Raw genomic sequence first — 230,686 nt, forward strand, 5'->3', positions numbered from 1 at the left:
ATGCGACTTTCTTGTTTAAAACAAAATTATCATTTTTTTTGAAACGAAATAGCTTTATCTTTGCCACAACTAAAAATAAATTTATGAGTTTACGTAAGTATTTAACGAGCCGTGTGTTTTTTGTACAAATACTAATCGCGGTTGCTATCATTGCGGTTTTAGGTTATTTGTTTATGCATTGGCTAACTTTTACAACTGATCATGGACACGAAATTGCGGTTCCTAATTTGACAAAATTGACTGAAGAGCAGGTTGAATCAAAATTAGATGAACTGGACTTGGATTATGTGCTTTTGGATAGTGTTGATTACCGAAGTGAGTTTCCTAAATACAGTGTTGTTGAGCAAGATCCGTTGCCGGGAACCATGGTAAAAGTGGGAAGAAAAATATATATTAAAATTAATGCATCAGGATTTTCATCTGTTAAAATTCCTGATTTAATTGAGAAAACATATCGCGAAGCGGTTCCAACTTTGAAGGCTTTAGGGCTTGAGCAGGGAACGATTACTTATATCCCGAATCTTGGAAAAGATATGGTTCTGGAGATGCGATATAAAGGTAGAAACTTAAAAGTAGGAGACCGTGTGCTTAAAGCGTCTAAAATCGACTTGGTTTTAGGAGACGGAAAAGCAAGTTATGTAGATGAAAGTCAGGCGACAGACAGTTTAGCTGCGCCAACTACTGAAACCCCAAAAGATGAACAATAATAATGAAAATTTAGATCTGGAAGACGAATTATTCGAGCATTTTAGATTTGAAGTCCCTAAAGGTCAAGCGTTTTTGCGTATTGACAAGTATTTAATGAATTTGATTCAGAATGCGACGCGTAACAAGATTCAGAACGCAGCAACTGAAGGAAATATTTTTGTAAATGATATTCCGGTTAAGTCAAATTATAAAGTAAAACCGCTTGATGTTGTGACGGTTATGTTAACGCATCCGCCATTTGAAAACCATATTCTTCCGGAAGATCTTCCGTTGAATATTGTTTATGAAGATGATGCTTTATTGCTGATTAACAAAGAGCCGGGAATGGTGGTACATCCGGGTCACGGAAATTACACCGGAACTCTGGTAAATGCTTTGGCACATCATTTTGATAATTTGCCAATGAACAGCAGCGAACGTCCGGGATTGGTTCATAGAATTGATAAGGATACGTCAGGACTTTTGGTTGTGGCTAAGACCGAAGCTGCAATGACGCATTTGGCGAAACAATTTGAAGCTAAAACTTCTGAGCGTGAGTATATTGCCCTTGTTTGGGGAAATGTTGCCGAAGAAGAAGGAACTATCGAAGGAAATCTTGCGAGACATTTAAAAGATAGAATGCAAATGGCGGTTTTTGCAGATCCTGAAATTGGGAAACCTGCCATTACACATTATAAAGTATTGGAACGTTTTGGTTATGTAACCCTGATTTCTTGTAGATTAGAAACGGGAAGAACGCACCAGATTCGTGCGCATATGAAACATATTGGACATCCGCTTTTTAATGACGAACGTTATGGTGGTCATTTGATTTTAAAGGGAACTACTTTTACAAAATACAAGCAGTTTATTGATAATTGTTTTAAAGCGTTGCCACGTCAGGCTTTGCATGCTAAGACACTTGGTTTTGTGCATCCAACAACAGGCGAAATGATGCGCTTTGATACGGAATTACCTCAGGATTTTCAGGATTGTATCGAGAAATGGCGCAATTATGGAAAGACGCATAATATGGAAGATGAAGAGAACTAATTAGATAATTTGTCAATTAGAAAATTAGATAATTTCTTAATAATAAAAAAAGCTCCTTTTTTGAGCTTTTTTTATTATATATCTAATCAATTATGACTTTTCTATTTAGAAATAGTGAAATTTTATGCGCAATCTCGATGGCTTCTTTCTCGCCTAATCTTTTTTTGATTATATAATCGTGAGAAGAACCAGGAAAAATTTTTAAATAAATAATCCATCCGCTCTCAAATTTATTGATGCTATTATAAATGTTTACAGATTGTAATTTGTTTAGATTGCAATGAAACTTATCATTAATAAACAAATTTTCTTCTTGAATGTTGAATTTGTGATATTTGTTTTTTGTCCACTCGTAGTATTTATTAAATGTTAGATATAATAGAAGAAGGATTAAAATTATTAATGAACCCCAAATATTTTGTATTACACCAGATCTTATTTTTAAAGCTATTAATGTTAAAATAGATAGTGAAAATACTATTGATAGAATTGTGGAGGTCTTATTAAAATTAAAAGAAATAATGATTTCGTTATTTACCATTTTCTTAATAATATATTTTTCCATCGTCAAATATATGTACTAATTTAATAGATTGTATATAGATCAAAAGAGTGTTTTTCTACTAAATACTTTTTATTATTAAATCTATGATTTTTACTTCGCCGTTTGTTAGAAAACCTAATTTACCTTTTTCATTTAATTTACTTTTTTCAATAGAACATTCTAAGAAGTTTTCGTTGTCAACAGAGAAGAATAATTGATTATTTGAAACCCTGATTTTTACGGCATACCATTTATTGTTTTCGAGTTTCATTGGTTTTTTAAACAAAGTTGGACCGCCTCGTTTGCCATATTCGTCGCTGTTTTTATTATAAACTCCTCTGCCTATCACAATATTCTGGTCGATTTGGTACAGATAAGTTCTGATGTAATTCTCTTTGTCGATATTTAACATTACTTCAAAAAGAGATTCTTTGGTCATGTTTACTTTAAAATCGATCTCATAATTTTCAGGCAGTTGTTTTTTAGATTCTATAACGCCCCAATGCATTGGACCTCCAATTCCTTTTAAGGTATCTTTTTCCAGAAACCATTCTTTGGGATTTGATTTCCATTCTGATTTTAAAGAACCGCTTTCACTTATTTTGTATTGATGTTTTGCTGTCGAAATTGTTCCGCAACATGAAGTGATTACTATTGAAAAGGCTGATAATACGATATGTTTAATTCTCATTTGTTTTTTTAGTTTAACTCTGAGTGGTATTTAATTTTACCAATAGATCCTGCAGGATTTGGTAAAAGTTCAAAAACCGAAGTAGGAGCGAGGCCAGTTTCTATACGATGCGAAACATATAAAATACTAACATTTGTTTCTTGTTTAATGGTATTGATAAGCTGAATGACCAAATCGACATTTTCGTCGTCTAATCCTTCTACTGGTTCGTCTAAAATTAATAATGGCGGATGTTTTAAAACGGCACGAACAATTAAGGCAACTCTTTGCTGACCGATAGAAAGATCGATAAAACGTTTTTTTCGTAAGTCACTCATTTCAATTACTTCGAGCCATTGTGTAACAATTTGTTTTTGATGCGTTGTTGGCTCAATATAAAGTCCGATTGAGTCGAAAAAACCGGAAAGGATCATTTCTTCTAAAGTATGTCCTTTCTGAAATAAATCAGTCATCGAAGTAGTAAAGATTCCGATTTGTTTTTTGATGTCCCAAACACTTTCTCCAGTTCCTTTTTTTCTTCCGAATAAATGTAAATTTTGTCCGAAACCTTTTGGATTATCTCCTGTTATCAAAGATAAAATGGTGCTTTTTCCGGAGCCGTTTGGACCAATTAACTGCCAGAATTCACCTTGCTTTATTGTCCAGGAAATATTGTCTACAATTTTGCGATCATCATAACTCACAGATACATTTTCCATTTTTATTAATACACTTTCGTGAAAGGAATGTGGCTCAATAGCTTTTGGAATTGCTGCTGTATTTAACGTTTTAAAATGATTGATGTTTTTAGGAATTGGATGCAGTTCAAACGTATTGTCTTTAATCTGTGCTTTGTTTGGAACAAAAGCTAAAACATCGACTATGCGATTTACGATTTGAATAATAGCGATTTCATCCGTTAAATCTTTTAATGATTCGGCTAAAATTACGCGTGAAGCCTGATCTAAGTGATCAAACGGATTATCGAAAATGATAAAATCCGGTCTTTGATTGATACAGTATTTCAGAAACTCTTTCTTGCGTTCTCCTGATGAAAAAGTTCTGAGTTGTCTGTGTGATTCCGGAGATGCTTCTACAGTATCGTATTGATATTCTTTTTCGATAAATTTTTCAATCGCAATGTCTGAAAACAAAATGCCTTTTTGATTGTTAAAAACGGCTAATTCTCCTTTGGCCTGGCTGGAAAGTAAAGTATCTATAAAAGCTTTTTTATTTACGTGATTTGATAATAGGATATCCCAATGTTGCATTTTTAAAATATTATTTATGTAGACAAAGATTAATAATTTTTTTGCCACAGATTAAAAAGATTAGAATGATTAATCCTTTTAATCTTTTTAATCTGTGGCAAATAGAAAGTTTTTTAATTTATTTGTTTTCTTTTGTTGCCAATTCGCGATCATTTCTAGACCATTCGCTCCAGGAACCTACATAAAGTTTAGGAATTGGTAGCCCGGCATAATCCATTGCTAATAAAGTATGACACGCCGTAACGCCTGAACCACAATGCACGATTATATTTTCAGGACTTTTATTTCCTGTAATTTCAACATATTTCTCTGCTAAAACTTCGGCTGGTTTATAGAATCCATCGTCGTCTAAATTTTCGCTAAACGGAACATTTATAGCACCGGGAATATGCCCTGCAATTAAATCCATCGGTTCTGTAAGACCATCAAACCTATTTTTATCTCTTACATCAATTACAACATTTTGAGTATTATTTCGGGCTTTTTCGACCTCATCAATATCGGCTGTAGCCAATTTCCATTTTGAAACCGGGTATTTTTCAGTTGCTGTAAAATGTTCGATCTTTGTGCTTACAGGATAACCAGTTTTTATGGCTGCTTGTAAACCTCCGTTTAATACCTGAACTTTTTCATGACCAATTGCACGCAACATCCACCAAAATCTCGCTGCAGCATTCGATCCGTTTTTATCATCGTAAATTACAACTTGACTCGATGGTGAAATTCCAATTTTAGCGAGCAATTCAGCAAATTTTTCTAAAGAAGGCAAAGGATGTCTTCCTCCGTTTGCGGGATTTTCAACTGTTGCCAAATCGCGATTCAAATCGACGTAACGCGCACCTTTTAGATGTTCGTTTTTGTAATTTTCTTCAGCATTAATTCCTGCTCTGGCATCGACGATTATAATAGTACGAGAATCTTTTAAGTTTAAAAGTTCTTCAGCATTTATAATGGGAGATAATTTGTTTGACATCTTAATTCTTTTTTATTGACAAATAATAATGATGTATTAATCGGGAATTTTTTCGATTAATATTTCATTATCAGCTTTGTCGTAATACGTACAAGTCATTTCGATGATATCAACACGCCATTTTGCAATTCCGGATTGTGCGGCATGATTGCAAAAGGTTAGATAATCTGTTTGACCGTCCTGATGCATTACTAAAAATTCAATGAAACGTTCTTTATTAGCTGAATCAGCAACTTTAATTTCGTTATATTTTTCGTCTGCCGAAACTTTGTAATTGTTTACGCCATAATATTCTACGTTACCGTTATTAACATAAGTGTCATAACCTTTTACGCCCAAAATAATCAGGTCTTGTATATAATTTGGAAAATCTGCACCGCTTTGTACTTTGGCATGTGCTTCTTTTATTTGTTCGATTGTAAACATGTGTTTTAGTTTTTAAGTTAAAGTTTGTTTCTAATTTCAAGAATTAGCATGAATTTATATTCGGAATGATTTCAAGTATTTATTCGCGCAAATTCTTGCAATTCGTGGGTTTAAAATTTATTGTTTCAAAAATACGATTAATGGTTTTATAAATTGATCAAAAGATTCGATGTGCGGTAAATGTCCGGTGTTTGGAACTTCGATTAGTTTTGCATTCGGAATTGATTTTTGTGTTTTCTTACCCAATTCCAGATAATTTCCCATTGTTTTTTTTACCTCTTCAGATACCAAAGGTTTTCCTATGGCGGTTTTATCCCTTGTTCCTATGATTAAAAGTGTGGGACTTTTGATATTTTTAAATTCGTATAAAACAGGTTGTGTAAAAATCATGTCATACATAAGTGCAGAATTCCAGGCAACTCTTGCATAATCCGGAGCGGTTGTCCAGCCTGCAGAAAGTTCAGCCCATTTTTGGAAATCGACATTCCATTTACCATCATAATAGTTTGCCATTTGATAGCTTTTTATGTTTTGATAATTTTGTTTTAGTTCAGATTCATACCACCAATCTACAGGTTTGTAGGGCACAACCAGTTTCCAGTCTTCCAGTCCAATTGGGTTTTCTAATACTAATTTTTGTGTAGTTTCCGGATACATTAAAGCAAATCTTGTGGCTAACATTCCGCCCATGGAATGTCCTAAAATAGTTGCTTTTTCGATCCCTAAATGATCTAATAATTTTTTGGTGTTCTCAGCCAATTGCTGAAAGGTATATTGAAAATTGTCCGGCTTGGATGATTTTCCAAATCCTATCTGATCAGGAACAATAACTCTGAAACCTTCTTTTGTCAAAGCTTTTATAGTAGTTTCCCAATAAGCGCCATTGAAGTTTTTACCATGCAGCAAAACAATATTTTTATTGTTATAATTATCAGGTTTTATATCCATGTAAGCCATTTTAAGATATTGACGCTGATTGCTCAATTCTAAAAATTGTACAGGAAAAGGATATTCATAATTAGTTAAGTTTATGTCGAGTGCTTTTATATTTTCCTGCTGCGAAAAACAGAAGAAAGGTAAAAGTAAGAGAATGAGTTTTATAGTTTTCATTTTTTGAATGTATTTCGTTTTGGAGTATTTATAAAATTAAAGTTAACGATTTTAAATTCAAAAAATAAAATCTTAAAGTTATCAGAAAATATCTGTATTAAGATTATGCCATTACTGCTACAGTATTTAAAGCGATTTCGGCTAGTTTTTTATCTCCGGTAATTTCTACTTTTTCTTTTGCCTGCTCAGGAGTCATTCCTTTAGAAAATAATAACCATGCATCATTAGGATTAATTTTTATAATTGCACTTGGTTCCGCATTTAACGATTCTGTAAATATCCATTCATTTTCTTGCTTAATAATATTCCATTGACCACCAATTTCTGTATTTACAATCAGCGTTACAATTGTACCCATTTCGGCAGCGACATTTTTATAGGTATGAGGTAATGCATACATAAATGTACTAATGAAAGGATGGAATAAAGGCTTTGTTAAAAGTGCCTGTTTTCTAACGGCGTCTCTAATTTGTTGCTGATGTAAAAATTTTTCAGTGTATTCACGAGCAATATGAAACCAGTTCAACGAGGTTTCTTCTCCTGCCCATGCAACCGAAAAAACAGCATTTTCGAATGGATTTAATGTCAATAAATGTTCTGAATATTGTTTGCCGGTTGTTTCTAATAATTGGGTTAATACAACCGGACTTAATCGTTTTGTTGCATTTGTCCAGTTCATATTAAGCTGATTTAAAAATGCAACCAGATCATTATAGGAATTAATATTTTCTGGTTTTTCTCCAAAATAACCATCTCTTAATATCGATAAACCTCTTAGATTTCCGTCCAGCAAATGAGATGCAATATCTTTTACGGTCCATTTTTTGGCAACGGTTTGTGCATTCCATTCTTCATCGGTTAACGAATTTAGAAGTTCTATCAATAAGTCGTCTAAAATAGAAAAAAGGTGTACTGTTTTTATAGGAACAATTTCTGGAGATGCCATAATCAGAGTTATTTTTCAGTAGTTTTTGTATCGTTATTTTTGAAAGTCACGACTCTTTGCGGATAAGGAATATCAATATTATCCTCATCAAAACGTTTTTTTATACTTTGCAGTAAATCGCAATACATCACAAAGCCATCTGTAGAATTTTTTGCCCACGCCCAGGCTTTTAGTGTTACGCTTGAATCTGCGAGAGCAACAACACGAGCAATTACCAAAGGTGTTTTTTGCTTTTTATTTTCAGCTGTTCTAGTATCTATAAAAAGAGGATGTTTTGCAATCTCATCCTGCATGATTGTTAATGCATTCTCGATATTGGATTCATAACCAATTCCTATTTCGATTATTTTACAGCATTTGGTATCATGCATATTTGTGTTTACAATTATCTGATTGCTTATAACAGAATTTGGGATTATGATTCGGTTGTTTTCAGCATCTTTCAGGACAACTTGTCGCAAATTGATATCTTCGACTGTGCCAACAAAATTGTTGATCGTGATCTTATCATTGATTCTGAAAGGTTTAAAAATCACCAGAAAAATTCCGCTTACAATATTGCTCAAGGCTTGTTGAGACGCCAAACCTGCTACTAACGAAATAACTCCTGCGCCTGCTAAAAAGGAATGACCAATAATTTTGAATTCGGGGATTTGAATAAGAGCGAAAGCAAAGCCTAAAATATAAATTACGGTTATGATTAAATGTTTTAAAAATTTAAAACCCGTAGCATCATATTCTTTATCGGTTAATTTTCGATATAAAAAATAGCGTAAAACTTTTTCGGTCAAAGCGCCTAATACAATTGTTGTAAAGGCGATTATGGCAATTATTATAGCTATTCTAAAGTCTTTTGAAAAGTCGATCATAAAGATTTAAGTTTTATAAAAAATCCAAAAACTATATTTGGGATTTAAGAAATAGGTGAATTTCAGTTTCAAGCTAATTTACGAAGTTTTACAACTTTGAATGTATGTTATTTCAATAGTTTGCAGGAAGTATTAATTTTTTAATCCTGTTGCATTTAATTTTTACTTTAAATTGAAAAACAGGTACAATGAATTTGGGTTATTCACTTTGTAATAATATTAATTTGGTTACATTTTTTGAAGTAAATCAGGCAAAATGAATGTTTTTTTAATTTTAAATTATTTTCATTTCATCTGGTTTCTGTATTCTTATGAATTGTGTAATGTGTTGATAATTAATAATGTAAATCAGGATAGGGCAGGACGGTCTCTTTTGGTGATATTACTAATTTGGTTTATAACTATTTAACCACATTAACCAATTTATCATGAAAAAAAGTACTTTAACCATTACGCATGTTCTTAAGATTTTTATGATTTGTGCACTTTTTGTAAGCTTTTACAATTTAAATGCTCAGACCCTGGCATTTCCTGAAGCGACAGGTTTTGGCAGGTTTACTACCGGAGCAAGAGGCGCTTCGAATCCTCAGATTTATTTAGTAACCAATTTAAATGACAACGGGCCCGGATCATTTCGAGATGCCGTTAGTCAGCCAGGCCGATTTGTAATTTTTAGGGTTGGAGGTATTGTAAATTTGCAAACTCAGGTTGTTGTAGCAAGTAATACAACTATTGCAGGTCAAACCGCAACCGGAGAAGGAATTGTGTTTTTAGGACCGCGTGTTACCTTTTCAGGAGCCAGTAATACAATTGCCAGATATCTTCGTATTCGTTACGGCGGAACTGCTCAAAATCAGGATGCATCAGGATTATCAAATGGAGCGAATCTCATTTTTGATCATATGACTTTTACTTGGGGAACTGATGAAGTTTTCTCTATTAACTGGGATAATAAAGGAATAAGCCCTGATAATATCACGATTCAAAATTCGATTATTGGGCAGGGATTGCATCGACACAATCATTCTGCCGGAGGTTTGATGCAGCCTTCTGGCGGAAAAATAAGTTTAATTGGTAATTTATATATCTGTAATAAAACGCGCAACAATAAAATAAAAGGGATTAATGAGTTTGTAAACAACGTTGTTTATAATTGGGGCAATTACGGAAACACTTACGGATACACAGAATCTGGTGATGCTTATATTATGGGTGGAGATTCTGCGGGAAGTTCTGATGTTAATATTATCAATAATTATTTTATTGGCGGTCCAAATACCAGCAATACGATTTCGACTCCTTTTAACAGAGGGAATGACAATTTTTCTTTATACGGTTCCGGAAATTATTTTGATAATAATAAGGATGGAGTTTTAAACGGCACTTTAGTTCCTGCAGATTTAACAGGATATCCTACCGGTGATGCCGCTACAATATTGTCAAGTCCTTATGATTATCCCATGAAAAATACAACTCTCACGGCTCAGGATGCTTATGATAAAATAGTACAAAATGTGGGAGCTTCATATCCAAGACGTGATCAGGTCGAAAATTTAATGATTACTGATTTGATGTCTAAAGGAACTACGGCAACATATGTATATGTCCAGACAGATTTAACGCAGAAATTTGGTTTCATAAACGGTGGCGCCGGACATGTTTATGGCGCTCCGGCTCCAATTGATACTGATAATGACGGAATGCCTGATGCTTGGGAAGATGCAAATGATCTTAATAAAAATGTTGCCGACGCGTTATTGGTAAGTTCAAGTCATGCCCCTTATTTGAATATTGAGGTTTACATAAACGGATTGACGAATGAGATTCCTCCGGATTTTATCATTCCACCGTCTGATATCACTTTTACGAATGTGGTTTCTACCGAAGTTCCGGCATCGAGTTCTGTTACTGTAAATTGGGGAGATAATGCATCTAACGAAGATAATTATGTATTAGAACGTTCTGTTAATGGAACTGATTTTACGGTAATTGCTACATTAGGATCTAATATTACGACTTATAATGATTCAGGTTTGATTCCTAATACGCAATATTATTATCGTGTTAAGGCGACAAATAGTACAGAATCTTCGGTATATAATTCAATCGCACCAATAATAACACCCCCAATTCCATCTGCTCCAACTAAGACATTTTCTCCAACACCTGCTTCCGGGATTAATACTGTAGAATTGGCAAGTGGTAATTTGACTCTAAAATGGGCAGGAAGTTCTAACACGCTTAATTACGCTGTTTATTTTGGTACAAATGCTTCGAACTTAACAAAACTGACTGATGTCGTATATTCAGCAAATCCATCTTATCAGATTACAGGATTAAGTTCTGTAACAAATTATTACTGGAGGATTGATGCAATAAATACAAAAGGAACTGCAACGGGAGATGTATGGAGTTTTAGTACAATAAATCCCGGTATTGTTGGGCATTGGCCGTTTAAAGAGGCAGCATTAGCAGGAGAACAAATCACAGATATTACGACTTATGCTAATCATGGCATATTAGATTCTGCTTTTGACAATACAGCTGTCAGGGTTCCGGGAAAGGCAAACAACGCGATCGATTTTTCGACTTCTCTGAATATTAAATCTTTGGTAAATATCCCGAATCAGGATTATTTATTATTTGATAAAAATTCGTTTACTGTTTCGTTTTGGATGAAAGCTGCTCCGGCTTTATTGCCAAGTTCCTCAGCAACGAGTATTTATGTATTGTGCAAAGGTTCGTTTACAAAAAATGCAGTGACTGGAGCAACCGGTAAAAGATATAATATTGAAATCAAAGGCGGACTTTTGCGTTTTGCAATAGATGATGATAGTACAAAAAGAGAAGTTACTACAGCTGCGGCAAAATATTTTACTGGAAATTGGGTAAATGTCATTATTATGAGAGATGTTATTGCCCACAAAATGAGAATTTATACGGATGGTATTTTATCTGCAGAACTTGATGAATCTGCCGTTACGGGTATTGCAGAACCTACTGATTTAATAATAGGAAACATTGGTGAACTTGAACTGTCATCGGGTACTGCTCCGGCGCCTTACAAAGGTTTGTTTGATGAACTCCAGTTATTTAATTATCCGCTAAATGCAACTCAGGTAATGGAATTGTATGCGCAAGTATTTTTGAGTACAGATAAATTCAGTCAAAGAAAAAGCAATATTATTGTATATCCTAATCCTGTAAAAGATAAAATTTTTATTAATATTCCAGACTATAATGTATCTTATGCAACGGCTGTTTTAACTGATATGACTGGGAAAATTATTATAAAAGAAAAGATTTATTCTGATGGAAATGGTGTTTTTACCCTGAACGTTGCCCACAAAAAAGTATCAGGAATCTATATGCTGAATATTTCAGGAGAGAATTTGAATAATAATTTTAAAGTTATTATAGAATAAGAAATGTTTTTTTTAGAAACTAAAAGACCGTTACATAATTTGTAACGGTCTTTTTATGAAATTAAATTAGTCTGTTTTATAGTCCAACAAAGTCATCACTTTTAGGGAAAATACTTAGGGCTTCGATAGCAATTTCTGGAGTTGGAGAAGCTAATTTTCTAAGTTTTGTGTCCATCCAGGCACCATCTACAGTAATAACAGCACAAAGTGTGTCGTCTTCTCTTCTAAATTCATGAATAATTGACCAACGCGAAGCATCGGCTTTCATTTTTGAAGTTTTGGTGTGAATGAATATTTTATCAGAAAGTTTTAATTCTTTTCTAAAAACACATTCTTCTCTAAACAAAACCGGACCAAAACTTTGTGTTTGCATCACTCGCAATGTTAAACCTAATTCTTCGAGGATTTCGATACGATGCTGTGCGCCAAAATCGTAATATGCGCTATGTCGAACGTGAAAATTTGGATCAAGATCAGACCAGCGAAAAGATATTTCTTTAATAAATGAAGCCATTTTATATTTTGTATTTTAATGAAAATCGAAATTACAAATAAAATAGGAAACTGTTTCTTAGAAAATCTTAAAGTCTTGGTTTATGAAGTTAATTAATATCCTCTGTCAGCATATATGTTGAATTGCTGAAATGAAATTTCTCCAAAATCTTTGACTGTTTTTAGTTTATCAACATTTGCTATCAGAGCTTCTGCGTTTGGATCTGTGCTTGGATTAAGAATATAATTTATAAAATGATCTTTATATAGATACCAGTTATTTTTTGTTTTATTAAATTTAAAAGTGGTGATATGTTCCCAATGATGTCCGCCAGAAATTCTGTGTTCGATAGAAAAATAACCATTTTTGATAACAATTGCATTAAACGGATCTCCAAATAATCCTCCACAATCGATGCAATAAGCGGCATTTTCATTTTTAAAGGCTAGTTTATAATTTCCGTCTTTTTGCCCCAGTAAAAGTAATACGACTCTTTTATCTGGTTTGCCTTCTTCCATATTTGAAGTGGTTTCTTCTGTCGCTTTGCGTATAACTAAAATGCAATCCTCAATTTTATCCAGATTCAAATCGCCTGTTTCTTTTATAATTGCCTGATAACCTTTTGGTATAAATACCTTTAGTTTTGGGTTGGTAATTATGACAGTCTCATTAAAAGTATCGTGTTTTTGAACGGGTTTGCTTTTTGTGGTTTTGCCGGTTGTTTTTTGTTGTGAAAAAGCAAAACCCAGATTAAAAATAAGAATTAGCAATAAAATTGATTTTTTCATTTTCCGACTTTTTTCTTGAATATTATTGTGTTTTACAGACTTTCTAAATTATCCCATTCATATTCTATCTTGTCCAGTTTCCTGTAATATGGGATAAGTAATATAATCTCTAATCTTAATGCGAAATGACCATCGCTGGTTACAAAAGGTAGCACAAACATGGAAACAATGCAAATCACGACTCCCAGAACGGCATCAATTTTCCCTATTGAGATTGCATTGGCTTTTTCAAACCAAAGAGAATACGCGGCAAAACCCTTAAATGCCATAATGGCAACAATAAACATTCCGATTGGTGAAAGAGCTGTATTACTCGAAAAACCATAAAGAGAAATATTTACGTTTGATATGAAAAAGCTCATTATAATGGAGCTTAAAGCACAAATTGCTAAAATCATAAAAATCCAGCAAAATGTTTTAATCCACCATGGCAAAAGTTTTCTTCTGATTACCGGTGCTTTGTCAAATTCGTCAAAATGACTTTCTAATTCCTGATTCATAATATTTTTTAGGTTTTATTATTAGGGTCCAATTATATAACCTGAGTAAGAATCAAGATTAAAATAGTAAACTGTATGCCTAAAATAATCCAGAAAAAGTTTCTGCTTGGCTGCGAAACATTTTTTAAGCCCGTAATTATTTTGTCTTTAATAATATCAGAAAAACTAACATTCTCATCCTTAAAATCAACTTCCTCCAACTTTATTTTTTTAAAACCATAAATAATGATTTTTTTCAACCATTTATTGTCATTAGAATCTCTGATTTCCTGAATTAACTTAAGCTGTAATTTTGTTTTATCGGCTCCTTGTCTCAGTAAATCAGGTTGGTTAGATTTTACTTTGTTTAATACTTTGTCAATAATAGGAAATAGTAAAGTTTCTCCTTTGTCTGAAAGTAATTTATGGATCGTTTTTGATATTATATATTTATTGCCAAAGGAAAACAATAAAAACGGACCTACAAATGTCGAGATTACTGTTAAACCAAAACCTATTGGGCGTAAAGCAAATAATAAAAGTATAACTGCTGAGCCGGATACATGTCCCAGTCCTGTACCTGATTGGTAAATTATGGTGAATAAAGTAAATACGCCTATAATGGCGTATAATATTTGTCCCAGGATGTTTATTTTGAAGAAACTAAAGGTTGCGCTACTAAATAATTTAGTAACATATTTTAAATTATCATTCATTAATGTGGTATTTGGTTTTAGTTAAATTAGGTATTTTTAGCCGAGTAAAAATATAGAAAAATCATTACAAATATTTAAATGATTTTTATTTGTTTAAATGTTTTCTAGTAATGATTGATTAAAAAGATTTAATGTTAAAGCAAAAAATTACAAATGTGATTCTTTATCTTCTTTAGCGCTCAATTTTTTGACAATCCAGGGCAAAGTAAGACCTTGACCAATAAGAGTCATTAAAACTACGGCTACAGATATAAAAATAATTACGGTTCGCTCCGGAAAAGGAGTTCCGTCCGGAAGTTCTTTAGGAATACCAATTGCGATTGCCAGAGAAACAATTCCGCGCATTCCGGACCAACTCAGGATAATGCTGTTATTGAAATCTAAAAGAGCATCTTCACTGACTTTTCTTTTTCGTTTGGTGTTTAAAAAAGCTTTTTGAAGATTAATTTTTTGAAGAAAAACCCTGACCATCCTAATTAATAAAGCAACAATCGTAATGATAAAAGCATAGCCAATATAAGGCAGGATCATATCGTTGTCGATTCCTTTTAAGATGTAGCGAAAATTAAGTCCGATTAGAATGAAGATTAATCCGTTTAATAAAAAAATAATAATGTCCCAAAGGCTTCTGGATTGGTTTTTTAAACTTTCAGGGAATATCTTTTTGCTAAAACGAGCAATAATAGTAAGTCCTAAAATAACGACCGCAATTACTCCTGAAACATGCAGATGTTCAGCAACTAAATAAGTTACAAAAGGCATTAGCAACATGAAGCTTATGGTAACATTTATATTTTTATGTACCCGGCTTAATATAAAAGCCAGAATTTTTGCCATTATAAAGCCTACTACGAAACCTCCGCCTAATAATAATACGAATTGCAAGGATGCTTTCCAGATGACAAATGCTGAACCCATTGCAGTTGCAATGGCAAAACGATAAGCAACCAACGCAGAAGCATCATTAATAAGACTTTCTCCTTCTAGAATTGTAATTGTTTTACGCGATATGTTAAGCCCTTTTGTTATGCTTATTGCTGCAACTGCATCAGTAGCAGAAAGTATAGCGCCAAGTACGAAGGATAAAGGCCAGGTCATATTAGGTATGGTAAAATGTGCCACAACGGCTATCCAAAAAGTAGTAAGGAAAACCAAAGGAATTGCCAATGTACTTATGGTATGAATGTTGGTTTTGAAATCTTTAGGGGAGATATTAAAAGAAGCATCGTATAATAATGGAGGAAGAAAGATCAGAAATATAATTTCAGGATTAATTTCAATTTCAGTCATTGTAGGTATAAAACCAATTGCAACTCCTACGATAACAAGTAAAATAGGCTGAGGTAATTTTATAATATCGGCAAATGCAGATAGTCCTATTACGATGGCGAGAATAAAAATGATAATGCTGTAATTTTCCATATTGGCGAATATTGAATTTAGGAAGATGCTAATGTATATATTTCAGGCTTTAATTAAAAATATCGAAAGACATTATACTATTAGATTAAGATAAACTTGTGATGAGACGGAATGCCTAGCCCTGATAGAAGCGGCATCCTTTTATGTCTCCCGAGGCTTCGGGAGACATAAAAGATATAGCGAATAGCAGGAAATAGCTCCTGATAATGACACGTAAAGTGCTGATATGCCACGAATGTCAGGTTTTTAAAATGTCATGTTGTCAGATTGTATTTATTGTGCCGACAGTAAAACTGACAATTTACTTTGGTTTTTTATATTGGCACAAAGATTGACTTATGCCACCTGAGTTATAAAATTAGTATATCAAAATTAAATATATAAAAAATGGGTAAAATAATCGGAATTGACTTAGGTACGACGAACTCTTGTGTTTCTGTAATGGAAGGTAACGAAGCAGTTGTTATTCCTAACGCAGAAGGAAAAAGAACAACGCCATCTATCATCGCTTTTGTTGAAGGTGGAGAAATTAAAGTGGGTGATCCTGCAAAAAGACAAGCGGTAACGAATCCTACAAAAACGATTGCTTCTATTAAACGTTTTATGGGACACACTTTTGCTGAAACTCAGGAAGAAGCAAAAAGAGTTCCTTACAGTGTTGTAAAAGGTGACAACAATACGCCACGTGTGGATATTGACGGTCGTTTATACACTGCTCAGGAATTGTCAGCAATGACACTTCAAAAAATGAAAAAAACTGCTGAAGACTATTTAGGTCAAACTGTAACTGAAGCGGTTATTACTGTTCCTGCTTACTTTAACGATGCACAACGTCAAGCTACTAAAGAAGCTGGAGAAATTGCTGGTCTTAAAGTTATGCGTATTATCAATGAGCCAACTGCTGCTGCACTTGCTTACGGATTAGATAAAAAAGGAACTGATCAAAAAATTGCTGTTTACGATTTAGGTGGAGGTACTTTTGATATCTCTGTTCTTGAATTAGGAGACGGTGTATTCGAAGTATTGTCTACAAATGGTGATACTCACTTAGGTGGTGATGATTTTGACCAGGTTATTATTGACTGGTTAGCTGACGATTTTAAATCTGAAGAAGGTATTGATTTACGTTTAGATCCAATGTCATTGCAACGTTTGAAAGAAGCTGCAGAGAAAGCTAAGATTGAATTATCATCTTCTGCTGAAACTGAAATCAACTTACCTTACGTAACTGCTACTGCTTCAGGACCAAAACACTTAGTAAAAAAATTATCAAGAGCTAAATTTGAGCAATTATCTGATACTTTAGTAAAACGTTCTATGGAGCCAGTTGCTAAAGCATTAAAAGATGCAGGTTTATCTACATCTGATATTGACGAAGTTATTCTTGTTGGAGGTTCTACTCGTATGCCAAGAATCGCTGACGAAGTTGAAAAATTCTTTGGTAAAAAAGCATCTAAAGGTGTTAACCCTGATGAGGTTGTTGCAATTGGAGCAGCTATTCAAGGTGGAGTTTTATCTGGAGATGTAAAAGATGTATTGTTACTTGACGTAACACCTCTTTCTTTAGGTATCGAAACTATGGGTGGTGTTATGACTACATTAATTGAGTCTAATACAACTATCCCAACTAAAAAATCTCAAGTATTCTCTACTGCTTCTGATTCTCAACCATCTGTTGAGCTTCACGTATTGCAAGGAGCTAGAGCAATGGCTGCTGATAACAAAACTATTGGTCGTTTCCACTTAGATGGTATTCCACCAGCACCAAGAGGAGTTCCTCAAATCGAGGTTACTTTTGATATTGATGCTAATGGTATCATCAAAGTTACTGCTACTGATAAAGGAACAGGAAAATCTCACGATATCCGTATCGAAGCTTCTTCTGGTTTAACAGCTGAAGAAATCGAAAAAATGAAACAAGATGCTGAAGCTAATGCTGATGCTGACAAAATAGCTAAAGAAAGAGCTGAGAAATTGAACGAAGCTGATAGTACTATTTTCCAAACTGAAAGTCAATTGAAAGAATTGGGAAGTAAATTAACAGACGATCAAAAAACAGCTATCGAATTTGCTTTAACTGAATTAAGATTTGCTCACCAATCTCAAGATCTTGAAGCAATCCAAAAAGGATTAGACAATGTAAATGCAGCTTGGAAAGTAGCTACAGAAGCAATGTACGCTCAAGGTGGTGAAGGTCAACAAGCAGCTCCACAACAAGAGCAGTCGCAAGGTGACAATGTTGAAGACGTTGAATTCGAAGAAGTCAAATAAGTACTGATTAATATCAGTTAATAATAAGTGCTAAAGCGCTGTAAACGTAATGTTTACAGCGCTTTTTCTTTTTTATTCTTTTTTGTTTCTGCTGTTTTTTAATCATTTTTTATCATATATTTGTATCATATTTGTACCGGCACTTAAAAGGAGACAAAGTGGGACTTATGTACCCTTATGGTACCTTAATGGGAGACAAAGACTATGAAAAGATCTGATAAACAATGTCTTAATTGTGGGAAAGAATTCCTGCCTAAAACCGTGACTTCTGTTTACTGCTCGCATGTATGCAGTAAAAAAGCATACAAACAGAAGATGATACGGCTTAAAAAGGAAGTGGGGATCAAAGCGCTGGTAGATAAAATACCCCAGAACAGGGCATTTATTTCTGTTGCGGAAGCTGGCATGCTTTTTGGCATTCCCAATAAGTCCCTTTACCGGCTTGTCGGTCAGGGAAAAATTCCTTCAGTTAATCTGGGGACTCGCCTTATAAGAATAGACCGCAGAGTTATGGAAGAGATGTTCGGCCCTGCAAGCATCCTGCAGCAGGCTGAAAGCCCACCGAAGAAAAAATTATACAGTCTTGAAAAAGAGGACTGCTATTGCATCGGTGAAATAGCCCAGAGATTTCAGATATCTGAAGGTTCTGTCTACAGCCACATCAGGAAATATTCAATCCCGACCAGACAGATTGGAAAGCATGTATATGCCCCAAAAAGCGAAATTGACAACTTGTATAACGGAAATGATTTTATATGAAGCAATTAGCAAAAACCAAGGTGACTGTGCGTCTTCGAAAGGCAGAAGACCGAAAGGAATGGTATGTTTACATAGAAAGCTATCCTGTAGAGGTTTCCGGAAAGAAAACGCCCCAGAGAATCCGTGAATATTTAAACAGATCCGTAACCACAGTGGAGTGGGACAAGAAAAGAACTGCCCGCACAGATTCAGAGGGTATAAAATCCTACAAACCCAGACGCAGCGATAACGGAATAATAATCTGCAGTAGCGAAAGCGACCGTGAGATAATGCTCTATGCGGATGCAGTGCGTAATATCCGGCAGAAAGAATACGATAAAACAGATCTGTACAGTGATGCTGAGAACCTATTGGCTGAACAGAAAGAAAAAGCAAAAGAGGATTTTATTAAATACATCGCTGCGGTGGCGGCTAAAAGGCACGCCCGAAGTTCAAAATCCATTCAGATCACTTGGCAGCGGAGCAGAGAATTTTTAAAAAGTTATTCCAAGGGCAGCCTTATGTTTTCACAGATTGACAGCAGAATGGCGGAAGATTTTAAACTGTTTTTATTATCAGCTCCGCGCGGAGGAGGTAAGAAGGGAATTATTTCCTGCAACACTGCGGCAACCTATTTCTCCATATTTAAAGCAGCTTTGAAACAGGCCTTTATCGACGGATATTTAAGCGTTGATTTATCTTCAAAAATTAAGGGCATCCCGGAGCAGGAATCAAGACGCGAATATTTGACTATTGAAGAATTAAATGCATTGGCCGAAACGCCCTGCGAAAAAGACGTCCTTAAAAGAGCCGCGCTTTTCTCAGCCCTTACAGGTCTGAGGCATTCCGACATTCAGAATCTCCGATGGAAAGAGATTAGTCTGGAAGACGGCAGGGCCAAACTGCATTTTACGCAGAAAAAGACAAAGGGTGTCGAATACATGCCTATTTCTGAGCAGGCTTTAGATCTCAGCGGAGAACCTAGGCTTCCAGGACAGCTTGTTTTCGAGGATCTGCCGGACCCGTCGTGGATTTCACGACCTCTGAAAAAATGGGTTGAATCGGCAGGGATTAAAAAAAATATTACCTTCCACTGCTTCCGCCATACATTTGCAACACTGCAGCTGTCGAGCGGGACAGACATTTATACGGTCAGCAAAATGCTGGGGCATACCAATGTAAAAACTACTGAAATCTACGCCAAAGTAATAGATGAGAAGAAAAACAGAGCTTCGCAGGCAATACAATTGGAATCTTTAAAGAAATAAGCGCAATGAAAATTAAATACTTTGAATATATCACAGTTTACCTGTCTGTTTTTTTAGTCTGCGTCTTTGTCGGTGTAATCGGAAGACTGGTGCTGCTGGAAAAAGGTGCGGATGAATATACGGCCGGTGTTTTTTTCTGGATCAGCACTGGATTTGGAGTTTTAATGTTTGCAATTCTAAGTTTATTTCTAAACGATTTGGCTGAGAGATTGGTGAATCGTTTTTTGAAGGCAAAAAAAAATGAATCGCCTGAAAGCCGCATTCCAGTTGAAAACCTTGAAAAAATAGAAGAGGAGCCACAGGATGCTTTAATTAAGCCCGAAATGCCTGAAAATAAAAATGCTGTCATTGATATTCAGCAGTTAAGGGAGCAGCAGCAAAATGCAATTAAAAATCAAAAACAGGCCAGGATTGATACTGCCCTCCGTTATGCGCAGCAGGAGTTTGCGCTGTACGTGTCGGATGATGATCTGGAACAATTGGGCAGCAATATAATCATATATGCTGAAGTCCTAAATTTTGAAAAGATTAAACCGATCAAAGTAAAAGATCTGTCCAATCTGGATCTGTATCATTTTGGCTGGAATATCTGGAATTGCTTTAAAGCCAGCAGACAGGACAGAGCCGCACAATTTTTAAAGCTGACTTTTGCTGATGCTTTAAAAGATGTTGAAGAGAAAAGCATTAAAACGCATCTCAAAGATGATGAACATAAAGGTCTTATAAAGATAATAGATGATTTTACAGATTTTTAAATGCCAATAGGTATAAAGCACTGTGTTTTTCAAGTATTTTTGCTGTGAAGAAGGACACAGCAGAAACACTTTTTTCATTTGCATCATAACTGTTAAAAACGATAGCTATGGATACAAATGAAATCTCTTTTGAAAACCTGCCCAAAGCAGTAGCACACTTAGTGAAAGAAATTGCCGAGATTAAACTTCTGATTCAGAATGTACAGGTGTATGAATCGAAAGAAAAAAGTATTCCTATTGGTATTGAACAAGCAAGCCGGCTAATAGGCAAAGCAAAGCCTACAATTTACGCTCTTGTAAGGCAGAGAAAAATTCCGTGCTATAAATATGGTAAAAAGCTGTATTTTTTTGAAGAAGAACTTTTAGAATGGATTTCTAAAGGGAAAAAGAAAACAATACAGGAAATTGAATCAGAAGTATTGAAGTATAATGATAATCAAAAAAAATAGGGGGAATAACAGACCGCAAAAATACTTATGTCACTCTGGTAGATCATCAAAAAGCATTTAATACAAAGCGATATGTTATCTGTAAATGAATTTGAACAAAAAAATCCTGAAAAATCTAAATTTTTCAGGATTTTACTTTTTATAGTGATCTCTACTGTACAAATTTCTATAAATTTTTACGGAAGATTTGAAAAGATTGGCTATTACTAATTTGGTTTGGATGTCCTGTTGGGATTGAACTTTTATACATCAATAGTTATTTACAGCAAGTTTCAGGATCAAATTTGCTAACTTATTTGGGTATTTCTAATACAGATCGAAAATTGTTTGCAAAACCTAATAACGTCTATGAAAGATTGATCTTATATGTTTTTTCAATTTGAGAAGAAGCGTGTTTTGGCGCGAGCTGTCCAATTTGAAATACTTTTTCAATAAAGTCAATACTTTCATCCACGCAAGTATTTTCATTTTTCAAGTGGCTTGCAAAGTGGTTTGTTATTTTTTGAATGATCCTGGCGCTGATTAAATCAACCTGAGCGACATCAAAATTGCTTGTTTTCTTTCTCTGAATAGCCAATTCGCTTGCCGCAATATCATTTAGTTTAGCTTTTAACGCATGGATAGTTGGCGCATATTTTCGAGTATTCATCCATGTATTGAATTCTAATTTCATATCCTCAATAATAGCTTCTGCAGCAGGAATATGTTGTTTTCTTCTCTCAAGCGTATCATCTGTAACCTGAGACAAATAATCGAGATGTATTAAAGTTATTCCTGGAATTTGCGCTACATCTGGATTTACATTTCGTGGAATGGATAAGTCCAAAATCAGTAATGGTTTCTTTCTGTTAAGTAGTGCTTTGTCTATAGTTGGATTTTGTGCACCTGTTGCAACTATGAGCACATCTGTCTGTTTTATTTCTTCTTGTAAGTTTAGAAAATCCTTTACAATAACGTTTAGTTTACCAGCTAATTCGATGGCCTTGTTCTTTGTTCTGTTTATAAGGGTGATATGGGTATTCTTTGTATGTTTTACTAAATTTTCACACGTATTTCTGCCAATTTTCCCTGTTCCGAATAGTAAGATATTTTTATTTCTAATATCTTCTACATTTCTGATAATATATTGAACAGCTGCAAATGAAGCAGATGTGGCACCGGATGAAATTTCAGTATCTGTTTTGACTTTTTTGCTAGCCTGTATAACCCCGTTTATTAAACGATCCAGGAATGTATTGATTAAGTCCTCGCGTTTGCTATTATTAAAAGCGATTTTAATTTGACTAATGATTTCAAAATCACCTAAAATCTGGCTATCCAACCCTGTTCCAACTCGAAACATATGGTTCACAGCTTCCTGATTCTTGTATATATAAGCAACTTGCTGAAATTCTTCTACGGAGCCCTTGCTGTTCTCACAAAGTAATTTGATTAATTCATATGGATGATTGGCAAAACCATATATTTCGGTTCTATTACAAGTAGAAGTGACAATTAATGATTCGATCCCTTCTGCCTTTGCCTGCAGCAAAAGATCAGATTGTGCTTTAGTATCCAAACTAAACTTCCCTCTAATTGCTGCATCTGCTTTTTTATAACTTAAGCCTAAAGCATAAAAGGTGGTATTTTTGGACATGTTATATTTTTCCATATTATGCTCTTTTTAAAGTTCAAAAAAATATTAGTAGGTTATTGTAAAACACGATGAAACTTCCTTTAATGCTAAAGAATAATGGATTCACACATAATTGCATTATAAGTTGCCGGCAGGATTTAAATATAAAACGCTACCTGAAAAACAGGTAGCGTTTAAGAGAAATTATTTTTGAACTATTGGAGTTCTAAGTGATTCTAAGACCGCAACAATATCTGTATAAAGCTCTGTATTTGAAGCCACACCATTTGCATTTGCAGCTGCTCCTACATATCCTTCAAATTTTGTATAATCTGCAGTACTTGATTTTGTCCCCATACGAGGATTTTTCGCAGGATCGTGCGCAGCTACCATATTCAAACCAGAATAGGTATTTACGGCATTTGTACCACCAGTGTTAAACGAAAAGAAATCAGTCAGATTGTCTGATAGTTTAGCAATATTTGTAGACTGGGTAGTTCCTGTTTCGGCTAATACCGGGGCAAAATGCGCTTGTAGATTCCCCGCTGCATTCGACTGAACATCGGCAACAATTAATCCTATAGTTGAATTTACCACCTTGCGGAAACTCAAACGCCCCTGCTCGATCATTTGGCCAGCGTTATCTGGATCTGAAACCATTTTAGTTCCGCCTAATCTTTCGTAAATAGATGCCTTTACAGGAGGAGTTACCTGGGCGTCATCATCATTACTACTGCACGAAGCCAGGGTTGCAGAAGCTGCGAGTAATACACTAAGTGTAATTTTGGAATAAATTTTCATAATAAAAATATTAAAGGTTAATTAAAAAAACGGTTTAGTTTTTGAGACAATCTGTAGCTCAAACTATTTTGATTCACTGGACAAACTTCTTTGCCAGCCAAATTTTCCGGTAAAATATAACGCTGAGCATCATAATGTCCTATGGCTATCAACTGATCAAATACTTTTTTAGAATTCGTGATCTTGTTGTTATGGAAGTAAACAACCACATTTCTTTTTACGATTATAGAATCAGAGGTTAATCCTTTGATAGATCTCAAATCTGAACATATTTGTTTGGCTTGTACCGAATCTATGTTTGTTTTAAAATCAATTCGGCTTACCTGCAGATTTGGGCTTTCATAAACAGCAGGCTTAGCGGTAATAATGTGGAATAGAAAAATGGCAAAAAATAGTACCAAAATGATCAATCCCGTCCAAAGGCCTTTTTTAATAAATTTGTTAATTTTCATAAAGCTGATTTTTAAAATGATTTTAGGTTTTCTAGATCATATACGAACCCTTTTTTGGCTTGGTTTTATTTAAATTGATAAAATAGTAGTTTAGATTTATTGTAAATAACAACACACTGAATTACAGGGTTTTTTAGAAAACTCTTGCCAAATTAAACCCAAAGAAAATATCTCCCTTAGTCCAGTCTCCCGTAGTTCTTCCAAGATATCCGGCTTCATCAATGGCTTGAGAACTGGTAAAATGCATTTGAAAAACGTGTCCGCCGGTTTCCAGGTCAAAACCAATGGATAATGGATTTTTATAAATAGAATTTGACGCCCTGTTTAAGTGTGCCGCATAATCCATATTCAATGACCAGCGTTTTGCAAACTTATATCTACCGCCAAAGCCAATGGCATATTGTGAATTGCTCTGTTCGGGGTCGAGCACAAAATTTTCATGGAAAAATGATGGAACTATTTCTAAAGATAATTTTTCAGAGAATTTTCTGGAAATTAAAAGCTGGGCTACATAGGTGAGCCTATTTTTAAATTCAAGTTTAGGATATAGACTTTCCTTTAGCGTGTTGTTGATAGACAAACTATTAAACCCTGCAATAGTCACCGGAAATCCGTCTTTTATTTGCGGCAATAACATATATTTTGTTGCAAAGTCATAAGCAAATTCACTTCTGGCGGCACTTATATTAATCCCCGGGGTCAATCCGTATATAAATTTTATTTGTGTGTTGGCGTTATCCAGTCCATAGAATCCCTCAAAGCCGTCTTTTATAGAACCAAACCGGTGTGCTACAACAAAATACAAATCTCCTTTTGCCGCCAGTTTGGTCGATTCGAGATTGACAATCTTCAGGGCTTTAAATGCAGATGCCACCTTTTCTTTTGTGATTGGCGCTTCAACTCCGGATAATAGGTCATCTTGCGAATAGGTTAGTAATGGAAATAAAAACAATAATAGAATGAGCTTTTTCATGTGGTTAATTTTAATTGTTATTTGTTTTGGTGTACAAGGGAGGATTGATCTATTTTAAATTCTTGTAAGAGCTCATCATATCCTAAAAACCGTCCTTTAATTTTTAGCATTCTGCCAATTGCAATGTCTTTGGGCAAACTGTCTTTGAAGGTTGCAAATATCTTTTCGTCAATAACGATTCCCTTACTCGCGGGTTCAACAGCTGTTACAATTGCAGTTACTTCAATTGTTTTGTCCTGGTATTTGACAGTAGCAAGGCTGTCATTGAAAGTAAATTCTTTTTCGAGTCCTTTAACCGTTACAGTATAATCTGCAGTTTCTGATTCGATATTCCTATGACCTTTGTAACTGTAGAGGTAAATTGAGATCCCGGTTATCAGGAAGAGGGGAATAATAATAAGTATTTTTTTTCTCATGGCTGGTTTTTAGTATTTGGATTATCTACGTTAAAAAATACCTATTGGATTTAAATGATCAAATATGACTGCTGCTAAATCTGTATCATCCATTTCACCGTATATGATTTGAAAATGCTTTAAATATTAAAATCATTTAGCCTTTCTAAAACTAAAAACCAATCCCATGAATTTAAAAACTCGTTTGCTTATTCCATCATTTGCTTTACTACTGGTAAGTTGTACAGATGATAATCCCAGTACTTTAATTGACACTCCACCAATTACCGGCGTTGCCACATACAATCAGAATGTGAAATCCATCATTGATAATAATTGTGTTGTCTGCCATGCAGCTGTTCCCAAAAATGGGGCACCTATGTCCCTGGTTACTTATGATCAGGTTAAAAATGCGGTCTTAAATCGCGGGCTGCTCAACCGGATTTCTTTAGAAAATGGAAATAGTTCATTAATGCCACAGGGAGGGCCAAGATTGCCTCAAACCACAATTGATGTTATTAAAAAATGGGAACAAGATGGATTATTAGAGCAATAATCCATAGTAAAAAACATGAAAAAAATCATAATAATGCCAATGATATTGGCCTCGTTCCTTGTTTTTTCGCAGGAAAAAATCTTAACTAAATCATCAACAATCACTTTTGAAGCTTCGGTCCCGTCTTTTCAGCCGGTTTTAGGAACCAATACCAATGTAACTTTTGTTTTAAATCCGGCAACAGGTGAAATTGCATCCTTAGCCCTGATAAAAGGATTTCAGTTTGAAATGCCTTTGATGGAAGAACATTTCAATGAAAATTACATGGAGACCGATAAATATCCAAAAGCTATTTTTAGGGGAAAAATAGAAAAGTTTGATTCGAATAATTTAACTGAAGATTATAAAGATTACCTAATAAAAGGAAACTTAGAACTTCATGGGAAATCAAGAGATATAAATGCGAGCGCAAAGATCACCAGGACAGGTTCCAGAATTACCATCATTTCAGATTTTGCTGTTAATGCCAGTGATTTTGGCATTCCAATTCCATCGCTTATCAAGTATAAACTTGATGATAGAGTAAAGGTTCAAATTATTGCTGTTTTAAAATAAGCAAAAAATTGATTTTTAAACTAACATAATAATATAAAGAAAACCATGAAAAAAATTATACTCGTTTCCATGCTTTATGCTTGCGCTATTGGTCTGGCGCAAGAAAAAATGATCAGTAAAACAGGTAAAATAACTTTTGAAGCATCTGTTGCTTCTTTTGAAGAGGTTAAAGCTACAAATAACAATGTAACCTTTGTATTGAATACTACAACAGGAGAAATTGCAAGTTTAGCATTGATGAAAGGATTTCAATTTAAAGTTGCGTTAATGGAAGAGCATTTCAATGAAAATTATATGGAGAGCGATCAATACCCTAAAGCTATATTTAAAGGGAAAATAGAAGATTTTGATTTAAACAGTCTTACCAATTCCGCTAAAGATTTTACTATAAAAGGGAAGTTAGAGCTTCATGGAAAATCAAAGGATATAATAACCAAAGCAAGGATAATGATGTCCGGATCTGGAATTAGTATTGTATCTAATTTTGCCGTAAATGCCAGTGATTTTAACATCGTCATACCAACTCTCGTGAAAAGCAAAGTTTCTAATAAAATAAATATTCTAGTTGTTGCGGTTTTGAAATGACAGATCAAAAAAGTAAGATTTATAACTTTAAGAGAAGTATACTAAACCATTAAAAAGATTTAATTTTGAAAAACCAATTATTCGCTATTTCAAAAATGGAGGAAGAAATAAAAGTTGAAAACGACTTTGCACTTATCCGTTTTCAGAATGACGGTCCAGAACCTTTTTTTACACACCGTCAACTAACCACTGATTTCATACAGTTTCATTTCGTACTTAAAGGTAACGCCAAATTTTCATTTAATAATGGTAATTATGATTTAGCACTACAAGAAGAAAAATCCTTTCTTTTATACAATCCACAAAAGGAGCTACCATTTCATTTAGAGCTTTCACCAAATTCGTGGATGATTTCTGTTATTATTTCAATTAGGAAATTTCATGCATTGTTTTCTGTTGAAGCAGATTATATTACTTTTTTAAGTCCTGATAACAAGTATAAAAATTATTATAATGAAGGTTGTATAAGTCCTTCAATGGCAGTTGTTTTAAGCCAGTTGTTCCATTATAACCTTCATCCATCCATAAAAAATCTTTATTGTAAAGGTAAAGGATACGAATTACTTAGTTTATCTTTTAACAGGAGCGAAGATCCAAATGCGCATCATTGTCCGTTTTTAATTGATGAAGGTAATGTATTGAAAATAAAAAAAGCCAAAGAAATTATCATCGCCAATATGGCTGAACCGCCTGGTTTACAAGAATTAGCCGATGAAATTGGTCTGAATCTGAAGAAACTGAAAATGGGTTTCAAACAAATTTATGGGGATACGGTTTACGGTTTTCTTTTTGACTATAAAATGGATTTCGCCAGAAAATTGCTTGACAGCGGTTCTTACAATGTAAACGAAGTGGGGTTGAAAATAGGTTACAGTACAGGAAGCCATTTCATTGCAGGATTCAAGAAAAAGTTTGCAACAACTCCAAAAAAATATCTGATGTCGATTAATACGAATGTTTAAGTTTTGTTGGCTATGAGCCTGGTGATAATGAACGGGCGAAGCAATCCACGAATTTTAATCTACTCAATCTGCAAAATCTGCGCGACAATTTTAACATCTATTCTATAGAACAAAGCAAAAAGTAAATGAAAGGCGTATTATTAGTAAACTTAGGATCTCCGGAAAGTCCAACTACAAAAGATGTAAAACCATATTTAGACGAGTTTTTAATGGACAAACACGTGATCGATGTTCCGTATTTGTTGCGAGCTTTTTTAGTTCGTGGCATTATCCTGAGAAAAAGACCGGAAGAATCTGCACATGCTTATACTAAAATTTGGTGGGAAGAAGGTTCTCCGTTAGTGGTGCTATCTGAAAGAATGCAGAAAAAAGTACAGTCTTTAGTAAATGTTCCGGTTTCGTTAGCAATGCGCTATGGAAGCATGACAATTGAAAAAGGGCTACAGGAATTACATGATAAAGGAGTCACAGAAGTATTACTTTTTCCTTTATATCCGCAATATGCAATGGCTTCAACATTGACAATTTTGGTTAAAGCGGAAGAAATTCGTAAAAAGAAATTTCCACAAATGACTTTTACCGATGTTCCTGCGTTTTATAACAAACCGGATTACATCAAGAATCTGGCTGATTCTATCCAGAAACATCTAGTTGGATTCCACTACGATCATCTGTTATTCTCGTATCACGGAATTCCGGAGCGTCACATTCGCAAAACCGATGTAACCAAATCACATTGTAAAATTGACGGCTCTTGCTGTAACACACCTTCGCCGGCACACGATTTCTGCTATCGTCATCAATGTTATGAAACAACAAGACAAGTCGTAAAATTATTAGGGCTTCCAGCTGATAAATACAGTTTAACTTTTCAATCGCGTTTAGCGGGCGATAAATGGTTAGAACCTTATACCGATGTTGAAGTTGATAAAATGCCAGCAAAAGGGATCAAGAAATTGGCAGTTGTAACTCCGGCTTTCGTTTCAGATTGTTTAGAAACGCTGGAAGAAATCGCAATGCGAGCCAAAGAAGATTTTGAAGTAAAAGGAGGAGAGAATTTCTTAGCGATTCCGTGTTTGAATGATGATGATGAATGGTGTAAGACCGTGAGTAATTGGATTAATGACTGGGCTAGATAAATCTAAATTAAGAGCATAGAATATTACATTTACTATTAATAGTTAGATTATTTAATCTTTTGGTTAATCCCAAACTTTCGCACCTGATCCGATAGTCGTTGCAGGTTATGTTTCTGTATCAAAAAAGACATCAGCTCCATATATTTAAAGTATTGAGCTGGCAATAAAATGTTAAGCAGTATCTCATATATAATCTGCTATTACTATTGTTCAGGATAGTAATTACAGAAAAAGCCCTGAAATTTCAGGGCTTTTCTGTAATTGTATTTTATTCACGGAAAATTACATTTTCGGAAGCAGTACTGTATCCACTACATGTATAACACCATTGGATTGATTTACATCTGAAATAGTAACTTTAGCCTTATTGCCGCTCTCGTCGCTGATGTACAAATCTTTTCCATCCATCCAGGCAGTTAAAGTTCCGCCGCTCACTGTTTTTAAAGTGGCTTTTCCTTTACCGGCTTTTATTGCTTTTGCAATATCAGAACTATTCATTTTACCGGATACTACATGATAGGTCAATATAGTTTGCAATGTTTTAATATTCTCAGGTTTCAATAATGTTTCAACAGTTCCGGCCGGTAATTTACTAAAAGCTTCATTTGTCGGTGCAAAAACAGTAAATGGACCTTTACCTTGCAGGGTTTCAACTAATCCTGCTGCTTTTACTGCTGCTACCAATGTGGTATGATCCTTTGAGTTTACCGCATTTTCTATAATATTTTTATTAGGATACATAGCCGCTCCACCAACCATTACTGTTTTTTGTGCAAATGATGTAAATCCAAATCCTAATGCCAGGATTGCTGCTGCTAAAAATTTTCCAGTTTTCATAATTACTTTTTTTAAGTTATAAAGTCATTTACGCTTTAATATTCTTTTTGGTTTTAAAATAAGCCAAGAAATAAACTAAAATAAAACCGGACTAACTAAAAGGTATTATGGATGAGTATTTTAAGGGAATATTTTTTGATAACTTACTATGGTCAAAATAATTTCGCTGTTATCTTCACAATCAAAGCAGCCTGAAAAGATGAAAAGGAGAGGCGAAAATTTCTTTTTCTTTAGTTGTGATATGTTTAGATCAGAAAAGCAGTTTAGATACTATACTTTTAATGTAACTTTATTAATCGTAAATTATGCATCAGGCTACTATATGCTTATAGGGCTTGAATATGCGATTTAAACATGGAAGCGAATTATTTTTCAAATTGTTTACATTTACCAAATAATGTATCTCTTATGTACGAAGAATTAAAATATTGGTATTTGCGTGATCATAAATTGTTTAGGACTTTGAGTTTTTCTCAAATCAAGCAACTTTGCATAATCACAGGTTTTAAAAAAGCCTCAAAAGGGGAAATTATTTATTTTTCATCTTCAGATGTGCCCCGGATTTTTTTACTTAAAAAGGGGAATATCAAGATTGTTGCCCTGGATAATAATGGCAACGAAACTATAAAGGACATTATCCAGAAAGGAGATTTGTTTGGTGAACTGACTTTGGAAACAGATAATAAAAACGAAGAATATGCAAAAGTCCTTTCAGACGATGTTGCCATCTGCAGTTTTTTAATGTCTGATTTTGAAGATTTATTGCTTCGTAATCCGACTTTAGCACTTTCATACACCAAGTTTGTAGGACTGAAAATGAAACGTATTAAAAACAATTATGCCAATCTAATTTCTAAGGATGCCAAAACCAGATTGTATCAATTCCTGAAAGACTGGGCAGAACAGGAAGGCGTTAGAGAAGGAAATTCAGTAGCCATTGAAAATTATCTAACCCAAAATGATATTGCCCAGATTATCTGTACCTCCAGACAAACCGCTACACAATTGCTCAATGAGATGGAAACCAATCAGCTTTTAAACTACAACAGAAAAGAAATTATCATTCGAGATATTACCAAATTATAATTATTTTGGGCTAAGTGTAAATTAGCCGACATTTTGCTTTTTTATAGTATGATAATTTTACATTATTAAAAATATGTAAAAACATACACTATGAAAAAATTAATTTTTATTTTTTTAGCGACCCTTACTTGGGCTGCTAACGCGCAGAACATGATTGCTAAATCTGCCACTGATATCGCTCCTTTGCTACTAGGAGAGAAGATTCCAAACCTTACTTTAAAATCATCGGATAATACAGATGTACAAATTTCAGACCTGCTAAAAAAGAAAAAGACAGTTCTTGTTTTTTATCGTGGAGGCTGGTGCCCGTATTGCAATATGCATCTGCAGGCATTGGCTGAAGCCGAAAAGCAAGTTCTGGATTTGGGATATCAAATTATTGCGGTAAGTCCTGATTCTGCTGAAAATTTAAAAATGACAGCAGAAAAAGATAAAGTAAAATATACCTTACTTTCTGACTCAAAAGGAGAATTAATAAAAGCCATGGGAATTGCTTTTGAGGCTCCTGAAAACTATAAAAGTGTAATTAACGTAAATTCTAAAGGAATGAATACTAGTTTTTTACCTGTTCCGTCCGTTTTTGTTGTGAATCCCCAGAGTGATATCCTTTTTGAATATGTCTCTCCTGATTTTAAGCATCGTATCACGACCGAATTACTTGTTTCAGTATTAAAAAATTTAAAATAAAAAAAATGAAAAAGTTAGTATTACTTGTATTGATTTTGGTTTTTGGAGTTTCTTCTGCTCAAAATGATGCCAAAAGAGCTAGCCAGTATAATTTAGGAAACAAAACTGCCATTCAGGGTTATGATCCGGTAGGATATTTTAGTCAGGGAAAAGCAGTTAAAGGGAAAAAAGGGATCTCAGCTTCTTACCAGGGCGTGATTTATAATTTTTCGTCAGGTGAAAATAAAAATGCTTTTCTGAAAAATCCATCAAAATACGAACCTCAATACGGTGGCTGGTGTGCTTATGCGATGGGAAGCGCTGGCGAAAAAGTCGAAATAAACCCCGAAACGTTTAAAATTACTGATGGCAAACTTTTTCTGTTTTACAATGCCTTTTTCAACAACACCTTAAAAAGCTGGAATAAAGACGAGGTAAATTTAAAAACACAGGCAGATGACAACTGGAAAAAAATCTATAAATAACACGGTCATGAAAAGGGAAATTTTAATATGGATTCTCAGAATTGCCGCCTCGGTAATTTTATTGCAGACCTTATATTTCAAGTTCAGCGGAGCAGAAGAAAGCATCTATATTTTCACTGCCCTAGGAGTAGAACCTTACGGAAGAATTGGTTCAGCAATAGCCGAATTGATAGTGGTAATTTTAATCCTCATTCCAAAAACCACCTGGATTGGTGCTTTGAGTGGAATTGGGGTAATGACCGGAGCTATTTTATCACATGTATTTGTTTTGGGACTCGTGGTAAAAGATGACGGCGGATTACTTTTTAGTCTGGCTATTATTACCTTATTATGCTGCCTGGGTTTGCTTTATTTCAACAAAAACAAATTGTCTAATCTTCTAAATTAAAAGATCATGTTACTAGAATCAATACGCCAGAGTTTAGATGAGTTAATTTATCTATTAGATCAATTGTCAGATCAGGATTATTCAAAATCTTGCCAGGCTTTAAGTAATGCCACAATTGGCGAACATACAAGACATATTCTGGAGATGTTTCAATGTCTGGAACAAAGTTATGATTCGGGAATTTTAAATTATGACAACCGCCAGAGAAATAAGCAAATTCAAACCGAAACAGAATTTGCTAAAAAATGCATTATTCAAATTAAAAAAGAATTGAAAAGCGAGAACAAAATAATCTATCTCGAACAGTTTATTGATGGTCTTAGCATGAGGATTCAAAGCAATTATTATAGAGAATTGCTCTATAATTTAGAGCATTGTGTGCATCATCAGGCGCTCATAAAAGTGGCCGTTTTGCAATTCGAAAATATTATCATTGATGAAAATTTTGGTGTAGCGCGCTCGACCATAGCATACAGAAAACAATGTGTACAGTAAGTTTTGTAAATAATAACGGAGTTGTAATGATCACTTCAAACAGGGATGAAAAAGTAATTCGTCCCAGTGCTATTGTGCCCAGGAATTATAAGCATAAGGGAAAAAATATGATGTACCCAAAAGATTCAAAAGCGGGGGGAACCTGGTTTGTCATGGATGAAAACGGAACAGTTCTGGTTTTGCTAAATGGCGGAATCGCAAAACACAATGTGATACTGCCTTATCGAAAAAGCCGCGGACTAATTGTTTTGGACATTATTTCGGATGATTCTCCAAAGGACTTTTGGAAACAAATTGATCTGGATAATATTGAGCCTTTTACGGTGGTTTTGTATCAGGAAAAAGAATTGTACGAATTGATTTGGGATGGCATTGAAAAAAAGAGCACAATATTAGATGAATCCCGAAACTATATTTGGTCATCAGTTACTTTATATGCAGATCCGGTAAGAAAGAAAAGATCAGACTGGTTTTTTGATTTTTTGAAAGATAAAAATGAAATATCACCATTGGAAATGCTGGATTTTCATCGAAACACAAGCAGCGAAGACACTCAAAATGGTTTAATTATCAATAGAGATAATAGGATGAAAACCCTGAGCGTAACCCAAAGCGTAATAGAGCAAAATAAGGGGGTAATGAAATATTATGATTTAGTCAAAGCAGAAGATTTTTCAACCTCATTTATTCGAATTTAAAAACATTCAGATGAAACTATTTTTTCATAAAATAACCAATTGGGAATATTGGCCATTTCAGGTTCTATATGTTCCTATCTATTTTCTTTGGGCCTATTATGCCATTAGAGCTAGATCTTTTTTTTTCTTTAATGCCTCTAATCCGAAAATTAAAAACGGCGGGTTTATGATGGAAAGCAAAAAACAGATTTATGATCTGCTTCCTGAAAAATGCTACCCGAAAACCATTTTAATTAAAGAGAATACGGATTTTAAAACCATAGCAGATAAGGTATTAGAAAGGAAAATCTATTTCCCGTTAATTGCAAAGCCGGATATTGGCCTGCGTGGTTCGGGCGTGAAAAAAATTAAAACAATATCGGAGCTGAAAGACTATGCCCAAAAAGCAAATTTTGATTTTCTATTACAGGATTTAATTCCATTAAAGAATGAAGTGGGTGTTTTTTATGTTCGTCATCCGCTGGAAAAATACGGAAAAATTACCGGAATTGTCTCTAAAGAGTTTTTGATTGTAAGAGGTGATGGCAAATCAACAATTGAAAATCTGATCAAACAAACGCCAAGATTTCAGTTGCAGTTTAATGTTTTAAAAGAAGAATACGGAGATCAATTGGACCTGATATTACCCAGAGGCGAAACCATAAATTTAGTTCCATTTGGCAATCACGCCCGGGGCGCAAAATTTTTGGATGGCAGCCATTGGGTTACGCCAAAATTAACCAAGATGATCAATGAGCTCGCTGCTCAAATCCCTGAATTTTATTTCGGGCGTTTCGATATCATGTACAACACTTTTGAAGAATTAGAACAAGGAGAAAACTTCCAGATTGTAGAATTAAACGGCGCGGCAAGCGAACCTACACATATCTATGACCCCAAACATTCGGTTTGGTTTGCCTGGAAAGAACTGGCACGACATATTACTTATATGTATGAAATAAGTGTTGAAAACCATAAAAAAGGCATTCCCTATTTAGAGCACAAAGCAGGTATGCGTGAGTACAGATTGCATCTGGCACAAAACAATAAAATAATGAATTTCTAGAAATGAAAAAGTTAAAAAATATTTCAGTTGGATTTCTGGTAAGTTTTCTCGGATCAGTTCCGCTGGGATACTTAAACTTAGTTGGACTGGAAATCTATGCAAAATCAGGATTTCATAATTTGGTTTACTTTTTGTTTGGAGTCATATTTATTGAAACCTTTGTGATTTATTTTACGCTGCTTTTCGCCAGAGAGCTTATCAAAAACAGAAAACTCATGAAGATCATAGATCTGTTTTCAGTTGGGTTCATGCTTACTCTGGCGTTTGTTTTTTATTTGAATTTCAATCACCCGGCAGAGTCTAACTATTATTTAGGGAGATATTTGATTTATTCTCCATTTATAATTGGGGTAATTTTAAATGGATTTAATTTTTTACAATTGCCTTTTTGGACCAGCTGGAATTTATATCTGCTCAATGAAAAATATATTACCATTCAAAGGAAGCTAAAATATTATTATATCGCAGGAACCTTAATGGGTATTTTTACAGGAATGCTTAGCGTAATAATAATATTGCAGTCTGTTTTACAAGACACAAATCAATTCGCAAAGGGCATACTGCCTGTTTTTATTCCGCTTTTTTTTATTGCTTTAGCAGGTATTCAATTGTTTAAAGTATATAAGAAATATTTCAGTGTGTATTAGAATTTTAAAAGGGTAAAATTTATTATGATTTGCAGGTGATTTTTAGTGGAGACTATTAATTAATAATTTTTCAGGAGCTTTTCCCGCTATCGGTTCCACCCGAGTGCCAGCGTACTGGCGAAGCAATCTTTTGTGCCAGGCCCCGGCACAAAAGGATTTCACTGCCATCGAGGGTAGGGCTGCCACAGAGCCCTGTTTTGTCGTGGAGGACTGCACATTCAAACGCAATTCTTTGCAGCAAACCTGAATTTTACCTGCTGAAATGATAAATTACAGTCTGAATATTATTCTTTAAATCACACGAAAAATATTTCCATGCAGCCCTGTTTAAAATACAGTCTATTGGTTTTTGGTATATTTAATTGGAGGTACAGTTATAATGAGTTAAATTTGTATTTATGGCAAAACTCATAAATCTTAAGGTCTTTTCTCATTTTTTCCGATCCTCCTCTGCAGGTGGAATTATATTATTAATCTGTGTACTTATATCACTTTTGATTGCCAACTCGGGATGGTCGGGTGGTTTTAAGGAACTGCTTAATTTTGAACTGGGATTCAATACTTCTTTGCTGCATTTAAAATATCCGGTTTTACTCTGGATCAATGACGGGCTTATGGCTGTTTTTTTTCTTCTTGTAGGACTGGAAATAAAAAGGGAGATAGTGGAAGGGGAGCTTTCTTCATTTGCCCAGGCTTCCCTTCCGGTGCTTGCCGCAGTGGGCGGTGTAGCGGTTCCGGCCTTAATTTATTTCTTTTTTAATAATGGCGATCCGCATACGGCCAAAGGCTGGGGGATTCCAATGGCTACCGATATTGCTTTTGCACTGGGGATTTTATCCCTTTTAGGCAGTAAGGTGCCTTCGGGCCTTAAAATATTTCTGGCCGCGCTGGCTATTGTGGATGACCTTATTGCAATTTTAGTAATAGCCATATTTTACTCCTCGGAATTGAATTTTCTCTATTTAGGATATGCAGGGGCATTGTTTGTTTTATTGATAATCTTTAATCGAATGGGTGTCAAAAATATACTTTTTTACCTGATCCCCGGAGCAGTTATCTGGTATTTTATTCATCACTCGGGTATTCATGCCACTATTGCCGGTGTTCTGGTAGCCGTAACGCTGCCCACTACTGAGGATGATACGGAGTCTGCTCTTGAAAAACTGGAACATGCCCTCACCCGTCCAGTGAATTTTATAATTATGCCCATTTTTGCCCTTGCCAATACCAATATCACTTTTGAAACTGAAATGATATCAGGGCTTTTCAGTAATCTGGGACTGGGTATTATCCTTGGATTATTTTTAGGTAAACCCATTGGAATTTTTATAATGTCATGGCTGTCGGTCAAGCTGAAAATTGCCGAACTTCCCCAGTCTGTTACCTGGATGCATGTGCTGGGGCTTGGTCTGCTGGGCGGGATCGGATTTACAATGTCGATTTTTATAGCACTTCTTTCCTTTGGAGATGCACTGCATCAAAATGAGGCAAAATTCGCGATACTCATTGCCTCTACAATTGCCGGTATTTCAGGGTTTTGCATTTTGAGCCTGTACAATAAAAAGCAGAAAAAAGCTCTTGGGGAAAATTAATGTTTCTTGAAAAGTTCCACATCTTTTACCAGCAGGCGCTCATTGAGCCACAGCTTGAGTTTGTCGCTCTCGGCCGGACTTAGAGTTTTAGCGCCGTCATAGATAACGGCCGTTATCGTTGTAATGCTGTCTTTTTGATTAACAAGGCTGCTTTTATTGATAGAGAGTGAACTTACAGCTGGAAATAAAACCCGGGTTTCTTTTAAAATCTGAAGGTTGTCAAATTTGTTCCTGGTCAGCTGCTTTTCCAGCTGCATGATCTTAACGTCTTTTACATTCATCTCATTCTCACTGCTTTTAATCTGGCTCAGGATATCGCCCTTTAGAGCATTGAAGCGGTCAGTGCTGTCCTGACGGATCTGCAATTGTGTGCCGGCCAGGTATTTATTTTGGTTCAGTTTATCTTTAAGCTCTTTTATTTCTAATGCGGAAAACCGTCTGGAGAGGAAAGCCAGCTCGAGTTTTTTAGCTTTAGGCGTAAAATCAGTTTTTTTATACACTATGGTATATCCTTTATTGGTGAATTCACTCTCAATGAAAAGATCTGCATTTTTTTTAAACTGCTGCTCCCTGTACAGAGAGTAGGCCAGATAACTGCTGGGCACCAGCATAACTGTTATTAAAAAAGCAATGGTATACTTTACCCGTTTTTGGTGTTTTTCATCTACCTGTTTAACGGCCGGGTAGTTAAGGTATTTAATGATTAAAAAGGTAGCGATCCCTATAAAGACGCAGTTGATGCAGTAGAGATAAAATGCCCCTAAAAAAAAGGTCCACTGCGCGGTGGCAATCCCGTAACCGGCCGTACACAGCGGCGGCATAAGGGCCGTTGCAATGGCAACCCCTGGAATTGGATTGCCTTTTTCCGATCTGGTAACGGCAATCACTCCCACAACACCTCCAAAAAAGGCGATAAGGATATCATAGATATTTGGGGAAGTCCTGGCCAGCAGTTCGGACTGTACATCCTTGAAGGGACTAAGGTAAAAATACAAGGTCGAAACCACCAGGCTTACTACTGTTGCAGTCAGTAAATTTTTGAGTGACCTTTTAAGCAATGAAAAATCATAAATACCCAATGCGAATCCGGCCCCCACAATCGGCCCCATGAGAGGGGATATGAGCATTGCCCCGATAATCACAGCTGTTGAGTTTACATTTAACCCAACCGAGGCGACAATAATAGCGCAGGCTAAAATCCAAAGGTTTGCTCCTTTGAACGTTATATTGTTCTTTACCGCCTCCAGGGTTTTTACCCTGTCATCTTCTCCATCGCGAAGGTTGAGCAGGTCTGTAATTTTTCTCATAATCTATATAATTAGCAAGCGATTTAATACGCTATTTTGGCATGTAGGACTAAGATAAGACTAATTTTAATAATTATTTACTGAAATCGGGCAAATGAGAACTCAAAGCTGATTGAATTCATTTTTATATAAGGGAAGGTTTTATTCAAAAATCATCGATTTTAGCCTGTTTCGATACGATTCCAGCACATCTGATTTGGTTATAAAACCATAGTACTTCCCGTTTTTAAGCACCGGCAGGAAGGCCTTATTGCTTTTTTCAAATTTATTCATAACGGTCTGCATGCTGTCAAAGAGATCCGCAGTCTGGACTGGCTGTACCATTATGTCTTTTACAAGGATATTTTCCGCTTTGATATTATCAAAAATTACTTCGCGGATATCATTAAAATACACCAGTCCCTGAAGGTCATTTTCACCGTTTACAACCCCAAAAATAACCTGATCGGAATGTGCCAGAAGATCGGCAACATTTTCAAGGTTTTGACTGGTTGCTATAGTGAGGTAATCTTTTTTGACAAGATCTTCAATTTCCAGTGTGCACAGAATATTAGTATCCTTGTTGCCGGTGAAAACATTTCCTTTTTTAGCGAGGTTCTTTACATCCAGGGAGTGCTTTTCAAAACGCTTGGAAACAGCAAAACTCACAGAGGCTACAATCATAAGGGGAATCATCAGATCATATCCTCCTGTTATCTCTGCAATAAGAAAAATAGCCGTTAGCGGCGCATGAAACAGGCCGCTGAGGATCCCTGCCATGCCCACGAGCGTGAAATTGCTGACGGGAAGATCAGTAAGTCCCGTGAGATTTAAAAATTTGGAAAAGAAATATCCGGCATAAGAGCCCAAAAAAAGCGAAGGGGCAAAATTACCGCCGTTACCGCCGCTTCCCAAGGTAATTCCCGAAGCAAATGCCTTGAGCATCATAGAAAACCCTACAAAGGCCAGCAGTACCCAGCTGTTGTCGGCATAATCCCCAAATAGCGTATTTTCAAGCAATTTTCCGGGCTCTTTGTCGGCAAGGGTTTTAATGCTTTCGTATCCTTCGCCAAAAAGCGTAGGGAAAATAAAGATCATCAGTCCTAAAATGCAGGCCCCGATTAGCGCTTTTTTATAGATGCCAAATTTTAAATGGGCAAAATAGTGCTCGGTTTTTAAAAATTTCCGGGCATAAAAAACGGCAATAAAACCCGTGAAAAGTCCCATTAAAACGTAAAAGGGAATATTATGGTAATCGAAAGTCTGTTTTTCCCTGAAGGTCAGCAGTATATTCTCATTAAGCACTATGGTGGAAACTAGTGTTCCGGTGGCCGCTGCAATCATAATAGGGGTAAAGGCCGAAATGGTGACATCCACCAGCAGCACCTCGATGGCAAAGAGCACCCCGGCAATCGGCGCATTAAAGGCGGCCGCTATACCGGCTGCAACCCCGCAGCCAATGAGCAGTGTGCGTTCCTGATAGCTTAACTTGAACTGCTGGGCAAAATTGGAGCCAAAAGCGGCGCCTGTGATCACAATGGGGCTTTCCAGTCCTGCAGATCCTCCAAGCCCTACGGTGAGCGAGCTGGTGATAATCTGGGCATACATCTGCTTTTTGGGAATAATACTGGCTTTTCTGGCCACAATATATAAAATCTGCGAAGTCCCTTTCTCCAAGGTGCCTCCCAGTACTCTTTTTACCACAAAAACAGTTAAAAGGATACCTATAACTGGCAGGATACTATTAATAAAACTCAGCTTTAAGGTGCCGTTGATATAGGTTGCAAAAGAATAGACCCAGTGCGCAAAGGCTTTTAAGAAAATCACGGCAAAGGCGGAAATAATTCCGATAAGGACACTGGAGAGAAAAATAAATTGTTTTTTGGTTAATTTTTCCTGTCCCCAGATCAGCAGGTTCTTTGCCTTTACGAATTGTTTTTTGAACATTTTACTAAATTGTATTGTAGAATCACAAAGTTACCTCTTCAAAGGGGTTAATGGGAAAAACCAAACGTTAATGTAATGCTAATTTTAAAGGCAGGGTTTACGGCGCGAGATAATTTGACTGCCATTACCGCTTGTTTAAAATTTTTCCCGATACGGTAAGCTCTATGTAAAGAAGCAGGCAGATGATTGCTGTTTCAGCTAAAAAGTACATCAGATCAAGAATTGTAAGCTTGTTGTAATGAATAAATAAAAAGGCAATGGTCAGCGCGCAGTACAGTAAATTGGCAAAACTTATTAGTCTGATGTAAAGCGCCCATTTTGCTTTTAAAAATAAAAAGCAGGCAGCCGAGTAAAAGCAGAAACAAGCTGCGATTGAGAAGAGTAAATTGAGTGTTGTCTTGGGCATGCCAATATAGGGGCTTAGATTTGAAAGCACTCCACAAAGCAGTACAGCGGTTAGCAGAGCCCCCACAGAGTCAATTAAGAAAAGTCTTCTTGGATTCTTTGCCAGATGACGGGTTAATTTTTCAAAAATTCTATTCATTTTCTATTGCTGTTCGCTGATTTAAAGGTAACGGTTTTTTATCAGAGATTCTTATCTGTTCTTTTTGTACCAGGACAATTTCATTTTGCTGCTGTGATGTTATTCAAACACAAAGCCCAATTGGATTGGGCTTTGTGTTTTTAAATAATTAATTCTATTTGTATTTGATGTTAATACTGATAATGTCCGAAGTCATATTGGTAGTTCTTGTATAATGACCATAACGAATCTCTAAAGTATTCCAGTGTTTGAGGCCGAAGATTCCGTTTAATGGAGTGAATTTCATTCCCATCCCAAAGAAACTGCTGTCAAACTTAGACAAATCATAGTTGCTGGTGTAATATTCATCAGCTGCTGTATGTTCGCCATACGGTTTAAAATACTTCGTGCCAGTTTGGGTATAATATCTGTAAAACGGGCTCATTGAAAATGCCTGGGTTAATTTCACCGGAATTTCAAGATCGGCAGTATGTGCTCTGAGACTCCAGTCATCGGTATAATATCTGTAATAGGCGCGAATAATTACATTGTCTCCTAAGAAATAACTGGCCCTGATCCCCAGTGGAATTTTAAGTCTGGTATCGGGCATTTTTTCCTGATGAACAGAACCGTCTGCAAAATAAACCCTGTGAAACGGAAGGCTTAAATATCCGTTTTGGCTGATAACGTCACCTACAAGCATGACCTGCAGATTTTTGTTTACTACCTGAGAATAACTCAAAGTTCCTGCAAAAGTATTTCGGTTCGCGCTTCCGTAGCCTTCGCCTCCCGAAGTGCGAAGCTCAACAGGTTCAATCAGTTTTAACTGATCGAGAAAGGTTTGAAATTTGGCCGTGAATTCACCATTTCTGTCTTTTGTTTTTTGGGAGAAGCTGATATTGCCTCCAAACGACTGATAATCAAATTCGGTCGATGATGAAACGCCAATACCCAATGTTCTTCCTTTCTCTTCATTTTCTCTTAGATAAGTTAGAGAAGGGTAGAAGCGGTTGTCTGAAGAAGATGCAGATGAATTGGCACTTAAATCAATCATATCTGATGAGGCAGAGGTATAGTGGTCAATACCGGCTTCAATATCAAAAGTATGCTTGATTCCGGTTTCTCCGTATTTTACCAGTTTAACATCGATCGTGTTGGCAATGTCGGTTAAATGTTCAGAACCAATTCCCCCGGTAACGGCTGAATTGTTTCCGTCCTGCTTGTAATAGCTGGAAACCAGATTTACCTCCTCTAGTTTTAATTTTTTGCTTTTGTAAGCTGTGGAATCTGTAGGAACATTTTGTGCTCTTGTCTGAAATAATGCCAGTAAGGCAAATCCTGTAATGAATATTCTTTTCATCTTTTATAGTATGAAAATTAGTTACAACCGCAGCCGCCGCCGCTTTTTCCTGAATTTGCCCCGGAAGCTCCTTCACGGTAGGATTGGAAACTGAGTTCTGTCTTTTCTATTTTCCTGTTGGAAAGGACCATTTCAGAATCGTTGATTTTTCCTTTCTGGTATTCTTTTACCGATGTGCAGGAGGTGAACAGAATGCCCGTAAAAGCAATGCTGCATAACAGTACGAGCGCTTTTTGTTTTGGCTTTTTCATTTCAGGTTAATGTTTTTAGAAGTGTAAATTTTATTGTTGTCGTCGATGATAATACAATATAGATCTGCTATCTGATCTATTAAAAACAAGCCTGCTTTAATACCCATAACCGCTATTGGAGTGGCCATTGCATCTGCAAATTCTGCGTTTCCGCTAATAATGGTCACGCTTTTTATTCCGGTTATCGGAAGTCCTGTTTTTGGGTCAATGGTATGCGAATATTTTTTGCCGTTAATGGTTACAAACTTTTCATAATTTCCAGAGGTCGCCACTGCTTTATTGGAAATTTCCATATAAGAGAATGCTGCATTTGGCAAATTAGGATCGGCTACGCCAATTGTCCATTTTCTACCGTCTGGCTGTAATCCCCAGGCCGAAAGATCGCCGCTGGCATTAATAATGCCGCTCTGCACATTATGATTTAAAAGTATCTGTTTTGCCATTTCAGCGGCATATCCTTTTCCAATGCCGCCAAAACCAATCCGCATTCCTTTTTCTTTTAAAAATACGGTTGTGTGTTCCGGGTCTAAAATGATATTTCTGTAATCAATAAGGTGTACCATCTTTAAAGCCGTTTCGGCATCTGGTAATTGGGTCATTGCCTTATCAAAATTCCATAGACTTTTGTCGATACTTCCATAAGAAATATCAAAAGCACCTTGTGTAATTCTGGAAATACCAATACATCTTTCGATAAGATTAAAAACTTCCAGATCTACTTTTACCGCCTTAATTCCTGCATTTTCATTAATGAGATTGGTCTGGCTGTCCTCTTTATAAGTAGTCAAAAGTCTTTCAATCCGCCTGATTTCTTCAATGGCAAGATTAATATTCTTATTTCCAATATACTCATTTTCGGCCACAACAGTGATAGTAAAGTTGTTTCCCATGAGTTTTAGGGACTCGGAATACTTCTGTTTTTTCAGTATGTTACTTTTTGCTATCACAGATTGCTTTTATTTCGGCAGTCCACTGCTCAGGTGTAGTTTCTGGTTTTCCGTGCCAGGTTTTAAGAACTTTTCCATCAGCATCAAGAAGAAGGGTTAAAGGGAAACTTCCTTCTTTATTGTAAATTTCGGCTAAATCTTCATTTCGCTTTACCTGCTGGGGAGTTCCAATGTTTTTCTTCTTTCTTGGAAAATCAGCATTAACCAGTACCAGATTCTCGTTGGCCATATCTGTGAAAGCCTGATTTTCCAGATAGTCTCTGCGCGTCACGATACAAGGCCCACACCAGTCTGAACCGGAGAAGTTGAGTAGAATTAATTCGTGCTTTTCCTTTGCCACTTTTTTGGCATTAGTAAAGTCAGGTTCCCAGTTGATGGGAAGCACTGTCATTAAAAGGAACATTGTAATTAGTTTCATTAAGCGGTTTGTTTTTAGGTATATACGAAATAACGAATTGTCGGGGATCTTATTTTTTTTGCTTGCTTAAGATTCGATTAAATTTTAAATCAAAAAAACTATTTTCTAAGCAGTCTGGACACCAAAAATATAGCCCACCAATGCCGAGGCTGCCATGGCAAAGGTGCCCCAGATACAGATACGCAATACTGCTTTAAAAGTATGTGAACCTCCTGCTTTAGCGGCAAGTATTCCCGATAATGCCAAAAAGAGTATAGAGAAGCCATATTGATAAAATACCATTTCTTTGATAGGGGCAAAAATTGCGACCAAAAGAGGCAATAAACCTCCAATGATAAATGATACTGCCGATGCAAAAGCTGCAGTTAAAGGATTTGCTTGTGTGATTTCATTAATTCCGAGTTCATCGCGCGCATGGGCTTCAAGGGCATCATGAGCCGTTAATTCGATGGCAACCTGTCTGGCCAGTTCTTTATTTAAACCTCTTTGAATGTAAATATCGGTGAGTTCTTCCAGTTCTTCTTCGGGCAAGGTATCGAGTGCATTTTTTTCTCTTTTTAAATCAGCTGTTTCAATGTCAGATTGAGAACTTACCGATACATATTCGCCTGCCGCCATGGAAAGAGCACCGGCCACTAAACCGGCTACTGCCGCAAGCAAAATAGGTTCTCTGGTTACACTCGCCGCCGCAACACCAATCGCTAAACTGGTGGTCGATAAAATACCGTCGTTTGCACCTAGGACAGCTGCCCTGAGCCATCCGCTTCTGTTAATATAATGAACTTCAGTCTCCATAATTCTAATTTATTTTAGTTTAACCCAGTCCGGACTTTTAGAGATTTTTTCAGCACCTCCAAAATTAGTTTTTAGAAACTGTCTTATTTGTAATGCTGTTTTTTTTTGTGTAGCACTTTTCCAGTCATTCATATCATAAATATGAATCTGCTTTGCATTTGCGTTTGTAACAAATGAAATTCGGGATATTGAATCCTTATATTTTTTTATTTCATTTAACATCTCGCGATTTGGCAGCACAACAAGAATATTTTCCCAATCAAGAAAATCCTTAGGGATATCCTCACGGTCTTTTAATCCTAAAAATTCGAAAAAGGCTATTATTTTTTTGTCATTAAGCTTCTCTATATTTGAATCAACTGATTTTAAGAAGGTATGAAGTTTTGCCTCATCCTGAATTGTATTCATATTAAATTTTTTTGTTTTATATCATAAAAATTACATCAACACATTGTAAAATAATGGATTAAGACTTGTAGAATGATTCTGAATTTTATAATACTATTTTAGGTTCGTAAATATTTTATGAAATAATCAGTTAGCAGTTATCTAATTTCAGAATGTCTGATTTCTCCGCCTGTAGTGCCTGTTTGCTGACCAAAGTATAAAACTGTCAGGGAGAACACCAGTATAGCCAATGCAATATAATTAGCATACAATTTCTTTTTCCAATTGCTCCATAAAGCGACTATTGAACCTATGCCCAATGCATAGGATAGTAAAGCAAATATCTCTGCTTTTTCTTCATGTTCATGGATTAAACTTTTAGAGATTCCCTCAATTTGTTTTACCACATGCTCGGCGCCTTCGCCTGTTGCTATTGCTGCAAATGCCGTAATTGCTCCCAGTATAAAAATACAGTAAGCTGTTCTTTTTACAATTTCAGATTTTACTGCAAATCCGCCTATGAGTATCAATAAACCTACAATGGGTATAATAATAGGCAAGTGGTTCAATACTAAGTGATAATGCGCTCCGTTCATAATGTTTTGTTTTAAAGTATTAATTTTCTATTCTTCTTTGTTCTCCATTTTCATCCAGGCAATGCATTGGCTAAGCCAGATTTTGTTCCTCTCGGCATTGCTTTTCATCGACCAATCGGGGCAATTGTAAAAAGCCCTGCGATGAGTTTATTGTTTACGGAAAACTCAATTATTTTAGAAAGCATAAGTTTGTTTTGTTAATCGTCGTTGTAAAAAATAAGCAATAGCAAAACACGCGTCAGTAGACGTGAAATTTTTAAGCCGATAAAAAACGATTAACAGTCTCTGGGCGGCTGCCAGATAGAGGAAAGGGAAATGGAAGAATAGGCAAAACAATACGTATATAAATTTTGTTTTTTATACGTAAAATTTACTTTTTGTATGGTTTCGTATTCTTGTATTAAAGGATAAAATACAACAGAGCTGATATTGGTGTGTGATTTAAAAGGCAGTTTCATATCCTTAGCATAATCGGCATCAAATACATCTGGTCCCTGATAATGAATGCACAAAAATTGAAGAACAGTTAAATTAGGATTTTGCTCTTTATGTTCCACATAATGTTCTACCATTACAGGCAGCTTTATAAGCTCTACCAACTGCGTTAAAGACAAAAGGTAGACCGATAAAAATAATATGGAAAGGTGTTTTTTCACAATTCAAATATAGCTAATAATCCTGTAATATTTTTAGGTAACTACTTGTTTAGAAATGTTGTAAATAGTTAAGTCTTGCCAAAATACTTTTAAGTTTTACCTCCAAAAAGATAAAAGTCTGTTTAAAAACAAAGGGCGATAAAGCTATTACTGGAAGTTTATTCTTACTCACTAGAATGGTTCTAAATGTTAAATTTGATTGTTTTTTTTCTTGAATTCACACTAAATTAGCCATTGCATAAAAGCCACTGTTAAAAAAACGCCTTATTTTTTATTTATCAGCTGTTACAAGATTACATAGCATTACCAATAAACTTATCCTGTAGTAATTTAATTAGAAATATTATCCATGTATACTATAAATACGCAGCTGGCCTACTTTAAATACAACTTAGATTCTAAAAAGTTAATTGTAAATATTAAATGGTTTAAACTTGATAAGTTTAGCAATTTAAATTTGCAAGCGCTTTCTTTTAACAAATCAGATCTTGAACTATTTAAGAGTTTTATAGCTAAAAATAAACCTAACTTTCCCGGTTCTTGTTTTGTTGAGCAAACCAGAAAAGAAGGATTTGATATGTTGATCAATAATGAATTATCCCAAAGTGCATTGCCCTATTATCTCATTTTATCCAAAAATCCAAAGTTAAATTTGGGCAATTCGATTTATCAGGCTGAAATGATAATCTTGATGAATGAAAATTATCAATTCACTATTAATTATACTTTGGATTTTGACGTAATAGGTAAAATTGAAGTTTACAAACAGGTGAAAGAATAGAAAATAAATTAAATCAAAAAAAATCAATTTACGGTTTAAATTATCGAATATTTTTATGTTACATCATACAAAGCATCAAAATCTCCCGGTCTATTATCGATAAACGAAAACGGTGTCTCGAAATTCTTCAGAAACTGAAAGGAGAGCAAAGTTAACCAGATTCTAATTTTCAGTGGTCTTATTCCGAAAATTGGTGTGGCCATTTAGTTGACAACTGTTTGTTAATTGTCCTAATTTTTCCACATTTAGAATAAAATTATGTATTTGGGTGAATGCAATTTTTCCAGTACTCAAGTACTGTATTGATAATTGCTTTTGTTTTATGGAAGTCATTTTCTTTTTTAAAAAAGCCTTGAATACTAAGTGTAGTGTAAGCTTCTTCAATGGCATTTTCCGTTGCTGCGGTTGAGTAAAAAACAAAAGGTATGCTTTTTTTTCTAAGGACCGGGTCAGCATCTATAAGTCTCTTTAGCTCCAGTCCATTCATAATTGGCATGTTCACATCGCAAAAAATAATCAGCATTTTTTCATTACTGTTACATAGATATTCAAGTGCTTCTGCGCCATTAATTTTCCAGACGATTTTGTTAGTGGTACCCAGAGATACAATTACATCTTCTAAAATCTCCTTGTTGCAAATTCCGGTTATATTGATCACCCCATTCCGTTTTAAAGTGAGCACCTGATTCCAGTTCAAAATGACCACCTAATTCCGGTGCAAAGTGAGCACCTCCGTTTTNTGCAAATTCCGGTTATATTGATCACCCCATTCCGTTTTAAAGTGAGCACCTGATTCCAGTTCAAAATGACCACCTAATTCCGGTGCAAAGTGAGCACCTCCGTTTTGATTAAAAACTATATTTTTTCATCTGTTAATTAGTATTCAAATATAATAAAATATCACTCTTTGTTTATTCCTCTTTTCTTTCTCATCGATTCTCCATGTAATTCAAGCCTGTGAGATTGGTGTATAAGTCTGTCTAATATTGCATCGGCTATCGTTTTTTCTCCAATTATATCATACCAGCCCTGAACTGGGATTTGTGATGTCACGATTATAGAGCCGTTATTATGCCTGTCCTCTATGATCTCCAAAAGAGTAATCCGGTTATGGCTGTCAAGTGCCTGAAGCCCAAAATCATCAAGTATTATAACATCCTGTCTTTGTATTTTGGTAAGTTCCCGCAGATAAGTACCATCTGCTTTAGCCATTTTTAGTCTAGCAAACAATTTTGAGGTATTAAAATAACTTACCTTAAAACCCTGTATACAGGCTTGATAACCTAATGCAGTACCTAAATAACTTTTACCAACCCCGGTACTTCCAGTAATTAAGATGTTTTCATTTTTCTCTATAAATTCGCATTCTGCCAGACGCAGTACCATGTTTCGGTCCAGATTTCGTGATACATCAAAATTGATACTTTCAATATTTGATTTGTAATGGAATTTGGCATTAGTGATACTTCGTTCAATACGGCGATTGTACCTTTCATCCCATTCTGCATCAATAATCATCGATACAAACTGGTCAAGGGTATAATGATCTGTTTTTCCGCTTTCAATGGCTGTTTTAAAAGCATTAAACATGCCATAAAGCTTCATCTGTTTCATTTTGGTTACTGTGGATTCATTCATTTTTTCAAGATTTAATTTAGTTATAATAGTGTTTTCCTCTTATGTTACTGTGATCGGGAAGTTCTTGCTCAGGTTCTTGCTCAAAATCAATATGATCCAAGTTGTTTTCTAAAATATTTTGTATGGTCTTAAAATTGTAAATTTTAAAATCAAGTGCGCGCCTGCAAGCATTTATTAATCGCTGTCTGCCTACCTTTTTTTCAAAATTCAGTATTCCTAAACAACTCTTATAAGCCTGTTCCGGATGATTTCTGCTTTCGATTATCTGCATTATATATTCTCCTACTGACTCATCAATATTATTAGCCCATTCAATGAAGCGGGCAGCACTCCATTGGGCTACAAATTGATGTGTACTTGCTAAATGCTCAGGGGTTGTTGTATAGACATAAGGTTTGTAGTTTCGGGGATGTACAGCTATTCGATTGTATTTATAATAAATCTCTACCGTTGATTTGGTATATAACAGCTTTGCTTTCTTTTTTACATATTGATACGGAACGCTGTAATAGTTTTTGTCCTGGCTTAATTGAACATGACCGTTTTGCATTACCGTTGCAAAAGATTGGTATTTAATTTCAAAACGATCTTGTGGCAGTGGACGCAGTTTTTCTTTTTCGTCTTCTAAAAATAATTCAAAGCGGGAATAAGGGCGTCCTGTAAGTTTTCTGTTATTGTGAGAGTCAAGTAAATCCCAGATCTGCTGATTTAATTCTTCCAGAGAAAAGAACTTAGTTTCTTTTATGGTTACATAAATCCTTCGATATAATATCTTAACAGCTCCTTCAACTAATGATTTGTCTCTGGGTCTGTAAGCTCTGGCAGGTAAAATTGTAGTTTCGTAGTGTTCTGCTAAATCAGCCAAGGTTTCATTGATTGTCGGTTCAAAACGACTGCTTTTTATTACTGCAGATTTTAAATTATCCGGAACAATGGCGGCAGGAGTGCCTTCAAAAAAGCGCATGGCATTCTCTACTGAGTCAACAAAGTTTTCCTTTTGCTGGCTCATGGAAGCTTCAGCATACGTGTATTGGCTGGCTCCTAATATTGCTACAAAAAATTGTACTTCTTTGACTTCTCCGGTATCTATATCAATAATTGAGAGTGTCTTTCCAGCATAATCAACATACATTTTATCACCAGCCTTATGGTTCATATGCATGACCGGATTGACTCGTTTGCCCCATATATTGTAATGATAATGAAATTGTGAAGTTCGATAACCATCCGGATTTACAGCAATATATTGTTCCCACATATGCTGTACGGTAACGCCAACTTTTTTTAGTTCACGTTCCATTTTAGGAAAAAAATCATAAAGTGTCTGGAATCTCGGGCTAATGGCCTCTACACTAGTCTGGGAGAACAAAAGTTCCAGCTCTGCATCGGTTTTTTGGTCGATTAATTCAAAGCTTAATCCGAGAACTTCAAATAAAGAAATATATTTCTTTACCGTATTTCTTGAAAGGGATAAGTAGCTACTTATAAATAACTTACTCTTTCCATTACAATAGAATTTAATTACTTTTCTAATTTTACTCATGTCTGTTATTTTGTTTGCCATAATCCGTATATTTTTAACGAATGTATGGTTCTAACAACATGAAAAAATTAATAGTTTTTAATCGTTAATTAACCACAAAACTTGGTGGTCAATTTGCTCCGGAATTAGGTGGTCAGTTTGCTCCGGAACGGGTGGTCAATTTAGTCCGGAATTAGGTGGTCAAATTGACCGGTTTTTCCANCTTGGTGGTCAATTTGCTCCGGAATTAGGTGGTCAGTTTGCTCCGGAACGGGTGGTCAATTTAGTCCGGAATTAGGTGGTCAAATTGACCGGTTTTTCCATTACAGGAGATACTTCCAAACAATTATCAGAGCGATTCGGAAAAATTATGCAGGACAGGGAAAGCCTGTCGATCAACAGCGCCGACACTTCAATCAACCGTTCAAAACAATTGGAATCTGCAGTCCCGCCCTCGAAAATCTCAGGACTAAGTTCTGGCGAATTTGTGGGCATGGTGGCTGATGATCCGGATTGTAAAATTGAACTCAAAACCTTTCATAACGAAATTATAAATGACCATGAAGCGCTGAGAAAAGAGATGGAAAATTATAAGGAAATACCTCCAGTTCGAAAACTTGACAATGCTATGATCCAGCGCAATTACCTTCAGATAAAACAGGATGTTCAGGATATAATTCATTCCGAAATGGAACGCCTGCTTAATGATCCCGCGCTGGTGTATTTGGTGTTAAAGAAATAGCAAAAACGATAAAAAAATAAAATATAGAAGCAATTTTACAGGAAAATTTTCAGAAATAATCCAGTTGATAAACAATCCAGCTCCAAAACTATAACAGCAGTCAATACCTAGATGATAAATCTTTATTGGAATATTGGACAGGATCGGACGATGGATTTTCGTAAAAGGATTTGTTAATTTTTAATTGTCTAATTGATATCCATCTTATTAATGAGATTTTTTTGTTTATTAACCTCTACTTTCAGTTTGTTTACTTCATTCTGTAAATTTTCTAAATCAGAATTATTTTTTATTTTAACAAATATGTTTGTTAAAAAAGTTACAACTGCAATTATCAAAAGTATTGTTATTGACCAGTTTCTTACCTTATTAAAATAATTTTCTCTTGATTCTTTTTTTCCTTCGTTTAGATATTTATAATTATAAAATGAGTCAATTCCAATATTGGAAATCCAATAGTAATACTCAAAATTATCATCTTCCTTTTCCTTTACTTCGTTTTGATTTTTAAGATAGTATATTTGCTCTAAAATTTCGTTTTCTGAAAGATTTTCGACTTTAATTAATTGTGTCCACGTAAGAGCTATATCAGAAATATGACTAGCGTTCGGGCTATTACCTAATTGATTTTTTTCAAAAAGCTTTTTTAAAATTTCATGTCTTATTTTAAATCTCTTTTGCATTTTAAGTTTTTTTAAGTAATGCTTTTTACAATTATAAAATCTCACTAATTGCTACAAATTTACCTTATTAGTTGTTTATTTAATTCCATAAATTTCTTCTCGTTGTTTAAAGGCTCTTTTGCCTCCTTCTAATATTTCACAACAAATTGCTCTTGTCTCTGTTCTATCAATTGATCCTGCATCAATTACATGAGTAACTATATTTGTGCTTTTTAAAGGAATAATAAGTTCCGCATCTCCTAATACTGCAATATTCGGATTATGAGTTACAATAATAACTTGTCTTTGCTCTTTAATTTTCCTTAAATTTTTAACAATGGTTTTAACAATAAATTCGCTATCTAAATTGTCCTCTGGCTGATCAATTATTAAAGGTTTATTACTGTCTGATAACATAAGAATACCAAGCAAAACGGATTGTTGTTGACCAAGAGAAAGCTTTGAAAGTGGCTTTGATAAATATTTTGTAGTCCCATCACTTTCTACATAAGTCCTAGTAATAGTAACTTCGGGTAAATCATCAAATCTTATTGCTTCAAAATCTTCAAAATTAAAATCATCATTAATCTTATTTATAATACTTTGACATTCTAAACTTGTAAACACCAAACTACCATCGTCATCTGCTAAACTAATTAATTTATCAAGCTCATTTTTTTGACAAATTTGAAGAAATTGGAAAACTGAAAAATTTGAAGAAATTATTTTGGGTTTTTTATTTTGCCTCCAATCCATTTTAGATTTTAATAGTTCTTCAAAGTCTGTTGAAAATATTCCTGATTTGTATTTTATGGTTATAAAAAAACCATCAATTGTATTTTTTAAACTAAGATTGGCTTTTTTTGAAAAAACCTTTCTTATATTAAAAATTTCTTTCTTGTTAATTAATCGTTTTTCAATTAATGCTATACGCTCATCATTCAATTTTTGCAATAATATTTTATCCTGATTAAGCTTTTCTATTTTCTTTTTATAATCAATTATATCTATTGATATCTGATTTATTTTACCTAAATCAAAAGGTATTCCTTGAGCTTCTAATTGTACTTTCTTAGCGTTTATTTTTACCTGAATTTCTGTTTCCTTTTGAGCCCAATTTTTCAATTCGATATTTAATTCTTCAATTTTTGTAGTAAGTTCAGAATTCAATTCAGTTGATTTAGATTTTACAACATTTGAAAAATCTGAAACAATAGTTTTTACATTTTGAAAAAAATCTTTTCCGACAATAATTTCGTCGTCAGATATAGCTAAAAAATTAACAAACAAAGTATCATCAGAAAAAATCTCTTTATACTTGGCTACTAACTCTTTAAGCTTAGTGATCAATTCTGCCCTAATTTGTCTTTCTTTTATTAAAGAATTTTGATAGATTACTAAATCTCCGGCTTTTTCTTTTTTTAAGTTTTCTAATTTTTTTTCTTCGTTTTTTAAGACTTTTTCTGTTTCTGTATAACTTAATAATTCAAGTCTTATTTTTTTTGATGAGCTTTGGTTTTCTAATAATTCTTTAATTAGTAACTCATCATCAAGATTTTTCGATTCAAGATTTAAAAAACTATCTAAAAAATTAATTAATACTTTTGGGTTTTCATCACTATGTTGCAATGTTTCGGCAGTTTCGCCTTGCCCATAAGTCTCGATATCTATCTTAATTATCCCATTTATAGGATCAGTTACATTTCTTATTAAATTATTTTTTTCTCTAACAAAATCAATCTTTTGATTAGTCTCATCATAATATGTTAATTCTATCTGTTGTGGCCAAACTTCAGAATCCACAACTCCATATTTTGATTTATTACCAGTTGCTTCACGTATGGATTCAAGTAAAGTTGATTTCCCCGCTCCTCTACTACCAATAATACATGTTAGATTACTACTGAGATTTATAGTTGTAGATTTAAATAACCCTCCTTCTAATTTTATTGTTTTAATATGTGGTCTCTGCTCTGGAATTTCATTTTCTAATCTTATTCGAGATTCATAATACTGTAAAGCAATTCTAATTGAATGAAAATTTAATTCATCAACTTTATATCTTGTTAACTTATTTTCACCTTCAGCATTTGTTCCCAACTTATTTAAAGTATGAGAATCGGAAGACATAATTTTTGGAAGATTATAATCTGAATCATATTCAAGATGAGTCCTTCTTATACTTAACAAGTTCTTACGTTCATTTTTTAAATCTGAATCATCGAATTCACTGTATAAATTAATTGAGCTTTTAGAATTAATTTCGAATCCTAGTAAATTTTTAATTTTAAAAATCTCTTCCATTTGAGGACCAAACCTTCCGATTGTTTTTTCAAATCCTGATGTTAATTCAATATGAGCAAGAATTCCGAATCCTCCAAATTGATTGGCAAAATCTAAACAATCAATAATACCCTGAGTACAAAGTGTTTTATCTCCGGAAATTGTTAGTTTTCCATGAAAACTTCTTAGTTCTGCAAAAGTTTCAAAGTAAACAAGTAAGTGTCCTTGTGTCGTAGAAATCTCTATCCCGGGTATTACTAAAATATCTTTATCTTTTGCATATTCAATTGCAAAATGAGAATTATTTATTTCATTGTGATCTGTTATGCTTATTATTTTGAGATTTTTTTCAATAGCGGTATCAACAATTGCTTGTGGTGTCATTGTGGTATCAGTCACATCAAATGAACCAAATTCCCCAAAAGAATGGATATGAAGATCTCCTCTATAAAATTGTGCCTGATTATTTACCATTTGTTTGTTTTTAATTCTAAAATTATTAATAAGAATCAACTAATAAGTGCTATTTAAAATTCTTTTAAATCATCCAATGTTGAATCGATCAATGTTGGGATTTTACCATTCAGAACTTCAGTATAGTTTACTTCTTTTCCATTATAAAGGTCGACAGCAATGCAATAATCTGGATTAACGAAAAAATCATTTGAATAATGCTTATGTAAATAACGATAAAGCACGTCAACAAACATCCCTAATTCATTTTTCGTGAAGCCTGCTAATTGAGACACAAACCAAATTCCTCCAATTTCCTCGCTATTATTATTTGAAAATGAAAAAATATGACATGGTTTTGCTTCAATTGGAAATCCTTTAATATTAAGTATGGCATGATCCTTTCTTTGCGTAAGAAAAGTCAAATCAACATTTGGTTTTAAATGTTGAAAATCATAATCCTTAAAATTACTTACAATATCAAGGTTTCTTTGAAATTGATCTTTTATTCTTCTATCTTCTTCAACTCTAATCTTATCTTGCAGTAGACTAATTTTTTCTTCTAATAATTCTACATTGTCATACTTAAAAGCATTTCTAATTGCACTCAAACAACTAATCCAATAATCTCCTCCAGAATCATCAGCAGACTTTATTTTCTCCTTTTTAAGATTATTAACAAAAGTTATCTTTGTCTGATCATTCTTTCCTCTAAATTTTATCAGATTTTTTACTGTTATTTTTTCCATGGTTATACAAAGGTTAAGATTAGAACTAAGTGTTGGATAATGAAACAAATATCAGCAATCCAGAATAATCTTTTTACGGAAAACCATATTTTGCTAAAATTCATAACAAACAATAATAACAATAAATAAAAGAAAAAGAGCAGGTAATTATACCTGTTTAATAAAATACAAGGCGCATTCGCCTCTGGTGTAGTTTATCGAAAAATTCATGGACGTTCTTAGTCAGGATATGGTCAGCAGAAGTATACTGGACCTGGCATTGCCTGGTCTCGTTATTAAAATTGGAATAAAGGATTTTGACCGTTAACGTTGAGATCAGCCATTCTTCGGGGCGCAGTTGAAAAGCTAGCTTCTCGACCATTCCCAGAATTACCCGTTTTAGCTTGGAAAAATCTGTTGTGTCCTGACTGAAGGTATGCTCAGTTGATATTGATTTTCTCTCGGTATAGAGTTCCGTGTTTCACAGGAGATGAAAAACGTATACATGTACATTTGTACAATTGACCTTTCCATAATCTTTTCATTTTATACAGGACAAAATTATTACAGATTGTAACTTTATTTAAAGGTTTATTTGGTATAATTTATAACTAAAATATTTAGTCATTATTTTCTGATACGGTTAACACCTGCAAATATTGAAAATTCAGCGAAAAGAAGTGTCACATCAATAAAACAAAATTACTTTTTTTAATGTGTTTTTTTTAAATAAAGAACTATAAGGATAAAACCCTCGGATAGCCCATTATTTTATTGGATTATAGCGCGTGTATTCTCAAGTGGCAAGTAAAGAATTAATGGTCGATCTAATTTCTCTTATCTCCTATTTCTTACATTGGTTCCCATTATATTACATGTGCGCCTTTTATTCATCCGTGAAAATGCACATTTTCTTTCTATACTGTTTTTTTAAATAAATTTTCCGGTGATTTCTAACTGATGGAAACATTATTATTTCCTATTTAATAACATAGCCTCTACAATTTAATTGCACTTTATAATTGGTAAGGAAAGTAGATAATAGGTTTTCATTCGAAACGGACTAAAAGGGCAGCCAAGATAGCGTGCGCCGGATCCTGCAGGCGCATAACGGCCTTGCCGCCCTTCGGGACTTATAGCCCTCCGTATCCTTAAGCGCCCACTTGATTCTTGCTTTCTTTTTTTCCGTTTTTTCTTTTGAAAACATTTTTTGCGGAGCAGGCGGGAAGAAGCAGTAATAATCTAAAACTTTTAAATCATGGAAATTACAGGACGCTTAACCAGAGATGCTGTTGTTGTTAAAACAGCAAAAGACAGACAGGTTGTTAACTTCTCCATTGCAGTTAATGACACTTACAAAACCAAAGACAGTACTGAAGTAAAAAAGATAGTCACTTTTATTGACTGCTCTTACTGGCTCAGTGCAGGTATAGCCCAGTGGCTTAAAAAAGGTACAATGGTGGAACTATTCGGAAGAATCGGCGTGAACGCTTATCTCAGCAGTGAGGGTAAAGCCGTAGGTAGTCTCACTTTTCACACTAGTAATATTAAAATATTGATTTTCACATCGGATACTCAGCCTGTTCAGTGGGGGAATTTTTTACCCATGAAGAATAAAGACGAAGAAACCGTTGACCTGCCTTTTTAATTCGGACGATAAATGTATAAGCATAAAGAAATGAGTTATGAAAGCCTTAGAAAAATCAATATACGCCGATTATGATGTGCGCCTTGCCTTCAATAAAATTATTCTTTCCGATTTGGAATCCTATGACGGAACTAAAAAAGTAAAGCTTAAATCTTTCCTTGAAGACCTGCAGAGAATGGGGTGCATCAGCGGTATGATTTCCGAATTTATTTATCATGCCGATTGTAAAAAATTCTATATCAAGCATCTTGAGGATTTAGAAGACATCAGGGAACAAATCGAAGATTCGCTTGGCGAAGCTGTAAAAAACAGACACCGCCTGCCTCACTACACTTTTATGTGTTGGCTTTGTTTCGAAGAATACTGTTTTGACATCTACAGAAGCAGTTTTGAATAACAGTTACTGTTCAATCTTAAATCAACTTTTATGAAAGCTTCAGAAAAATTTAAAACCGTTATAGAAAATTATCTCAATGAAACTGCGCAGAGCGACACCGTCTTTGCGCAGAACTTCAGTAAAGCATCCAAAAACTTGGAGGGCTGTTTCAATTACATTTTTGGAGAGGTGAAAAAAACGGGACTGTGCGCCTTTGACGATTCTGAAATATTTGACATGGCTGTTAAATATTATGCAGATGATAGGATTGGTCAGCCTCAGCCTGTGCAATGCAGGGTTGTGGTAAATCAGCCTGAAAAGGCTGATTTGTTTACCTCCGCATCCGAAGTTCCTCAAAACAGCATCGTTCCTAAAACTGAATTTCCTGCTTTAAAACCTGCATCAAAAACCTTAACACTCTTTGACCTATGATACCTAAAACGATCATCGAAAAGCAGATTACAGCGCTGAGTGTTTCCCTTAAACCTGTAACGGAAAAAATGCAAGGCAGGGCAGAAAGATATATTTTCCTAAAATGGGCTGTGCTCTCAAGGGGAAAATTCCACTGTTTGGAATGCGCCCACACTTGGAAGTCTGATGCGCAGAAAGCATCCTGTAAAAATTATATAAACTGCACAGCATGCAGGGGGAAACTCAAAATACAGCAGTACAATCAGGTGCATTTCAAAGAAATAGAGTATTGGGCTGTTTTGAATGTATGCGCAGGATTTCAGGTAGTGCGTATTATCTGCTCGCACAAAAACATGAAAAAGAATTTCATGCCGTCCTACTTTCATAAGGAAGTGATGCAGCACTGGATAAATTCAAAAGGGGAGGTGCGTACACTCTCGCTCGGCACCAACGTTTTTTCAAATACCTATGATGCCTGGAAATATTACTCGCCCCTTGAAATCCGCCCTAAAAATTTTGAGGATTCTCCCAAATACCGCATTAATCCTTATAAGGTTTATGCAGGAGCGCAGATACTTGATGTCCTGAAAAGAAATGGTTTTAAAGGCAGTTTTTACACCATTGCACCGCAGGTACTTTTCACGGCTCTTTTGAAAGATTCGCATGCCGAGACGCTCCTTAAAACAAGGCAGACAGATTTTTTGAAGCATTATCTGCTGTCGCACTCGCAGTATATCAGGGAGAACTGGGAGGCGGTTAAAACATGTTTTAAAAACAGTTATAAGGTGTCAGATTTTACGCTTTGGGAAGATTATATCTCACTGCTGAGGTGGTTCAAAAAGGATTTGAATAATGCCGATAATGTATGTCCTGAAAATTTAGCTGAACAGCATGACAGGCTAGTGGAGCGAAAACGCAGGATTCAGAGATGTCTTAAAATAAAGGAACTCCGCTCGGAAATACAGCGAGCGCAGATTATTTATGAAGAGCAGAAAAAACAGTTTTTCGGACTGGAGTTCACTAGGGAAAATCTCAGCATAAGTATCATGGAGAGCGTGCAGGATTTTCTTGAAGAGGGCGATATACTCCGACACTGCGTATTTACCAACGAATATTATAAAAAGAAAAACTCCCTTATCCTTTCGGCTAAATTTGAAAACAAGCCTGTAGAGACCATAGAGGTGTCGCTTCCATCACTTGAAATTGTGCAGTGCGGGGGACATAAAAATAAGGATTCCCCGCATCACAAACAGATTCTAAAACTTTTGAATCAGAACCTGTATCAGATTAAAAAGCGGATAAAAAACAAAAAAGCAGTCCGAGCCGAAAATTAATTTTCGGCTTTTTTTATCTGAAATTTCGGCGAGCAGACACTTAAAGGCGGGGATATTGTCTCAGGGGTTCAGGCTTAATTCTAAAACAAAGTTCGGGAAGGAAAGGCGGTTCGCCGAAAAAAATTCCCCCATAAATGCAGGTGAAAAACCTGCTTTATTGCGTTGCTTTTTTCGCTCGCTTTCTCATTCCCGGCTGAGGTTCCATAATTAATCTTAAAACTTTAGAAATCATGGAAACTTTAAAAACACTTCAGAACTGGAATCAGGTAGCAGAAATTGAACTGGTCTACAAAACAAAAGTAAAAGCATCCGAAAGACCTTTTATAAATTCTTCCAAAACAGCTTACCAGCTGGCACTCCAGTCCTGGAATCCTGATACAATAGAATTTTTCGAGCAGTTTAAAATCATGCTTCTCAACCAGTCCAATAAAGTGCTAGGTATTTACGAAGTATCCTCAGGAGGTATTTCCGGCACTGTGGTAGATCTCAGACTAATTTTTGCAGCAGCACTTAAAGCAAATGCCGTATTGCTGATTATGATTCATAATCATCCTTCAGGACAGATCAGACCTTCCGAAGCTGATAAACAGATAACCAAAAAAGTTAAGGAAGCAGGCAGAATACTTGATGTTGTGCTGCTGGATCACCTTATCATTACCCCTGAAACCTACTATTCCTTTACAGATGACGGAGCTTTATAGCTCCTTTATTATTCAGATAGGAAAGAAGGTATACTATTAGTGATCTTTATAGTTATTTTCTGCATTAAAACAAAAGAACTTCTATATCTTAATAACTTCTCTCCGTTCCATTTTGATTGAAGGATATGAAGAAAATAAAAAGGAAGGAGAGTATGTAATAGGTGTTTCAGAATATTATGATCTGCGGGATGATAAAAAATATTATTATCAGCTGAAGCATACATGCACAAATCAAACTTTTTATAACTCGGTCATTAGCCCTCTTCAAAATAAATATATCCTACAATACCGCTAAGGATTACATTTAAAATTATTCCCAAATAATAAGTAAACGAAAGGTAATCTGGCCTTCTGTCCTTTGGAGTATTGAAGCCTTATGCGTTCACAAAAAGCCTTGTAATCTTTGGATTATGTGGTTCTTCTGTTTTTGGTTGCCACTTTATTTGCTTTTTGTTTCTGTTTACAACTATTTTATTAATTCTTGGATAATTACGAAAATCTTTACTTAAATACGGTTTTACGTACTTATTCAATTTTCATTTTTAATATATTTGCTAGAATAGTAACTTATAAAATTATATTTTGTGAGAGAGTTTTAATATATTCTTAAGCAATATGTATTCAACATTTGTATGGCGTATATTTATAAATCATTTAAAAAATTCAAAGATGATGTCTTATCTAAAGGTATTTACGACATCTTGAAAGCGCTAATTGTTTCCTTAATTTTACTACTACCGTCGAGAAGGATTCCATATGTGAAGGAGATAATACAAACTAGATATAGTATTTCAATTTATTGGATTTTAATTTCATCAGTTTTGTTGATAAGCATAACCACTCTTGTAATCAGTTATTTATTTAAAAAGAAAATTCGGAATGTAGTTAATGATAATTATACAGATGAATTGACTGGATTAAAAAATCATAAAGCACTAAATGAATATTTAAATAATAAAATTATTGATTCGAAGTCTAAAAATGAGTCTTTATCAATAATTTTAATAGATATAGATGATTTTAAAAAAATTAACACGGAGGTAGGTTTTAATGTGGCGGATCAATTACTTAAGAAAGTTGGAGAATTATTAGGTAACGACAAAAGAGCAACTGATGAAACATTTCGTTTTTTTAATAGAGGGGATGAATTTCTTGTAGTTGCAGCAGAAACTAGCTTAAGTCAGGCTTATCAAGCTGCTGAAAGAAAAAGAAAGATGATACAGAAAAATCTATTTTTAATAGAGAGAAATATTTATAACTTAACTGTTTGCTGTGGAATAACTGAATTAAAAAAAGATGATGATTTTATTACGATAACTAATCGAGTGACTGAAGCTTTAAATGAAGCTAAAAAAACTTCTGGAAAAAATGATACAAAGTCTATTGCTTAAGAATAACTTGTAACCTTATGGATAAAAAAAATGAACAAATAGAATCAAACGAAAATATCTTTAAAATCCTTGCAATAGATGGTGGAGGTATAAAAGGACTTTACAGTGCATCAGTACTTGCAAGATTAGAAGAAAAAACTGGAAAAAAAATTGGAGATCATTTTGATATGATTTGTGGTACTTCCACGGGCGGGTTAATTGCTTTAGCGCTTACTAAGGGAATATCGGCACAGGAAATTGCAGATATGTATTTCAATAAGGGGAGCCAAATATTTCCTATTTCCGAATATCAGCCGATAAGATATTTTCAAAGAAAATGGCAATTTTTTAAACAGCTGTTATGGAGAGGAAAGTTTTCTGCTGAACCTTTAAAAAAAATATTGCAAGATATGCTTGGTGAAACAACCATGGGAGAGGCCAATAATTTGTTATGTATTCCTAGTTATAATCTAATTACTGGCATGCCTAGAGTGTTCAAATTTCCTCATAAAGAAGGTAATTTTTTCATGGAAAGAGAAGTGAAGATGGTGGATGTAGCTTTAGCTACTTCAGCTGCACCAACTTATCTGCCCATACATGAACATAGAAATATTTTATATGCTGATGGGGGACTATGGGCAAATAATCCATCACTTTGTGGGCTGTTAGAAGGTTTGAAGTTTTTCGTTGGTCCTCAAAAGCAATTCTCAACTTTCAAGATTTTGTCTGTTTCGAGTGTTACGCAGCCAAGCGGATGGCCTTCTAGTTCCAAGCGAAATCGTTCATTCAGGCATTGGGGGAATAAACTTTTTCAAGCCTCGATGGATGGGCAAGCCTATTTTAATGATTTCTTCTTAACTAATATTATTGAGAACATACAACCGTCTGGGACTTATTATAGAATTCCTTCACCGCAGCTTTCAAAAGAGCATATAGGGATGATTGACATGGATATAGCACATCGTAGTGCATTAAAAACTCTTAAAGGTATGGGAGATCAAGCTGGGTATCATTATGCTATTCAACCAGAGGTACTTTCGTTTTTTGATCAAGTAAAAATTTATAAAACAAATACTTAGAAATGAATTTTGATGAACAACAATTAATAACTTGGTCAAAACCGATAAGTACTACAGAAGATCAAAAATGCCAAAATGTGATTAGTCAGGTTACAGCGGCATTAAAAGCTAAATTTGGGAATAAGATTTCCATTTTTCTTCAGGGCTCATATAGAAATAATACCAATGTTAAACAAAATAGTGATGTAGATATTGTTATGCGATATGATGATGCCTATTATTCAGATTTACATCGTTTATCTGAAAGTGATAAGGCATTATATAATGCTCAAAAAACATCCGCTGGATATAGTTTTGATCAGTTAAAAGCTGATACAGAGCTAGCTTTAAGGAATGTTTTTAGTAGTGATGTAAAAAGAAAAAATAAATGTATTCAGATTAATGGCAACACTAATCGTATTACAGCTGATGTAATTCCATGTTTTGTTTTAAAAAGATTCCGTAACCTCACTACCATTGAAGCGGAAGGTATTAAATTTTATTCAGATGAAAACGATGCAATTATTAGTTTTCCCGACCAGCACTATACAAACGGAACAAGAAAAACTAATGAGACATATCGTTTGTATAAGCGTATGGTTCGGATTTTAAAAGTGGTAAATTATCGATTAATTGATGATCGCAAAATCTCTGATACGCTAGTCTCTTCATTCTTTATTGAATGTTTAGTATATAATGTACCCAATGAATATTTCATGTCAGGAAATTATACTCAAACATTAAAAAATGTCATTGAAAAGATATATACAGATATGAAAAACAACGCTGAATACAAGGAAGTTAGTGAGCTGTTATGGCTTTTTAGCATTAGGACCCCTAGAACCCATAAAGATGCTATGAATTTCATGCAATATTGTTGGGATTATCTCGGATACGAAGATTAACAGTATATTACGATTATAAGTGTTAAATATTCTTTTGTCTTTATCGTTTGAAAAAACTTTCAGCAAAAGCATACTTTTTGGGTAAAATTTGACTTGTATCTGTGAGAAAAGTACATACGTAGCACTGTTGACCTTTTTGACGTCAGAATATTTACAAACTGACTGGAAGCATTAGATTTAAAATTAAAGAAAATTTAAATGATGAAAAAAATCAATGCGACTCCCCTCGATTTATCAACTTTTGTTTTTAATAAACTTAAAAGTTTAAAAAATCAATCGCTTCGACCTAGTGAACAAGTTCTTTTTAATTTATTTGAAAGTTTGTTTTATACAAGTCTAAAAACAGAGGAAAGTGATTTTATTAAAGTAACTATTACTTTAATAAACTCTGAAAATCCAGATCCGAAGCCACCAGGAAGAATTGTTAAGGATAGATGGAGCATAATTAGATTTGAAGAACAAATTGAATTTAATGTAAAAAATATAGTTAAACTTTCCAAGGCAGCTGATCCATGGAGTTCTTCCTTAGCTGTTAATTTTGATAAAAATGGGAAATTGTTTATTTGGGGCTTAATTGATCAGTCAATACATTACCAAAATTATTTGCATTATGAATCTGAAGAAGGTCCTGAACAACCAGGCTTATTTCAAACTTCTATTACAAACATAGGAACACTGCTAGTTATTATTGACTATGAACTAATAGCAACACTAAAACAAAATATTTTAATAAGTAAATATATTGACGTTTTTAAATTTGGTAAAGTTTCGGAAATAATTGAATTACATTCAAAAAAACTTATAAATGATATTAGTAGTGATATAAGAGATTTATCCCTTAATGATAAAAAAATATGGAATAGTATTGTTGACAATCTTTGGAGGGAAACAATCTCAAGGTTGTTAATAAGAATTCAAAATTACCGTCATGGAGGTTCATTTATTATTAGTAAATCAAACTATCTTGACTTGGATATTAAACATAAAATCCAATATGATAGAATTTACAGCGCATTAAAAAATAAAATTTCTTTTTCAATTGAGAACAGTAAATACTCTGATTTGATTTATGAAGATTATTTAGATAGTGTTAATGGAGGAGATATTCCAAGGAGATTATATTTAAAAGAAGTAATCTCTAATAGCAATAAAAAAGAAAGTACAGATGAATTAAAAGGTGCAATTAGATTTATCGCTTCTCTAAGTTGTATTGATGGATTAGTTGTTTTAGATGATAAGCTAAAAGTTAATGGATTTGGAGCTGTAGTACGAAGATTTAATTTACCAGAGGAAGTATATATATCAAAAACGGCAAGATTTATTATTAAAAATTTAGAAGCTATAAAACCAGATCATTTTGGAACAAGACATCGTGCAATATTTTCCCATTGTTGGGAAAATATTGGAAGTTTAGGATTTGTTATTTCACAGGACGGCGATATAAGAGTAATAACAAGAATTGAAAATAAATTAATTGTCTGGGAAAATATAAGAGTTCACCATTTAAACAAGAGTTCAAAATTAAAAAGAGTTTTATTTAATCGTAGAAATACGAATACTTAATTTTTGTTATTTATCTTTCCAGTTTTACTTATCAATCATATTTTGAAAAATAAAAATGGTAACTATCCGATTTCTTTAGAGTACTTAACAAAATAAAAAGCAGAGTCGAACCAAATGGCCGTGATGCAGAAATTTTTTATATCAATTACCTTCTTGATTTGTCTAAAAATGCTCATTACAACTTTAAATCTAAACCAATGGAATTCTCTAAAGCAATCCAGAAGGTTGAAGAGATTATCGATTAATGGATGATTATCTATAGAAAATTATTGAAATTGTATCTACTTTTTGATTAATTATAAGGATGAATTAAATTCATGTAAGTCAAAAAAACACTTCATACAAAGCTGTTACGGAAGTGCTAGTAAAATCTCTAAGAATATGATGCAAATGTTATTGTTATTTAGTTGAAATTACAAAATAGGTATTTACACGGGGTCTATATATTTATAAAAAAACTATTTGCCATTTTTACCGTGATTTATGGAAAACCATAAAAAGTAATGAAAGTGGTTGTGTATGTTTGGTGTTAAATTTTATAAATGTAATAAAGCTATCTCAAAATGTATGGTAGTAAGCCAATTTGTGGCTGGAATAAGCGAATTGGTAGATATTTAATAGCTGGGGAAACGAAAACTTTATCATAATTTAAAAATGAAAAAAATCTTATTATTTATAATCGTAATCCCAAATTTTATTTTAGCACAAGTAAATTTTGATATTAGAAATGTAAATTGGGGAATGTCGATTAAAGAAGTTAAAAATTCCGAAAAATATTTAACTCCTAGTAGTGGACAAAATAATGAATTAGTTTATAGTAAAATTGAACTAAATGAAGAGGTAACTTGCAAATTAATTTATTATTTCTCAAATGGTAGATTGAGGCAACTTACTTATGTTGTGTATGGTCCAAAAGATAATAATTCAAGAGTAACTCCGGAACATAGCGTTCCTATATCATATAAAATTAATAAAGTTAAATTTATATTTGAAGCATTAATCAAAAAACAGATGACTCCCTTTGTTTTAGGCTGGAGAATTACAGGTACTAGCGGAGATACAGATAAAAAACTAAAAGAAGGAAAGATTGACGACGAAACCATAAATTTAATCCAAACGGAATTAAATAGAGTTAATGGAGACGGAGTAAAAATATCTTATAAAAACGAAAGAAGTTGGGCAAGCTTTGAAATAAGACATTTTAAAAAAGAGGAATTTAATACGTGGTTAAAACTTGACGATGATTATTATAATACGTATTTATGGTTGAAAATAAGTCCTAGTATTGAAGTTGAGAAAGAACTAAAAAAGAGTGAATTCTAATAAAAAACACCTACCAACACTTACGGCAAGTGATTTGGGCATTTGGCTTGATTTAAAAATGGTCTTGTATTTGGGATCATTAAGCAAATCCGAAAACAAGACTTAGTTAATCCCAAACCTCTTGTAGCAACGGAACGTTACCTGAGCTTTTAAAAAAAAACTTAACCTCAAAATTTTAGAGTAAATGAACAAACCAAGTCCTGAAGCACTTAAAGAACTAAAGAAGCGTTGGGAGGAAATGCAGGCTATTCGTAAATCACGAAGAACACAAGAAGAAATAATTAATGAGCTTTCATTATTAATTAGCGATTTTCAAAAAGATTCATTTTTGCCTTATCTAACTCAAATGACAAGCCATATTGACCAAAGGGAAACTTCAGAAGTTTTTAAAAACTTGATGTCTCCGATGAAGCAATTTGTGTATTTAACAGATTTATACTTTTCAGTCGAGATAGGAGGAGGTAAAGTAGGTATTTCAAAAGAAGAATGGGATAAAATAACTTATTTGTTGAATGAAATTGAAATGACTTATTTCGGAGATATTGGCTTTTATGATGAAAACATAAATGATAGTCCAAATATTGATAAAGTTTCGGTTTCATTACAAACTTTTCTAAATTATTTTGGGAATGCACAATTATCTTATGATGAGCAAACATTAGAAAGATTACAAAGAAACTGTGGCGAGTTTAATGAAGAAGTGAAAGAAATTCTCGGTTTTTCAGTAACAGAGTCAATTGCTTTTTGCAATCATATTAAAGATCTCATAAATAAAAAATATACAGATTGTAATTACTATTTTTTGAATCAGGAAGAATGGCCAAAACTAACGGCTAAATTCGTTGAAAGAGGACTAATTGACCCACAGAAATGGATAGATGAGCCAGAATTAAAACTTATGAAAGATTTTATGCGTAAGCCAGGTTTTATATTTATTCATAATGTGAGTGATATTTATGAGGTAAATCTACCAACTAATATTACTAAAATATTAATTGAGTTTTTAACTTATGATGAAAATCAAAAAAAAGGAGAAATATTATATTATGCAGACAAAAATCCTTTTTTTGATACACCATTAATAAAACTTAATGAAGCTGAGTTTTTATGTCCTCAATACAAATTTTTAATTGAGAGCTTTTATAATAGAATCAATTCTAAATTATCTGAAATAAAAAAAGAGAAATATACCCAATTTAGAAACCTAAAACTTGAGAAAAAAGTAGAAGAAGTTTTTAGAAAGTTATTTGGAAAAGAAGCTCTAATATTTGATTCTTACTATGTCGATAAAAAAAGGTCAGAACAAGACTTACTTATTATGTTTAAAGGTTTTTTCTTCATAGTAGAAATTAAAGACACTCTTTTCAGAGCACCAATGCGTGATCCAATAAAAGCATTTGATAAGATAAAATCTGATTTCAAAAAATCAATTCAATATGGATATGACCAATGTGTCAGAATCGAAAATAAATTCGCGGAAGGAAAACCTTTTGAGATTTTTGACAACAAAACTCACAAAAGCATATTCCAAATAAAACCAAACAAAATCAAAGATTATTTTTCTATAGTTGTTACTCAATTCAAATATGGGAATATTCAAACAAATCTTGAAAACCTATTAACAAAAGATGAAGAAGCATTATATCCTTGGTCTGTCTGTATAGATGATTTCGAAGCTTTCGTTCTTGCTTTAAAAAAACTAAAAAAAGGTATGGCGAGAACACAGTTTATAAACTATTTAAGACACAGAGAAGCCTACAACGAACACTTAATGTGTGGAGATGAATTGGAATTATGTGGATACTTTATAAATTCACCAAAAGACTTTGAGAAATTTTCAACTATCGAGGAAATTTTTAATGCTGACCCAAGAATGTCTGAATTATTTGATGCAGAATATTATAATGGATTAGGATTTGAGAATGAAATTGACATAGAATTTAAGAGACATAGAAAAGTTCGACCTTATCAAAAGAAGTGGGAATTTGATATAGTTAGTGGAAATGACTTTATAAACAAATAAAAGGCTGCGGGTAAAATTAGCTACAAGAGATTTGGGTAATTGGCTTAAATTATTAAGACTAAAGCAAAACTTGACTCATAAATTAAATGGTGAACCGCTAAACAGTGGTTTAAAGAAATGGTAAAAAATGTGTTAAATTCACGTTTTTCTTTCTCAAGAAAAATTTTTACTCAATATCTTATCGAGGTAAATTAAATTTATTTTGTACCTTATTTGTACCATTGATTTGTAATTAGTTGATATACAATGGTTGTTTCTTTTGAAGAAGTAAAATAAGCAGAGAACTTCCGATTTATCGGAATGTGAATCGCTTATCCCGATTTCTGTCGGGATCTTTTGAAGATCATAAATAAGGAAAAACCGAGTCAGAAATGGCTCGGTTTTTTTATGGATTTTAGTTTCGTATTATTGTTAAACCCGACAGGTTTTTAAAACCTGTCGGGTTTGGATTGCGATCATATTGCGGGTAAAGTTTTTATAAATTCAGAGAGTTTTCTATTGAATCGAAATTTTCTCCTTGGTTATGAAAAGCTTTTAACGTTTCAATATTTTTAAATAATGAAATGACTTTTTCACGTTTTAATTTAGTTGGTTTTTCAGAAACACAAGTTATATATGAACTCCAGGGATATTCTATTGGATGTTCGCAAAAACCATGATTTACAGGATTATAATGAATGTATTTTATCACAGAGCGTAAATAAGATTCGTTATCAATTAATTTTCTTTTAAATGGTCTTTCAAATAAAGCACCATGTCTGTTATAACCTTTATTGATTGCCTTTGTGTAAGCATTAAATAAATTACCAAAAGACTGATGTGGCGGAATGTTTTTTTTGATTTTATCTTCGTTTTTTGTGCACAGAATTTCTTCTAAAGTCTTAATTCGTACTAATAAATGAAAATGATTTTTTAATAGACACCAAGCGAATGTTTCGGCAATTGGGTCAATATGTTTGTTGTAAAGAATTAGAAAATATTCGTGATTTCTATTTTCTTTAAAGATGTTTTCGCTGTTGATCCCGCGATTATAAATGTGATAGTATTTTCCAGATTCTAGAGGTTCGGTTATTTGCATATTTTATATATTCATTGTCAAACCCGACAGGTTTTTAAAACCTGTCGGGTTTAATTTATAAAAGTAATAAAAAGATTACAAAAAATGCAATTCTCTCGAAAATCTTTTCCTATCAAAATGATAAATGTCATTTCCCATTCAGATTCTTTTTCGTAATATTACTATTGTAAATATTTTTGAATGAGAAAGATAAAATACAAGAAAGGACGCAAGCTGCAGCATATTACATTAGAGTATACAGGAACGCATAAAGAGCATGAAACAGAGATGCAGCTTTTTGTATATGACGATGCAGATGTTGTTGAATATGAAAAGTTTACCGTTGCGGCATTAAATTCTTGTTTTGATTATACAAAGAATAACTGGCTAAATGTTCATGGTTTAAATGATATAAGTTTGCTCAAAACTATTGGAGCTCATTTTAAGCTGGATGATTTTTTACTGGCAGATATTTTAAATACTACTAAGCGAACTAAACTCGAAGAGCAACAAAATGTTTTATTTTTTAATATAAAATCACTGTTGCCTTCTGAATATTCTGATAATATTAGTGTAGAGCAAATTAGTTTTATATTGAAAGATGGAATTCTTATTTCTTTTCAGGAAAAACGAAGCGATTTTTTCACCCATATACGCGAACGTCTCCGCACACATGCGGGAATTGTAAGGACTAAAAAAGTCGATTATTTATTGTATCTTTTATTAGATGCCGTAATAGAAAACTTTTACATTACAATAGAAGATGAAGAAGAGAAAATTGAAGAATTAATCAATTTGACTAAAAAAGGTGCAGATCCTGTTATTTTGGAAAAAATTGAAAATCACCGTGATAACTTCAATTTTCTAAAACGCTCTATTGTTCCGCTTCGGGATTCGCTGTATTATCTTAAAACAATTAAAGATGATGATACAAACAGTTTAATTCAAAAAGATACCTTTAATTTTTTCGTCAGGTTACATCAAAAAAGTTTAGAACTTTTAGAGCAAATAGAATCAGATATGAGCTCATTGGAAAGTGCTTCTAATTTTTATTTTTCTGAGCAAAGCAGGAAGATGAATGAAATCATGAAAACCTTAACCATTATATCGGCTATTTTTATTCCGCTTACCTTTATTGTTGGAGTATACGGAATGAATTTTGAAAATATGCCGGAACTTCGATATAAATACGGATATCACAGCGTGATGATTGCAATGTTTTTTCTAGTGATCGCCCTGATTATTTATTTCAAAAAAAGACGTTGGTTTTAACGTTTGTTTCAATAGTAAAAAAACGATTTAAAGTACATTTGTTTAGATATAACACATAAATTATGAGTAAAGCGATATATATAGCCACTAGTGATCAAAATAGCGGGAAATCGATTATTACGCTCGGTTTAATGAGTATTTTAATCGGTAAAACGGCAAAAGTGGGCTATTTTAGGCCAATTATAGAAGATTTTGTAGATGGCGAATTAGACAATCATATAGAAACAGTTTTATCGCATTTTGACCTTGATATAAAATTTGAAGATGCTTATGCGATTACGAAAAGCAAATTAATCAAGAAAAAAAATAAAGGTAAAATAGGGGAGGTTCTAGACCTGATTATCGAAAAATATAAAAAGCTCGAAGAACGTTTTGATTTTGTTTTGGTTGAAGGAACAAGCTTTACTGGCGAAGGAACTTCGATTGAATTGGATTTGAATGTTTTAATCGCAAAAAATCTCGGAATTCCAACTATAATTATAGGTTCAGGAGTTGGTAAAACATTAGAAGAATTAGTTGACAGCCTTTATTTGGTGTATGATTCTTTTAAAGTAAAAGAGGTTGAGGTTTTATCTGTTATAGCAAATAAGGTTCAGTTTGAGAATATAGAATTAGTTACGAAAGGATTACAGAAAAGCTTACCGGCTAATGTCCTGATCAATACAATTCCATTGATTTCAAGTTTGAACAATCCAACAATGCAGGAAATTGTCAATCAGCTTGATGCAAAAGTGTTGTTTGGACATGCTTATTTAAACAATGAAATTGGGCATTTTAGCGTTGGAGCAATGCAGTTGCATAATTACTTAGTTCACTTGCATGACAATGCTTTGGTAATTACTCCGGGAGATCGTTCTGATATTATTTTAGGAGCTTTACAAGCAAATGAATCAGCAAATTATCCAACGATTTCAGGAATTATCCTTACCGGAAATATTGTTCCGGAAGAAAGTATTTTAAAACTTATCGAAGGGCTTTCTGCCATAGTTCCTATTATTGCTGTTGATGGAGGAACATATCATATCACCAATAAAATTGGCGCAATTAGATCCGAGATTTATGCCAATAATACACATAAAATAGAAACCTCGATCACTACTTTTGAAAAGTATGTTGAAGTTGAAACGCTGTCTGAAAGATTAATCACTTTTGTACCGGAAGGAATGACGCCAAAAATGTTCCAGTACAATATGGTAAAAAGAGCAAAACAACATCGCAAACATATTGTTTTGCCGGAAGGAAATGATGACAGGATTATCATTGCTGCTTCAAGATTATTAGATATGGATGTGGTGGATATTTCGATTATTGGAGATAAAAAACAAATTGAAAATAAGGTTACTGAGCTTGGAATTACATTTGATTTTTCGAAAGTAAATATTATCAATCCTATAGAATCTGAACTTTACGAAGATTATGCAAATACTTATTACGAGCTTCGAAAAGCAAAGAATGTAAGTATTACAATGGCAAGGGATTTAATGGAGGATGTATCTTATTTTGGTACAATGATGGTGTATAAAGGTCACGCTGACGGAATGGTTTCCGGAGCAGCACATACCACGCAGCATACTATTTTACCGGCTTTGCAATTCATTAAAACAAAACCAAATTCGTCTGTCGTTTCTTCAGTATTTTTTATGTGTTTAGAAGACAGAGTTTCTGTTTTTGGAGATTGTGCTATTAATCCAAATCCAACTGCAGAACAATTGGCAGAAATTGCAATTTCATCAGCAGAATCAAGTTCAGCTTTCGGAATTGAACCAAAAATTGCCATGCTTTCTTATTCTTCCGGAGCATCTGGAAAAGGAGATGAAGTTGATAAAGTCAGAACTGCTACCGAAATTGTAAAACAAAAACGACCAGATCTTAAAATCGAAGGACCAATTCAATATGATGCTGCCGTAGATAAAGTGGTTGGAAAAAGCAAAATGCCGGATTCTGAAGTAGCCGGACAAGCGAGCGTACTTATTTTTCCGGATTTAAATACAGGAAATAATACTTATAAAGCAGTACAAAGAGAAACCGGAGCATTAGCCATTGGACCGATGTTACAAGGCTTGAACAAACCTGTAAACGATTTAAGCCGCGGTTGTACGGTAGACGATATTATAAATACAGTAGTAATTACAGCGATTCAGGCGCAGGGACTTTAATTAATTATAAATTGTGAATTATTAATTATGAATTTTGCCTCTTTAGTGAATTAATTAAACTTAGAACCTTAGTGCCTTAGCATCTTAGCAGCTAAAAATAAATAAAAAATGAAAATACTAATTATCAATTCAGGAAGTTCATCGATTAAATATCAATTAATGGTTATGCCATCAAACGAAGTAATTTGTTCTGGTATGATTGATAGAATTGGACTCGAAACTTCGAATATTAGCTATAAAACTTCCTCTGATTCTATTGAGGAAATATTGCCAATTGCATCACATAAAATAGGACTGCAAAAAGTAGCCGAAATGCTTTTAGATCCGGAAAAAGGAGTAATAAAATCTACTTCAGAAATTCAGGCTGTTGGACATCGCGTGGTACACGGAGGAAGTTATTTTTCTGATACCACTATTATTACAGAAGAAGTAAAAGAAAAAATAAAAGAACTTTCAGAATTGGCTCCATTGCATAATCCGGCGCATTTGGTAGGAATAAATGTAGCCGAGGAAATTTTTTCATCAGCAAAACAAGTGGCGGTTTTTGATACTGCTTTTCATCAGACTATTCCGGTTGAAGCTTATAAATATGCGATTCCTAATTATCTTTTAACAGAGAATAAAGTTAGGGTTTATGGTTTTCACGGAACCAGTCATAAATATGTATCTGAAAAAGCAATTGATTACTTAGAAAACAATTCTAAGATCATTACAATCCATTTAGGAAATGGCTGTAGTATGACCGCTATCAAAGATGGCAAAAGTATCGATCATACTATGGGTTTTTCTCCCGCAAATGGACTAATAATGGGAACTCGTGCAGGAGATATCGATCAGTCAGTAATCTTTTATTTAATAAAAAATTTAGGCTATACGCCAGACGAAGTAAACGCAATTTTGCTAAAACAAAGCGGTATGCTTGGGCTAACAGGTTACAGTGATTTGCGTGATATTGAGTCAGAAGCTGAAAAAGGAAATAAAGATTGTCTCTTGGCTTTATTAATGAATGCGTATAGAATCAAAAAAACAATTGGTTCTTATACGGCTGCTTTAAATGGTTTGGACGCTATAATTTTTACAGCAGGAATTGGCGAAAATTCATCATACATGCGTAAATTGGTTTGTACGGATATGGATTATTTTGGAATTGAACTTGATCAGGAAAAAAATCAAATTCGTTCCAAGGCAATTAGGGAAATCAGCACACCAAATTCAAAAACAAAAGTATTAGTTGTCCCAACAGATGAAGAATACGAAATTGCAAATCAGGTTTATCATTTACTTCACAACTAAAAATGACGTTCTCTATATAAAAAAGCTCCTCAACTGAGGGGCTTTTTTATGCTTTAGGATTAAATATTTGTCAGTACCTTTGAAGACAAATCCGAATATTTTGAAATCGACACTTTTAAAACTATTTTTCTTCTTTTTCATTGCTTCACAAATACAAGCACAAGAATTACTTCCTTTCGTAGAAAATTATAATAAATCAGATTATCAGGGTGACAATCAAATTTGGAATGTCGTTCAGGGTAAGGATAATGCAATGTATTTTGCTAATAATCACTATTTATTGCGATATGATGGCGTAGTTTGGGAAAAATATACATTACCTAATAAAACTATTATTCGCTCGATTATGATCGAGGGCGATAAAATCTATTCCGGATCTTATAAAGAGTTTGGATATTGGTATAGAAAAGATGGAAAAATGCATTATGTTTCTATTACCAAAAATCTAAGATTATTTGATGAAAAAGATAATGAAGAAATCTGGAAAATTTTCAGATTTAACGGTTCTATTTATTTTCAATCGTTTAATGATATTTTTATTTATAATGGCAAACATATTCAAAAAATCAAATTTCCTTTTTTAATATCCTATTGTTTTGTAGTCGATAAGAATGTATATGTAGCATCAGTAGAAAAAGGATTATTTAGATTAAATGGTTCCAGAATTACAAATCCAAAAGGTTGGAATGTCTTAAAGAAAACGGTAGTTCATGCTATAGAAAAATATCAAAACAAGCCTTATATTTTTACTCAGAAAAAAGGAATATTTATAGTAGAAAAAGAAGGTTTAAGACCCTGGAATAATCCATTAAATGAAACGCTGAAGGGAGCGACAATTAATGTTGCCAAATTCATCAAAGGAAACAAATTAGTTATAGGAACAGGAAACAGAGGTCTCTATATTTATGACTTTACTACAAATACCTATAAAAATATCGACAGGAATAATGTCCTGATGAATAACTCAATTCTGAGTATTGGTTTTGACAAAGAAAATGATTTATGGCTGGGTTTGGATAACGGAATTGCGCATGTTGAAGTAAATTCTCCAATCTCATTTTTTTATGATAATTCAGGGCTTCTTGGTTCCGTTTACTCAGTTGCAACCACTAACAGGGGATATTTGATAGCTTCGAATCATGGTGTTTTTGAATTTGATTCAGGTAAATTTCATATGATGCCTAATACACAAGGTCAAGCCTGGAATATTACGAAAATTGATGATAAATATATTATTGGTCATAATGATGGGACATTTTGTTATGAAAATGGTTCTTTGATAAAGACAAATAATATTAGCGGAGGTTGGAATTTGTCTAAAAGCAGTATTAATAACACCTATTTTCAGTCTACTTATAGTGGAGTTTTGGTTTATGACGATATTTCAAAACTTACCGAAAATAAAGTAATAAAAGATCTTTCGAAACCTATAAAATATGTAGCTCAAAATAAAAAAAATGAAATTTGGGCAGCAGATAACTATCGTGGATTATATCGTGTTTTATATAGTGACGATTATAAGACAAGAAAAGTTGAGAACATTACTCAGCAAAGCAAGATAAAAAATGATTTTGGGGTTAAAATTTTCGAATTTAGAAATGAGATTCTTTTTCTAATCAACAATTCCTGGTATACCTATAATTCTATTACAAACAAACTTGAAGGGAACGAACTCTTTAATGTTAATTTTAAAAATATAACCGATGTAGTTGCCATTGATGAAGATCATTTTATGGTACTTCAGGACGGAATTTTATATCATATTCAGGCTGCAGGAAATAAATTTGTCTGGAACATTATTCAGGAGAAATATTATAAAGGAAAACTGATTAATGATAATTTGAGAATTTTTAAAACTCAAAATCATTATTTATTAAATCTGGACGACGGATTTATTTCTCTTCAGTTAAAGTACGAAAACAAACAAAATTCTGATGTTAAAATAGAAGCTTATAATGATGGATTATTAGTTTCTAATGATTCTAAAATTAAATATAATACAGAACTCAAAGTAAATGTAATATCCGGTATTTATGGAGCAAGTAAACCTAATTTGTTTTATAAGATCAATAAAAGTAATGACTTCGTTCAGATTTCTGGCGGAATGATTGTATTGAATAATCTAAGCAGCGGCAATCATTCTATTGTTGTATACAAACATGACGGAGCTACTTATGAAAAAGTTTCTGGTTTTGAATTTCGTGTTGCAGAACCCTGGTACTTTTCGTTCTGGATGGTTTTATTGTATATGCTAATAATAGGTACAGTATTATTTTTCTATTATAAATGGAATAAACTCCGCTACATGCAAAAATTAAAATTGCAGGCAGAAGAACTAAAACATCAACGAGAAATTCTGGAAATGGAATTGAAAGCGGAGAATGAACTAAATATTCAGGAATATCAAAAACATATTTTAGAACTCGAATTACAAACGAAATCATCAGAAGTTGCAGGGAAATCTTTGTCTATTGCAAAGCAAAGTGAAATGATCGAAAATATTCAGAGCATTCTGGATTCAGAAAAAGATTTTAATAAGCTTAAAAGTGAAATCAAGAAAGCCATTAAAATAAATGAAGTAAATAAACACGAGTGGGAAATTTTTGAAACCAATCTAAATCAAATTCATAATGAGTTTATAATAAGTTTGTCCAAGAAGTTTCCAAATCTTACTCCAAAAGATATAAAACTGTGTGTTTATCTTAAAATGAACCTCTCTTCAAAGGAAATTGCACCTATGATGAATATCTCTTTTCGAGGCGTAGAATTGCACAGATATCGACTAAGAAAGAAATTAAACCTTACTCAGGATGAAAACCTCTCAAAATTTTTATTAAGTCTGTAAGATTTGCATTTAATTTTTAAGGATCTTATATTTTTACACATCATTTTTTATATAATTCCAATACATCATTACTACATCATAACGTAATGTTAACAAAATTAATTTAACATTTAATGTATTGATAATCATTATTATATGTTTATTATTTATCATAATGATGTAGTTATGTAGTAGTGGTGTTTGATGTACTACAACGTTGTAATTGTTTAATTTGGCTCTACTAACTTAAACGATTACAAACTGTATGAAAAATTTTATTTTTAGCTTTTTAGCACTTTTGCTACTGCCAGCTTACATGTCTGGTCAAGCAATTAAAGGAAAAGTAGTAGACAGTAGTGGAATGGGAATTCCGGGAGCAGTTATTGCTGCTTCAAATTCCAGAACTTCGACTGATGCAGACTTTGACGGAAATTTTACAATAAATGCCAAAGAGGGCGAGATTTTAAAAATCTCAATGTTAGGTTTTGAGGCTGTTTCTATAGCAGCAACTACATCTCCAATGAAAATTACTTTAAAAGAAGCAGGAGATACTGCCTTAAAAGAAGTTGTAGTAATAGGATATGGTACCAGAAAAAAAATCGATAACACTTCAGCAATTACTTCTTTAAAAGCTGAGGATGTTACAAGAACAAAGGTATTAAATGCTTCTCAGGCAATTCAGGGTAAAGCTGCTGGGGTTCAGGTTACTTCTTCAGATGCTCCGGGTAGTACACCTTCTGTTGTTATTAGAGGTTTAGGTACAGCTTTAGGAGGAAGAAATCCATTATATATTGTTGATGGTATGCCAACGGATAACATCAATAATATCAATACTAATGATATTACATCTTACGAAATTCTAAAAGATGCGTCATCTCTTGCCATTTATGGTACAAGAGCTGCAAACGGGGTTATCATTATTACTACTAAAAAGGGTAAAGGAGACAAAATTTCTGTAGAAGTGGAAAGCTTTGGTGGCGTTAGAACGCCGCTTAAAAAAGTAAAAATGGCAGATGCAAATCAATATGCAAGCTATTCTAATGCTTCTTTAGGGACAAACAGATTTTCAACAGATCAACCTGTTAATACAAATTGGTTTGATGAAATTACAAGAACTGGTACTTACACACAAAATAATATTTCTATTTCTGGTGCTACAGAAAATGTTAAATACTTTTTTAGTGCAGGGAACTATCAGGAAAAAGCGGTACTTAACGGATTAGATTACAGCCGTACAAGTTTTAGAAATAACAATGAATTTAAACTTTCTAAAAAAGTAACTTTAAATCAAAACTTTAGCTTTACTTCGGCTAATTCTACACCAAAACCATTAAGCGCATTTACAAATGCATACAAACAGTCATCAATTGTTCCTGTTCGTTTTGCAAATGGTCAATATGGAGCACCTTTTGCAGATGCAAGTGGAGTAGCAAGCCCAACAGGTACTTCATTTAACAATGTTGGTAATCCTGTATCACAATTAGATTTTTACAATGAACAACAAAGAAGTGTTACGCTTCAGGGAGGTTTAAAATTGGATTATGAAATCTTAAAAGGTTTAAAGTTTACTTCACAATTTAATGGAGAATACTATACTTGGAAAAATTATAACTTCGAGGATACTAAAAATATTTGGTTAGCTGCTAATCCAACTCGTAAAGATGCAGATTATTCAAGTACTGATCCTGTCAATTTATTGACTAAAGGTAGAGAACAGTATTTTAACTGGAACTTATCTAACTATTTTACTTATAATAAAGTATTTGCTCAAATTCATGATGTTGAATTAACTGCTGGTATCGAAACGTCTGTAAAAGGTTCAAGAGAAAAATTAGTGATTACAAGAAAAAATGTAAGTCCTGATTCTAACTATTGGTCTTTATACAATGCGACAGATGCAAAAGGTGTTGATTACTCAGGTACTGTTACGAATTTACAAGATATTGTATTCAATGAAAGTAAGTTAGCTTCTTATTTTGGACGTTTCCAATACAAATTGATGGACAAATACTTAGTAACTGGAACTATTAGACGTGACGGATCTTCAAACTTTGATAAAGATTATCGTTGGGGAACTTTCCCATCTGTAGGTTTAGGATGGATCATGACTAAAGAAAGTTTCTTGTCAGATATTAAAGGAGTTAATTTAATTAAATTAAGAGGAAGCTGGGGTAAATTGGGTAACCAAAATGTACCATTAAACAGTCAAAGTTATAATTCTGGATTAAATAGTTATCTGGGAGGTTCAATTTTATATGAAGGATCAAGTATCACTTCTCAAATAGATCCTACTTTAACATGGGAAATTACTGAAGAGACTTCTGCAGGTATTGATTTCGAATTTTTAGACAGCAGATTGAAAGGATCATTTGATGTTTATGACAAAAATACTGATAACGTAATTTTATATGTAAAACCTTATCCAACTTCTGGAATCACAACTGCTTCTCCTTCTCATGTTGGTGAAGTTTCAAACAAAGGTTATGAAATTGCCTTACGTTGGGATGATAAAATTACTGATGATTTAAGCTACTGGGTTGGAGGTAACTTCTCTCACAACAAAAATGAGCTTACAAGCTTAAAAGATATTTCATTATCTCAGGTTATTGGAGGTAATTTAGGAAATGGTCAGGATACTAAATTGTTATACAACAACTCAGTTGGTCAGCCATTAGGTAGTTTTTATCTTTATGAATATGCAGGTGTAGATCCGGCAAATGGAAATATGCTTTATTATAATGCTTCTGGTGATAAAGTGACTCAGGATGCTTTATCTGCAACAGCTGATAAAAAATATGTAGGTTCAATTTTACCAAAAGCTAACTACGGAGTTTCTTTAGGAGTTGTTTACAAAAACATTGATTTCTCAGTTGACGGATATGGAACTGGTGGGGCAAAAGTATATAATGGTAAAAAAGCACAGCGTTTTGGAGGTGAAAATATTGAAGCTTCTATGACAAATGATTATTGGACTCCAACAAATACAACATCTCAGAATCCAAGACCATTTAATACCGTTCCTGTTGCTTCTACTTATTATATGGAATCTGCAGATTTCTTTAGAATTAACAACATTACTTTAGGATACAAACTTCCTCTTAAAGACGACCAATTTATTAGTTCTTGCAGAATTTATCTTAATGCAATCAACCCGTTTATAACACAAAAATATTCAGGTTTCTCTCCTGAGTTAAATGGAGATGGTAATCCTTATGGAACACAAGGGGTAGAATTGGATGCTTACCCAACATTAAGATCATTTGTAATTGGTGCTAATTTAAAATTTTAATATTATGAAAAAGATATATATATCAATCTTCGTGTTATCAGCATTTACATTTACCGGATGTGCAGATGATTACTTAGATGTTAAACAAACAGAGACCATTTCTACAGATGATATCGAGCTGTTTAATAATGACAATGGAGCAAAAACGTTTGTCACTTCAATCTACAGTAAATTTTTAGACTGGGATATGAGTTCATTCGGATGGATAGGTTTAGCAAGTATTACATCTGATGATGCTGATAAAGGTTCAACTCCAAGTGATACCGGTACCGATAAAGATGTTTTGGATGCCTTAACTTATAATGCATCAAATCCATCTGCTGAAAGTACTTTTAATGCAAACTATGATGGAATCAATAGATGTAATCAAGCATTAGCTGTTCTTCCAAAATTAGACAAAGCTGATCCGGCATTAAGAGAAAGATTAATGGCAGAAGCAAAATTTTTGAGAGCTTTCATGTACTTTACTTTAGTAAAATGTTATGGAGGTGTTCCAATTGTAGATCGCGTATCAAGTATTCCATTATCTGCAGAAAGTAAAGCTATGCAGCTAACTCGTAAAACAGCTGCTGAAGTTTATGCTTTTATTGAAAAAGATTTAACTGAGGCTGCAGCGGTTTTACCAAATAAATCTCAATATGCCGATGCAGAAAAGGCCAGAGCTTCAAAAGGAGCAGCTTATGCTTTATTGGCTAAAGTAAGTTTGTATCAAAAAAAATGGCAAAGTGTTGTAGATAATTGTAATCTGGTTACAGGATATATTATTTCTCCGGATTATGCTAAAATGTTCAGATTAGAAGGAGAAAATGATGGAGAATCTATTTTTGAAATAAACGGGAATGGTGCAGTACCAGCTCGTGGAATTCAAGGATATTCTAACGTTCAGGGTGTTCGTGATGCATGGGGATGGGGATTCAATCAGCCTTCTCAAAGTTTAGTTAATGCTTATGAGACTGGAGATGTTAGAAAAAATGCAACCATTATTTTTAGAGGTACAACTTTATATGATGGAAGAGTAATTCCTGTAATAAGTGCAGACGATCCTAATCCGAGATATAACTTAAAAGCTTATTCTTCTGCATATACAAGTGCATGGGAAACAGATGCTAACATTAAATACTTAAGATACGGTGAAGTATTATTAATGAAAGCCGAAGCTTTGAATGAATTAGGACAAACTTCAGAGGCAATTCCATTATTAAATATAATCAGACACAGAGCTGGTTTAGGTGATACTCCGGCAACTTCTCAGGCAGCAGTTAGAACTGCAATCTGGAAAGAAAGAAGAGTTGAATTAGCTTTTGAATTTGACAGATTCTTTGACTTAGTTAGAACAGGTCAGGCAAAAGATGCTTTTGCGGTAGATGGAAAAGTATTTACAGTAGGTAAAAACGAATTATTCCCAATTCCGGCATCCTTCCTTTTAATAGCAGAGGGAATGTCTTCTCAAAATCCTGGTTACAATTAATATTAATATATCACTTCCTTCAAGATTTTGAAGGAAGTGATTATTTATAAAATCTTAAACTTTTTTATAATGGTTAGAATTTCAGTTTTATTATTAGTTTTTACATTTTTTGGTTGTGGCTCAAATGCTGATAAATCAAAAGAAAATGAAGGAGAAAAGGAAGTTGCTGTAAAATTAACAGATGAAGAACTTTTAACAACTGTTCAAAAACAAACCTTTAAATATTTTTGGGATTATGCTGAACCAAATTCTGGATTAGCAAGAGAGCGTTATCATCCGGATGGAGTTTATCCTGAAAATGATGCAAATATAGTAACAACCGGAGGTTCAGGTTTTGGATTAATGGCCATTGTTTCAGGAATGTCTCAGGGATATGTTACTAAAGAAAAAGGAGTAGAGAGATTAAATAAAATTGCTGATTTTTTAGGCAAAGCAGATCGTTTTCACGGAGCGTGGTCACACTGGATAGACGGAAATACCGGAAAAGTAAAACCTTTTGGAACCAAGGATAATGGTGGAGACTTAGTCGAAACATCATTTTTGGTTGCAGGGATGATTACTGTTCGCGAATATCTAAAAGACGGTTCAGAAAAAGAGAAAGCTGTAGCTCAAAAATATGACGCACTCTGGAAAGGGGTTGACTGGCAATGGTATACCAATAATAAAAATGTATTGTATTGGCATTGGTCACCAACATATGACTGGCAAATGAATTTTCCTTTAGAAGGATATAATGAATGTTTAATTACTTATGTACTTGCAGCATCTTCGCCAACACATTCAATTGATGCAAAAGCATACCATGAAGGATGGGCGAGAAGTGGTGGAATTGTTTCTGCCAAAACAAAATATAATATTCCATTAGTTTTAAAACATAATGGAGCCGAAGAATTTGGAGGTCCTTTATTTTGGGCACATTATTCTTATGTAGGTTTAGATCCAAATCAATTAACAGATAAATATGCTAATTACTGGGATCTGAATGTTAATCAGACAAAAATCAATTATGAATATTGTGTAGAAAATCCCGGTAAAGTAAAAGGTTACGGACCTGATTACTGGGGATTAACAGCATCTTATTCCAGAAATCCTGACGGATCAATAGGATATAATGCTCATATGCCAAGTAATGATCAGGCAGTTATTTCGCCAACAGCGGCAATAAGTTCAATTGTATATACTCCAAAAGAATCGATGGCTGTGATACGTAATCTTTATGACAATCATAAAGAAATAACTTGGGGAGAAGCTGGTTTTTATGATGCTTTGAGTCTTGGAAATAATAATTGGGTAGCAAAACGCTATTTGGCAATCGATCAGGGACCAGAAGTAGTTATGATCGAAAACTACAGAACCGGTTTATTATGGAAATTATTCATGAATGCTCCAGAAGTAAAACAAGGTTTAGTAAAACTGGGCTTTAAATCTGAAAAATACGGAATTAAATAGTATTTAAAATGAACTTCAAGTTACCAATTATCGCACTCTTGTTTTCTATTGCTGGTTTTGCACAAAGTGAGACAACAGGAAAAATAAAGACAGTTGTAGTAACCAATTACGAATTGGGTTACGCTTTACACAAACCTGCCAATACAAAAGAGAAAAAGCCATTGGTAGTTTTTATTTCCGGTGATGGAGAAAAAGGAACAGACATTGAAAAAGTAAAAATTAATGGCCCTTTAAAATACTTGAAAACGAATCAATTAGATGCTTATGTTCTTGCGCCACAATGCAAAGAAGATGAGAATTGGAATATTGAATCTATTCATGAATTGATTTTAAAAATTCAAAAAGAAAACAAAATAGATCCTCAAAGAATATATGTTACAGGATTAAGTTCCGGAGGCTGGGCAGCTTGGAATTTAGCCCTTTCATATCCGGATATGTTTGCGGTAATAGTGCCTATTTCTGGTTTTGTTGATTTGATTGAGCTTGAAAGTGCCTGCAAAATAGCCAATATCCCTACCAGAATCTTTCACGGATTATTAGACGATGTGGTAAAAGTAGATTACGCAATAAGTATTTATAAAGAGTTAAAAAAATGCAATGCAAAAGATGTTCAACTGACCATTTTTGATGACGCGGGACACGATAGCTGGACACGAGTTTATGACAATCCTGAAATATATAACTGGATGTTTAAACAAATAAAAAAGAATACAAACAAATAAATATAATAGAATGAAAAACAAATTAGTCTTACTATTTTTAGGATGCGCTGTTTTGGGGTATGCCCAGAAAAAGAATACTAAAAGTACAGTAAAAATTAAACCAAAATCAGAGTTTGTAGCTGAGTTATTGTCGAAAATGACATTGGATGAAAAATTAGGTCAGCTTAATTTACCAACTTCCGGAGATATTACTACAGGACAAGCAAATAGCTCTGATGTGGCTAAAAAGATTGCTGAAGGTAAAGTTGGAGGTTTATTCAATATTAAATCTGTTCAAAAAATTAGAGAAGTACAAAGAATTGCTGTTGAACAAAGCCGCTTGAAAATTCCATTGATTTTTGGAATGGATGTTATTCACGGTTACGAAACAACTTTTCCAATTCCGTTAGGATTATCTTGTACGTGGGATATGGGCTTAATCGAAAGAAGTGCTCAAATTGCTGCTCAGGAAGCAAGTGCTGACGGTATCAACTGGACATTCTCTCCAATGGTTGATGTTTCTCGTGATCCGCGTTGGGGAAGAGTTTCTGAAGGTTCAGGTGAAGATCCTTACCTGGGAAGCCAAATTGCAAAAGCAATGGTTAATGGTTACCAACAACACGATCTTTCAAAAAATAATTCGATTATGGCGTGTGTAAAACACTTCGCTTTATATGGTGCGCCAGAAGCAGGTCGTGATTATAATACAGTCGATATGAGTCATATCAGAATGTTTAATGATTATTTTCCTCCTTACAAAGCAGCCGTTGATGCTGGTGTAGGATCAGTTATGGCTTCTTTTAATGAAGTTGACGGAATCCCTGCAACAGGAAACAAATGGTTAATGACAGATATATTAAGAAAACAATGGGGTTTTAAAGGTTTTGTAGTAACAGACTTTACCGGAATTCCTGAAATGATCGAACACGGAATGGGTGATTTACAAGCAGTTTCAGCTTTATCACTTAATGCTGGTGTTGAAATGGATATGGTTGGAGAAGGTTTTTTAGGAACTTTAAAAAAATCTTTAGACGAGAAAAAAGTAACAATCGAAACCATCGACAATGCAGTTAAACTTATTCTGGAAGCTAAATATGATTTAGGATTGTTTCAGGATCCTTATAAATATTGCGATGCCAACAGAGCAAAAACAGAAATTTTTACAGCGAGCAGCAGAAAAGAAGCAAGATCAATTTCAGCTCAGTCATTGGTTTTATTAAAAAATCAAGGTCAGGTATTGCCGCTTAAAAAATCGGGTACAATAGCTTTAATCGGACCATTGGCAGATGCTAAAGAAAACATGCCGGGAACCTGGAGTGTGGCTACAAAAATGGAAAATGCAATATCTTTATTAGCAGGAATTAAAGAAGTAGCAGGAACTTCTACTAAAGTATTATATGCAAAAGGAAGCAACTTAGATTACGACGAAACTTTTGAAACTAACGCGACAATGTTTGGTAAAACCTTACACCGTGACAGCCGTTCGAAAGAAGAGTTATTAGCTGAAGCTTTAAAAATAGCAAATCAGTCAGATGTAATTGTTGCTGCACTTGGAGAATCTGCAGAAATGAGTGGAGAATCAAGCAGCCGTACCAATTTAGAAATTCCACAAGCTCAAAAAGATTTATTAAACGCATTATTAAAAACAGGAAAGCCAGTTGTATTGGTTTTATTTGATGGTCGTCCTTTAGTGATAAAAGACGAAAACGAAACCGTGCCTGCAATTTTAAATGTTTGGTTTGCCGGAAGCGAAGCAGGTTATGCTATTGCTGATGTTTTATTTGGAGATGTAAACCCTTCAGGAAAATTGACATCAACTTTTCCTAGAAGCGTTGGTCAATTGCCAATTTATTACGCACACAAAAATACAGGAAGACCACTTTCTAATACAGAAGGAAAATTCGAAAAATTCAGATCTAACTATATCGACGAAAGAAATGAGCCATTATTTCCATTTGGTTTTGGTTTAAGTTATACTTCATTTGAGTATTCAAACCTGAAAATTTCATCTGATAAAATGAATGCTGCCGGAAAATTAAAAGTAACAGTTGATGTAGCAAATACAGGAAACTATGACGGAAAAGAAACGGTACAATTATACATTAAAGATCTGGTTGGTTCAGTAACACGACCAGTTAGAGAATTGAAGAATTTCCAAAAGATAACTCTTAAAAAAGGAGAAAAACAGACTGTGACATTTGATATCACAGCTGAAGATTTAAAATTTTATAATTCTGATTTACAATTTGTAGCAGAACCTGGACAGTTTGATATTTTCGTTGGAGGAAATTCAAATGCCGATAAGAAAGTTAGTTTTGAATTAACTAAATAATTGGTTTGTTAATTAGTTAAATTGCCCTTCGTCTTTGGTTAGCGAAGGGCTTTTTTTAGCTTTTTAGTCTTAAAAAATACAGTAAATTTTTACAATTTTAAATTTTTATAAAATGAATAGAAATAAACAATATCAATTATTTTTTCTGATGTTGATACTGGTTGCTTTTTCTTCTTGTAAAGTCAAAAATGCTGTTGTCGCACATCGCGGTGCCTGGAAAAAAAATAATCTGCCTGAAAATTCAATAGCTTCTCTCAGACATGCTATAGATTTAAAACTTGCTGGCTCAGAGTTCGACGTTTGGAGAACAGCTGATGATTCCTTAATAATCAATCACGATGCACATTATAACAAGTTGCTTATCGAAGAAACAAATTATGCTGACCTGATAAAGGTTAAGCTTTCAAACGGAGAAAAACTTCCAACTTTACACGAATATATTACTGAAGGTAAAAAAAATAATAAAAACACTTTGTTAGTGTGCGAAATAAAACCTTCGGAAATCAGTAAAGAAAGAGGAAAAGAAACTGCCATAAAAACTGTTGAAACAATTAAAAAGCTTAAAGCTGAAAAAATGACCTGTTACATCAGTTTTGATTATGAAATTCTAAAGCAAATCAGGCAAATAGATCCGGTAACATCTTTACAATATCTGGAAGGAAATAAATCTCCTGCAGCAGTAAAATTAGATCAGATTACAGGAATTGATTTTCATTATTCTGTTTTTCAAAAACATCCTGAATGGATTAAAGAAGCGAAAGACAATAACATTATTTTAAATGTCTGGACAGTTAATGATCCTGAAGTTATGGATTGGATTATTGAAAACAAATTTGATTATATAACAACAAACGAACCTGAACTACTCAATCAAAGAATAAAAAATAAAAAATAGAAAAATGTATAAAGTACTTTCAATACCGCTTTTGTTGCTTTTGTTTGTATGCAATAATAATTGGGCACAAAAAACAAATATTCCGGGCAAAACAGAATGGTTTGACCCTAATAAAAAAGCATCAACTTATTGTAATCCGGTTAATATAGGTTACAATTATACTACTGAAAATCATAACGGAATTCCGGAATCTCGTCGTTCGAGTGCAGATCCCGTAATTATTACTTTTAAAGGAGAATATTATTTATTTGCTACAAACCAGGCAGGATTTTTCTGGAGTAAAGACATGTCTGACTGGAAATTTGTTTACGGAAGCTTTCAAAGAAAACCTGCAGATGATGATCAGTGCGCACCGGCTGCATGGGTTGTAAATGACACTTTATTTTATGTGGGTTCAACCTGGAAAAGAGATCATCCAATCTGGAAAACCGCAGATCCAAAATCAGGTCAATGGTTAAGACATGTTGACAAGGCGATGCTGCCAACTTGGGATCCGGCAATTTTTCAGGATGATGATAAAAAAGTATACATGTATTATGGCTCAAGCGGAAAATTACCTCTTGTTGGCGTTGAAGTAGATTATAAAACCTGGTTGCCAAAAGGAAATCAGGCAGATTATGAAAAATTATATAAAGCAACAGAAGTTGAGGATATTCAGCGTCCGTATGGTCAAATAAAAGAAGTTGTAGGTCTTGATCCCGCTTCTCACGGTTGGGAACGTTTTGGACCTAATAATGATATGGAACCTGCGCCTTGGGGTAACTTTATTGAAGGTGCCTGGATGACCAAACACAATGGTAAATATTATATGCAATACGGAGCACCGGCAACGGAATATAAAGGATATGCAAATGGTGTGCATGTGGGGAATAGCCCGTTAGGACCTTTTGAATATCAAAAACACAATCCAATGTCTTATAAACCAGGCGGATTTGTAATTGGAGCCGGACACGGAAATACTTTTGCAGATAATTATGGCAATTATTGGAATACCGGAACCTGCAAAATATCTATAAAAGATCGTTTTGAGCGTCGTATCGATATGTTTCCAGCTGGATTTGATAAAGATGATGTCATGTATTCGATTACTTCTTATGGAGATTTTCCTATAGTTTTGCCAACTAAAAAGCGTAATCAGGAAAAAGGAGCATCTTCAGGATGGATGTTGCTTTCGTATAAAAAGCCAGTGACAGTTTCTTCTTCAGAAGAATGTATGGAAGTCGAAACGCACAGAGTAGATAATGGAGGTAAAAAAGTATACGAGAAATTTTGTTATGGAGCAGGGAATCTAACCGATGAAAATATTCAGACGTATTGGTCTGCAAAAACAAATAATCCCGGTGAATGGCTGCAGCTTGATTTAGGAAAACCAATGCAAATAAACGCTTTACAGATTAATTATGCTGATCATAAAGCAACGCAATACAATAAGGCAATGGATATTTATTATCAATATAAAATCTATATGTCTGATGATGCTGTCAACTGGAAATTAGTAGTAGATAAATCTAAAAATGCAAAAGATGTTCCGCACGATTATGTAGAATTAACAAAATCGATCAAGGCACGTTACATCAAAATGGAAAATATTCATAACGCATCAGGGTTATTTGCAATTTCTGATTTTAGGGTATTTGGAAACGGACTGGCGGAAAAACCAAAAACTGTTACTGATTTTAAAGTAGACAGAAATACATCTGATTCACGCAATGCAATGATCTCATGGAAAAAACAAACAGATGCAATTGGGTATAATATTTATTATGGCATTACACCTGATAAATTATACAACAGTATAATGGTCTATGATGAAACTTCTTATGATTTTAGAGGTTTAGACAAAGGAACGAAGTATTATTTTACGATTGAAGCTTTCAATGAAAACGGAATTAGCGCTAAAAATGAATTATTAGAAGTGAAATAATTTTAATTATATTTTTATAAAACGTTAAATAAAACTTGTCGCAGTTCTAAAGAATTTTGTTCCTTTGCGTAACAACCCAAAATGCTATAAACCATATGAAAAAAACGATTCTTTTAACTGCTTTAGTTTTGAGCGGATTGACATCTTTTGCACAATCTAATGATGAAAAGAACATTAAATTATTCTACAAAAAAGCACTGACAGAAGCGAAGTGTTATACTTGGTTAGAATATTTATCTAACGATATCGGGAGCCGTTTATCAGGCTCAAAAACTGCCGAAGAAGCAGTGCAATACACTAAAAGACAACTCGAAGCATTAGGACTTGATAAAGTATATTTACAAGAAGTTATGGTTCCGCATTGGGTTCGTGGCGAAAAAGAAACCGCTTTTATTTTAGACGGAAAAGTAAAAACCAATGTGCCAATTTGTGCTCTGGGAGGATCAATTGCAACAGCAAAAACCGGACTTACTGCAGAAATTGTTGAAGTGCAGGGTATTGATGAATTAAAAGCTTTAGGCGACAAAGTAAAAGGTAAAATTGTGTTTTTTAACAGACCAATGAATCCTGAAAATATTGAAACTTTTGTTTCATACGGAGCTTGCGTAGATCAAAGATTTGCTGGTGCAAAAGAAGCAGCTAAATTTGGAGCTGTTGGTTCAATTGTTCGTTCTATGAATTTACGTTTAGACGATTTTCCACATGCTGGAGCTCAGAGTTACGGAGATTTACCAAAAGAACAATATATTCCAACTGCCGCAATAAGCACAAACGGAGCTGAATTGTTGAGTAAATCTTTAAAAGTAAATCCTGCCTTGAAGTTTTATTTTAAACAATCATGCGAGACCTTGCCGGATGTATTGTCTTATAATGTAATAGGAGAATTAACAGGAACCGTTACACCGCAAAATGTTATGGTTGTTGGAGGACATTTAGATTCATGGGATCTGGCAGATGGTTCTCACGATGATGGAGCAGGAGTAGTACAAAGTATGGAAGTTATTCGTATTCTGAAAAACTTAAACTACAAACCTAAAAATACGATTCGTGTTGTATTGTTTATGAATGAAGAAAATGGCGGAAAAGGTGGCGCTAAATATGAAGAAGTTTCAAAACAAAACAATGAAAATCATATTTTTGCTTTAGAAAGTGATTCAGGAGGATTTACTCCAAGAGGATTTTCTATAGAAGCAGATGACGCGAATTATAAAAAAATAAAAGATTTCGCACCTCTTTTCGAGCCTTATTTAGTGCATAGTTTTACAATTGGACATGCAGGTTCAGATATTAGTCATTTAACTTCTAAAGCGATAGTAAAAGCAGGTTTAAAACCAGATTCGCAACGTTATTTTGATTATCATCATGCAGCAAATGATAAATTTGATGCAATCAATAAAAGAGAATTAGAACTTGGTGCTGCAACAATGACATCTTTGATGTATTTAATTGATCAAACCGGAATTGTTTTGCCAACGGCAAACTAAGATTGACAACTACTATATTTAAAAGCTATGGGTTTACTCATAGCTTTTTTTATTACTAAAAATTTAAAAGCTAATCCTTGAAAACAATAGTAAATTTTGCTCCTTTATTTACTTTGCTTTCCAGACAAATATGTCCGCCAAGATTCGTGACATGATTGTAGACCAGATATAATCCAATGCCATTGCTGTCTTCCATAGAATTGAATTTTTGATGTAATCCAAAAATTTTATCTTTTACTTTTTCCATATCAAAACCAATTCCGTTATCAGTAATTGTAAGTTGCGTAGATCCGTTAAAACGGTGCGAACTAAAATTAATAATAGGCACAGATCCGTGTTTTGAGTATTTTATTGAGTTGGTAACTAAATTCAGGAAAATACTTTTTAAAGAAGTTTTATTAAAAAAGATAGTTTCTGCTTCAGTAAAATCAATTGTAATCTTTGCTTTTGAATTCTGAATTAAAGAGTTTATAGAAGATAAAACCTCTCTTAAAATGATGTTCAGATTTAGTATTTCTAATTGCTCGTCTTCTTCATTTTTTTTATCCAAAATAGCCACATGATCAATTAAAGTTTTTTTTAGACTCTGCGTAGTAATTTCGATTATCGAGATTAATTCGAGTGTTTCCGGATCAGTTATGGTCGAAGTATCAAGAAGATCAAAAACTGCCAGCAAATTGTTTACCGGTGACCTTAAATCATGTGCAGTAGTGTAAGTAAGTTGTTTAAGTTCGTTGTTTATTTTAGTGAGTTTTGTCAAATGACTGTTTCTTTCCTGCTCAAGTTCTTTCTTGTAAGTTATATTCTTGGCAATTGCAAAAACTAACCTATCTTTTAGTACAGGAAACGAAGTCCATAATAACCAAATAACACGACCGCTTTTGGTAACATAACGGTTTTCAAAATTACATAAACCTATTTTTTTACTAAGCCTTTTTCTTGCGTTTGAAGTAGACAGTCTGTCATCTTCAAAGATAAAATCATTAATGGGTCTTGATAATAACTCCTCTTCATTATATTCTAATAATTTTGATACAGATGGATTTATCCGTTTAAAATATCCGTCAAATCCGGCGACACATAAAAGATCTGGCGAAGAATCAAAAAATTCCTCAAACTGATTGAAAAAATCAACAGTGTTTTTAGTAAAGTTAGGTGCTATAGTATTCATAGATAAAACCTAATTTTGAAATTACATTACTAAAATAATATTAAAATTTTACACTTATATTAAATTTTTAACATTCAAAGCTAGTTTTTCGTTTAAAAACACTTTAATTCGTTGAACGACAATATTCATGAAATTAAAGCAGAAGTAAAATCTTATAAATGATTTTTTAATTTAAATTTTTTAAAAGAAAGTACTAATATGTATCTATTATAGTTTTCAATAAATCAGAATCTACTACATCAGATGGAGCTACAACTTTTTCGTCAAGCGGAATATCATTTCCATATCGTTCCTTTACTATTTTTTGAACTCTTGGATCAGTTAAATTAAAATCTTTCAATTTTTTCAGCTTTGATAATTCAATATTGGCTCCGTTTTTATAAATTTTCCAGATCAATTCAGAACAATAAATTCTGGTGTCAGACCATTCAAAATAAGCATCGTAGTCCTTGCCCATAAAATTCTGACTGTAATCCTTCATTTTTTCTAAAATAGCAGGCGTTAGAATTGTATCTGCATTTTTTAATCTTTTGATTACATATTTATGGTCTTTTCCGTGTTGAATCCATTCTTCAAGTTTAGTCAGTTTTACTGGTTGAACAGCCTCAAAAACAAACCAGTTTCCGTTTATATTATAGATAATTCCGCAATGCGAAAACTTTGAGTTTGTTGCAATTCGAACCGCTTCACATTGACTGGATTCCGAAGTTTGAAAAATTAAATCACCATCATGGATTTTATCCGGCAAAGTATTTTCCTGCTTCGTTTTTGTCTGCGAAAACGGATTGTTCGGGAACACTTTCATAGCAACAAACAAAGCACAGCCAAAACTCAGTAAAAATGTAATTATTGGAAATAGATATTTTGATTTTTTCATGTTTAAATTTAATGTTTTATAGCCCACAGATTTGGCAGATTAAACAGTTTTGCACAGATTTTTTAAATACATTTTTCGAAAAACGCAATTTGAGAAAATTCGTGTGATTTGTGGCGAAAAAATCTTTAACCCGTGGCTTATATTATTAATCTCAACAAATAAAAGGCAAAAAAAAATAGCTACCAAAATGATAGCTATTTTTAAATATATTTTAAGAAATATTAGATTCTGAAAATTCCGCCCACAGCAATAATTCTTTGAAAAAAGAAAAAGTCTTGTGAAGCTTTATCATCATTACTTTGTGTAGTTCTAATATCCTGCATGTTGATGTAACCACCTTTTAGCTCACCTTGCAAATAGAAATACTTGAAGAAAGTAAAGTTAATTCCCGCTTTTGCAGATAAACCATAACCCGAAACATGAAAATCATCATGACGTTCTTTTCCTAAAAGAGTTGCATTTGTTTTAGGATATAAAAGTCCTGCACCTAAACCCTCAGTCAAATTAATCTGAACCTTATCAGTATTAGTTATACCAAACAATTTAGAAATATCATCATGTCTGGAAACCTCAGTATTAATATAGTTTAAACCATCTGTATGTTCGTACATTAAAAACGCAGTACCTTCCGGAGCAGCACCTTTGCCAAAACCACCTTCCTGAGCACCACCCTGAGACATATCTACAGGTGTATTATTATAAACTCCGTTGTAAATAGATCCGGGCTGATCAGCAGGTAAATTAATATCACCGGTAACATTAGCGATTTGATTCTGTGTCATCACATATTTCATGTGATCCCAGCCAATCGAAACGCTGTAATGATCGCTAAAGAAGTATCCCATTCTAAAGTTCGTTTGCGGAATTGTCATGTTTGCCGGATTCACATAATCAATATGCCATCCTTTTGGTTTATCATGCGCCTTCATATCAGCAACCGTAAAATTATAATCTTTGCCTCTAAAGTTTACGTCAGATTTTGTGTAACTATCTCTGTTGCCTCCCCATGAAACAAAGAATTTTCCTTTATTGTGAGCAGTGTATCTTTGTACTGTAATTTCCTCCTGAGCAAAAGTGTTTAGTGAAAAACACACCAAGAAGAAAAATAAAATATTTGTTTTCAATGAAATTGTGTTATAAAATTTAAAATGAGTTAACTGTTTTTCTAATAGCAACCAACTTAGTCATTAAACCTTCAAAATAGTCTAAATGCAGCATATTAGCGCCATCACTTTTTGCATTAGCAGGGTCAAAATGAGTTTCGATAAAAATACCGTCAACACCCACAGCAATTCCCGCTTTGGCAACAGTTTCAATCATATCAGGTCTTCCGCCTGTAACACCGGCAGTTTGGTTAGGTTGTTGCAACGAGTGCGTAACATCAAGAACCGTACTCGCATATTGTTGCATAGTAGGGATTCCTCTAAAATCGACAATCATGTCCTGATATCCAAACATAGTACCACGATCTGTAACCATCACATTTTCGTTTTGGCAATCAAGTACCTTTTGTACAGCATGTTTCATGCTTTCCGGACTCATAAATTGTCCTTTTTTAAGGTTCACTACTTTTCCTGTATTAGCTGCAGCTACAACAAGATCAGTTTGACGAACTAAGAATGCTGGAATCTGCAAAACGTCAACGTATTGCGCCGCCATATCAGCATCTTCATTTGTGTGAATATCTGTTACAGTTGGAACATGAAAAGTTTCTGAAACTTTTCTTAAGATTTTTAATGCTTTTTCGTCACCAATTCCGGAAAAACTATCAATTCTGGAACGATTGGCTTTTTTAAACGATCCCTTGAATACATAAGGAATCTGAAGTTTGTCGGTAATACCAACTAATTTTTCAGCAATTCTTAAAGCCATTTCTTCTCCTTCAATGGCGCAAGGCCCTGCTAATAAAAAGAAATTTCCGCTTTCAGTATGCTTAATTTGTGGAATATGTTGTATGTTCATAATATGATTTTTTGACAGTGCAAAGGTAGTTATGATTTATGAATACGAGATGAGGATTTAAGATTATTTTAAGAAGCTCCTTTTACTACTCACTATAATATTTTCTCTAAATCCTTTGTTATTGGTTCTTACAAGAGTTTCTTCCATTTACTCTCAAAAGCCAGATTTTTAAAAAAAATAATTTATCCCGAAATTTCTGAACTATGGGTTAAGGAGCATTAGTAGAATTATTAGATCCTAAGGACAATTTATACATGATCATAATTTAGTTTATAAAAAACAATATTAAGACATTGCAAGAAGTTGCTAAATGATAATTGTCATGTTATGGTTTTGCTTGATTTATTTAAAAATGAAGGTATGGCAATTTCGTTATTTTCTTTCGGTTACAATTGCAGTTTTTTGAAGTTTGGTATAAGAAAGTCCAAATAAAATCTGTCCGGTAAAAAGCAAAATATTGACCAATACATTAATCAAAACAACCATTTGAATTTGCGATAATATGCTTTCAGAATTATAAAAATAGACGGTGACAAATTGATATACATTCATTTTTGCAATCAAAATTGCAGGGAGGGTTAATGTTAAATGAAGTATGAATTTCTTAAAACCTATTTCTTCTGTAATTTTAGATAATTTACAATAATAAAAGGAAACAACAACCAGAATAAAAAACTTAATTAAGGTCGGAATTAATTTTGCAGGAATTATAGAAGATAGAAAACTAGAATTTATACAAAGGATTATGATATAATATGGGAATATAAATATCGTTAAAAACAAGAAAATTGTAAAAGCCGTTTTAGTTTTCATCATAACAATAATTCTGGTTTAATTACTATTTATCATTTAATAAAGTAATACATAGATAATAAAATTAAGAGTAAAAATTACTCTTTTTTCAAACTCAATCCCATCGGAACCATCAAGATACCTTTTTCATAAACATTTAAATACAGTTTTAAAGGTTTCTTTTGTCCTTCCCACTTTAATTCATAAACATTCAAAAATCCCGCTCCCATATCGCTTCTTTTGGTTGGGAAAGGGCAACAGGTTTCTAAACGCGTATAAGTGATTTTTTCTCCGTTTGGTCCGGCTAAAGCATTCAAAAAACGAGTTTCATTTAAAGCTTCGTCTTTTGTATTTCTATAAAAAATATTTACCGGATAATCAGGATCATAACCGTATTTTTTATCGCTGCTAAAAAGTGTAATTACAAAAGTGTTGTCTTTCTTTAAAACTAAATCGGGAGCATTATCATCGACATTTTTCAAGGTCGATCTTGTGCTTACGCAAGAAGTTGCAGTAATTAACAAAACGATAAAAAGAGCTATTTTTTTCATGGTTAATATAGTATTGGTAATGCAAATGTAAAATGTTTCTGTTACAGATTAAAGGATTAAAAAGATTTTACAAAAAATCTGCTTTTCTCTGCACACTATTCCGTCTCTTTTGCATTTAGTTTTAAAATACCAACTACAATCAGATATTGTGCCACAAGATAAGTTAGCATAATAAAAAAGGAACTCCTTTCTATAGGTGCATGAAATTTATTGATTGCCAGAATACTATCAGAAATTACAAAAGCTATGGCGCCTAAAAAAATATGTAATCTTCCGGGTTTTTTCCAGATCAAATAGCCATTAAAAGCAAATAAAAGCATTATCGAAATTACAGCAGCATAAACAATTACAGGAATTTTTAAATCGCCTAAATTGGGCATCAAAAACAAAACCATTGCAATGAGATAAAAAGCAATCAGAAGACTTCCAATTCCAAATAAGAATTTATTAATCTGAATTTCGCCTACAATTTGTTTGTTAAAAAGCGAACAATAAGTAAGATGAGCAATTAGAAAAGAAACCAAACCTAAAATAAAATAGATTTCGGCTATATCAGTAAAAAGCAAAATAACGTCTCCAATCCAGGAGAATAATAATGCAGTTAAAAGGGTTTTCCTGGAGCTGAATTTTTGATGAAAGTAAACTCCAAAACCCAATAATGGGATCAGGGCAGGTTTTAAAAATAAATCTAAATTATCATTTCCTAAAAATAGAATGATGAGATATAGAATACTAAAAATAATGTATATTTTAAAAAAAGTAACGTTTCTCATAAGCGGTTATGATTTTATATTGGTTTTATTGGGGTTCTGAAATTAGTAGTTACAAAGTAAATTGTAATTAAAAATGATAAACTTAAATAAATAATGATAACGTAATTACTCATAGATAAAGTATGATTTAAACCAAACCAATCTCCATAATAGAGTATAATAGCAACGGCAATAGCAAAGCGAAAACCTTCCCAAAAAATGGCATATTTACTTTTATCCATTAACTCTGTGTAGCTATAGATTGTTATCAAAATAAATAAACCATAGATGAAAATATTGGGTAAACCAATTTTTGCAATATTGTCGAATAAATAGGTTACAAACAAAAGTGTGATCAAAACTTGTGCTACAGACCAGTAAATTAATTGCTGCGAGTTTTGTGTGCCGTATTTATCAAATTCAAAAACGTTATCAATTTTGTTTACGGGATATTTAGTTTCAAAATTTTCAGGTCGCCATCCAGTTGGTTTAAACCAGATTGTAAATTTGTCTTTCCAGTTTTCAGCTCTCCAGGCATCTTTAATCAATAAAGTCAAATGCTGAAAATTAATTCGGATAGGGTTCCAGGTATTTGCAGGCCTTGTAATACCAAAAACTGGCGGGACATTCTCTAACTCAGCTTGAAAAGTACCAAAAAGTTTATCCCAAAAAATAAAAATCTGTGAATGGTTTTTGTCTAAATATTCCGGATTTATTGCATGATGCACCCGATGATGTGATGGCGTAACGAGAATATATTCCAGAAATCCCATTTTTTTAATATGCTTGGTGTGATACCAAAATTGCAAAAATAAATGGAGCGGAAGTGTAATTGCAATTACAGTAGCAGGAACACCTAATAGCGCAGCCGGAATTAGTAAAAAAGTAAAAAGATTAGCTAAACTGGCAATAGGCTGGCGAAGCGCGCAGGCAAGATTAAACTCTTCGCTGCTGTGATGAATTGCATGTTTATTCCAGAAAATATTAATTTGATGTGCCCATCGATGACTCCAATACCCATAAAAATCGATGACAAAAAAGGCAATGCAATAGGCTAAAATGCTAGCTTCGAGATGAAAAACGGCAATTTTAGAAACCATCCATTCATAAGAAATAAAAGTAAGGCTTAAACCAAGAACATCTTTTACAGAATTGGTAATTCCGGAACTTATACTCGATACGCTATCAATCAAAGGAGCGGTGTCGTCCTTTTTATAAATGCCGTATATTTTTTCGATTATAATTAATACTAAAAAAATAGGCGTTGCGATAATCAATATCTTTCCGTATTCTTCCATAAAAAAACATTCTATTTTATTCAAATATAGAATAAAATAGAATGTTTTTTAAATTATTTTCAATTAAACGGTTTAGAAATAAATCATATTCAATTATGATTTTTCTAAGGCGATTAGAATCTTCTTGTTTAATACTGGGAAGAGTTGTATACGGCGTAGTATTTTTTAGTTTTTTGATTTTTAATTTCAAACCTGATAATTCAATTGACTAATCCATATTTGTTTTTGTCTTTTGCAATGAAATTTGAATTATCTCAGATTGTTTAAAATGAAAACGCATTCTATTTTGTTTAAGTAAACATAATAGAATGCGTTTTTTTAATTATTTTCAATTATACAATTTCGGCGCTTAGTCCAGCTTCCAGAAGTTGTGTACATTGAGGTTTTAACTTGTCCATTGACCCCGTTTTTACGGTACATTTTCCGTTGTAATGTACAATTAAGGAACATTGTTCTGCTTGTTCAGGCGTGTGACTGCAAACACGCATTAAAGTGTCAATTACGTGATCAAAAGTGTTTACATCGTCGTTATAAACTATGATTTCGTTATTGAAACCTGTCGCTTCCTTTTCGCGAACCCTTTCTCTTACTTTCTCTTTAGTACTCATTTTTTTAGGTTTTTGTACTTTTGTAATTACTAATATATTTTTTTTTTCCTCAGATTAAAAAGATTAGCAAGATTTTTATTCTCTAAATTTCAATCAGATTTAAAAATATTTAGGCAGATTCCAGCAAATTAATTTTAATAAAATTTAACCAAATCTGCTTTAATCTGTTGAATCTGCAGGAAACAAAATCATTTTAATTCCTTAATCTTTCAGCTAATAAACAAATAATCAACTATCTAATTTACGTATTTTAATGAAACCCAGTTATTTCTTTCAAACTTTTTAACATATGTTAATCCTTTTTCCGTGCATGAAGCATCAATAAACGGAATATCTTCTACATAAAAACCGCTAAACAATATTATGCCGCCTTTATTTAGACAATCAACATAGCTTTGCATATCGTTCAACAAAATATTTCTGTTGATGTTTGCAATGATTAGATCGTAACTTTTTCCTGCTAATAATGCTGCATCGCCTTCGTAAACGGTAATATGCTTGCAATTATTGCGTTCAGCATTTTCGATAGAATTCAAATAACACCAGTTGTCGATGTCGATCGCATCAATTGGTTCTGCACCTTTCATTTCGGCAAGAATAGCTAAAATTGCAGTTCCGCAACCCATGTCAAGAGTTTTAAGACCTTTAACGTCCATTTCTAATAAATGCTGGATCATCATATGAGTTGTTTCGTGATGACCAGTTCCAAAACTCATTTTTGGTTCGATTACAATATCAAATTCGGCATTGGTTTTTTCATGAAAAGGAGCACGAACATGACATTTTCCGTCTACATCGATCGCTTCAAAATTCTTTTCCCATTCCTCGTTCCAGTTTACCTGATCGATTTCTTCAATTGTATATTCAATTTTAAATTCTTCAGATTCTAAGATATAAATGTCGTCCAGAATATTTTCATCCCATAAATCTTTCTTTACAAAAGCCGAAATTCCAGTTTCAGTTTCAGTAAAAGTCTCAAACGCTTTTTCGCCTAATTCAGCAATTAAAATTTCAGAACCCGGTTCTTTTGGTTCGATCGTAAAATGGTATCCTAAATATATATTCGACATAAATAAATTTTTTGCAAAGGTAAGAATCCAAAGTAGAAGTTGTTCATAAATAATCGACATCCTTACCTTTATTAATGTTAATTTTGATTTGAATTTGTAAGGATTTTTAAAATATGAAGAATATCATTTTTATTTTGCTCTTTGTGGTACTTAATGGAGCAACTTGTGAGAAGGAACATGAAGTAGTAAGATCATTTTGTTATTGGAAAACTGATTTGTATTTTCAAAAAGAAGAAGATTCACTGCTTAATAATTTGAAAGTACAACATATGTATGTTCGTTTTTTTGATATCGATTGGAATCCGTATGCCAAAGAACCTCTGCCAGTTGCAACAATTAATGATATCAGATTAAATGAAAGCAATCCTGAAATAACGCCAAGTGTTTTTATAACGAATGAAGTTGTTTTGCAATCTAATAAAAAACAACTGGACAGTCTGGCAATAAGAATTGCAAAACGCGTACAGCAAATTGGTGTGAGATTAAATGAAACAAAAGCAGATAAAATCGCGAATGCAATTGTATACCCAAAGGATTATTACAAGCAGGAAAACTACAAACGCATCAACTATGACTCAGTAAAATCAATTGAACTGGCGAAACTAAAAGTTGATTTTAAAGAAATTCTTGTTGATTGTGACTGGACAGAAAAATCGAAAGACAATTATTTTTATCTTTTAAAACAAATCAAAAAAGGATTTCCAACTGCGCAGGTTTCTGCAACAATCAGACTTTGGCAATATAAATATGCTGAAAAAGCAGGAGTTCCGCCAGTCGATAAAGGCTTGTTGATGTGTTATAATTTGAATAAACCAGAGGATTTTAGCACCAAAAACTCAATAGGAACCAGCGAAGAATTAGCGCAATATATTACACACGATAAATACAAAATAAAACTTGATATTGCTTTACCGCTTTATAGTTGGGCAGTAGTTTTTCGAGGAAATCAGTTTAAGGGGATTTTATCAGACTATGATCAGCTAAGAAATGACAGTATTAAACTGAAGAAAACATCAGACTGCAAATATATTCTGCAAGATGATGTTTTGATAGGACAAACTTATTTAAGAAACGGAGATGAAATCAGGATCGAAAAAATTTCTGAAGGAGAACTTGAGAAAATGATTTCGATTATAACAAGCAAAATTAAGATTGATAACCAAACCAAAGTCACATTTTTCTCCTTTGATAAAAAATATATCAATGATTATGGAACCCAAAATATATCCAGTTATTATGCGCGTTTTTAGTAGTTTACTTTTAGCATTGAGCTTTCAGGTATCTTTTGCCTGTGGTTGGAGTGTTTCGCCAGAAACGAGTCGGTTAGCTTTGTTTAAAGCACAAAGAGAAGGTTTTTTTAAGTTGACACCATTTTATTATTCAGCAGATTATTACTATTCTACCAATACTGTTTCTGGCGTTGACCAGGAATTAAATTGCCAGGAATGGAAGAAAAAATTAGGCAATACAGTCGATCCAAAAGATGTTCATACTATTTTGTATGAAACAGATTCTGAACAATTTGAAAATGCTTTTGAATCTAAAACATTAAAAAAGTTATTCGCTAAAAATACTTTTATTGATGCTTTGTTATTATCCAAAAATAAAGCTTTTCTAAACTACATTTTGTTTGCTAAAAAGCTGGAATACAATAGTAATATTGATGTAAAATGGGAATCTTGGGGACAAGTTGGTTACGGAAGCAAAGATCATAAACTGGCCGATGTGAATGATTTTGAAAAGAAAATTAATTCAGCCAAAGATCCTTTTTTGAAACAGCGATATGCATTTTTAGTTTTAAGATATAGTTTTTACGTTCAGGATAAAAATGAAGTAATTCGTTTATACGACACTTATTTTACTGAAAATAAAAATACCATTTTAGAACCGTGGGCTTTGTATTATAAAGCTTTGTGTATTGATAATTTGCCTTTACAAAATTATTTATTGAGTAAAGTTTTTGCTGCTTGCGAAGAAAAATCTTTTGCCGTTTTACAGCATTATAATTGGAAATTAACCGAAGAAACTTTGACTTTGGCTCAAAATGACGAAGAACGAAGCGTGATTCTTTCTATTGAAAGTTTTCGTAATCCTTCGCCGGATTTAAAAACAATCGAAGAGGTTTATAAACTAAGTCCCAATAGTATTAATTTGAGTTTTTTAATTGGAAGGGAAATCAACAAACTCGAAGATTGGATTTTTACACCTCAATACACCAATAATGGTACTCCATCTGTAGTATTTGAAGGCACAGATTGGTACGGAGATTATGCAAAAGCAAGAGATGAAAATCTAAATAAAGATATTTTATATTTAAGAGAACTCGAATATTTTCTGATTTCTATCAGGGAACAAACTTCAGGTGAGCAAAAAGAGTATATCACGGCAGCAATTGCACAGCTTTGTTTTATTGATGATGATATTGAATCAGGGAAAAAATATACCAATATGATTTCTGATAAAGCGAATGCATCGATACAAATGCAAAAAAATATTCAGTTGGCTTTAGTATCATTAAAACAAGATGATTTGAAAAGCGAGAAAGTTCAAAACCAACTTTTCAAGTACTTCGATTCGGTTGAGAATCTGGTAGAAACAGATCACGGATTGTTTAAGAATCTTTATAGTTTGTATCGCATAGCCAGTGCAGATTTCTATAAAAAAGGTGATCGTGTTACATCAGGCTTGTTAATGATGAAATCAGACGCTAAAAATGACGGAGAATATGCTTCTTACAATAATCCTTATTTTTATAATTATATAGGTTATTTTGACCGTTCTGCAACTGTAGATGATATCGATCGATTGATGGCTTTGCAGCAAAAAGAAGATAAAATTCCTTTTGAAAAATACATTTGTTCCGGAACAATTGCACCAAATATAAATTATTACAAAGACCTGAAAGGTACAATTGCTTTTAGGAATAACAATTTAGAACTGGCTTATGAAACCTTTTCGTCTATGCCAAAAGATTTCTGGGAAAAGAATTATGCGTTTGCAGATTATTTAAACGAAAATCCTTTTACGCCTAAAATCCTGCAAAAAGACAAAGAACGCAAATTTGATTATCGCTTTAACAAAGCCGATTTTATTGCTAAACTTATTCAGCTTAAGAAACAAAATACAGCAGCAAGTAATTTGCAATTGGCCCATGCTTATTTTAATGTTTCGTATTTAGGAAATTCCTGGATGATGGTTGCATACGACTGGACATCAGGAGAATCGTATGTAGATTATGTTTACGGAGACAATTCTGAACTTGAGAAAACGTATCAAAAAGGTAATTATTACAGCTTGACAATGGCGAAAATGTATTACGAAAAAGCCTTGAAAATGTCTAAAAACAATAACGAAAAAGCAATGGCAAGTTTAATGATTTTTGAATGTAATTATTACAACCACTACGCTAATATTGTTTCGGCTGAAGAAGAAGAAAAAAATCCGTTTAAAGCAGGGCAGGAGCTGGTCAATTTCTACTCGGTTTATAAAACAACCGGAACGTTTAAAAAGTACAATTGCCCTTTATTGCATTCGTTTATCAACTAGGTTTTTATGAGAAGTGAAAAGATGCAAGACGCAAGAGAAAAGATAGAGACATAAAAAAAGCGTTCGCATAGCGAACGCTTTTTTTATCTAGGGATTTCAAAATCTAAAATCTAAAAATTAGATAGCTGTTACAATTGCTAAAAAGTCATCTGCTTTTAAAGCAGCACCTCCAATTAAACCACCGTCTACGTCTGGTTTACCAAAGATTTCTTTAGCATTGTCCGGTTTAACAGAACCACCGTATAAAATAGAAACTTCGTCAGCGATTTCAGCTCCGTAAGCTTTACGAACAACTTCTCTGATAAATTCGTGCATTTCCTGTGCTTGTTCCGGTGAAGCAGTTTCTCCAGTTCCAATAGCCCAAACAGGCTCATAAGCTAAAACAACTTTAGACCATGATTCTTTTGCAATCTGGAATAATCCGTCACGCAATTGGTTTTCAACAATATTAAAGTGATTTCCTGATTGACGGTCTTTTAATTCTTCTCCAAAACAGAAAATTACAGTTAAGTCATGTTTCAATGCAGTATCTACTTTATTAGCGATTAAAGCGTCAGTTTCGTGAAAAATAGCTCTACGCTCAGAGTGACCAAGAATTACGGTGTTTACACCAATACTAGTTAACATATCTGCAGAAATTTCTCCTGTAAAAGCTCCGCCTTCAGCTTGGTGAACGTTTTGAGCAGCAACACTAATAGTTGTGTTTTTAACTTTAGCAACAGCTGCTTGTAAGTTTACAAATGTTGGAGCAACAATTACCTGAGCTGTAGTATGAGCTGGTATTTTAGTAATTAATTCGCTTAATAATTCTTCAGTTTGAGCTGCGTTTTTATGCATTTTCCAGTTTCCTGCAACAATCTTTTTTCTCATTTTGGTAGTTTTTATTTTATTCTTTTTTTGTTTTTTGTTGTGGTACTATTGAATCCAATAGTGCTATTGTGATCGGGTATTATTTTAAACTTTTAAGCGTTTCACTGATTTTATCAAAATCAGTTTCTATGGCGCGGTACAATACAATTTTACCTGTTTTGTCAACGATGATATATCTTGGAATCCAATCCAGATCAATTGCTTTTCCAAAAACACCTTTCATACCATCATTCATCATAAAATGATCGCCTTTTAGTTCGTGTTTCTCAATTCCTGCTTTCCATTTGTCAGCAGTTTTATCTGCAGAAAGAAATAAGTAAGATACATCAGGATTGTTAGCTTGTAATTCTTTTAGTTTTGGCATTGCTTTTACACAATCACCACACCAGGAAGCCCAAACTTCGATAACCAAAGTTTTACCTTTATATTTCTTTAAAATATTCTTGAAAGAAGTCTGACCTCCGTCAATAGTTAATAATTTTTCTGATAATGCTTCTTTAGAAAAACTTGTTTTCTGAGCCTGTGAACATGAAAATGTAATAAATGCAATAACGATTAAGGCTATTTGTTTCATACGTAGATAATATTTGCTTTTTTTAATTTGGATTTAAATCATCTTTAGATCTGATAATTTTTATGGTTTAAATTCATATTGATTTCATAAAATAAAAGATCCCGAACAAAGTTAAACAAACAAATCGAATGAGAAATGGAGATTAACAAAATTTGAAGACACCTTTATTTTATCACAAATCTGGAAATTTCGGTTAGAAAAAGCCGAATGAAATCGTAATAGTAGGTTTGAAAAACCTGATTTTTTAATGAATTTCAGTAAATGGATTTTGTTAAAGAGAAAAAAACACCCTTTTTTTTATTGAAGAAGGAATTTTAGAAGCAAAAAAAACGTCAGATTTGGGTAAAAAAAATCGGTAAATTATAGCACTATAATTTACCGATTTTTGAATTTTAAAGTGAGATTTTACAATTTCAAATCCTTAATATCGTTGTAATGTACTTTTTGAATTATAGTCCCGTTTTGTATTGCTACAATACTAGGATTTGCTCTTTCAACAGTTTTTAAAGCCGTTGCATCGCAAAAATAGAAATCAATATCTAAACCATATTGTTTCTTCGCTTTTGTAATTTCTTCAGCTCCTGATGCAGTCATTGCAATCACTTTATATCCTTTTGCTTTAGCCTCTTTGCTTAAACCTTCCAGTTTTTTCATTCCGTCAGGATTAGATAAAGCCAAATCATAGGTTACAAAAACTAATAATTTTGGTTCTTTTAATAATTCCTCCTTATAGTCAGAATCATCTTTTACCATTGTAAAATCGTGAATTGGCGGTACATAACCTTCTGTAATTACTTTGTCTTTTCTATCAACAAACTTGGCTCCTTCAGGAATATTTGCCAAATCTTTTTCTGTAAATTCTTTATCAACACCATTTACTTTATAGATAAAAATCATTTCTACTACAGATTTTGGAGCTCCTTCCGGAATTTCCATTCCTTTCTCGATGTTTGTTCCTACTTTATAAGGACGGAAGTCTTTTATAGGATTGTGATTTAAAACCCAAACTGCCATAAAAATGCACAATACAACACTTGCATAAGTAATGATATTGGTAACAGCGCTTGAAAATAAAGGGTTTACTAATTTTTTATTGATGAATAAAATCAAAATAAAGAATAGCAATACAATGTCTTTTGTAAATGATTGCCAAGGTGTTAAGTGTAAAGCGTCTCCAAAACATCCGCAATCTTTTACGACATCAAAATAAGCCGAGTAGAAAGTAAGGAACGTAAAGAAAACTATTAAAAGTAATAAAGCCCAAATCGTTAGTTTTGATTTGTAACCTACCAATAACATTACGCCTAGAACTACTTCAAGAATTACTAAAAAGATCGCTAATCCTAAAGCCAATGGCTCTAAGAAAGGCATATTAAAAACCGGTTCGCTAAAATATTCGGCTAATTTGTATGAGAATCCAACCGGGTCATTTAGTTTTATTAATCCCGAAATGATAAATAATACTCCAACAAATAATCTTGAGAATTGAGTAATGATGTTTTTCATGTTTTCTTATTTTTTTGCAACGAATTTTTAAGTTAGCGTGAATTATTCATGCTTTCGTAACTTAGATATTTAGTTAATAGGTTCAAGGATTAGAGCAAAAACAGAGTAATTAATCATATCCTGATAATTGGCATCAATACCTTCAGACACTAAAGTTTTTCCTTTATTATCTTCAATTTGTTTTACTCGAAGCAGCTTTTGCAGAATCAAATCTGTCAATGAACTTACGCGCATATCACGCCATGCCTCACCATAATCATGGTTTTTAGCTTCCATTAACTCCTTTGTTAATTTGATTTTAGCATCATATAATTCGGTTGCTTTTTCTACATCAAGATCCGGTTGATCAACAACGCCCAATTCTAACTGAATCAAAGCCATAATAGAATAATTGATGATGGCGATAAATTCTCCTTTTTCATCTTCATCAACTTTACGGATTTCGGTTTCTTGTAAGCTTCTGATTCGTTGCGCTTTTATGAAAATTTGATCAGTCAATGACGGCAGTCTCAAAATACGCCAGGCACTACCATAATCTTTCATTTTATTGATAAATAAAGTACGGCAAACCGTAATTACATTATCATATTCAAGGGAAGTATTCTTCATTTATTGCTGTATATTTGCTAAAATTTCTTCAAAAATAAGGATAATAATAAAGAGTTTCAAGTTTAAGGTTTTCTTTGTTTCAAGTTTTTTCTAAACAAAGTGTTAATGACAATAATTTGAAACCAGGATATAATGTGAAAAGTTTCAGGTTACAAGTTTTGAAACTCGTGTAATCTGAGTCAACTTGAAACTTGAAACAAATAAAACTTGAAACAAAATAAAAAAATGCAAATTAACTGCAAAGGTCAACTTATAGATTTGTCGATTCCTAAAGTAATGGGAATTTTGAATGTTACGCCAAATTCTTTCTTTGATGGAGGAAAGTATAAAAATGAAGATGAAATTATCTCACAAGTAGATAAAATGCTGTCTGAAGGTGCGACATTTATAGATATTGGTGCTTATTCGAGTAAACCAAGTGCCGAGTTTGTTACTGAACAAGAAGAAATTGACCGAATTGTTCCGGCAATAGAATTGATTTTAAAGCATTTCCCTAAAACTATATTATCAATCGATACTTTTAGGGCTGAGGTTGCAAAAGCAAGTATAGAAAGCGGTGCAGCGATTATAAACGATATTGCAGCTGGAGAACTGGATGATAAAATGTTTGAAGTTATCGCCCAATATAATGTTCCGTACATTATGATGCACATGCGCGGAAATCCGCAAACGATGCAAAGTTTGACGCAATATGAGGATATTGTAAAAGAAATGCTTTTCTATTTTTCTGAAAAAGTAAATAAAGCAACAAGTTTTGGAATCAATGATTTAATCCTTGATCCGGGTTTCGGATTTGCCAAAACAACTAATCAGAATTATGAAGTTTTACAAAAAATGGAACTTTTTAATTTATTAGATTTACCTGTTTTAGCCGGTGTTTCGAGAAAATCAATGATTTATAAAACCTTAAATAATACAGCACAAGAAGCTTTAAACGGAACAACAGTTCTCAATACAATTTCATTGACAAAAGGGGCGAAGATTCTTCGGGTTCATGATGTAAAAGAAGCGGTGGAATGTGTTACTTTGTTTGAGAAAATGAATTTGAATAATATGTAAACGATAGATTTGTCATTTCGACCGAAGGGAGAAATCACACTCGAAAATCGACATAGATTAGCGATCTTCTTTGCGGAGTTTCTAGTGTGATTTCTCCCTTCGGTGGGAATGACATGCAGCATAAAATAATAATAAACTGAACGCACAGATTTGTCATTTCGACGAAGGAGAAATCTTCGTTGCCAGATCGACACAGATTGTATTCTCGTTGCAGAGCGACTTGCGAAGATTTCTCCCTTTGGTCGAAATGACATGTAGGATAAAAATAATAATAAACTGAACGCACAGATTTGTCATTTCGACGAAGGAGAAATCTTCGTTGCCAGATCGACACAGATTGTATTCTCGTTGCGGAGCTACTTGCGAAGATTTCTCCTTCGTCGAATGACAAACCGCGTACAAAAAATAATAAATAAAATAATGAAATACTTTACTCTAATTATCGCTTTTCTTCTTTTTTCATGTGAAAAAAAAGAAGACGTTTTACTTCCAAAATCAAATGTTTCTATTGTGAAAGACGTTCAGGATCATTCGCTAATTTACATTTTCTTTAAAACAGAGGGAAAAGATACCATTGCAGATGTAAACAGAAAAAATAGCATTATTTCTACCAATTGGATTTTGAATATTGACAAACGTTTGCCTTTAAGACTGGTAATTCCGGAAGTAATGAAACTTCAGGAGAAAAAACGTGCTGATAGCGCCCACAAAAACGAAAGTTCCGAAAATTATTATTCCTACGCAGATTCTGTCGGGAAGAATTTAGCCTTTTTACCTTTCACGAAAGTGTATTATAAAATGGAAAAACCTAATAGAAGAAATTTTGTCTTTTATTTTAGAAAAGGAAAAAAACAGGTTTTCATGGGAAATAGGGAGATAAAAACAGCAGAAATACTAAAATATTTTTACAGTATCAAGTTTGACAAAGTACCAGATTTAGTATTCTTATTTGATAAAGACATGAGTTATGAAGAATATATCCAACATAAAATTGTACTGCAAAAATATGTGACTTACAATCTTGATAAACTTCCGGTAGAATTTATCTTCTAAAACTGAATACTGTAAACTGAATACTAAAAACTGAGACTGAATACTGTCCTCTATTGATGATGATAAGGTTCATTTCTTAAAATCGTAAAACCACGATACAATTGTTCGATAAAAAATAAACGAACCATTTGATGCGAAAACGTCATTAGCGAAAGAGAAATTTTACCTTGTGCTTTGCTGTAAACCGTATCTGAGAATCCGTAAGGACCACCAATTACAAAAACAAGAGTTTTGATTCCGGAATTCATTTTCTTTTGCAATTCTTCAGAAAAGCCAACACTTGAAAAGTTTTTTCCGTTTTCATCCAATAAAATCAATTGATCTGTTGGCGTTAGTTTGGAGAGAATCAATTCGCCTTCTTTTTCTTTTTGCTGACTTTCAGATAAATTTTTTACGTTTTTGATATCCGGAATAATCTCCAGATCAAATTTGATGTAAAACGATAAACGTTTGGTATAATCGTCAATCAAAGTTTGAAGCGATTTATTATCTGTTTTGCCAATGGCGATAAGTTTGATATTCATTTGTATGTTTTTTTTGCCACGAATTGCACGAATTATCACAAATTAAAAGTTAAAATCAGTGTAAACCCGTTCAATCTGTAAAACCCGTGGGCTATTTTTTATTCTCAAAAACAGTTTCAAAATGCTCTACAACTGGAAATGGTTCATAATAATGATGGAGCATCTTTTTCCATTCCAGATAAGCTTCAGAAGTTCTAAAACCTACTGTATGATCTTCAAGCGTATTCCAATCTACTAATAAAAGATATTTATTTTCGACTTCAATACATTTTTCTAAGCGATGTCCTAAATAGCCATCAATAGACGAAATGTATTGACTTGCTTTTGCAAAATCAACTTCAAATTGAGTTAGCAAATTTGGTTTTACATAAAGAAATACGGCTTCTAAAATCATAATTATAATTTTTTATCTGCTCGAGATTTTATTTTAAGTATTCAGAAACAAAAAATCTGCGTTAATCTGTTCAATCCGTTTAAGTCAGCGTGCAATCTTCGCAACGATTAAACATTCTAGTTCTTAGCAAATTTATCTTCAAAAGTTTTAAATCTTGCATCTAAATCTTTTAGTAATTGTTTTTTTACTGATACATCCTGAATAAAACTATAATTAATACCGTTGTAAACATATTGTTTTATCGTTGCATACGAAACATCAGGATATCTTTTGGCTAATAAAACATATTGTTCCGTCATATTTGTTCTTAAGATTCCGGCGTCGTCTGTACTAATAATGATTGGCACATTAAATTCTTTGTAAAGCGTAAACGGATGTCTGTTTTCTTTTACTTTCAGAATAAATTCATTGCTCGTCAAGTTGATCTCGATTGGGATATTGTTTTTTGCCATATAACGCAACAAATCATATGAATTTGCTTCGTAAGCGATATCGACTCCGTGACCAATTCTGTTTGCTCCGGCAACATAAATAGCATCGTTTATATGCCATGTTAAATCTTCCGGCTGAACTAATCCTAAAGTTAATTCTCCCGCGTGAAGCGTGTATTTTACATCAGGATATTTAGAGTGGCAATATTTAAACATTAACATGTGCAACCAATAATCCTTCATAGAATTTTCGCCATGTTCCGGAGAAACAATGTTTACACCCGCAACCAGTTTGCTGTCGTTTGCAGAGATAAAAGCAATTGTCAGGTTTTTGAATAAATCAACCGGATCCATAAAACGAAGGACAAAATTTTGATAACGCATTGTAAAACGTTCATCGTCAATTTTCAAATCTTTGTGCAGTTTAGCAGTGAAATTAGTGTTGAAATCTGCAGCGTATTTTTTTGCATCTTTTTGCTGAAGTGATTTATACAATTCGTCTAAAAGTTTCAGAACTGCTTTTTCATCTTTTTGAGTTGCAGCCTGACGTAATTTTGTATTGAAATCAGTTAAGTCAGAAACATTCATGTCACACGGAATCGTTGATAATTGGGTTTCGATATAGCTTACATTTTCGGCAATGGCGCGTTTTTTTAATTCTAGCATTCCTTCTGCAAAATGACCTTGAATAGTAGGTTCGAATTTCATAAAAGAATCAAAAAACTGGTCATCAGAAGGAACAGAACCGTTATAATCTTTAACCGACCAGGTTTGCATGACTTGTTGCTCGTAAAAAGCCAGTTTTCCTTCGTTTTTAAGAGCTGAGAAAGTTTGCCAATTTCCTTTTGATGGTTTAGTTTTAGAAACCGCCATAGTTTCCAGATTCAAATAAAAATCTTCTGCGATCGCTCTTTCTAAAAGAGGTTCTGCATAAACTGATCCTGAAAAATGATGGTGTAAATCTCCGCCTTTTGGCATTTGTTGAAAGAAAGCTGTTAAGAGAGCTTCGTTATTTCTGATTTTTTCTAAATAGTTTTCAGCCGTTTGAGAAAAGCCAATTTGTGCTATAAAAATACAGAAAAGTGTAATTATCCTCGTCATACTCTAAGTTTAAATTACATGCAAATATAAGAGTTTTTGAGGAGATTTTAAAATTGATTTTTGGAAAGGTGAATTTTTACCGCAAAGAACGCAAGGTTTTAGTATATGCTAACCTTAATATAAACGCGAAGTTCGCAAAGCTTTGTCTAAAAAACTTTGCGAACTTTGCGTAATTCTTTGCGAACTTTGCGGTAAAAAAATTCAGAACCTTAGTACCTTTAAGAAAGTACATCACGAATTTCTTCTACTTTATCAAAAACACTTTTTGCAAAAGGACAAAGCGGAATAATTTTTACATTATTTGTTCTGGCATAATCTACGGCTGCCATAACCAGTTTTTTGCCAACACCTTTACCGTTAAAATCAGGACTTACTTCGGTGTGGTCAATAATAAATTTAGAATCTCCAGCCCAGGTATAAGTCATTTTTCCAGCTTCTTTTCCGTCTTCTATGGCTTCAAAATAGCCTTTTTTTGTATCGTTTATTTGTTGAATTTCCATTATAAGTTATATTAATGTGGTTTTAATTTCGATTGAATGTGTTAGTACTTTATGAATTGGGCAACTATTAGCAATAGTTTCTAAACGCTGTCTCTGTGTGTCGTCGATTTCACCAATTACTTCTATTTTTCTTGTAAATAAAGATACATTTCGATCTGAATCTCTTTCAAAATCAATTTTGACATTGATTTCTGATACATCCCATTGTTTGCGATTTATGTACATTCGCAAAGTAATTACGGTGCAGGAAGCTAATGATGCTGCTAAAAGTTCTGTTGGATTCAGACCTAAATTTTTGCCGCCCAATTCCTGAGGTTCATCTGAAATTAAAACATTTTCGCTGGCTGATTTTATTTCCGTTCGATACAAGCGAGTATCAATTTGTGCTGATATAGTATCCATATATTATTTAATTCTTGGTTGAGGTAAAGGCACAAATTCAGTTTCGCCCGGAACTTTTGGGAAAGTTTGTTCTGTCCAGTCTTTTTTGGCTTTTTCGAGTAGTTCTTTATCTGAGGAAACAAAATTCCAAAAGATAAAATGTTCTTCCGGAAACGGAGTTCCTCCAAAGATGTAAACAGTAGAATTTTCGGCTAATTCAAACTCGCAAAGTGTGCTGTCGTTTGTAATTAGAATTTGTTTGGAATCATAAACATGTTCGCCGCTTTTAATGCTTCCTTCGAGAATATACAAACCGCTTTCGCCAAATAAATGCTGTCCGATATTTATTTTTTTAGCTTCGGTGCTTTTTATTTCTATAAAATATAACGGACTATAAACTGGAACGGGTGATTTTTTTCCAAAAGCTTCTCCGGCAATTAATTTATACGAAACACCATCTTCTTCCCAAGCCGGAATAGCATCTGCTTCTACATGCGTAAAATTGGGATCCATTTGTTCCAGTTCTTTTGGTAATGCTACCCAAATTTGCAAACCGTGAAGCATTTTATCTGAATGTCTTAAATATTCAGGAGTTCTCTCAGAATGTACAATTCCTTTTCCTGCAGTCATCCAGTTTACGGCGCCGGGCTTTATTTCTAATTCGGTTCCTAAACTATCGCGGTGCATGATGCTTCCTTCAAACAAAAATGTCAAAGTCGAAAGTCCGATATGTGGATGTGGCGGAACATCCATGTTTTCATGATCACTTAAATGAGCGGGTCCCATATGATCGATAAACACAAAAGGTCCAACAGCTCTTTTTTCGCGGAAAGGCAATAATCTCCCTACCATAAAATTGCCAATATTGGCAGCACGTTCTTCAATAATTAAACTAATATTTGACATGGTTATTTTGATTTGATTTGAAAACAAAATTACAGTTGTGATAGAAATCTGTAACTTAATTTAGATTAAGAAAACTTGTTTTGGTATTATTTATAAAAGTAAGGAAAATGTGGAATAATTCAAATTCATTTATTTGATGCAGTTCTATTTGTTATTTCTATAATAAAACCAAATCTTTTTTCAGGAGCTAATCCCGCTATCCGTTTCAATCTTTTGTGGCGAACCCCGCCACAAAAGGATTTCCACTTCTATCGGGGCTAGGACTATCATTTTCATAACAATATTTCCGTGTAGTTTGTCATTTCGAGGAACGAGAAATCTCCGTTAGAAGCTCGACAAAGATTGGATTCTCGTTGCGGAGTTACTTGCGAGGATTTCTCGTTCCTCGAAATGACAAAACTGCGGGAATTTGTGTTTAATCAATAAGTTCAAATTCCAAAGCCTCACTTTCAGTTCCGTTAATGATAATCGACAATTGATGTATTCCGGTATGAAAAACACGCGTTGTAATTATCTTGAAAGATTGATTTCGATTGACTTTAATCAATTGATTGGGTAAATATTTTTTCTCACTGATTTTAAAGACTTTTTTTGCCAAATGTCCTTTTGATTTTTTGTAATGAACGGCGTATTCTAAACGAATCGTTTTGGCTTCTTCATTTTTGTTATTTAAATGAAATTGAAACTGAAGATAATCGCCAATTTTGACTATTGGCGTTTTAATTTCAAAATTAGAAAGTTCAATATTAGTACTTTCTAATCCATAATGACTTAGGATTTCAGGATGTCCTTGTTTTAGTAAAGTACGAGCGCCGTGTTTGATGATTCCGTCAGTTTCAGGACTTATTCCGCGCCATTTATTGGCTATTTCTAACACAATCTGCGGATTATCTTTTGCGATATCATTTAAGTTGTTGGCAACGCTTCGGCGAACATATTCTGAAGGATCATTTTTCAGGTTTTCTAAAATGGGCAATATAGAAGTTGGATCTTTTTTCAGGAACGGAATCGCCATTGCCCACGGTAATCTTGGTCGGCTTCCTTCGCTGGATAATCTGCGTACATGATGATTTTCATGCAAAGACCATTTTGTCATTTCGTCGATCATTTTTTCTTTATATTTTAAAATAAAAGGACGAACGGCAAACTCACAGCTAATAAATTGTGTGATGGAAACAAAGGCTTTTGCTGAAGTTTTAAAATCATCTAAACCATATATTTCGATATAATCAGCAAAAAATATAAAGGCAAGATTTCCTTCTGTAAACTTATTTTTCTTTAGATTTTCAATGATTTTATCAATTAGAGAAACGGCTTGGGTAAAATTTTCAGGCATAAATTGATGAAACACAACAGTTGTATGTTTCATTCGGTCTTTCCATTCTTTTTGGGCAAAATCACCTTGATATATGGTTTCAATAAATTTTTGTTTATCGAAATCCGGATGCACTTCGGCTACAGCCTGACTGAATTTTTCGTAAAAAGTAACGGAGTAAATGTCTTTAATTAATCCCATGATTTTGTTTGAATGAACCTCAAAGATATTTAATGTTCTTAATTGGATACTAACAAAAAAGAAAATATTTAAACCATTAAGATATTAAGTTTCATTAAGAATAAAGGCTTAATTTTTCTTAATATCTTCATGGTGAAAAAAAAGAATTTTATAATGTTTAGATTTTTTTTGGAGAAGGTTAACTTTCAAATCCACAAAATATATCCTACTTTAGCATCTTATAAAATATAATAAAAATGATTAGCGAAGTACAATTTCAAGCCGAATTACAACTATTGATTAGCAACGCAATTCGAGAAGACATAGGCACAGGCGATTATAGTTCATTGGCGTGTATTCCTGAAACTGCTCACGGTCAAGCCAAATTGCTGGTAAAAGATCAGGGAATTATTGCGGGTGTTGCACTTGCAAAAATGATTTTTGAGTTTGTAGATCCTAAATTAAAAATCAAGACTTATATAGAAGATGGAACGCATGTAGAATATGGTGATATTGTTTTTGAGGTTTCAGGAAGTTCTCAGTCTATTTTAAAATCAGAGAGAGTCGTTTTGAATACCATGCAGCGTATGTCTGCTATTGCTACAAAAACAGATCAGTATGTACAGCTTTTAGAAGGAACAGGCGCTAAAATATTAGATACACGTAAAACAACTCCAAATTTTAGAGCTGCAGAAAAATGGGCTGTAAAAATAGGAGGAGGCGAGAACCACCGTTTTGCCTTGTATGATATGGTAATGCTGAAGGATAATCATATTGATTTTGCCGGCGGAATAACTTTGGCAATAAAGAAAACAAAAGAATATTTGAAAGAAAATAATCTGGATTTGAAAATTATTGTTGAAGCCAGAAATCTGGATGAAATTCGCGAAATTCTTTTAAGTGACGGCGTTCACAGAATCCTGATTGATAACTTTAATTATGAAGACACAAAAACGGCAGTTGAGTTAATTGGTACCAAATGCCAAACGGAATCTTCTGGAAATATCAACGAAAAAACGATTCGTGAATATGGTTTATGTGGTGTAAATTATATCTCGTCAGGTGCTTTGACACATTCTGTTTACAACATGGATTTGAGTCTAAAGGCTTTTTAAAATAATTATTAATTGTTAATTATTAATTGAGTTATACGTTATGAGTTTGTAAATGTAATCCTGATGTTTTGGGATTAAATCTAAAATCTGAACTCTTAAATCTAAAATTATAAATATGTCTCAAGAGATAGAAGATCGGATTGAAAAGCTTCCTGTAATACGAACTCTTGCCCGGTTTTTAAAGAGAATAAAACTGCCTTGGCGGGAAGGTTTCTCCTTGTACGATTTGCTCGAAATGTATACGATGGGTATTCTCGAAGGTGCATTTTCGTATCATGCAAGTGCTGTTTCGTTTAGCTTTTTTATGGCTTTGTTTCCTTTTGCACTGTTTATTTTAAACTTAATTCCGTTTATCCCAATAGACAATTTTCAGGCAGATTTTTTGCAGTTTGTGCAGCAAAGTGTTCCGCCAAATACCTATGATGCAATTAGTAAAATCATTAGTGATATCTTAAACAATAGTCACTCAGGATTGCTTTCATCGGGTTTTTTGCTTTCTATATTTTTGATGGCAAATGGTATTAACGGAATCTTAAGCGGGTTTGAATCCTCTAAACATGTTTTTGATAAACGTGGATTTTTTAGTCAGTATTTAGTAGCACTGGCGATTTCGCTGGTTATGACTATAATACTGTTTGTAACTGTTGCCACAATTGTTGTTTTTGAGGTATTTATTCAAAAAACAATTATTCAGGATGTGTTGAGCGATCGAATTCCGTTGATTATTTTAGGGCGATATTTATTTGTGATTTTGATGATTTTGATAACGTCTTCAATATTATTGCGTTATGGTACAAAACAATATAACAAAGTGCCTTTTATTAGTATTGGATCTGTTTTTACAACCATCTTAATTGTTATATCTTCGTTCTTTTTTGGGATTTGGGTTATAAAATTCTCAAAATACAATGAACTTTATGGTTCAATTGGTACATTATTAATTCTAATGTTTTATATTTGGATAAACTGTATGATTCTGCTTTTGGGGTTCGAATTGAATGCTTCTATCAGAAAATTAAAACAAAAAAAAGAGAAATAATATGAAAAATTGGATGTTAACTATTGGTGTTTTTTTCTTCGCATTAAGCACAATTCAGGCTCAAAGCGTTATTGGTAAGTGGAAAACAATTGATGATGAAACAGGAGAAGCAAAATCAGTTGTAGAGATTTATGAAAAATCCGGAAAAATATATGGTAAAGTGGTAGAAATACTTCGTGCTGATCATAAAAAAGATTTATGTGTAAAATGTGATGGTGCAGATAAAAACAAACCTATTATGGGTTTAAATATTATTAATGGACTTAAAAAAGACGGTGATGAATATAGCGGAGGAACTATTTTAGATCCTACAAACGGAAAAAAATACAAATGTTATATCACACTGGATTCAGCTGATAAACTAAAACTTCGTGGTTATGTAGGGATTTCTATTATGGGAAGAACACAATATTGGACCAGAGTGAAGAATTAATTTCATAAAAATAAAATGCGAAAGTTAGCATCGATACTTTTGTTCTTAGTACTTTTTTCTAATAGTTTTGGACAAACTAAGAATTCGCCATTACAAATAAGTCATCTTACAGGTGACTTTTATGTTTATAAAACGTTTCATGATTACAAAGGAACTCTGATTTCTGCCAATGCAATGTATCTGGTTACTAATAAAGGTGTTGTGTTATTTGATGCGCCTTGGGATAAAACCCAGTTCCAGCCATTATTAGACAGCATAAAAGCAAAACACAATAAAGATGTGGTAATGCATTTTGTAACGCATTCGCACGAAGACAGGGCAGGAGGTTTAGGATTTTACAGACAAAAAGGAATAAAAACCTATACAATAAAATTAACAGACGAGATTCTTTTAAAAAATAATGAAAAAAGAGCTGAATTTGTAATTCCCAATGATACAACATTTACAGTAGGACAACATACTTTTCAGGTTTATTATCCTGGTAAAGGTCATGCTCCGGACAATATTGTTGTTTGGTTTAATAAAGAGAAAGTACTTTACGGAGGTTGTTTTATTAAAAGTGCAGAGGCAAAAGATTTAGGATATCTGGGCGATGCAGATGTAAAAGAATGGGAAAAGTCTATTGAAAAAACACAAACGAAATTTAAAAATCCTAAATTTATTATCACAGGTCATGATGATTGGAAGGATTTAACTTCTTTAAAGCATACTCTGACATTAGTAAAGGAGTATAATAAAGCTTCAAAATCTTCTGATAAAAAATAATCTTTCAATCTTTTAAAATCATTACATGTTTTTTGTCGAAGTTGTTTTACCACTTTCCTTAGCGAAAACTTTTACTTATCGTATTTCTGAGACTGAATTTCATTTCATTAAGAAAGGAATGCGGGTTGCGGTGCCTTTTGGTAAAAGCAAAATATATACGGCGTTGGTGATTGATATTCATCAAAACGAACCAAGCCTTTATGATGCCAAAGAAATTCACCAAATATTAGACGAGAAACCTATTGCGACCGAAATCCAGATTAAACACTGGCTTTGGGTGGCTACTTATTATATGTGTGGCATTGGCGATGTTTATCGCGGTGCTTTCCCAACTGGATTATTACTGGAAAGTGAGACTATAGTTTCGCTTAAGGCAGAAATCGTAGTCAATGATTCTGAACTTTCTGATGATGAATTCTTGATTTATGAAGCATTGCATCATCAGAGTTCGCTGAAAGTTCAGGAAATTATTTCGATATTAAATAAAAAGAATATTTTTCCGGTTCTTCAAAAAATGATGGCAAAAGATATCATTGTTTTAGAAGAAGAAATAAAAGAAAGTTATAAGCCTAAATTGGTTCGGTATGTAAAATTGCACGCTCAATACGAATCAGATAATGGTTTGGGAGAATTGTTAGAAGTTTTGAAAAGTGCCAATAAGCAAAAGGAAATTGTTTTGTCTTATTTTCAGCTTATGGCTTCAGAAAAGAAACCAATTACGGTAAAAAAACTGGTTGAGGTTTCGAATTCATCTTCATCTGTTGTAAAAGCTTTAATTGATAAGGAAATTTTTGAGGAATATCTTTTGCAGCAAGATCGTGTTTCGTTTACCGGAGAAGCAAGTGATAAAGAATTAATACTTAGCGAAGCGCAGAGTATTGCTTTTGAATCTATTAAGAATAATTTTTCAGAGAAAGAAGTTTGTTTGCTTCACGGTGTAACGTCAAGCGGAAAAACGGAGATTTACATTAAATTAATCGAAGAATATCTGGCAACAGGAAAACAAATTCTCTATTTGTTGCCGGAAATTGCTCTTACAACTCAATTAGTATCACGTTTGCGTTTTTATTTTGGAGATAAAGTAGCGGTTTTTCATTCTAAATACAGCAATAACGAAAGGGTAGAAGTTTGGAAACAAACACTTGAAAATGCTGATAAAGCGCAGATTGTAATAGGTGCAAGATCTGCACTGTTTCTTCCTTTTAATAATCTAGGATTGCTTATTGTTGATGAAGAGCATGAGCAGACGTTTAAACAAACGGATCCTGCACCGCGTTATCATGCCAGAGATGCAGCTATTGTTCTGGCTAATTTTCATAATGCAAAAGTGCTTCTGGGATCAGCAACTCCAAGTATTGAAACTTACTTTAATACGCAAACGGATAAATATGGTTTAGTTACACTTACTGAGCGTTATAATAATGTGCGAATGCCTGAAATTGTTTTGGTCGATTTAAAAGACAAGCATTTCAGAAAAAAAATGACAGGGCATTTTAGTGATCTTTTAATTGAAGAAATTGCAGAAGCTTTGTCTTTGGGCGAACAAGTGATTTTGTTTCAAAACAGAAGAGGATATTCGCCTATAATAGAATGTTTGACCTGCGGGCACGTACCGCATTGCCAGCAATGTGATGTGAGTTTGACTTTTCATAAACATAAAAACCAATTGCGTTGTCATTATTGCGGTTATTCGATTGCAAAACCTACGCATTGCCATAGTTGTTCGAGTATTGATTTAACGACAAAAGGTTTTGGAACGGAACAAATCGAGCAAGAGTTGGTATCGCTTTTTCCTAAAGCCAAAACCGGCAGGATGGATCAGGATACAACAAGAGGGAAATTTGGTTTTGAGAAAATAATTGATTCTTTTAAAAACCGTGAAATCGATATTTTGGTTGGTACACAGATGCTTGCCAAGGGTTTAGATTTTGATAATGTAAGTCTTGTTGGGATCATGAATGCTGATAATATGTTGCATCATCCTGATTTCAGGGCTTTTGAGCGTAGTTTTCAAATGATGACACAAGTAGCGGGAAGAGCCGGAAGATCAGAGAAGCAAGGAAAAGTTATTATCCAGACCTATAACCCAAATCACAATACAATCCAGCAAGTTACAAACCATAATTATATGGGTATGTATAAGGAGCAATTGTATGATCGCCAGATTTATAAATATCCGCCTTATTTCAGGATTATTAAGCTAACCTTGAAACACAGGGAGTTTGATAAATTAAAAGAAGGTTCGATGTGGTTGTATCAGGTTTTAAGTCAAAACTTAGCTATGCCGGTATTAGGACCGGAAGAACCAGCGATTGGCAGGATAAGAAACGAATACATCAGAACTATTTTGATAAAGATTCCGCAGAATTTGCCTATTGGAAGTACAAAAAAAACTATTCAGAAAATGATGAATAGTTTTGAAGCTGTTGCTCAGTACCGAGCGATAAAAGTCATTGCAAATGTCGATTTTTATTAATTATGACGATGTTGACAATGCTTTTACTAAATCTTCTTTTTTGTTTCGGCTTAATGGAATTTTGGTAATACCAATTTCGGCAAACTTGCTGTTAAAGCGTTCAACCTTATCGATATTGATAATATAAGACTTGTGCACACGAATGAACTTTTCTTTTGATAAATCATTTTCAAAAGATTTCATTGTTGACAGTACCAAATTGCTATCATCTTCGGTAACTACTCGTACATAATCTCCAAATGCTTCAATCCATTTGATTTTTGCTGTAAAAATTTTAAGTTTTTTAAGATTACTTTTAATGAATATATGTTCGCCTTCTTCTTCTTTTACATCTTTTTTCAGCAAATGCATGTCTATTGCCCTCTTTACAGAAGCATTAAAACGATCAACGGCAATAGGTTTTTGAAGGTAATCAGTTGCGTCATAATCAAAAGCTTTCAAAGCATATTCAGCTTTAGAAGTAATAAATATAATTTGTGGTTTAGATTTTAAACCATCAAGAAAGTCAAATCCATTAATAACAGGCATTTCTATATCAAGAAATATTAAGTCGATATTATTTAGAGAAATACAGCTTTTTGCTTCTATTGCATTAGAAAAATCCCCGATTAAGTGCAAACCTGGGTGATTATTAACTAATTTTGCAATAATGGTCCTTTGTATAGAACTATCATCAACAACAACACAGTTTAGTTTCATAACATTAAAATTTAGAATAAATTCAGGATAGCAGTAGTAAATGTATTATTTTTTTGCAAAAAAAACTAAAATCGGCTTGTATTTTTTACTTTACAACGAATAAAAGCAAAAAAGTGTTGTATATATAAATTTATTGGTTACTTTTGCACCCAATTTTAACAAATAAATATTGTATTTATGAATCATTATGAAACTGTTTTCATTTTAAATCCCGTTTTATCTGAGGTTCAGGTGAAGGAAACAGTAACGAAATTTGAAGAATTTCTTACTAGTAGAGGAGCTGAAATGGTGTCAAAAGAGGATTGGGGTCTGAAAAAAATGGCTTACGAAATCCAAAACAAAAAAAGTGGTTTTTATCACTTATTCGAATTCAAAGTAGCTGGAGAAGTTCTAATTGCTTTTGAAACTGAATTTAGACGTGACGAAAGAGTTATGCGTTTCTTAACTGTAAGTTTAGATAAACATGCTATTTCATGGGCTGAAAGAAGAAGAGCCAAATTAAAATCTACTAAAGCTTAATTATTATGTCTACAATAGAGCAATCTGCAAAAGGAAAAAAAGACGGAGATATCAGATATTTAACGCCTTTAAACATTGAAACTAACAAAACTAAAAAGTACTGTCGTTTCAAAAAATCAGGAATCAAATATATCGATTATAAAGATGCTGATTTCTTATTGAAATTCGTTAATGAGCAAGGAAAAATTCTTCCTCGTCGTTTAACTGGAACTTCATTAAAATACCAAAGAAAAGTTTCTGTAGCTGTAAAAAGAGCTCGTCACTTAGCTTTAATGCCATACGTGGCCGATTTATTAAAATAATTAAAAACTCTAGTCGCTGGTTTCCGGTCAAATGGAACCTAACTTCTAAAATATAAGGACAACAACATGGAACTTATTTTAAAACAAGACGTACAGAATCTAGGATTTAAAGATGATGTAGTTAGTGTAAAAGCGGGTTACGGACGTAACTTTTTAATCCCTCAAGGTTTTGCTGCTTTAGCAACTCCTTCTGCTAAAAAAGTTTTAGCTGAAAACCTAAAACAAAGAGCTCACAAAGAAGCTAAAGTTGTTGCTGATGCAAAAGCGTTAGCTGAAACTTTAAAAGCTCTTGAGATTAAACTTACTGCTAAAGCTGGTGGAGAGAAACTTTTTGGTTCTATCACAAACATCGATATTGCTCAGGCTTTAGAGAAATCTGGTAACGCTATTGATAGAAAATTCATTACTAGTGGTATCGTAAAACGTACTGGAAAATATACAGCAAACATCCGTTTACACAGAGATGTTATCGTTGAATTACCATACGAGATTATCGCTGAAAAATAACATTTTGTTAACTTCGTGTTAATAAAATATAAAAATCACTCTTAAGAGTGATTTTTTTTTGCCTAATTTTGAAAGGAATAACTCACTCAAAACTAGGAAAATGAAAAAAATCGTAACCTTATTATGTATTTTTATTGTCACTGTGGTTACAGGGCAAACAACAACTTCGAGTATTAAGGGTATTGTAAAAAGTTCAGGTAACGAACTTTTGCCCGGAGCTACTATCCTCGCAATACATACTCCTACAGGTTCAAAATATTCATCTCTCTCTAATGAAGACGGAAGGTTTAATATTTTAAATATGAGAATTGGCGGACCATATAAAATTTTGGTCACTTTTGTAGGGTATCAAAACCAGGAATATAATGATGTGTATCTTGATCTGGGTAAAGCTTTTAATTTAGATGTTGTTCTAAATGATGAAAGCCAGACATTAGAAGAAGTTAAAATAGTATCTAAGGATAAAGTTTTTAAAAGCGGAAAAACGGGTGCAGAAACCACTATTGGACGAAGAGAATTAACTGCACTGCCTACTATTTCAAGATCAGCTGAAGATTTTACCCGATTAGAACCAACAGCAAGCGGTGGTTCTTTTGGCGGTAGAAATGATCAATATAATAATTACTCTCTAAACGGTGCAATTTTTAATAACCCTTTTGGTTTAGATGCTGCAACTCCCGGAGGTCAAACCGGAGCACAACCTATTTCGCTCGATGCGATAGAGCAAATTCAGGTAGCAACTGCTCCTTATGATGTGACTTTGTCTGGTTTTACAGGTGCTTCTGTAAATGCCGTTACAAAATCAGGAACAAATGAGTTTCATGGTACTGCATATGCTTTTTACAGAAATCAGGATTTAACCGGAAGTAAAATTAAAGGAGAAAAAATCTTTGTACCAAGTTTAGAACAAACTCAGGCAGGATTTAGTTTGGGAGCGCCAATTATTAAGGATAAGTTATTTATTTTTGGAAATTTTGAAATTGACAAAAGAAGTGACTTGGGTTCTAATTTTATAGCAAATAATAATGACGGTGTTACAGGAATTAATGAATCCAGGGTTTTAGAATCTGACCTGATTGCTGTTTCTAATGCATTGGCAAATCTGGGATATAATACTGGTGCCTATCAGGGATTTATTCATGAATCGAATTCCAGTAAGGGAATTATAAAAGTAGATTGGAATATTAATGATAATCATAAGTTAGCTGTTATTTATAATTTTCTGGATGCTTCAAAAGATAAACCTGCACATCCAACAGCTTTAGGATTTAGAGGGCCAAATGCTTCAATCCTGCAATTTCAAAATTCAGGATATCAGATTAATAATAAATTAAGTTCATTCTTGCTGGAATTGAATTCAAAATTCAGTGAATCAGTATCTAATAAATTACAGGCAGGTTATACTCATTTTAATGATTACAGAGATCCTTTTTCTACTCCGGCTCCGGTAATTAATATTCAGGATGGTGCGGGATCAAATTATATTATTGCGGGTCATGAACCATTTTCTATCAATAATACGCTGGATCAGAAAGTGATTCAGATTACAGATAACCTGACTTATACGGTTGGAAAACATTCTTTTACATTTGGATCTTCTTTTGAAAAATTTAAATTCGCGAATTCATTTAATTTAGGTGGATATGATAACTTTGGAAATCCAAATGGTTATGCAGGAACTTTTTTTACGCCTTATTTTACTACACAGGATTTTCTGGATGATGCTGCAAAACCTTATGCAACAAGTATAGTAGCACAAAATTTACAATATGCCCAGGATACATTTAATACAAAAAGTCAATTTGCAGTTGGCAGCGATGGCGGCTGGAAACTGGCAGAATTAAACGTAGGTCAGTTGGCTTTTTATGCACAGGATGATTTTAGTGTTACCGAAGATTTTAAACTGTCTTTGGGTTTAAGAATTGATAAACCATTGTATTTTAATACTGCTGATTTAATCCAGAAATATATCGATACTGATAACGGTGGCGCCGGCAGGGATAATGATATTGATTATTATGATCCGGATACTGGAAATGCGGTTAAATTAATTTCGACCAATTTACCAAGTGATAAAATTTTATGGTCTCCCAGAATTGGTTTCAATTGGGATGTAAAAGGCAATGCAACTTCGCAGCTTCGTGGTGGATCCGGAATCTTTACCGGAAGAATTCCGTTTGTGTGGTTAGGGAATCAGGTAAGTGGTGCTGATGACAGCTTTTTTCAGATTATGGATCCTGATTATAAATGGCCTCAGGTCTGGAGAACAAGTTTAGGTTACGATCATAAATTTGAGAGTAATTATATTTTAACTTTCGATTTTTCATACAATAAAGATATTAATGGCGTTCAGGTACAAAACTGGGGTTTAAAAGATCCTACAGGAACTCTTGCCGGAGCAGATGCTAGGTTAATTTATACTGCAGCAGATAAAGGGGCGAACAATGCTTATGTAATGACAAATTCTAATAAAGGATTTGCTTTTAATGCTAGTGTTAAAGTTCAGAAGAATTTTGATAATGGTTTATATGCAAGTGTGGCTTATAACTATTTGGTGTCTAAAGATGTTAACTCAATCGAGGCTGAAATTACAGGTGATGCTTTTGCCTTTAACCCCGCCTTGGGAAATGTAAATAAAGATGTTCTGTCGAACTCTAAATATGGAGATAATCATCGTTTTATTGGTGTAGCCTCTAAAAAATGGAAATATGGAAGTAATGATAAATGGGCTTCAACAGTGTCTGCTTTCTTTGAATATGCTCAGGGAGGACGTTTTAACTACACGTATGGCGGAGATATTAATAACGACGGTTCTGCTGTGAATGATTTGATTTATATCCCTACAACTGCCGAAATTGGACAAATGACATTTACCGGAGCGGGACAAGGAGAAGCTTTTGATAAATATATTGAGCAGGATAAATATTTAAAAACAAGAAGAGGGCAATATGCTGAGCGCTATGGGGCAATTTCTCCGTGGAGAGGAAGATGTGATTTTAAATTTTTACAGGATTATAATTTCAAAGTTTCATCAGCTTCTGAGAAAAAGAATACGATCCAGTTTAGTGTTGATATATTAAATCTTGGTAATTTAATTAATTCTGATTGGGGTGTGGTTCAGGTTCCTACCAGTGTACAGCCAATAGGGGTTACTGTAGCAGGAAATACACCAACTTATACTTTTACCAATACACAAACAAAAACGTTTAGCTATGACGCCAGTTTAACATCAAGATGGCAGATGCAATTTGGTATACGATATATTTTCTAGGAAAATAAAAAATAGTGTAAATTTGCCCTCTTAATTTAAGAGGGCTTTTTTATTATAAATATCCTGGAATAGCTAAATGAGGCTATTGAATAAAAATCTGACAAATAAACACTAATGAAATACGCAAGATTAACAAAAGAGCAATTTGATGAATTGCATGCAGAATTTGCCAGCTTTCTAGCCACTCAGGCGATAGATAAAGCAGAATGGGATTCTATTAAGATAAATAAACCGGAAGTTGCAGAACAGGAGCTGGATGTTTTTTCAGATTTAATATGGGAAGGTGTTTTATCCAGAGCAGAATTTTTAGAACATTTTTCTAAAAATCATATTTTTCTGTTTCAATGTTTTGAGACTGAGGTGCAATCTATAGTTTTAAAATCATTATTTCCTGAAACTGATTTTTTGACTAAAGAAGGTCTGCAATGGTTAAGTGATAATATGTTTACGGAGAACATAGAAATGAAAGTGGGTAAAAAAGTATTTACAGAGGATAGAAATGCCTCAATCTTTGAATTAATTCAGCAAGGTGCGTTTTTAAGTGACGGACAATTGTTCACTCAGATCAATACTATTATTGAATCGTAGTTTTTTGCAAAATAAATTTTAAAAAAGGTAAATGATTGATGTTAAATTATTTACCTTTTTTTATTTTTTTAACACTTGTTTAGACTTTTGTATTTTGTTTACCCCGTATTTTCACGGTTTTTTTTTGAAATGTGTAAAGAATGAAGATTTTGTGTTTAAATTGTAAGTTTTACTTTTCAATTTTGCTTTTTTAGTTCTAAATCAAACGATTAAGAAAGAATAAAAGTAATCTAAAACTTACTTTTTTAAGATTTAACAAATTTTATTTGCATTTTTTATGATAATTATAACAGTTGATTTAATGTTAAAAGTATAGGTTTTTCGCATGTTATGGCTGTTATTGTGCTTTTAGTTTTTTAAAATTCAAAAAAAAATAAGAAATTTATTCTTGTTTTGCATTTTACTTTTTTATAATTTTAGAATACAAAAGTTAAACAAAGTAGTTTTTGTGCTTTTTGAAATTCATAAAATAGGAGATAATTTTAAATTGCTATTTTTTAAATAGATTCAGATTCCCTTTTTATGTTTTTTATTGAATTTTTAAAATTGAAGATTAAATAATAACTTAATTAGTTTGCTTATGGAATTGACATTTACTTTCTTTATCAAGTTTGCATTAGGTGTTGCTGTTATTTTAGCTTTATTTTTTATGAGTTTAAGATTAGTCAAATTTATTTTTAAATCTGACTTTTATTTAAGTGCAGACTTTTCTCAACATTTTTACAGTTATGTCAGTTTTTTATTTTCAAAGTCAGATCGGTGGCTTTGTTGACGAAAGGCATTTTTGTGTTTAATTTTTAGATACTGAAAATGCCCCTTATCAAAATCAATGATTCAATTTTTAGAAGTTATTCTAAATCAACAAAGTTTATAGATTGCCTAATCAACTTTTTATAAATATTGATTCATACTATATATTAGAATTCCCTCAGTTCTACATCAACTTAAATTTTCTTTTATGAAAATTAGTCCACTAACAAATCACTCCTTTTGGAAGATTGATGTAGGTCAATATTCCCTAAAATTTTCCAGACATTTTTTATTCTATCAGAATAAAAACTGCTCTTTGGTATACTTCGGTATACGCAATACAACATGATTTTTTTACTGAATTGGAGTTTACATTCTTAGTATACTGCGGATTTAAATTTCATTTTAACTAGTTGATTTTTAACGTTTTTTAAAATTGCCTAAGCATACGTGCTTATCGCAACAGGTATTTTATTGTCCATTTTCTAATCTTCCAAATTATGAAAAAAAATTTTACTTTCTATGATCTCATCGTAAAGAAGAGATTGTTGGGTTTATTGTTTTTATTGCTTTTATGCAATAAAAACTTTGCACAAACCTTTTGCAGACCTACTTCTGAGACCTCTGGTATTGGAGGAGTGTGTCTGGGTGCAACAGAAATTATTAATCCGTCTTTTGCTTATGATGCCAGTTTGAGCACATATGCAACACTGACGAATTCTCTGGGTGTACTTTGTTTTGCACAGGAAACGGTAGCATTTAGTCAAACAGCGAGAGCGGGTGATCAAATTGTTATTTATTACGGTTCAAATTCAGCGTTGTTAGATGTTGGTTTGTTGTCTAATGCGAGTATTCAGGCAAGAAATTCAGCAACAAATACCAATGGAGCCACGGTTGCATTAAACAGCCCTTTGCTGAATATTCAGCTCTTGGCCGGAAACACAGTGGGTGTTATTAGATATACACTAACGGGTGATGCTGATCAACTTAGAATTCAGGTAGGCGGGCTTGTTAGTGTGCTCTCGAATTTAAGAATATACGATGTGCGTTTGCAATTTGCAAAACCAACGATTACTAATGGAGAAACACAATCTATATGTACCGGACAATCAATAGCACTTACAGCTACTGCTGCACCTGGAACAACAGTAGCATGGTATGATTCGCCAACATCTACTACAGCACTTTCTAACGTAGCAAATTATACTACGCCAGCATTAACAGCTACAACTACATATTATGTAAGTACTTCAAGAGTTGCCGGTTGTGAAAGCAGTGAGCGTTTACCGGTAACTATTAATGTAATAGATCCTGTAATACCGGTTATAAGCCCTGCGGGAACAGCAATTTGTTCTGCCGGAGCAACTCAGGCAACGACCTTATCTGTTGTAAATCCGGTTTTAGGAACTACTTATTCCTGGTATAATGCTCCTACGGCAGGAACACTTTTAACTACTGGTAATACTTATACACCAACTGTACCTACAGGAGTAACAAATTTCTATGTTGAAGCTTCAATTGGTGCCTGTAAGTCAGCACGTACTCAGGTTACAGTTACTTCAACTCCTGTACCTGCACTTGCGACAATATTAACGCAAAGTGTGTCTATATTATCTGGACAAAATGCTACTTTAAGCGCTTCGACAAGCGAGGCAGGCGTTACTTTGGACTGGTATGATGTACCTACAGGGGGAACTAAATTATTAGGAGATTCGAACACTTTTACAACACCAATATTAACTGCAACTAAAACATATTATGTAGAATCACGTAATAGTGCAGGAGGATGTGTCAGCGCAACAAGAGTTCCGGTTACAGTAACTGTTTTGGCTAACCCGTTAGGAGGATGTTTAGAAGCAAATAGTCAGCAAACAACTCAAAACGGACTTTGTTTGCTTTGTTCTTCTACAACTCCAAACAACTCTGTTGATGGAAATAGTGCTACTTCGGCAAGATTAACTTTACCAATAGGTTTGGTAAATGGATGGATTCAGCAAACATTACAATTTAATAATCCAGGTAAAGTGGGTGATATTGTAGATGTTGAATTGGCATTACCAGGAGGATTGGCAGATGTTGCATTATTAGGAGGCGTTAGTTTAGCAACTTATAATGGAGCGACTTATAACGGAGACCGCGTTTTTATCAATAATCCGTTGGTTTCTTTACAACTTATATCCGGAAATAGATTTAGAGCGAGTATCGTTTCAGGTGCAAATTTTGATCGTGTAGAAATTAGATTTGGTGCCGTAGTAACGGTATTGACCAGTTTAGATATCTATCAGGCAACTTACAGATATAAAGCGCCAACAATTTCAGGAAATACAACAATTTGCAGCGGTCAGACAGCTACTTTAGTTTCTAGTGCTGCTTTGGGCGAAACGATAAGATGGTATGATGCTTTAACTGGAGGAAATTTATTATTTAGTACAGCGGCTATTACAACTCCGGCTTTAACGGCTAATCAAACTTATTATGTTGAAATTACCAGAAATGGTTGTGTAAATAGCGAAAGAACTCCTGTAGTTATTACAGTAAATAATCCTGTTGCACCAACACCTGTTACTGCAAGTCCATCGAATTTATGTAGTGGCGAAACAACAACAATAACAATTGATACACCGGTTGCGGGCACTACTTATAATTGGTATGACGCGGCGACTGGCGGAAATTTATTGTTTACAGGTACCACTTATACAACACCTAACTTAACTGCAACAACTACTTATCACGTTGAAGCTGTAATTGGCAGTTGTTTAAGTCCTGCCCGTACAGCAGTAACTGTTACTGTGAATCCGGCAGCATCAGTTCCGGTTCCGGTATCTTCAAATGTAATTATTCAGTCTGGGCAAACTGTAACTTTATCTGTTGCAACTAGTGCCGGGGTTTCTTATGAATGGTATGATGCTCCAACAGGAGGTAACCTTTTATTAGCAAATTCAAGTACTTATACTCCTAGTCCGGCTTTAACAGCAAACAAAACATTTTATGTTCAGGCTAGAAATTTAGCTACAGATTGTATAAGTGCTACAAGAGCGGCAATAAATGTTATGGTAATTAATACTGTAAGCACCTGTTTGCAGCCAATTTCACAAGCGGTAAGCATAGATACGAATTTACCAGTTGCATTGTGTGTTTTGTGTACGTCCAGTAATGAAATTAATTCTTATGATGGAAACATAAATACATTTGCTACTCTGACTATTCCTGCGGGAGTATTGAATGCTTATATACAACAACAACTAACTTTTGGTACACCGGGTCAGGCAGGAGATATCATAGATATTGAGCTAGAATTACCTGGAGGAATTGCTGATGTAGCATTGTTAGGATCTGTTAGTATAGCAACTTATAATGGAGGAACATTTAACAATGACAGACTTTTAATCAATAATAATTTATTGAATTTGCAGGTATTATCAGGAAATAAATTTAAAGTTAGCTTTCCTACAGCTGCAGTATTTGATAAAGTCGAAATTAGATTTGGGGCTTTGGTAGGGTTGTTAACAACGCTAAATATTTATGAAGTTTCGTATAGATTTCCAAATGCAACAATAACTGGGGCAACAGCACCAATTTGTTCTGGAGAAACTCCTACATTGACTGCATCTTCTACTGGAACAGAAACTTTTGCCTGGTATGATGCTCCAACAGGAGGAAATTTAGCAGCGGTTAATTCTACACCTTTAAATGTTACCACTACTTATTATTTAGAAGCCACTCGTGGTGCATGTATTAATAGTGTTCGTCAGCCAGTAACAATAACTGTATTGCCTATTCCTACAGCTGCAGATATTGCAATTACAAGTCCTCTAACTGCTTCATGTGCAGGAGGTGTTGTATTGACTCCAACATCTGCTTTAGCGGGAGCAACATTTAAATATTACTTAGATCAAAATAAAACCGAAGAAATTACAACAGGTTCGGTAGCGGGCGTAACATATTCTAAAGATGCTACAACCGGAGCTTTAACCATTAGCGGACTTATTGCTGCTAATGCACCTTATACATATTATGTATCTGTTCTTAACGGAGGAACTTGTGAGAATGTAAATGGAACTTTAAAAGAAGTTGTCGTAAATTATCCTGCAGGTTCAGCTTTAACAGTTACAAGTCCATATTCAGCTTGTGGTAAAGTAAATTTAAAAGATGCTATTTCAAATTTTGATACATCAGGAAATACAACTTATACTTTCTTTGATTCAGCAAATAATCCAATTACAGAACAAGCGGCAGGAAATATTCTTGTAAGTGGTACTTATTTTATTCAGGCTCAAACTACTGGTGTAGATTGTCCGTCAACAAGAGTACCTGTAGCGGTAACTGTTAATCCATTGCCTACATTAACAGGAGTAACGAGCTCGATTGCTGTTAACACAGGAACTTCGGTAGCTTTAGCAGCAACTTCAAACGGAACAATAACATGGTATGACCCACAAGGAAATGCATTACCATCAAATAACACAGGAATTCTAAATACTGTTGGTGTTTATACCTATACTGTGGTAGCCAGCAATGGTACTTGTACAACCAGTCAAACAGTAACGATTAGCGTTATTGATCCGGCTGCTTGTGATGCGTTATTAGAAAGAGTTTATGCAAATTCTCAATTATCGGGATCAGTTATTACAGGATCAGTTACAAACGGACCTTTGGCTGTAGATAATGACCCAAGTACATTTTCTACTATAACTACTGGTTTAGGACTTTTAGGCATTGGCACAACATGGCAAAATCTGCAATGGCCAACAACTATTCCTAAAGGAACTGCGGTAACTGTAAAAATAGGTTTAGAAAACAGCTTACTTGCAGTTGGACAAAATATTTCTGTAATAGGTACTAAACGTGACGGATCTAATAACCCAATAGATATTGGAACTTTACAATCTGTATCAGGATCATTATTAAACTTATTACCGGGACAAAACTCATTCGAATATACATTTGTTCCTTCTAATACTACTGGTCTTCAGGATTATGATGGTATTCGTGTACAGTTGGGCTCTGTTTTGAGTGTAGCACAAAATATTAATGTTTATGATGCTTACTATAAAAAACAAGTAACTCAAATTGCTTGTGGTCAAGGCGATATCGAAGATATTTTCTCTGGCGTAAAAGATTTAGGAGTCGGGGCACTAACAGCAACAGTAGGGGTTTCTAATCCTTGGAATGTGGCTGATGGTGATGTTGCTACATATGCTACAATGTTTAGCGGGGCAGGAGTACTTGCTGCTGCTGAACTTACTACAACTTTTAGAACGCCATCTATGGTGGGTGATAGTTTAAGAATTACCATTTCTAAACCGGGAACACTTTTAAATCTTAATTTACTTACCGGATTTACTATTCAGCTTTACTCAGGAAATATCCCTGTAGGCGCACCAATACAAAATACCAGTAGTTTATTGACTTTAAAATTGCTTTCAGGCGATACAATGGCAATGACAATCGTTGCGCCGCAAACGGAACCATATGATAAAGCGGTTATTACTTTTGGAGGTGTTGCAAGTGTGCTGGATCAACTTAGAGTTCATACTATTGATCGTGTAACCAATACAAAAGTGATTGGCGGAGATCTTGATAATAATATAACGGTTTGTCCGGGAGCAGCTATTACACTCCAGGTTCCGCCTAAATCTTGTGCGGATTATGTCTGGTATGATTCACCAACAGGAGGAAATGTTTTAACCACTGGTCAGATTTATACTCTTCCGGAAACATTAGCTGCCGGAACTTATAAATATTATATTCAGCCAATTCGTTATGGTTGCCCAGCTTTAGAAAGAGGTGAAGTAACTGTAATAGTTAGAGCAACTACTCCTGCGGCTACAATAGCAAGTGTAACCATAAACGGAGGAAACAGTACTATTATATGTGCCGAAGATGGTACAGTAACACTGGACGCAATCTTAAATGGTACGCCTGTACTAACGAATCCTGTATACCACTGGTATAGTTTTGACGGTACAACTAGTCAGGAAATAGTTGGTGAAACAGCTCCTAAATTAATAATAACAGGATTAGCTCCGGGAACATATACTTATTATGTTGGACTTAGTTCAGATGAATATTGTGAAACTGCACCAGCAGATAGAAAACAAGTAACATTTACTATTTTACCTACTTCTCTTGTAACAGATATTAATGTAGATAATGCTACTATTTGTCATGATACTGATGCGGTGTTAACACCAACCAGCAGTTTAATAAATCCAGTTTTCTTCTGGTATTTAGATGCGAATAAAACGCAGCCTATTTTTAATGGAGTAATTAACGGAGTAACATATGCGGTAAGTAGTACAGGAGTTTTAACAGCTTCAGGTTTAACTACTGCTATGAGTCCTGTTTCTTATTATGTTGCCGTTACAAGTGATAATACATGTCAGAATAAAAACGGAGAGCTTAAAGTTGCAACTGTAATGATTAACGATCCGGCTACGCCAACATTGGTAACTGCGGGAACACAAAATTTCTGTCTGGCAGATGCGCCAACTTTTGCAAGTGTTCAGTTTAATGAAGCAAATATCGTTTGGTATACTGCTTTAACAGGTGGAACAGCGATTCCGTCAACAACACTTTTAACAAGTGGAACTTACTTTGCAGCATTAATTGATAGTACAATACCTTGTGAAAGTTCTGTTAGATTATCAATAACAATTAGCGTTACAGATCCTGGAACACCAACATTGGTAACGGCAGGAACACAAAACTTCTGTCTGGTAAATGCACCAACATTTGCAAGCGTTCAGTTTAATGAAACAAACATCGTTTGGTACGCGGCTCTAACTGGCGGAACAGCAATTCCGTCAACTACAGCTTTGACAAGCGGAACTTATTTCGCAGCGTTACTAGATCCAACTACAAATTGTGAAAGTGCCGTTAGATTATCAGTAACCATAAGCGTTACAGATCCTGGAACACCAACATTGGTAACAGCGGGAACACAAAACTTCTGTCTGGTAAATGCACCAACTTTTGCNAGATTATCAGTAACCATAAGCGTTACAGATCCTGGAACACCAACATTGGTAACAGCGGGAACACAAAACTTCTGTCTGGTAAATGCACCAACTTTTGCTAGTGTTCAGTTTAACGAAACTAATATTGTTTGGTACACGGCTCTAACAGGCGGAACAGCGATTCCTTCAACTACACCACTTACAAGCGGAACTTATTTTGCAGCATTATTAGATGCTACAACAACTTGCGAAAGCGCGGTTAGATTATCAGTTACTATAAATGTTTCAGATCCTGGAACACCAACATTGGTAACAGCAGGAACACAAAACTTCTGTCTGGTAAATGCGCCAACATTTGCAAGCGTTCAGTTTAACGAAACAAATATCGTTTGGTATACAGCTCTAACAGGTGGAACTGCGATTCCGTCAACTACACCTTTGACAAGCGGAACTTATTTCGCAGCCTTATTAGATGCTACCACAACTTGCGAAAGTGCCGTTAGATTATCAGTAACGATTAGCGTTACAGATCCGGCTACGCCAACATTGGTAACAGCAGGAACACAAAACTTCTGTTTGGTAAATGCGCCAACCTTTGCAAGTGTTCAGTTTAACGAAACTAACATTGTTTGGTATACGGCTTTAACAGGTGGAACAGCGATTCCGTCAACTACAGCTTTAACAAGCGGAACTTATTTCGCAGCATTATTAGATCCAACTACTAATTGTGAAAGTTCAGTTAGATTATCAGTAACGATTAGCGTTACAGATCCCGGAACACCAACATTGGTAACTGCAGGAACACAAAATTTCTGTCTGTTAAATGCACCAACCTTTGCAAGTGTTCAGTTTAACGAAACTAATATTGTTTGGTATACAGCTTTAACAGGCGGAACAGCGATTCCTTCAACTACACCTTTGACAAGCGGAACTTATTTTGCAGCATTATTAGATGCTACCACAACTTGCGAAAGCGCGGTTAGATTATCAGTGACTATAAATGTTTCAGATCCTGGAACACCAACCTTGGTAACTGCAGGCACACAAAACTTCTGTTTGGTAAATGCACCAACCTTTGCAAGTGTTCAGTTTAATGAAACTAATATCGTTTGGTATACAGCTTTAACAGGCGGAACAGCGATTCCATCAACTACGCCACTTACAAGCGGAACTTATTTCGCAGCATTATTAGATGCTACAACAACTTGTGAGAGTGCCGTTAGATTATCAGTAACAATTAGCGTTACAGATCCGGCTACGCCAACATTGGTAACGGCAGGAACACAAAACTTCTGTTTGGTAAATGCACCAACATTTGCAAGTGTTCAGTTTAATGAAACTAATATTGTTTGGTATACGGCTCTAACAGGGGGAACGTCGATTCCGTCAACTACGCCACTTACAAGCGGAACTTATTTCGCAGCGTTACTAGATCCAACTACAAATTGTGAAAGTTCCGTTAGATTATCAGTAACCATAAGCGTTACAGATCCTGGAACACCAACATTGGTAACAGCGGGAACACAAAACTTCTGTCTGGTAAATGCACCAACTTTTGCNAGATTATCAGTAACCATAAGCGTTACAGATCCTGGAACACCAACATTGGTAACAGCGGGAACACAAAACTTCTGTCTGGTAAATGCACCAACTTTTGCAAGTGTTCAGTTTAACGAAACAAATATCGTTTGGTATACAGCTTTAACAGGCGGAACAGCAATTCCGTCAACTACAGCTTTGACAAGCGGACCTTATTTTGCAGCATTATTAGATGTTACAACAACTTGCGAAAGCGCTGTTAGATTATCAGTAACTATAAATGTTTCAGATCCTGGAACGCCAACATTGGTAACGGCAGGAACACAAAACTTCTGTTTGGTAAATGCACCAACTTTTGCAAGTGTTCAGTTTAATGAAACAAATATTGTTTGGTATACAGCTTTAACTGGTGGAACAGCGATTCCGTCAACTACGCCACTTACTAGCGGAACTTATTTCGCAGCATTATTAGATGCTACAACAACTTGCGAAAGTGCTGTTAGATTATCAGTTACTATAAATGTTTCAGATCCTGGAACACCAACATTAGTAACAGCAGGAACACAAAACTTCTGTTTGGTAAATGCGCCAACATTTGCAAGTGTTCAGTTTAATCAGGCAAATATCGTTTGGTACACGGCTCTAACAGGCGGAACAGCGATTCCGTCAACTACACCTTTGACAAGCGGAACTTATTTTGCTGCACTAAAAGATGCTGTTACAAATTGCGAAAGTATTACCAGATTATCAGTAACTATAAATGTTTCAGATCCTGGAACACCAACATTGGTAACAGCAGGAACACAAAATTTCTGTCTGTCAGATGCACCAACCTTTGCAAGCGTTCAGTTTAATCAGGCAAATATCGTTTGGTATACAGCTTTAACAGGCGGAACAGCGATTCCGTCGACTACAGCCTTGACAAGCGGAACTTATTTTGCTGCTTTAAAAGATGCTGCTACAACTTGCGAAAGTGCAGCAAGATTATCTGTAACCGTTGTAGTTGGAAACACAAATACGCCTACAACCAATAATGCAGCTCAAAACTTCTGTTCAACCAGTGCTCCAACATTTGCGAGTATTCAGGTAAACGAAAGTAATGTAAGTTGGTTTGCAGCCGCTACAGGCGGAACAGCAATTCCGTTAACTACAGCTTTAGCTTCCGGTACGTATTATGGAGAAATTACAGATCCTGTAACGGGATGTAAAAGTGCAGGTCGTTTAGCAGTTATGATTACGATTGTGAATCCAATGTCAACACCAACAACGAATTCTTCAACTCAGAATTTCTGTTCTGTAAATGCGCCAAAAGTTTCTAATATTCAGGTAAACGAAGCAAATGTAATCTGGTATAATACTCCAACAGGAGGAACAGCGATTCCGGCAACAACAGCTTTAATTACCGGCATATATTACGGTGTTATAGCGAGTGGTTCAGGTTGTGAGAATACAGCAAGATTAGCAGTTACTGTAAATGTAAATACACCGGGTATTGTTACTACGCCAAAACCAAATCAAACATTCTGTTTGTCAGCAGTTCCTACAATTGCAAGTATTATTGTAAATGAGGCAAATTTAGTATGGTATACTTCTGCAACGGGAGGAACACCATTAGCAGCAAATACGCCGCTTACAGCTACAACATATTATGCAGCAGCACTTAATAATACAACAAATGGTTGTGAGAGTGCTACGAGATTAGCAGTAACGATTGCTTTTGAAAATGATGCTTTGGTTCCAATCACAGCAACAGACGATACACCATGTGTTTTCCAGGGAATCACTTATTCAATTGCCAACGGAAAATCTGATTATGTGTGGTCAATTACAAACGGAACTATTACCTCTGGTGGAGGAAATGCTGACGGATCTGTAACCGTTTCATGGTCTGATATTGGACCTGGAAAAGTAGAGGTTAAATATGTAAATACTTGTAACGAGACTACAACTAAAACTTTAAATGTTACTGTAGCAACTTGTTCTGACTTAACGATAACAAACACAGTTAGTAATCCTACACCTAATTTTGGTGAGCAAATAACATTTACTGTAACTGTAAATAATGTTGGTCAGGGTAATTTTATAAATACGATCGTAAGCGAATTATTACCAAGCGGATATGATTTAGTAAGTGCATCTACAACTGCAGGAACATACGATTTAGGCACTCAACTTTGGACAATTCCAGCTTTGAATGCCGGACAAAGCGTAGTTCTTACAATTGTTGCAGAAGTATTACCAAGTGGTAATTACCTTAATGTTGCAACTGTCGAAATTTCGACTCCTTTAGATGTTGATGCATCAAATAACTCGGCTTCAGCTTCTGTTGAACCAATTTGTTTGACAGTTTACAATGAGTTCACTCCTAATAATGATGGAGCTAATGATCTTTTCAGAATTGATTGTATAGAATCATATCCAAATAATGAGTTGAAAGTTTATAACAGATACGGTTCATTAGTATATAGTAAACAACATTATGAAAATGATTGGGACGGAACCGCCAATGTATCCGGAGTGGTTAATAGAGGAGATATGTTGCCAACAGGTACTTACTTTTATGTGATAACCATTGGAGATGGATCGGCTAAAAAAGGATGGTTATCTATAATGAGATAATCAGCTGTATTAATCATCTAATTAATTAAACTTAATAAGTATCGTTATGAAACTATATATAAAATCATTAGAAACGTATTTCATTTTAATATGTTCTTTTATTACATTTTGTGCCAGTGCACAACAAGATCCGGAGTACACGCAATATATGTACAACACAATGTCGGTAAATCCAGCTTATGCTGGATCTACCGGAACATTAGAAGCAACACTTTTACACCGTTCACAATGGGTTGGAATTGATGGAGCGCCAGAAACACAATCATTTTCTATACATTCTCCGTTGCGAAACGAGATGATAGGTTTGGGATTAAGCGTCGTAAATGACAAAATTGGTCCATCGAACGAATTGTATCTGGACGGAAACTTTTCCTATTCAATTCCGTTAGGATATGAAAAAAGATTAGCATTTGGTCTTAAAGCAGGAATGAGAATGTTGAATGTAGATTGGTCTAAAGGAAGATACTATAATAATAATGATGTTTTATTAAATCAAAACATCGACAATCAAATGAAATTAGCTGTAGGAGCCGGGATTTACTATTATACAGATAAATGGTATTTAGGATTCTCGATTCCAAGCTTTCTTCAAAATGATTATTATGACGACGTTCAGGAATCTATAGATTATGATCGTTTGCATTATTATTTGATGGGAGGTTATGTTTTTGATCTGAATCCTAATTTAAAGTTTAAGCCGGCATTTTTAGTAAAAGCAGTGAGTGGAGCGCCACTTACTGCTGATATATCGGCAAACTTTATGATTGCAGAGAAATTTGTAATTGGAGGATCTTATCGAACAGATGATTCTGTGAGTATATTGGCAGGTTTTCAAATATCCAAAAGTTTCTATATCGGATATGCCTTTGATTACACCGTTAGCGATTTGAACAAGTACAATGATGGAACTCATGAAATCATTTTACGCTATCAATTCAATAAAAAAGAAAGTAAAATCAAATCTCCTAGATTCTTCTAAACATAAAAACCTATGAAAAAATTATATATCCTGAGTTTAGTCTTGAGTTTTACATTTGGTTTTGCTCAGACTAATTTAAAAAAGGCCGATGCTTTGTTTAAAAACTACTCTTACTTAGATGCTTCAAAAGCCTATGAAGAATGTTTGCAGAATATCGAGAATCCATCGGCTCAAACGATAAAAAATGCTGCTGACTCTTATTATTTTATTTCAGATGCCAGGAACGCATTAAAATGGTACAAAAGATTGTACGAAATACAAGGAAATAACCTGACAGATATCTATTACCTGCGTTACATCCAGACAATGAAAGCAGTTATGGATTATGATGATGCCGATAAAATCACAAAGGAATATCTAAATAAAAAAGGAGATCAAAAAGAGATCAATCGATATGTTGCCCAAAAGAAACAACTGGACAGCATTGCGAAATCAAAATCTCTCTATCAAATTAAAAATTTAGAAATCAATACCGGCAAATCAGATTTTGGAGCAACGTTTTATCAGGACCGAATTGTATTTACATCATCCAGAGATACAACAAATTTTGGAGAGAAATTATACAACTGGAACAATCAGCCTTTTCTGAATTTATATGTTGCAGAAAGAAATCCTGCTGATGGGAGTTTGTTTAATGATGCTCTTTTTATGCCTAATGTAATGACCAAATATCACGAAGCAACAGCAAGTTTTGATGCCAGTGGAAAAACTATTTATTACTCGTCGAATATTATTAAAAAAAACAAATTGGTTATTGACAGAGATAAGATTAATAATTTTCAGATCCTTAAAGGTACCATGGTCGACGGAAAAGTAGAAAACCCACAAAAAGTTTTCTTTGATAATGATGCTTATTCAGTTGGTCATCCATCCTTAAGCGACGACGGTCAATGGCTTTTCTTCGCATCAGATATGCCTGGCGGATACGGCGAAACAGATTTGTATGTAGTTAAAATTGCAGATGATGGTACAATGAGTTCACCACAAAATCTGGGACCAAAAATTAATACACTGGGTAATGATCTTTTTCCGTTTTTTCGTAACGGGATACTTTATTTTTCTTCAGATGGACATTATGGCTTGGGAGATTTAGATGTATACGAAAGTAAAATTCTTGCAGATGGAAGCTTCGGTACACCAAGAAACCTGGGAACGCCCATAAATAGCAATAAAGACGATTTTACTTTTATAATCGACAAAACCGGCACTTATGGTTATCTGTCATCAAACAGAGCAGGAGGTAAAGGAGATGATGATATTTATTCGTTTGTAAAAGGAGAACCGGTTTGTAATCAAAATATTTCCGGTAAAGCATTAGACAGAAAATCTAAATTGCCTATAACAGATGTTACTGTTGTTGCTTATAATTCGTATAACGAGATTCTGGCAGAAACAAAAACAAATTTCGAAGGAAAGTATGCCGTTACAGTTCCTTGTAATAAAACAGTTCGACTAGTAGCTAAAAAAACAAATTATAGCGATGACGAAAAAACAGTAGAAACGACCAGGGAAAATGAAGGCGAAATTATCGATGTTAATTTTGAATTGAGTAATTACGATGATTTAGTAGTCAAAAAGAAAGGTGTTGAAAAAGTAGATGTAAACCCAATTTATTTTGATTATGACAAATACGATATTACACCTTTGGCAATAGAAGAACTGTCTAAAGTGGTTTTTATAATGAGAAAATTTCCTGCTATCAGAATCAAAATAGAATCACATACAGATTCCAGAGGAAAAGACGCCTATAACCTGAAATTGTCTGATAACAGAGCAAAATCAACACGAGACTATATTGTTTCGCAGGGTATCGATACATCAAGAATAGAAAGCGCCATAGGTTATGGCGAAACACGCTTGATTAATAAATGCAAAAACGGAGTAAAATGCACAGAAGAAGAGCATTTGTTAAACCGAAGATCAGACTTTATCATTATTCAGAAATAGTTTTATATTTGCGCACCAGGTTGTTGATTATCAGTGTAAAAATATAAAACGAAGAGACCATTTGGAAGTTGGTTTTGTTTAATTCTTTTTAAGAATAATGGGCAAGAAGAAAATCAAGTTGCATCGTTTTGCAACTTGATTTTTGATTTTATAAAAGTTTGATTTTTTACTGTTTTTCAACAAAAATAATCCTAATTTTGATATTCAGTTATTCAAAAACACAACCTCCAGTATTTTAATATTTTATGAGTATTCAAGAAACAATTCAAACATTAAGAGATGAACTTAATCAACATAACTACAATTATTATGTGTTAGATAATGCCACAATTTCTGATTACGATTTTGATATTAAACTAAAAGAACTTCAGGATTTAGAAAACAAAAATCCCGAGTTTTTTGACGAACATTCGCCAACACAGCGAGTGGGAGGAATGGTAACCAAGAATTTTAAAACTATTGCACATCAATACCGCATGTATTCCTTAGATAATTCATATTCTAAAGAAGATTTGCTTGATTGGGAAAACCGAATCCAGAGAGTTTTAGGAAATGTGAATTTGCAATATACATGCGAATTAAAATATGATGGCGCATCTATAAGTATTACCTACGAAAACGGAAAACTGGTACAAGCCTTAACTCGCGGAGATGGTTTTCAGGGAGATGAGGTAACCAATAATATTAAAACCATAAAATCAATTCCGTTACAACTAAAAGGAAATTATCCGGAAAGATTTGATATTCGTGGCGAAATTATTTTGCCGTTTAGCGGATTCGAAAAAATGAATCAGGAACTGATAGAAATTGGAGAAACGCCGTATTCAAATCCAAGAAATACAGCTTCAGGAAGTTTAAAATTACAAGACAGCGCTGAGGTTGCAAAACGCCCGCTAGAATGTTTATTGTATTTTGTAACCGGAAATAATTTGCCATTTTCATCTCAGTTCGATGGACTGGAATCTGCCAGAAAATGGGGATTCAAAGTCCCGGCCGAAGCAAAATTAGTCAATAACATGCAGGAAGTTTTTGACTTTATAGACTATTGGGATGTTCACCGCCATAATTTACCGTATGAAACTGACGGAGTTGTTGTAAAAGTTAATAGTATACAACATCAGGAAGAATTAGGATATACAGCAAAATCGCCACGTTGGGCAATTGCTTATAAGTTTAAATCAGAACAGGTTTCGACAAAATTAAATTCGATTACTTATCAGGTAGGTCGAACCGGAGCCATAACACCAGTCGCTAATTTAGCACCTGTACAATTGGCAGGAACGATTGTAAAAAGAGCTTCTTTGCATAATGCAGACCAAATAGAAAAATTAGATATCAGGATAAATGATACTGTTTTTGTTGAAAAAGGAGGAGAGATTATCCCTAAAATTATTGCCGTAGATTTATCTCAAAGACCTGAAAACTCAGAACCAACAAAATACATTACACATTGCCCGGAATGTCAAACCGAATTGGTAAGAAATGAAGGAGAAGCCAATCATTATTGTCCTAATTTCTACGGATGTCCTCCGCAGATTATAGGCAGAGTACAACATTATATCTCAAGAAAAGCCATGGATATTGAAGGTCTTGGCGGAGAAACGGTTGCTTTGCTTTTTAAAAATGATTTAGTTCATAATTATGCAGATTTATATGAGTTAAAAGTAGATGATATTTTGCACCTGGAAAGAATGGCAAAAAAATCTGCTGAAAATCTGGTAAATGGTGTTGAAAAATCAAAAGAAATTCCGTTCGAAAGCGTTCTTTTTGCACTCGGAATACGTTTTGTAGGCGAAACCGTTGCTAAAAAATTAGCCAAACATTATAAAAATATCGACGCATTGAGCCAGGCTTCCTTAATGGATTTGATTTTGGTGGATGAAATTGGTGAAAGAATTGCTAAAAGCGTAATTGAATTTTTTGAAAACGAAGAAAATAAAAAAATAATCGAACGCCTGAAAAGTTATGGAGTTCAATTTGAAATTGTAGAAAAAATTAATCCAAATGCTACCAATAAATTTACAGGTAAAACATTTGTAGTTTCAGGAGTTTTTGCACAATTTTCGAGAGACGATTTAAAGAAAACGATCGAAGATAACGGAGGTAAAGTAGGAAGTTCAATTTCTGCCAAAACTGATTTTGTAGTTGCAGGGGATAATATGGGACCGGCAAAATTAGAAAAAGCAAATAAATTAAATATCCCTATATTATCCGAAGAAGATTTTATAACCAAATTAAATGAAAGCGAATAAGCCGTCTTTGATTTTATTCTTTACAGCACTAGTGTGTACAATTATTTTTGATTGTACACAACAGGATTTTTATGCACTCTATTCTAAAACCATTGTACTTCCTGCAATCTTTATTTACTTTTTAATAAGCAGCGAGTTTAAAATAAATAAAACACAAGGATTAGTATTTTTGTTTTGCTTTGTAGGTCAGGTTTTTGATCTGATGGATGTCGAAGTTTCTGAGATTGGCGGAGTTGTAAGTTTTCTAATTGTTTACATCTTAATCCTAAAACTAATAATAATAGATAACGACAAAATTAAACTCAGGCGTAAAGATATTCTGCCGGTTTCTATAGTAGTTATATTTATTGTTTATCTGCTGATTTCAGTACTAAGCCTGCAATCAGATAACATGAAAAAGTTTAATCTGTTATATACCTTTTATGGAATCGTATTAAGTATTTTGAGTTATTTTTCGTTTGTAAACTACATTACAAAAGGTACCTATATAACACTTTTAATGTCATTAATGGCCATCAGTTATATATTCTCGGATATATTCTATATCTTCAATGAATATTTTTCTTATTCTGTAGTACTGGTTTTAATTCGGGATGTAACTCAAATTTTGGCTTATTTCTTTATGGTAAAGTACTTTTTAGAAAAAGCCAAAATTCAAAAAAAGGTATTATACAATAATTGATCTTCCCTGATTAGTGTGCGCTTTATCCTTATCAAAGTAAAAATCTATTCTTCCTAAATTTATTCCGTAACAGCCCACTTGATTTACTAAAACATCTTGTCCGGCTTTGTTTTTTACGATTGTTGGTTTATCTAAAAAAGTATGCGTATGTCCGCCAATAATCAAATCAATATCCTGAGTTAGTTCAGCAAATTTCAAATCACTAATTTTTTCTTCATCTTCTTCGTATTTATATCCCAAATGTGAAAGACAAATTACCAAATCACATTTTTCTTGTTTTTTAAGTAATTGTGTCATATCCTGAGCAATTTCAATAGGATCATTGTAAACCGTTTCCTTGTAAAGTTTTTTGTCAACCAATCCGGCAAGCTCAATCCCTATGCCAAAAACTCCAATCTTAATACCGTTTTTATTGAAAATTTTGTACGGTTTTACAAGCCCATTCATGACCGTGTTTTTAAAGTCATAATTAGAATTAATAAATTCAAAAGTAGCATGTGGCATTTGTGCGTGCAAGCCATCAAGACCATTGTCAAAATCATGATTTCCTATTGTAGATGCATCATATTTCATCATACTCATTAACTTAAATTCAAGTTCACCACCGTAATAATTAAAGTAAGGTGTTCCCTGAAAAATATCACCTGCGTCCAGTAAAAGAACATTTGGATTTTCCTGACGAATCTTTTCTATAAGCCCAGCCCTGCGAGAAACACCACCTTTATTTGGATTAAGGGGGTCATCAGCCGGAAATGGATCAATATGACTGTGAACATCGTTAGTATGTAGAATTGTTAAGTGTTTAATATCGCTCATTTCAAAACTACTCAATGATAAACCTAAACTTAATAGAGCAGTACTAGCAGCCGTTTTTTCTATAAATTCTCTTCTTTTCATTTTTTATGTTTTTTGCACAAATGCTGTATTTTATATTTATTTGAGATGATTTTATTCTTCAGTAATTCTGATATCATTAGCTATCGGAATTGTATCTACTTGCTTGAAATAATCAATCAATACATTTCGAAGTTTGTAATTCAAATCAAATTTCTCAATACCTTTTGCGAAAAAAGCCATACTGTCACCGCCGTTTGCGAGATAATCATTTGTAGCTACATAATAAACTTTATTAAGATCCAGAGGTTTTCCTTGTATTAGAATATTTTTTGCAGTATTATTTTTTGTAATCGTAAAAGTCATTCCGGATAGTGGTTGTGCTTTTTGAATTTTAATAATATAAGAAGTTATCTCCAGAATCTGATCTCCTTTTAATGCTACTACAAGGAGGTTATTTTCAAATGGCATAATTTCATAAGCAGTTCTTGTGGTAATATTTCCTTTTGGTAAAATTGCTCTTATACCACCATGATTCAACAAACATAAATCGATACTTTTTTTTTCTCGGGCTTTAAAAACAATATTCCCTCTTTCTATACAAACATCTGCTAAAAGATTTCCAATACTTGTTTGCCATTTTCCGTTATTTATATCAAGCGTTTCAGGACTATACGCAAGAACGCTGTCTAAATCCTTATTAATGTGATTGCGATAAGGCTTAATAAAAGCTTCAATTTTTGGAGATTCACTATCTTTTTCATCAATAGGGAGTTGTTTTCCTTCTATCTTGGTCAAATTATAATGTTTTTGACTACAGGATAATATGAAAAAAAGTGTTAAGAATATAACAAAAAGTTTTAAAAATCCGTTATACTTTTTTAGTTTTACCATCTTAAATGCGACTTAAATAATTAATTTTGTAATCTGGCGAAAGTACTATGTTTTTAAATTATATAAAGGAATTTTTTGTAAAAAAAACATTAAATAAAAACTTGAATAATTTCAAAAACGAAGTCTTTACAAGCAATATACAAACAATTGGTTTGCTGACTGATGAAAGTAATTTTAGACATTCGAAAGAGCTGGCAGATGAATTGGTTTTGCAGGGTATAGCGCCTCAGAACATAAAAATTGTTGCCTATAGAAGTAAATTTAAAGAAAAAGAAACGTATTCTGTCCCTACTTTTGGTAAAAAACATATCAATTGGAATGGAGAAATTACAGCCGTTTTCTTGAATGAATTTATAGACACAGAATTTGATCTTTTGATTAGTTATTATAATATCGAAATAGCCATTTTGATGATGATAACCAACCAATCAAAAGCCAGGTTTAAAGTGGGATTTGCATCTGTGGATAAAAGTTTAAATCGATGGATGATAGATACCACTATGGAGAATTACAAACTTTTCGTACACGAATTGTTTAAATATTTAAAGAGTATAAAATAAAATATAAATTAGAATATGCAATCATTAATAGGAACTGGTGTTGCTCTTGTAACCCCATTTAAAAAAGACTTTTCAATTGATATCGAAGCTTTACAGCGCATCGTTAATTTTTCGATAGACGGCGGAGTTGAATATCTTGTAGTTATGGGAACAACAGCAGAAAATGCTACCCTTACTCAAGCCGAAAAAGAATTGGTTATAAAAACAGTAATCGATACAAATAAAGGAAGATTGCCTTTGGTTCTTGGAGTTGGAGGTAATAATACGATGCAGATCATTGAGGAATTAAAAACCAGGGATTTCTCTGCTTTTGAAGCCATACTTTCTGTATCTCCTTATTATAATAAACCTACACAAGAAGGAATTTACCAACATTTTAAAGCTATTGCAGAAGCGTCACCAATTCCGGTTATTTTGTATAACGTTCCGGGAAGAACTGCCAGTAATATGCTTCCATCTACAGTAATTCGTCTTGCGAATGAATTTAGTAATATCGTTGCAATAAAAGAAGCTGCCGGAGACATGGCTCAGGCTTTGCAATTGATTAAAAATGCGCCAAAAGATTTTCTTGTAATTTCAGGAGACGATATGATAGCTTTGCCAATTGTTTTAGCTGGTGGAGCAGGTGTAATTTCTGTTATTGGACAAGGTTTTCCAAAAGAATTTACAGAAATGATACGTTTGGGTTTAAATAAAAAAGTAACAGAAGCGTTTAAAACTCAGTACTTTTTATCAGATTGTATCGATATGATTTTTGAACAGGGAAATCCTGCCGGAATCAAACAAGTCTTTCAAGCCCTTGGTATTGCTGAGAACACAGTGCGTTTGCCGTTAGTAAGCGTTGATGATTCTCTGGCAGACAGATTGAATGAATTTGTAAAAAACAGCATAAAATAAGAGTGAGATTGCCGGTATTTTATTATACCAAAAAATATTTTGTAGTAGCTAAATTAATAACTAAATTTGCCACCGGAACTTCGGTGTGATTTTGCTTTGGCATAATTGTCTAAGAAATCATAATAAAAGTAAGAAAATGAAAAAAATAGTATCTCTATTAATTGTTGTTGTCCTTTTTTGTTCTTGTAGTGAATATCAAAAAGCATTAAAAAATGAAGATGTTGCAGCCAAATTTGATGTGGCAACAAAAATGTATGATGCTGGAAAATATTCAAAAGCCATTCGTCTTTTTGAACAATTAGCACCTTCATATAGAGGTAAGCCTCAGGCAGAAAAACTATTTTATATGTTTGCCCAGTCTTATTACAAATCAAAACAATACTATTTAGCAGGTTATCAGTTCGAAAGTTTTGTTTCAGGTTATCCGCGTAGTGAAAAAGTACAGGAAGCTGCTTTTTTGGGAGCCTACAGCTATTCAAAATTAGCTCCGGTTTATAGCTTAGATCAGACAGATACACAAAAGGCATTAGAAAAATTACAAGCTTTTATTGATAATTATCCAAATTCAGAATACATCGCACAAGCAAATGAAACTGTGAAAATTTTGAATGGTAAACTAGAGAAAAAAGCATACGAAAATGCAAAAGGATACAATACAATTTCAGATTATAAGTCAGCATTAATTGCATTTGATAATTTTATCGCTGATTTTCCCGGAACGCCGTTTAAAGAAGATGCTTTATTCTACAAATACGATTCAGCATATAAACTGGCAATAAATAGTGTTCCTGCAAAAATGGAAGAACGTTTAAATGTTGCAAAAGTGGCTTATAACAACTTAATTAAGTTTAATAGCGCTACAAAATATAAAAAAGAGGCAGACGAAATGAATGCCAGAGTGGAAACAGATTTACAAAAATTTACTAAATAAAATAAAGTCATGGATTTAAAAAAGACGAATGCTCCTGTAAATACAATAACATACAATAAAACAGTTATTGAAGAGCCAACAGGAAATGTGTATGAGGCAATTACCATTATGGCTAAAAGAGCAAATCAAATTAATTCTGAAATTAAAAAAGAATTAACTGAGAAATTAGAAGAGTTTGCTACATATAATGACAGTCTTGAAGAAGTTTTTGAAAATAAAGAGCAAATTGAAGTTTCTAAATTTTACGAAAAATTACCAAAACCACATGCTTTAGCAGTTCAGGAATGGTTAGACGGTAAAACTTACCACAGAAATTCAAATAAATAATATATAGTATAATGTCAGTTTTAAACGGGAAGAAAATTTTACTGGGTGTTTCTGGTGGAATTGCAGCCTATAAAACAGCCTCATTAGTACGACTTTTTATAAAAGCAGGTGCACATGTCCAAGTGATAATGACACCTGCTTCTAAGGATTTTGTAACCCCACTTACGTTATCTACGTTATCAAAAAATCCTGTACACTCCAGTTTCTTTAATCAGGATGATGAAGACGCCGTTTGGAACAATCATGTTGAATTGGCACTTTGGGCTGATTTAATCTTAATTGCTCCCGCAACAGCCAATACATTATCTAAAATGGCTACAGGAAACTGCGATAATCTTTTAATAGCTACTTATTTATCAGCTAAATGTCCTGTTTATTTTGCTCCGGCAATGGATCTGGATATGTACAAGCATCCATCAACCTTATCAAGTTTTGCAGCTCTGAAACAATTTGGAAATGTAATGATTCCTGCTGAAAATGGAGAATTGGCAAGTGGCTTATCCGGCGAAGGCCGAATGGCTGAACCTGAGAATATTATAGCATTTCTTGAGGCTGACTTAGAAAGTAAATTACCACTAAAAGGAAAAAAAATACTAGTTACTGCCGGTCCAACATACGAAGCAATAGATCCCGTACGTTTTATAGGAAATCATTCTTCAGGAAAAATGGGGTTTGATATCGCTAACGAAGCGGCTAATTTAGGCGCGCAGGTAATCCTGGTTTCAGGACCTACGCATTATAAAGCAAAAAATAATTTAGTTACAGTTATTGATGTAATCTCTGCTCAGGATATGTATGATGCTTGCCATTTGCATTTTAATGATGTTGATGTTGCTATTGCAGCAGCAGCAGTGGCAGATTACAGACCAAAAGTTGTAGCTTTACAAAAGATTAAAAAAGCATCTGAAGAATTTTCGATAGAGCTTGAAAAAACAAAAGACATATTAGCATCGCTTGGAGCAATCAAGAAAAACCAGTATTTAATTGGGTTTGCTTTAGAGACAGAAAATGAAATTGAAAATGCTAAGTTGAAAATTCAGAAAAAAAACTTAGATTTGATTGTTTTAAATTCCTTACAAGATGAAGGTGCCGGTTTTAAGAAAGAAACGAATAAAGTGACTTTTATAGACCATAACTTTAAAATCGAACCAATGGAATTAAAAGCAAAAGAATCTGTTGCAGTTGATATTTTAAATAAAGTGATTTCGCATTTTTCCGAATCATAATAATTAGAATAAAAACTAAAAGCAAGGATAGTAAAACTCTTTCCTGCTAAATCAAATAGTATCATTCTCATGAATAAAATAGTTGCACTTTTCGCTTTTTTCATTTTTGGCTTTACACAAGCACAACAGTTAAATTGTACGGTAACTATTAATACGGAAAGATTACCCAATCCCAATCAGCAAGTTTTTAAAACACTGCAGACATCTTTGTCTGAATTTGTAAATAAAACAGATTGGACAGGATCAGTTTTAAAACAAAACGAGAGAATCAATTGTTCAATGTATATTACATTGTCTTCAAATAGTTCTGATCAATTTACAGGTACAATTCAGGTACAATCATCCCGATTGATTTTTAATTCTACATATTCTTCGCCGGTATTTAATTATAACGATAAAGATTTTAATTTTAGATATACAGAATACGAGCCATTATTGTTCAATCCAACTACTTTTGAATCAAATCTGGTTTCTGTTGTTTCTTTCTACAGTTACTTAATTTTGGCAATGGATGCCGATACTTTCCAAATGGGAGCAGGAAATCAGTATCTTGAAACAGCTCAAAATATTGCAAACGTTGCACAACAAGGCGGATTTAAAGGCTGGAGCCAGTCAGATGGAGTTCAGAACCGTTATTATTTAATAAATGATATGGTTTCTCCAATGTATAGCGACCTTCGTCAAACCATGTATGCTTATCATACAGGTTTAGATGGAATGAGCGTGGATTTGAAAACATCAAAAGAAAAAATCAAAGCAGCAATAATCATCATCGGAAAATTAAATTCAGTTAAACCCAATGCTTTTTTGACCAGAGTGTTTTTTGATGCTAAATCAGATGAAATAGTCTCAATATTTTCAGGAGGACCTAGTATTCCTGTTGGAGATTTGACCGATGTATTGAATAAGGTATCACCTTTGAATTCTACTAAATGGTCCCAGATTAAATTTTAATTGATTTATTCTATTTACTTTCTTTTACTAATTTTTATACTTACACAATTTCCTTATGATTACGTCCTTGTCGATTAAAAATTATGCCCTGATTGAAAAACTCACAATCGATTTTTCAAGAGGTTTTTCTATAATTACAGGTGAAACAGGTGCTGGTAAATCTATTATATTGGGTGCAATAGGATTGGTTTTAGGAAAAAGAGCCGACTTAACTTCATTAAAAAATAAAGAAGAAAAATGTGTAATCGAAGCGCATTTTGAAATCTCTAAATACAACCTTAAAGAATTTTTTGAAACAAATGATCTTGATTATGAAGATGAAACTATCATAAGAAGAGAAATTTTGCCTTCAGGAAAATCTCGTGCATTTATAAACGATAGCCCTGTAAACCTTCAGGAATTACAAGATCTAAGTTTGTTTTTGATTGATATTCACTCACAACAACAAACTCAGGAACTTTCAGATGAAGGTGTTCAGTTTAAAATAATTGATGCAATTGCTAATAATTTTGATACTATTCAATCTTATCAGAAAGTATTAAAATCATATAAAGCAGATAAATCGAAATTAAATGCTTTGTTGAAAAAGCAAAGCGATTCAGGAAAAGAGCAGGAATACAATGCTTTTTTATTGAATGAATTGGTTTCGGCAAAATTAAAATCAGGCGAGCAGGAAGAATTAGAAACTGATTTTGAGAAATTAAACAATGTTGAAATTATAAAAGAAGCAATTGATAAATCGTTGGTTATTGCTAACGAAGAACAATTTGGCGTTTTTCATAATTTAAATGAAATCAAAACAGCTTTACAAAAAATTGCCCTTTTTTCTCCAGAATATAAAAGTGTATTTGAAAGAATTACAAGTTTGGCAATCGAATTTGATGATGTTTCGAAAGAATTGCAAAATGCTTCTGAGAAATTATTGAATGATCCTGCGCAATTAGAACTGGTAAGTCAAAAATTACAATTGATTTATAATTTACAAAAAAAGCATCAGGTAACCTCAGTTGATGAATTGATTGAAATTCAGGCCAATTTAGGAAATACGCTATTAGAGCTTGATAATATAGAAGAAGAAATAGCCGCTTTGTCAAAAGCTATAGAAGAGAAGGTCGTTGAATTGGATGCTTTTTCAGCAACTATTCATCAAAACAGAACCAATGCAATTCCGGTTTTATCTCAAAAACTAATTTCGATTTTAGAAACTTTAGGAATGCCAAACGTTCGTTTTAATATGGAACTTTTACCATCAGAAAACTATTTCCAAAACGGAAAAGACGAATTACAATTTTTATTTTCTGCAAACAAAGGAACCGATTTTGGATTACTTAAAAAAGTAGCTTCAGGAGGAGAAATGTCTCGTATTATGTTGGCTGTAAAAGCAATTTTAGCACAATACTCAAAATTGCCTACTTTAATTTTTGACGAAATTGATACAGGAGTTTCTGGAGAAATTGCGATCAGAATGGGAGAGATTATGAAAGAAATGAGTGCTACAATGCAAATTTTTGCCATAACACATTTACCTCAAATTGCAGCCAAAGGAGATTCTCATTTTAAAGTTTTCAAATCTACAGTTGATGACGATACACAATCAGAATTAAAGCTATTGTCTCAGGACGAAAGAGTTATAGAAATTGCTCAAATGTTATCAGGAGCAGTTGTTTCTGATTCGGCTTTAAATCATGCTAAAGCCTTGTTGAACTAAAGAAATAATTTATATTTGTCATCTTAAAGCTAATTAAACAAACGTAAATAAGTTAGTCACTATTATCTTAACAGTAGATTAACCGAATCAACGAATAAATAGAAAAATATGATTATAGAACCTAGAATGAGAGGATTTATTTGCTTGACTGCACACCCAAAAGGTAGCGAGCAAAATGTTAAAAATCAAATAGAATATATAAAATCAAAAGGACCAATTGCAGGTGCAAAAAAAGTATTAGTTATTGGTGCTTCTACAGGTTTTGGATTAGCTTCAAGAATTACAAGTGCTTTTGGATCTGATGCTGCAACTATTGGAGTATTTTTTGAAAAACCACCGGTTGAAGGAAAAACAGCTTCACCAGGTTGGTATAATTCTGCTGCATTTGAAACAGAAGCTCACAAAGCAGGTTTATATGCAAAAAGTATCAATGGAGATGCTTTTTCAAATGAAATAAAAAGACAAACTTTAGATTTAATCAAAGCAGATTTAGGTCAGATTGATCTTGTAATCTACAGTTTAGCTTCACCAGTTCGTCAACATCCGGTTACTGGAGTTTTGCACCGTTCTGTTTTAAAGCCAATTGGACAAACATTTACAAATAAAACAGTAGATTTTCATACCGGAAACGTTACTGAAGTCTCTATTGCTCCGGCAAATGAAGAAGATATTACAAATACTGTAGCAGTAATGGGCGGTGAAGATTGGTCTATGTGGATCGATGCTTTAAAAGCAGAGAATTTATTGGCAGATGGAGCTACAACAGTTGCTTACTCGTATATTGGGCCATCATTAACAGAAGCAGTTTACCGTAAAGGTACAATTGGTCGTGCAAAAGATGATCTTGAGGCTACAGCATTTTCGATTACAGACAGTTTGAAATCAATAGGAGGAAAAGCATATGTTTCTGTAAACAAAGCATTAGTTACTCAAGCAAGTTCTGCAATACCGGTTATTCCATTATATATTTCTCTTTTGTATAAAATTATGAAAGAAGAAGGAATTCATGAAGGTTGTATCGAACAGATTCAGCGTTTGTTTCAGGACAGATTATATTCAGGTTCAGAAGTTCCTGTAGATGAGAAAGGAAGAATCAGAATCGACGATTGGGAAATGCGTGATGACGTTCAGGAAAAAGTGGCTAAACTTTGGTTAGAAGCTACAACTGAAACATTACTTTCGATTGGAGATTTAGCAGGATACAGAAATGATTTCTTAAACCTTTTCGGGTTTGAATTTGCTGGAGTAGATTATAAAGCAGAAGCAAATGAAGTTGTCGGAATAGAAAGTATCAAGTAGACAAAAGAATTACTATAAATAGGAAACCATCAACCAAAAGTTGATGGTTTTTTTATGAATATAACATATCTTTGTTAAAATTTTGAATTTAAAAAATTGCCACTTTAATACCGCACATCCCGTTATGATTTTTTCTTTAATTATACCCGTGTATAATCGTCCAGATGAAGTTGATGAACTTTTAGAAAGTCTGTCAAAATCTGATTATAATGAAGCTTTTGAAATTGTTCTTGTTGAAGATGGTTCGTCAATACCATGCAAAGATGTGGTGATGACTTATCAGGGGAAATTGAATATATCCTATTATTTCAAAGAAAATTCAGGACCGGGAGATTCAAGAAATTTTGGAATGCAAAAGGCGAGGGGAGATTATTTTATCATATTTGACTCAGACTGTATCATTCCTTCCAATTATTTAACAGAAGTTCGAAAAGCATTAAATGCAGATTACGTTGATTGTTTTGGCGGTCCTGATAAAGCATTAGATAGTTTTTCTGATATTCAAAAAGCAATTAATTTTGCGATGACTTCATTTCTTACAACAGGAGGAATCCGTGGAGGTTCAGAGAAAATTAATAAATTTCAGCCCAGGAGTTTCAATATGGGAATTTCAAAAAAGGCTTTTGAAGCCTCAAGAGGTTTTGGAAATATTCATCCGGGTGAAGATCCTGATCTTTCTATTCGTTTATGGAATTTAGGATTTGAAACCAGATTGTTTCCAGAGGCATATGTGTATCACAAACGCAGGATAGACTGGGAAAAATTTTCTGTTCAGGTGAATAAATTCGGAATAGCGAGACCAATTTTAAACAGTTGGTATCCAGAACATAATAAGCTAACATTCTTCTTTCCATCCGTATTTATAATAGGTCTATTATTAGCTTTTTTACTATTAATTTTTAATATTGATATTTTATTACAATTATATTTCGTATATTTCGTTATAATTTTTCTTACAGCAAGTATTCAGAATAAAAGCATTAAAATTGGATACTTATCTGTAATTGCAGTCTGGAAACAGTTTTATGGTTATGGAACAGGATTTTTAAAGTCCTTCATAAAAATTATTCTTTTAAAGAAAAAACCACAAGAAGCTTTTCCTCGTATGTTTTTTAAAGTATAATATGACAAAAGTTATTGGCCTAACAGGTGGAATAGGAAGCGGGAAAACAACTATTGCAAATTATTTTGCGACAATGAGAGTTCCTGTTTACATCGCTGATGATGCCGCTAAAAAAGTAATGCAATCTAAAAGTATTACAGAACAAATAAAAACAACTTTTGGGGATTCTCTTTTTGAAAATGAGATTTTAAACAGAGCAAAACTGGCTGAAATTGTATTTAACAATGCTGATAAACTGGCAGCGTTAAATAGTATAGTTCATCCTGCTGTAAAAAATGATTTTGAATTATGGTTACTTGACAATAAAAACAGTGAATATGTAATTTATGAAGCTGCGATTTTATTCGAAAGTGGTCGTTATAAAGAATGTGATGTGATTATAACGGTCACAGCCGCTGAAGAAATAAGGATTGAAAGAGTCATAAAGCGAGATAATACCACGCGCGAGCAAGTTTTAAGCAGAATGAAAATGCAATGGAATGACGAAAAAAGAATTTCTTTAAGCAATTTTGTAATAAATAACAGTAATCTTAAAATTGCTAAAGAAGAAGTTGTTAAAATTCTTAAAATTTTAAATATAAAACAAAAACCGTCTTAAATGTTAATATTTGGTTAATGTATTATTTAGTATATTGTTAAAATATTAATTTTGTTTCGATGAATAAATTATTTTTTAGAATACTTGTTTTACTGATGAGTTTGTCCTTAATAGGGATTATTCTGGTGCAGGTATATTGGTTCAATTCTTCGTTTAAAAATAATGACGAGCAATTTAAATATCATGTTACACAAGTAATAGGTAATGTTGCTGACAAACTGGAACAACAGGAAGAATATAGTTTTTACGACAAATACAATCGTATAAAAGACAGTACTGGTAAAACTCCTAAAAAAGAAGATCTGCTGGAAGTACTCTATGTTCAGAGAAATACAAAAACAAATAAAACAATAGTATACTCGAATACCCTTACATCTGAGGATTACGATATTAATGGTTCACTATTTAATAAAAAATTCAGCAGCGAGAGATTTAAGAATTTCAGTTCAAAAAGAGTAACTGAAGTTTATAATAATAACGGAATTGATAATAATAGTTTAGGACAAAGTATTATTCCGGATCTGAAAATTGAAAAATCAGGTAGTTTAGATATCTTAAATAAAGTTCAGCAGCAAATTCAATATAAAGATATTGCTTCTTTGACACCTATAGAAGGTAGGATTACAAAAGATAAGCTTCAAAAACTTTTAAAGAAAGAGTTAGAAGAATATGGTGTAAAAACCAAGTTTGAATATGGAGTCCTTAACAGCGGCCTTGCAACAAAGGTGAAATCAGACGGATTTCATTATGATAAAGATGCAAGCTACCATGTTCCAATATATACAGATAACGAAGGAAATAGTAAATATGAGTTATTCATAACTTTTCCTCACAAAAAGAAATTTTTATTGTCTGAATTGTTGAGTATTACAATACTATCAATAATTTTTACATTAATTATCATAGTTGCCTACACAAGTGCATTGAACCAATTATTGCGTCAAAAACATATTTCTGAAATCAAAACAGATTTTATAAATAACATGACACATGAGTTTAAAACTCCAATTGCAACAATAAATTTAGCACTTGATGCAATTAAGAATCCTAAAATTATTGAAGATAAAGAAAAAGTATTTCGATATCTCCAAATGATTCGGGACGAAAATAAAAGAATGCATGCTCAGGTTGAAAACGTTCTGCGTATTTCTAAACTAGAAAAAAGAGAATTAGATATTACAAAAGAGCCAACTGCAATTCATGATATAATTGATGATGCAATTGAGCACGTAAATTTAATTCTTGAAGACAGACACGGAACAGTTGTAAAGCACTTAAATGCAGCACGAACAACTTGTTTAATCAACGAAGTGCATTTTACAAATGTGTTGGTTAATATTTTAGAAAATGCCATAAAATATTCACCGGATATTCCTGAAATTGAAATTTTTACAGAAAATGTTAAAGACATGATCCTGATAAAAGTAAAAGATAATGGTCTTGGTATGAGTAAAGTCGCTCAGAAAAGAGTTTTTGAGAAGTTTTACAGAGAACATACAGGAGATTTACATAATGTAAAAGGACATGGTTTAGGTCTTGCATATGTAAAAAGAATAGTAGAAGATCACAATGGCCAAGTATATGTTGAAAGCGAAAAAGGAAAAGGTAGCACCTTTATAATAAAAATACCATTAATAAATTAAAATATGGAAAATAATAACAAAAGAATACTTTTAGTAGAAGATGACCTTAATTTTGGGGCAGTTCTTAAAGATTATCTAATGTTAAATGACTTTGAAGTTACTTTAGCTAAAAACGGTATGGAAGGTTTCGAGAAATTCAAGAAAGATGTGTATGACTTATGTATTCTTGACGTAATGATGCCTTATAAAGATGGTTATACTTTAGCCAAAGAAATTAGAGAAAAAAATAGCGAAGTGCCAATTATATTCTTAACAGCAAAATCTATGAAAGAAGATGTGCTAAAAGGATACAAAGCCGGGGCTGACGATTACTTGAATAAACCTTTTGATTCAGAAGTTTTATTAATGAAAATCAAAGCTATTATTCAAAGAAAATCTGCGGATACAAAAGCGGAACAAGTTCAGTTTGAATTTAATATTGGTAAATTCCACTTAAATTCTAAACTTAGATTTTTGACATTTGAAACAGATGAACCAATAAAATTGTCTCCAAAAGAGAACGAATTACTTAAAATGTTAATCCTTCATGAAAATGATTTAATGCCAAGAGAATTAGCATTAACAAAAATCTGGAGAGATGACAACTACTTTACTTCAAGAAGTATGGACGTTTACATCGCTAAACTTAGAAAATATCTAAAAGCTGATGAAGATGTTGAAATCTTAAACATTCACGGTGAAGGTTTTAGATTAGTTGTTAAAAGTAAAGTAACAGAATAACAAAATTCACAAAAACAAAAGCATAAAGCTCTGAGAAATCAGGGCTTTTTTTTGTGTTTAGTTTTTTGCAAAATAGTGATTCTTCATGATCTTGTCATTTCGACGGAGGAGAAATCACACTATTAAGTTGACAAAGATTTAGGGATTCTCTTGCGTAGACGCACTGCAGTGTGTCTCTACAATTTGCTTCATCAATAATCTTCCACAGTTTTACTGTAGAGATGCACTGCATTGCATCTAACCAAAGATTATTGCTATTGGATACGGAGTTTCTAGTGAGGATTTCTCCTCCGTCGAGATAACAAATACCGCGAGAATAGTTGGAATTTGGAATTTAAGACTATTCGAATTTAAATTTTCAGGAGCTATTCCTGCTATTCGCTATATCTTTTTATCCGTGAAAAACGGATAAAAAGGATGCCGCTTCTATCAGGGCTAGGGCTTTAATTTTCAAGTAGATAATATGGTATTCCATGATTCAAAAAATATAATAATTATTTTTTACACGATTTTTCTTTAAAATAATTTGGAAAATCAAAAAAGTATTCTGAATATTTGCAGACGAAAAAAAAATAATAACCCTTTAATAACGAAGAAAAATGTCTGTATTTACATTATCATTTCAGAGCTTCACATCAAACAAGTTTGGTGCAACGCTTCTTCGTGGCTTATTTCAATCTTAGAAATTCATTTTTTGATATATAAAAAAGCCCGAAGACATTTAGTTTCGGGCTTTTTTTATTCTAGACACTTCAAATTTTCCCGAATAATCGATTTTATATTTATCCTCACAGGTAAAATGTTATAGCCATTTTGGCTATCAATTTAATGCACTATAATTTTTTATGGAAAATTATACAGCAGAAGAGTATGCTTTGTGCTCTCGCTTTAAAAATAAAAGAACAAAGAAAAGATTAGTAAAAGAAGATTTTGACAAACAATTAATTCAGTTAAGAAAGCTTGAAGTTGAACTCTGGAAAAAACGTAAAGATTTACCATTAGTTCCTTTAGCAACACCTTATCAAAAAGGTTGGGAACGCAGTTTTGTACTAAGAGAAGATATAACAAGATCAAATGAAGCTTCTTTTTATAAAACATTACTGGAAAAGATAAATACATGGCAATATTCTCCTGAGAAATCTTTTAAGAAAAAGAAAAAGAGGAAAAGAAAACATGTATATGTCGAAAAACTTCAGACTGTAAAAGAGTTTTCTGAATCAGAATGGAGAAGTCCAAAATTAGAATTGACAGAAAAAGAGAAAATGCATTTTTATAAAAGGGAACGTTGGTGTCCTAATTGTAAACGTTATAAAATTCATTATGTATTTAATGAGCCATGGCGTTATATATTTCGCGTTAAACCGTACATGATAACGCATACTAAAATGGTTGATGCAGATTTAGAAAGTGAAATTCAGGTTCTTGACAATTACATTACTAATCTTAATTTAAGATATAAGATAAACAAATTAGTAGATGGTTTTTCTTATCGCTGGAATTATTATCAAAATGAAAATCCACGAGAGATAAACCCAATTAAAAATAAAAGTCTGCATGTATTGTATCAACAGTATGTAGACGAAATGATATAAATCATGGGAAATAAATTATCCGGAAAGGACCTTATAAAATTAGGCTTTCCAAAAAACAATTCAATAAATATTGCTTTAGGGCAAATCAACAGATATAGAAAAAGAGAGAAAAAAGAAGCTATTCTAACAGAGGCAAAAGAGGTTTTACTTCATCCTGAAAAGTTTGAAGGAAACGGAACCTGGGGCAAAGTGGCTGAAGGTTTGATAAAACCAGTTCAGGTAAGAATGCATCAGCTTAAAACAACACGAGTACCTTTTACCATTTTTGGAGAAAATGAAATTGATGATCAGGCAAAATTTCAATTGTATGATTCTTTAAAACTGCCCATTTCAATTGCAGGCGCTTTAATGCCGGATGCGCATTCAGGTTATGGATTGCCAATTGGCGGAGTCTTAGCAACAGATAATGCGGTTATTCCGTACGGAGTTGGCGTTGACATTGGCTGCCGAATGAGTTTATCAATTTTCGATTTACCGGCTTCGTATTTTAAAGGAAAAGAACATCAATTAGAAGCTATTTTAAAAGACAATACTAAGTTTGGTATGAACGAAACACATGCTGTAAAAGCAGATCATGAAGTTTTTTACAAAAGCGAATTTAAAGATATTCCTTTATTAAAAAACCTTTTGCCAAAAGCTTATAAGCAACTTGGAAGTTCTGGAGGAGGAAACCATTTTGTAGAATTTGGTATCGCCAAAATTGACAATCCGGAGAATGAATGGAAGTTGGGTGTTGGTGAATATTTTGCTGTTTTATCGCATAGTGGTTCACGAGGTTTAGGCGCTAATATTGCCAAGCATTATACTTATTTGGCAACTAAACAATGTCCGTTACCTAAAAACGTTCAGCATTTAGCGTGGCTTGATTTAAACACACATGATGGTCAGGAATATTGGCTGGCGATGAATTTGGCGGGAGAATATGCAAAAGCTTGTCACGATGATATTCATAGAAGAATTGCGAAAGCAATAGGGAAAAGGGTAGTGGTGACAATTGAAAATCATCACAATTTTGCCTGGAGAGAAATGGTAAACGGACAAGAATGCATTGTGCATAGAAAAGGCGCAACCCCGGCTGCAGAAGGTCAATTGGGTATTATTCCGGGATCGATGACCGCTGCTGGATATATTGTAAAAGGGAAAGGAAATGCAGAAAGTTTAAACTCAGCTTCTCACGGAGCGGGGCGTTTATTTTCGAGAGCTAAGTGCAAAGCTACTTTTACTCAAAGCGAAATCAAAAAAGTGCTAAAAGCAAATGATGTAACCTTGATTGGAGGAAATATTGATGAAGCGCCAATGGCTTACAAAGACATTACAAAAGTAATGGGAAATCAAACAGATTTAGTTGAAGTTCTGGGAACATTCACACCTAAAATCGTTAGAATGGACCGATAAAGAAATTAAAAAATGGAAAAAATAATTCAGATAACAGCGGGTCGGGGACCTGCAGAATGCACTTGGGTAGTTGCCCAAGTGCTTAAAAAAATTCTGGACGAAGCACAGGTGCAAGGTTTAGAAACTATTTTGCTTCAAAGAGAGGCAGGTCAGGAAAATGGAACTATTGAAACGGCTACAATTGCTGTAAAAGGAGAAAATGCTACAACATTTGCTAATTCCTGGATTGGAACAATTTTATGGATTGGTCAAAGCCAGTTTAGAAAAATGCATAAACGCAAAAATTGGTTTATTGGTGTTTTTGAGATTGAGCCACAAAAGAATACATCAATTTTACAAAACGATATTCAATACCAGGCAATGCGAAGTTCCGGAGCTGGCGGACAACACGTTAATAAAGTTAGTTCAGCAATCAGGGCAACACATATTCCAACTGGAATTGCTGTTGTATCGATGGATAGCCGATCGCAACATCAAAACAAAAAACTGGCAACAGAGAGATTATTAAAAAAATTAGAAGGCGAAACTTTGCAGCAGCTTAAAAACCATGTTGGAAAACAATGGGAAAACCAACTGAATATTCAGCGTGGGAATCCTGTCAGGGTTTTTACAGGATCTGACTTTAAAAAGAATAAAGTGGAGAAAAGTTACAAAGGAACTCGTCAGAAATTAAAAACAGATTTACGAAATGAAAACAATTGATAAATACCTTTTTCAGGCTTTGGATAATTATCCGTATTCGCTTGAAGAAACGATTGAATCCTTAGATTATGCCTTTTCTTATGATGCAAAAAATACAATGGTTTTGTGTTTATACGGAAGAATCCAGGCAGAACAATTATGGAATTATGAAGAGGCAAAATCTTATTTTCAAGATGCATTGGCTATAAATATTCATGCGCTGGAAGTATATCCGTATTATATTCATACCTTAATTTTGAATGAAGATTATGAAGAAGCCAAAAAACTGATCGATTTTGCTCTGACTGTAAAAGGAATAAACAAATCTGAAATATTTGTAAAAAAAGCAATTCTTTTTGAAACACAACGGCAATTTAAAAATGCATTAAAGGAAATAAAAAATGCAAAATTGAGTACTTTACAGTTTGCTTTTGATTCTGATATTACAGAAGTAGAAAAAAGAATAAAGGGTAAAATTGATTTGATCAAAAATAATAATAAGAAAAAGAACCTGAAAAAAGATTCTAATAAGAAATCAAAATGATTTTTGATTTAAAACTAAAAACGATGCAATTCTATTTTGAGTTGCATCGTTTTTTATTGAATAATATATATAATTAGCCGAGAATTTACTAATTTTAAAATAGATAAATCAGTGTTAATTCATTCAATCCGTTATATCTGTTGGCAATTTTATTTCCAATGTAATTCTAATGCGAAACAAGTTTTTTCGCCTTTTGTAATACTAAATTTTGCAGTAGTATTATCTTCACTTTCATGAATCACAACCTGGTCTTTCAGGGACAGTTCTTTCATGAAATTCATTTCGAAACTTTTTACTTCTTGTTTCAAAATTCTTTTCTCATCAACATGATCCAGGCACCATTCTAAATATTTGACATTATTTACGTGATTTACAATATCTAAATCAGATAAGTAAACTGTTTTTTCAAAAACTGCTTCTTTTTCATGATTGATGTTTATTTTTGAAAATCCTTCGTTTGTAGCTCTGTTTTCAGGAAACAGTTCAAAATGTTCGTATGGTAATGCCAAAGGTTCCGGACGACGGGCTTGTGTATTAAAAACAGCCCAATAAGTTTCGCATCCCACTATTTTTTTTCCGTTTACATACATTTCAAGTGCACGGACTGAACGTGAATTTTCTAAACTATTGATCCATGTTTTTACTGTTACAATATCCTGCCATTTTGGTAAAGCGCTAACTTCAACCCGCATGCGGCTAAGAACCCAGGCTTGATGAAATTCCTGCATATCAAAAAAACTGATTCCGCCAACTTCTGAATGTGCTGCAGCGGTTAATTGTAAAATATTACATAAATCAGTATATTTTAAGAAACCTGTTGGTGTACATTGTGTAAAATTGATTTCCCAGTCTTTGCTTAAAACTGAAGTGAAATTTGGTGATATAGGCATTTTTTAATTTTTGATATTAGATTTTAGATTTTTGACTGAATAAACGAGATGATTTCACTCTTGGGTGTGGCGTAATCAAACCATTTTGTAGCTTCGTTTCTTTTGAACCACGTAAGTTGTCTTTTGGAAAAACGGCGGGTATTTTTCTTGATTTCTTCGATCGCAAAAGGCAACGTGAAATCTCCGTCAAAATAACTAAATAATTCTCTATATCCCACAGTTTGTAATGCATTTAATACTTTATGTGGATATAATTGTTCTGCTTCGGCTAATAAACCTTCTTTGATCATATTATCGACGCGTTGATTGATTCTGTCATAAATGATTGGTCTTTCAGCATCTAAACCAATTAAGATGGGAATGAAGTTTCGGTTGTTTTTCTTTTGATTCAGAAAAGACGAATATGGTTTTTGAGTTCCGATGCAAACTTCTACAAAACGCATCATTCGTTGCGGGTTTTGGAGCGTTTGTGGATTTTCTAGAGTTATTTTTTGATAATATTCCGGATCCAAATGCTGTAATTGTTCCTGAAGATATTCAATTCCGAATTTTTCGTAGTTTGAATTTACTTCAGAACGTACTTCTGGATTAATTTCCGGAAATTCGTCAAAACCTTTTAAAATTGCATCAACGTAAAGACCAGAACCGCCGATAAGAATAGCAAAGTCGTTATTTTGAAATAATTCTTCAAGTTTAATCAGCGCTTCTTTTTCGTAATCTCCTACAGTATAATTTTCGAAAATAGATTTATTTTGAATAAAATGATGTGTTGCAGCTTGTAGTTCTTCCTGATTTGGAACAGCTGTACCAATTGTCATTTCTTTAAAAAACTGACGACTGTCGCAAGATATTATTTCGCATTTAAAATGATTTGCCAAAGCAATACTTAAGGCTGTTTTGCCTATAGCTGTTGGTCCGACAATGGTAATTAAGTGTTTCATATTTTTTAGCCCAGATGGGAGTGAAAACCCCGGACTTATATTTGTTAGTTTTTTTTGGGATAAAAGAGCGACTTTAGAAGCTCCTTTTATGCCTTTAAAAAACAACAAAGATAAGGAGGAGTTGTAATGTACAGCTGGAAATAGCTTCTTAAATTAATTATCAGGTAATTCAGTTCCGCATTGATAACAATATTTTGCGCTGTCAAAATGTACTTGTGAATTACATTTTTTGCATGTTTTTTTAGTGCCGACAGCATTGTTTTTAAGACTGCTTTTTGCAAATTCTGCAGTTACGATTCCGGTAGGTACGGCAATAATTCCGTAACCTAAAATCATAACTAATGCTGCTATGAATTGTCCTAATGGCGTTTGTGGTGAAATATCTCCATAACCCACTGTTGTCAGGGTTACAATTGTCCAGTAAATACTCATTGGGATACTTGTAAAACCGGAGCTTCTGCCTTCGACGAGATACATAATAGATCCAATAATTATGGTGCTAATCAGGACAAAATAAATAAACACGAGGATTTTTTCTTTACTCGCTTCTATAGCTTCGCGAAGTTGTATGGATTGATGTGAGATCTGCGGAATATGTAAAATTTTGAATAATCGAAAGAAACGCAGCGCTCTAACAATAGATAAAATGCTGGCTCCGGGAAAAAATATCGATAAATACATGGGTAAAACAGCCAGTAAATCAATAATTCCGTAGAAGCTAAAAACGTATTTGACGGGTTTTTGAATCGAAATAATCCTTAAAATATATTCAATTGTAAAAAATATGGTGATAACCCATTCGCAGATAAAAAGTTGATAATGATATTTTTGATTGATTCCCTGAACGGTTTCCATCATAATCAAAATAACACTCAATAGAATTAATCCCAGTAATACTAAATCGAACATGCGGCCTAAAATGGTATTGGTGCCATATAGGATGATTTTGATTTTCTCTCTGAAAATTTCGTATTTTGATTTTATTTTTTTCATATCTACGAAGATAATGAAAGTTTTTGTTTGTTAAAAATGAAGTATTTTAAGCGATTTGCTTTTGCGCATGTAATTCTGGATAATATTTTTTACATCACGATTGTGCTGCATAGGAATTAAAATATTTTTTAGAATTTCGATGTTGTTTATCTGGTAATTTAAATCATAAAAAGCATATCCCTGATATATTCCGTTTTCTATCAGTACTGCGCTTCTTTCGTTTATATTACGGCCTCTGTCAATAAGAATCATGCTTTTATTATCGAAGCTATTTTCTGATATAAATTGTTGTACTCTGGCATTGTATACCTCAGGAGTGATTTCTCCTATACAAGCTCCGTCGCATTCTTTTATTTTATATTGAAAACATTCTTTTTTGGTTTGATATAATCCTGTTAATTTCTGGCATAAATGATATTTAGAAGTGAATTTAAATAAGGCATTTTTACCTTCCTGAAGTGTGGCAAATGAAGTAATTTCTTTTTTACGTCCATCTGCTTTTTCAAGTTTTAGGTTGATATATCCGTTAGAATCTTTTTCAGGATATAAAGCATATTGAAATATAGTTTTTCGTTGTGAGCGATTATGTCTTGGTCGGTTTATTTTTATTTCTTCACTTTCTTTCAGTAAAGCTATTAATTCGCTGCCGGTTTCATCATAGGTAATGGTAAAAACTTCGGCTTGAATTTTTTTGCTTTTTGTCGTAATTCCAGTAAAATGCTGATTGACTCTCTTTTTTATGTTTTGGCTTTTGCCAATATAAATTAAATTACCACCTTGATTGTGAATATAATAAATGCCCGTTTTTGTAGGCATTTGTGCTAAAATGTCTAAAAATTTAGGTGCAATTCCTTTCTCAATTTCCAGCTTTATAAAGTCTTTTACAATGGTTTTCTCTAGATCTTTTTCTAAAAGCATTTTAAAGAGTTTCGTAGTTGCCATTGCGTCACCGCTGGCACGATGTCTGTCTGCCATTGGTATTCCCAATGCGCGAACGAGTTTTCCTAAACTATAAGAAGGTTGTTCCGGGATTAATTTTTTGGCAAGTTCAACTGTACAAAGCGTTCTGGCTTCAAAATCGTAGCCTAAACGTCTGAATTCTGTACGTAGAATTCTATAATCAAATGATGCGTTATGAGCTACAATAATGCAATCAGAAGTAATTTCGATGATTCGTTTTGCAACTTCAAAAAATTTAGGGGCTGAACGCAACATAGCATTATTAATTCCGGTTAATTTCACCACAAAAGGCTGAATCGGAATTTCAGGATTAACAAGGCTAATAAATTGGTCAACTACTTCATGGCCATCAAATTTATAAATGGCGATTTCGGTAATTCCTTCTTCGTTAAACTGGCCTCCAGTGGTTTCTATGTCTAGTATTGCGTACAAATTCAGTATTCAGTCTCGGTTTTTAGTATTCAGTTTTCTGTAGGGGCGCACCGCAGTGCGTCTTGCTATGTGGCTTCAAAATTAACGGCCGCCAAAAATGCTGCTTCCAATGCGAACCATTGTGCTTCCGCATTCTATGGCTAGTTTATAATCTCCAGACATTCCCATAGAAATTGTTTTTAGATCGCAGTTTTCAGCTTTTAGCTTTTTAATCGAATCAAAAATAGATTTTAAATGTGTAAATTCTTTTTTGATTTGGTTTTGGTCTTCTGTAAAAGTTGCCATTCCCATTAATCCTAAGATACGAATATTTTTCATCTCTTTGAATTCTGGTGAAGATAATAATTCATTTAATTCATTTTCGTCTAAACCAAATTTAGATTCTTCTTCGGCAATGTATATTTGAAGCAAACAATCAATGATTCTATTGTTTTTTAAAGCATGTTTATTGATTTGCTGCAGTAAATTTAAACTATCAACACCATGAATTAAGCTCACAAATGGTGCCATAAATTTGACTTTATTCGATTGCACGTGACCTATCATATGCCATTGAATGTCTTTTGGCATTTCTTCGTACTTATCAGTCATTTCCTGGATTTTGTTTTCTCCAAAAATGCGTTGACCGGCTTCGTAAGCTTCCATCAAATCAGAAACAGGCTTTGTTTTAGAAACCGCAACAAGAGTTACATGTTCTGGCAAAGTTGATTTGATTGTATTTAAATTCGATTGTATCGACATGGTATTTCTTTTTTATGAAAGAATAAATTGCTTAGAGATTTTCTCTGCTTTTTTACTTTCACTATAATCATAAAAACCTTCTCCTGATTTTACTCCAAGTTTTCCTGCTCTTACCATATTTACTAATAATGGGCAAGGAGCGTATTTGGGGTTTTTAAATCCTTCGTACATTACATTCAAAATAGCAAGACAAACATCAAGGCCAATAAAATCAGCAAGTTGAAGCGGTCCCATTGGATGTCCCATACCTAATTTCATTACCGTATCAATTTCATAAACACCGGCTACTTTATTATATAACGTTTCAATTGCTTCATTTAGCATAGGCATTAAAATTCTATTTGCTACAAAGCCAGGATAATCGTTTACTTCAACAGGTATTTTTCCTAATTTTTCAGATAAATCCATGATGATTTTAGTGACTTCATCGCTGGTATTGTATCCGCGAATAATTTCTACTAATTTCATAATTGGCACCGGATTCATAAAATGCATACCAATAACGCGTTCAGGATGCGAAACAACAGCCCCAATTTGAGTTATTGATATAGAAGAAGTATTGGTGGCTAAAATTGTATTGTGAGAACAAGCTTCATTTAATTGTTTAAAGATATTTAGTTTTAGTTCTACATTTTCTGTTGCAGCTTCAACTACTAAATCAACACCTACAACACCATCTTTAATATCAGTATACGTTATAATATTGGTTATTGTTTTTGCAACTTCTTCTTGAGTTATGGTACCTTTAGATAACATTCTGTCTAAATTAGCAGCAATAGTTGCCATTCCTTTGTCTAATGATTTCTCAGAAACATCAATCAGTTTTACAGTAAAACCACTTTGTGCAAATGTATGAGCAATTCCGTTACCCATTGTTCCTGCACCAATTACAGCTATAGTTTTCATTTAATTTTAGTATTTGAATTTTAAAAGTTAAGGTTTAAAGCTCCTATGAAGTACGCTTTAAACCTTAAAAATAATGAGTTTATTTTTTATTTATTTATCGAAACAATCAATAATTTGGTACGCTACTCTTAAAGCATCTGTAGCTTGTTCAAGCGTTACCACAGGAGTTGTGTCTGTTTTTATTGCATTTGCAAATGATTCCAGCTCATCCAGAATTGCATTGTTTTGCTCGACATCAGGATTTGTAAAGTAGATTTGTTTTTTTACGCCTTCGGCATTTTGCAGGATCATATCAAAATCTCCGGGAGTTTCCGGCGCATCTTTCATACGAACTACTTCACATTTTTTCTCTAAAAAGTCAACTGATATATAAGCATCTTTTTGAAAGAAACGTGTTTTTCGCATATTTTTCATCGAAATCCTGCTAGCTGTTAAATTAGCTACACATCCGTTTTCGAATTCAATTCTGGCGTTTGCAATATCCGGAGTATCACTAATTACAGAAACGCCACTTGCGTGAATGTCTTTTACTTTTGAATGTACAACACTCAAAATTGCATCAATGTCATGAATCATTAAATCTAAAACTACGGGAACATCTGTCCCACGCGGATTAAATTCAGCCAGACGATGTGTTTCTATAAACATAGGATTTTCGATCATGTTTTTTGTAGCAATAAACGCCGGATTAAAGCGCTCAACATGACCTACCTGACCTTTTACGTTATATTCTTTTGCCAAAGCAATAATTTCTTCGGCTTCCTGAACGGTATTCGCAATTGGTTTTTCTATAAAGATATGTTTTCCTGATTTAATAGCTACCTTAGCACATTTATAGTGCGAGAGCGTAGGAGTTACAATATCAATGACATCCACAGCGTGGATTAATTTTGCAATAGTACTGAAGTTTTTATAGCCAAATTCTTTTGATATTCTTTCGGCATTTTCTTGATTTTCGTCGTAAAATCCAACTAATTCGTATTTGTCAGATTGTTGTAATAAGCGTAAATGTATTTTACCAAGATGACCAGCACCTAAAACTCCTACTTTTAACATGAGAATGTATTTTAAACAAAAATATAATTTATTTGTCGAACGTGAAAATGAATGCAGTAAAGATTTAGCGATTTAATAATTAAAAATCAATATTTGATTTACTATTTACTTTCTTATTTTTGCAAAAATAAAACCTACCCATTTTGAAAGATACTGCCAAACATCAAGGACTACGTAATCAATTAGTAAGCACTTTAGAGCAAAAAGGTATTACTGACAGAGCAGTTTTGGATGCAATAAAAAAAATCCCAAGACATCTTTTTCTGAATTCCAGTTTCGAAGATTATGCTTATCAGGATAAGGCATTTCCTATAGGAGCGGGGCAAACGATATCACAACCCTATACGGTTGCTTTTCAGTCGCAATTATTAAAAGTAAAAAAAGAGCATAAAATTTTAGAGATAGGAACTGGTTCAGGTTACCAGACTGCCGTTTTGTGTATGCTTGGCGCTAAGGTTTTTAGTGTAGAAAGACAAAACGAATTATTCAAGACAACATCAAATTTATTTCCTAAATTAAATATTCGCCCTAAGCATTTGTCTTTTGGAGATGGGTATAAAGGGTTACCAAGTTACGCACCGTTTGACAGTATTATTGTTACAGCGGGTGCTCCGTTTATTCCTCAGCCTTTAATGGCGCAGCTAAAAATAGGAGGAAGGCTTGTTATTCCGTTAGGAGAAGACGTGCAGATTATGACTTTATTAATTCGTAAAAACGAAACACAATTCGAGAAACATGAGTTTGGAGAATTTAGATTTGTTCCTTTATTAGAAGATAAAAATTAATAAAAAGCCCAACTCAGTTGGGCTTTTTTATTGACTAATAATACTAATATATCGTTCTAGATTTTCTTTTTCAACTTGAGCAACAAAGAGTAAAAAGTCTTCTTTATTATTCTTTGTTTGAGCAGTTTCAAGAGTTTGATAGTATTGCATACGACTATCATAATCTCCTTTTATATTTGCAATGGTGTAACCTTTTTGTAATAGAATTAAATTCATGACAAGACGGGAAGTTCGTCCGTTTCCATCAATAAAAGGATGAATTGTGATTAATCTCTCATGCATTTCGGCAGCAAGAATTATTGGATGTAATTTGTTTTTATTGATTTCGTACCAAATAAAATAATCTTCCATTTCTTTTGCAACCATATCAGGTTGTGGCGGCATATGTGTATTTCCTTGTATCATAACCTGGACTTTTCTATAACGTCCGGCATCTTCAGGAATTATTCCGCGTAAAATTAAATTGTGAATGGATAAAAGATCACGTTCGTTTAGTGAAACATTTCTTTGCATCAAATCTTTTATAAAACCAATTGCTTCCTGATGATTAATAGCTTCTAAATGTTCGCGCATACTTTTTCCTGAAATAGTCAAACCTTCATTAATAACCATATCTGTTTCGCGAAGTGTCATTGTATTGCCTTCAATACGATTACTTTCAAAAGTATATTCTAACTCTAATACCTGAGTGATTCTGAAACTATCATATTTGCGATAACTATCTAGTTTTTCTTTTAAAAGATCGATCTCTTTTAAAAGTTTTTCCAAAGTATTGGAAATCTTTAATTTCGAAACTGTTTTATTATATTTTATTTCTTGCTCGGCTAGTATTAAAGCTTTTAAAGCAAATTCATCATCTCCAATTTCATATAGAATTTTTTCTTTAAGCCATGCGATCATTAAAGTTTCATAATCAATTTCTAAAAGTTGAGCAAGTTTAGAAATTTGATCTTTAGTAGGTTTTCTCGTTCCTGATTCAAATTTACTTATCAAAGCCTGATCAATACCGAGTATTTGTGCCACTTCCCGAGTCTTTAATCCTTTTTGTTCTCTCGCGTTTTTAAGAAGTGTTTTCATTTTTTTTATGCTTTATATTGTCTTGACAAATTTAGTCATTTTCATTTAAATTAAAAAAGCAATAGATAACTATCGCTTTTAGTAATTCTTTTTATTTAGGAGGAAGTGATCCGTCTTTTCTCATTTCTTTTACAACTGTTTGCATAATTGCATCAACGGTTTGACCTAAATCAGTAACATAATCTGATTTTGTAGTTCCTGTCCAGATGAGTTTATTTTCTTTTAGAGAAAAAACATTCGTTTCTACCATATAAGATGTAGTTTCCTGATAATATCCCGGATCATAGAAGTTTGGAGAATACATACCGTACCAGTTTCCAAAACCATAACCATACATTCCGGTATATAAACCATCAAATCCTCCGTAATACATGCCGGTGTAAGTTCCCGGAACATATTCAGTTTCTTTTTCGGTACTTACTAAGCGAAGCGTAATAACTCCGTCAAAGTTCTCATCTTGTAATATTTTTAATTTTTGTTCTTTAGTGAGATTTTTGGTTGTTTCGTTTAAGTATTGGTAAGAAGTTTTGAAGATTTCGTTACTGGCAGCAATTCTGTTTTCAGTAACCCTTCTGGACGCTTCGTCTTTTACCAATGCAACAACCAAAACTTTTTTGAAGTTTTCCTGAGCAACTGTAATTTTTGGATCTCTCCAACTATTTACGATAGAAGTATTGGTGCCACAACCAGAAACTACTAGAATAGTAACTAATAAGATTAAGTATTTTTTCATATTACAATTTTTAAAAAATTATTGTAGTAAAAATACGTATAAAAAGTAAGAAAATACTTCTGGCGACTAAATAACTTTAATTATAAGCTTTTTTTATTCGGTCGAGGTCGCGTTTGGTGTCTTGTTCTTTTAGGGATTCACGCTTGTCGTAATTTTTCTTTCCTTTACAAAGACCAATTTGCAATTTTGCAAGCCCCTTTTCATTTGTAAATAATTTTAGAGGAACAATAGTAAGTCCTTTTGCCTGAACACTTTTATGAAGACTTTTTAATTCCTTTTTATTCAAAAGCAATTTTCTTTCACTTCTTGCTTTATGATTGAACTGATTTCCAAAAGTATATTCTTCGATATAAGTATTTATAGCGAACAGTTCAAGATTACTAAATTCACAAAAACTCTCTGTGATATTAGCTTTTCCTAATCGTATCGATTTAATTTCTGTACCGGATAAAACGATTCCGGCAGTATAAGTATCGATTATCTCATAATCAAATCGAGCTCTTTTATTAAGTATATTGACTGTTTTTAACATAATGCAAATGTAAACAAAATTGAAAACTTTGGTGCTATCAAAGATAACTAAAGATTTTTTTTAATCTATGATTTTAATCATTTTTGAAGATAAAGCTTACCGGTAAGTTTGTTAAATAATTTAAAAAATAAATTTAAAATGAGAAAAATTTTAACACTCGCCGGTATTGTATTAATAGGTTTAACAGCAAAAGCACAAGAGGTTAACCAAGGATTAAAAGGGGCTTGGTTCGCGACTTCGCAATTTGGTTATCAGCAAACTAAAACTGCCGATGCTAAGAATACAAGTATATCTGTATTGCCAATTGTAGGAACATTTATTACTCCGTCTGTTGCTGTAGGAGCAGGTTTAGGTTATATAAATATCAAAGCAGATTCGAAAGCTGGAACAGCTGCAAAAACTGATTTAATTGTTATTGAGCCTTTAGCAAGGAAATATTGGAACGTTGCCGGTACTTTATATTTCTTTGGACAATTGGCTGCTCCAATTATAACAGGAAAAGAAAAAGAAAGTGATTTAAAAGTTAACCAGATTGGCTTGTCGCTTTCAGGCGGATTTGATTATTTTGTAACAAAGAATTTCTCTGTTGAGTTTTCTTATGATTTAGCGAACTTTACTTCAACAACGCTGGACCCAAAAAATGGCGAAAAAACTACGGTTACAAATTTTGGATTGGCACACGTAGCAAATGTCGAATCATTTTATAATGGTGCTTTGGGCGGAAGTAATCCAAACTTAACGTCTCCGCTATCATTTGGATTTAAATTTATATTCTAAATAGTTGTAGATTGATTTACATTTCAATTTACTAATTTTGTAAAAAAGATAAAGACCGTACTTTATAAGTACGGTCTTTTAATATTATTTTAAAATTATAAAATGCAAAATCAATCAAAAGATCCTTTACACGGAGTTACACTTCAAAAAATAGTAGAAGCGCTGGTAAATCATTACGGTTTTGATACTTTGGCAGCGTTAATTCCGATAAAATGCTTTACATCAGATCCAAGTGTAAAATCAAGTCTTACTTTTTTAAGAAAGACAGATTGGGCGCGTAAAAAAGTAGAGGATTTATACGTAAAAACTTTACCTAAATTCTCTAATTAATTACAATTTATAAGAGATCATAACACCTCCGCGGTACGGAAGCCATTCACCACTTTTGTTCCAGTTTGGCGCTTTTTCATATCTTCCCGGAGTTCCGTCATTGTAGTAACCATGATAAAAGCCCTGGTGCCAGCCAGCTCCTGCAAAAAAGTCTAATAAAAATTTATCGCTCAATTTAAGGTTGTACCCAACTGTAACTCCTAAACGGTAACCAAAACCGTGTTCGTATTTGTTAGAATCCCAGTAATTCCATTTTTGTATTTCGTAAATGTCCGGACCAGCATGACCACCAACATAAAACCCGTCATAATTTTCTTTAAAATGGTAACGTAATTCAGGAGTTAATGTGTAAAATTTCATTGGACTATGTCCATTAAAGGATTCCCAAAAAGAAGCCATTACATCAACACTAAAAGTCAAATTTTTGCCAATGCTGGTTTCAATACCAACATTAGGTATTGCAAGTAAAGCAGTTGCAGCATTGAACTTAATAAAAGTTTGGCTTTGAGATTGGATGGAAAAGAAAACAACAAGAAGGATTAAATATTTTTTCATAAAAAAATAGGTTTACGTGGTATTAAAATAAGGCTTCATCACTTATTTCGCGTGCAAATATAACGTAAACCATTTATTACTATTATCTAAATGTTTTAATTTAACAGCAATGTTTTTTTCTAATCAGAGCTATAAATTACTTAGGTTCTAATAATGAGTAAATTACCTTGTCTAAAAAGCGGCCTTCATAAAACTCGGATTCTTTTAGATGTGCTTCTTTTACAAAACCACATTTTTGTAAAACCTTTTCTGAGGCATAATTCTCCGGGTCAATTACAGCTTCTATCGAGTGTAGTTTTAAATCTTCAAAACCATAAGCAATTAATCGGTTTACGGCTTCGGGAATAATTCCTTTTCCGTGAAATTCCGGCAAAAGCATATAGCCAATTTCAGCACGATAATTTTCAGGCTGCATTCTGTAATATCCTATAATTCCAAGAAGTTTTGGGTTATCTTTTAAAGTTATTCCCCAGTTGATACCCACATTTGTTACAATTTTATCATCAATCATAGCAATGTGAGCCAATGCATCTTCATTGTCTTTTACTAAAGGTCTTGGGATGTATTTCATCGTTTCAGGATTCGAACGCAATTCGAAAACTTCATTTGCATCGTCGTTTGTTATTCTTCTTAAAAGTAAACGTTCTGTTTCTATTACAGGAAATGGAGTAAAATTAAATTCCAGCATTTTTCTTAATTATAATATTGTGATACTAAATTTTGAATTAAAAGTCTGACCTGCGTCTAAAACTACAATTCCTTCTTTTTCAAATAAATCTCCTGAATTTTCGGCAGTGTCCGAGTATCCTAACCAAGGCTCAATACAAACAAATGGAGCTTGTTCTTTTGTCCAGATTCCGAAGCTTGGAAAATCTTTAAAATCAACTTTCACATATGGTTTAGAATTTTCAAGAATTGTTAATGATTTTGATTCTAATGTTTTGAAAATCAAAGCGTCATTTTCGAATAATTTATAATTTAAAGGAATAAGATTATTAGATGTTTCTAAAATTTTAGTTTCGTTAGAAATCAAATCGTTCTCTAAAAGGTAATATTTTAAAGCTTCATCCTTTTCAAATTCAAAAGCATAATTTTCAAAATTTTCAGGCAAAGCTATCGCAGGATGTGCCCCAATCGAAAAAGGTATTTTGCCCTCATTTTTATTGATTACTTTATACTCAATATTCAATGAAGCTTCTTCAAGAGAATAGATAATTTGCAACTCAAATTTAAAAGGATATTTCGTTAAAGTTTCAGTGTCAGATTTTAATGAAAAAACAGCTCTGTTTTGAGTTTTTTCTATCAATTGAAATTCCATATCACGAGCAAATCCATGTCTTGGTAATTGGTATTCTTTTGCGTTGATCGTATAAGTGTTGTTTTTTAAAGTACCCACAATAGGAAAAAGTATTGGAGAATGTTTTCCCCAGAAATCAGGATTACCCTCCCAGATATATTCTTTATTTTGATTGTCTTTAAGCGAAAACAATTCGGCTCCGGCATGTTTTATAGAGGCACTTAGTATTGAATTTGAAATAGTTGTATTCAAAGTATTTTAATATTGAAATGAATGAATCTTAATAGTGATGTAAATATATTTTATAAATTTTATTTTTTTAAGAAAATCCTTTAAATTATTTTTTTGGTAAAATTTTGCTAAAATTAAATTTATGATTCCTGTTTTTCCTTTAAATAGCTTTTTTTTTCCTTAATTTGCTACATAAACAGCTAAAAAATATGAAAATACAATCCTCAAAAGCCTTATTAACCCTGGCTTTGTTTGTTGGAATTTCTTCTGTTTGGGCACAAGAAACGCCTGCAACAACAGCGGTAAATCCAGTTAATAGTTATAGTTATCATGATGCATTTGCACCACATTTTTATACAAAAAACGGAACGCCAACCCGTTCTGCAAGCGGTCAGCCGGGAGCTGAATACTGGCAAAACAGAGCCGATTATCAAATAACGGCAAAATTAAATGCTGTTACAAACGAGATTATTGGTACAGATGAAATTACATATACCAATAATAGTCCTGATAAATTAGGATTTTTATGGTTGAATTTAGACCAAAATTTATTTAAAGAAGATTCTAGAGGAAATGCCGTTGTGCCTTTAACCGGGAGTCGTAATGGCGCTCAGGGACAGGTTTTTGATGGCGGAAATAAAATAAAATCAGTTAAAGTAATTTCTTTAGGAAAGAAAAAGACCGAAGCTGAAGCAAAATTTGTAATTACAGATACCAGAATGCAAATATTTCTTCCTGAAGAATTAGCATCAAAAGGCGGAAGTGTAAAAATTAAAATCGAATTTTCGTTTGTTGCTCCTTTTGAAGGATCAGACAGAATGGGAGTTTTAGAAACTAAAAACGGTAAAATTTTCACGATAGCACAATGGTATCCGCGTATGTGTGTTTATGACGATGTAAGAGGCTGGAATACACATCCGTATTTAGGTGCTTCTGAGTTTTATTTAGAATATGGTAATTTTGATGTAAAACTTACAGTTCCGGCAAATCATTATGTTGTAGGTTCAGGAGAATTACTGAACGGGGCAGAAGTAATGCCGGCAGAAGTTTTCAAGCGTTATAAAGAAGCTTCGTTAAGCGATAAAGCAGTTATGATTCGTTCTGCTGAAGAAGTTGCTGCAACTGCAAATGCAAACGCTGCAGGTGAAAAAACATGGCATTACCAAATAAAAAATGCTCGTGATTTTTCCTGGGCATCATCTCAGGCTTTTGTTTTAGATGGAGCAAAAATTAACTTGCCAAGTGGTAAAAAATCATTGGCTTTATCTGCTTATCCTGTAGAAAGTGGTGGCGAAGCAGCTTACGGACGTTCTACTGAATATGTAAAAGCTGCCATAGAACATTACTCTAAAACATGGTTTGAATATCCTTATCCGGCAGCGACAAACGTAGCAGGAAATGAGGGCGGAATGGAATATCCCGGAATCGTTTTTTGCAGCTGGGATTCAAAAGGACAAGATTTATGGGGAGTTACAGATCATGAATTTGGACATATCTGGTTTCCTATGATTGTAGGTTCAAACGAAAGATTATTTGGTTGGATGGATGAAGGTTTTAATACTTTTATTAATTCCTTGAGTACTGCTGCATTTAATAAAGGAGAATATGTAGAACCACTAACCGATTTGCATAAAGCGGCAGAGTCATTTACAAGACCTAATTTAGAAACGATAATGAGTTCTCCGGATAATATGAAAGAGGCTAATATTGGTATGCTTTGCTATTTTAAGCCAAGTTCTGGTTTGGTAATTTTAAGAGAACAAATATTAGGAAAAGAGCGTTTTGATATTGCTTTCCGTACTTATATTGAGCGTTGGGCATACAAACATCCTCAACCGGATGATTTTTTCAGATCTATGGAAAATGTTGCCGGCGAAGATTTAAGTTGGTTCTGGAGAAGTTGGTACGTAAACAACTGGCGTTTTGATCAGGGAATTAATTCAATTAAATATATTAAAAACGATCCTTCTAAAGGAGTTGCAATAACAATTGAAAATTTCGATAAAATGCCAATGCCGGTTATTTTAGATGTTAAAACAAAAAGCGGAAAAGTTACAAGAGTTAACTTACCGGTAGAAGTTTGGCAACGTAATAACGTGTGGACTTTTAAACATAATTCTACCGAAGAAATTGAAAGTATAACACTTGATCCTGATCATGTTTTTCCTGACAACAACGAAGCGAATAATGTGTGGAAATTGGGAAACGGTAAAATAGAGAAAGATGTTGTTTTAGACAGCTATTTGGGAACATATTCAACTTCAAGAGCACCTTTGAAGATCGATGTAACAGAAAAAAACAGCACTTTAAATGTTGAAATTACAAACTTTCCTAAATTTACTGTAAGTCCTGTAGAAAATGAAAAAGATGCATTTCAATCTGCGAGTGCGGGATTAAAATTTAAATACAACGAAGCAAAAACAGGTTTTGATATGATTATTTTAAGTAGTGGGGAAACAATTCCTTTTACTAAAAAATAGAAACACAATATTTATAAAGTTTTTAAAACCCGATAGTTATTCTCTAACTATCGGGTTTTCTTTTGTTTAAAATATCGTTTATTGATTTTTTGTCATTTCTACGAAGGAGAAATCACACAGGTAACTTGACAAAGATTGTCGAATTTGATTATGAAGTTTTTAGTGTGATTTCTCCTTCGTCGAAATGACAAACTTTGAGAAAAACTCTTTAATAAGTATAAAATCAGCTGTTCATGATTTTAATTTTAAAATTAAGAAAGAAAACTCAGAACCTCAGTATCTTAGTCTCCAAGCTTCGGGATAGAGTCTCATAAAAATAACAGAACATTAAAAAAATGTTAGAATTTTAATTTTTTGTTTTGTAAATAAAAAAATAGTGTACTTTTGCACCAATGAATAAAATAAGTTTACATATAACTTCTTTGTCACGGACAAACTCACCTGCTACTTCTCCCGAAGTACGGATACTATCTCTATAGTATTCACAGAGTTTTTCGCCGCGTATTTATTTATATTCATTTTTCATTTTGAAATCACAACATTTGTCCATTGGACAAACATATCCTAAAAGTATATATAATTTTTTCGTTTTTCTTAATCAAGTTTTTGATTTTGAGAATGTTACTTCTATTATGTCTATTTTTGCGGGATTGATTTCCGGATTTCAAACTAAACAATACGTTTTAATTTTTAACTCTAACTTCAACTATTGAAATGAAAATCTCTATTGTTGTTACTCAGGAAGAACACTTCAAATTCGCACAGGAAATTTGCGATACGATAGAATCATCTGCCTTGCTAAGAGGTACAGGGATTGCTAAAAGAACTCCTGAATACATTCAGAAAAAAATGTCGAATGGTGATGCGATGATTGCTCTGGCAGACGGAAAATTTGCAGGTTTTTGTTATATCGAAAGTTGGCAACACGGAAAATTCGTGGCTCATTCTGGTTTAATTGTACATCCGGATTACAGAAGTTTAGGTTTGGCAAAAAAAATCAAATCAAAAGTTTTTGATTATTCCCTAAAAAGATACCCGGACGCTAAAATATTTGGTATTACAACCGGTTTGGCTGTAATGAAAATCAACTCTGATTTGGGTTACAAACCAGTTCCGTTCTCAGAATTAACAACAGATCCGAGTTTTTGGGCAGGTTGTAAAACGTGTACCAATTACCAAATCCTGCAAAGCAAAGAAAACAAAATGTGCCTTTGTACCGGAATGTTGTACGACCCAAAAGAAAAACAAAAAGATCCGCCAAGACATCCTTTTAATGAGGCCGTTTTAAGCAGATTAAAAAAAATTAAACAAGCTTTATTCTTAAATAAACTATTGTCGTTTATCTTTTTAACCTAAGAATAAATCAAAAAAGAAATCTCAAACTTGCTACATACGAAAGTATTAGCCTAAATTATAAAAAATGAAAAAAGTTGTATTAGCTTATAGTGGAGGATTAGATACCTCGTATTGTTTGAAATATTTAAAAAATGAAAAAGGATACGAAGTTCACACCGTACTTGTAGATACAGGAGGATTTGATGCTGAAGAATTATCAGCAATCGAAAAAAGAGCTTACGAATTAGGAAGCGCGCAACACGCAAACCTTACAATCGTAGACAAATATTATGATAAAGCTATAAAATATTTGATTTTTGGTAATGTATTAAAAAACAATACATATCCATTATCAGTAAGTGCAGAGCGTGTTTTTCAGGCGATTGAAGCAATTAAATATGCTAAAAAAGTTGGAGCAAGCGCAATCGCACACGGAAGTACAGGTGCAGGAAATGATCAGATTCGTTTTGATTTGATTTTCCAGACTATTGCTCCGGAAATTGAAATTATTACTCCAATTAGAGATTTAAAACTTTCAAGACAAGAAGAAGTTGATTATTTGGCTCAAAACGGAGTTCATTATTCTTGGGAAAAAGCACAATATTCGATCAATAAAGGACTTTGGGGAACAAGTGTTGGAGGAAAAGAAACCTTAACTTCAAGCCAACCCTTACCAAGTGATGCTTATCCATCTCAATTGAAAAAAGAAGAAGAAGAAAAAGTAAGATTGCATTTTGAACAAGGAGAATTAGTTGGTTTAAACGGTCAGTTTGATAAACCATCAAATAATATTGTAGCGCTGGAAAAACTGGCAAATGCTTTTGCAATTGGTAGAGATATTCATGTTGGAGATACTATTATTGGTATTAAAGGAAGAGTTGGTTTTGAAGCTGCTGCGCCATTAATCATCATCAAAGCGCACCATTTATTAGAGAAACACACACTTGGTAAATGGCAACAATACTGGAAAGAACAATTAGGAAACTGGTACGGAATGTTGTTTCATGAAGGTCAGTTTTTAGATCCGGTAATGCGTAACATCGAAACTTTCCTGCAAGACACACAAAAAACAGTAAATGGTGTTGTAACCGTTTCACTAAAACCATATCATTTTTCGCTTGACGGAATTGAATCTGATAATGATTTGATGAACACAGGTTTTGGTCAATACGGAGAAATGAACAACGCATGGACATCTGATGATGCAAAAGGATTTATCAAAATTCTCGGAAATGCACAAAACATATTTTCATCTGTAAATCATTTAGATCATGATTAATGTCGGAATAATTGGTGGTTCAGGCTATACGGCCGGAGAACTTATCAGAATCTTGATGTATCATCCCAATGTAAACATCGATTTTGTTTACAGTACAACAAATGCTGGAAAACCACTTTCTGTGGCGCACCATGATTTGATGGGAGATATTGAAATGAACTTTACAGATGTTGTAAATCCTGACGTAAATGTAGTTTTCTTGTGTTTAGGACACGGTAAATCGATTTCATTTTTACAAGAAAATAAATTCGCAAGCCATACTAAAATCATTGATTTAGGAAATGATTTCAGATTAACGAAAGACGCTAATTTTGACGGAAAAGAATTCGTTTACGGATTGCCTGAATTGAATAAAACGGAAATCAAAAAAGCAAATTTTATCGCAAATCCAGGTTGTTTTGCTACCGCAATTCAATTGGCTTTGTTGCCATTAGCGAAAAATAATCTTCTTAAAGATGATGTTCATATTAATGCAACAACAGGAAGTACAGGAGCAGGAGTAAGTCTTGCTGAAACTTCGCACTTTAGCTGGAGAAATAATAATATGTCGCATTATAAAGCTTTTGAGCACCAACATTTGGGAGAAATTAACCAAAGTGTGAATCAATTGCAGGCCGATTATTCAGATGAGTTAATTTTTGTTCCGAATAGAGGCGATTTCACAAGAGGAATTTTTGCAACATTATATACAACTTCTGAAGAAAGTTTAGAAGACTTAGTTGCAAAGTACCAAGATTTTTATAAAAATGAACCTTTTGTAACCGTTACAACGACAAACATCAACATGAAGCAAGTCGTTCAAACTAACAAATGTATCATCAGTTTATTGAAAAAAGGAAACCGGGTTTTAATCACTTCAATTATTGACAACTTAACCAAAGGTGCTTCAGGACAAGCGATTCAAAACATGAATTTAATGTTTGGGTTAGAAGAAACTACAGGTTTACATTTGAAACCAAGCGGATTTTAGGAAAAATTTGTTTCAGGTTTAAGTTTCAAGTTTCACGTTCTGTACGTAGCTTGAAGCAATAAATATGAAGCTTAACAATAGTTTCAAGTTTAAAGTTTCACGTTCTCTATATAACCTGAAACATGAAACCTGAAACAAAAAAAACAAAAATAGACATGAATTTATTTAACGTATACCCACTTTATGATATCACACCTGTAAAAGCACTAGATTGCACAATTACAGACAATAACGGAGTGGAATATTTAGACTTATATAGCGGACATGGTGTAATCTCAATTGGCCATACGCAACCTGATTATGTAGAAAAACTAAAGAATCAATTAGATCATTTAGGATTTTATTCGAATGCAATTCAGAATCCTTTGCAGGTAGAATTGGCGCAGAAATTAGGGAAACTTTCAGGATTAGAAGATTACGAGTTATTTTTATGTAGTTCTGGAGCTGAAGCAAACGAAAATGCATTAAAATTAGCTTCTTTCCATAACGGAAAATCAAGAGTTATTGCTTTTGACAATTCGTTTCACGGAAGAACTTCTGCAGCCGTTGCCGTTACAGACAATAAGAAAATCGTAGCGCCAATTAATGCACAACAAGTAGTTACTTTTTTACCTCTAAACCAAATCGAATTAGTTGAAGCAGAACTTGAAAAAGGAGATGTTACGGCAGTAATTATCGAAGGAATTCAAGGAGTTGGAGGTTTAGATCAGGGAACAACAGAATTTTTTCAGGCTTTAGAAAAAGCATGTAAAAAACATGATGTTGTTTTAATTTTAGACGAAGTTCAATCAGGATACGGAAGAAGCGGAAAATTCTTTGCGTTCCAACATCACGGAATTAATGCTGATATTATTTCAGTTGCAAAAGGAATGGGGAACGGATTTCCGGTTGGAGCTATTTTAATTTCTCCAAAATTTGAAGCAAGTTTCGGATTATTAGGAACTACTTTCGGAGGAAGCCATTTGTCTTGTGCAGCAGGAATTGCGGTTCTTGATGTAATCGAAAAACTAGATTTACATAAAAATGTAAACGAAGTTTATGAATATTTCTTAGAAAAAATCAAAGAAGTTCCTGGAATCAAACAAGTAAAAGGAAAAGGTTTAATGCTTGGAGTAGAATTTGATTTTGATGTAGCAGCTTTAAGAAAAAAACTAATTATCGAAAAACATATTTTTACAGGAAGCGCCAACAACAAAAATCTGTTAAGAATTTTACCGCCATTAACAGTGAAAAAAGCTGATATTGATACCTTTATTGTAGCGTTAAAAGAAAGTTTACAAGAACTTCAAAACTAAGTTATCTCAAAGTTAAACCCGACAGGTTTTTAAAACCTGTCGGGTTTAGAAACACAATCAGAATAAATATCTTAACAGGTTTATAAAACCTGTTAAGTACTAATAAGTTTCGATAAAAAGAAACAAACCAAAAAACAACCAACTACAAAATTATGAATCCATTATCAATTGAAAAACGCAATCTGGTTTTGCGGTCTATGGCAAAGCTGGTCGAGCAGGAGCGGAGTCAGATTATCTTGACCAATCAGGAAGATATTACTGATTACGACGGCTCAGATTTAGCGATGGAAGAACGCCTAAAAGTAGATGATAAAAAAGTCGACGAGATGATTTTGTCTTTGAATCAACTAGCTTCTCAGGAAGATCCGGTTGGAGTAGAACGTTTTCATTTTGTTCATGATAATGGAATAAAAGTCATTAATAAAACAGCAGCTTTTGGTACGATTTTAATTATTTATGAATCTCGTCCAGACGTTACAATCGAAGCAGGAGGAATTGCCTTTAAATCCGGAAATAAGATTTTATTAAAAGGAGGAAAAGAAGCTTTAAAATCAAACCTGAAAATTGTTAATTTATGGCATCAGGCTTTAGAAGAAAACGGAGTTTCGAAAGAATGGGTTGAATATCTGAATTACAACAGAACAGAAACTCAGGCTTTCTTAGAAAAACCAACTCAAAAAGTAGATTTAATTGTTCCGAGAGGAGGAGAAAAATTAATCGAGTTTGTAAAAGCACACGCCACTTGTCCTGTAATTGTAAGCGGACGCGGAAATAATTTTGTTTACGTTCATAAAGATGCAGATACGGATTTGGCTTTAAAAATAATTTTGAATGCCAAAACCTCTAAAATTTCAGCTTGTAATGCAGTTGATAAAGTTTTAATAGATTCTAAGTTACCTAATTTTGAAGGTTTTACAGCTATTTTAATCGAGACTTTAAAAGAATCTAATGTAGAAGTAATCGTTGATGAATCTTTAAAGAGTTTTGAAGATACAGAAACACTTCAGAACGAAGATATCTGGTATGAAGAATTTTTAGATTATAAAATTGTAATCGGAAGTATTGATTCTGAAGAAAATGCAATTGATAAAATAAATAAATATTGCGGCGGACATTCGGCAGTAATTATTACAAGAGATGACAAAGCAGCGCAAGAATTTATGGATGCCGTTGACACAGCCGCAGTTTACCAAAATGCTTCAACCCGTTTTACAGACGGAGGACAATTTGGTTTAGGAGGAGAATTAGCCATAAGCACAGATAAATTGCACCAAAGAGGACCAATCGGTTTACAACATTTGGTAACCAACAAATGGTATGTTTACGGAGAAGGGCAAATAAGATGATTTTAGATTTATGATTAACGATTTTTGATTTAAGATTTATTGGAATTTGGTCCCGAAGCTTCGGGATAAAAATTGTAATTTATTTAAAAACAAAGCTTTGCGAACTTAGCGTTTGTAAACACAAACAGAATAAAAAACCTTGCGCCCTTTGCGGTAAAAAAAATACAGCATGTCAAAAAAGCGGATTTTATTAAAAATAGGAAGTAATACTTTAACCAAAGAAACCAATCATATTTCGCGGGGAAAGATTGAAGATATAGGTATGCAAATTGCCGCTCTTAACAAAGATTACGAATTTGTAATCGTAAGTTCAGGAGCAATCGCCGCCGCCAAGCAATTCGTAAAGCTCGAAAGTAAAGGAAAAGAAATTGCATTAAAACAAGCTTTAGCTTCAATTGGGCAACCTCATTTAATGCGGATTTTTCACGAGAATTTCAGCGATTTAGGTTTATTGACATCCCAATGTTTATTGTCTTATTCGGATTTTGAAAAAGACCAGTCAAAAGTAAATATTGTTAATACAATAAACGTTTTGGTTGAGAACAATTACATTCCGATTATTAATGAAAACGATACCGTTGCCACAGATGAGATCAGGTTTGGAGATAACGATAAATTAGCAGCTTTAACAGCAGTATTGCTAAATGTTGATATTCTGATTATTGCCACCAATACGAATGGAATTTACACCAAGGATTCTATTCATGATGAAATTCCGGAAACGATTAAATTAGTAAATGATTTAAAAACATTGGAAAAAGAAATCGGCGAATCAAAATCATCACACGGAACAGGAGGAATGCAATCGAAAATTGAAGCAGCTGGAATCGCAAAAGCTGCCAACATCGAAACCTGGATCGTCAACGGATTAAATGATAATTTTATTTTAAAGGCTTTGAAAAACGAAATATCGTTTACTAAGATTGTGTAATATGTAACGCTGATGAAACAGATTCGCTAAAGCGAAGACGCTGATAAAAACGGATTTATATATTTAATTTTTATGTAGTATATTTCATTCAAATTTTAAAATTATGGAATTATTACATGAAGAATTGACCGATGTTATTATTAAAACGTTTTATGAGGTTTATAATGAATTAGGATATGGGTTTTTAGAAAGAGTTTACTTAAATTCTCTATACTTGGAATTAAAAAGTAAAGGTTTAAATGTTGAAACTCAAAGAAAAATAGAAGTTTATTATAAAGGAATAGAAGTAGGAGAATATTACGCAGATTTAATTGTTGAGAATTTAATTATTCTTGAATTAAAAGCTGCTGACAGTATTGCTCCAGCGTTCGAAAATCAAATATTAAACTATTTAAGAGGAACAAATTGCGAAGTCGGTTTACTCCTAAATTTTGGAAAGAAGCCAGAATTCAAGCGGAAAGTTTTCGAAAATAGTAGGAAAATAAGAAAGTAAAAAAAGGAAAAGAAAAAAATCAGTTTTTATCCGCGTTTTCGCGAAGCGAATCAGTGAAATCCGCGTCTAAATAGGAATCAATATAAAAGAAAAGACATGAATTATATTTCAATAAAAGACATCGACTCATTATCAAAATGGGTAAAAAGCGCATTAAAAATTAAAAAGGATCCGCTTAAAAATCAAGCTTTAGGTAAAAATAAAACCTTAGGAATGCTATTCTTCAACCCGAGTTTAAGAACGCGTTTGAGCACTCAAAAAGCCGCTATAAACTTAGGAATGAATGTTATGGTGATGAACTTTACTAACGAAGGTTGGACATTAGAGTTCGAAGACGGAGCAATCATGAATTCCGGAGCTTCAGAACACATTAAGGAAGCTGCAGAAGTAGTTTCTCAATATTGTGATATTATTGCAATCCGTGCTTTTGCAGGTTTGGTAGACAAAGAAAAAGATTATCAAGAAACAGTGATATCGGGATTTTTGAAACACGCAACAGTTCCAATCGTAAACATGGAAAGCGCTGTTCGTCACCCCATGCAATCTTTGGCAGATGCCATTACGATGGAAGAATACAAAACGAAACACAAGCCAAAAGTAGTTTTGTCCTGGGCGCCGCATCCAAAAGCTTTACCGCAAGCCGTTGCCAATTCATTCGTAGAGATGATGCAAATGCAAAAAGATATGGATTTTGTAATCACACATCCAGAAGGTTACGAATTAAGTCCTGAAATTACAAAAGATTGTAAAATCGAATACGATCAGGATAAAGCTTTCGAAAATGCAGACTTCGTTTACGTAAAAAACTGGAGTAACTTCAACGATTACGGAAAAGTAACCAACACAGATCCAAATTGGACCGTTACAGCCGAAAAAATGGCATTAACCAACAACGGAAAATTCATGCACTGTCTTCCGGTTCGTCGTAATGTAATCGTAAGCGACGAAGTTTTAGACGGAGAAAATTCAATTGTAATTCAGCAGGCGAATAACAGAACATATTCGGCACAATTAGTTTTACAAAAGATTCTAAAGAGGTTATAAATAAGTTAACAAAGATTTAAGTCAAAATATAAAAATGATTACTATAGAGGATCTGATTGCAATAAATTCTAAATTATCAACGTGGAATTTGGTAAATAAATATTTCTCAATAAAATGGAAAGCATTTCAAGTGTTGATGGTTGGATTAGGGATAATCTTTTCTTTATTAATGTTTTATTTTATAATGAAAAATCAATATTTGATAGGAATTGTTTTTGGTTTCATAAGTTTTTTTTTAGGAGTTTATTTTTTGAACTTTAAAATTAAAAAAGAAAGAGTAATCATTGAAGAGAAATATTCTTATACTTTACATTTTTCAAATTCAAGAAATAAACAAATTGCTGAAATTCAAAAAGAAGAGTTTAAAAAGATATTTCAAAGTAGTAATATTTATGAAAAAGATAGTCTTCTTTTTTTAATTGATTGTATAAGAAAAGAAAATGAGGATAAAAAATTTAAATATCCAATTTCTGTCAATTTGTTTGCAATGATTTTTGGGAGTTTATTTTTTGGAAGTTTCCTAAGCGGATTTGTGAATTTTTCAGATAATAAACTTGACGAATATTTATACTTTTATAAAATAGTCTTTGCATTAATTTTTGCTGGATTAAATTTAATTTTTTTTATTGAAAGAACCATAGTGAAGGAAATTTTGGATACTAGAAGAAAAAATAGAAATAGGTTAATTAGAATCTTAGAAAATATCTACATAGAAAAATATGTGAATTAATTGAGACCTTAAAAATATGCAAATTACAGTAATAAAAATTGGTGGAAACATTATCGATAATCCAACCGAGTTAGAACAATTCTTAACTGATTTTTCTAAAATCGAAGGCTATAAAGTTTTAGTTCACGGCGGAGGAAAATCGGCTACAAAAATGGCACAAAGTATTGGTTTGGTTCCGCAAATGATCGACGGACGACGAATTACCGATGCGCCAATGCTTGATGTTGTCGTGATGATTTATGCCGGACAAATCAACAAACATATTGTAGCGCAATTGCAAGCCAAAGACAACAACGCAATTGGTTTTTCTGGAGCTGACGGAAATTTAATTCAATCTACAAAACGAAATCATCCAACAATCGATTACGGATTTGTGGGCGACGTAAAACAGGTTAATACCAAATTATTAGCCACTTTATTAGAAACAGGAATCGTTCCCGTTTTCTGCGCGATTACTCACGATAAAAACGGACAATTATTAAACACAAATGCCGATACTATTGCGAGCGAATTGTCTATCGCATTGTCTGAAGTTTTTGATGTTACATTGACATATTGTTTCGAAAAACAAGGTGTTTTGCAAGATTCAGAAGATGATTCATCTGTAATAACCCAAATCAACGAAGAACTTTATAATAAACTAAAAGAAGAAAAAGTAATCCATTCCGGAATGATTCCAAAATTGGATAATTGCTTCAATAGTTTGTCAAGAGGCGTTCAGAAAATCAAAATAGGGCATCATAAAATGCTTCAAAATCCAGACGTTCTGCACACTACCATTACGTTATAAAAAAGGTTGCCACGAATTACACGAATTTTCACGAATTATAATCGAATGAAAATAAAAAATTAGTGAAAATTCGTGTAATTTGTGGCAAAAAAATACATGTGCACAAGACATTTTAAATATTAATTTAAGAAATTTGCGCAAATTAAAATCGTCACAGATTAATTAAAAAACTTTGTGACTTTGTCCCGATAGCTATCGGGTACAGCAGAGAACCTAAACAACTATGAAAAATATTGCAACGCTTACTCAGGAAGCAATTAGTTTATTAAAAAGCCTTATCGAAACGCCTTCATTTTCTAGTGAAGAAGATCAAACAGCCCTTTTAATAGAAAATTGGTTCAATCAAAACGAAATTCCTTTTAAAAGAGAAAATAATAATGTTTGGGCTTTCAATAAATATTTCGACGAAAATAAACCAACACTTTTACTCAATTCACACCACGATACCGTAAAACCAAATCAGGCGTACACTAACGATCCCTTTAAAGCCATCGAAAAAGACGGCAAATTATTCGGACTAGGAAGCAATGATGCCGGAGGATGTCTGGTTTCGTTATTAGCCACTTTTGTGCATTTTTATGAGAATCAAAATCTGTCTCATAACCTTGTAATTGTAGCTTCGGCAGAAGAAGAAAGCAGCGGAAAAAATGGTTTAAACAGCGTTTTACAGCATTTACCAGAGTTAGATTGCGCGATTGTTGGCGAACCAACATTAATGCAACTTGCTGTTGCTGAGAAAGGTCTGTTAGTTCTTGACGTAAAAGTAAAAGGAACCGCAAGCCACGCCGCGCATCAAAACGATGATAACTCATTATATAAATCAATTCCTGTAATGGAATGGTTTAAAAACTATAAATTCGACAAAATTTCAGACGTTTTAGGTCCCGTAAAAATGACCGTAACCCAAATTAGTGCCGGAAAACAACATAATGTAGTGCCTTCAGAATGTGATTTGGTGGTAGACATTCGCGTAACAGATCGTTATACAAATGCCGAGATTCTTGAAGTTGTAAAAGCAAATGTAAATGCCGAAGTAACGCCAAGATCGATGCATTTAAATGCTTCGTCTATTCCGGTTGAGCATGGTTTAGTACAAGCCGGAATCGCTTTAGGAAGAACAACATATGGATCGCCAACACTTTCAGATCAATCTGTTTTAAGATGTAAGTCTTTAAAACTAGGACCAGGAGAAACTTTACGTTCGCATTCAGCAGACGAATTTATTTTCATAAACGAAATCGAAGAAGGAGTCGACTTGTATATCAAAATACTAACCGATTTCTTTAAATTATAAGAAAAAAAACCGCCACGAATTCACGAATTATTTTTTGACAATCTTTGAATTTAAAAATTCGTGAATTCGTGGCGAAAAAAAAATATAACCTATGAAACTTTGGGAAAAAGGAATACCAACAGATAAACAAATCGAACATTTCACCGTTGGTAACGATCGTGAACTCGATTTAGTTTTGGCAAAATACGATGCTTTAGGTTCTATTGCACACGCCAAGATGTTGGGGCAAATTGGTTTGTTAACTCAGGAAGAAACAACTTCTCTAGTTGATGCTTTAAACGAAATCATTGCTGACGTTGCAAAAGGAAACTTCGAAATCGAAGATAGTTTTGAAGACGTACATTCTAAAATAGAATATTTACTAACTGTAAAACTAGGCGATGCCGGAAAGAAAATCCATACCGCGCGTTCTCGTAACGATCAGGTTTTAGTAGACGTTCATTTGTATCTGAAAGACGAATTAAAAGCCTTAAAAGAACAAGTAAAAACCTTGTTCGATTTGTTGATGGAATCGGCAGAAAAACACCAAAATGTTTTATTGCCAGGATATACGCATTTGCAAATTGCTATGCCATCGTCATTCGGAATGTGGTTTTCTGCTTACGCCGAAAGTTTTATTGACGATGTTACGATGTTAAACGCAGCTTCAAAAATTGTCGATCAAAATCCGTTAGGATCTGCTGCAGGTTACGGAAGTTCATTTCCAATCAACAGAACATTTACAACTCAGGAATTAGGTTTTGAAACGCTGAAATTCAATGCTGTTGCAGCTCAGATGAGTCGTGGAAAAGCAGAGAAAACCGTTGCATTTGCAATGGCAAGTGTTGCTGGGACTTTATCAAAATTTGCTATGGATGTTTGTTTGTACATGAGTCAAAACTTTGATTTTATTGGTCTTCCGGCGCATCTTACAACAGGTTCAAGTATTATGCCGCACAAGAAAAATCCGGATGTATTCGAATTAATCAGAGGAAAATGCAACAAAATTCAGGCACTTCCATACGAGATCACTTTAATTACCAATAATTTACCAAGTGGTTACCACAGAGATTTACAACTTTTGAAAGAAGGATTATTTCCGGCACTTCAAAATTTAAAAGCGTGTTTAGATATTGCAATTTTCTCGGTAAAAGACATTACAGTAAAAGATAATATTCTAAAAGATAAAAAGTACGATTATCTGTTTACAGTAGATACCTTAAATGAAATGGTTGTTGCAGGAATACCTTTTAGAGATGCATACAAAACTGTTGCAGAACAATTAGAAGCAGGAACTTATCAATCTCCAAAAGAAACAAAACACACACACGAAGGCAGTATAAATAACTTATGCCTTAATGCTATAAAAGACAAAATGAAAGCTGCTTTTTAAAGCTTTTACCAATTAAAGAAAACCGATTTGTATTTGATACAAATCGGTTTTTTTTATGCTTTAAATTTTATTACTGCAATTTGTAGAAATAATACCCGTTGAACTTACTTGAAGTGTTGCTCCGGCACCGCAAGATTTATTTGCGACATATTCTTCAACTTTACTAAGAGGAATTGTTGTATAACTATAGGTAGGTTTATTTACAGGTGTACCAAAATCCATTGGACCTTTACGGCAATTAGAAAAAACAATTCCCACAGTTCCTCCATCTGTGCTGATGTATTCTTTAAATACCTTTTCGACTTTAGCAAAATCAGTACCTTCAACATAACACGTAGAGTTTTTAATTCCACCGCCTAGACCAATAGCCAAAGAACCGGATTCTGATGTATTGTAATAGCAATTCAGGATATGAATTTCGGCATTTCTGGCGCGAGGCATTCTTTGTTTGCATCCTTGTGCCCAATAACAATTTTTAAAAGTTATGCTATAATGTCCATCAGCAGGAAAATCATTTTTGCCGGAACCAATTAAATTGCTAAAACTATGATCATCAGCTCCGCCGGAACCTCCGGATTTTGGCGCTTTTAGATAGGTAAATTTGCACCATGAAATAGTGACGTTATCTGTTTTTCCTTTATTGTCAAAATTCCCATCCTGACCGTCCTGAAACTCACAGTGATCGACCCAAAGATTGGTACAATCTGCGGTTAAATTATCCTGACCGTCAATATCATAGGATCCCGGGCCAATAAAAATTAAGTTTCTTATAATCACATTATCTGATCCAGATTTTAAATATAAAATACCTGCTCCGGGATTCGATTGGTTTTCATTTATAAGTTTAGCTCCGGGCAATCCTATGATAGATTTGTTCGAAACTATTTGCTGTATCGGTTTACCGTTAGGAATTGTAATTGTTCCCGATACTAAAATTACTTCAGGAGATTTTGATTTAATTTTTGCCAGTAAATCTTCATATGTTGTTACAGTGACAGGAGTTGAAGTTCCGCCTCCGGTAGTTGCGGCACCAAATCCTTCAGGAGATTCCATATAATAATTCTGAGCAGAAAGATTGGATAAGCTCCATAAGAAAAAGAGCAGAACGAGATTTTTTTTCATTTTTTAGAGTTTGGTTTTGTGGTTTTTGTTTAGATAGTTTTTAAATGTAATCGATTACACGAATTTACTTTAATAAATATTATAAACAATTATTTTGTCAAAATATTATAATTAAAGCGAAACAAAACAAGTGTTTAGTAGGTTTATTTTTACTGGTAAGGTTTTCTTCAAACAAAAAAGACTATTTTTGATTTGTATGTTTATAAAAATAAAATATGAATAAATTTGATGACCAGTCTACTAAAGCGTTGTTGCAAAAGAATTTGATAACCCAGGATCAATATAAGGAAATATCTTCTTATCGCAATTTGAATATTTTCTCGCTAAATGCAGAGTTAAAATTGTTTCTCTATTTCTCTGTTTTATTATTTACGTCCGGAATTGGTATTTTAATTTACAATAATATAGATACAATTGGTCATATTGCAATTTTGTCACTCTTATTAATTGTTATTGGAGTTTGCTTTTATTTCTGTTTTAAAAATTCAAAAGGATTTCAAAAACAGGAAACTACATTTGAACATCCTGTTCTGGAATATCTGGTTTTGGCTGCCAGTATTTTGACGTGTATTTTTATAGGATATTTACAATTTCAGTATAAACCTTTTGGAACAAATTACGGTATAGCAACTTTAATCCCAACGGTTGTCAGTTTCTTTTGTGCTTATTATTTTGATAATAAAAGTGTGCTAACAATTGCAATTACAGGTTTGGCGGCATATGTTGGGCTTTCTGTAACGCCTCAGGATTTATTAAACAATAGTAATTTTTACCAAGACCAAACGTTAAGTTATTCCGCTATAATATTAGGAGTTTTACTTATTTTATGGACAATTTACAGTTCAAGGATTCAATTAAAATTACACTTTAATATTATCTATCTCACTTTTGCTTTACATATTATTAGCATTGCAACAATTAGCAGTTTGCTTGAATATTTTGAAGACGGAATATGGTTTTTATTTCTAATTGTTTTAGCGGCTTCTTCTTTTTATTTCTACAAAATCAGCCATGAACTTAAAGCAATCTCATTATATGTTTTTATGATTATCTACGCTTATATTGGATTAAATATATTCTTTATCAGGATTATGGAGAATATTAATTTTTCAGATGTTTGGGTATTATTCATTATGATTCTTCCTGTATATTTTATTGGATCTATAATAATGTTTATAAAACTGATTAAAACCTTCAATAAAGAAATTACGGCATGATAGTATACGAGAAAAATTTATTAAACAATTTAGCTTTAGTCGAAGAAGCTAATTCTTTAGAATCGGCTGGATTTATTAGTAAAGAGCAAAAGAATTTAATCAAAAAAGAATTACCGGCTTTTAAAAGACAAAGTAACATTTTGGTACGATTGGGATTCTTTTTATTAGGAGCATTTTTGTATTTATCTGTATGTGGTGTAATTGCATTATTGGGATTAACCGGTTCAGGTTCTGAGCGTACTTTTTTTAGTATTTGCTGTTATATTTTTGCTGCAATTGGTTTTACAGGAGCAGAGATTTTAGCCAATCAAAAATATTTTGGACATGGTTTAGACGATGCTTTTATTTTAGGAGCTCTCTTAAATATAGGATTTGCTATTGCCATAACTACGGAAGGTTATGAGATACAAATAGCGCTGTTTGTAGCAGTATCTTCTTTTTTTATGTACAGAAGATATTTGCATTTACTTTCTTTATTGATTTTTTGCATCGCAGCTGCTGCGGTTTTATTTTTCGGAATGTTTGAGTTTGGCGATATCGGAAAAATGATTTTACCATTTGTAGCGATGCTGGCTTCAGCAGTCTTTTATTTCTTTACAAAAAGAATAATTAATAATCTTACTGCAGGTTATTACTATAAAGGGGCATTATTAGCCAATAGCTTTTGTTTGATATTGTTTTATCTTTCCTGCAATTATTTAGTAGTTAGAGAACTTTCTGTACAGCTTTTAGATAATGAAATACTTCCGGGCAATGATATTCCTTTTGCGATTTTATTTTATGCTTTTACCTTTATCATTCCGGTAGTTTATTTAGTTCAGGCTTTAAGAACCAAAGACAGGATCATGCTTTGGATTAGTTTTTTAGCCATAGGATTTTCAATTTATACTATTCGATTTTATCACTCTGTTTTACCAATCGAAGTTGCGCTAACTCTTGGTGGATTAGTTTTATTCGCAATAGCTTATTTTTCGATTAAAAAACTAAAAGATAAGGAAGAGGGATTGACATTTAAGCCAGACAGAATCAATAATTCAAATGCGATTTTAAATGCCGAAGCTCTAATAATTGCCTCAACGTTTGGTATGAAACCAGAAGTAAAAGGACCAGATTCTCCAATGGATTTTGGCGGCGGAGGATTTAGTGGCGGAGGTTCAGAAGGAAATTTTTAGTTAATTGTGAATGGTTAATGATTAATTATAAATAAAAATGTGAGATGTAACCTTATTAATTTACATCTCACATTTTATAAAAATCATTTTACCTGAAATTTATATTTTCTCCTTCAAAGCTACTGCATCAATATCGCTGTGGGAAACATCATAAACAGCTTTCCCGTTTCTGATTAAAATTAGTTGTGGAGATTCGTGATATACATTAAATCTGCTGGCAATTTCGTTAGAAATATCGCGATGCGCAATTAAGTCTAAAAAATAAGCATCAACACTTTCATTTAAATCATATTCACGCTCAAATTGTTTCAAAGCCATACGGCTAATGCTACATCTTGTGCTGTGTTTAAAAATTACAACCGGCTTTTCATTCGAGATCGCTGTAACTTCTATTAATTGTGCTACATCGGTTAATTCTGTCCAATTTACATTACTTTTTGGTGTATCTGCATTATCTGAATTTCCGAATATTGAATTTAAAAAGCTCATATTTGACTTGTTTTATGACTTTTTGACGCTAAAAACAAGTGAAATACTGGTTTTTGATGTCATTTTGTCTCTATTTTTACTGTGGAATATAATTTGACTAATCGATAGCAAAGTTATATTATTTAAAGTTAAAAATTTAATCCAATAAATTGTAATTTTAATGATATCGAACTTTACAGCTAAAAATCAAACTTAAATCGTATACATATGAACATAAATAAATTTACAATTAAGTCGCAGGAAGCCATTCAGTTATCACAACAATTGGCACAACGCAACGGACAGCAACAAATAGAAAACGAACACATTTTTAAGGCTATTTTTGAAGTAGACGAAAATGTGGCGCCGTTTATTCTGAAAAAACTAAATGTAAATGTTCCGTTGTTTTTACAAATATTAGACAGTACAATACAGAGTTTTCCAAAAGTTTCCGGAGGTGATATTTTACTTTCCAGAGATGCAAATAAAGCATTGAATGAAGCTGAGATTATTGCTCAAAAAATGAACGATGAATATGTTTCTATCGAACATTTGATTTTGGCAATTTTTGATTCAAAAAGTAAAGTTTCTCAGATTTTAAAAGATCAGGGAGTTACCGGAAAAGGTTTAAAAGCAGCAATCGAAGAACTTCGTAAAGGAGAAAGAGTAACATCTGCTTCTGCTGAAGAAAATTATAATTCATTAAATAAATACGCTAAAAACCTAAACGAATTAGCACGAAACGGAAAGCTTGATCCTGTTATTGGCCGTGATGAAGAAATTCGTCGTGTGCTGCAGATTTTGACTCGTAGAACAAAAAATAATCCAATGTTAGTTGGAGAACCCGGAGTTGGTAAAACTGCTATTGCTGAAGGATTGGCACATAGAATTGTTGATGGCGACGTGCCGGAAAACTTAAAAGATAAAATCGTTTTCTCACTTGATATGGGAGCACTAATTGCGGGTGCTAAGTTTAAAGGAGAATTTGAGGAGCGCTTAAAATCTGTTGTCAAAGAAGTTACAGCTGCAGAAGGTGATATTGTTTTATTTATTGATGAAATTCACACACTTGTAGGCGCGGGTGGAGGAGAAGGCGCAATGGATGCAGCTAATATTCTTAAACCAGCTTTGGCTCGTGGAGAGTTAAGAGCAATTGGAGCAACAACTTTAGACGAATATCAAAAATATTTTGAAAAGGATAAAGCTCTGGAACGTCGTTTTCAGAAGGTTTTAATCGATGAGCCAGATACAGAAAGTGCAATTTCGATTTTACGCGGAATCAAGGAAAAATACGAAACGCATCATAAAGTTCAAATAAAAGATGAGGCAATTATTGCAGCCGTTGAACTTTCGCAACGTTATATTACGAATCGTTTTTTACCGGACAAAGCGATCGATTTAATGGATGAGGCAGCTTCTAAATTGCGTATGGAAATTAATTCGAAACCAGAAGAATTAGATGTTCTGGATCGTAAAATCATGCAGTTAGAAATCGAAATTGAAGCGATTAAACGTGAAAAAGAAGAAAGTAAACTGAAAATCCTGCACATGGATTTGGCGAACTTAAAAGAAGAACGCAACGAAATCTATGCAAAATGGAAATCTGAAAAAGATGTTGTTGACGGAATCCAGGCTGTTAAATTAGAAATTGAAGATTTTAAATATGAAGCAGAACGTGCAGAACGTGATGGAGATTACGGGAAAGTTGCTGAGATTCGTTACGGAAAAATAAAAGAAGCACAAGAACGTCTTGACGTTTTACAAAAACAATTACAGGAATATCAATTAGGAACTTCATTAATAAAAGAAGAAGTAACCCGCGAAGATATTGCTGAAGTAGTCGCAAAATGGACCGGAATTCCGGTTATGAAAATGCTTCAGACAGAACGTGAGAAACTATTGCATCTTGAAGACGAGTTGCACAAACGTGTTGTAGGTCAGGAAGAAGCGATCGAGGCTGTAAGTGATGCCGTACGTAGAAGTCGTGCAGGTTTGCAGGACATGAAAAAACCAGTTGGTACCTTCTTATTCTTAGGAACAACCGGAGTTGGTAAAACAGAGTTAGCAAAAGCGCTGGCAGAATATCTTTTTGATGACGAAAATGCAATGACGCGTATCGATATGAGCGAATATCAGGAACGTCATAGTGTGAGCCGTTTAGTAGGAGCGCCTCCGGGATATGTGGGTTATGACGAAGGCGGTCAATTGACAGAAGCCGTGCGTAGAAAACCATATTCTGTAATTTTATTAGACGAGATCGAAAAAGCGCATCCGGATACTTTTAATATCTTATTACAAGTTCTTGATGAAGGCCGATTAACAGATAACAAAGGTCGTTTAGCTGATTTTAAAAACACAATTATCATCATGACATCCAATATGGGAAGTCAGATTATACAAGATAAATTTGAGAACTTAAAAGGAAGTATTGAATCTGCTACAGAATCTGCCAAAGTTGAAGTTCTGGGATTATTGAAACAAACTGTTCGTCCGGAATTTATTAACCGTATCGACGAAATTGTAATGTTTACACCTTTAACAATAGACAATATTTCAAGAATTGTGAGTTTACAGCTTAAGAGTGTTACAAAAATGCTTGCCTTACAAGGTATTGCAATGGATGCTACACCAGAAGCGATCAAGTATTTATCTGACAAAGGATATGATCCGCAATTTGGAGCAAGACCGGTAAAACGTGTTGTACAAAGAGAAGTACTGAATCAATTGTCGAAAGAAATTTTGGCAGGAAACATTACTACAGATAGTATTATATTATTAGATGCTTTTGATGGGCAGTTGGTTTTTAGAAATCAAACCCATATTGAAAGATAATTATTTTTTGGTTTTTATTTTTTTGAGACAAACACCAGCTGAAAAGCTGGTGTTTGTTTTACAGATTAAATTTAATTAAGTTATGGGAAAGCATCAGTTTACTACTGATGCTTTTTTTGTTTAAAATTTCCAATCCGTAAATCATGAAACTTTTTTTAAAAGTCATATAAATAGATTCAGGGATTAAAGTATGAACTTTACTTTCAGAAATTTATTTTACAAATCATTAAAAAGAAACACTATGAACAATATTTTTAGAGGATTACTGGCAGGTTACGGAGCAAAAAAATTAGGCGGAGGATGTTTTGGTACTATTTTCGTTTTTATAATTATTTGGGTGATTTTAGGACAATGTAGTTAATTTTATACTAAAAAATAACCAAAAAAAGTCTTAGATTAGCGCCTATAAATAAACAAAATTGTGCATTAAACTGTTTGCTCAATGCCAGTGAATTACACAATTTTTAAAACCAAATAAAAGATAATGGCATCAGGTTTTTTCGTACTATTAGATGATATCGCAGCAATTATGGATGATGTTGCAGTAATGAGTAAAATTGCAGCAAAAAAAACAGCCGGAATTTTAGGCGATGATTTAGCTGTAAATGCTGAAAAAGCTTCAGGATTTGCTTCATCAAGAGAACTTCCGGTATTGTGGGCAATTAGTAAAGGTTCACTCCTTAATAAAATAATTATTTTACCCATAGCTTTTTTATTAAGTGCATTTTTACCGGTTGCAATCATTGTAATCCTTGTACTTGGTGGATTGTTTTTAGCTTATGAAGGAGCCGAAAAAATCTATGAATTTATATTTCCACACAGCCATGACGAGTCTGCAGGAATAACTGATGAAGTTTTAACCGAAGAAGAAATTCTGGAAGCCGAAAAAGGAAAAGTAAAATCAGCTATTGTAACTGATTTTATTTTATCTGTAGAAATAGTAATTATTGCCTTAGGAACCGTAATCGACGAACCTTTAATACAACAAATCATTGTAACTTCGATAATTGCATTAATTGCCACTATTGGTGTTTATGGTATTGTGGCTCTTATTGTTCGAATGGACGAAGCAGGTTATAAACTGATTAAGTTTAGTAAAAACGAAAAAAGCATATCAAAATTTATCGGAAATATATTAGTGAAAGCCCTTCCTATAGTAATTAAAGGTTTAACTGTTATAGGAACAATAGCTTTAATTCTGGTTGCAGGCGGAATCTTCGTGCATTACATCCCGTTCTTTCATCATTTAGCACCTAAAATTAATATTCCCGTAATCATAAAAGAATTTGTAGTAGGTATTATATTAGGATTTGTAGTATTAGGATTTGTAAACCTATTCGAAAAAATATTTAAAAAGAAAGAGAAAGAAATCGCATAATTTCTATAATATAAAAATATCAGAACACTAGTCGAAAGGCTGGTGTTTTTTTTTGAAGCAAAACTGCCATTTTCAAAACACCTTATGTCCCGCTATTCACTATATCTTTTTATCCGTTAAAAAAACGGCTAAAAAGGATATCGTTTCTATCGGGGCTATGAAATAAAAATTCAATTTCATAAGAAATAACTGTTATTACGTAATTTTTTTTATTCGATTAAAATTCTGATTTGTAATTGTTTAGTGTTTTTGTTTATTTATTTAACAAATGCATAAAGCAACCAAAGTAATTGCTTTACATCTTCATAGTATAACAATTAATTATTATTTTATATGAAAAATTTTAAATTTAAATCAGTTTTTGTAGTATTATTTCTAGTAACAGCATTAATTTCTTGCAGTAATGATGACGATAAAGAAACTCCACCAGATGCGACTACAAAAGTGGCATTGGTAACCGAAGTAAAAGGTCCCGCAACAGGAAAAGTAAACGAAGAACTAAGTTATGATGTAACATTTATAGTAGACAACGCTTGCGGAGAATTTAGCAAAATTTCAGAAGCCACAATCGGAACAGAGAAAGGATTACAAGTAGAAGCAAAATATCCATCAGGAGTTTGTACCCAACAAGTTCCGGATCCTAAAAAGACAGTCTACAAATTCAAATCAGCAGCAAAAGGAACTTTCGAAATCAAATTCAAAAAATCAGATAAGGAATTCATAACAACAAAAGTGGTTATTGAATAATCAGATTCCAGCTTGATAAAAGGTAAGTTATGAAACCATTTTACAAAGATTTAATTTTTTTTAAATTGATGTAGAATGGTTTTCTTTTTTATGAAGATCTATCTGATGAGATTTTATAAATAATTATTTAAAAAGGAATAAGTCAAAATAACTATCTTTGAGTTATTAAAAGATTATAATTATGGGAGCTTTAGAGTTAAGAGATAGTATTTTAGAATATATAAATACTGCAGATGAACGTCTTTTAAAAGTTGTGAAAGCAGTTATTGACAGTTACCAGGAAGAAGAAATAGTGGCTTTTTCAGTTGATGGAAAACCAATTACAAGAAGTACTTACCAAGCAGAAGTAGCTAATGCAAAATTAGAGATTCAAAAAGGAGGATTTATTTCACAGGATGATTTAGAAAAAGAATCTGAAAATTGGTAGATGATTAAAGTAAAGAAAGTAATTTGGACTAATACAGCTAAAGATCAATTAAAAACAATATATAATTATTACAAAGAGAAATCACTTCAAGGTGTAATAAATGTAAAAAATGATATTTTAGATAGTACGAAAAGTATTCATTTTGTAGAACAGTATCGGAAAGATGAAATTGAATCCGAATTTAGAAGAATTATCGTTAGAGATTATAAAATATTATACATAGAAGAGAAAGAAGTTGTTTATGTTGCCAGAATATTTTCAACAAAAAGAGATTCTGTAAAACAGATATAAAAGAGCTTATTAAGCTCTTTTTTTATGATAGTAAGTAGTGAAACACACTTTGCCATTCCTTTAAAAATTACTATTTTTGCACTCTAAAATTTATGTCATGCCGAAAAGAAAATATAAAATCGCCGTTATTCAGTTAAATCTAAATGACGTTGCCGAAAATAATCTTAAAAAATGTATCAGTTGGGTAAAAGATGCAGCTAATAAGGGTGCCGAAGTAATTTTATTACCCGAATTATATAGCAGTCATTATTTTTGCCAAAGCGAAGATGTAGACAATTTTGCTTTAGCAGAACCACTATACAGTACTTCGTTTATTGCATTTAGTGAATTGGCAAAGGAGTTAGGAGTAGTTATTATTGTTCCTTTCTTCGAAAAAAGAATGGCTGGAATTTATCACAATAGCGCTTACATCATTGATACTGACGGAACAGAAGCTGGTTTATACCGTAAAATGCACATTCCGGACGATCCTCATTTCTATGAGAAATTCTACTTTACTCCGGGAGATTTAGGTTTTCAGGCCATTGAAACTAAAAAAGGAAAAATTGGAACCCTAATTTGTTGGGATCAATGGTATCCGGAAGCAGCACGTATTACAGCTTTAAAAGGAGCTGAGGTATTGTTTTATCCAACAGCAATTGGATGGCATCCAAAAGAAAAAGAACAATATGGCGAAAACCAATACGGAGCCTGGATGAACGTTATGAAAGGTCATGCTGTTGCAAACGGAGTTTTTGTTGCCGCTGCAAACAGAATTGGTTTAGAAAAATATATTGAAGGAACAGAAGGAATTCAGTTTTGGGGAGCTTCGTTTATTGCAGGACCTCAAGGTGAGATTTTAGCGCAGGCTTCTCACGATCAGGAAGAAATTCTAATTGCCGAAGTTGATTTGGATCTACAAGAAAATGTACGTCAGAACTGGCCATTTTTCAGAGACAGAAGAATTGATGCTTTTGGAGATATTACAAAAAGAGCAATTGATTAATTCAGTCAATTTATAAATACAAAAAAAGGACGAAATTTATATTTCGTCCTTTTTTATTTTCTTTAAACAAAAAAAATCCGCTTCAGAATATTCCGAAGCGGATTTTTAGAAATATATAATTAGATTATTTTACTTTAAAAGTAACTCTTCTTACGATTTGACGAGCTTCTTTAGAATTTTTATTCACAGAAGTATCTTCACCGTTTGCGATTATATTTAATCTTGAAGCATCGATTCCAGCATTTTCAGCTACTTTTTTCACAGCTTCAGCTCTTTTTCTTGATAATTCAGTATTGTAATCTGAACTTCCAATTTCGTCAGAATACCCAATGATATCTGCAGATTTTCCTGGATTGTTTTTCAAGTATTTCACTAAGAAATCAACACCTGATAAAGAAGCATTTGTTGGTTTAGAAGAGTTAAAGTCAAAATAAACATTAACATATCCACCATTAATCAATTCTTCAACAGTATTGTTTGTTGCAGTTTGGCTACCTTGTTTAACATAAGTTTTGTCTAAATAGCTTTCTAATTCATCCGGAACACCATTTTGATTGTTATCAATAGATTGTCCTTTAGTATTTACAGCAACTCCTGAAACAGTATTAGGTTCTAAGTCGTACAAATCAGCAACACCATCTTTATCAGTATCAATAAGATTAGTTTCGATTGTAGTAACTCTGTCTTCTAATTTGTTTAATCTTTCGTTTTCTTCAGAATACCAGTCAGCATGTTTTTCGTTTTTACCTAAGTAGAAAGTCAAACCAACAGAAGCATTTAATAATACTCCGTCTAAAGAACCAGTTGTTGGAACACCTTTTCCGTCAAAATTATGATTTTGTCTTCCGTTAACAATACCGGTTAAATCTCCGGTTAAAGCAATTCTATTGCTTAATCTAACTTGTCCGGTTAATCCCATGATTCCATGACCCATGTAATCTTTTCCGTCAAAACCTTTGTCAGAACTTAATTGAGAAACACCAAAACCACCATGTGCTAATAAACCAAAAGTGTTTGTCCAGGTTTCAAAGTTCAAAGCTCTACCAAGGTTAATAACCCCTTGTACACTTGCTCTGTAATATTTGCTTTCGAAGTCAGGCGTGTTATCACGTTCCTGAAATTGGTCATAACCAACATCAAATTTTAAACCGAATTTTGGGTTAAACATATATCTTACACCTAAGTCTGCGTGAAACGGACTTACAGTTTCAGTAGAATAACCAGTTGTCATTGTTCTCGTTGGTTTATTTAAACCACCATTCAATTCAATCGACCATTTGTTATAACCAGGTTTTTCAATTGCTGGCTGAGTTGACGTTGTTGCCATATTTTGTGCATTTGCAGCAAATGCTAATAGTAAGAGCGATACTGAAGCTAATTTCTTTTTCATGATATCCAAATTTTAATTTAATTGTGATTATTAAGAGTTTTTCTTTTTAAACTCTGGACAAAATTATACTACGAGTTTTAGAATGTGTTCTATCCGGTCTTACATAATTCCCACCTTTTGGGTTTTATTTATGTAAATACGTTAAAATAATCAGAAGATTGGAGCAAAAAAAAGAGCTAAATTTATTTTTTAGCTCTTTTTTAAAAATGTAAATATGAAGGTTATTTTAAATCCGGTTGGTAGATTTTGATTGTTCCATCTCCCTCACTACTAACTACTAACAAACTTCTTTTGGTTGGACTTTTAGATGCCGGAATAAATAATATTCCCTCTGGAGCGTCTCCTGTTTTTACAGTTTGCAAATATTGTGGCGAAGCAGGATTTGTAATATCATAAGTCATAAAAGAATCTGATCTTTCTAATCCAACAAACAGAATATTCTGACTTCCCATCTTAACAGCAACTACCGCTTCGGGTTCAGAACCTTTATCATCGCTGCGTTTATCATCATAAGTTCCTAATTCATTCGTTTTTTTATCAGCATCATTTTTACTGTCGTAAACAATTTTTCCTGTATTTCCGTTCCAGATCGAGAAAGAACGTGCTCCAAAAGCAACCATTTCATCAAGATCACCGTCACCGTCGGTATCGCCCATATCAGCAATAAGGTTCAATCTTCCTAAATTCGTTTCTAATTTTAAAGTTGCAGCATCAGGAAAAACAGTCGCGTCAAGTTTCATGTCTTTCATTCTTTTAATATCTGAGTAAGCCGTGTACTCCCTTGAATCACCTTCATTTGCGGTAACAAAATACGGAGTATTATTTGCAGAAAAGTGGCTGATCCCGTCCGGCATAAACATACCTTTTACTTTCCAGGGATTAAAAGCTACTTTATCATCTTTATCAGAAACATCAATTGCATTTTCAGCAGTATTAAAATCTTTAAAACCCAAAGGATAAATAGCTGTAATTGTTTTAGAAGTTAAATCTACTTTTGCAACCCCATTATTTTCCTGCAATGTTACCCAGGCAGTTTTAGAATCATCAGAAATAGTCACATATTCAGGCTCGATATCCTGAGCAAAGCTTTTGGCAAACTTTGAAATTCTGAAACCCTCTTTTTGCAAAGCCACTGCCTGACTGCTAAAAGGTGCAAAATCTAAAGTAGTAACAATATAATTATTAGTTACCTCAATAATAGAAATTGTTCCGTTTGGATCTTGAGAATAATCTGTATTTGGTTCTCCTTCATTAGCCGTCATAATATATTTTCCGTCAGGCGAAAAAGTAACCATATCAGGTAATGCGCCAACAGTCACTTGTTTAATCAAACTATAATCAGTTGTATTAAAAATAACTACTTTTCCGTTTCCTTGTTTGTTTACCGTTGATTCTAAGGCAACTGCTAGTTTTCCGTCAAAAACAGAAACACTATTTGAAGCTCCTTCATATGGAGTTAAATCTATTTTGCCAATTTTTGTTGGTTTTGTTGGATCAGATAAATCAATAACATCGATCTGATTAGTTCCACTATTATTTACTGTAAAAAGTTTTTTTGTTTTTTCGTCATAAGCTGTTATTTCTGCAGCACCTTCACCTCCAATAGTTACAGAACCAATTTCTTTAAAAGTTCCCGGATTTTCATTTACAACAACTTCAGGTTCCTGACTGTTTGAGTTTTCATCATTATTACAACTTACCATAATAGATAAAGATGCTAATAATAAGATAGGTAGTTTTTTCATTTTGTGTTTTTTTTTAGTTTTGCCAAAAGTAATTAGCATAGTTCCGTCGTATATTAAGGCTGTATTATTTAATCTTTAACTTAAATTTTATCAGATATTTAATCTAAATAGGATATGATTTTGATTGTGCTATTTTATAATCCTTTTGAATGATTATCTTTGTACACTTTCAAATTTAGAACCTCTTTATGTCAACAAATAATAGAAGATTTCCAGCAGAATGGGAGAAGCAACAAGGAATTGTATTGTGTTTTCCGCATAATGGTAACGATTGGCCAGGAAAATACGAAGCAGTTCAATGGGCTTTTGTAGAATTTATAAAAAAAGTAGCCACTTTTGAAACTGTATTTTTGGTCGTAGCCGATGAAAAACTAAAAGAAAAAGTTGCCGAAATGTTAGAGAGAGCCCGCGTAAATATTGCGAATGTATCTTTTATAATTCATAAAACAAACAGAAGCTGGATGCGCGATTCCGGACCAATTATTGTAAAAAATGGTTCGAAAAGAGAAGCTTTAAATTTTAATTTTAATGGTTGGGCTAAATACAAAAATTATCAATTAGATAAATTTGTACCTTCTAAAATAGCTGATTTTATTGATGTTCCCTTAACACAAGTAATCTACAAAGGAAAACCTGTAATTGTAGAAGGCGGAGCAATTGATGTAAACGGAAGAGGAACTTTATTAACTTCTGAAGAGTGTTTAATGCACCCAACAATTCAGGTTCGAAATAAAAACTTTACCAAAGAAGATTACGAAGCTGTTTTTAAAGAATATCTTGGCGTTACAAATGTAATCTGGCTTGGAGACGGAATAGAAGGTGATGATACTCACGGTCATATCGACGATTTATGCCGATTTGTAAATGAAGATACGATTGTAACAATTGTTGAAACAGACAAAAATGACGCCAATTACAAACCATTACAAGATAATTTGAAACGTTTGCAAAATGCAAAATTAGAAGACGGAAAATCGCCAATAATTGTAGCTTTGCCAATGCCAAAACGTGTTGATTTTGAAACTTTAAGATTGCCCGCAAGTTATGCTAACTTCTTGATTTTGAATAAATGTGTTTTAGTACCTACTTTTAATGATAGCAATGACAGAGTTGCATTAAACATATTAGCAGAATGTTTCCCTGACAGAGAAGTAATAGGAATAAACTGTATCGATTTTATCTGGGGATTTGGAACATTACATTGTTTAAGCCAACAGATTCCTGCATAAAAAAAAAGTTACATTAATCTGTGATAAAATTATCAGGTATACAGAGACTTTCTTATATCATTTGAGCTGTCACCAAAAGTGGCAGCTTTTTTTTATTGTATATTTAACAGACGGGCTTGCTATGTGTCCCAACATCCTTCTTATATTCGTATGTTCAACAATGCAGAAATGCAAATTTAATTTTATATGAAGAAAATGTTTTTTATCCTTTCCGTGCTTTCTTCCGGAGCTTTATTTTCACAGTCAGAGTCGCAGGAAAAACCAGAACTTACATTTGCTACCTACAATGTGAGTATGGAATCTGATAATTATTCTCCGAAAGGCGCAATGGGAAAATCGGAGCAAATATTGATTTATCAGCTTAATTCAGGCCATAATACTCAAATCAGAAATATTGCTCAGATTATTCAGACCGTTAGACCAGACGTTATTCTGTTAAATGAATTCGATTATATTAAAGACCCTGAACTTGGAGTGAAGGCATTCATCAAAAATTACCTGAATGTGAGCCAGGGCGGAGTGGCTGCTATTGATTATCCTTATTACTATTATTCGACAGTGAATACTGGCCAGCCAAGTCCTTACGATTTAAACAATGATGGAAAATTAAATAATTTTGGGAATGATGCATGGGGATTTGGAATGTATCCCGGCCAATATGGGATGATGCTTTTATCTAAATATCCTATTGATGTTAAGGCAGTTCGTACTTTTCAGCATTTTAAATGGAAAGATATGCCAGGAGCATTGCTTACTAAAAAAGCAGATGGATCAGATTGGTATAGTAAGAAAGCATGGAAGGAATTTCCATTATCTTCAAAATCTCATTGGGATGTTCCTGTAGAGATTGGTAATAAAATAGTTCATGTTTTAGTCAGTCATCCAACTCCTCCTACTTTTGATGGTGATGAAGATCGAAATGGGAAAAGAAATCATGATGAAATCCGATTCTGGAGAGATTATATTTCAGACAATTCGGCTTCGTATATTTATGATGATAAAGGAGTAAAAGGTGGTTTGTCTCCAGATTCTCGATTTGTCATAATGGGTGATCAAAATGCATCACCAGTTGAAGGAAACGCCATTAGAGAAGGTATAAAGTCTTTAATAGACAGTCCGAAAATTAATAGCGACTTTACACCTGCTAGTAAAGGTGGTGCTGAATATACTCCTGAAAATCCTTTCGGAATTAACCATACTGCTTTTTGGAGAATGCGTGCTGATTATGTATTGCCTTCTAAACTTGGTTTTAAATTTGTTAACAGTGGTGTGTTCTGGCCTGCCAAAGGCGAACCAATGTCAGAATTGGTTGAAAAACGAGAATCAAGTTCGGATCATCGTTTGGTTTGGGTAAAAGTAGTTTTGGAGTAAATATATTTTTTATTATTTAATTTTGTCAGGCTGAGCGAAGTCTAAGCCTCGCAAAGTAAAGTATTAAAAGTAACATTTGTCTTTACTTTAAATAACATAAAATAAGAAAAGAACTTTGTGCCTCGGCAACTTTGGACATTTAAACCATAAAAAAAACCTTGTTAGCGATAACAAGGTTTTCTATTTTATAAATCTTCAGATATTTTATCTGCTCTTCATGGTCTGATAAAAGGAGGTAATAATTGACTGCATACCTCGCCAAATCCAAGTCTTACTTCAGCATTTTCGCAGAAACCTCTAATAATAACGGTATCGTTATCTTCTATGAATTTACGTTCGCTTCCATCTTTTAATTTTATCGGATTTTTTCCTCCCCAGGTCAATTCTAACATAGAACCAAAACTATCCGGAGTTGGACCAGAAATAGTCCCTGAACCCATCATATCACCAGAATTTACACGACAACCATTCGAAGTATGATGTGCTAATTGCTGGCTCATTGACCAATATAAATATTTGAAATTTGATTTTGAAACCACAGTTTCCTCAGCTTCTTCAGGCTTAATAGAAACTTCAAGATGAATATCAAATGCTTTTTTACCTTTAGTTTGTAAATAAGGTAATGGCGACGGATCTTGTTTAGGTCCTTTAGTTCTAAAAGGTTCCAAAGCATCCATAGTTACAATCCACGGAGAAATTGATGTTGCAAAGTTTTTAGCCAAGAACGGTCCAAGTGGCACATATTCCCATTTCTGAATATCACGTGCGCTCCAGTCATTTAATAAAACCATTCCGAAGATATAGTCTTCGGCTTCGTAAGTTGGGATATTTTCTCCCATTATATTTACGTCAGTTGTAATAAAAGCTGTTTCTAATTCAAAATCTACTAAACGAGACGGTCCAAAAACAGGGTATTTTTCCCCAGCCGGTAAAGTTTGTCCCATTGGTCTGTGAACCGGAATTCCGGACGGAACAATAGTAGAACTTCTGCCATGATAACCTACAGGTATGTGTAACCAGTTTGGTAATAAGGCATTTTCAGGATCGCGAAACATTTTGCCAACGTTTGTAGCGTGCTCTTTACTGGAGTAGAAATCAGTGTAATCACCAATTAAAACAGGCAATTGCATTTCTACATCGTCGATTTTAAAAATAACAATATCTCGATCTTTTGTTGAATCTCTTAGTTGCGGATTGGTTTCGTCGAAAATATCGGCGATGCGATTTCGAACTAAACGCCATGTTTTTTTTCCATCAGAAATAAAATCATTAAGCGTGTCTTGCATGAACATATCATCAGTTAAATCTATTCCTGCAAAATAGTTTAATTGTTGTAGAGCCCCTAAATCTATAGCGTAGTCGCCAATTCGTGTTCCTACTGTAACGACATTTTCTTTGGTAAGAAATACACCGAAAGGAATATTTTGAATAGGGAAGTCGCTATTTTCTGGCACTTCTAACCATGATTTTCTTTTGGTATCGTTAGCGGTTATTGGCATGTGAATGTTAATTATTTGTTGAAAAATTGTATGTCAAATATATCATAATCTAGCAGTTTGACAAACGTTTTTTTGTATTTTTGCAGGAAATTAACGAAAAACGAAAAAATGCAACGCGACGAACAAATTTTTGACCTTATACTAGAGGAACAAGACAGACAAATTCACGGATTAGAACTTATCGCTTCAGAGAATTTTGTAAGTGATGAGGTAATGGAAGCAGCTGGTTCTGTTTTAACTAATAAATATGCAGAGGGATATCCTGGCAAAAGATACTACGGCGGTTGCGAAGTAGTTGACGTTATTGAGCAAATTGCAATAGACAGAGCTAAAGAATTATTTGGTGCTGAATATGCAAACGTACAGCCTCACTCAGGTTCTCAGGCAAATACTGCAGTTTACCATGCATGTTTAAATCCTGGTGATACTATCTTAGGTTTCGACTTATCTCACGGTGGTCACTTAACGCACGGTTCTCCGGTAAATTTTTCAGGTCGTTTATACAAGCCAGTTTTTTACGGTGTAGATGCTGAAACAGGTCGTTTGGACTATGATAAAATTCAGGAAATTGCAACAAAAGAGCAACCAAAATTAATCATCGCAGGAGCATCAGCTTATTCTCGTGATATGGATTTTGAGCGTTTCAGAGTAATTGCTGATAGCGTAGGAGCAATTTTATTTGCTGATATTTCTCATCCTGCAGGTCTTATTGCAAAAGGATTGATGAATGACCCAATTCCTCATTGTCATATTGTTTCTACAACAACACACAAAACTTTACGTGGACCACGCGGAGGTTTGATCTTGATGGGTAAAGATTTCGAAAACCCACAAGGTTTAAAAACTCCAAAAGGAGAAATCAGAATGATGTCTTCATTATTAGATCTTGCTGTTTTCCCGGGAAACCAAGGCGGACCTTTAATGCATATTATCGCTGCTAAAGCTGTTGCTTTTGGTGAAGCGCTAAAAGATGAGTTCTTTACATATGCAATGCAATTGCAAAAAAATGCAAATGCTATGGCAGATGCTTTTGTAAAAAGAGGATACAAAATTATTTCTGGAGGAACTGATAACCACATGATGCTTATTGACTTAAGAAATAAAAATATTTCCGGTAAAGAAGCTGAAAACGCATTAGTAAAAGCAGAAATCACTGTAAATAAAAATATGGTTCCATTTGATGATAAATCACCATTTGTAACTTCAGGAATTCGTGTAGGAACAGCTGCAATCACAACTCGTGGTTTAGTTGAAGAAGACATGGAAACTATCGTAGCACTTATCGATAAAGTACTTGCTGATCATACCAATGAAGCTGTTATCGAAGAAGTAGCAAACGAAGTAAATGAAATGATGAGCGAAAGACCAATTTTCGTATACTAAAAATCAGTCATAAAGTCTTAAAGTCGAAGGTCGAAAGTCTTGAAATAGAATGTAAAATTCTATTTTAGTTTTGATCTTCGACTTTTTTTGACTTTACAACTTTCGACTTTACAACTTTAAGACTTATAAGAAATGGGCGTACTAAGATTACAATTACCAACAGATCCAAGATGGGTAAATATTGTAGAAAAAAATATTGAAGAAATCCTGACAGATCACGCTTGGTGCGAGCAAAAAGCAGCAACAAACGCGATTACAATTATTACTAATAATTCAGAACATCAGGATTTGGTCAAAGATTTATTGGCTTTAGCCAAAGAAGAAATTGACCATTTTGAGCAAGTTCATAATATCATCATCAAAAGAGGATTAAAACTAGGACGCGAGCGCAAAGACGATTACGTAAACGAATTGTATTTGTACATGAAAAAGAGCGGAGACGGAAGTCGCGTTTCAGGTCTTGTAGAACGATTATTATTCTCAGCAATGATTGAAGCCAGAAGCTGCGAACGTTTTAAAGTATTATCAGAAAATATTAAGGACGAAGAATTGTCTGTTTTTTACAGAGATTTAATGGAAAGCGAAGCCGGACATTACACAACATTTATAACTTACGCCCGTAAATACGGAGTAGGAATCGATGTTGAAAAGCGTTGGAGAGAATGGCTGGCATACGAAGAATCAATCATCACAAACTACGGAAAAGGAGAAACGATTCACGGGTAGGTTTTAGTTTTCAGTCTCAGTTTCCAGTCTCAGTTTCCAGTCTCAGTCTCAGTTTTTCAGTTTTTTTAGTTTTCAGGACAGTCGCAGTCTCAGTTTTTAGTTTGTCACGTTGAGCGATCCCGATAGTTATCGGGAGAAACGCGCTCCAATAAGAGTATTTCAAAAATAAAAAATCCGTATAAATCTGCGTCTTCGCGATAGCAAATCCGTATCATCCGCGTGCCAAAATTAACGGTAAAGTTTTAATAATCTAAAATCTATCCCGAAGCTTCGGGACAGCAATCTAAAATTTCCTATATTTGAGAGTAACGAAAATTTAGAGCCATGAGAATAGAAACTGATCTGAAATTAGGATTTAAAGATGTAATGATAAGACCAAAACGATCTACGCTTAAAAGCAGATCTGAAGTCTCTCTGGAGAGGAATTTTAAATTTTTGCACAGTACTGCAATTTGGACAGGAATTCCTATTATGGCAGCCAATATGGATACAGTTGGAACTTTTGAAATGGCGAAGGTTTTAGCAAAAGAAAAACTTTTTACTGCCATTCATAAACATTATACACTTCAGCAATGGAATGCATTTTTAAAAAATGTAACACCTGATTTCTACAATTATATTGCTATTAGTACCGGGACCGGAGCTGATGATTTTGAAAAAATTGGTAAAATAATTACAGCAAATCCTTTACTTAAATTTATTTGTATTGATGTTGCAAATGGATATTCGGAGCATTTTGTTCAGTTTTTAAAACAAATACGAAAACAATATCCAGATAAAGTTATTATTGCCGGAAATGTAGTTACAGGCGAAATGGTCGAAGAATTATTATTGGTAGGAGCAGATATTGTAAAAGTAGGCATTGGTCCAGGTTCTGTTTGTACAACTCGTGTCAAAACAGGCGTTGGATATCCACAACTTTCGGCTATTATAGAGTGTGCAGATGCTGCTCACGGCTTAGGCGGACATATTATAAGTGACGGAGGCTGCAGCACTCCCGGAGATATTGCTAAAGCTTTTGGAGCAGGTTCAGATTTTGTTATGTTGGGCGGAATGCTTGCAGGACATACTGAAAGCGGAGGAGAACTCATCGAAATAAACGGCGAAAAATTCAAACAATTTTACGGAATGAGCTCTACAACGGCAATGGACAAACATGTTGGCGGAGTTGCAGAATATAGAGCAAGCGAAGGAAAAACTGTTGAAGTACCTTTTAAGGGTCAGGTTATCAATACTATTTTGGATATTTTAGGAGGTTTGCGAAGCACTTGTACCTATGTTGGTGCTTCGAGATTAAAAGAACTAACCAAACGCACTACTTTTATAAGAGTAAGCGAACAGGAAAATCAAATTTTTACTAAATAAGAAATATTTCAAATACAATCATGATTACGATTACAGAAGCAAAATTAAATGATATTAAACTAATTCAGGAAATTGCGCATGCAACCTGGCCAATTACATACGGAGAAATTTTATCAAAAGAACAATTAGAATACATGCTCGATCTCATTTATTCTGATGAAGCTTTAACGAACCAATATAATAAGAAAGAGCAATTGTTTTATTTAATTTCAGAAAATGAAATTAATTTAGGATTTATAGGTATTGAGCATCAATATAAAGGAGAAGCAATAACCAAGATTCATAAAATATACCTTATGCCTGAAACACAAGGAAAAGGAATTGGTAAAAAAGTTATTGATGAGATTCAAAAATTAGCTATTGATAATAATTCAAAAGCATTACTTTTAAATGTAAACCGATTTAATTCTGCTTTTGGATTCTATAAAAAGATTGGTTTTGAAGTTGCTGAAGAAGTAAATATTGAAATTGGAAACGGTTATTTGATGGAGGATTATGTGATGGAAAAGAAATTTTAAAAGAAATAATAAAGTATAAAGTCTAAATGAAAATTGTAGTTTCTTTAAATTATAAAAAAGCTAACTTTGAATAAAAAATAAGATGGAAGATATAAGATGGGAACAAAGATTATCTAATTTTAATAAAGCAGTATTGAAGTTGGAAGAATCTGTAAATTATATAAAACATAATTATTTAAATGATGAAAATGAATTAGATGCCGAAAATTTAGAAGATGTTGTTGAAGAATTGATAAAAGAAGGACTAATTCAAAGATTTGAATATACTCATGAATTGGCTTGGAACGTTATGAAAGATTATGCATTTTTTCAAGGTAACTCTACAGTTGGAGGATCTAGAGACGCGACTAGAGAAGCTTTTAGATTACAAATAATTGGAAATGCTGATATATGGATGGATATGATTCAGAGTCGTAATAAAACCTCTCATACTTACAACGAGGAAATTGCAAATGAAATATTTGGTAAAATCATTAATGACTATTTTCAATTATTTTTGAATTTTCAAAGAATGATGGAAGAAAAAAGAAGTGGTGAACAAACTAATTTAATCTTATGAGTTTTTTTGGGCTTTCTTCAATTTATATAACTAAAATTAATTTAGTATTTCAACAATATTCTAATATTGAAGAAGTTATAATATTCGGTTCCAGGGCTAAAGGTAATTACAGGGATAATTCAGATATTGATTTAGCAATAAAAGGAAAAGCGATCGATTTATCAACTTTACAGCAGATTGAAAATAAATTAGAAGAACTATTTATACCTAATTTTATTGATCTAATAGTTTTTGACAACATTGAAAATCCTGATTTGATAAATCATATAAATAGAGTTGGTAAACAATTTTATAAAAAAGGAAAATTTTAAAAGTTATAGATTTAAAAATATATTAAACAAAAAGCCAGTTTTCGACTGGCTTTTTTTATGGACTTAACTCACAATTATATCATGTTTAAATAATAATCCTTTCAACTCCTTTAATGCAAAAACAGCTTTCTTCAATTTAGTTTTTGATGGATCGATGGTATAATTATAGCTGGTTTTAAAATCGGCTTTGTTGGCTATTGCTTTATCAAATTCTGAACGATATAAGTCACAATTATCAAAAAGTACACTTGTTAGATCGGTTGCCATAAAATCTACCGCAACTAAACTACAATTGGTAAAAGTGGTTCCTTTTATTTTTAAAGTATAAAATTTAGAAAAATCAAGAATGCAATCGTAAAAATGAACTTCAAATATGAGTTTGTCGCACATTGCAAAATTTACTTCTTTAATTTCGCATCGATTAAAAGTAGCAGTTCTAAAAGCTACATAATTGATTTTTGCCTCATTAAAAATACAATCATTAAAAACGCAATCAATAAAAGTGACTGCTAAAAAAGTACAGGCAGAAAAATTACAATTATTAAAAATACAACATTCAAAATCCTTAAAATTAGCATCATCTCTACCATAAGTGATGTTATTGTATTCTTTATCAAGGAAATATTCAGACTCTTTTTTCAAGTTAATTTTTGAGGATTATTTAAGACCGAAAAGATAATAATTACGTCTCATTAATTGAGTACTAAAGTGCTTAAATTTTGATTTAAAATACTTTATTATAATAGTACTTTACTGTAGCTTTACACTGATTTTAGTTTAAAAACATAACATCTATATTATATGGGATCAACAAGAAAAGAACATGATTTCCTGGGAGAATTAGATATTCCCGGTCATTTATATTATGGTATCCAGACTTTCAGGGCTGTGGAGAATTTTAATATTACAGGAATTCCAATTTCAAAAGAACCTCTATTTATCAGAGCTTTGGGATATGTTAAGAAAGCTGCGGCATTAGCAAACAAAGATTGTGGAGCTCTTGATCCTAAAATTGCCGAAGCAATCTGTTATGGAAGTGATCAGGTTATTGCAGGCAAGTTTGATCAGGAATTTGTAAGCGATTTAATTCAGGGAGGAGCCGGAACATCTGTAAATATGAATGCTAACGAAGTTATTGCAAATATTGGTCTGGAATATCTGGGACATAAAAAAGGAGAATATAATTTTTTGCATCCCAATAATCATGTCAATTGTTCTCAATCTACAAATGATGCTTATCCATCGGCTTTTAGAATTGCGCTTTACCTGAAAATGGAAAGCTTTATTAAAACATTAGAAGGATTAGAAACTGCTTTTGCTGCAAAAGGAGAAGAGTTTAAAGGTGTTTTGAAAATGGGAAGAACACAATTGCAAGATGCAGTTCCCATGACTTTAGGACAAGAATTTAAATCGTATGCCACTACAATAGGCGAAGATGTAAAAAGATTAAAAGACGCTCAAAGTTTAGTTTTAGAAATCAATATGGGAGCTACTGCAATTGGTACAAGAGTAAATGCACCAGAAGGATATCCTGAAATTTGTGTGAACTATTTAGCCAAAGAAGTTGGAATCCCGTTAACACTTTCTCCGGATTTAATTGAAGCTACGGTCGATACTGGTGCTTACGTTCAAATTATGGGAACGTTAAAAAGAACAGCGGTAAAAATTTCTAAAATCTGTAATGATTTAAGGTTATTAAGTTCAGGACCAAGAACTGGTCTTAATGAAATTAATTTACCGGCGCGTCAGCCCGGATCTTCAATAATGCCCGGAAAAGTGAATCCTGTAATTCCGGAAGTAGTCAATCAAACTTGCTTTTATGTAATTGGTCAGGATTTAACCGTTACAATGGCAGCAGAAGCAGGGCAATTACAATTGAATGTAATGGAACCTGTAATTGCTTTTGCCATGTTTACATCGTTAGATTATTTGTCTAATGCAATTCAAACCTTAATCGATAAATGTATTATAGGAATTACTGCGAATGTAGATCATTGCTACAATATGGTAATGAACAGTATTGGAATCGTTACTCAGCTTAATCCAATTTTGGGTTACGAAGTTAGTGCCAGTATTGCAGGTGAAGCTTTGCAGATGAATAAAAGTGTTCACGATATTGTAGTTGTCGAGAGAAAATTAATCACTCAGGAAAAATGGGATGAAATTTATTCATTAGACAACCTGATCAATCCTAAGTTTATTACGAAATAAAATATTTATCCTGCTATATTTATAAAGCCGTCAATTTTATTGGCGGCTTTTTTTGTGGCTGTATTACTAATTTTTAAAATAATTATTTATGTAAATTGTTGAAAATTAGGTATATATTTACATAGTGATTGAGTGTTATATAGAAAAATTAAAATTTTAAAATGATCAGTTTTTTAAAAAATAATTATTTTCATTATCAATATAAAATCTTCGGGTTACTCTTTTTTATTGCATTTAACTCTATTGCCCAGACTGAATCTATTAATCCGGAATTATGTCCTCCAAGAACAATTTTAGAAATCTTTAAAAAGAAAGATTCTGCTTATGTAGTTAAGCCTACAAAAAACAATTTTTTCTTAGTTATTCCGGCGATTGGTTCTCAGCCTGCTACCGGATTTTTTTTTGGCGGAGTAGCACAATATACTTTTAAAGGAAAACTAGAATCAGATAAATATTCTATTGCCAATCTTGGTATAACGTATACGGCAAAGAAACAATGGCTTGTAAATGTCAAGAATAATATTTTGCTCCGGAACAACAGGATTTTTTTAAGTGGAGATTATCGGTTGTACATTTTCTCACAGCCTAATTATGGACTGGGAACCAATAATATTCCCCATCACAGCAAGAAGAATAATTTTAGTATTGATTCTATTGCACAAACTATGGATTACGATTATTTTAAATTTCACCAAACCGTATCTTTTGAGGTTTACAATAATTTCTATGTTGGAGGAGGAATAAATCTGGATTGGTATTCGAGTATAAAAGATAAAAATCTGGATATAGAAAACGGAAAATATACCTATCATTATACGTATAGCCAAAAACACGGTTTTAATGATTTAGAATATTTTTTAACTGGAGTAAGTCTCAATTTAGTTTATGATTCCCGCGACAATCAGGTTAACTCTACTCGCGGATGGTTTGCTAATATCAACTATCGTTTTAATCCGGTTTTGTTCCATAATCAGGATTACAGCAATGTTTTATATGCAGAATATCGGCATTTTATACCACTTTCGAGCAAGAACGACAGATATATTTTAGCGCTCTGGACTTACGGACAATTTGTAACCAGAGGAAAAGTTCCGTATTTAAACTTACCTGCAATTGGTTGGGATCAGCGCAGCCGAAGCGGAGAAGGATATACACAAGGATTGTTTAGAGGAAACGGTTTAATTTATCTTTCAACAGAATTCAGGTTTCCAATTACCTGTGACCAAATGTTTAGCGGAACTGTTTTTACCAATTTTGTCACCGCAAGTAATGACGATAGTAATACCTCTTTGTTTAAATCAGTTCAGCCTGCTGTGGGAATAGGCTTGCGTATTTTAATTGATAAAAAAACCCGGACAAACCTAATTGTTGATTATGCCTGGGGAAATAATTCGAAAGGATTTTATTTGAATGCCGGCGAGAGTTTCTGAATTTAAAAAATTAATTATCAAATAGTTATATTTTTAAATGTGAGAATTTTATCATAATTAAATCATAATATGAGAAAGAAAAAACTTAAATTTGATATTCAATTAACTTTCAAAAACAAACATTATGAAACAGTACAGTTTATTATTAGTTGTTTTCATGTCGGCGATAGGGATGAATGCCCAGGATGCCAGATCTTTTTCTCTTAACTTGTATGGAGGTTACAACTTTTCAGATAAGTTAGATTATGACGGTTATTCTGCAACTATTGAAGATGGTTTTCAATATGGAGCAGGTTTTGAATATTTTTTCTCTACAAACAATTCGGTCGAATTAAAATACCAAAGAACAGATACTAAAATCCCCTTTTACGATCAAGCCGGTATTCAGGTAAATGCTGGAAACGATAAAGGTGCCTTTAATTTTATTTTAGCAGATTTCACCCATTATTTTGATACAGGATCAAATTTATTGCCTTATTTGGGGGCTGGAGCTGGAGTTGGAATTGTAGAAACACCTCAGGGTGGAAGTGGTACTTATTTTGCCTGGGATGTTAAAGGCGGTGTAAAAATTAAAACTGCTTCATCAGTTTCTGTAAATATTAATGCCTATTTACAATCGATGTCAGCAGCAGTTGGGGAAAGTTATTATTGGACATATTGGTACGGACCAGTTGCAGTTGATGATTATATTTCTACTTTCCAGTTTGGACTAGGAGCAGTCTTAAGTTTTAACTTCAAAAATTAATCTGAGATCCCCAACAAATCACTCTTAAAAACATAAAAAGCATTTACTCTTCGTGAATGCTTTTTTTTATGGTTGCTAAAAGCTATTGTTCATAATTAAATCATAATTTATAACTATTGTGATTTATATTTTTGATGGCAATCCTTATTTTTGTTATTCATACATTTATCAAAATGAAATTACTTATAGTCGAAGACGAACCAAATCTTTTATCGATTTTACGCAAAGGATTTGCTGAAAACAACAACGAAGTTAGTGTCGCTATGGATGGTACAACAGCCTTAGAAATGCTTCATAACTATAATTTTGATGTTGTGATCTTAGACGTAATGTTACCGGATATTAACGGAATTGAAATTTGCAGAAGATTGCGTGCCAACAAGAATTTTATTCCTGTTTTGTTGTTGACAGCTCTGGGAACTTCAGAAAATATAGTAACCGGACTTAATGCCGGCGCAGATGATTATCTGGTTAAACCTTTTAAATTTGGAGAACTTGATGCAAGAGTCAACGCTTTAAACCGTAGAGCACATCAGGAAACCGAAAGAATCGATAGTATAATAGTGGGCGATTTAGAAGTTAATGCAAGAGCCAAAACAGTAAAAAGAAATGGCGAATCTATAATTTTAACCGCAAAGGAATTTAAACTGCTCTATTATTTAGCCAAGAACACCGGACGAATTGTTTCTCGTGATCAGATTTTAGACAATGTATGGGATATTAATTTTGATATGAACACAAATGTTGTAGATGTTTATATTACATATTTAAGAAAAAAAATAGATAAACCTTTTGCAACCAAACTTATTCATACCATGAAAGGTTTAGGTTATGTCATAAAGCCATAAAATGGATATAAGAAAAAAAATTACTTTTACTTATGTAGCTCTTTCTACGTTTAGTACATTATTATTGTGTGTTATCGTTTTTGTCCTGTTTCGTGAAAATAACAGATATCACTTCTTAAAACGATTAGAAGACAGAGCTAAAATCGTAGCATCTATCCATTTTCAAAACGATCCTGAAAAAAGCAGGTATTACAGCGAGTTAAAAAAAAATGGACTTGAAGAACTTATCGAAGAAGAAGAGTTTGTTCTTAAAATAAACAGCGCCAACAGTTTTGATTACAATACAAATTTAAATTTACCAAACGAGTTTTATACCAATGTATTAAGAACCGGAGAAGATTATTTTGAAGTAAACAGCAAATATTATTTAGGTCAGGTTTTTAATGAAAACAATCAAAAATACATTGTAATAGTTGGAGCAAGAGACCGCAGAGGAAAAACAACCACCATTTTTATTGCAAAAATTTTAATTTTTGGAGGTATAGCCTTTATACTTTTGGCTTTCTTTCTAGGAAGATTTTTGGCAAAAAGAGTCATTAATCCCGTAGCAAGAATTACCAGAGAAGTAAATAGAATTAGTGCATCAAATCTTCATAACAGATTACCCGAAGTAAAAAATTCAGATGAAATTTCAGATCTTACTGAGACATTTAATGATATGCTGGATCGTTTGGAAACCTCATTTGAAATTCAGGCTAATTTTATAAACAATGCTTCACACGAATTAAAAACACCAATAACAACAATTATAGCCGAGTCTGAAATTATGCTTTTGAAAGAAAGAGAAGTTTCAGAATATGTTCAGTCTTTAGAGAACATATACAATCAGGCTTCAAAATTAGGAAACTTAACCGAAAGTTTACTAAAGTTGACACAAACCGGTTACGACGGCAAAAAACAAGTATTGGATATTGCCAGAATAGACGAACTGTTAATGGATGTAAAATCTGATCTTGATAAAATTTATCCAGACAACCGTGTGAGTATGAAATTTAATTTTGCTCCAAAAGATTCTAATCTGTTACTAATACCCTGCAATAAACCTCTGTTAGAGTTAGCAATTAATAATATTGTTACAAACGGTGTAAAATATTCTGATAACAATGAAGTGTTTGTAACACTTTCTGCAAATCAGGAAATGATTAAAATCGCTATTAACGATATAGGTATTGGTATTCCGCCAGAAGATATTCCGCATTTGTATGAACCTTTCTTTAGAGGAAAAATAGCAACAAAATATATTGGTTATGGTTTAGGACTTCCTTTGGCTTCAAAAATTATACGAATGCATGACGGAGAAATACAGGTTCAGTCAGAGCAAAACAAAGGAACTATTGTGACTATTGTTTTCAATAAATCGAAAATAAAGAAAAGCAACATTAAAAAATCTAATGTTGAATCTTAGAAACTTCTAATTTTATATTAAGACCCTTCTAATATTGGTAGAGTTATTTTGTATGTATAAACTAAACGATTATACATATGAAAAATTTCCTAATCCCTACCACTTTAAAAGATGATACTATTTGTGCTGTAAAATCAGCAATTAGTCAATCAAAATCATCAGGTTGTGAAATCATTTTAATGATGGTTTCTGATGCTCCAGATACTTTTTCATCGTCAGGTTATTTACGCGAAATGCGTACCGGACTTACTGCAAGTCAGGAAATTGTACTTGATACCTGTCGTTATATTATAGATCATACTCCAAACTGCAAAATAAAAGTACACAATCAATACGGAGTTTCTTCCCCAATTTTTAAACGTATTATAGATGTTTTCTCTGTAAAATTAATGATTCTTACCAATTCATATAAACAGGAAACAAAAAGAATTCATCAATATGTAGTACAATTGGCGGGAAATCAAAAATGTCCAATATTACATTTGGGTTCAGAGCAATATAAAGAAGATTTTAATAAAGCACTTTATATAGAAAATGCAAACGGTAATATGCATGTAAAAGATGTACAGCAATTTTTGAGTGCCAATTTTTCATTCGAAATTGTAAGTCAGACTTCCAGTTTTGAAGATAACAACGAAAATTTTGCACCTCATTTATCAGAAGCTATTTCGAAATATGATATCGATTTGCTGGTAGAAACCCGCAAAGGCGAAAAAATCAAATTCAAGAAAAAGAAAACAGAAAACCTAAACGACAAATTAGGACTTCCGGTTCTGTCACTTTACGAAGAAATGGCATAAAGCCAAATGTTGCTAAAACACACACAAGTTTAATTTTAAACCGAAAAATATGTTATTAAAGAAAAGAATACCAATGAAGTACGTTCTCGGGAAAATTAAAGTAGAAATTACACTAGTATTGGCATACACCATACTATTTGAAGTTTTTCACAATTATTTCATCAATCTTCCTGTAGATATTCCAATTGCAATACCAACGATGATTGGAACAATTATATCCTTATTATTAGCTTTTAAGTCCAATCAGGCTTATGACAGATGGTGGGAAGCACGAATTGTCTGGGGCGCAATTGTTAATGATTCCAGAACACTGATCAGGCAAGTTTTGACATTTTATAAAGATCCTGATTTTTCTGTAGAAGCAAATGAATTCAAAGAAAATTTTGCAAAAAGGCAAATTGCATGGTGCTACAGTTTAGGACAATCCCTACGAAATAAAGATGCCCTAAAACCACTTGAGGGTTTGATCAGCGAAGAAGAAATGCGTTTTGTAAAAAATCATCAAAACATACCTAATGCTATTTTATTACTGCACGGAAGAGATCTGCGAAATGCTAAAAACGACAAACGTATTAATATGTACCAACAAGTAGAAATTGACAATACATTATCGAGATTGTGCGATGAAATGGGTAAATGTGAGCGTATTAAAAACACGATCTTCCCAACAACTTACAGTATGTACATTCGATTAACATTGTGTTTGTTTATTTTGTTATTGCCTTTTGGATTAATTAGTGTGCTTAGTTGGTTTGCGATTCCGTTAATTACCGCGATTGCAGCAGCTTTTTTCCTGATCGAAAGAATGGCAATTCACTTGCAGGATCCATTCGAAAACAGAGCCACAGATACACCCGTGACGGCTATTGCCAATACGATTGAAAAGAACATCACGCAAATGCTGAACGAATACCAAACCGAATTTGATATCATCAATGAATTCCATCTTCAGCCTGAGCCTAAAAAAGCGGAAAACAACGCTTACTTTGTTTTATAATTTAATTAAATTGATTTTGGTTTCTCAATTTGTTAGCTGGACAACGCTTTTCATGCCGTTGTCCGGCTTTTTTTATGCCTATATGTTAGCTTATAGGCATTAATATTTATATAGTTTGTCATCCTGACGGAGGAAGGATCACACCAGGAACTCCACAATTAAAATCGCCAATCTTTGTAGAATCCCGCGTGTGATCCTTCGTTCCTCAGGACGACAAGATTTGGGGTAGCTGCAATGAGTAAAATAAAAAATCCGCGAATATCCGTGTTTTCGCGAAGCGAATCCGTGTCATCCGCGTGCCATGACAAAGATTGTCGAGTTCCGTATCTGATCGTCAGGATGACAAGATTACGAAAGATTTAAAACTATCGATGAAGTAATCTTCCTAATATTTGTATTGAATTCCTCAATTCATTTGTCCACGGCAAACCAAAGCTCAGTCGCATACAATTTGAAAATTGATCCTGAAAAGAGAAAATTCTTCCCGGTGCAATACTAATATTATGCTGCATCGCCAAATGATAAAAAGCTGCAGTATCAACACTTTTATCCAGTTCTATCCAAAGAAAAAAACCACCTTGAGGCTGACTCACTTTTGTGCCTTTTGGAAAAGATTCCAAAACAGTATTAATATAATTATTACAGTTATGATTCAAAATCTGACGTATCTTTCTTAGATGATTCTCATAACGTCCGTTTTTAAGAAAATCTCCCACAACTTCATGCGTTATAGTAGGAGAGGAGAGCGAATGGTAAATTTTATTTCGCAGAATTTGTTTTTTAAATTTCCCCGGCGAAACCCATCCTACACGATAACCCGGAGCCAATGTTTTTGATACAGAACTGCAGCAAAGCACAATTCCGCTTTCGTCGTAAGTCTTACAATTTGTTGGTCGGCTTGAGCCAAAGTACAAATCGCCGTGAATATCATCTTCGATCAGCGGAATATTGTAGAACTCCATCAACTTAACCACTTCAATTTTATGTTCAGCCGGCATCATACTTCCTGACGGATTACTAAAATTACTCATCAACAGACAAAGTTTTACTTTTTTAGACGACAGTGCTTTTTTCAACGCTTCCAGTTCAATTCCCGTTGTGATATTCGTAGGCAATTCCATGATATACAATCCCAATGATTTTGCCAGTTGCAAGATGCCAAAATAAGCAGGACTTTCCGTAATAATAGTATCGCCGGGTTGCGTCAGCGTCATCAAACAATGCGATATGGCACTTGTACATCCCGGCATTGTAATAATATCTTCTTCTGTCAGCGAACCTCCCCAGGTAAACGACCATCGGGCAATTTCCCGTCTTAAATTAGGGTTTCCTTTTACCTGCTCGTAACTCGTTCCGCTATTGGGTAATTGACGCATTGCCTGAACCATTCCCTTATTTAATTTCGCAATAGGAAGAAGCTCATTTGACGGAAATCCCAGCGAAAGCATCGTAATATTAGGATCTGTCATATTACCATAAACCTGATCGATTAAATCCTCGCGATCAATATTGGCGCATTTTAAAATTGGACTGCTTGGCGAAGGCTCAGGAATTGTTCTGGCCGAAGTATTGCTTACATAATAACCGGATTGCGGTCTGGATTCAATTAATGATCTGCTTTCTATTTCATAATATGCTTTACTTACCGTACTCATGCTATAACCTGTTTCGGCGCAGACCTCCCTTATCGATGGCAATTTGTCGCCAACGTTGAGAACGCCGGATTTTATTTGTTTTTCGATTCGGTCAGCAAATTGAAGATATAAGTAATTTGAATTTTTCATAAAAAAAAAACTGTTATGGTGCAATTTACAAAAACTGTATCTGTATTGCTGTTTTATTTTTTAGAAATTTGCTTTAATAAGAAAACTAAACAACACATTTCGTGAAAACAACAAAATACTACTTCGCCGCTATTACCTGTTTTGTAATCTGGGGATTTTTCAGTTTGGTTTTAAGACCAATACACGATTATCCTTCCTTAGATATTTTATTCTATCGCGTATTTAGCTGTAGTATTTTAATGTTGCTTATTGCTTTTACATTCAAAAGAAAAAGAATGAAAGAAGCAGTAGAAACCTTTAAGTCAATGTCGGCTTTTGAGAAACGCAAAACAGTTTTATTGAATATTGGCGGAAGTGTTTTTCTAATGGCAAACTGGTTTACATTTATTTATGTAATGAACCACGTAAGCGTAAAAGCAACTTCTCTGGCATATTTGGTCTGTCCAATTTTGACCACTTTACTGGCTTATTTTATTTTGCACGAAAAACTAAGCAAAACCCAATGGATGGCAGTAGGATTAAGCATTTCAGGATGTTTACTTTTATCTTACGCCAATATTATGGACATGTTTTTTAGTATCATTATAGGTTTTACATACGCCTCTTATTTAGTAAGTCAGCGTGTTAACAAAGGTTTTGATAAATTTATAATCCTAACATTTCATATTTCGCTCGCAGCTTTGTTTTTATTGCCTTTTTATCCGGCTTACAGCGGTACAATTCCAACAGAATTTAAGTTTTATTTCTGTATCGAAACAATTGCGATTTTATTTACCATATTTCCATTATTTCTTAATTTATATGCCCTTTCAGGAATTAATTCATCAACGGTAGGAATGCTTTTAAACATTAACCCAATGATCGCTTTTCTTCTGGCAATGTTTCTTTATAAAGAGCAATTTGGACTTATACAGATCGTTGCATACGGAATAGTCTTTCTGGCAGTTTTGGTATTCAACTCACATCATATTTTTGCTATCAAGCAAAAGTTCGCCACAATATCCAAAGATTCTAAAACAACGTGAGGTTTTTATTTTTTTATTGGTTTGAAATATTAATTACCCGAATCTTACCAGGATATTTAAAACAGGAATGAAAATACTCATTCCTGTTTTTTTTATTATAAAGTTTTTTGCCACGAATTACACGAATTTCCGCTAATTTTTTCTTCAATTCAGTTATCAATTCAAGAACAATTTTAATTCGTGAAAATTCGTGTAATTCGTGGCAAACCTTTTTTCTATTCCCTAACAATTTTAATTAAATTACCACAATCTTAACAGGATATCTAAGCAGGAATCACTATTTTCATTCCTGCTTTTTTATGGAATAAAAAGCATGAAAAGAAATGTCACAGATTGTATGGATTAATTTCTGCTTCTTAGGAAAAAAATTAGTGGTAATTAGTAGAATTCGTAGCTAAAAAAAGCATTTAATCTTTGGCAAAAAACAATACAAACCGAATAACTATTTATATGAAAAATACCAAACTTCAAGCCTTTACTCCTTTATTTTATTTAGTGTGGTCTGATGATTTGTTGACTCAGAAAGAGTTTACAACTATTCAGAAATTTATCAATGACCTAACTTGGCTTTCGCCCGAAGAAAAACAAGAATTAGTGTCCAGATTAGACATCTCAAATCCGCCTTCGCGAAATGAACTCACACAATGGAAACTGGATATTGAAAAAAGCATTCAGAATAAAACAGATATAAAATCGATTTTTGATATTGCAGTTGCACTTTCAGAAAAAGACGTGGATATTTCGACCTTAGAATCCAATTTTATAAAACTTGAAAATGATCTTGGAATTTTAGGAGAAGAAGCACTTCAGAATTTCAAAACAAAAGCGAATTCTTTTACGGCAAATTCACAAACCAATTCAGATTTTGATATTCAAAAAATAACCAAAATTCTAAATGGCAAAGAAGCTGCTATTATCAATAAAGTAAAATCAGTTATTTCCAGACCTGAATTTGCTTATGAAACTTCTACAGATATCAATGTATATCGCCAAACGGTATATAGCTGGTGTAAAATCCTGGCCGAAGAAAATCTGGGAAACATGGCATATCCAAAACAATATGGCGGTGGAGAAAACATAGCCGATTATTTTGCGATTATGGAAACCCTAAGTTATCACGATTTGAGTCTGGTGATAAAATTTGGCGTTCAGTTTGGACTTTGGGGAATGAGCGTTCAATCGTTAGGAACAGATAAACATTATGCCAAATACCTGAAAGATATTGGAACTTTAAAAATTCCGGGTTGTTTTGCAATGACAGAAACGCATCATGGTTCAAACGTAAAAGGACTGGAAACAACAGCAACTTACAATCATAACGATCAAACGTTTACAATTCATACACCAAACAAAAATGCTCAAAAAGAATATATTGGTAACGCAGCAGTTCACGGACAAATGGCGACTGTTTTTGCAAAGCTTGTTATTGATGGTCATGATTATGGCGTAAATGCATTTGTGGTTCCGTTAAGAGATACAAACGGAAATACGTTAAACGGAATTACCATTGGTGATTGCGGACACAAAATGGGTTTAAACGGTGTAGATAACGGAACAATTAGCTTTGAAAATGTTGTGATTCCAAAAGAAAATATGCTCGATCGTTTTGCTTCCGTAAATGACAAAGGCGAATTCGAAAGCCCGATCCCGAGTGATAACAGACGCTTTTTTATCATGTTAGGAACCTTGGTAGGAGGACGAATCGGGATTCCGCGTTCAGCATTGGCTGCAGCCAAATCCGGATTAACAATTGCCATTCGATATAGCGATCAACGCAGACAATTTGGACCAGAAGGAGGTTCTGAAGTTCCGATTTTAAATTACAGAATGCACCAACGCAGGTTGATTCCGCCATTGGCAAAAACCTACGCTGTACATTTTGCTTTGCAATACTTAACAAATCGCTTCCTGAATAAAACCGAAGCAGAAATGCAGGAAATCGAAGCTCTGGCAGCAGGAATGAAATCCTATTCGACGTGGAGTACAAGGGATATTCTACAGGAATGCCGCGAAGCGTGTGGCGGAAAAGGATATTTGTCTGAAAATCGAATCGACGCTTTAAAAAATGATACCGAAATCTACACCACTTTTGAAGGTGATAATACTGTTTTGATGCAATTGGTAGCTAAAAACCGTTTATCAGAGTTCAGAAAATCGTTTGGAGAAATGGGATCTCTCGGAATTATTAATTATGTATACGAAAATGCCAAAACAGCCATCACAGAAAAAAATCCAATCGCAACGCGTAAAACTGATGATGAACATTTATTAGATAATGAGTTTCATTTGCAGGCTTTTATTCATAGAGAAAAGACAATTCTTGCTTCTGCCGCACGACGTATCAAAAAATTGGTCGATGGTGGTTTAGAACCATATGATGCCTTTAATGTTGTGCAACACCAAATGATCGATGTCGCTCAGGCATATTTAGAAAGAGTGGTTCTGGAGCAATTTCAATTAGCAATAAAAGAAATAGAAGATGTTCAATCAAAAGAAATATTGACAAAACTGAATCATTTATATGCGCTTTCGCAAATAGAGAAAAACAAAGCCTGGTATCTTGAAGATGGATATATGGAAGCTGTAAAAACCAAAGCAATCCGTAAAATGGTCAACCAGCTTTGTTGGGATATTCGTCCTGATGCGGTTTCGCTGGTAAATGCTTTTGATATTCCGGAGAGTTGTCTGTCGGCGCCAATTGCGGTTAGATAAAGGTTTAGCTTTATGCTTTTTTAGCCACGAATTCACGAATTTTTTCTTGAACTATTATTGAGAATTATTCGTGAATTCGTAGCTATTTTTTTTAGGAGCTAATCCCGCTCCAGAAGCCTCGGGACGTTCCAATCTTTTGGCTCTCGATCGGGATCGCCACAAAAGGATTTCCACTTCCATCAGGGCTAGGGTAACCATTTTCAGAACAATATTTTCGTATAGATTGTCGTCTCCGGAGATGATATTTATGGAGATATTTTCAAAAAAAATCTTTTTTAATCCTCTTAATCTGTTGCAAAAAAATAATCGTTTGTAATAACAAAGAAGCTTTTGTTATTATTTATTTTATATCATAAAGTATTTTAAATCATTGTTTTATTAAAATAACTTGCCTTTTCAAAGTCTTTAATATTAATAGAAATCACAGGAACTTCTGGAAGGATTTTATTTAGCGTTGTTACAATAGCTTTCGATAATTGGGCTTTTTGATCCGTATTTCTCCCTTCCATAATGTATCCAAAAACGTGAATGAAATCGTCTAAGGAATTTCCGTTATTATAATAGGAAAACGGATTAATGCGAACCTTAATTTCAGATTCAGTAAAAAGATCCGTTGATGCTGCAGCATTAAAAACTTCCTGCATAATATCGTCTGCAGATTTTAAACGAATTACATTTTCAGAACAATCAATTATAAAGTGAGGCATTTGTATGTAGTTGAGGTTTATAAAAAGTACAATCAAATTTACGAAAAACAAGTATCAAAACAGCTTTAATACACAGCAACTGAGATTTATTTTTTAAAATAAAAAATGCACTTTTAAAAAAGTGAAATGTATTTTTATAGATGAAAAATTATGCTTCTATGATGTTTAATTTTATTTTTTGCGTGTTACAAAAAACAAAATTTACGACTTACTAAATAATTCAGTTTTGTTTGTACACTTTCTTATATTTGTAAGTCTCATTATATTTTAATTGGTTTGAAAAATTATCCGTTGTTTTTGCTGTTCGTTCTTTTAAGTATTCCTGTTTATTCATCAGACAGTACTGATACTATTTTGGCAAAGTTAAACGACGCTCTAAAAAATAAAGGGCATTATGTTCGCCTGAAGGAAGAACGAATTTTGAATTTCAAAAAAATCAAGTCAGATGATTTGACAAAGGAACAAGAATACAATTACAACAAAACATTATATACAGAATATCAAAAATTCAATTCAGATTCGGCTATATTTTACGTAAAAAAGAACCTTAAAATTGCTGCCAAACTTGATAATAAGGAATTGCAAAACCTGGCAAATTTACAATTGGTAACTCTTTATTCTTCTTCAGGAAAATACCGTGAATCTGAAGCACTTTTAAAAAGTATCGATAAAAATACCCTTTCAAAAGCGTTGCTTCAAAATTATTATGTTGCCTATAGAGAATTCTTCGAGCATTATGCCGCCAATAGTTACGACATAAAATACATTCATCAGATAAGACAATATCGCGATTCATTATTGTCTGTTTTAGATAAAGGTACATTACTTTACCGCATTACAAAAATTCAGCAAGTAATGTCTCAAAAAAAATTCGACATTGCAGAGAAGCAGTTGTTACATATATTTAATAATATTAAAGAAGACAATTCGCAATATGCCATGATTACCTATCTTTTGGGCAGTATTTATGAGGCAACACATCAATTAGAATCAAGGAAAAAATATTATGCACTTTCGGCTACTTCAGATATAAGAAACGCAAATAAGGACAATGCCTCTTTGCAGGAACTGGCACTTGTTTTTTATAAGATTGGCGATGTTGATATGGCATATAAGCTAACACAATCAGCAATCGAAGATGCCCTTTATTGCAATGTACAATTTAGGACTTTATTAATGTCTGAGGTTTATTCGATCATTAATACGGTTTATCTGGAGAGAGAAGCACAACGAAAAACCGAATTACAGTTGTATCTTTTATGCATTAGTTTACTTTCGGCATTTTTGATTGTTGCGATCATTTACGTCTACAAGCAAATGAAAAAAGTATCCAGAATACGTGGAGAATTGTATGAAACAAGCCAAAAACTGGCAGAATTAAATAAAGATATCACAGAAACTAATAATCAGCTTCAGGAACGTAATGCACAGTTATCAGAATCAAATCATATTAAAGAAGAGTATATAGCGCATTTTTTCAGCCTTTGTTCGACTTACATCAATAAACTCGAAAATTACCGTATTATTTTAAATAAAAAAGCAACGGCAAAACAGTTTGATGAGATTTACAAAATGCTAAAATCTACGACATTGGTCGATAACGAACTGGAAGAATTGTACAAGAATTTTGATATTATATTTCTGAATTTATATCCCACTTTCGTCAAAGATTTCAATGCACTTTTAATTAAGGAAGAACAGATAGTTCTAAAACAGGGAGAATTGCTGAATACTGAATTACGAATTTTTGCCTTAATTCGTTTAGGAATTACTGACAGCGTAAAAATTGCGGCCTTCCTTCGGTACTCTTTAAGTACGATTTATAATTACAGGACCAGAGCTCGAAATAAAGCCGCAGTTTCTCGAAATGATTTCGAAGAAATGGTCATTAAAATAGGCTTGATCTCTATAAAAGTCTAAATATTTATTTTAAATCCACTACTTTTTTTGCTGTTTATTTTTATTTAAAAATTTGATTATCAGTATTTTGATTTTTTATTTCACTACTTTTTTTCGTTTAAAAATTCAAGACTAACTATAACGTTTTAGCTTTACAATATTATTAGAAGGTATATATGACATTATAGTGCCTTTTAGATTTTAAATTAAATGCTTTAATAAATTAATAGTTATGTTTAAAAACGTTAAAACAATTCTTGTTTTACTTTTGTTGAGCTCGATTGGTGTAAATGCACAGAGCAAAGTTCCGGTTTATCTGGACGATAAAAAACCAATAGATGAGCGTGTAGAAGATGCTCTTAAAAGAATGACAACAGAAGAAAAAATTGCGATAATTCACGCGCAATCTAAATTTAGTTCTCCTGGTGTAAAACGTCTTGGAATTCCGGAAAACTGGATGACTGACGGACCACACGGAATTCGTACTGAAGTTAAATGGGATGAATGGGATCAGGCAGGCTGGACAAACGATTCTTGTATCGCATTTCCGGCTCTTACAGCACTTTCTGCAACCTGGAACAAAGAATTATCTTCTTTATATGGTAAATCAATTGGAGAAGAAGCACGTTACCGTAACAAAAATGTATTATTAGGACCCGGAGTTAATATCTACAGAACCCCATTAAACGGTCGTAATTTCGAATATATGGGCGAAGATCCTTTCTTAGCCGCTAAAATGGTTGTTCCTTATATAAAAGGAGTTCAGTCTAATGGAGTTGCTGCCTGTGTTAAGCACTTTGCCTTAAACAATCAGGAAACAAACCGTAACTCTGTAAATGTAATTGTTGATGATCGTGCTTTGTACGAAATTTATCTTCCAGCTTTTAAAGCAGCCGTTCAGGAAGGTGATGCGTGGGCAATTATGGGATCTTACAATAAATATAAAGGACAGCAATGTTGCCATAACGAATTTTTACTTAATGATATTCTTCGCGGAGAATGGGGTTTCAAAGGTGTTGTAGTTTCAGATTGGGGAGGAGTTAACGATACTAAACAAGCGATTCATAATGGTCTTGATATGGAATTTGGTTCCTGGACAAACGGACTTTCATGGGGAACAAGTAATGCATATGATAATTATTTCTTAGCAAAACCTTATTCTGAAATGATTAGAAAAGGAGAAGTTGGAACGAAAGAATTAGACGAAAAAGTACGTCGTGTTTTACGCTTGGCTTTTTTA

At 33.4% G+C, this 230,686-nt stretch carries 206 protein-coding genes and 2 pseudogenes (1 of these 208 running past the window's edge); 126 read left to right on the top strand and 82 right to left on the bottom strand.

From position 1 onward, the window contains the following. Window positions 1-83: 83 nt before the first annotated feature. On the top strand, window positions 84-707 hold the full coding sequence (locus ASF10_RS15995; protein ID WP_056251010.1) for a PASTA domain-containing protein: 624 nt from the start codon (window positions 84-86) through the stop codon (window positions 705-707). Continuing rightward, window positions 697-1,740, top strand: coding sequence for an RluA family pseudouridine synthase (locus ASF10_RS16000; RefSeq protein ID WP_056251013.1), 1,044 nt, complete (start codon window positions 697-699; stop codon window positions 1,738-1,740). The genes ASF10_RS15995 and ASF10_RS16000 overlap by 11 nt, the downstream gene beginning before the upstream one ends. Before the next feature lie 623 nt (window positions 1,741-2,363). On the opposite strand, the gene ASF10_RS16010 is transcribed toward ASF10_RS16000, so the two are convergent. From ASF10_RS16010 to ASF10_RS16040, 7 genes are all read right to left on the bottom strand, one after another. Then, a complete protein-coding gene (locus ASF10_RS16010) occupies window positions 2,364-2,975 on the bottom strand; it encodes a hypothetical protein (RefSeq protein WP_056251018.1) in 612 nt (203 codons plus the stop codon). Between the two features lie 8 nt (window positions 2,976-2,983). After that, complete coding sequence (locus ASF10_RS16015) at window positions 2,984-4,225, bottom strand: ATP-binding cassette domain-containing protein (protein ID WP_056251020.1); 1,242 nt, start codon at window positions 4,223-4,225, stop codon at window positions 2,984-2,986. A 118-nt stretch (window positions 4,226-4,343) separates the two neighbouring features. Then, window positions 4,344-5,198, bottom strand: a complete 855-nt coding sequence (locus ASF10_RS16020) for a sulfurtransferase (RefSeq protein WP_056251023.1) — start codon at window positions 5,196-5,198, stop codon at window positions 4,344-4,346. 36 nt (window positions 5,199-5,234) lie between these two features. Then, window positions 5,235-5,624, bottom strand: coding sequence for a DUF1398 domain-containing protein (locus tag ASF10_RS16025; protein ID WP_056251025.1), 390 nt, complete (start codon window positions 5,622-5,624; stop codon window positions 5,235-5,237). Between the two features lie 117 nt (window positions 5,625-5,741). Continuing rightward, on the bottom strand, window positions 5,742-6,734 hold the full coding sequence (locus ASF10_RS16030; RefSeq protein WP_056251028.1) for an alpha/beta fold hydrolase: 993 nt from the start codon (window positions 6,732-6,734) through the stop codon (window positions 5,742-5,744). A 103-nt stretch (window positions 6,735-6,837) separates the two neighbouring features. Then, the gene (locus ASF10_RS16035) at window positions 6,838-7,680 is read right to left on the bottom strand and encodes a maleylpyruvate isomerase N-terminal domain-containing protein (protein ID WP_056251030.1); all 843 of its coding nucleotides are present in this window, start codon (window positions 7,678-7,680) and stop codon (window positions 6,838-6,840) included. Between the two features lie 8 nt (window positions 7,681-7,688). Continuing rightward, window positions 7,689-8,549, bottom strand: coding sequence for a mechanosensitive ion channel family protein (locus ASF10_RS16040; RefSeq protein WP_056251033.1), 861 nt, complete (start codon window positions 8,547-8,549; stop codon window positions 7,689-7,691). A 428-nt stretch (window positions 8,550-8,977) separates the two neighbouring features. On the opposite strand from ASF10_RS16040, the gene ASF10_RS16045 reads away from it, so the two are divergent. After that, on the top strand, window positions 8,978-11,974 hold the full coding sequence (locus tag ASF10_RS16045) for a LamG-like jellyroll fold domain-containing protein (protein ID WP_056251036.1): 2,997 nt from the start codon (window positions 8,978-8,980) through the stop codon (window positions 11,972-11,974). A 76-nt stretch (window positions 11,975-12,050) separates the two neighbouring features. Here the strand turns inward: ASF10_RS16045 and ASF10_RS16050 are convergent, their stop codons facing one another. From ASF10_RS16050 to ASF10_RS16070, 5 genes are all read right to left on the bottom strand, one after another. After that, a complete protein-coding gene (locus tag ASF10_RS16050) occupies window positions 12,051-12,488 on the bottom strand; it encodes an acyl-CoA thioesterase (protein ID WP_056251039.1) in 438 nt (145 codons plus the stop codon). A gap of 92 nt (window positions 12,489-12,580) precedes the next feature. Next, window positions 12,581-13,255, bottom strand: coding sequence for a hypothetical protein (locus ASF10_RS16055; RefSeq protein WP_056251043.1), 675 nt, complete (start codon window positions 13,253-13,255; stop codon window positions 12,581-12,583). A 32-nt stretch (window positions 13,256-13,287) separates the two neighbouring features. Beyond that, the gene (locus tag ASF10_RS16060) at window positions 13,288-13,755 is read right to left on the bottom strand and encodes a hypothetical protein (protein ID WP_056251046.1); all 468 of its coding nucleotides are present in this window, start codon (window positions 13,753-13,755) and stop codon (window positions 13,288-13,290) included. Between the two features lie 32 nt (window positions 13,756-13,787). Beyond that, the gene (locus ASF10_RS16065; RefSeq protein ID WP_056251049.1) at window positions 13,788-14,450 is read right to left on the bottom strand and encodes a hypothetical protein; all 663 of its coding nucleotides are present in this window, start codon (window positions 14,448-14,450) and stop codon (window positions 13,788-13,790) included. Between the two features lie 147 nt (window positions 14,451-14,597). Then, window positions 14,598-15,872, bottom strand: coding sequence for a Na+/H+ antiporter (locus ASF10_RS16070; RefSeq protein WP_056251053.1), 1,275 nt, complete (start codon window positions 15,870-15,872; stop codon window positions 14,598-14,600). Window positions 15,873-16,259: 387 nt separating this feature from the next. Between ASF10_RS16070 and dnaK the strand changes: the two genes are divergently transcribed. From dnaK to ASF10_RS16095, 5 genes are all read left to right on the top strand, one after another. Continuing rightward, window positions 16,260-18,143, top strand: a complete 1,884-nt coding sequence (dnaK, locus tag ASF10_RS16075; protein ID WP_056251056.1) for a molecular chaperone DnaK — start codon at window positions 16,260-16,262, stop codon at window positions 18,141-18,143. A 204-nt stretch (window positions 18,144-18,347) separates the two neighbouring features. Beyond that, the gene (locus ASF10_RS16080; RefSeq protein WP_056251057.1) at window positions 18,348-18,902 is read left to right on the top strand and encodes a helix-turn-helix domain-containing protein; all 555 of its coding nucleotides are present in this window, start codon (window positions 18,348-18,350) and stop codon (window positions 18,900-18,902) included. Further along, complete coding sequence (locus ASF10_RS16085; RefSeq protein WP_056251060.1) at window positions 18,899-20,149, top strand: site-specific integrase; 1,251 nt, start codon at window positions 18,899-18,901, stop codon at window positions 20,147-20,149. The genes ASF10_RS16080 and ASF10_RS16085 overlap by 4 nt, the downstream gene beginning before the upstream one ends. A gap of 5 nt (window positions 20,150-20,154) precedes the next feature. Continuing rightward, on the top strand, window positions 20,155-20,904 hold the full coding sequence (locus ASF10_RS16090) for a hypothetical protein (RefSeq protein ID WP_056251064.1): 750 nt from the start codon (window positions 20,155-20,157) through the stop codon (window positions 20,902-20,904). 107 nt (window positions 20,905-21,011) lie between these two features. After that, window positions 21,012-21,353: a helix-turn-helix domain-containing protein gene (locus tag ASF10_RS16095; RefSeq protein ID WP_035688596.1), complete on the top strand. Its 342-nt coding sequence runs from the start codon at window positions 21,012-21,014 to the stop codon at window positions 21,351-21,353. A gap of 346 nt (window positions 21,354-21,699) precedes the next feature. Here ASF10_RS16095 and hemA read toward each other — a convergent pair whose 3' ends face one another. The 5 genes from hemA to ASF10_RS16120 form a co-directional block, all read right to left on the bottom strand. Next, complete coding sequence (hemA, locus tag ASF10_RS16100; RefSeq protein WP_056251067.1) at window positions 21,700-23,004, bottom strand: glutamyl-tRNA reductase; 1,305 nt, start codon at window positions 23,002-23,004, stop codon at window positions 21,700-21,702. 168 nt (window positions 23,005-23,172) lie between these two features. Beyond that, window positions 23,173-23,769, bottom strand: a complete 597-nt coding sequence (locus ASF10_RS16105) for a hypothetical protein (protein ID WP_056251070.1) — start codon at window positions 23,767-23,769, stop codon at window positions 23,173-23,175. A 17-nt stretch (window positions 23,770-23,786) separates the two neighbouring features. After that, entirely contained in the window at window positions 23,787-24,221 is a 435-nt protein-coding gene (locus ASF10_RS16110; RefSeq protein ID WP_035688602.1) for a hypothetical protein, read from the bottom strand. Between the two features lie 133 nt (window positions 24,222-24,354). Further along, window positions 24,355-25,194, bottom strand: coding sequence for a DUF5777 family beta-barrel protein (locus ASF10_RS16115; protein WP_056251073.1), 840 nt, complete (start codon window positions 25,192-25,194; stop codon window positions 24,355-24,357). Between the two features lie 17 nt (window positions 25,195-25,211). Continuing rightward, window positions 25,212-25,610, bottom strand: a complete 399-nt coding sequence (locus ASF10_RS16120; RefSeq protein ID WP_056251076.1) for an OB-fold protein — start codon at window positions 25,608-25,610, stop codon at window positions 25,212-25,214. Between the two features lie 166 nt (window positions 25,611-25,776). On the opposite strand from ASF10_RS16120, the gene ASF10_RS16125 reads away from it, so the two are divergent. The 5 genes from ASF10_RS16125 (at window position 25,777) to hemH (ending at window position 29,386) form a co-directional block, all read left to right on the top strand. Continuing rightward, entirely contained in the window at window positions 25,777-26,145 is a 369-nt protein-coding gene (locus ASF10_RS16125) for a hypothetical protein (RefSeq protein WP_035688608.1), read from the top strand. Between the two features lie 15 nt (window positions 26,146-26,160). Further along, complete coding sequence (locus tag ASF10_RS16130; RefSeq protein ID WP_056251078.1) at window positions 26,161-26,700, top strand: YceI family protein; 540 nt, start codon at window positions 26,161-26,163, stop codon at window positions 26,698-26,700. A 45-nt stretch (window positions 26,701-26,745) separates the two neighbouring features. Next, on the top strand, window positions 26,746-27,285 hold the full coding sequence (locus ASF10_RS16135; protein WP_035688612.1) for a YceI family protein: 540 nt from the start codon (window positions 26,746-26,748) through the stop codon (window positions 27,283-27,285). A gap of 95 nt (window positions 27,286-27,380) precedes the next feature. Further along, on the top strand, window positions 27,381-28,247 hold the full coding sequence (locus tag ASF10_RS16140) for a helix-turn-helix transcriptional regulator (RefSeq protein WP_056251080.1): 867 nt from the start codon (window positions 27,381-27,383) through the stop codon (window positions 28,245-28,247). A 125-nt stretch (window positions 28,248-28,372) separates the two neighbouring features. Then, window positions 28,373-29,386 (top strand): ferrochelatase, encoded by a 1,014-nt coding sequence (gene hemH, locus ASF10_RS16145; protein ID WP_056251083.1) that lies wholly within the window; start codon window positions 28,373-28,375, stop codon window positions 29,384-29,386. Between the two features lie 282 nt (window positions 29,387-29,668). On the opposite strand, the gene ASF10_RS16150 is transcribed toward hemH, so the two are convergent. Further along, entirely contained in the window at window positions 29,669-30,223 is a 555-nt protein-coding gene (locus ASF10_RS16150; protein WP_035688618.1) for a fasciclin domain-containing protein, read from the bottom strand. Between the two features lie 408 nt (window positions 30,224-30,631). On the opposite strand from ASF10_RS16150, the gene ASF10_RS16155 reads away from it, so the two are divergent. The 9 genes from ASF10_RS16155 to nhaA all read left to right on the top strand — a co-directional run bounded on the left by ASF10_RS16155 (window position 30,632) and on the right by nhaA (window position 37,325). Then, complete coding sequence (locus tag ASF10_RS16155; RefSeq protein ID WP_056252210.1) at window positions 30,632-31,309, top strand: Crp/Fnr family transcriptional regulator; 678 nt, start codon at window positions 30,632-30,634, stop codon at window positions 31,307-31,309. Between the two features lie 90 nt (window positions 31,310-31,399). Next, the gene (locus ASF10_RS16160) at window positions 31,400-31,996 is read left to right on the top strand and encodes a peroxiredoxin-like family protein (RefSeq protein ID WP_056251084.1); all 597 of its coding nucleotides are present in this window, start codon (window positions 31,400-31,402) and stop codon (window positions 31,994-31,996) included. A gap of 5 nt (window positions 31,997-32,001) precedes the next feature. Further along, window positions 32,002-32,460, top strand: a complete 459-nt coding sequence (locus ASF10_RS16165) for a YHS domain-containing (seleno)protein (RefSeq protein WP_056251087.1) — start codon at window positions 32,002-32,004, stop codon at window positions 32,458-32,460. A 7-nt stretch (window positions 32,461-32,467) separates the two neighbouring features. Then, on the top strand, window positions 32,468-32,848 hold the full coding sequence (locus ASF10_RS16170) for a hypothetical protein (RefSeq protein WP_035689431.1): 381 nt from the start codon (window positions 32,468-32,470) through the stop codon (window positions 32,846-32,848). A gap of 6 nt (window positions 32,849-32,854) precedes the next feature. Further along, the gene (locus ASF10_RS16175) at window positions 32,855-33,343 is read left to right on the top strand and encodes a hypothetical protein (RefSeq protein WP_035688624.1); all 489 of its coding nucleotides are present in this window, start codon (window positions 32,855-32,857) and stop codon (window positions 33,341-33,343) included. Beyond that, window positions 33,331-34,041, top strand: a complete 711-nt coding sequence (locus ASF10_RS16180) for an NRDE family protein (protein ID WP_056251089.1) — start codon at window positions 33,331-33,333, stop codon at window positions 34,039-34,041. The genes ASF10_RS16175 and ASF10_RS16180 overlap by 13 nt, the downstream gene beginning before the upstream one ends. A gap of 10 nt (window positions 34,042-34,051) precedes the next feature. Beyond that, the gene (locus tag ASF10_RS16185; RefSeq protein WP_056251093.1) at window positions 34,052-35,086 is read left to right on the top strand and encodes a hypothetical protein; all 1,035 of its coding nucleotides are present in this window, start codon (window positions 34,052-34,054) and stop codon (window positions 35,084-35,086) included. A gap of 2 nt (window positions 35,087-35,088) precedes the next feature. Next, complete coding sequence (locus tag ASF10_RS16190) at window positions 35,089-35,733, top strand: hypothetical protein (RefSeq protein ID WP_056251096.1); 645 nt, start codon at window positions 35,089-35,091, stop codon at window positions 35,731-35,733. Window positions 35,734-36,131: 398 nt separating this feature from the next. After that, complete coding sequence (gene nhaA, locus ASF10_RS16195; protein WP_056251097.1) at window positions 36,132-37,325, top strand: Na+/H+ antiporter NhaA; 1,194 nt, start codon at window positions 36,132-36,134, stop codon at window positions 37,323-37,325. Here nhaA and ASF10_RS16200 read toward each other — a convergent pair. The 11 genes from ASF10_RS16200 to ASF10_RS16245 all read right to left on the bottom strand — a co-directional run bounded on the left by ASF10_RS16200 (window position 37,322) and on the right by ASF10_RS16245 (window position 46,449). Further along, on the bottom strand, window positions 37,322-38,632 hold the full coding sequence (locus tag ASF10_RS16200) for a DUF389 domain-containing protein (RefSeq protein ID WP_056251100.1): 1,311 nt from the start codon (window positions 38,630-38,632) through the stop codon (window positions 37,322-37,324). The genes nhaA and ASF10_RS16200 overlap by 4 nt on opposite strands. 141 nt (window positions 38,633-38,773) lie before the next feature. Continuing rightward, window positions 38,774-40,558 (bottom strand): chloride channel protein, encoded by a 1,785-nt coding sequence (locus ASF10_RS16205; protein WP_056251103.1) that lies wholly within the window; start codon window positions 40,556-40,558, stop codon window positions 38,774-38,776. Window positions 40,559-40,682: 124 nt separating this feature from the next. Then, complete coding sequence (locus tag ASF10_RS24130) at window positions 40,683-41,102, bottom strand: hypothetical protein (protein WP_116751098.1); 420 nt, start codon at window positions 41,100-41,102, stop codon at window positions 40,683-40,685. A 154-nt stretch (window positions 41,103-41,256) separates the two neighbouring features. Further along, window positions 41,257-42,441 (bottom strand): DUF3570 domain-containing protein, encoded by a 1,185-nt coding sequence (locus ASF10_RS16210; protein ID WP_056251106.1) that lies wholly within the window; start codon window positions 42,439-42,441, stop codon window positions 41,257-41,259. A gap of 17 nt (window positions 42,442-42,458) precedes the next feature. After that, complete coding sequence (locus tag ASF10_RS16215; RefSeq protein ID WP_056251109.1) at window positions 42,459-42,692, bottom strand: DUF4266 domain-containing protein; 234 nt, start codon at window positions 42,690-42,692, stop codon at window positions 42,459-42,461. Further along, window positions 42,689-43,582, bottom strand: a complete 894-nt coding sequence (locus ASF10_RS16220) for an FAD:protein FMN transferase (protein ID WP_056251112.1) — start codon at window positions 43,580-43,582, stop codon at window positions 42,689-42,691. The genes ASF10_RS16215 and ASF10_RS16220 overlap by 4 nt, the downstream gene beginning before the upstream one ends. A 40-nt stretch (window positions 43,583-43,622) precedes the next feature. Next, the gene (locus ASF10_RS16225; RefSeq protein ID WP_056251113.1) at window positions 43,623-44,057 is read right to left on the bottom strand and encodes a thioredoxin family protein; all 435 of its coding nucleotides are present in this window, start codon (window positions 44,055-44,057) and stop codon (window positions 43,623-43,625) included. A 105-nt stretch (window positions 44,058-44,162) separates the two neighbouring features. Further along, window positions 44,163-44,852: a VIT family protein gene (locus ASF10_RS16230; protein WP_056251116.1), complete on the bottom strand. Its 690-nt coding sequence runs from the start codon at window positions 44,850-44,852 to the stop codon at window positions 44,163-44,165. 9 nt (window positions 44,853-44,861) lie between these two features. Further along, window positions 44,862-45,260 carry a hypothetical protein gene (locus tag ASF10_RS16235; RefSeq protein WP_056251122.1) on the bottom strand — a complete coding sequence of 133 codons (399 nt, stop codon included), beginning with the start codon at window positions 45,258-45,260 and terminating at the stop codon, window positions 44,862-44,864. Between the two features lie 137 nt (window positions 45,261-45,397). Next, window positions 45,398-45,835 (bottom strand): hypothetical protein, encoded by a 438-nt coding sequence (locus tag ASF10_RS16240; RefSeq protein WP_056251125.1) that lies wholly within the window; start codon window positions 45,833-45,835, stop codon window positions 45,398-45,400. Window positions 45,836-46,110: 275 nt separating this feature from the next. After that, complete coding sequence (locus ASF10_RS16245) at window positions 46,111-46,449, bottom strand: hypothetical protein (protein WP_056251128.1); 339 nt, start codon at window positions 46,447-46,449, stop codon at window positions 46,111-46,113. Between the two features lie 391 nt (window positions 46,450-46,840). On the opposite strand from ASF10_RS16245, the gene ASF10_RS16250 reads away from it, so the two are divergent. Further along, window positions 46,841-47,272 carry a hypothetical protein gene (locus tag ASF10_RS16250; protein ID WP_056251129.1) on the top strand — a complete coding sequence of 144 codons (432 nt, stop codon included), beginning with the start codon at window positions 46,841-46,843 and terminating at the stop codon, window positions 47,270-47,272. 256 nt (window positions 47,273-47,528) lie between these two features. Here the strand turns inward: ASF10_RS16250 and ASF10_RS16255 are convergent, their stop codons facing one another. The 3 genes from ASF10_RS16255 to istA form a co-directional block, all read right to left on the bottom strand. Beyond that, entirely contained in the window at window positions 47,529-47,930 is a 402-nt protein-coding gene (locus tag ASF10_RS16255; protein WP_056252214.1) for a response regulator, read from the bottom strand. A gap of 242 nt (window positions 47,931-48,172) precedes the next feature. After that, a complete protein-coding gene (gene istB, locus ASF10_RS16260) occupies window positions 48,173-48,910 on the bottom strand; it encodes an IS21-like element helper ATPase IstB (protein ID WP_056251131.1) in 738 nt (245 codons plus the stop codon). A gap of 16 nt (window positions 48,911-48,926) precedes the next feature. Further along, window positions 48,927-50,474, bottom strand: a complete 1,548-nt coding sequence (gene istA / locus ASF10_RS16265) for an IS21 family transposase (RefSeq protein WP_056251134.1) — start codon at window positions 50,472-50,474, stop codon at window positions 48,927-48,929. Between the two features lie 328 nt (window positions 50,475-50,802). On the opposite strand from istA, the gene ASF10_RS16270 reads away from it, so the two are divergent. Continuing rightward, window positions 50,803-51,174 carry a hypothetical protein gene (locus ASF10_RS16270; protein WP_317039052.1) on the top strand — a complete coding sequence of 124 codons (372 nt, stop codon included), beginning with the start codon at window positions 50,803-50,805 and terminating at the stop codon, window positions 51,172-51,174. 188 nt (window positions 51,175-51,362) lie between these two features. Here ASF10_RS16270 and ASF10_RS16275 read toward each other — a convergent pair whose 3' ends face one another. From ASF10_RS16275 to ASF10_RS23970, 4 genes and pseudogenes are all read right to left on the bottom strand, one after another. Beyond that, the gene (locus ASF10_RS16275; protein WP_056251140.1) at window positions 51,363-51,857 is read right to left on the bottom strand and encodes a hypothetical protein; all 495 of its coding nucleotides are present in this window, start codon (window positions 51,855-51,857) and stop codon (window positions 51,363-51,365) included. A gap of 75 nt (window positions 51,858-51,932) precedes the next feature. After that, a complete protein-coding gene (locus tag ASF10_RS16280) occupies window positions 51,933-54,593 on the bottom strand; it encodes a TrlF family AAA-like ATPase (protein ID WP_056251142.1) in 2,661 nt (886 codons plus the stop codon). 53 nt (window positions 54,594-54,646) lie between these two features. Then, window positions 54,647-55,321, bottom strand: coding sequence for a hypothetical protein (locus ASF10_RS16285; RefSeq protein WP_056251145.1), 675 nt, complete (start codon window positions 55,319-55,321; stop codon window positions 54,647-54,649). Between the two features lie 169 nt (window positions 55,322-55,490). After that, window positions 55,491-55,775: pseudogene (locus tag ASF10_RS23970) on the bottom strand (DNA polymerase IV); the annotation flags it as partial. Window positions 55,776-56,558: 783 nt separating this feature from the next. On the opposite strand from ASF10_RS23970, the gene ASF10_RS16290 reads away from it, so the two are divergent. The 11 genes from ASF10_RS16290 to ASF10_RS16345 all read left to right on the top strand — a co-directional run bounded on the left by ASF10_RS16290 (window position 56,559) and on the right by ASF10_RS16345 (window position 68,012). Then, window positions 56,559-56,948, top strand: coding sequence for a single-stranded DNA-binding protein (locus tag ASF10_RS16290; RefSeq protein WP_056251147.1), 390 nt, complete (start codon window positions 56,559-56,561; stop codon window positions 56,946-56,948). A 37-nt stretch (window positions 56,949-56,985) separates the two neighbouring features. Continuing rightward, window positions 56,986-57,345, top strand: a complete 360-nt coding sequence (locus ASF10_RS16295) for a hypothetical protein (RefSeq protein ID WP_056251150.1) — start codon at window positions 56,986-56,988, stop codon at window positions 57,343-57,345. 30 nt (window positions 57,346-57,375) lie between these two features. Beyond that, complete coding sequence (locus ASF10_RS16300) at window positions 57,376-57,756, top strand: PcfK-like family protein (RefSeq protein WP_056251153.1); 381 nt, start codon at window positions 57,376-57,378, stop codon at window positions 57,754-57,756. Then, window positions 57,753-59,069, top strand: a complete 1,317-nt coding sequence (locus tag ASF10_RS16305) for a PcfJ domain-containing protein (protein ID WP_056251156.1) — start codon at window positions 57,753-57,755, stop codon at window positions 59,067-59,069. Before ASF10_RS16300 ends, ASF10_RS16305 begins: the two co-directional genes overlap by 4 nt. 230 nt (window positions 59,070-59,299) lie before the next feature. After that, the gene (locus ASF10_RS16310) at window positions 59,300-59,770 is read left to right on the top strand and encodes a JAB domain-containing protein (protein ID WP_056251158.1); all 471 of its coding nucleotides are present in this window, start codon (window positions 59,300-59,302) and stop codon (window positions 59,768-59,770) included. Between the two features lie 632 nt (window positions 59,771-60,402). Beyond that, complete coding sequence (locus ASF10_RS16320; protein WP_056251164.1) at window positions 60,403-61,161, top strand: GGDEF domain-containing protein; 759 nt, start codon at window positions 60,403-60,405, stop codon at window positions 61,159-61,161. A gap of 17 nt (window positions 61,162-61,178) precedes the next feature. Next, the gene (locus ASF10_RS16325) at window positions 61,179-62,219 is read left to right on the top strand and encodes a CBASS cGAMP-activated phospholipase (protein WP_056251167.1); all 1,041 of its coding nucleotides are present in this window, start codon (window positions 61,179-61,181) and stop codon (window positions 62,217-62,219) included. Window positions 62,220-62,221: 2 nt separating this feature from the next. Then, entirely contained in the window at window positions 62,222-63,103 is an 882-nt protein-coding gene (locus ASF10_RS16330; RefSeq protein WP_056251171.1) for a nucleotidyltransferase, read from the top strand. Window positions 63,104-63,301: 198 nt separating this feature from the next. Continuing rightward, window positions 63,302-64,666 carry a putative sensor domain DACNV-containing protein gene (locus ASF10_RS16335; protein WP_131726548.1) on the top strand — a complete coding sequence of 455 codons (1,365 nt, stop codon included), beginning with the start codon at window positions 63,302-63,304 and terminating at the stop codon, window positions 64,664-64,666. Between the two features lie 654 nt (window positions 64,667-65,320). Further along, window positions 65,321-65,989, top strand: coding sequence for a hypothetical protein (locus ASF10_RS16340; RefSeq protein ID WP_056251177.1), 669 nt, complete (start codon window positions 65,321-65,323; stop codon window positions 65,987-65,989). A 184-nt stretch (window positions 65,990-66,173) separates the two neighbouring features. Continuing rightward, window positions 66,174-68,012, top strand: coding sequence for a hypothetical protein (locus ASF10_RS16345; RefSeq protein WP_056251180.1), 1,839 nt, complete (start codon window positions 66,174-66,176; stop codon window positions 68,010-68,012). Window positions 68,013-68,487: 475 nt separating this feature from the next. On the opposite strand, the gene ASF10_RS16350 is transcribed toward ASF10_RS16345, so the two are convergent. Further along, the gene (locus ASF10_RS16350) at window positions 68,488-69,090 is read right to left on the bottom strand and encodes a transposase (RefSeq protein ID WP_056251183.1); all 603 of its coding nucleotides are present in this window, start codon (window positions 69,088-69,090) and stop codon (window positions 68,488-68,490) included. Between the two features lie 180 nt (window positions 69,091-69,270). On the opposite strand from ASF10_RS16350, the gene corA reads away from it, so the two are divergent. The 12 genes from corA (at window position 69,271) to ASF10_RS16410 (ending at window position 90,156) form a co-directional block, all read left to right on the top strand. Then, entirely contained in the window at window positions 69,271-70,341 is a 1,071-nt protein-coding gene (gene corA, locus ASF10_RS16355) for a magnesium/cobalt transporter CorA (protein ID WP_056251186.1), read from the top strand. A gap of 62 nt (window positions 70,342-70,403) precedes the next feature. Further along, window positions 70,404-72,497: a phosphate acetyltransferase gene (gene pta, locus ASF10_RS16360; RefSeq protein WP_056251189.1), complete on the top strand. Its 2,094-nt coding sequence runs from the start codon at window positions 70,404-70,406 to the stop codon at window positions 72,495-72,497. A 108-nt stretch (window positions 72,498-72,605) separates the two neighbouring features. Next, entirely contained in the window at window positions 72,606-73,790 is a 1,185-nt protein-coding gene (locus ASF10_RS16365) for an acetate/propionate family kinase (protein ID WP_056251192.1), read from the top strand. 100 nt (window positions 73,791-73,890) lie between these two features. Next, window positions 73,891-76,635 (top strand): LuxR C-terminal-related transcriptional regulator, encoded by a 2,745-nt coding sequence (locus tag ASF10_RS16370; RefSeq protein WP_056252217.1) that lies wholly within the window; start codon window positions 73,891-73,893, stop codon window positions 76,633-76,635. 244 nt (window positions 76,636-76,879) lie between these two features. Further along, window positions 76,880-79,903, top strand: a complete 3,024-nt coding sequence (locus ASF10_RS16375) for a SusC/RagA family TonB-linked outer membrane protein (protein ID WP_056251197.1) — start codon at window positions 76,880-76,882, stop codon at window positions 79,901-79,903. 4 nt (window positions 79,904-79,907) lie between these two features. Then, window positions 79,908-81,371: a RagB/SusD family nutrient uptake outer membrane protein gene (locus ASF10_RS16380; RefSeq protein ID WP_056251198.1), complete on the top strand. Its 1,464-nt coding sequence runs from the start codon at window positions 79,908-79,910 to the stop codon at window positions 81,369-81,371. Between the two features lie 69 nt (window positions 81,372-81,440). After that, the gene (locus ASF10_RS16385) at window positions 81,441-82,820 is read left to right on the top strand and encodes a glucoamylase family protein (protein ID WP_056251202.1); all 1,380 of its coding nucleotides are present in this window, start codon (window positions 81,441-81,443) and stop codon (window positions 82,818-82,820) included. Window positions 82,821-82,828: 8 nt separating this feature from the next. Beyond that, window positions 82,829-83,542, top strand: a complete 714-nt coding sequence (locus ASF10_RS16390; protein ID WP_056251204.1) for a prolyl oligopeptidase family serine peptidase — start codon at window positions 82,829-82,831, stop codon at window positions 83,540-83,542. A 10-nt stretch (window positions 83,543-83,552) separates the two neighbouring features. After that, complete coding sequence (gene bglX / locus ASF10_RS16395; RefSeq protein WP_056251207.1) at window positions 83,553-85,853, top strand: beta-glucosidase BglX; 2,301 nt, start codon at window positions 83,553-83,555, stop codon at window positions 85,851-85,853. A gap of 112 nt (window positions 85,854-85,965) precedes the next feature. Beyond that, window positions 85,966-86,748 (top strand): glycerophosphodiester phosphodiesterase family protein, encoded by a 783-nt coding sequence (locus ASF10_RS16400; RefSeq protein WP_056251210.1) that lies wholly within the window; start codon window positions 85,966-85,968, stop codon window positions 86,746-86,748. 4 nt (window positions 86,749-86,752) lie between these two features. After that, entirely contained in the window at window positions 86,753-88,672 is a 1,920-nt protein-coding gene (locus tag ASF10_RS16405) for a discoidin domain-containing protein (protein WP_056251212.1), read from the top strand. A gap of 95 nt (window positions 88,673-88,767) precedes the next feature. After that, window positions 88,768-90,156 carry a M20/M25/M40 family metallo-hydrolase gene (locus ASF10_RS16410; RefSeq protein ID WP_056251215.1) on the top strand — a complete coding sequence of 463 codons (1,389 nt, stop codon included), beginning with the start codon at window positions 88,768-88,770 and terminating at the stop codon, window positions 90,154-90,156. Window positions 90,157-90,226: 70 nt separating this feature from the next. Here the strand turns inward: ASF10_RS16410 and ASF10_RS16415 are convergent, their stop codons facing one another. The 10 genes from ASF10_RS16415 to prmA all read right to left on the bottom strand — a co-directional run bounded on the left by ASF10_RS16415 (window position 90,227) and on the right by prmA (window position 99,237). Further along, window positions 90,227-91,327, bottom strand: coding sequence for a PAS domain-containing sensor histidine kinase (locus ASF10_RS16415; protein ID WP_056251219.1), 1,101 nt, complete (start codon window positions 91,325-91,327; stop codon window positions 90,227-90,229). A gap of 193 nt (window positions 91,328-91,520) precedes the next feature. Next, window positions 91,521-92,204, bottom strand: a complete 684-nt coding sequence (locus ASF10_RS16420; protein WP_056251222.1) for a YiiX family permuted papain-like enzyme — start codon at window positions 92,202-92,204, stop codon at window positions 91,521-91,523. A gap of 221 nt (window positions 92,205-92,425) precedes the next feature. Then, window positions 92,426-93,328 carry a hypothetical protein gene (locus tag ASF10_RS16425; RefSeq protein ID WP_056252220.1) on the bottom strand — a complete coding sequence of 301 codons (903 nt, stop codon included), beginning with the start codon at window positions 93,326-93,328 and terminating at the stop codon, window positions 92,426-92,428. A gap of 19 nt (window positions 93,329-93,347) precedes the next feature. Beyond that, complete coding sequence (gene kdsA, locus ASF10_RS16430; RefSeq protein ID WP_055097995.1) at window positions 93,348-94,166, bottom strand: 3-deoxy-8-phosphooctulonate synthase; 819 nt, start codon at window positions 94,164-94,166, stop codon at window positions 93,348-93,350. Window positions 94,167-94,538: 372 nt separating this feature from the next. Further along, on the bottom strand, window positions 94,539-94,982 hold the full coding sequence (locus ASF10_RS16435; protein ID WP_131726549.1) for a hypothetical protein: 444 nt from the start codon (window positions 94,980-94,982) through the stop codon (window positions 94,539-94,541). A gap of 74 nt (window positions 94,983-95,056) precedes the next feature. Continuing rightward, the gene (locus ASF10_RS16440) at window positions 95,057-95,509 is read right to left on the bottom strand and encodes a hypothetical protein (protein ID WP_056251228.1); all 453 of its coding nucleotides are present in this window, start codon (window positions 95,507-95,509) and stop codon (window positions 95,057-95,059) included. A 95-nt stretch (window positions 95,510-95,604) separates the two neighbouring features. Then, window positions 95,605-96,282 (bottom strand): lysoplasmalogenase, encoded by a 678-nt coding sequence (locus ASF10_RS16445; protein ID WP_056251230.1) that lies wholly within the window; start codon window positions 96,280-96,282, stop codon window positions 95,605-95,607. 14 nt (window positions 96,283-96,296) lie between these two features. Then, window positions 96,297-97,559: a sterol desaturase family protein gene (locus ASF10_RS16450; RefSeq protein WP_056251232.1), complete on the bottom strand. Its 1,263-nt coding sequence runs from the start codon at window positions 97,557-97,559 to the stop codon at window positions 96,297-96,299. A gap of 332 nt (window positions 97,560-97,891) precedes the next feature. After that, window positions 97,892-98,167, bottom strand: coding sequence for an ATP-dependent Clp protease adaptor ClpS (locus tag ASF10_RS16455; protein ID WP_055097989.1), 276 nt, complete (start codon window positions 98,165-98,167; stop codon window positions 97,892-97,894). A 236-nt stretch (window positions 98,168-98,403) separates the two neighbouring features. After that, entirely contained in the window at window positions 98,404-99,237 is an 834-nt protein-coding gene (gene prmA, locus ASF10_RS16460) for a 50S ribosomal protein L11 methyltransferase (protein WP_056251236.1), read from the bottom strand. A 113-nt stretch (window positions 99,238-99,350) separates the two neighbouring features. On the opposite strand from prmA, the gene ASF10_RS16465 reads away from it, so the two are divergent. Both ASF10_RS16465 and ASF10_RS16470 read left to right on the top strand, forming a co-directional pair. After that, window positions 99,351-100,487 carry a hypothetical protein gene (locus ASF10_RS16465; protein WP_056251239.1) on the top strand — a complete coding sequence of 379 codons (1,137 nt, stop codon included), beginning with the start codon at window positions 99,351-99,353 and terminating at the stop codon, window positions 100,485-100,487. Beyond that, window positions 100,447-102,783, top strand: a complete 2,337-nt coding sequence (locus ASF10_RS16470) for a hypothetical protein (RefSeq protein ID WP_056251242.1) — start codon at window positions 100,447-100,449, stop codon at window positions 102,781-102,783. Before ASF10_RS16465 ends, ASF10_RS16470 begins: the two co-directional genes overlap by 41 nt. A gap of 117 nt (window positions 102,784-102,900) precedes the next feature. Here ASF10_RS16470 and tpiA read toward each other — a convergent pair whose 3' ends face one another. The 4 genes from tpiA to ASF10_RS16490 all read right to left on the bottom strand — a co-directional run bounded on the left by tpiA (window position 102,901) and on the right by ASF10_RS16490 (window position 106,342). Next, window positions 102,901-103,653, bottom strand: coding sequence for a triose-phosphate isomerase (gene tpiA / locus ASF10_RS16475; RefSeq protein ID WP_056251244.1), 753 nt, complete (start codon window positions 103,651-103,653; stop codon window positions 102,901-102,903). Between the two features lie 79 nt (window positions 103,654-103,732). Next, window positions 103,733-104,227, bottom strand: a complete 495-nt coding sequence (locus tag ASF10_RS16480; RefSeq protein WP_056251246.1) for a TlpA family protein disulfide reductase — start codon at window positions 104,225-104,227, stop codon at window positions 103,733-103,735. A gap of 405 nt (window positions 104,228-104,632) precedes the next feature. Continuing rightward, window positions 104,633-105,733 carry a BT_3928 family protein gene (locus ASF10_RS16485; RefSeq protein ID WP_056251249.1) on the bottom strand — a complete coding sequence of 367 codons (1,101 nt, stop codon included), beginning with the start codon at window positions 105,731-105,733 and terminating at the stop codon, window positions 104,633-104,635. 69 nt (window positions 105,734-105,802) lie between these two features. Then, on the bottom strand, window positions 105,803-106,342 hold the full coding sequence (locus tag ASF10_RS16490; RefSeq protein ID WP_056251253.1) for a DUF1599 domain-containing protein: 540 nt from the start codon (window positions 106,340-106,342) through the stop codon (window positions 105,803-105,805). Window positions 106,343-106,567: 225 nt separating this feature from the next. Here ASF10_RS16490 and folP point away from each other — a divergent pair, with 225 nt between their 5' ends. Both folP and ASF10_RS16500 read left to right on the top strand, forming a co-directional pair. Beyond that, a complete protein-coding gene (folP, locus tag ASF10_RS16495; RefSeq protein WP_056252222.1) occupies window positions 106,568-107,401 on the top strand; it encodes a dihydropteroate synthase in 834 nt (277 codons plus the stop codon). 420 nt (window positions 107,402-107,821) lie between these two features. After that, window positions 107,822-108,454 carry a hypothetical protein gene (locus tag ASF10_RS16500; protein WP_056252225.1) on the top strand — a complete coding sequence of 211 codons (633 nt, stop codon included), beginning with the start codon at window positions 107,822-107,824 and terminating at the stop codon, window positions 108,452-108,454. A gap of 50 nt (window positions 108,455-108,504) precedes the next feature. Here ASF10_RS16500 and rlmH read toward each other — a convergent pair whose 3' ends face one another. From rlmH to ASF10_RS16535, 7 genes are all read right to left on the bottom strand, one after another. Beyond that, a complete protein-coding gene (gene rlmH / locus ASF10_RS16505) occupies window positions 108,505-108,978 on the bottom strand; it encodes a 23S rRNA (pseudouridine(1915)-N(3))-methyltransferase RlmH (RefSeq protein WP_029269532.1) in 474 nt (157 codons plus the stop codon). A gap of 91 nt (window positions 108,979-109,069) precedes the next feature. Next, entirely contained in the window at window positions 109,070-109,372 is a 303-nt protein-coding gene (locus ASF10_RS16510; RefSeq protein ID WP_056251255.1) for an antibiotic biosynthesis monooxygenase family protein, read from the bottom strand. Between the two features lie 116 nt (window positions 109,373-109,488). Continuing rightward, window positions 109,489-110,904, bottom strand: a complete 1,416-nt coding sequence (locus ASF10_RS16515; RefSeq protein ID WP_056251259.1) for an adenosine deaminase — start codon at window positions 110,902-110,904, stop codon at window positions 109,489-109,491. A gap of 218 nt (window positions 110,905-111,122) precedes the next feature. Further along, the gene (locus ASF10_RS16520; protein WP_053473470.1) at window positions 111,123-111,404 is read right to left on the bottom strand and encodes a GNAT family N-acetyltransferase; all 282 of its coding nucleotides are present in this window, start codon (window positions 111,402-111,404) and stop codon (window positions 111,123-111,125) included. Between the two features lie 6 nt (window positions 111,405-111,410). Continuing rightward, window positions 111,411-111,806, bottom strand: coding sequence for an OsmC family protein (locus ASF10_RS16525; protein WP_056251261.1), 396 nt, complete (start codon window positions 111,804-111,806; stop codon window positions 111,411-111,413). A gap of 3 nt (window positions 111,807-111,809) precedes the next feature. Beyond that, window positions 111,810-112,691 (bottom strand): pirin family protein, encoded by an 882-nt coding sequence (locus ASF10_RS16530; protein ID WP_056251264.1) that lies wholly within the window; start codon window positions 112,689-112,691, stop codon window positions 111,810-111,812. Window positions 112,692-113,106: 415 nt separating this feature from the next. Further along, entirely contained in the window at window positions 113,107-114,207 is a 1,101-nt protein-coding gene (locus ASF10_RS16535; protein WP_056251267.1) for a DNA alkylation repair protein, read from the bottom strand. Between the two features lie 236 nt (window positions 114,208-114,443). Between ASF10_RS16535 and nadC the strand changes: the two genes are divergently transcribed. From nadC to priA, 5 genes are all read left to right on the top strand, one after another. Next, window positions 114,444-115,301 (top strand): carboxylating nicotinate-nucleotide diphosphorylase, encoded by an 858-nt coding sequence (gene nadC, locus ASF10_RS16540; RefSeq protein ID WP_056251270.1) that lies wholly within the window; start codon window positions 114,444-114,446, stop codon window positions 115,299-115,301. Between the two features lie 115 nt (window positions 115,302-115,416). Then, the gene (locus ASF10_RS16545) at window positions 115,417-116,340 is read left to right on the top strand and encodes a YihY/virulence factor BrkB family protein (RefSeq protein ID WP_056251273.1); all 924 of its coding nucleotides are present in this window, start codon (window positions 115,417-115,419) and stop codon (window positions 116,338-116,340) included. Window position 116,341: 1 nt separating this feature from the next. Next, a complete protein-coding gene (locus ASF10_RS16550; protein WP_056251275.1) occupies window positions 116,342-116,773 on the top strand; it encodes a DUF2147 domain-containing protein in 432 nt (143 codons plus the stop codon). Between the two features lie 15 nt (window positions 116,774-116,788). Then, a complete protein-coding gene (bla-B1-FLAV, locus tag ASF10_RS16555; RefSeq protein WP_056251279.1) occupies window positions 116,789-117,538 on the top strand; it encodes a subclass B1 metallo-beta-lactamase in 750 nt (249 codons plus the stop codon). A 25-nt stretch (window positions 117,539-117,563) separates the two neighbouring features. After that, the gene (gene priA / locus ASF10_RS16560; RefSeq protein ID WP_056251282.1) at window positions 117,564-120,014 is read left to right on the top strand and encodes a primosomal protein N'; all 2,451 of its coding nucleotides are present in this window, start codon (window positions 117,564-117,566) and stop codon (window positions 120,012-120,014) included. Here priA and ASF10_RS16565 read toward each other — a convergent pair whose 3' ends face one another. After that, window positions 120,015-120,713, bottom strand: a complete 699-nt coding sequence (locus ASF10_RS16565; protein ID WP_055097960.1) for a LytR/AlgR family response regulator transcription factor — start codon at window positions 120,711-120,713, stop codon at window positions 120,015-120,017. 177 nt (window positions 120,714-120,890) lie between these two features. On the opposite strand from ASF10_RS16565, the gene rpsF reads away from it, so the two are divergent. The 11 genes and pseudogenes from rpsF (at window position 120,891) to ASF10_RS16615 (ending at window position 143,627) form a co-directional block, all read left to right on the top strand. Further along, a complete protein-coding gene (gene rpsF, locus ASF10_RS16570) occupies window positions 120,891-121,232 on the top strand; it encodes a 30S ribosomal protein S6 (protein ID WP_007810575.1) in 342 nt (113 codons plus the stop codon). A gap of 5 nt (window positions 121,233-121,237) precedes the next feature. After that, window positions 121,238-121,534, top strand: a complete 297-nt coding sequence (gene rpsR, locus ASF10_RS16575) for a 30S ribosomal protein S18 (protein WP_002987043.1) — start codon at window positions 121,238-121,240, stop codon at window positions 121,532-121,534. A gap of 66 nt (window positions 121,535-121,600) precedes the next feature. Then, window positions 121,601-122,041, top strand: coding sequence for a 50S ribosomal protein L9 (gene rplI / locus ASF10_RS16580; protein ID WP_056251284.1), 441 nt, complete (start codon window positions 121,601-121,603; stop codon window positions 122,039-122,041). A gap of 100 nt (window positions 122,042-122,141) precedes the next feature. Next, the gene (locus ASF10_RS16585; RefSeq protein WP_056251286.1) at window positions 122,142-125,312 is read left to right on the top strand and encodes a TonB-dependent receptor; all 3,171 of its coding nucleotides are present in this window, start codon (window positions 122,142-122,144) and stop codon (window positions 125,310-125,312) included. 114 nt (window positions 125,313-125,426) lie between these two features. Continuing rightward, complete coding sequence (locus tag ASF10_RS16590; RefSeq protein WP_056251290.1) at window positions 125,427-125,900, top strand: DUF6495 family protein; 474 nt, start codon at window positions 125,427-125,429, stop codon at window positions 125,898-125,900. Window positions 125,901-127,150: 1,250 nt separating this feature from the next. Then, window positions 127,151-133,629: pseudogene (locus ASF10_RS24565) on the top strand (hypothetical protein); the annotation flags it as partial. 2,770 nt (window positions 133,630-136,399) lie between these two features. Further along, complete coding sequence (locus ASF10_RS24570; RefSeq protein WP_317039054.1) at window positions 136,400-137,767, top strand: gliding motility-associated C-terminal domain-containing protein; 1,368 nt, start codon at window positions 136,400-136,402, stop codon at window positions 137,765-137,767. A gap of 46 nt (window positions 137,768-137,813) precedes the next feature. Next, the gene (locus tag ASF10_RS16600; protein WP_056251295.1) at window positions 137,814-138,746 is read left to right on the top strand and encodes a type IX secretion system membrane protein PorP/SprF; all 933 of its coding nucleotides are present in this window, start codon (window positions 137,814-137,816) and stop codon (window positions 138,744-138,746) included. Between the two features lie 12 nt (window positions 138,747-138,758). Next, window positions 138,759-140,693, top strand: coding sequence for an OmpA family protein (locus ASF10_RS16605; RefSeq protein ID WP_056251297.1), 1,935 nt, complete (start codon window positions 138,759-138,761; stop codon window positions 140,691-140,693). Window positions 140,694-140,938: 245 nt separating this feature from the next. Further along, window positions 140,939-142,945 carry an NAD-dependent DNA ligase LigA gene (ligA, locus tag ASF10_RS16610; RefSeq protein ID WP_056251300.1) on the top strand — a complete coding sequence of 669 codons (2,007 nt, stop codon included), beginning with the start codon at window positions 140,939-140,941 and terminating at the stop codon, window positions 142,943-142,945. After that, window positions 142,932-143,627 carry a lysoplasmalogenase family protein gene (locus ASF10_RS16615; protein WP_056251303.1) on the top strand — a complete coding sequence of 232 codons (696 nt, stop codon included), beginning with the start codon at window positions 142,932-142,934 and terminating at the stop codon, window positions 143,625-143,627. Before ligA ends, ASF10_RS16615 begins: the two co-directional genes overlap by 14 nt. Here ASF10_RS16615 and ASF10_RS16620 read toward each other — a convergent pair. Together ASF10_RS16620 and ASF10_RS16625 are read right to left on the bottom strand one after the other, a co-directional pair. Further along, window positions 143,613-144,524 (bottom strand): bifunctional metallophosphatase/5'-nucleotidase, encoded by a 912-nt coding sequence (locus tag ASF10_RS16620; protein WP_056251305.1) that lies wholly within the window; start codon window positions 144,522-144,524, stop codon window positions 143,613-143,615. The genes ASF10_RS16615 and ASF10_RS16620 overlap by 15 nt on opposite strands. Before the next feature lie 51 nt (window positions 144,525-144,575). After that, entirely contained in the window at window positions 144,576-145,355 is a 780-nt protein-coding gene (locus ASF10_RS16625) for a 5'-nucleotidase C-terminal domain-containing protein (protein WP_056251310.1), read from the bottom strand. A 47-nt stretch (window positions 145,356-145,402) separates the two neighbouring features. Here ASF10_RS16625 and ASF10_RS16630 point away from each other — a divergent pair, with 47 nt between their 5' ends. The 16 genes from ASF10_RS16630 (at window position 145,403) to ASF10_RS16705 (ending at window position 161,553) form a co-directional block, all read left to right on the top strand. Then, window positions 145,403-145,915: a DUF6913 domain-containing protein gene (locus ASF10_RS16630; protein WP_056251312.1), complete on the top strand. Its 513-nt coding sequence runs from the start codon at window positions 145,403-145,405 to the stop codon at window positions 145,913-145,915. 15 nt (window positions 145,916-145,930) lie between these two features. After that, complete coding sequence (gene dapA, locus ASF10_RS16635) at window positions 145,931-146,812, top strand: 4-hydroxy-tetrahydrodipicolinate synthase (protein ID WP_056251315.1); 882 nt, start codon at window positions 145,931-145,933, stop codon at window positions 146,810-146,812. A 136-nt stretch (window positions 146,813-146,948) separates the two neighbouring features. Continuing rightward, window positions 146,949-147,743 carry an outer membrane protein assembly factor BamD gene (locus tag ASF10_RS16640; protein WP_056251316.1) on the top strand — a complete coding sequence of 265 codons (795 nt, stop codon included), beginning with the start codon at window positions 146,949-146,951 and terminating at the stop codon, window positions 147,741-147,743. A gap of 9 nt (window positions 147,744-147,752) precedes the next feature. Continuing rightward, window positions 147,753-148,070: a DNA-directed RNA polymerase subunit omega gene (locus ASF10_RS16645; RefSeq protein WP_012025451.1), complete on the top strand. Its 318-nt coding sequence runs from the start codon at window positions 147,753-147,755 to the stop codon at window positions 148,068-148,070. 11 nt (window positions 148,071-148,081) lie between these two features. Then, a complete protein-coding gene (gene coaBC, locus ASF10_RS16650; protein WP_056251319.1) occupies window positions 148,082-149,296 on the top strand; it encodes a bifunctional phosphopantothenoylcysteine decarboxylase/phosphopantothenate--cysteine ligase CoaBC in 1,215 nt (404 codons plus the stop codon). Window positions 149,297-149,365: 69 nt separating this feature from the next. Then, window positions 149,366-150,250, top strand: coding sequence for a DUF4835 family protein (locus ASF10_RS16655; protein WP_056251322.1), 885 nt, complete (start codon window positions 149,366-149,368; stop codon window positions 150,248-150,250). Between the two features lie 55 nt (window positions 150,251-150,305). Next, complete coding sequence (recN, locus tag ASF10_RS16660; RefSeq protein ID WP_056251326.1) at window positions 150,306-151,958, top strand: DNA repair protein RecN; 1,653 nt, start codon at window positions 150,306-150,308, stop codon at window positions 151,956-151,958. A 108-nt stretch (window positions 151,959-152,066) separates the two neighbouring features. Then, the gene (gene fabV, locus ASF10_RS16665; protein WP_056251330.1) at window positions 152,067-153,257 is read left to right on the top strand and encodes an enoyl-ACP reductase FabV; all 1,191 of its coding nucleotides are present in this window, start codon (window positions 152,067-152,069) and stop codon (window positions 153,255-153,257) included. Between the two features lie 124 nt (window positions 153,258-153,381). Further along, window positions 153,382-154,380 carry a glycosyltransferase gene (locus ASF10_RS16670; protein WP_056251333.1) on the top strand — a complete coding sequence of 333 codons (999 nt, stop codon included), beginning with the start codon at window positions 153,382-153,384 and terminating at the stop codon, window positions 154,378-154,380. 1 nt (window position 154,381) lies between these two features. Next, a complete protein-coding gene (coaE, locus tag ASF10_RS16675) occupies window positions 154,382-154,978 on the top strand; it encodes a dephospho-CoA kinase (protein WP_056251335.1) in 597 nt (198 codons plus the stop codon). Between the two features lie 59 nt (window positions 154,979-155,037). After that, entirely contained in the window at window positions 155,038-156,621 is a 1,584-nt protein-coding gene (locus ASF10_RS16680) for a sensor histidine kinase (protein ID WP_056251337.1), read from the top strand. 3 nt (window positions 156,622-156,624) lie between these two features. Next, window positions 156,625-157,341 (top strand): response regulator transcription factor, encoded by a 717-nt coding sequence (locus ASF10_RS16685; RefSeq protein ID WP_056251340.1) that lies wholly within the window; start codon window positions 156,625-156,627, stop codon window positions 157,339-157,341. Between the two features lie 845 nt (window positions 157,342-158,186). Further along, the gene (locus ASF10_RS16690) at window positions 158,187-158,933 is read left to right on the top strand and encodes a hypothetical protein (RefSeq protein ID WP_056251343.1); all 747 of its coding nucleotides are present in this window, start codon (window positions 158,187-158,189) and stop codon (window positions 158,931-158,933) included. 3 nt (window positions 158,934-158,936) lie between these two features. Beyond that, window positions 158,937-160,328 (top strand): RtcB family protein, encoded by a 1,392-nt coding sequence (locus ASF10_RS16695; RefSeq protein ID WP_056251345.1) that lies wholly within the window; start codon window positions 158,937-158,939, stop codon window positions 160,326-160,328. 12 nt (window positions 160,329-160,340) lie between these two features. Then, a complete protein-coding gene (gene prfH / locus ASF10_RS16700; RefSeq protein WP_056251346.1) occupies window positions 160,341-161,030 on the top strand; it encodes a peptide chain release factor H in 690 nt (229 codons plus the stop codon). Beyond that, window positions 161,017-161,553, top strand: a complete 537-nt coding sequence (locus ASF10_RS16705) for a hypothetical protein (RefSeq protein ID WP_056251348.1) — start codon at window positions 161,017-161,019, stop codon at window positions 161,551-161,553. Before prfH ends, ASF10_RS16705 begins: the two co-directional genes overlap by 14 nt. A gap of 149 nt (window positions 161,554-161,702) precedes the next feature. Here ASF10_RS16705 and ASF10_RS16710 read toward each other — a convergent pair whose 3' ends face one another. The 7 genes from ASF10_RS16710 to ASF10_RS16740 all read right to left on the bottom strand — a co-directional run bounded on the left by ASF10_RS16710 (window position 161,703) and on the right by ASF10_RS16740 (window position 168,472). Beyond that, window positions 161,703-162,443, bottom strand: coding sequence for an acyl-[acyl-carrier-protein] thioesterase (locus ASF10_RS16710; protein ID WP_056251351.1), 741 nt, complete (start codon window positions 162,441-162,443; stop codon window positions 161,703-161,705). A 23-nt stretch (window positions 162,444-162,466) separates the two neighbouring features. Then, entirely contained in the window at window positions 162,467-163,384 is a 918-nt protein-coding gene (miaA, locus tag ASF10_RS16715; protein ID WP_056251356.1) for a tRNA (adenosine(37)-N6)-dimethylallyltransferase MiaA, read from the bottom strand. Between the two features lie 153 nt (window positions 163,385-163,537). Beyond that, window positions 163,538-164,377: an ion transporter gene (locus ASF10_RS16720; protein WP_056251358.1), complete on the bottom strand. Its 840-nt coding sequence runs from the start codon at window positions 164,375-164,377 to the stop codon at window positions 163,538-163,540. 30 nt (window positions 164,378-164,407) lie between these two features. After that, the gene (locus ASF10_RS16725) at window positions 164,408-165,769 is read right to left on the bottom strand and encodes an exonuclease domain-containing protein (RefSeq protein ID WP_056251361.1); all 1,362 of its coding nucleotides are present in this window, start codon (window positions 165,767-165,769) and stop codon (window positions 164,408-164,410) included. Window positions 165,770-165,850: 81 nt separating this feature from the next. After that, window positions 165,851-166,510 carry a YggS family pyridoxal phosphate-dependent enzyme gene (locus tag ASF10_RS16730; protein ID WP_056251364.1) on the bottom strand — a complete coding sequence of 220 codons (660 nt, stop codon included), beginning with the start codon at window positions 166,508-166,510 and terminating at the stop codon, window positions 165,851-165,853. A gap of 12 nt (window positions 166,511-166,522) precedes the next feature. Beyond that, complete coding sequence (locus ASF10_RS16735; protein WP_056251368.1) at window positions 166,523-167,416, bottom strand: 3-hydroxyacyl-CoA dehydrogenase family protein; 894 nt, start codon at window positions 167,414-167,416, stop codon at window positions 166,523-166,525. Between the two features lie 90 nt (window positions 167,417-167,506). Then, window positions 167,507-168,472 carry a Gfo/Idh/MocA family protein gene (locus ASF10_RS16740; protein ID WP_056251370.1) on the bottom strand — a complete coding sequence of 322 codons (966 nt, stop codon included), beginning with the start codon at window positions 168,470-168,472 and terminating at the stop codon, window positions 167,507-167,509. Window positions 168,473-168,615: 143 nt separating this feature from the next. Between ASF10_RS16740 and ASF10_RS16745 the strand changes: the two genes are divergently transcribed. Continuing rightward, entirely contained in the window at window positions 168,616-169,257 is a 642-nt protein-coding gene (locus tag ASF10_RS16745) for a protein-L-isoaspartate(D-aspartate) O-methyltransferase (protein ID WP_056251373.1), read from the top strand. A gap of 27 nt (window positions 169,258-169,284) precedes the next feature. Here the strand turns inward: ASF10_RS16745 and ASF10_RS16750 are convergent, their stop codons facing one another. From ASF10_RS16750 to smpB, 3 genes are all read right to left on the bottom strand, one after another. Then, window positions 169,285-170,334, bottom strand: coding sequence for a Fic family protein (locus ASF10_RS16750; protein ID WP_056251376.1), 1,050 nt, complete (start codon window positions 170,332-170,334; stop codon window positions 169,285-169,287). 91 nt (window positions 170,335-170,425) lie between these two features. Then, window positions 170,426-171,067, bottom strand: coding sequence for a hypothetical protein (locus tag ASF10_RS16755; RefSeq protein WP_056251378.1), 642 nt, complete (start codon window positions 171,065-171,067; stop codon window positions 170,426-170,428). A 76-nt stretch (window positions 171,068-171,143) separates the two neighbouring features. Further along, complete coding sequence (gene smpB, locus ASF10_RS16760) at window positions 171,144-171,599, bottom strand: SsrA-binding protein SmpB (protein ID WP_056251381.1); 456 nt, start codon at window positions 171,597-171,599, stop codon at window positions 171,144-171,146. 138 nt (window positions 171,600-171,737) lie between these two features. Between smpB and ASF10_RS16765 the strand changes: the two genes are divergently transcribed. Together ASF10_RS16765 and ASF10_RS16770 are read left to right on the top strand one after the other, a co-directional pair. Further along, window positions 171,738-172,376 (top strand): outer membrane beta-barrel protein, encoded by a 639-nt coding sequence (locus tag ASF10_RS16765; protein WP_056252229.1) that lies wholly within the window; start codon window positions 171,738-171,740, stop codon window positions 172,374-172,376. Between the two features lie 102 nt (window positions 172,377-172,478). Beyond that, on the top strand, window positions 172,479-172,706 hold the full coding sequence (locus ASF10_RS16770) for a VF530 family DNA-binding protein (RefSeq protein ID WP_056251385.1): 228 nt from the start codon (window positions 172,479-172,481) through the stop codon (window positions 172,704-172,706). Here the strand turns inward: ASF10_RS16770 and ASF10_RS16775 are convergent, their stop codons facing one another. The 3 genes from ASF10_RS16775 to ASF10_RS16785 all read right to left on the bottom strand — a co-directional run bounded on the left by ASF10_RS16775 (window position 172,707) and on the right by ASF10_RS16785 (window position 174,810). Beyond that, window positions 172,707-173,261 carry a DUF3575 domain-containing protein gene (locus tag ASF10_RS16775; RefSeq protein WP_056251388.1) on the bottom strand — a complete coding sequence of 185 codons (555 nt, stop codon included), beginning with the start codon at window positions 173,259-173,261 and terminating at the stop codon, window positions 172,707-172,709. Between the two features lie 136 nt (window positions 173,262-173,397). Continuing rightward, window positions 173,398-173,949, bottom strand: a complete 552-nt coding sequence (locus ASF10_RS16780; protein WP_056251392.1) for a GNAT family N-acetyltransferase — start codon at window positions 173,947-173,949, stop codon at window positions 173,398-173,400. A 9-nt stretch (window positions 173,950-173,958) separates the two neighbouring features. Beyond that, complete coding sequence (locus ASF10_RS16785; RefSeq protein WP_056251396.1) at window positions 173,959-174,810, bottom strand: aldose 1-epimerase family protein; 852 nt, start codon at window positions 174,808-174,810, stop codon at window positions 173,959-173,961. Between the two features lie 188 nt (window positions 174,811-174,998). Between ASF10_RS16785 and ASF10_RS16790 the strand changes: the two genes are divergently transcribed. The 13 genes from ASF10_RS16790 (at window position 174,999) to argH (ending at window position 190,148) form a co-directional block, all read left to right on the top strand. Continuing rightward, window positions 174,999-177,269 (top strand): M1 family metallopeptidase, encoded by a 2,271-nt coding sequence (locus ASF10_RS16790; RefSeq protein WP_056251399.1) that lies wholly within the window; start codon window positions 174,999-175,001, stop codon window positions 177,267-177,269. 714 nt (window positions 177,270-177,983) lie between these two features. Continuing rightward, the gene (locus ASF10_RS16795) at window positions 177,984-178,625 is read left to right on the top strand and encodes a GNAT family N-acetyltransferase (protein WP_056251401.1); all 642 of its coding nucleotides are present in this window, start codon (window positions 177,984-177,986) and stop codon (window positions 178,623-178,625) included. A gap of 64 nt (window positions 178,626-178,689) precedes the next feature. Then, window positions 178,690-179,883 carry an argininosuccinate synthase gene (locus ASF10_RS16800; RefSeq protein WP_035680634.1) on the top strand — a complete coding sequence of 398 codons (1,194 nt, stop codon included), beginning with the start codon at window positions 178,690-178,692 and terminating at the stop codon, window positions 179,881-179,883. Beyond that, complete coding sequence (argC, locus tag ASF10_RS16805) at window positions 179,876-180,853, top strand: N-acetyl-gamma-glutamyl-phosphate reductase (protein ID WP_056251404.1); 978 nt, start codon at window positions 179,876-179,878, stop codon at window positions 180,851-180,853. Before ASF10_RS16800 ends, argC begins: the two co-directional genes overlap by 8 nt. Window positions 180,854-181,008: 155 nt before the next feature. Continuing rightward, window positions 181,009-182,148, top strand: coding sequence for an aspartate aminotransferase family protein (locus ASF10_RS16810; protein ID WP_056252232.1), 1,140 nt, complete (start codon window positions 181,009-181,011; stop codon window positions 182,146-182,148). 152 nt (window positions 182,149-182,300) lie between these two features. Beyond that, a complete protein-coding gene (locus ASF10_RS16815; protein ID WP_056251406.1) occupies window positions 182,301-183,494 on the top strand; it encodes a glutamate-5-semialdehyde dehydrogenase in 1,194 nt (397 codons plus the stop codon). A 169-nt stretch (window positions 183,495-183,663) separates the two neighbouring features. Further along, window positions 183,664-184,425: a glutamate 5-kinase gene (gene proB / locus ASF10_RS16820; protein ID WP_056251409.1), complete on the top strand. Its 762-nt coding sequence runs from the start codon at window positions 183,664-183,666 to the stop codon at window positions 184,423-184,425. A 103-nt stretch (window positions 184,426-184,528) separates the two neighbouring features. Further along, entirely contained in the window at window positions 184,529-184,918 is a 390-nt protein-coding gene (locus tag ASF10_RS16825; RefSeq protein ID WP_056251412.1) for a GxxExxY protein, read from the top strand. A 96-nt stretch (window positions 184,919-185,014) separates the two neighbouring features. Continuing rightward, window positions 185,015-185,962, top strand: a complete 948-nt coding sequence (locus ASF10_RS16830; RefSeq protein WP_056251415.1) for an N-acetylornithine carbamoyltransferase — start codon at window positions 185,015-185,017, stop codon at window positions 185,960-185,962. 34 nt (window positions 185,963-185,996) lie between these two features. Continuing rightward, window positions 185,997-186,692, top strand: coding sequence for a hypothetical protein (locus ASF10_RS16835; protein WP_056251417.1), 696 nt, complete (start codon window positions 185,997-185,999; stop codon window positions 186,690-186,692). 16 nt (window positions 186,693-186,708) lie between these two features. Beyond that, window positions 186,709-187,482 carry an acetylglutamate kinase gene (gene argB, locus ASF10_RS16840; RefSeq protein ID WP_056251420.1) on the top strand — a complete coding sequence of 258 codons (774 nt, stop codon included), beginning with the start codon at window positions 186,709-186,711 and terminating at the stop codon, window positions 187,480-187,482. Between the two features lie 223 nt (window positions 187,483-187,705). Next, window positions 187,706-188,776 (top strand): M20 family metallo-hydrolase, encoded by a 1,071-nt coding sequence (locus ASF10_RS16845; RefSeq protein WP_056251424.1) that lies wholly within the window; start codon window positions 187,706-187,708, stop codon window positions 188,774-188,776. Window positions 188,777-188,867: 91 nt separating this feature from the next. Beyond that, window positions 188,868-190,148 carry an argininosuccinate lyase gene (gene argH, locus ASF10_RS16850; protein WP_056251426.1) on the top strand — a complete coding sequence of 427 codons (1,281 nt, stop codon included), beginning with the start codon at window positions 188,868-188,870 and terminating at the stop codon, window positions 190,146-190,148. Window positions 190,149-190,208: 60 nt separating this feature from the next. On the opposite strand, the gene ASF10_RS16855 is transcribed toward argH, so the two are convergent. Next, window positions 190,209-191,270, bottom strand: coding sequence for a polysaccharide lyase family 1 protein (locus ASF10_RS16855; protein WP_082472452.1), 1,062 nt, complete (start codon window positions 191,268-191,270; stop codon window positions 190,209-190,211). A 215-nt stretch (window positions 191,271-191,485) separates the two neighbouring features. Between ASF10_RS16855 and ASF10_RS16860 the strand changes: the two genes are divergently transcribed. Both ASF10_RS16860 and ASF10_RS16865 read left to right on the top strand, forming a co-directional pair. Further along, window positions 191,486-192,487: a DUF2157 domain-containing protein gene (locus tag ASF10_RS16860; RefSeq protein ID WP_056251434.1), complete on the top strand. Its 1,002-nt coding sequence runs from the start codon at window positions 191,486-191,488 to the stop codon at window positions 192,485-192,487. Continuing rightward, window positions 192,484-193,659: a hypothetical protein gene (locus ASF10_RS16865; protein ID WP_056251438.1), complete on the top strand. Its 1,176-nt coding sequence runs from the start codon at window positions 192,484-192,486 to the stop codon at window positions 193,657-193,659. Before ASF10_RS16860 ends, ASF10_RS16865 begins: the two co-directional genes overlap by 4 nt. 99 nt (window positions 193,660-193,758) lie before the next feature. On the opposite strand, the gene ytxJ is transcribed toward ASF10_RS16865, so the two are convergent. Then, window positions 193,759-194,148: a bacillithiol system redox-active protein YtxJ gene (gene ytxJ / locus ASF10_RS16870; protein ID WP_056251440.1), complete on the bottom strand. Its 390-nt coding sequence runs from the start codon at window positions 194,146-194,148 to the stop codon at window positions 193,759-193,761. A gap of 207 nt (window positions 194,149-194,355) precedes the next feature. Here ytxJ and clpB point away from each other — a divergent pair, with 207 nt between their 5' ends. The 6 genes from clpB to ASF10_RS16900 all read left to right on the top strand — a co-directional run bounded on the left by clpB (window position 194,356) and on the right by ASF10_RS16900 (window position 200,787). Next, entirely contained in the window at window positions 194,356-196,959 is a 2,604-nt protein-coding gene (gene clpB / locus ASF10_RS16875; protein ID WP_056251443.1) for an ATP-dependent chaperone ClpB, read from the top strand. A gap of 484 nt (window positions 196,960-197,443) precedes the next feature. Continuing rightward, window positions 197,444-198,337, top strand: coding sequence for a DUF808 domain-containing protein (locus ASF10_RS16880; RefSeq protein ID WP_056251445.1), 894 nt, complete (start codon window positions 197,444-197,446; stop codon window positions 198,335-198,337). Window positions 198,338-198,670: 333 nt separating this feature from the next. Then, window positions 198,671-199,084 carry a hypothetical protein gene (locus tag ASF10_RS16885; RefSeq protein ID WP_056251448.1) on the top strand — a complete coding sequence of 138 codons (414 nt, stop codon included), beginning with the start codon at window positions 198,671-198,673 and terminating at the stop codon, window positions 199,082-199,084. Window positions 199,085-199,265: 181 nt separating this feature from the next. Continuing rightward, a complete protein-coding gene (locus ASF10_RS16890; protein WP_056251451.1) occupies window positions 199,266-199,511 on the top strand; it encodes a hypothetical protein in 246 nt (81 codons plus the stop codon). Beyond that, entirely contained in the window at window positions 199,512-199,802 is a 291-nt protein-coding gene (locus tag ASF10_RS16895; protein ID WP_056251455.1) for a type II toxin-antitoxin system RelE/ParE family toxin, read from the top strand. Window positions 199,803-199,899: 97 nt separating this feature from the next. Beyond that, window positions 199,900-200,787 (top strand): carbon-nitrogen hydrolase, encoded by an 888-nt coding sequence (locus ASF10_RS16900; RefSeq protein ID WP_056251458.1) that lies wholly within the window; start codon window positions 199,900-199,902, stop codon window positions 200,785-200,787. A 124-nt stretch (window positions 200,788-200,911) separates the two neighbouring features. Here the strand turns inward: ASF10_RS16900 and ASF10_RS16905 are convergent, their stop codons facing one another. Continuing rightward, window positions 200,912-202,177, bottom strand: a complete 1,266-nt coding sequence (locus ASF10_RS16905) for an OmpA family protein (protein ID WP_056251461.1) — start codon at window positions 202,175-202,177, stop codon at window positions 200,912-200,914. A 221-nt stretch (window positions 202,178-202,398) separates the two neighbouring features. Further along, the gene (locus tag ASF10_RS16910) at window positions 202,399-203,922 is read right to left on the bottom strand and encodes a choice-of-anchor I family protein (RefSeq protein WP_056252234.1); all 1,524 of its coding nucleotides are present in this window, start codon (window positions 203,920-203,922) and stop codon (window positions 202,399-202,401) included. A 188-nt stretch (window positions 203,923-204,110) separates the two neighbouring features. On the opposite strand from ASF10_RS16910, the gene ASF10_RS16915 reads away from it, so the two are divergent. Then, window positions 204,111-205,151 carry an agmatine/peptidylarginine deiminase gene (locus ASF10_RS16915; RefSeq protein WP_056251463.1) on the top strand — a complete coding sequence of 347 codons (1,041 nt, stop codon included), beginning with the start codon at window positions 204,111-204,113 and terminating at the stop codon, window positions 205,149-205,151. A 186-nt stretch (window positions 205,152-205,337) separates the two neighbouring features. After that, window positions 205,338-206,522, top strand: coding sequence for an endonuclease/exonuclease/phosphatase family protein (locus ASF10_RS16920; RefSeq protein ID WP_056251466.1), 1,185 nt, complete (start codon window positions 205,338-205,340; stop codon window positions 206,520-206,522). Window positions 206,523-206,737: 215 nt separating this feature from the next. Here the strand turns inward: ASF10_RS16920 and fahA are convergent, their stop codons facing one another. Continuing rightward, window positions 206,738-208,021 (bottom strand): fumarylacetoacetase, encoded by a 1,284-nt coding sequence (gene fahA / locus ASF10_RS16925; RefSeq protein WP_056251468.1) that lies wholly within the window; start codon window positions 208,019-208,021, stop codon window positions 206,738-206,740. Between the two features lie 108 nt (window positions 208,022-208,129). On the opposite strand from fahA, the gene glyA reads away from it, so the two are divergent. The 6 genes from glyA to ASF10_RS16955 all read left to right on the top strand — a co-directional run bounded on the left by glyA (window position 208,130) and on the right by ASF10_RS16955 (window position 212,883). Then, on the top strand, window positions 208,130-209,404 hold the full coding sequence (gene glyA / locus ASF10_RS16930; RefSeq protein ID WP_056251471.1) for a serine hydroxymethyltransferase: 1,275 nt from the start codon (window positions 208,130-208,132) through the stop codon (window positions 209,402-209,404). Window positions 209,405-209,536: 132 nt separating this feature from the next. Then, a complete protein-coding gene (locus ASF10_RS16935; protein ID WP_056251475.1) occupies window positions 209,537-210,130 on the top strand; it encodes a tRNA-(ms[2]io[6]A)-hydroxylase in 594 nt (197 codons plus the stop codon). A gap of 324 nt (window positions 210,131-210,454) precedes the next feature. Continuing rightward, window positions 210,455-211,495, top strand: coding sequence for a GMP reductase (locus ASF10_RS16940; protein WP_056251478.1), 1,041 nt, complete (start codon window positions 210,455-210,457; stop codon window positions 211,493-211,495). A 20-nt stretch (window positions 211,496-211,515) separates the two neighbouring features. Next, the gene (locus ASF10_RS16945; protein WP_056251482.1) at window positions 211,516-212,013 is read left to right on the top strand and encodes a GNAT family N-acetyltransferase; all 498 of its coding nucleotides are present in this window, start codon (window positions 211,516-211,518) and stop codon (window positions 212,011-212,013) included. A gap of 82 nt (window positions 212,014-212,095) precedes the next feature. Beyond that, window positions 212,096-212,572 (top strand): nucleotidyltransferase substrate binding protein, encoded by a 477-nt coding sequence (locus ASF10_RS16950; protein WP_056251487.1) that lies wholly within the window; start codon window positions 212,096-212,098, stop codon window positions 212,570-212,572. Then, complete coding sequence (locus ASF10_RS16955; RefSeq protein WP_056251489.1) at window positions 212,569-212,883, top strand: nucleotidyltransferase domain-containing protein; 315 nt, start codon at window positions 212,569-212,571, stop codon at window positions 212,881-212,883. The genes ASF10_RS16950 and ASF10_RS16955 overlap by 4 nt, the downstream gene beginning before the upstream one ends. Window positions 212,884-212,946: 63 nt before the next feature. On the opposite strand, the gene ASF10_RS16960 is transcribed toward ASF10_RS16955, so the two are convergent. After that, window positions 212,947-213,525: a pentapeptide repeat-containing protein gene (locus tag ASF10_RS16960; protein ID WP_056251492.1), complete on the bottom strand. Its 579-nt coding sequence runs from the start codon at window positions 213,523-213,525 to the stop codon at window positions 212,947-212,949. A gap of 159 nt (window positions 213,526-213,684) precedes the next feature. Here ASF10_RS16960 and aspA point away from each other — a divergent pair, with 159 nt between their 5' ends. From aspA to ASF10_RS16995, 7 genes are all read left to right on the top strand, one after another. Then, window positions 213,685-215,094, top strand: a complete 1,410-nt coding sequence (gene aspA, locus ASF10_RS16965) for an aspartate ammonia-lyase (RefSeq protein ID WP_056251495.1) — start codon at window positions 213,685-213,687, stop codon at window positions 215,092-215,094. Between the two features lie 161 nt (window positions 215,095-215,255). Continuing rightward, window positions 215,256-216,524 (top strand): BamA/TamA family outer membrane protein, encoded by a 1,269-nt coding sequence (locus tag ASF10_RS16970; RefSeq protein WP_056251498.1) that lies wholly within the window; start codon window positions 215,256-215,258, stop codon window positions 216,522-216,524. A gap of 124 nt (window positions 216,525-216,648) precedes the next feature. After that, window positions 216,649-217,269 carry an outer membrane beta-barrel protein gene (locus ASF10_RS16975; RefSeq protein ID WP_056251502.1) on the top strand — a complete coding sequence of 207 codons (621 nt, stop codon included), beginning with the start codon at window positions 216,649-216,651 and terminating at the stop codon, window positions 217,267-217,269. A gap of 173 nt (window positions 217,270-217,442) precedes the next feature. Then, window positions 217,443-218,117, top strand: a complete 675-nt coding sequence (locus tag ASF10_RS16980; RefSeq protein ID WP_056252236.1) for a response regulator transcription factor — start codon at window positions 217,443-217,445, stop codon at window positions 218,115-218,117. Between the two features lies 1 nt (window position 218,118). Continuing rightward, window positions 218,119-219,522, top strand: coding sequence for a sensor histidine kinase (locus ASF10_RS16985; RefSeq protein WP_056251505.1), 1,404 nt, complete (start codon window positions 218,119-218,121; stop codon window positions 219,520-219,522). A 77-nt stretch (window positions 219,523-219,599) separates the two neighbouring features. Then, entirely contained in the window at window positions 219,600-220,322 is a 723-nt protein-coding gene (locus ASF10_RS16990; protein ID WP_056251509.1) for a hypothetical protein, read from the top strand. Between the two features lie 49 nt (window positions 220,323-220,371). Then, window positions 220,372-221,319 carry a bestrophin family protein gene (locus tag ASF10_RS16995; RefSeq protein ID WP_056251512.1) on the top strand — a complete coding sequence of 316 codons (948 nt, stop codon included), beginning with the start codon at window positions 220,372-220,374 and terminating at the stop codon, window positions 221,317-221,319. Between the two features lie 365 nt (window positions 221,320-221,684). Here ASF10_RS16995 and ASF10_RS17000 read toward each other — a convergent pair whose 3' ends face one another. Beyond that, complete coding sequence (locus ASF10_RS17000) at window positions 221,685-223,103, bottom strand: PLP-dependent aminotransferase family protein (RefSeq protein WP_056251515.1); 1,419 nt, start codon at window positions 223,101-223,103, stop codon at window positions 221,685-221,687. A 101-nt stretch (window positions 223,104-223,204) separates the two neighbouring features. On the opposite strand from ASF10_RS17000, the gene ASF10_RS17005 reads away from it, so the two are divergent. Beyond that, window positions 223,205-224,128 (top strand): EamA family transporter, encoded by a 924-nt coding sequence (locus ASF10_RS17005; RefSeq protein ID WP_056251519.1) that lies wholly within the window; start codon window positions 223,205-223,207, stop codon window positions 224,126-224,128. Between the two features lie 450 nt (window positions 224,129-224,578). Further along, window positions 224,579-226,840 (top strand): acyl-CoA dehydrogenase, encoded by a 2,262-nt coding sequence (locus tag ASF10_RS17010; RefSeq protein ID WP_056251523.1) that lies wholly within the window; start codon window positions 224,579-224,581, stop codon window positions 226,838-226,840. Window positions 226,841-227,202: 362 nt separating this feature from the next. Here the strand turns inward: ASF10_RS17010 and ASF10_RS17015 are convergent, their stop codons facing one another. Continuing rightward, window positions 227,203-227,547, bottom strand: coding sequence for a 5-carboxymethyl-2-hydroxymuconate Delta-isomerase (locus tag ASF10_RS17015; protein ID WP_056251526.1), 345 nt, complete (start codon window positions 227,545-227,547; stop codon window positions 227,203-227,205). A 276-nt stretch (window positions 227,548-227,823) separates the two neighbouring features. On the opposite strand from ASF10_RS17015, the gene ASF10_RS17020 reads away from it, so the two are divergent. After that, window positions 227,824-229,467: a DUF6377 domain-containing protein gene (locus ASF10_RS17020; RefSeq protein WP_056251529.1), complete on the top strand. Its 1,644-nt coding sequence runs from the start codon at window positions 227,824-227,826 to the stop codon at window positions 229,465-229,467. A 211-nt stretch (window positions 229,468-229,678) separates the two neighbouring features. Further along, on the top strand, window positions 229,679-230,686 hold the start of the coding sequence (locus tag ASF10_RS17025) for a glycoside hydrolase family 3 C-terminal domain-containing protein (RefSeq protein ID WP_056251532.1). It continues 1,209 nt past the right edge of the window; 1,008 of the gene's 2,217 nt are visible here — the first part of the coding sequence; the start codon lies at window positions 229,679-229,681; the stop codon falls past the right edge of the window.

It is taken from the genome of Flavobacterium sp. Leaf82, from assembly GCF_001422725.1.
Classification (GTDB): domain Bacteria; phylum Bacteroidota; class Bacteroidia; order Flavobacteriales; family Flavobacteriaceae; genus Flavobacterium.

Coding starts and splice junctions, on each gene's coding strand:
- ASF10_RS15995 (WP_056251010.1), top strand. CDS start 84: ATGAGTTTACGTAAGTATTTAACGAGCCGTGTGTTTTTTGTACAAATA.
- ASF10_RS16000 (WP_056251013.1), top strand. CDS start 697: ATGAACAATAATAATGAAAATTTAGATCTGGAAGACGAATTATTCGAG.
- ASF10_RS16010 (WP_056251018.1), bottom strand. CDS start 2,975: ATGAGAATTAAACATATCGTATTATCAGCCTTTTCAATAGTAATCACT.
- ASF10_RS16015 (WP_056251020.1), bottom strand. CDS start 4,225: ATGCAACATTGGGATATCCTATTATCAAATCACGTAAATAAAAAAGCT.
- ASF10_RS16020 (WP_056251023.1), bottom strand. CDS start 5,198: ATGTCAAACAAATTATCTCCCATTATAAATGCTGAAGAACTTTTAAAC.
- ASF10_RS16025 (WP_056251025.1), bottom strand. CDS start 5,624: ATGTTTACAATCGAACAAATAAAAGAAGCACATGCCAAAGTACAAAGC.
- ASF10_RS16030 (WP_056251028.1), bottom strand. CDS start 6,734: ATGAAAACTATAAAACTCATTCTCTTACTTTTACCTTTCTTCTGTTTT.
- ASF10_RS16035 (WP_056251030.1), bottom strand. CDS start 7,680: ATGGCATCTCCAGAAATTGTTCCTATAAAAACAGTACACCTTTTTTCT.
- ASF10_RS16040 (WP_056251033.1), bottom strand. CDS start 8,549: ATGATCGACTTTTCAAAAGACTTTAGAATAGCTATAATAATTGCCATA.
- ASF10_RS16045 (WP_056251036.1), top strand. CDS start 8,978: ATGAAAAAAAGTACTTTAACCATTACGCATGTTCTTAAGATTTTTATG.
- ASF10_RS16050 (WP_056251039.1), bottom strand. CDS start 12,488: ATGGCTTCATTTATTAAAGAAATATCTTTTCGCTGGTCTGATCTTGAT.
- ASF10_RS16055 (WP_056251043.1), bottom strand. CDS start 13,255: ATGAAAAAATCAATTTTATTGCTAATTCTTATTTTTAATCTGGGTTTT.
- ASF10_RS16060 (WP_056251046.1), bottom strand. CDS start 13,755: ATGAATCAGGAATTAGAAAGTCATTTTGACGAATTTGACAAAGCACCG.
- ASF10_RS16065 (WP_056251049.1), bottom strand. CDS start 14,450: ATGAATGATAATTTAAAATATGTTACTAAATTATTTAGTAGCGCAACC.
- ASF10_RS16070 (WP_056251053.1), bottom strand. CDS start 15,872: ATGGAAAATTACAGCATTATCATTTTTATTCTCGCCATCGTAATAGGA.
- dnaK (WP_056251056.1), top strand. CDS start 16,260: ATGGGTAAAATAATCGGAATTGACTTAGGTACGACGAACTCTTGTGTT.
- ASF10_RS16080 (WP_056251057.1), top strand. CDS start 18,348: ATGAAAAGATCTGATAAACAATGTCTTAATTGTGGGAAAGAATTCCTG.
- ASF10_RS16085 (WP_056251060.1), top strand. CDS start 18,899: ATGAAGCAATTAGCAAAAACCAAGGTGACTGTGCGTCTTCGAAAGGCA.
- ASF10_RS16090 (WP_056251064.1), top strand. CDS start 20,155: ATGAAAATTAAATACTTTGAATATATCACAGTTTACCTGTCTGTTTTT.
- ASF10_RS16095 (WP_035688596.1), top strand. CDS start 21,012: ATGGATACAAATGAAATCTCTTTTGAAAACCTGCCCAAAGCAGTAGCA.
- hemA (WP_056251067.1), bottom strand. CDS start 23,004: ATGGAAAAATATAACATGTCCAAAAATACCACCTTTTATGCTTTAGGC.
- ASF10_RS16105 (WP_056251070.1), bottom strand. CDS start 23,769: ATGAAAATTTATTCCAAAATTACACTTAGTGTATTACTCGCAGCTTCT.
- ASF10_RS16110 (WP_035688602.1), bottom strand. CDS start 24,221: ATGAAAATTAACAAATTTATTAAAAAAGGCCTTTGGACGGGATTGATC.
- ASF10_RS16115 (WP_056251073.1), bottom strand. CDS start 25,194: ATGAAAAAGCTCATTCTATTATTGTTTTTATTTCCATTACTAACCTAT.
- ASF10_RS16120 (WP_056251076.1), bottom strand. CDS start 25,610: ATGAGAAAAAAAATACTTATTATTATTCCCCTCTTCCTGATAACCGGG.
- ASF10_RS16125 (WP_035688608.1), top strand. CDS start 25,777: ATGAATTTAAAAACTCGTTTGCTTATTCCATCATTTGCTTTACTACTG.
- ASF10_RS16130 (WP_056251078.1), top strand. CDS start 26,161: ATGAAAAAAATCATAATAATGCCAATGATATTGGCCTCGTTCCTTGTT.
- ASF10_RS16135 (WP_035688612.1), top strand. CDS start 26,746: ATGAAAAAAATTATACTCGTTTCCATGCTTTATGCTTGCGCTATTGGT.
- ASF10_RS16140 (WP_056251080.1), top strand. CDS start 27,381: ATGGAGGAAGAAATAAAAGTTGAAAACGACTTTGCACTTATCCGTTTT.
- hemH (WP_056251083.1), top strand. CDS start 28,373: ATGAAAGGCGTATTATTAGTAAACTTAGGATCTCCGGAAAGTCCAACT.
- ASF10_RS16150 (WP_035688618.1), bottom strand. CDS start 30,223: ATGAAAACTGGAAAATTTTTAGCAGCAGCAATCCTGGCATTAGGATTT.
- ASF10_RS16155 (WP_056252210.1), top strand. CDS start 30,632: ATGTACGAAGAATTAAAATATTGGTATTTGCGTGATCATAAATTGTTT.
- ASF10_RS16160 (WP_056251084.1), top strand. CDS start 31,400: ATGAAAAAATTAATTTTTATTTTTTTAGCGACCCTTACTTGGGCTGCT.
- ASF10_RS16165 (WP_056251087.1), top strand. CDS start 32,002: ATGAAAAAGTTAGTATTACTTGTATTGATTTTGGTTTTTGGAGTTTCT.
- ASF10_RS16170 (WP_035689431.1), top strand. CDS start 32,468: ATGAAAAGGGAAATTTTAATATGGATTCTCAGAATTGCCGCCTCGGTA.
- ASF10_RS16175 (WP_035688624.1), top strand. CDS start 32,855: ATGTTACTAGAATCAATACGCCAGAGTTTAGATGAGTTAATTTATCTA.
- ASF10_RS16180 (WP_056251089.1), top strand. CDS start 33,331: ATGTGTACAGTAAGTTTTGTAAATAATAACGGAGTTGTAATGATCACT.
- ASF10_RS16185 (WP_056251093.1), top strand. CDS start 34,052: ATGAAACTATTTTTTCATAAAATAACCAATTGGGAATATTGGCCATTT.
- ASF10_RS16190 (WP_056251096.1), top strand. CDS start 35,089: ATGAAAAAGTTAAAAAATATTTCAGTTGGATTTCTGGTAAGTTTTCTC.
- nhaA (WP_056251097.1), top strand. CDS start 36,132: ATGGCAAAACTCATAAATCTTAAGGTCTTTTCTCATTTTTTCCGATCC.
- ASF10_RS16200 (WP_056251100.1), bottom strand. CDS start 38,632: ATGAGAAAAATTACAGACCTGCTCAACCTTCGCGATGGAGAAGATGAC.
- ASF10_RS16205 (WP_056251103.1), bottom strand. CDS start 40,558: ATGTTCAAAAAACAATTCGTAAAGGCAAAGAACCTGCTGATCTGGGGA.
- ASF10_RS24130 (WP_116751098.1), bottom strand. CDS start 41,102: ATGAATAGAATTTTTGAAAAATTAACCCGTCATCTGGCAAAGAATCCA.
- ASF10_RS16210 (WP_056251106.1), bottom strand. CDS start 42,441: ATGAAAAGAATATTCATTACAGGATTTGCCTTACTGGCATTATTTCAG.
- ASF10_RS16215 (WP_056251109.1), bottom strand. CDS start 42,692: ATGAAAAAGCCAAAACAAAAAGCGCTCGTACTGTTATGCAGCATTGCT.
- ASF10_RS16220 (WP_056251112.1), bottom strand. CDS start 43,582: ATGGGAAACAACTTTACTATCACTGTTGTGGCCGAAAATGAGTATATT.
- ASF10_RS16225 (WP_056251113.1), bottom strand. CDS start 44,057: ATGAAACTAATTACAATGTTCCTTTTAATGACAGTGCTTCCCATCAAC.
- ASF10_RS16230 (WP_056251116.1), bottom strand. CDS start 44,852: ATGGAGACTGAAGTTCATTATATTAACAGAAGCGGATGGCTCAGGGCA.
- ASF10_RS16235 (WP_056251122.1), bottom strand. CDS start 45,260: ATGAATACAATTCAGGATGAGGCAAAACTTCATACCTTCTTAAAATCA.
- ASF10_RS16240 (WP_056251125.1), bottom strand. CDS start 45,835: ATGAACGGAGCGCATTATCACTTAGTATTGAACCACTTGCCTATTATT.
- ASF10_RS16250 (WP_056251129.1), top strand. CDS start 46,841: ATGTATACTATAAATACGCAGCTGGCCTACTTTAAATACAACTTAGAT.
- istB (WP_056251131.1), bottom strand. CDS start 48,910: ATGAATGAATCCACAGTAACCAAAATGAAACAGATGAAGCTTTATGGC.
- istA (WP_056251134.1), bottom strand. CDS start 50,474: ATGGCAAACAAAATAACAGACATGAGTAAAATTAGAAAAGTAATTAAA.
- ASF10_RS16270 (WP_317039052.1), top strand. CDS start 50,803: ATGCAGGACAGGGAAAGCCTGTCGATCAACAGCGCCGACACTTCAATC.
- ASF10_RS16275 (WP_056251140.1), bottom strand. CDS start 51,857: ATGCAAAAGAGATTTAAAATAAGACATGAAATTTTAAAAAAGCTTTTT.
- ASF10_RS16280 (WP_056251142.1), bottom strand. CDS start 54,593: ATGGTAAATAATCAGGCACAATTTTATAGAGGAGATCTTCATATCCAT.
- ASF10_RS16285 (WP_056251145.1), bottom strand. CDS start 55,321: ATGGAAAAAATAACAGTAAAAAATCTGATAAAATTTAGAGGAAAGAAT.
- ASF10_RS16290 (WP_056251147.1), top strand. CDS start 56,559: ATGGAAATTACAGGACGCTTAACCAGAGATGCTGTTGTTGTTAAAACA.
- ASF10_RS16295 (WP_056251150.1), top strand. CDS start 56,986: ATGAAAGCCTTAGAAAAATCAATATACGCCGATTATGATGTGCGCCTT.
- ASF10_RS16300 (WP_056251153.1), top strand. CDS start 57,376: ATGAAAGCTTCAGAAAAATTTAAAACCGTTATAGAAAATTATCTCAAT.
- ASF10_RS16305 (WP_056251156.1), top strand. CDS start 57,753: ATGATACCTAAAACGATCATCGAAAAGCAGATTACAGCGCTGAGTGTT.
- ASF10_RS16310 (WP_056251158.1), top strand. CDS start 59,300: ATGGAAACTTTAAAAACACTTCAGAACTGGAATCAGGTAGCAGAAATT.
- ASF10_RS16320 (WP_056251164.1), top strand. CDS start 60,403: ATGGCGTATATTTATAAATCATTTAAAAAATTCAAAGATGATGTCTTA.
- ASF10_RS16325 (WP_056251167.1), top strand. CDS start 61,179: ATGGATAAAAAAAATGAACAAATAGAATCAAACGAAAATATCTTTAAA.
- ASF10_RS16330 (WP_056251171.1), top strand. CDS start 62,222: ATGAATTTTGATGAACAACAATTAATAACTTGGTCAAAACCGATAAGT.
- ASF10_RS16335 (WP_131726548.1), top strand. CDS start 63,302: ATGATGAAAAAAATCAATGCGACTCCCCTCGATTTATCAACTTTTGTT.
- ASF10_RS16340 (WP_056251177.1), top strand. CDS start 65,321: ATGAAAAAAATCTTATTATTTATAATCGTAATCCCAAATTTTATTTTA.
- ASF10_RS16345 (WP_056251180.1), top strand. CDS start 66,174: ATGAACAAACCAAGTCCTGAAGCACTTAAAGAACTAAAGAAGCGTTGG.
- ASF10_RS16350 (WP_056251183.1), bottom strand. CDS start 69,090: ATGCAAATAACCGAACCTCTAGAATCTGGAAAATACTATCACATTTAT.
- corA (WP_056251186.1), top strand. CDS start 69,271: ATGAGAAAGATAAAATACAAGAAAGGACGCAAGCTGCAGCATATTACA.
- pta (WP_056251189.1), top strand. CDS start 70,404: ATGAGTAAAGCGATATATATAGCCACTAGTGATCAAAATAGCGGGAAA.
- ASF10_RS16365 (WP_056251192.1), top strand. CDS start 72,606: ATGAAAATACTAATTATCAATTCAGGAAGTTCATCGATTAAATATCAA.
- ASF10_RS16375 (WP_056251197.1), top strand. CDS start 76,880: ATGAAAAATTTTATTTTTAGCTTTTTAGCACTTTTGCTACTGCCAGCT.
- ASF10_RS16380 (WP_056251198.1), top strand. CDS start 79,908: ATGAAAAAGATATATATATCAATCTTCGTGTTATCAGCATTTACATTT.
- ASF10_RS16385 (WP_056251202.1), top strand. CDS start 81,441: ATGGTTAGAATTTCAGTTTTATTATTAGTTTTTACATTTTTTGGTTGT.
- ASF10_RS16390 (WP_056251204.1), top strand. CDS start 82,829: ATGAACTTCAAGTTACCAATTATCGCACTCTTGTTTTCTATTGCTGGT.
- bglX (WP_056251207.1), top strand. CDS start 83,553: ATGAAAAACAAATTAGTCTTACTATTTTTAGGATGCGCTGTTTTGGGG.
- ASF10_RS16400 (WP_056251210.1), top strand. CDS start 85,966: ATGAATAGAAATAAACAATATCAATTATTTTTTCTGATGTTGATACTG.
- ASF10_RS16405 (WP_056251212.1), top strand. CDS start 86,753: ATGTATAAAGTACTTTCAATACCGCTTTTGTTGCTTTTGTTTGTATGC.
- ASF10_RS16410 (WP_056251215.1), top strand. CDS start 88,768: ATGAAAAAAACGATTCTTTTAACTGCTTTAGTTTTGAGCGGATTGACA.
- ASF10_RS16415 (WP_056251219.1), bottom strand. CDS start 91,327: ATGAATACTATAGCACCTAACTTTACTAAAAACACTGTTGATTTTTTC.
- ASF10_RS16420 (WP_056251222.1), bottom strand. CDS start 92,204: ATGAAAAAATCAAAATATCTATTTCCAATAATTACATTTTTACTGAGT.
- kdsA (WP_055097995.1), bottom strand. CDS start 94,166: ATGAACATACAACATATTCCACAAATTAAGCATACTGAAAGCGGAAAT.
- ASF10_RS16435 (WP_131726549.1), bottom strand. CDS start 94,982: ATGATGAAAACTAAAACGGCTTTTACAATTTTCTTGTTTTTAACGATA.
- ASF10_RS16440 (WP_056251228.1), bottom strand. CDS start 95,509: ATGAAAAAAATAGCTCTTTTTATCGTTTTGTTAATTACTGCAACTTCT.
- ASF10_RS16445 (WP_056251230.1), bottom strand. CDS start 96,282: ATGAGAAACGTTACTTTTTTTAAAATATACATTATTTTTAGTATTCTA.
- ASF10_RS16450 (WP_056251232.1), bottom strand. CDS start 97,559: ATGGAAGAATACGGAAAGATATTGATTATCGCAACGCCTATTTTTTTA.
- ASF10_RS16455 (WP_055097989.1), bottom strand. CDS start 98,167: ATGAGTACTAAAGAGAAAGTAAGAGAAAGGGTTCGCGAAAAGGAAGCG.
- prmA (WP_056251236.1), bottom strand. CDS start 99,237: ATGTCGAATATATATTTAGGATACCATTTTACGATCGAACCAAAAGAA.
- ASF10_RS16465 (WP_056251239.1), top strand. CDS start 99,351: ATGAAGAATATCATTTTTATTTTGCTCTTTGTGGTACTTAATGGAGCA.
- ASF10_RS16470 (WP_056251242.1), top strand. CDS start 100,447: ATGGAACCCAAAATATATCCAGTTATTATGCGCGTTTTTAGTAGTTTA.
- tpiA (WP_056251244.1), bottom strand. CDS start 103,653: ATGAGAAAAAAGATTGTTGCAGGAAACTGGAAAATGCATAAAAACGCA.
- ASF10_RS16480 (WP_056251246.1), bottom strand. CDS start 104,227: ATGAAACAAATAGCCTTAATCGTTATTGCATTTATTACATTTTCATGT.
- ASF10_RS16485 (WP_056251249.1), bottom strand. CDS start 105,733: ATGAAAAACATCATTACTCAATTCTCAAGATTATTTGTTGGAGTATTA.
- ASF10_RS16490 (WP_056251253.1), bottom strand. CDS start 106,342: ATGAAGAATACTTCCCTTGAATATGATAATGTAATTACGGTTTGCCGT.
- folP (WP_056252222.1), top strand. CDS start 106,568: ATGCAAATTAACTGCAAAGGTCAACTTATAGATTTGTCGATTCCTAAA.
- ASF10_RS16500 (WP_056252225.1), top strand. CDS start 107,822: ATGAAATACTTTACTCTAATTATCGCTTTTCTTCTTTTTTCATGTGAA.
- rlmH (WP_029269532.1), bottom strand. CDS start 108,978: ATGAATATCAAACTTATCGCCATTGGCAAAACAGATAATAAATCGCTT.
- ASF10_RS16510 (WP_056251255.1), bottom strand. CDS start 109,372: ATGATTTTAGAAGCCGTATTTCTTTATGTAAAACCAAATTTGCTAACT.
- ASF10_RS16515 (WP_056251259.1), bottom strand. CDS start 110,904: ATGACGAGGATAATTACACTTTTCTGTATTTTTATAGCACAAATTGGC.
- ASF10_RS16520 (WP_053473470.1), bottom strand. CDS start 111,404: ATGGAAATTCAACAAATAAACGATACAAAAAAAGGCTATTTTGAAGCC.
- ASF10_RS16525 (WP_056251261.1), bottom strand. CDS start 111,806: ATGGATACTATATCAGCACAAATTGATACTCGCTTGTATCGAACGGAA.
- ASF10_RS16530 (WP_056251264.1), bottom strand. CDS start 112,691: ATGTCAAATATTAGTTTAATTATTGAAGAACGTGCTGCCAATATTGGC.
- ASF10_RS16535 (WP_056251267.1), bottom strand. CDS start 114,207: ATGGGATTAATTAAAGACATTTACTCCGTTACTTTTTACGAAAAATTC.
- nadC (WP_056251270.1), top strand. CDS start 114,444: ATGATTAGCGAAGTACAATTTCAAGCCGAATTACAACTATTGATTAGC.
- ASF10_RS16545 (WP_056251273.1), top strand. CDS start 115,417: ATGTCTCAAGAGATAGAAGATCGGATTGAAAAGCTTCCTGTAATACGA.
- ASF10_RS16550 (WP_056251275.1), top strand. CDS start 116,342: ATGAAAAATTGGATGTTAACTATTGGTGTTTTTTTCTTCGCATTAAGC.
- bla-B1-FLAV (WP_056251279.1), top strand. CDS start 116,789: ATGCGAAAGTTAGCATCGATACTTTTGTTCTTAGTACTTTTTTCTAAT.
- priA (WP_056251282.1), top strand. CDS start 117,564: ATGTTTTTTGTCGAAGTTGTTTTACCACTTTCCTTAGCGAAAACTTTT.
- ASF10_RS16565 (WP_055097960.1), bottom strand. CDS start 120,713: ATGAAACTAAACTGTGTTGTTGTTGATGATAGTTCTATACAAAGGACC.
- rpsF (WP_007810575.1), top strand. CDS start 120,891: ATGAATCATTATGAAACTGTTTTCATTTTAAATCCCGTTTTATCTGAG.
- rpsR (WP_002987043.1), top strand. CDS start 121,238: ATGTCTACAATAGAGCAATCTGCAAAAGGAAAAAAAGACGGAGATATC.
- rplI (WP_056251284.1), top strand. CDS start 121,601: ATGGAACTTATTTTAAAACAAGACGTACAGAATCTAGGATTTAAAGAT.
- ASF10_RS16585 (WP_056251286.1), top strand. CDS start 122,142: ATGAAAAAAATCGTAACCTTATTATGTATTTTTATTGTCACTGTGGTT.
- ASF10_RS16590 (WP_056251290.1), top strand. CDS start 125,427: ATGAAATACGCAAGATTAACAAAAGAGCAATTTGATGAATTGCATGCA.
- ASF10_RS24570 (WP_317039054.1), top strand. CDS start 136,400: ATGTCAACACCAACAACGAATTCTTCAACTCAGAATTTCTGTTCTGTA.
- ASF10_RS16600 (WP_056251295.1), top strand. CDS start 137,814: ATGAAACTATATATAAAATCATTAGAAACGTATTTCATTTTAATATGT.
- ASF10_RS16605 (WP_056251297.1), top strand. CDS start 138,759: ATGAAAAAATTATATATCCTGAGTTTAGTCTTGAGTTTTACATTTGGT.
- ligA (WP_056251300.1), top strand. CDS start 140,939: ATGAGTATTCAAGAAACAATTCAAACATTAAGAGATGAACTTAATCAA.
- ASF10_RS16615 (WP_056251303.1), top strand. CDS start 142,932: ATGAAAGCGAATAAGCCGTCTTTGATTTTATTCTTTACAGCACTAGTG.
- ASF10_RS16620 (WP_056251305.1), bottom strand. CDS start 144,524: ATGAAAAGAAGAGAATTTATAGAAAAAACGGCTGCTAGTACTGCTCTA.
- ASF10_RS16625 (WP_056251310.1), bottom strand. CDS start 145,355: ATGGTAAAACTAAAAAAGTATAACGGATTTTTAAAACTTTTTGTTATA.
- ASF10_RS16630 (WP_056251312.1), top strand. CDS start 145,403: ATGTTTTTAAATTATATAAAGGAATTTTTTGTAAAAAAAACATTAAAT.
- dapA (WP_056251315.1), top strand. CDS start 145,931: ATGCAATCATTAATAGGAACTGGTGTTGCTCTTGTAACCCCATTTAAA.
- ASF10_RS16640 (WP_056251316.1), top strand. CDS start 146,949: ATGAAAAAAATAGTATCTCTATTAATTGTTGTTGTCCTTTTTTGTTCT.
- ASF10_RS16645 (WP_012025451.1), top strand. CDS start 147,753: ATGGATTTAAAAAAGACGAATGCTCCTGTAAATACAATAACATACAAT.
- coaBC (WP_056251319.1), top strand. CDS start 148,082: ATGTCAGTTTTAAACGGGAAGAAAATTTTACTGGGTGTTTCTGGTGGA.
- ASF10_RS16655 (WP_056251322.1), top strand. CDS start 149,366: ATGAATAAAATAGTTGCACTTTTCGCTTTTTTCATTTTTGGCTTTACA.
- recN (WP_056251326.1), top strand. CDS start 150,306: ATGATTACGTCCTTGTCGATTAAAAATTATGCCCTGATTGAAAAACTC.
- fabV (WP_056251330.1), top strand. CDS start 152,067: ATGATTATAGAACCTAGAATGAGAGGATTTATTTGCTTGACTGCACAC.
- ASF10_RS16670 (WP_056251333.1), top strand. CDS start 153,382: ATGATTTTTTCTTTAATTATACCCGTGTATAATCGTCCAGATGAAGTT.
- coaE (WP_056251335.1), top strand. CDS start 154,382: ATGACAAAAGTTATTGGCCTAACAGGTGGAATAGGAAGCGGGAAAACA.
- ASF10_RS16680 (WP_056251337.1), top strand. CDS start 155,038: ATGAATAAATTATTTTTTAGAATACTTGTTTTACTGATGAGTTTGTCC.
- ASF10_RS16685 (WP_056251340.1), top strand. CDS start 156,625: ATGGAAAATAATAACAAAAGAATACTTTTAGTAGAAGATGACCTTAAT.
- ASF10_RS16690 (WP_056251343.1), top strand. CDS start 158,187: ATGGAAAATTATACAGCAGAAGAGTATGCTTTGTGCTCTCGCTTTAAA.
- ASF10_RS16695 (WP_056251345.1), top strand. CDS start 158,937: ATGGGAAATAAATTATCCGGAAAGGACCTTATAAAATTAGGCTTTCCA.
- prfH (WP_056251346.1), top strand. CDS start 160,341: ATGGAAAAAATAATTCAGATAACAGCGGGTCGGGGACCTGCAGAATGC.
- ASF10_RS16705 (WP_056251348.1), top strand. CDS start 161,017: ATGAAAACAATTGATAAATACCTTTTTCAGGCTTTGGATAATTATCCG.
- ASF10_RS16710 (WP_056251351.1), bottom strand. CDS start 162,443: ATGCCTATATCACCAAATTTCACTTCAGTTTTAAGCAAAGACTGGGAA.
- miaA (WP_056251356.1), bottom strand. CDS start 163,384: ATGAAACACTTAATTACCATTGTCGGACCAACAGCTATAGGCAAAACA.
- ASF10_RS16720 (WP_056251358.1), bottom strand. CDS start 164,377: ATGAAAAAAATAAAATCAAAATACGAAATTTTCAGAGAGAAAATCAAA.
- ASF10_RS16730 (WP_056251364.1), bottom strand. CDS start 166,510: ATGTCGATACAATCGAATTTAAATACAATCAAATCAACTTTGCCAGAA.
- ASF10_RS16735 (WP_056251368.1), bottom strand. CDS start 167,416: ATGAAAACTATAGCTGTAATTGGTGCAGGAACAATGGGTAACGGAATT.
- ASF10_RS16740 (WP_056251370.1), bottom strand. CDS start 168,472: ATGTTAAAAGTAGGAGTTTTAGGTGCTGGTCATCTTGGTAAAATACAT.
- ASF10_RS16750 (WP_056251376.1), bottom strand. CDS start 170,334: ATGAAAACACTTCTTAAAAACGCGAGAGAACAAAAAGGATTAAAGACT.
- ASF10_RS16755 (WP_056251378.1), bottom strand. CDS start 171,067: ATGAAAAAATACTTAATCTTATTAGTTACTATTCTAGTAGTTTCTGGT.
- smpB (WP_056251381.1), bottom strand. CDS start 171,599: ATGTTAAAAACAGTCAATATACTTAATAAAAGAGCTCGATTTGATTAT.
- ASF10_RS16765 (WP_056252229.1), top strand. CDS start 171,738: ATGAGAAAAATTTTAACACTCGCCGGTATTGTATTAATAGGTTTAACA.
- ASF10_RS16770 (WP_056251385.1), top strand. CDS start 172,479: ATGCAAAATCAATCAAAAGATCCTTTACACGGAGTTACACTTCAAAAA.
- ASF10_RS16775 (WP_056251388.1), bottom strand. CDS start 173,261: ATGAAAAAATATTTAATCCTTCTTGTTGTTTTCTTTTCCATCCAATCT.
- ASF10_RS16780 (WP_056251392.1), bottom strand. CDS start 173,949: ATGCTGGAATTTAATTTTACTCCATTTCCTGTAATAGAAACAGAACGT.
- ASF10_RS16790 (WP_056251399.1), top strand. CDS start 174,999: ATGAAAATACAATCCTCAAAAGCCTTATTAACCCTGGCTTTGTTTGTT.
- ASF10_RS16795 (WP_056251401.1), top strand. CDS start 177,984: ATGAAAATCTCTATTGTTGTTACTCAGGAAGAACACTTCAAATTCGCA.
- ASF10_RS16800 (WP_035680634.1), top strand. CDS start 178,690: ATGAAAAAAGTTGTATTAGCTTATAGTGGAGGATTAGATACCTCGTAT.
- argC (WP_056251404.1), top strand. CDS start 179,876: ATGATTAATGTCGGAATAATTGGTGGTTCAGGCTATACGGCCGGAGAA.
- ASF10_RS16810 (WP_056252232.1), top strand. CDS start 181,009: ATGAATTTATTTAACGTATACCCACTTTATGATATCACACCTGTAAAA.
- ASF10_RS16815 (WP_056251406.1), top strand. CDS start 182,301: ATGAATCCATTATCAATTGAAAAACGCAATCTGGTTTTGCGGTCTATG.
- proB (WP_056251409.1), top strand. CDS start 183,664: ATGTCAAAAAAGCGGATTTTATTAAAAATAGGAAGTAATACTTTAACC.
- ASF10_RS16825 (WP_056251412.1), top strand. CDS start 184,529: ATGGAATTATTACATGAAGAATTGACCGATGTTATTATTAAAACGTTT.
- ASF10_RS16830 (WP_056251415.1), top strand. CDS start 185,015: ATGAATTATATTTCAATAAAAGACATCGACTCATTATCAAAATGGGTA.
- ASF10_RS16835 (WP_056251417.1), top strand. CDS start 185,997: ATGATTACTATAGAGGATCTGATTGCAATAAATTCTAAATTATCAACG.
- argB (WP_056251420.1), top strand. CDS start 186,709: ATGCAAATTACAGTAATAAAAATTGGTGGAAACATTATCGATAATCCA.
- ASF10_RS16845 (WP_056251424.1), top strand. CDS start 187,706: ATGAAAAATATTGCAACGCTTACTCAGGAAGCAATTAGTTTATTAAAA.
- argH (WP_056251426.1), top strand. CDS start 188,868: ATGAAACTTTGGGAAAAAGGAATACCAACAGATAAACAAATCGAACAT.
- ASF10_RS16855 (WP_082472452.1), bottom strand. CDS start 191,270: ATGAAAAAAAATCTCGTTCTGCTCTTTTTCTTATGGAGCTTATCCAAT.
- ASF10_RS16860 (WP_056251434.1), top strand. CDS start 191,486: ATGAATAAATTTGATGACCAGTCTACTAAAGCGTTGTTGCAAAAGAAT.
- ASF10_RS16865 (WP_056251438.1), top strand. CDS start 192,484: ATGATAGTATACGAGAAAAATTTATTAAACAATTTAGCTTTAGTCGAA.
- ytxJ (WP_056251440.1), bottom strand. CDS start 194,148: ATGAGCTTTTTAAATTCAATATTCGGAAATTCAGATAATGCAGATACA.
- clpB (WP_056251443.1), top strand. CDS start 194,356: ATGAACATAAATAAATTTACAATTAAGTCGCAGGAAGCCATTCAGTTA.
- ASF10_RS16880 (WP_056251445.1), top strand. CDS start 197,444: ATGGCATCAGGTTTTTTCGTACTATTAGATGATATCGCAGCAATTATG.
- ASF10_RS16885 (WP_056251448.1), top strand. CDS start 198,671: ATGAAAAATTTTAAATTTAAATCAGTTTTTGTAGTATTATTTCTAGTA.
- ASF10_RS16890 (WP_056251451.1), top strand. CDS start 199,266: ATGGGAGCTTTAGAGTTAAGAGATAGTATTTTAGAATATATAAATACT.
- ASF10_RS16895 (WP_056251455.1), top strand. CDS start 199,512: ATGATTAAAGTAAAGAAAGTAATTTGGACTAATACAGCTAAAGATCAA.
- ASF10_RS16900 (WP_056251458.1), top strand. CDS start 199,900: ATGCCGAAAAGAAAATATAAAATCGCCGTTATTCAGTTAAATCTAAAT.
- ASF10_RS16905 (WP_056251461.1), bottom strand. CDS start 202,177: ATGAAAAAGAAATTAGCTTCAGTATCGCTCTTACTATTAGCATTTGCT.
- ASF10_RS16910 (WP_056252234.1), bottom strand. CDS start 203,922: ATGAAAAAACTACCTATCTTATTATTAGCATCTTTATCTATTATGGTA.
- ASF10_RS16915 (WP_056251463.1), top strand. CDS start 204,111: ATGTCAACAAATAATAGAAGATTTCCAGCAGAATGGGAGAAGCAACAA.
- ASF10_RS16920 (WP_056251466.1), top strand. CDS start 205,338: ATGAAGAAAATGTTTTTTATCCTTTCCGTGCTTTCTTCCGGAGCTTTA.
- fahA (WP_056251468.1), bottom strand. CDS start 208,021: ATGCCAATAACCGCTAACGATACCAAAAGAAAATCATGGTTAGAAGTG.
- glyA (WP_056251471.1), top strand. CDS start 208,130: ATGCAACGCGACGAACAAATTTTTGACCTTATACTAGAGGAACAAGAC.
- ASF10_RS16935 (WP_056251475.1), top strand. CDS start 209,537: ATGGGCGTACTAAGATTACAATTACCAACAGATCCAAGATGGGTAAAT.
- ASF10_RS16940 (WP_056251478.1), top strand. CDS start 210,455: ATGAGAATAGAAACTGATCTGAAATTAGGATTTAAAGATGTAATGATA.
- ASF10_RS16945 (WP_056251482.1), top strand. CDS start 211,516: ATGATTACGATTACAGAAGCAAAATTAAATGATATTAAACTAATTCAG.
- ASF10_RS16950 (WP_056251487.1), top strand. CDS start 212,096: ATGGAAGATATAAGATGGGAACAAAGATTATCTAATTTTAATAAAGCA.
- ASF10_RS16955 (WP_056251489.1), top strand. CDS start 212,569: ATGAGTTTTTTTGGGCTTTCTTCAATTTATATAACTAAAATTAATTTA.
- aspA (WP_056251495.1), top strand. CDS start 213,685: ATGGGATCAACAAGAAAAGAACATGATTTCCTGGGAGAATTAGATATT.
- ASF10_RS16970 (WP_056251498.1), top strand. CDS start 215,256: ATGATCAGTTTTTTAAAAAATAATTATTTTCATTATCAATATAAAATC.
- ASF10_RS16975 (WP_056251502.1), top strand. CDS start 216,649: ATGAAACAGTACAGTTTATTATTAGTTGTTTTCATGTCGGCGATAGGG.
- ASF10_RS16980 (WP_056252236.1), top strand. CDS start 217,443: ATGAAATTACTTATAGTCGAAGACGAACCAAATCTTTTATCGATTTTA.
- ASF10_RS16985 (WP_056251505.1), top strand. CDS start 218,119: ATGGATATAAGAAAAAAAATTACTTTTACTTATGTAGCTCTTTCTACG.
- ASF10_RS16990 (WP_056251509.1), top strand. CDS start 219,600: ATGAAAAATTTCCTAATCCCTACCACTTTAAAAGATGATACTATTTGT.
- ASF10_RS16995 (WP_056251512.1), top strand. CDS start 220,372: ATGTTATTAAAGAAAAGAATACCAATGAAGTACGTTCTCGGGAAAATT.
- ASF10_RS17000 (WP_056251515.1), bottom strand. CDS start 223,103: ATGAAAAATTCAAATTACTTATATCTTCAATTTGCTGACCGAATCGAA.
- ASF10_RS17010 (WP_056251523.1), top strand. CDS start 224,579: ATGAAAAATACCAAACTTCAAGCCTTTACTCCTTTATTTTATTTAGTG.
- ASF10_RS17015 (WP_056251526.1), bottom strand. CDS start 227,547: ATGCCTCACTTTATAATTGATTGTTCTGAAAATGTAATTCGTTTAAAA.